Below are 221,084 nucleotides of genomic sequence, written 5' to 3' on the forward strand. Positions count from 1 at the left end.
ATCTCGAGGTGAACCGCCTCGGGTACGGCACCATGCAGCTCACCGGCCCCGGGGTCTGGGGACCCCCGAAGGACCACGACGAAGCCGTCCGCGTCCTGAAGCGCGCCGTCGAGCTCGGCGTGAACTTCTTCGACACCGCCGACAGCTACGGCCCCTACGTCGCCGAAGAGCTGCTCCACGAAGCGCTCCACCCCTACGGCGACGACATCGTGATCGCGACGAAGGCCGGCCTCACCCGCACGGGCCCGAACGAGTGGCCGCCCGTCGGCCGACCGGAGTACCTGCGGCAGGAGGCCGAGATGAGCCTGCGCCGCCTAGGGCTCGAGCGCATCGACCTGTTCCAGCTGCACCGCATCGACCCGAAGGTCCCGCTGGAGGACCAGGTCGGTGAGCTCAAGAAGCTCCAGGACGAGGGCAAGATCCGGCACATCGGCCTGTCCGAGGTCCAGGTGGACGACGTGAAGGCCGCGCAGGAGATTGCCACGATCGTCTCCGTGCAGAACCTCTACAACCTGCAGAAGCGCGACGCCGAGGAGCTCCTCGACTGGTCGACCGAGCAGGGCATCGGTTTCATCCCGTGGTTCCCGCTCGCCACCGGCGGCCTGACCGGCGACGACTCCCCGCTGACCGACCTCGCGAAGCGCAAGGACGCCACCCCGGCGCAGATCGCCCTCGCCTGGCTGCTCAAGCGATCGCCGGTCGTGCTGCCGATCCCCGGCACCTCGAGCGTCGCGCACCTCGAGGACAACCTCGCGGGCGCGACGATCGAGCTGACCGACGACGAGTTCGAGGAGCTCTCCGCGCTCGGCAACTGACGCGCGAACGGGACGCGCGGGCCGCTCAGCCCGCGATCGCCGCCATCGCCTGCGCGGTCGCCTCGCCGAGGTCCTCGGCGGGGCGGCTCAGCAGTCCCTTGACCATCCGGGTGTCGTCGTCGGCGAGGACCTCGAACGCGCCGGCGACCGCGCCGTCGTACGCCTGCGCGACGACGCTCGCCGGGCTCACCTTCGGCACGTCGAACCGTGCCCCCATCGCGGTGTCGATCATGCCGACGAGGACCCCGGTCACGGTCGTGCCCTGCGCCGCCAACTCGGTCCGCAGCCCGTTCGTCGCGGACCATGCGGCCGCCTTGGACGCGGCGTACACCGTCGGGATCGGCGTCCATGCGGCGAGGGACAGCACGTTCAGCACGGCGCCGCCGCCGTTCCGGGCGAGCACGGGGGCGAACGCGCCGGAGACCTTGATCGTCCCGAACACGTTCGTCTCGAAGACGGACCGGAGCACGTCGTCGTCCGCGCTCGCGATCGAACCGTCGGAGCTGGGGGCGATGGCGGCGTTGTTCACGAGCAGGTCGACGTCGGGAGCGGCCGCCGCTGCCGACGCGATCGACCCCGCGTCGGTCAGGTCGAGGGTCAGCGGCACGATCCGGTCGTCGTCCCACTGCCGCGGGGAGCGGGCGGTCGCGTACACCTTGGCGGCGCCGCGTTCGAGGGCCTGGCGCACGAACTCCTCGCCGAGCCCGCCGTTCGCTCCGGTCACGAGCACGATCCGGTCGTCGAGTCGCTCAGTCATGGTCACTCCTGTAGGTTGAGAGATGAAACGGGGATTGTCCCCGGATCAGTATGTGGGGAGTCCCCCCACTTCTGTCAACCGAGCCCCACTTCTGTCGACCGAGACAGAGCAGATCGGAGACGCCATGGACCGGACGACCACGAAGCCCATGCGCGCCGACGCACGACGCAACCGTGACGCGATCATCACCGCGGCTCGACAGGTGTTCGAACAGGGCGGCACCCTCGCGCCGATCGACGGCATCGCGACCGCGGCCGGCGTCGGGAACGCGACCCTGTACCGCAACTTCCCGACACGGGAAGACCTCCTCGCGGCCGTGATGGCGGAGAGCTTCCACGCAGCACTCCGCGACTCCCGAGACCTCGAGGAGCTGCCCGCCGACGACGCCCTCGCCGAGTGGATGTTCCGCGTGACCTGGCAGCTCCGGATCTGGCAGAACCTGCCGACCTGCATCGCGGGTGCCATCGGCGACGACGACTCGCCCGTCAGCAGCGTCTGCGCCGGCCTGACCGAGCGGACGGGGGAGTTCCTCGAGCGGGCCCGGTCGGATGGATCGGCGACCGACGCGGCGAGCGCCGAGGACGTCTTCGAGCTGCTGACGACGCTCTCGTGGGGAGTGGACCGGTTCGGCGACGACCAGGACCGAGCCAGGGCTCGAGTCCGGCTCGGCACCGCCGGCCTGTTCAGCGGCGCCGCGCGACCGGCGCAGCGCTGAAGGCCGCGTGCTCAGCGGCGCCGGAACAGGTCGGCGATCGCCCACGGCCCCGGAGCCAGGCGCACCGCCATCTCGTCGCGCACCCGGGCTTCGCGCTCGCGGTCCCGCGTGAGCTCCGTGATCTCGGCGTTCACCGTCCACCACATCGCGACGCGTTCGCGCAACGAGGGCCGTCCGGCCGCGGGGGTCGTCGTCTCGATCGTGCTGGTGTCGTCGTGCATGCCTCCACGGTAGGAGCGGAACGCGCGGTGAAGGAGGCTCCACCAGGACACGGCCCAGCGGGACTACCGTCGTGACCATGCAGCGACGCACCCTGGCCAGCACCGGCCGTGAGACCTCCGTGATCGGCCTCGGCACCTGGCAGTTCGGCGGCGACTGGGGTCCGGTGGAGGACGCCGATGCCTTCGCGGTCATGGACGCCTCGTTCGAGTCCGGCGTGACGCTCTTCGACACCGCCGACGTCTACGGCGACGGTCGCAGCGAGGAGCTCATCGGGCGATGGCTCCGTGCCAACGCCGACTCCGGCGTCACGGTCACGACGAAGATGGGCCGCCGTGCGGACCAGGTCCCGTCGAACTACAGCGCGGCGAACTTCCGCGAATGGGTCGACCGCTCACGCACGAACCTGCAGCAGGACACGCTGGACCTGGTCCAGCTGCACTGCCCGCCGTCCCCTGTGTTCGACGACGACGCCGTCTACGACGCGCTCGACGCGCTCGTCGCCGATCAGTCGATCGCCGCGTACGGCGTCAGCGTCGAGACTGCCGACCAGGCGCTCACCGCGATCGAGCGGCCCGGTGTCGCGAGCGTCCAGATCATCCTCAACGCGTTCCGCTTGAAGCCGCTGGACGCGGTCCTGCCGGCCGCACGGGAGGCAGGGGTCGCCGTGCTCGCGCGCGTCCCGTTGGCATCGGGGTTGCTCTCCGGCAAGTACACCACCGACACCGAGTTCGCCCCGGAGGACCACCGCACCTACAACCGCCACGGCGAGGCGTTCGACCAGGGCGAGACCTTCAGCGGCGTGCCGTTCGAGGACGGTGTCCGGGCGGCGCAGGAGTTCGCCGCCGCACTGCCCGACGGCGTCTCCGTCCCGCAGGCGGCGCTGGCCTGGATCGTCGCGCAGGACGGCGTCACGGCCGCGATCCCCGGCGCACGGAACGCCGAGCAGGCCCGCTCCAACGCCGCCGCCGGCTCGCTCGACCCTGTCCCGGGACTCGACGCGACCGTGCACGAGCTGTACGACCGGTGGTTCCGCGCGACGGTGCACGAGCGCTGGTGACCACGGCGGACGATCCGAGCACCGCGGGAGCAGGTACCGACAGGACCCGTCGCCCCGTCGAGCACCGGCCTACCGTTGCCCGCATGGACAACATCACCCTCAACAACGGCGTCCAGCTCCCCCCGATCGGCTTCGGCGTCTTCCAGAGCTCCCCTGAGGACACGGTCGACGCGGTGCGGACCGCGCTCGAGGTCGGCTACCGCCACATCGACACCGCCGCCGCGTACGGCAATGAACGACAGGTCGGCGAGGGCATCCGCGCCTCGGGCGTCGACCGCGACGACATCGTGGTCGAGACCAAGATCTGGGTCTCCGACTACGGGTACGACGAGACCCTGCACGCGTTCGACAAGGCGACGCGCAAGCTCGGCTTCGACACGGTCGACGTGCTGATCCTGCACCAGCCCGCACCGGACCGCTTCGCCAAGACCGTCGCCGCGTACCAGGCGCTCGAGCAGCTGTACGCCGACGGCCGGGTCCGGGCAATCGGGGTGAGCAACTTCATGCCGCACCACCTCCGCTCGCTCCTCGACCAGACGGACGTCATCCCGGCGCTCAACCAGATCGAGCTGCACCCGTACTTCACGCAACCGGACGTGCAGCGGGCCGACGCCGAGCACGGGATCCTCGACCAGGCGTGGTCCCCGATCGGCGGCATCACCTTCTACCCGGGCTTCGGTGACGAGCGGGTCAGCGTGCTCGACGACCCGACGATCCGCGCGATCGGCGAGGCGCACGGCAAGACCGCTGCGCAGGTCATGCTCCGCTGGCACCTGCAGCAGGGGCGGAACGCGATCCCGAAGTCGACGAACCCCGGACGGATCGCGGAGAACTTCGACGTCTTCGACTTCGCGCTGTCCGACGAGGAGCTCGCGTCCCTCGACGCCCTCGACACCGGGAAGCGCAACGGCCCAGACCCCGACGGGACGGACACGTCGCGCTTCGAGCGTGTCATCCCTGAGGACTGACGATCAGCGGACTGACGATCAGCGCGCGGTGATCACCTTGGACGAGCCCGCGATCACCGCGGCGTCTTCGCCGAGGGCGACGAGCGGGTCCCGGAGGCCCGTCGTGGTCCCGATCGCCTTGCGCAGGAAGTAGCCGGCGAAGCTGCCGATGAGCGCACCGACCGCGCCGAGGACCGCTCCCTCGACGCGGCGGTCACGCTTGCCGGTCGTGGCGATCGCCGCGCCGACGAGGGCACCAGATCCGGCGCGCCCGATGAGCCCGGCTACCGCGATGCGACTCGGGGTCTTCGGCAGCTTGTCCCCGACGAGCTCCCCGACGGCACCGGCGACGAGCAGCCCGCGACCGAGCTGCGTGCGGAACATCGGCCAGTCCTGCCACGCACCGGTGAGCTCCTTGCGGTCCCGGTTCAGCGCCAGCAGGGCCAGGGGCGTCGCGCTCCGACCGCCGCTCAGGATGCCGAGCAGCAGTGCTCGCGTGCCGGTGTGCTTGGTGTTCTTCGCCATCGTCTCTCGCCTTCTCGTGTCCGTCCGACGCTACGCGCGCGGGCTGACGACGCCCCCTGGGGACCGGCGACGGCGACGCTTGCGGCCGAGCGTCCACTGGCGGGACTCCGCCCCGGACAGCGCGAACAGGATCGCGATGTCGAGCGCGAACCCCGCAAGCCCGCTCTGCATCGTCAGCGATTCGGTCCCGCCGATCCAGGCGGTGGCGACCGTGACGATCCCGATCGTCGACAGTGTCATCGCCGTGAACCGGGCGAACGGTCGACCGAGCCAGACACGGAGGGTCAGCACCCACCAGAACAGCGACACGATGCCGAAGACCACGGCGAGCACGACGCGGACCCCGGGTGTCGCGAGCGAGGCTGTGTCCGCCGTCGGCCCCAGCAACCCCGCGATGTCGACCCCGGTGACGACAGCGAGCACGAGCGCGGCGGCCGCGAGGGGCCGGATCGCCATGAGCAGCACGCCCGCGACGACCTCGCCCGGACGGACACGGCCGACCCGACGCGAGGTCTCCTGGCGTGCCGGTTCGTCGGCGACGACGGACCCGAGATCCGCGACGGGCAGGTCCCCGTCGGTCTGGATCGCGTCCCCGCCACCGTTCCTCGAGTGGTAGCCGGCGGAGAACGCCTCGATGACGTCGACCCGCGCAGCAGGACCGAGCGACCCGACGACGTGGTCGCGTTCGGCGTCGATGTCCTGCGCGACACGGTGCGTGACCTGCCACGTGAACACGCTGAAACCGACCCCGCTGTCGAACGTCGCCGCCGCGAGCCACTCCACCCGGCGCCCACCGGGCAGCAGCCAGTCGTCCGGCGTCCGCCAGAACCGCACGTGGTGCCGCTTACCAGGGCTGTTGCCGACCTCCTGCTGGTAGCAGAACGCCTGCCGTCCGCCGAAGAGGTACAGGTTCGACACCGGGGCGTTCGGGTAGCTCCGCCTGGTCAGCGTCGCGACGACGATGCGCAGGTTCGCCCGGAAGCCGAGGTCGTCCGCCAGCACCCACCCGGCGTCCCGCATCACCGTGTGGATCTGCTCCTCCGACCCCATCAGCGCGATGTTCACCGGGTCGCCGAGGATGCCCTCGCGGGTCCGGGTCCTGCCGATGAAGTAGTCGGGCAGGTACACCGCGGCGAGCGCCGTGTGCAGCCGGGGGAGCACCAGGTACGCGATGACCAGGTAGACGAGCACGACGAACCAGCTCTGGCTCCACCCGCGGGCGAAGGCCTGGGTCGCGAGGACGACCGCCAGCAGAGCCGCCGCGACGATGGCGAGCCACGCGAAGGCACCGTCGATCCGCCGGACGACCGACGGGATCGGGGAGCGCATGTCCTGGAACCTAGTCCAGCAGCGCGATTCGGTCGCGACCGACAGGCGGACGGGAGGCTCGTGGCGGGCCCGCCACGAGCCTCCCGTCCGGCGGTCAGATCCCGAACTGCGCGTAGAACGCGGCCGGATCGGCCGCCAGCGACGCCTTCACCAGCGCGCTCCACTCGTCGACGACGACCTCGGCCGCGTCCCGCTGGACGCCGTCCAGGGACGCGATCGCGACCTCCATCGGGTCGATCATCTGACCCTCGTACCCGGCCATGATGTCGGTGTCGGCGGCGCCGAGGTGGAGTCCCTGCACCGTGACGCCCCGCGGCACGAGTTCGAGCCGCACGGCGTTGGTCATGTTCCACTCCGCTGCCTTGGCGGCCGCGTACCCACCGCTGCCGGGGTACGCGAACCACGACAGGGCCGACAGGACGTTGACGATCGTGCCGCCGCCGTTCCGCTCGATGACGGGTGCGAACGCCCGGACCATCGACAGGTTCCCCCAGAAGTGCGTGTCCATCTCGCGCCGCACGTTCTCGAGGTCGTCGGTCAGCAGCGAGGACTGCGTCGCGATCCCGGCGTTGTTGATCAGCAGGGTGACGTCCCCGGCGCGCTCGGCCGCGGCGGTGACGGACGCCTGGTCGGTGATGTCGAGCGGGAGCACCTCGACGCCCTCGATGTCGACGAGCTCGGGGCGGCGCGCGGTCGCGTAGACCTTGGCTGCACCACGCTCCAGGAGCTGCGTGACGAAGCGGCGACCGATGCCGCGGTTCGACCCGGTGACGAGTGCGACCGATCCGGCGATGTCCATGGTTTCCTTCCGTCGACCGGGCACCTCCCGGACCGACGGAGGTACGCTAAGACCTCACATCCATGTCAGGTGCAAGTCGCGGAGGACACATGCGCATCGGGGACCTCGCAGCGAAGGCCGGCGTCAGCGTCCGGTCGCTCCGGTACTACGAGGAGCAGGGGCTGCTGGCGGCGACCCGGACGGCGTCCGGCCAGCGGACGTACGACGCCGAGGCGGTCGACCGTGTCCGGCTCGTCCAGCAGCTCTACGCCGCGGGGCTCGCCAGCCGGACCATCGCGCAGCTCATGCCGTGCGTCGACGCCGGGGTCGCCACCGCCGAGAGCGCGGCGCTGCTCGTCCACGAGCGGGACCGGATCACGGCGCAGATCGCGGAGCTCGAGGCCGCACGCGACCGCCTCGACGAGGTCATCCACATCAGCGAGCACCCGACCCCGGAGCACTGCCCGGCGCTCCGCACCGACATCGCGCGGCAGCACGACACCGAGCGACGGCACGACACCGCACGCCACGACGACATCGCACGGAGCGCCGCCTGATGCGCGCCGCGTGGCGCGTCCTCCGGTGGCTCGGATCCACCGTCGTCGCGGTGCTGCAGGTGCTGGCCGGTGTCATGGACTCCCTCGGGTCGGGCGGCGCGACCGGTCCGCGCGTCCCACCGACCACGACGCGGGCACACGGCCGTCGGGACGAGTACCGCCCCTGACCGCGGTCGTGCTCAGCCGCGGGAGACGACCACCCGCCGGTCGCCGGCACACCAGCGCAGCACGAAGCCCGAGGCCACCGCGCCCAGGGTGTCCGCAGCGAGGTCGCCGATCGTGTCGTCGTAGCCGACGAAGATCGTCGCGTCGAGGTAGGTGTGCCCCGCCCACTCGAACATCTCCCACAGCCCGCCGATCGCGAGACCGATCGTCCCGCAGACGACGACGGCGGTCGCGAGGTGCATCGACCTGGCGGCCGGCAGCACCCCGAGGTCCGCGGCGACGATCGCCACCAGGGCGCTCAGCGCACCGATGAGCAGCAGGTGCACGATCTTGTCCCACCCGAACACCGTCGTGTACCAGTCGAGGACACTGCTCCACCCGGCGACCACCGACAGCACGCAGAGCGCGATGTCGAACCCCGGCCGGAACCCGAGGATCCGCGGGAGCACGACCCCGAGCAGGGACAGCCCCATCACGGCGAAGGAGATCGCACCCCAGCCGATCGCCGCCACGGGGACGCTGACGAGCGCGAGCACGCGGAGGCCGTCCGCGACGAACTCCCACCCACGGGGGCGGCGGAGGAAGGTGGACGCGGCGGACTGCACGAGCGGACGGCTCATCGGGGCTCCCATCGCAGGACGGCGTGCACGGGCAGGTGGTCGGACGGCCAGATCCCGGCCGGACGCCGAGCGGAGATCGCCACACGATCCACGGCGACACCGACCGACGGGGTCGCCCGGACCAGGACCCGGTCGATCCGGGGACGACCAGCACAGGGCGCGCGGTACCGGGCGTACGTGCCGACGGACACCTGCCGTCCGGCGGGGTCCGCCAGCACCCACGTGTCGTCGAACCCGGCCGCCGCGAGCACCCCGGCCGACGCCGAACGCTCGCCGGCGTTCCAGTCCGCCAGCACCACGGCCGGCAGCCCCGTCTCGCGGACGACCCGCCCGATCAGCTCCGCGGACCGGGTCTGCGCCGGCCGGGAGAACGGGTCGACGTGTGTCGCGACACCGGCGAAGCGCACACCCGTGGCCAGGTCGTCGAACTCGCAGACGACCGCGATCCGCGGGAACGGGGCACCCCACGCCCTGGCCCCGACCCGCGACGGGTCCGGTCCGAGTGCGATCGTCCGCTCCGACACCACCCGCAACCGCTCGGTGTCCACGAAGAAGCCGACGCCCTCGCCACCACCGCCCGGTCCGCGCCCGGTGACCACGGGGTGCCAGCGCGACCCGAGGGCGGCGCCGAGGTGCTGCACCTGGGTGGGCACTGCCTCCTGGACGGCCAGGAGGTGCGGCGTCTCGGAACGGACCAGCGTGGCGGCGGCCGGCGCCCGCCGGACCCACGAGTCCGGATGCCCGGACCGCAGATGCGGGACCGGACGGCGCACGTTGAACGTCATGCAGTGCAGACCGGGCGGCGCGACGTGCCCGACCACCGGAACGTCCGCGGTCACGGTCGGCGCACCACGGGGACGGCCCGCGTCCCGGCGAGCACGCGGCGCATGATCCGACCGGGAGCGAACGCGCGCATCCCCGACGTCCACATCGTCCTGCCCGCCTTCCGGGTGCGGACCACCAGCCCCACCGCGTCACGGACCGGCGTGCCCGACACCGACGCGACCAGCGACGGGTCGAAGACCGTGCGCCAGGCGGGGTCGAACTGGATCGACAGGTCCACGTCGTCGTGCACCTGCGGGTCGAACCGGTGGACGCGGTGACGGACCGCCAGCCAGGCGGTCCGCCGCATCACCATGTTCGAGCCGAACAGCGGCGGACGCGCCAGCGCCCCGGTCATGAGCAGGAAGTACGCGCGCATGTAGGCGACGTCCCAGAACACCGCAGCGACCGGCCCCAGCCCGCGGAACCGCCCCGGTCCGGTGACCGCGGTGACGAGCGGGTCGTCGAACCGACGTGCGGCGCATTCGACCCAGTCCGGCGGGAGCACCGAGTCCGAGTCGACCCGTGCGATCAGGGTCGAGGTAGCGGCGTCGTACCCGTGGCTCGCTGCCGCCCCGATGCCGCGGACCGGTTCGTGCAGCACGGTCGCGCCCGCCGCTGCAGCCACCGCCACGCTGCGGTCGCTGCTGCCGTTGTCGACGACGATCACCTCGGTCGGCAGGACCGTCTGTGCCGAGAGCGACGCCAGGCAGTGCGCCAGCTGGTCGGCGTCGTCGAGCACCGGGACGACGACGGAGACGGAACGCATCGATCCAGACAACCAAGGTGGTGCTGAGCGGACGGGAGGCTCCGGTCGCGTCCGCCGTGTACCCGGCGGCGCGATCATGGCTAGGTTCGGGGCCATGGCAGCAGAGCAGCTCACCGTCACGACCGCAGACGGCACTGCGATCGCGGTGTCGCGCCGCATCGGGGGCGACGAGTCGGTCGTGTTCCTCCACGCCGGTGTCGCCGACCGCCGGTCCTGGTCAACCGTGTTCGATGCGCTCGCGGACACCGACCTCGACCTCGTCGCGTACGACCGTCGCGGGTTCGGGCACACGCCGGCCGCCGCGGATCCGACCGGGTTCTCGCACCTCGACGACCTCGTGACGGTCCTCGACGCGTTCGAGCTCGAGCAGGTGTTCCTCGTCGGGAACTCGATGGGCGGAGCGCTCGCGCTCGACGCCGCGCTGACGGTTCCGTCCCGGATCGCCGGGGTCCTGCTCATCGGTGCCGGCGTCTCCGAGATGACCGACGAGGACACCCCGTTCGACTGGGTGCTCGATCCCGCGTCCGCACCGCTGCTCGAGGTCGCGGAGTCGTCGGACGCCTCGGTCGACGACCGCATCGCCGCGCTCGCGCACCTGTGGCTCGACGGGCCGGCGGCGCCTGCCGGACGCGTCGGTGGTGCTGCTCGGACGCTGTTCGAGGACATGAACCGGCGGATCCTCGAGATCGCCGCACCGGACTCGGCGGGGTCGACCGGGGTGGAGGCGTGGACGCGGCTCGGCGAGATCCGGCTGCCGGTGCTGTCGACGTGGGGCGACCTCGACATCCCCGCCGACCTGCCGTTCTACGAGGAGACCGCGCGGCGCATCGGGCAGGAGCCGGGCCGGGTGCTGCCGGGGGTGGCGCACCTGCCGGGACTCGAGCGGCCCGCGCTCGTCGCCGACCTGGTGCGCGAGGTGGTCGCGGCGTGAGCGCTACCAGTACCCCGCTCCCTCCCGTCGATCCGCGTGCCCTCGCACTTGCGGAGCAGCTGGCGGAGGAGGCCGTCGCCGAGCCGTTCCGGCCGCTGCCACGGTGGGTGCAGAACTGCTCCGTCGCCGTGTCCGTCGTCGCGACGCTGCTCGCGCTGGTGTTCCGTGTCGTCGGGGGCGACCCTGCATGGATCTTCCAGCTCGTCTGCTTCGTGGGGTGCATCGTCGCGTTCGTCGCCGGCTGGATCGTCGGCCTCCGTCGGGGCTGGTTCCGGGCGTGGTCGTCACCGGTCGCGAAGCCGCTCGGCCGCCAGACGACTCGCCGTGTGGGCCGGGCGGCAGTGGGGCGCGCGGCCGTGCCCGACGGCCTGGACCTCGTCGTGCTCGGCATGGCGAGGCAGACGGTTCGCCTCGCGCAGTGGCAGACGTTCGCGCTCCCGGCGTTCGTCCTCCTGGAGGCGGGGAACGCGGTGGTCTCGGACGGCGTCTTCGGTCCGTGGACCTGGGGCTTCGTCGTGCTCGCGGCGCTCGTGACCGCCTTGCTCGTGTGGACGGTGCGCCGCGAACGAGCGGCCGACGAGGTGTTCCTCGCCGGCCGCGTCGATCAGCGGTTCCAGTCGGTCCAGCCGGCTCAGCCCTCGTAGTCGTACGTGCTGACCCAGTCGACGAAGAGGTGCCCTGATGCACCCCAGTTGCCGACCTGGAACATGTAGCGGTGCGGCTTCGTCGGCACGTCATCCGTGATCTTCTGGAGCACCTTGCCGTCGAGCAGGTACGTGACCGACTTGCCCGGGATCCACTCCACGGAGTACGTGTGCCATTTCCGCCAGTCGACGCCCGTGCCGATGGTGGCCCGGTTCGCTTCCTGGCCGGGCGTCATCGAGTGGTGGTACCCGGTCGGCGACGCGTCGAAGTTGCCCTCGGGGTAGTCGATTTCCCCGTCCGCCCAGGTGTTCGACGTCGGCCACAGCATGAAGGCCGCACCGTTCCCGTCGCCACCGCTGGCCTTCGCCTTCACGGTGAACTTGCCACCGACGTGCGACCATGCCCCGTCCGGGGTGCCGAACGTGCCGGCGGCACCGTTCGACCCGTCGAGCTTCACGTCCATCAGCCCGTCGTGCGCGCTGATCTGCGAGCCGGACGAGTAGATCCCCGCGTCCGGGTACGGCTGCCACGAGCCGTCGTACGTCTTCGCGAACCCCCCGTTCGCGGAGGCGTCGGTGCTGAAGTCCTCGACGAACGACTGCTTGAAGTCACCGATGTCACCACGGGGGGCGGTGACCCCGGCGACGGCGACCGACCCTGATCCGAGCGGCACCGAGATGAGTGCTGCGCTGAGGACCGTTGCGGCGAGTGCCGCTCTCTTCGTGCGTTGCTGCATGAGCTGTCACTCCCTGTTCATGACTCGCGACGCCGTCACCCCTGTCGGCGCCGGGACCGCCGGATCTCGGCGGGCCGCAGCGAGGGTAACCGCTCCTGGCGCCGATCCCGAGGACTTGACATCGACGGATCACCCCCGTATGGGGGTCAGTTGATGATCTCGCCGCGGGGCTCCGACCGGAGCGCGGCGAGCCGCTCGCGCCACCCTCGGAGGGCCTCCGGCGTCAGGCGGGTCCAGTCGTGCACCTCACGCACGATCCGGACCGGCGACGTGCTCCGGTACGACCGGGTCGGGTTGCCGGGGAACTTCTTGTCCGTGACGTTGGGGTCGTTCTCGTAGTCGCCCGTCGGCTCCACCTCGTACACACGCGGCGCGGCATCACCGGCGGCGAGTTCGGCCGCCAGGCCGGCGCCGTCGGGAAGCGCGGTGAAGTAGACGTGGTTCATCACGATCTCGGGACGGTAGTTCGAGCGGAACCCCGCCGTCAGCAGGTCCCCGACCTGCAGGTCGGCCTTCGTCCCGTGGAAGAACGGCCCGTCGTCCAGCGCTCCGGTCACGACGGTCAGCGTACGACGTCCGTCGCGGTCGCGGTCGCGTCAGTCCTGTCAGGACGGCGTGATGAAGTCCCGTCCCGCCGTAGGGGATCCGTCAGGGTCCGGATCGCCCCCGCCGTCCGGGACGATCGTTGCCGACGTGACACTGACAGCGATCATGCCGACGCTCCGAGCGTCGCTTCCCGATCCATTCGACGCATCCCGGTGGCCCGCGCGCACGACGCCGACCATCGGCGACGTGGTGATCTCCGCCGTGTCGATGGTCCGGCTCGCCGAGACCGTCGGCACCCCCTGCGTGCACACCGCCGAGCAGGCTCCGCCGCGGTTCCGGCCGCCGGCGTGGACACCGCGCGAGGTCAGCGTGGCGGTCGCGTCCGTCACCCGGGTGCGACGACCGCGAACCGGCATCGTGCTCCTCGAACTCGACGCCGTCCTGCCCGCGTGCGCCGTGCTCGACGAGGTCCGCCTGATCGGGCGGGTCACGACGGCGCCGACGGCGGAGACGTACGTCGTGACCCCGTGCGACGGTGCCGCCGACGGCCCCTTCCACCGGCTCCCGGCACCGCTCCCGACCGACGTGCACGAGGGCGACCTGCTCTGCTTCCCGTGCCTGGCGGCGTTGCGGCACCGGGACGTGGTCGAGCCCGTCCGGGCTGCGCTCGGCGCCGAGATCCGATGAGTGCGATCACCCGGGACCGCACGACGGCGGGGATCCACCTCTGGGGTCGGTACTCCGTCCACCCGGTCAGCCGGTCCATGTGGAGCTCGCGGACGCTCGTCGTGTTCCCGCCGGGGACGAGCACGCGCGAGCGGGCACTCCTCCGCGCCTGGCACGGCTGGACGATCCTCGGCGCGCTCCTCGCGGTCGGCATCATGGCCGCGACGAACCCGACCCCGGCTGTCGGGATGGTCGCCGCGCTCGCCACCTACGCGTGCGGGTTCCTCGTCCTCGGCCGGGCCACGCGCACGCTCCGGCCCCGCGTCCGGTCGATCACGGTGACCACCTTCTACGGCAACGGCCGCCCCGAGGTGCACGGTGACGCCCGGCTGCTCGACGGCTCACTCGATGCCCTGGCCGTGCTGGAACGCGCGCTCCGCGCACAGCAGGTCCGGCCGGTCGACTTCGAGATGGTCTGGGCCGACGTCTGGAACACCCTCCCGCCGAGGACGCACCGACCGTGACGGGAGGGCGAGCCGTCAGCGCTCGACGTTCTCCAGGTCCTCGAGCAGGCTCTCGTGCGTCGGCTCCCATCCGAGCGTCCGCCGGGTGTACTCGCTCGAGGACGGCTGGTCCATCGCGAAGATCGGCGCGAACGACCCGAACGCATCGTCCGCGACCCGCTCCACCGGCAGCCCGAGCCGTCGCCCGATGACCTCGGCGATGTCGCGGACCCGATCGGCCTCGTCCGCGACGGCGTGCCACGCGGTGCCAGCCGGGGCCCGCTCCAGCGCGATCCGGAACAGCACCGCTGCGTCACGCGCATGCACAGCCGGCCACCGCTGCTCGCCGTCGCCCGGGTACCCGGCGACCCCGCTCTGGCGTGCGATCTCGGTGAGGATGCCGGCAAACCCACCCGTGCCGTCCGCGTGCACGGTCCTGGGGAGACGGATCGCGGAGACCCGCACGCCGCGCGAGGCCAGGTCGAGCGCGGCGAGCACCGATCGGGCACGGCCGGCGACCGGACCCTCGAGGGGGAGCGGATCCGACTCGACGGAGGCACGACCGGGAACCCAGGGCGTGCCAGACACGACGACGAACGGCCGGTCGGAGCCGACGAGCTCCTCGCCGAGGGCGGACATCGCTGCGGACTCCTCGGCGATGCCCGCGGCGAGCGCCTCGGGAGAGCTGAAGTCGTTCGAGAACGCCAGGCTCACGACACCGTCCGCGTCACGGGCACCGGCTCGGAGGACGTCGAGGTCGGACAGCCCGCCGCGGACGGGCTCGGCGCCGGCAGCGGTGAGCGCTGCAGCAGAGCGATCGGAACGGGCGAGCGCGGCGACCGTGTGCCCTGCCGCGATGAGTTCGGCGACGACGGCCGTGCCGATCGTGCCGGTTCCGCCGGTGATGAAGACGTGCATGGGATGCTCCTGACAGTGATGGGACCGTTGTCTCATCACCGTACACCCGGGATGGGACGATTGTCCCGTCACGTATGATCGTTCCATGGCGCGATGGGAACCCGGTGCTCGGGAACGACTGGTCCTGGCCGCGGTCGACCTGTTCTCCGAGCTGGGCTACGACGAGACGACGGTCACGCAGATCGCCGAGCGCGCGGGTGTGACGAAGAGCACGTTCTTCCGGCACTTCCCCGACAAGCGCGAACTCCTGGTCGCCGGGCAGGAGACGCTGAGCCGGCTGCTCGCGTCGGGCATCGCCGAGGCCCCCGTCGACGCGACGCCGCTCGACGCCGTTGCCGCAGGGCTCCAGCGGGCATCGGACGAGATGGGCCCGATGAACCGCGAACTCGGACCACGGCTCAAGGCCGCCGTCGCCGCGAGCGCCGAACTCCAGGAACGCGATGCCCTGAAGAGCGTCGGGATGGCGGCCGCGATGACCGAGGCGCTCGTCGCGCGCGGCGTCGGCACAGCGCCCGCTCGCCTCGCCAGCGAGATGGGGGTGCTCGCGTTCAAGCAGGGGTTCGATCGCTGGTCGGGCGGGGACCGCTCCGACGACGACCGCCTCGACCACCACACCCTGACCGCCCTGTCGGAGCTCCGGGAGGCGGCCGCCACGCTCGGCTAGCCTGCACGCCATCGCGTTCGAGAACGTCGGGCATCGAGTGCGCGGATCAGGCCCTGTCGTGCAGCGTGATCTGGTAGCCGTCGGGGTCGGCGAACGTGAACGTGCGGCCGAAGGGGCCGTCGATCGGTGCCGAGACGATGGTGTGCCCGTCAGCGACGAGAGCGGCGTGGATCTCCTGGACACCGGTGGCGTGCAGCCAGATCGCTGCACCGACGCCGGGCTGCGGGGTGCCGGCGATGTCCGTACCCGGGATGACGTCGCGGAGCGCGAACGCGATCGGGGTCGTCTCGAAGACGACGGCGTGCGGCGGCCCGGCCTGCGAGCGGACGAGGCCGAGGTACTGCTCGTAGAACGCCTGGGATGCGGCGAGGTCGGTCGCCTGGAGGTTGATGAAGTCGGGGCCGGTGACGGGCATGTGGTACTCCTTCGGGCTGTGTCAGTCTTCTGACACACCTGAACCTATGTCAGACTACTGACATGAGTCAAGACCGGGCCGGCATCGACCTCGAGACCTCGCTCGGGTACCTGCTGAAGGAGGCCGCGAGTGCCCTGCGCGCCGCGATGGAGTCGGTGCTGCGCCCGCTCGGGCTGACGGTCACGCAGTACTCGTGCCTGGAACTGCTCGCGCAGCGACCCGGCCTGTCGAACTCCGACCTCGCACGGGGCGCGTTCGTCACCCGGCAGTCGATGAACGTGCTGCTGCAGGCGTTCGAGCGCGACGGCCTGGTGACCCGCCCAGCGGCACCCCCGGTGGGGAAGGCGCTCCCGACACAGCTCACCCCGTCCGGTCGGGAACTGCTCGAGCACGCGAGCGCCGCCGTGCGGTCGGTCGAGGACCGGATGCTCACCGGGATGTCGACGGACGACCGGGCGGTCGCGTTCCGGAGCCTGCGGAGCATGATCCGTTCACTGCGGGTCGACGAGCAGCCTGGCGGGTGACGCTGGCGGGGACGGAGGTTCGGATTCGCCGATGACGGATCCGGTTCCCTGAACCCGGGTTCGCGGAACCGGATTCGTCAGGAGCGCCGTCGGATCACCTTCGGTCGGGCCGCAGCACTGATCGGTCGGACCGGAGGTGTCGCCGGAGGGCGATGAGGCCGGCCGATGCCCCGATCGCGGGGATCGCGAAGGCCAGGAACGCACTCAGCGCGATCACGATCGACCGGTGCGTCCGTCCGGGGTCCTCGCCAGGCAGCTGCGCGATCACCACGAGCACCCAGGTCGGGAATGCGACGGCGATGGACCACAGGACGATCACAGCGCAGGTGAGCACCACGACCCACGGCGAGCGCCTGCGCTGTGATGGTTCATCGAGCATCCGTCGAGTCAACCAGCTCCGGTCAGTCGCGGGAGTTGATCAGCCCGAGGTAGCGGCCGAAGCGGGGCTTCGGCTCGTCGCGCAGCGCACGCTGGGCGGGCCAGCAGTCGCGGTCGTCGAGGGTGGTGTTCGTCCGGTCGAGTTCGTGGCTCATCGGTTGCTCCTTCGCATGGGGTGACGAGTACGACACCGGCGAGCGACGGGGCATTCCCGACTCAGGGCGCGCCGTGCGTGACGGTGATCCGGGCTTCGCGCGGGTTCACCAGGGTCTTCGAGACGTAGAGCGGACGCCCCGCGAACCGCAGGCTCCGTGTCAGCACGAGCACGGGCTCCTCGGCCGGGACACCCAGACGGTGCCCACGGGTCTCACCCGGGGTACCGATCGACACCTCGGTGGTACCGGGCCCGGGGACGATGCCGGCGTCGAACATCGCAGCGAGCATCGTCTGGTCGGGTCGGCTCATCCGGATCAGCTCGCGGACGGGGGCGAACTCCCCGACCAGGGCGTCGTCGGGCGGCAGGTGCTCCTGCACGAGTCCGACGACGGTGTCCCCGCGGCGGACGACGCTCTCGACGAACCAGGACGGCGACGACTCCGCGATGCCGAGCGACTCCGCGGCGAACAACCCCGTGCGGTCCTGTACGACCATCTCCGTCCGCTCGACGTCGCCGCCCTCGGGCACGAGCAGGCGTTCAGGGGCCTCGACGCGCTCGAGCCCGGCGACCGGCAGGCGCTCCGCGACGAAGCGGCCGATGCCCCGTCGGGAGCGGATGAACCCGTCCTCCTCGAGGAAGATCAGCGCCTCGCGCACGACCGTCCTGGACACCCCGAGCAACTCGACCAGCTCCGCCTCGGACGGCAGCAGGATGCCGGGCTGGATGGCGCCGCCACGGATCGCGTCGCTGATGCGCATGTACGCAGCGACGCGGAGCGGGACTCCGGCGTGCGCAGGGAGCGGGCCCCGGAGGACGTCGGCGGTCGTCATGTGCTCAGCCTCTCAGACCGCGGTCCGTGCGGCGGTCGCAGCCCGGGACCGGTACGACGCGAACGGCTCGAGGTCTGGCTGCGATGCCTCGTGCGCCACGGCCGCGGCGCCGACGTGCGCTGCGGTCGCGAGCGCGTCCTCGGCGGAGAGCCCGGCTGCGAACCCGATGGTCACGGCCGCGGTGAAGGCGTCACCGGCACCGACCGTGTTCCGGACCTCGGCGCGGACCGACGGCACGTGCACGACGAGACGTCCGTGCTCGAACACCGAGGCACCCGACGACCCCGCCGTGACCACCACGCGGCGACACCGAGCGAGCTCGGGGAGTGCGGCCCACTCGAGCTCGTTGACGACGAGCAGGTCGGCGCGGTCCAGCGTGGCCTGCGCCAGACGTCGAGCGGGAGCGGCGTTGATCGCGACGAAGGCCCGGGACCGGACGACGACCTCGTCCACCACGGCCGGGTCGACCTCGAGCTGGGAGAGGAGCACGTCGGATTCGGGGAGCGCACCGGGCACCCCGACCAGGTCGTTCGCCCCCGGGAACACGGCGATCGCGTTCTCACCGGCGGCGTCGACCGTGATCGCCGCTGCACCCGTCGGCGCGGCCGAGGTCCTGGTGACCAGCTCCGTCCGGACGCCGACGAGCCGGAGCTGCTCGACCGCGAACGCCCCGTCCGGGTCAGCCCCGACGGCGCCGATCATCGTGACCGCAGCGCCGAGCCGTGCGGCGGCGACGGCCTGGTTCGCGCCTTTGCCGCCGAGGAACGTCCGCCGCTGGGTCGCGAGGACGGTCTCACCCGGGGCGGGGAGTTCAGGAACCCGCAGCACCGAGTCGACGTTGATGCTGCCGACGACGGCCAGCGACGGCAAAGCGGGCGAGGACGGCAGAGCGGGCACGGCCGTCACGCGGGCACCGTGTCGAGCTCGAGGATCCGGGTCCGGATCACGTCGGCGGCAGACGCTTCCGCCGTCACCACGACCCGCACCACCGGACCGTCCGCAACCGGCACGGTGCGGCCGCGCTCGTCGCCGTCCGTCACCACGTCGAGCGGGGTCTCGCGGACGGTCGGTGCGACCTCACCCGCGGCGATCGCCGCAGCGAGCGGGTCGTGCAGCGGTGCTCGGCGGACGTGGTCGACGGTCTCGTAGAAGTCGATGTAGCGGTGGAGCATCGTCCCGAGCGCCACCCGGAGCGGGTCGCCCGCGGCGATGAACCGGTCACCGTCGCTGTCGTCGAACCGGTGCTGGCGGGTGACGTCGAGCGGCACGAGCACCAGGTCGAACCCGGCGGTCAGGACCCGGCGCGCGGCTTCGGCGTCGTTGTGGATGTTCGCCTCTGCGGTGGGCGACACGTTGCCGGGCTCCCACACCGCCCCGCCCATGATCGTCAGCGTGCCGACCAGCTCCGGCAGGCGCGGCTCCAGCTCGAGCGCGACGGCGAGGTTCGTGAGCGGGCCGATCGCCAGCACGTCGAGCTTGCGGTCGCCGAGCGCATGGGACCGTGCCAGGCGCACCAGCAGCTCGGCGGCCGGATCGGCGGCGGTGGCCACCCCGGCGGGCAGGTCGACACCGCCGACACCGTTCACGCCGTGCACGTGCGGGGCGCCCCCGCCGTAGACGCCGCCGAGCGGGTCGTGCGCGCCGACGGCGACCGGCACCGATCGCCCGACCATGCCGAGCAGCGCCGAGGTGTTCACCGCCGCGGTCGCGGAGTCGATGTTCCCGGAGACCGTCCCGATGCCGACCAGGTCCACGTGCGGGACGTCGAGCAGGTACGCGAGGGCGAGGGCGTCGTCGACGCCGGTGTCGCAGTCGAGGAAGAGCGGGATCGTGGGGGTGGTCATGCGGTTGCGGCTCCTTCGGGGCGGGCTCCGGCGGGCAGAGCGTTCGGGGTGGGACGGAGGACGAGCGCTGCGGCGAACGCGGCGGCGGTGAGGGCGACGGAGATCCAGAGCGCCAGGTGGTACCCCTCTGGCGTGCCGGCGCTGACCGCAGGGCCGACCAGGGCCACACCGGTGCCGGCTCCCAGTCCGAAGCATGCACCGTGGATCCCGGGCAGGGAACCCGGAGCGTCGGCGGGGGCGTTCAGCACCGACAGGCCGTTCGCCGTCGCCTGGTACAGCCCGAGGTAGAAGACGCCCATCACGATGAGCAACCCGAACGCGACCCACTTGTCGAGGGCGAAGAGCGCGAGCGCGATCGAGATCAGCAGGATCGCACCGGTGGCCATGCGGAGCGACCGCACCCAGCCGATGCGCTGGGCGATCCACCCGGCGGCCGGCGCCGTCAGCAGCCCGGCGACGGCGGTCGGGGTGAGGAAGAGCAGCCCGGACATCGCCGCGTTCAGGCCGAAGCCGTTCGCGCCGTCCTGGCTCAGCACGACGACGGTGAAGTTCGTCGACGCGAACACCCCGGACAGCGTCAGGAACGTGCACATCAGCACCGGCCACGCCGTTCGAGCCCGGAGCGCCGGGACCGCGATGAGCGGCTGGGCCACCCGCCGCTCGACGAGCACGAACGCGACGGCTGCCACGACCGCGACCGTCAGCCACACCAGCGTCAGCGGGTCGGCGATCCCGCGGGACGGCACCTCGCTGACGAACTGCGAGAACCCGACCAGGAACGCACCGAGGATCGTCGCGCCCAGCCAGTCCATCCGGCGAGCCGCGCTCCGGCGGACCCGCGGCACGAACGCCAGCACCGACAGCGTCCCGAGCACCGCGACGACCAGGATCACGACGAACACCGCCCGCCAGCCGAACGCATCGGTGATCGCACCGCCGATGTACCCGTCGAGCCCGCCGAGGCCGCCGTTCACCGCAGTCACGACCCCGACCGAGATGCCGAACTGCTTCGCCGTGAGCTCCTCCGACAGCACCAGGAACGCGATCGTCAGCGCTGCCGACGACGTCCCCTGCAGCACGCGGCCGGTCAGCAGGAGGGGGAGCGACGGTGCCGTGACCGTCAACAGCGTCCCCACGAGCAGCGCGGCCATCGTCACCAGGAGCGCGCGGCGCCGCCCGATGGTGTCCGACCAGCGCGACACCACCATCCCGAGCACCGACCCGGACAGGAAGAACAGCGACTGCACCTGGGACACCACACCGGCCGAAGCGTGCAGGTCCGCGGCCATCGACGGGATGGCCGGGGTGAGCAGACTCGCGTTCAGCTGGAACGCGAGCACCGCGACGATGAGCGATCCGACCAGCAGGGGGATGCGAGCGCCGGACAGGCGCTCGCGTTCCGCTTCGGGGCGAGCGGGGGCGACAGTCATGCGAACTCCTTCGTCCGGTTGTCGTACGTACCTGTAATACAGGTCCGTACTCTATGGTCCGCACGGCACGCTGGCAAGCGGGCCGACCCCGATGGCCGGTTCCGGCCGCGGAGCCGCCACGATCGGACGGGAGGCACGGGTCGGGCCCGCACCGAGCCTCCCGTCCGGCGGGTGGTGACTACCGGCTCGGCGCGACCATGCGGAGGACGTCGCGGACCAGGCGCCGCGGGCGCTCCTCGTCGACCGGCAGGGCGAAGGCGACACGGTAGTACAGCGGCGCGATGACGTGGTCGAGGACCTGCTCGGCGGTCGGCACGGCCTCGCCCCGGCCCTCGGCGCGGCGAATGAGCGCCGATGCCTGCTCGAGACGGGTGTCGGTCACCTCGCAGTGCGCGACGACGTCCTGGCGGGCGGCCACCATCGCCCGGAGGTACCGAGCGCGCTCCGGCCGGGTGATGTCGCGCGTGACGATCAGCGCCCACTCGGTCAGGTCGCCTGCGAGGGTGCCCGTGTCGGGGAGCTCGTCGCCGTCGCGGGTGAGGGCCGCGACCGCGACCTCCTCGAGGAGCTCGTCGACGTCACCCCATCGTCGGTAGAGCGTCGTCGGGTTGACGCCAGCGCGCTCGGCGATGACGGGGAACGTGATGCGCTCGGCCCCCTCGCCCACGAGCGCGCCGACGGCCGAGTAGACGGCGGAGAGCACGCGGCTGCTCCGCCCACCTGGCCTGGTCGTCGACGTCGCGGACATGGTCCAACTATCGCAAAGTTCTTTGCTTTTCGGAAGCGGGCGGTCTACTGTCCCAAAAGCAAAGTTCATTGCTTTTGATGGAGGACTCCATGGTGTTCCCTCGCCCGGTCGCGTTCCTGGTCGCCGGAGCCACCGGTGCTGCGACCCTGACGGCCGCTTCAGCGCCGTCGCCGCTCTACCCCGTGTACCAGCGGCTCTTCGGGTTCTCGGCGTTCACGCTGACGTTGGTCTTCGCCGTCTACGTCGGAGCGCTCCTCGTGGCCCTGCTCACGGTGGGGTCGCTCTCCGATCGGATCGGACGTCGACCCGTGGCGTCCGGGGCGATGGTGCTGCTCGCGCTCGGCATGCTGCTCTTCGTGGTCGCCGGCGGGACCGGCGGGCTCATCGTCGCCCGGGTCGTGCAGGGGTTCGCGGTGGGCGCGGCGACCGGCACGGTCACGGCGATGATCCTCGACGCCGCCAAGGACCCGCGGCGAGGGTCGATCGTCAGCAGCGCTGTCCCGTCGCTCGGCATCACGATCGGCGCGGTCCTGGCGGGAGCACTCGTCGAGTTCGCGCCGTTCCCGCGCCAGCTCGTGTTCTGGGTCCTCGCGGCCGCGTACCTGCTCCTCGCCGTGCTCGTCTGGTGGATCCCGGAGCGCACCCGACCGGCATCGACCGATCAGGGACCGCTCTGGCGCGCACTCCTGCCGAGCGCGGCGCTGCCGTCCGTCGTCCGCCCGGCGTTCCTCGCGCTCGTCCCGTCGATCGTCGCGACGTGGGCGCTGTCCGGCCTGTCGTTGTCACTCGGGTCGTCGGTCATCGGCACGCTGCTCGGGGTGCACAGTCACTTCGTCGTGGGACTGGTGCTCGGGGCGTTCTTCGTCGCGGGGACGATCGGCGGCGCGGTCTCGACGATCCTGCCGCCGTCGACCCGGCAGTGGTTCGGGTACGGGACGCTCGCCGGCGGCGTGGTGGTCATGCTCGTGGCGGTCATGGCGACAGCCCTGCCGATCTACGTCGTGGGGTCCGCGATCGCCGGGCTGGGCTTCGGCAGCACGTTCCAGTACGCCGTCACGACGCTCGGCGCGGCTGCTCCCCAGGACCAGCGCGGCCAGGTGTTCGCGACGATGTACATCGTCAGCTACGCGGCGTTCAGCGTGCCGGCGCTCGCGGCCGGCCTCGCCACCGCGGCGGTCGGGCTCGAGCCCACCGTGCTCGCGTACGGGGCGTTCGTGGTCGTCCTGGTCCTGGTCGCGGTCATCGCCGGGCCGCGAACGCGTCGATCGCCCGCTGCGCGATGAGCACGCTGATCGAGTCGGACCATCCCGAGGTGCACACTCGGGTCCACCATGCCGCCCGACATCCGCGCGCTCGACAGCTCCGACGTCGACGCCCTCCAGGCGTTGCTCGAGGCGACCCCGGACTACTCCGAGCAGGTCACCGGCTACCCGCCGGGACCGTCGGACGCGCTGAGCGCCCTCATCGCGGTCCCTCCCGGGTACGACCCGGCGGGCAAACGGGGCGTCGGGCTCTGGGCCGACGGGGAGCTGACCGCGTTCGGAGACGTCCTGATCGGCTACCCGGATCCCCGCACCGCGTACCTCGGCCTGCTCATCGTCCGGGGCGATCGCCGACGGCGTGGACACGGCCGTACCCTCCACGACGCCCTGCTCGCCGACGTCCGCACGGCCGGTGCCTCCGTCGTGCGGGCCGGGATCGTGGACAGCGTCGAGCGCGAGGCCGCTCCGTTCCTCCGTTCTCTGGGCTACGAACCGACCGGTGAGCAGAAGCCGTACCGATACGACCACCTCGTCAGCGTCACCCGCTTCTGGGAGCTCGAGGTGGGGTGAATGCGAGCGCGTGGATCCAGGGGTGCCCCGGATGCGCCCGTTCCAGAGCGCTGCGCAGCCATGCTGCAGCGCGCTCGTCCAGGAGCGGCAGGCAGGCGTCGAAGTCCTGCTGGTCCTGCGGCCGGAGGCCCGGTGCCTTGTGGAGGAGCTGGACCTCTGGCCTGAGGTAGCTGATCCCGTCGCGCTCCCAGAGGAGCTCCGACACCGGCAGCGTGATGCTCCGGTCGCGCTTGTAGCCCCACTTCCCGGAGTCGATGTCCATCAGGAGGACGTCGTACTCCCACGGGTCCGACCCACTCTGACGGAGCCAGAGGTTGCCGCAGGTCTCGGGCAGGGCGTCCGTCTCGTCGACCAACGGCCGCAGGGCTCCCTGACCAGCTGCCCAGACGTCCATCCAGCCCGCGAGGTGTGCGCGAAGCAGTGGCACATCGGAGCGGGCAATGCTCGGGTCGATGTCGCCGTGGGGTCGACTCCGGCCCGTGAACGTGTTGATCGCCCATCCGCCGGCGACCCACCAGGTGCTGGGGAAACCCGCGAAGAGCGCTGCGACATCCGCAGGGGTGCGCGGACGCCAGGGACCGTAGAGACGCACGAGTTCGTCGTGCTCGAGTCCGTCACGCACGTCCGACCTCCTCCCGGATGCGCCCGAGCCCGGCGCGACACTGCGAGAGGTACTCGTCGTACAGGTCCGGACGCCGGTAGCGGGCCCACCGGGTGACGTCGACGAGGTGCAGTGCCGTCATCGCGGCCAGCGTTCGTCGAGCAGCATCCGACCCGAGTCCGGCGCTGGCGACGAACTCGTCGTACTCCTGACCGGTGATGGACCCGTCGACGAAGGCCCACCGGAACACTCGTCGCGCGTCCGTCCAGGGCGTCGGGCCGGTCTCGGCGGCACCCCAGTCGATGAGCACGGGCGGCTCGTCGGGACCGCGCGAGATGAGGTTCCGCGGGGCGAGGTCTCCGTGCGCGAGCCCGAACTCGACCTCCTCGCGGGTCAGCGGTTCGAGCAGTGCTCGGACGTCCGCGGCCGATGCGTACGCGCCGTCTCGTCGGAGGGGGTCGTCCTCGACGAGTGCGGCGAGGTTGTAGTCCAGGTGCGCTGCCCAGGCCTGGCGTAGGTCGGGCCCGAACCGTGAGTACAGCGACACCGGCGCCCTGTCGAGCGGGATAGTGCCGACCGCCACCGCGTACCGACCGAGCCAAGCCCACGGCTGCTCGATCGGACGCGGATCGGGCTCGATGTACTCCGAGATCGCGAACGGGATGCCGGCCTCGACGCCGTGCAGGACGGGTGCCGCAACCGGGATGCCGACCTGCGCCGCTTCCGCCATAGCCCACGCCTCGACGGGGAACTCGTCCTCGCGGAGCGGATCGACGGGGAACCGCAGGACGATCGGAGACGCATCGACTCGTTCCACCCGGAGGGTGTGGTTGACCGAACCGCCCGCGAGCGGGGCCACGTGCTGCGTCGTGGCACCGACCACCCCCAGGACCGCACGGAACCACGGTTCGCCGACCGCTTCGTTGGACACGGACCCATCATGGCCCGGTAGACGGGGGGTGACGTCTGCTCGTGTCCGACGTAGGGTCGAGCGCAACGACAGGGGGAACACATGGGGAAGTGGACTGTGAGTGAGATCGTCATCGCGGCTTGCGCGGGGATCTGCGTCGTCCTCGGGCTGGTCGTCGCACCCATCGCATCCGGGTCCGTGTGGATCCCGCTCCTGATCGGTGCCGCGCTGATCGCGATGCTCGTCCGCATGCGTCGACAGCGAGCACGGCCCACCCGCTGAACGACGGTCCGCTCACGCCGGGAGGCGGCCGGTTCGATTCCGTCGGTGACCGATCCGGTACCCCAACCGCGGGTTTCGGGAACCAGATCGGTCATGGCCCGGTTCGAAACCCCGGTCGCCGCGCGTCGCGTGCTCCGTTCCGCCATGCTGTGTCGATGACGCACGACGACGTGACACTCAGCTGGCGGACCCCCGTCGAGGACCGGGAGCTCGTGGAACTCACCGCCGCGCACGGTGGGACCCCCGAGGCCGGGTGGTGGGACCGCGTCCGACCGCACTCGCTCGGCTGGGTCGCTGCTCGAACGCCTGACGGAGCGCTCGTGGGCTTCGTCAACGTCGCGTGGGACGGCGGCGACCACGCGTTCCTCATCGACACGAAGACGCACCCGTCGCACCAGCACCAGGGACTCGGCACCGCGGTCGCCCGGCACGCCGTCGCCGAGACGCGCGCTGCCGGGTGCGAGTGGCTCTTCGTCGACTACAGCGCCGACATGGCCCCGTTCTACGAGGACGCGTGTGGGTTCGCTCCGACCCGGGCGGGCCTCGTCCACCTCCGCTGACGGGGCGGGAGCGATCGCAGCGGTCGCGCGGTCAGACCGGGGCGAGCGGCTGTCGTTCACCCGTCGGGAGCTCGACCCGGATGCGGTCTCCCGGTCGGACGGTCCCGCCGGTCACGACGACGCTCATGACGCCGCCCTTGCGTTCGACCGAACCGTCCTCCGCTCGGCCGAGCACCTCGCGGAGGAGACCCGACTCGAAGTCGTTGATCTGCTGGCACGGGTTCCGCAGCCCCGTGACCCGGACGCACGCCTCGTCGCCGAGGTGGAGCAGCGTGCCGGTCGGCAGCCCGAGCAGATCGACCCCGCGGGTCGTGACGTTCTCGCCCATCTGGCCCGGCTCGACCGTGTATCCGGCATCCGCGACCTCGTCGAACAGCTCGGCATGGATCAGGTGCACCTGACGCAGGTTCGGTTGCGACGGGTCCCGTGCCACCCGGGAGCGGTGCTGCACGGTCGTGCCGGCGTGCGCGTCGCCCTCGATGCCCCACCCCGCGACGAGCGTGACTTCGTCCACCACCGACTTGCTGAACCGGTGCTCGCCGTCGCGACTCACCGCGACCACCCCTGCTTCGTCCTCGAGTTCCCCGCTCATGGCTCGATCCTCGCGGACTCCGCGGGATCGCGCGACCCCCGGTTGTCCCCCTCACCGTCGGCGTCCTGCGGCGGAGCCGCCGTCGCGCTCGCAACGGTCGGGCTGACGATGTTCCGGGCGGACGATCCCGGCGTGACCCAGTTGAACGCATCGGCGCTCTCGCTCGCGTTGATCGGAGCGGTCGCGGCGGTCGTTGCCGCTCAACTGCGACGTCACGGCGCGAGGACCAGTCCCTGACCCCGTCATGGTGCACCGGTCGGGGAGCGCAGCCGCGCCGCCCCGTAGGGCACCAGCCGCAGGTCGTCGTCCAGCCCGTGGTCGAGCACCGGGCTGGCAATCGCCGTCCACGACAACGATCCGGACATGCGCGAGGTGTCCCGAGGTCGGGTCGTGCGGCTGCTCGACGGGCACGATCACCTCGACGCACTCCGCTGGTAAGGGCATGGTGGATGCATGACCACCACTGCAGCGCTGCAGGAACGCATCCACTCCGAGCTCACCCGGCTCCGCGAGCAGCACGGCGTCCCGGGCGCCTCCGTGGCGATCGCGGTGGGGTCCGACGTCGTCGAAGCGGCCTCCGGCGTGCTGAACACCCGCACGGGGACCCCGGTCACCCCGTCGTCGCTGTTCCAGATCCAGTCCATCACGAAGGTGTTCACCGCGACCCTCGTGCTGCAGCTCGTCGGCGACGGGCTCGTCCAGCTCGACGAACCGGTCCGGACGTACCTGCCGGAGTTCCGCACGGCCGACGATGCGGTCAGCGCCGGGATCACCGTCCGGCACCTCCTGACCCACACCGGCGGCTTCGAGGGCGACCTCTGGCAGCCCACGACCGACGGCCCGGACGCGCTCGACCGCTTCGTCCGCGACCTGGTCCGCCACGCTCCGCAGCACAGTGCGCCGGGGCAGCGGTGGGCCTACTGCAACGCCGGTTACGGCACGCTCGGGCGGCTGGTCGAGGTCACGCGGGGCACGACGTACGAGCAGGCACTCCGGCGGTTCCTGCTCGAGCCGCTCGGCATCGAGGACGTCGCCTTCTCCGCGAGCCAGGCCCTGGCGTACGGGACGGCGATCCCCCACGTCCACGGATCGGACACGGGCGAGCTCGGTCCGTCCCGCGAGTGGGCACTCATGCCGCCGTCGAACCCGGCCGCCGGCAACCAGCTCGCCATGTCCGCGCCGGGACTCCTCGCCCTCGGACGGCTCTTCCTGGCCGGCGGGGTGGGCCCGACCGGGCAGCAGGTGCTCTCGGGGACGTCGACCGCGATGATGCTACGACCCGAGGTACCGATCCGCGGCATCGGCCCCGTGCCGTCGTTCCAGTCGCTGGGCTGGGCCCTGCTCCGGCCGGGCATCGCCGAGCACGGCGGCGGCGCCCCCGGCGTGGCCACCCAGCTGGCCATCGCAGAGGACGGGTCGGTGGCCGCTGCCGTCGTCACGAACGCCGATGCTGGAGGGCAACTCGCGCGCGAGTTGCTGGACCCGGTGTTCGCCGAGTTCGCCGGCATCCGTCCGACCCCGCCTCCGCCCGTCCCGGGGCGGACACACCTGGTCCCCGACGCGACGCCGTACCTCGGTCGCTACGCCACCCGGCAGACCGAGTCCGAGGTCACCCGCGATGCGGATGGGCGGCTCTGGCTCTCCGAGGAACCCGTGCGCGAGGGCGCTGCCATGTACCGCACCGCGGGGTCGTCGCCCACCGTCGCGAGGTACGAGCTCCGCCCGATCGACACCGAGATGCTCGGGCTGGTCGCCGACGAGCAGCTCGTCGGCAGCATCGCGTTCCTCGAGCCCGACGAGCACGGCGGGTTCCGGCTGCTCGCGAAGGCGCGGATCGCCGAGCGACGGTCCTGAGCGCGGTCCGCCTGCCGGCCAGGCTCCGACTGGCAGGCTGGGACCGTGCACACCACGCTCGACTCCGCGACCGACGTCGTCACCGGCATCCGCTTCCCCGAAGGGAACCGCTGGCACGACGGCCGGCTCTGGTACTCGGACATGCACACGGGCGAGGTCTTCTCGATCGACCCCTCCACGGAAACCGGACCACGGCTCGAGGCCACGGTCGACGGCCAGTCGTCGGGCCTCGGGTGGCTCGCCGACGGGCGGCTGATCGTCAGCGCGATGGAATCCCGCACGGTCGTGGCCGTCGAGCCCGACGGGACCACGTCCGTGTTCGCCGACCTGTCGGCGGTCGAGTCGTCGCTCGTCAACGACCTGGTCGTCGACGACGCCACCGGCCGGATCTACATCGGCGCGTTCGGCTACGACCTCTACGGCGGCGAGGAACTGCGCCCGGGGCCCCTGTACGTCGTCGAGCAGGACGGCTCCGTCCGCCTGGCAGCAGACGGCCTCGTCTTCCCGAACAGCGCGAACGTCCTCCCCGGCACGCGGACGTTGGTCGTCAGCGAGACCTGGGCCCACCGCCTGACCGCCTTCGACATCGCACACGACGGGTCGCTGAGCGGCCGGCGCGAATGGGCAGCGCTGCCCGACGGCGTGACCCCCGACGGCAGCACGGTCGACGCCGAGGGGGCGATCTGGGTCTGCTCGGTCGACACCGGTGAGTTCCTCCGCGTCCTCGAGGGCGGCGAGGTCACCGACCGCATCGATGCCCCGGGTCGGTGCGCGATCGACTGCGCCCTCGGCGGTCAGGACGGGCGGACGCTCTACCTCGCGACCGCGGACAGCTACGACCCGGCCACGACGGCGCGGACGCGGGCCGGGCGCATCAGCGCCGTCCGCGTCGCGGTGCCGGGCCAGGCGGCCGGCCGCTGACGGTCCGGCCGGCGCTCCGGTGCTGGCCACGGACGGACGGGAGGCTCGTGGCGGGCCCGCACCGTGCCTCCCGTCCGGTGGGTGGTCGGGCCGGTCAACCGTCCAGGTGCGCGACGCGGCGGAGGAGCTCGAGGGCGAACCAGTCGCCGGTGTGGAGCCGCTGGTACAGGTAGGAGCTGGTCGCCCGTGCCTGCACGCAGGCGAGCGCGAGTCCGGCGTCGACGTCGGCGGCTGCCGCGAAGCGCCGGATCCGATCGCGGAACGCACGCTCCGGGTCGGTCGCGTCCAGCAGCGCCTCCCGCTTGCCCGCGCCGACGGTGAACGCGTCGTACGCAGCCGTGCCGCGCCAGCCCTTCGGGTCGATCGCCAACCACGGCTGCCGCTCCGCGCCCAGCACGTTGCCGAAGTGCAGGTCGCCGTGCAACATCGTGGACGTCGACTCGTTCGACAGCGCCCGGATGGTGCTCCTCGCACGGTCGAGCACGGCCGTCGGCAGGGCGTCGGGGAGTACGGCGACCTGCTGGTCGAGCTCGGCCTCCCAACCCTCGGTCGTGTCGGCGAGCGCCGGCGTGCCCGCCGGTGCCGGGACCGCGAGCCGGCGAGCGAGATCGCCCGCGATGTCGATTGCCTCCTCGGCCGTCGCGACACTGTCGAGCGACTGCGGCCCGGCCCGTTCCAGGAGCAGCGCGAAGGCGTCCTCGTCGGCGTCGAGGAGCCGGACCGCGCCGTCGCCAGCGAAGCTGCGGAGCGCGTGCGGCTCGCTGCGGTTGCCCGGGTGCGGGAACGAGACCTTCAGCGCTGCTGGCACATCGCCCCGACGAACCGGCAGGACGACGGCGACCTCGCCGTGGGTCGGGGCACCGTCGAGCTCGCAGCCCCACTCGGCGAGCAGCCGCGAGACGATGGCCGGCAGCTCGGCGAGCCAGGCCGTCCCGGCTGCTCCTTCGCGGCTTGTCATCGCACGGGTCAGGCCCTCCGGGACGTCGATCATCCGGGGCCCGCGATACCCAGCTGTGCGAGAGCGGCATCCGCGCCGTGGACCGTGGCCCGCCAGTCCGGACGTCGGAACCGCCGCCGATCGAGCCGGACACGCACCTCGTCGACCGGCTCACCGGGGCGAGGTGCCACGCGCGTCACACCGTTCGATTCGTAGCCGAGCGAGCGGGAGACCGCCAGTGACCGCTCGTTCCAGGACGCCGCGCTCGATTCCGCCCACTCCGCACCGAGCACGTCGAACGCGAAGAGCAGCAGGCCGGCACGCATCTCCGTTCCGAATCCCCGGCCCTGCGCGGACGTCGTCAGCCACGAGCCGGAGCCGACGGTCCGGCGATCGGCGAAACCGCGAGCGCTGAGGTCCTGCACGCCGACGAGTGCTCCGTCGACGTGGACCCCGAACGCGATCGACCAGTTCTCGGGCGACACCTGACGGAGGCTCCACTGGTACATCGCGAGGTTCCGGGGGATCTCCTCGGGGGCAGCATCCGTCCACGGCACACCGAACGGCATGCGGTCCGCGTCGTGGATGCCCTGCAGTGCGGCGACCGCCAGAGCGGGGAGGTCCTCGTCGCGGATCGGGCGAAGGGTGAGCCGCGGCGTCCTGATCTCGAGTGCGAACAGCGGCCAGACGTCGTCGATCCCCATACCGACGAAGGCTAACGTGGCCGCACGTCGGATCTCGGATCACGGGTCAGGTTCGGTCGAACTCCACGATCGCCGTCACGTGAGCGGTCGCGGTCACCATGCGCTGGTGCCACTCGCGGGGATCACCGTCACGCCGATCGACGTCCTGCCCGAAGTCGTCTCGCGCCCGGAACCGGATGGCGTCACCGTGGAACGCACCCACGGTCCCGCCTCGCGCGGCCACGAGCATCGGCCACGTGACGTCACTCGCGATCGAGGTCTCGCGGCTGTGCGTGACGATCGTCTGCGCGGTGGCACGGTTCATCAGGCGCATCGCGATCATCAGGTCCCACCGGCCCTCGAGTCCGTTCGCCAGTCCGTAGACGTGGTTGACGAGTTCCTCGGTTCGTCGGAGTCGCTCCGGCGCCTCCGCCATCGCGGCTGCGGAACGCCCGACGACGAGGAGGTCGTGGTCGCGTTCGGCCAGGCAGCGCTCCACCTCGTCCCGCGCGGTGCTCAGCCAGCGCAGGACGTGGTCGAGGTCGGAGTAGAACACCCGGGCGAGGCCACTCCCGACGCCGAGCGCGAGGGCGTCCTGCCGCGCCGTGCCGATCCCCACCGTGCCGGCGCCGTGCTCGCCGAAGGACGTCGGCAGGTTGAGTGCCCGCAGCGCGTCGATGGTCGCCGGGTGGGTCTCTGCCGTCGCGTTCACTGCCAGGGCGCCGAACACCTCGGAGAGGCTGCGGCCCGCGTCCTCGATACCCGGGGCGAACCGGCCCAGCGGGTCGTGGCAGGTCACGGCGAGCGCGACGTCGCTGGTGGTGCTCACCTCGACCGCCCGCCGTCCGAAAACGGGACGTGCTCGCAGAATCCGACGGCCCTGCCATCGACGCCCGTGAGCGCTTGGATGACGAAGGCGTGCGTGACCACCAGCACCGCAACGCCGTCCCGGGGGAGTCGCGCGAGCGCTGCTGTTGCGCGCTCACGGATCTGCTCGGCCCCCTCCCAGCGTGCACCAGCCTGCGGGACTCCGTGATGGTCGCGGAACTGCTGGGTCGCCCGCTGCCACCCGGCATGGGTCTCCGTTGCGGAGATGCCCGATTCCCACTCGCGGAGGTCGATGTCGACCGTCAGCGGGAGCCGTAACCGCAGCGCGATGATCGCCGCGGTCTGGAGCGTGCGGGTCATCGGTGAGCTCACGATCTCCGACAGACCGAGGCGCTCGAGCGCTGCGGCGGTTTCGTGCGCCTGCTGTCGGCCCGCTCGCGACAACGGCGCGGTGTCCCGAGACCGGAAGTCGAGACCGCGTGCCTCGATCGCCTCGTAGTCCGGCTGCGCGTGCCGGAGCAGATGGATTCGGGACACCGCTCCACACTAGGACGGCTCCCTCGACAAGCGTGTCGAAACGCGGCACGCTCGGCTGCAGGACGAACGGGGGACGCAGTGAACCGAGTGGTGGCGTGGACTGCGGTTGCGGTCATCAGCACGCTGATCGTGGTCTTCTTCGCGATGTACCAGGTGAGTAGCTGTGCGGATGCCGCGCCGGGGCACGGCGAGAGCGTGTGCACCTCCGGACCCGCGATCGGCGTTCCCGGTCTCTGGGTGGTCTCGATCATCGGCGCGGTCGTGGTCGCCGTTGCCGTGTGGCAGATCGTCCGAGCGTGGCGGGCCCTGCCACGATGACGTGGTGAACAGCGTCGTGCGCCTCATCCGCTCCGAAGCACTCAGCGACACGGCGGAGTACGCGTACGCGGCCACGGCACCCAGCGGCACGCGCTTCGTGTTCCTCGCGGGTGCCTGCCCGCTCGAGCCGGACGGTTCGACGGCGGCGGTCGGCGACTACGCCGGGCAGGCCGCGAAGTGCGTCGAGACGATGCAGGAGGCGCTCCGAGCCGCCGGCGCGACCATCGGGGACGTCATCAGCACGCGGGTGCTCGTCGCGTCCGCCCGACAGGCCGACCTCGTCGCCGCATGGGAGGTCGTACGGGACGCGTTCGGAACCCACGACGTCCCGAGCACACTGCTCGGCGTCACCGTCCTCGGCTACGACGACCAGCTCGTCGAGATCGAGGCAGTGGCAGCGGTTCGCGACGGCGAGCCCGCCGTCGGGTGACCCGCTCGAGCTGGCTCGCATGACGGGGAAGGCGTCGACGACGCGGACCGCGGCCGGTTCGGCAGGGTGGACGTCACCGACACGGCCGCGGCGCTCGCGGCCCACTTCCCGCCGGCGTGACCGGCCCGATCAGCGGGTCGCGAGGAAGTCCGTCAAGGACGCCCGCGTCGCGACGAGTTCGTCGATCCGCTGCGTCATCTCGTCGCGCATCCGCTCCACGGTGTCCATCACGGCTTCCCGGTCGACGGTGTCGTGCCGGCCGGTCACACACGGTGAGATCTGTCGGACGTCGTCCCGCGAGAAGCCGATCTCGAACATGGTGCGGATCGTCCTGGCGAGCTCGACCGCCGGTTCGGAGTAGTTCCGGTAGCCGTTCGCCGAGCGCTCCGCGGTGAGCAGCCCCAGTTCCTCGTAGTAGCGGAGGGACCGGGGGCTGACGCCGGAGCGGGCGCTGAGTTCGCCGATGTTCATCCCGAGGCCTCCTACCCGCTTGACCTTCACATGATGTCAGACATTACCGTGACGGTCGACGAGGGACACCCGACCACGGCATCCCAACACGGAACGAGGAGCAGGACCATGCGGAAGACGATCGACGTCGGTGGACGTGCACGCACGATGACCATCGTCGGGGCCACGGCTGCCGACCGACCACGCGACCTGCTGCTGGTGCTGCACGGGTCGAGGCAGCAGGGCGAGTCCCACCGCGCCTTCACCGGGCGGATGTACGACGGATTCGCAGCCGACGGGGGTGCGGTCGTGGCGTACCTCGACGGACACCGTGGCAACTGGAACGACGCCAGGCGACAGAGCTCGTTCCCGGCCCGACTCGACGACATCGACGACGTGGGTTTCGTCCGGGCAGCGATCGCGTCGCTCGTGGACTCGCACGGCATCGACCCGACGCGCGTCTTCGCCGTCGGCTACTCGAACGGCGGCCAGATGGTCATGCGCCTCGTCCACGAGGTGCCGGAGCTCCTCGCAGGCGCGACCGTCATCGCCGCGACGATGCCGGCGGCGGAGGACTTCCTCGCCGCCGATGCCCTCGCTGTCCCGATGCCGATGCTGCTCGTCCACGGCACGTCTGACCCGATCGTCCCGTTCGGCGGCGGCCCGATGAAGCGCTGGGCCGAACGCGCATTCAAGGTCGGCGGCACGGCGCTCTCGGCGCCGGACACAGCGGCGTACTTCGCCCGGCGCAACGGCATCGCGGCAGCTCCGACGACCGCGCGTCGTGGGACCGGGAAGGTCTGGACGGAACAGGTCGACCACGCCGAGCCCGGACATGCGCCCGTGCGGTTCCTCGCCGTGCACGGTGCCGGGCACACCGTGCCCGGGCCGAAGCGCGGTCCGTTCGTCATCGGCCGGACGGAGCGCAGTTGGTCGATGGCCGACGAGATCGCGACCTTCTTCGGGGTCAGGACGCGCGCTGCGAGCGGGTCCCGCTGACCGACGTGGGGCTCACGACAGCTCCACCCGGTCGTGCGGCACGGCGGCGAACCGCTGACCGGGGTACCGCAGGCCCGCGAAGTACATGTTCGTGTGCGCGACGATCTGCTCGCCGGTGATGACGACTCCGTCGTGCTCGGCGTCCGTCGTCGTGTGCGCATCGGACACCAGCGTGACGTCGAACCCGCGTGCCGCCGCTGCCTGCGTGGTCGTCCGGACGCAGTAGTCGCTCTGCGCCCCGGCGACGACGAGGTGCTGCACACCCAGCCCGTCGAGCACCTCGGCCAGGTCCGTACCGGCGAAGGAGTCCCGGAACTCCTTCCGCACGAGCGGCTCGTCGGCATCGCGCACGAGCGGTTCCGCCAGCGCCCAGCCGTCTGACCCCTCGGAGAAGTCGTCGTGGTCCTGCACCCAGACGACCGGCACCCCCTCGGCACGGGCACGATCGACGAGCCGAGCGACGCGGTCGAGCACGGCGTCGGCGTCGAAGCAGTCCACGACGACACCGCGCTGCAGGTCGATGACGAGCAGAGCGCTGGAGACGGTCACAGCGCAAGTGTCCCATCGCACGCCGGACTCTGGCATCGTCGAGCCGTGCGCCCGTCGACGATCCTCCTCGCCGCCATCACCGTCGTCTTCGGAGTCGCGACGGTCGTCCTCGCGGTCCTGATCGGTCCCGACGAGGGACAGGCCCTGTCCACCGAGCTCCGTCTCGGCATCCTCGTCACCGTCGCGTTCGGCGTCGCCTGCGTCACCACCGAGGTCAACCACCGCCGGCGGGCACGCCTCCGGCACAAGACCGACGCCCATCCCGGCACCGCGTTCGTCACCGCGCACGCGACGGATTCGACGGCCGCCGACCTCGCCGCCTGGAACCCCAGCCTGCGCATCTGGTTCCCGTGTGACCTCGGCTTCGACCGGACGGGGATCACGAGCTGGTCGACGCGCGACGACGGGCCGGGGATGCCGATCGCCCTCCGCTCGGAGGTACTCGGGTTCGACGTGTTCCGCGAGCCCACGCCGCGCGGTGTCGCGTACCGATGGGGGATCGTGGTCCGCCTCGCACCGAGGAGGTCGTGCCCCGGAGCGGTCCACCTGTGGGTGGCCGACGACCAGCCGGCGCAGGACGAGTACGCGATGCGCCGGACGATCAGTCGGATCGAGTCCGCACTCGGCACCGTTCGCTGACCAGCACCGTCCGGTGGCGGTGACCGGTCACCGGACGGGAGGCTCGTGGCGGCCTGGCACCGAGCCTCCAGTCCGGTGCGGGACGCGTGAGCGGTGCCGGTTCAGCTCCCCGACGCACCGGACCGGTTCAGCTGGTCTGCGGCACGGCCGAGCAGCCAGTTCACCGCCCAGCCGACGAAACCGATCACCGGCAGGAACAGGACGGCCACGGTCCAGGCGACCTTGACGACGTCCGACCGGCGCGGATCACGCCACACCTGCACCAGCGCGACCGCGTCCAGCGCCAGGATCAGCGCCATCACCAGCAGGTGCAGTCCACTCAGGTTCTCGAGCACGTCGTCCTCCATCCGTCGCCCAACAGGTCGAGGGCAACGTTACGAAGGCGTCGACGGCATCGCGTCCCTCGCGCGAACGACATCGCCCGTCCTCCCCGGGTGATCGCGGCTGCCCTGCAGACGGCAGCCGCGACCCATCGGATTCACTCCCCACCACGAGTCTGCGTCGGCCGGTCGGCCAGGGACATCCACCGAGAGGACGAATTCCGAGCCGAGGTCAGAGACCGACGCTGCCCTGAGAGATGCCGCCGTCGATCGTCACCGTCGTGCTCGTCATGTACGCGGCCTTCCCGGACGCCAGGAAGACGACGACCTCGGCGATCTCGTGCGGTTTCGCCGGTCGTCCGAGCGGGATGGCCGCGTCGAGCTGCTCGAGCTTGTCGGGATCGGACGTCGTCGCCGTGTTGATCGGGGTGTCCACCGCACCGGGCGCGATGTTCACGATCCGGACACCGTGCGGGCCGAGCTCGACGCCACCGCTCCGCGCGAGCATGCGCATCCCGCCCTTCGACACGCAGTACGCGAGGTTGCCCGGCATCGGCCAGTCCTCGTGCACGCTGGAGATGTTCAGGACCAGACCGCCGGAGCCCTGCGCGATGAACTGCTTGGCGGCCGCCTGCGTCCCGAAGAACGCGCTCTTCATGTTGACGGCCATCACCTTGTCGTACCCCTCCTCGGTCTCCTCGAGCAGGGATTTCCGGTCCTCGATGCCCGCGTTGTTGACCAGGACGTCGAGGGCCCCGAACGAGTCGACGGCCTTCTGCACCATGTGGTGCAGATCGGCCGAGGTCGTGATGTCCGCGTCGACCCCGACCGCGTGACCGCCGGCCTGCTCGATCCGGTCGATCAGCGAGTCCGTCTCGTCCGGATGTGCGACGTAGTCGATGACGATGTTCGCGCCTTCGGCAGCGGCGGCGAGGCAGATCTGCTCGCCGATCCCGCTGTTCCCGCCGGTGACGACGATGGTCTTGCCCTCGAGCAGCATGCGGACTCCTTGTGTGGGGGATGGTGCGTCCCACGGTGCTCCGCCGCGGCTGGGGTCGCCCGCACGATCCGCTGAAGCATCCCGCAGGCAGGCGCTGCGGCGACCAGGTGACGGACGGGAGGCCCGGTGCGAGCTGGCACCGAGCCTCCCGTCCGTCAGGTGGGCGCGCCCACCGCGACGGCCCGGTTCAGAGTTCGCGCCGCCGGTACACGCGCACGGCGACCGCAGCAGACCCGACGAACAGCGCGCCCACCGCCACGAGCACGAGCGCCGCGAGCCACGGTGCCGGTGTGAGGACGTCCGCGGGGCCGATCCCGTCGAACCACCCGGTCTGCCCGACGATGAACCCGACGACCGCGATGATGCCGACCGGGATGTAGATCATCGGCCGCCCGCGGGTGAACCCCAGTGCGAAGAACCACGGCAGTTGGACGGCGAACGAGATCCCGACGCAGGCGGCAGCTCCGAGGAGCATCGTCGCGACGAGCGGCCACCCGATGTCCTGGTGGCGGACCGCCCCCATCACGAGCGTCGTCGCCGTCCCGATGCCCACCGCGACGACCGCGAACACCAGCATCGACAGGTAGCGACCGAGCACGACGGCGGTGCGGCCGATCGGTGCGATGCCGTAGAGGGTGTCGAGCCGGCCGCGCTCGTCGCCCTGGAAGGGGATCGACGCCGAGACCGCCGTGACGACGGCCCCCACGGCGATGCCCATGCCCGGGACCGGCAGGGTGACGCAGAACACGACGGTGAAGAGCAACGGCAGCAGCACGCGCAGGGGCTGCGTGCGGGCCATCGCGACGAGGTCGAACCGAGCGAAGCGGATGACGGCGGCACTCATGCGGTGATCTCCTTCCTGGTGGAACGGGTGCCTTCGGCGAGGTGCACGACCACGTCGTCGGTGGTGGCCTGGTCGATGACGACGTCCGGCCCGAACCAGGCCGTGTCGTCGGAGCGGATGAGTCCCTCCCACCGACCGCTGGCGTCGTGCCGCACGCCGATCGTCGACGGCCGTGCCACCTCGGGGAACGGACCGGCACCGCGCACGACGGCGAAGCGTTCGTGCAATTCGTCGACGGCACCCTCGTACGCGACCGTCCCACCGGCGAGCACCACGAGGTGGTCGGCGAGGTCGTCGAGCTCCTCGGTGATGTGCGTCGAGAACAGCACCGTGTGGCCGGGGTCGAGGACGAACTCCCGGATGGTGTCGGCGAGTTCGCGCCGTGCCACGGGGTCGAGGCCGCTCGACGGCTCGTCGAGCACGAGCAGCTCGGGGTCGTGCGCGAGCGCCATCGCGAGCGAGAGCTTCACCGTCTGCCCGCGCGACAGTCCGCCGACCCGGTTCCCGGCGGGGACGTCGTACCGGTCGAGCAGGTCGCGGAAGCGGCGGTCGTCCCACCGCTCGTAGAGCAGCCCGGCGTAGCGGCCGACAGCGCCCACCTTCCATTCCGGGGCCGCACTCACCTGGTCGAGCACGACGCCGATCCGCTCGCGGACCGCGGCGTCCTGCGGGCTGCCTGTACCGAAGAGCCCGACGGAGCCGGAGTCCGTGCCGACCAGGCCGAGGATGCTCTTGACGAGGGTCGTCTTCCCGGCGCCGTTCGGCCCGACCAGCCCGGTCACGAGCCCGGCCGGGACCGTGACGTCGACGTCGTGCAGGGCGAACGTCCCCTGTCGTCTGTGGAGGGAACGGACCGCGATCGCGGTGTCGGTCAGTGTCGGTTCCATGCGTCTTCGACCTTCCGTCGGATGTCGTCGATGGTCATGCGTGCTGCGCGGGCCGCCTGGACGAGTTCGTCGGTCGCGCCGTCGACCCGTGCGGCCAGAGCGGACCCCGCGGCCCCGGCGTCCACGGCTCGGACCACGAAGCCGCGGCCGTGCTCGTTCCGGACGAGCCCCTCGGCCACGAGGTCGTTGTAGGCGCGCGTCACGGTGATGACGCTGACCCGCAGTTCGAGGGCGAGCTGGCGGAGCGACGGCAGGAGCGCACCCTCGGCGAGCTCCCCGGCGTGCACCGCGTTGCGGACCTGGGTCTTGATCTGTTCGTACATCGGCACCGAACTGGTGCTCGAGAGGATGATCCGCAAGCCGTACTCCAACTGTTTATGTACAGCAGAACAGTACGCAACCAGCAACGGCCAGTCAAGAGGAGCACGATGATGTCGTGACCGATGCGACGACGACGGTGTTCGGGCGAGACGTACGGACTTGGTCGACCCGACCGGGCGAACGGCTCGCCCGCGCGCACCGGAAGGTCGCACAACGGGTCGGCGGGCGCGCGGCGTCCACGCTCGGGCTCGTCGCCGGAGGCGTCGTCGTCGCGATGAGCACCGCCGCCGCGATCGCCGTCTACGACGACGTGACCGGTCGGTCAGGGGTGCAGCGACTCGACGGTCCGGCGCTCCGACTCGCGAAGCGCCTCCGCTCACCGTCGGTCAACACCGCCGCCGGCTCGATCGCGTACGGGTTCGGACCGGTCGGCATGCCACTGCTCACGCTCGGGACCGGCGCCGTGTTGGCGCTGCGGTCCCGTACAGCCACACCGCTCGCGTTCGTCGCGGCTGCCGGCGGTGGCTCCCTGACGATGACGCTGCTCGGGAAGCGGATCGTCCACCGCAACCGGCCGCCCCGTCGTGAAGCGGCGCCGCCGTACGAACACTCGCCGTCGTTCCCGTCCGGACACACCATCAACGCGGCCTCGGTGGGCGCGGTCGTCGCGTACCTGCTCATGCTGCAGCAGCGGCGGCGAGGGAACGAGGTCGCCCTCGCCACCGCCGCCGGAACGACCATCGCCGCAGTGGGAGCGTCCCGGGTCCTGCTCGGCGCGCACTGGTTCACCGACGTCGTGATGGGGTGGACCACCGGGCTCGGCTGGGCGACCGCGGTCATCACCGCGCACCGACTCCACCTGTCGCTCTCCGAGGACCAGGCGGGCGACGCGGGCCAGGCCGACTGAACGGACGACGGGAGGCGCGGTGCCAGCTGGCACCGCGCCTCCCGTCCTGTGTCGTGACCGGATCAGACCGCCGCGGTCGCCTCGTCACGGTGCGGCAGCTTCCAGCCCGGCCGCACGAAGTGGCAGGTGTAGCCGGCCGGGTACTTCTCGAGGTAGTCCTGGTGCTCCTCCTCGGCCTCCCAGAATGCTCCGGCGGGCTCCACCTCGGTGACGACCCGGCCTGGCCAGATCCCCGAGGCGTCGACGTCCGCGATCGTGTCGCGTGCGACCCGCTCCTGCTCGGGCGACGTGAAGAAGATCGCCGAACGGTAGCTGCGCCCGACGTCGTTGCCCTGGCGGTCCTTCGTCGACGGGTCGTGGATCTGGAAGAAGAACTCGAGCAGGTCGCGGTACGAGATCACGGACGGGTCGAACACGATCTCGACCGACTCAGCATGGTCGCCGTGGTTCCGGTAGGTCGCGTTCGGGGTGTCGCCACCCGAGTAGCCGACGCGGGTGCTGACGACGCCGGGTCGACGACGGAGGAGCTGCTGCGCTCCCCAGAAGCAGCCGCCGGCGAGGATGGCGGTTTCGGTGGTGGTCATGCTGGCCTCCTTCAGTCGTGCCACTGGTTCGGGCACTGCTCGATGCAACACGGGACGGGCGTTCCCTGTTCCCGTCGTCCGGGGCAGAGTCGGATCATGTCATCCTCCCGCCGGCTGCTGCACGCCCCTCGTGGGGTGTCGCTGACCGTCGCGCCGGGAACGACTGCGACCGGATCGTCACTGGTGCTCCTGCACGGATCGGACGGCCACGAGACCGACCTCCTGCCGCTCGCCGATCGCGTCGCGCCCGGCAGCGCGACGATCGCACTCCGTGGCGCCGCGACGACCCCGCTCGGCCACGCGTTCTTCGACCGGCGAGGAGACCGGACGATCGACGAAGCGCTGGTCCACGACCGCATCGATCCGGTCGTCGACGCGATCGAGTTCGCGGGGTCCCTGGTCGGAGGTGATCGACGAAGGTTAGTCATCGGCTTCTCGAACGGAGCGGTGATGGCAGCAGCCCTGGTCGAGACCCGGCCGGACCTGTTCGCCGCAGCGGTCCTCATCCGCCCGGCAGCGCCGTTCCGCTCGGGACCGGTCCCGGTGCGCCTCTCGATGCCGATCCTGGTGCTCGATGCCCGCCACGATGCGCGTCGGGTGCCGGAGGACGGGATCGAAGTGGCGAGCAGGCTCCTGGACGCGGGCGCCACCGTCCAGCACACGACACTCGACGTCGGCCACGGCATCACGCCTGCCGACGAGGACGTGGTGCGTACCTGGCTCACCCGGCTGAAGCGGGTGGCCGGAGCGCAGCCGTGACCGCTCGTCACGCGTTCCGACCGCCGGACGGGAGGCACGGGTCGGGCCCGCACCGAGCCTCCAGTCCGGCAGATGGCGGTGCCTTCACCGCCGGTCCCGTCGACGGATCAGGCGCGGCTGGCGCGTCGGCGGTGACGGGCGACCACGGTGAGTGCGGTGCCGGCGGCGAGCAGCGCTCCCGCGATCCCGAGGGGGACGGTGGGGTCGCTGCCGGTGTAGGCGAGCTCACGGCCCCCTCCGTTGCCGGCGCGGACGGCAGCCGCGGTCGGCGTGGACTGTGCGGGCGTCGGCGCGGCCGCCGACGGCGTGGGGGTCGCGGCGGCGCTCGGTTGCACGGTGATGGTGACCGTCTGCGTGTCGTTCGGCGCTGTCCCGTTGGACGCGGTGATCGTCACCGTCGAGGTTCCCGGCGTCGTCGGTGTCCCGCTGATGACGCCGGTCGTGCTGTCGATCGTGAGCCCCGCTGGCAGCCCGGCCGCTGTGTACGTCGGGGTCGGGGTGCCCGTCGCGGTCACGGTGTACGAGTAGGGCGTCCCGGCGGTGGCCGGAGTGGGTGCTCCGGAGGAGATCACCGGCGCGGTCGTCTCCGAGGGAGTTCCCGGGGTGGGGCAGCCGCTCGAGGCGGTGATCGTGTTCGTGTCGAGCGTCACCGCACCGGTGCGGGCGAGCAGGCGTCCGGCGACGGTGGCGCCGGTGGTCGCGGTCACGGACTGCTGGGCGAGGACGGTGCCCTGGAACTGTGCGCCGCTGCCGAGGGTCGCGGAGCTGCCCACCTGCCAGAACACGTTGCACGCGTTCGCGCCGCCCGTGATGGTGATGCGGCTCCCGGATCCGATCGTCAGCGTCGACGCGGCTTGGAAGACCCACACCGAGTCCGCACTGCCGGCCAGGGTGAGTGCGCCGGTGTCCGCGAGCTGCAGCGCTCCACCGGAGTACACGCCGGGGGAGAGCGACAACCCGGCGAGCTCGGTGATGCCGGTCCGGGTCGGGGTGAGCGACGCAGCCACGTCGTACGCCGTCGTCGTGTCCCGCTGTGCCTGCGCAGCTGCTGCGTCGGTCTGGTGCACCGTGCCGTTCACGACGCCGTTCGGTGCGGTGCCGAACCCGGTGATCGACGTCCCGGGGGAGACCCCGAGGTCACCGTTGACGACGGAGGGGCCGGTGTTGGTGACGGCGCTGGCGCCGAGGACGCCGTACGTCGACGCGGTGCCGAGGCCCACTGGACCGTCGATCACCGTGGCTGCCGATGCGGACGACGGAGCGGTCACCGCCAGGCACGCGGCGAGACCGAGGCCCGTGAGGACGAGGAGAACCGGTTGGAAGGAACGGGACGTTGCCATGGGAGGCCTCTGTCTGAGCGGGAGAGGCACAAGGTGAACGTCGACGACGCGAACATGATCTCCGGTCTCCGCAGTATGCGCGTCATCCGCGCCGAACGGTGGGGATACCTCCATCGCAGGCGAACGGTCAGGAACGTTCGGTCCGGAACGTCGGGCCCGGCCGTGCCAGACGGGAGGTTCGGTACCCGATTCCGTACCTCCCGTCTGTCACTCGCCCGCTCGGCCATCGGCCGCGTGCGCTCCACCAGACCCGAATCCGGTGGAGGTCTCAGTGCCGGTACAGCGTGTCTCGCGTCACGATGGCGAAGTCCCGCAGGAGGTCGGTCTCCACGGTGTCCTCCCGGCGTGGCGCCGAGTCGAACACGCAGACCGCGCCGATGCGCGTTCCGTCGAGGTCCTCGAGCGGGTGGCCCCCGTAGAAGCGGATGGGTCCCCGTCGCACGACCGGCGGGCGATCGGGATCCCACGCGTCACCGACGACCATCGGTCCGGAACGCAGCACCGTCGAGCGGCAGAACGAGTCCTGCAGCGCCGCGGTGCCTCGTGGCAGCCACAGGCTCGCCGCGGACCACTGCCGTCCCGCGGGCAGCAACGTGATGGCGGCTCCTTCCGTCTCGAAGAGCACCGCCATCTGCTGCACGATCCGGTCGAGCGCAGCGTCCGCTGGTGCGTCCACGATGCCGAGGCGACGGATCGCGTCGTAGCGGTGCTCGAACGGCTGCGGCTTCGAACGGAGCCACTGCGGACTGCCGGCACGGGCACGTTGTTGCTCGAGCAGGAGGTGCGTCACCTCCAGGAACAGCGCAGGGGCCGTCGCGTCCGGTGCGGTGTCGAGCACGACCAGGTCGTGCCGTGCCTGTTGCAGCGCGGTCACGAGGCCGGTCTGGTCCCCCTTGTGCGCGAGCGCGACCACGATCTCCGCGGTCGGTGCCAGATGCGGGCGCAGTTGGTCGACCAGGACGAGGGCTTGTCGGGCAGCACCGACCACCGCGGTGTTCGTCGTGCGGCTGTGGACGACGCTGCCAGACAGGCAGACCACCACGACGTCGTAGTTGTCGAGGTGCATCCCGACGCCCGCCGAGAGCAGCGTCTCCCCGGTCCAGCTCGACCAGGGCACCGCGGTGACGTCGGCACCCCGTCCTGTCCGTGCGCCGAGCGCGTTCGCCGTCCTCAGGGCGGCGTCGTGCAGCGAGTCCTCGGCGGCGAGGACCGCATCGCCGAAGACGAGGATCCGGTCGCGGTCCAGGCCGCTCGCGGACGCGGTCACGACACGCGGCGGCTGGGCGCGACTGCGGCGCTGCGGGGTGCCCGTCATCGTCATGGTCGACCTTCCTCTCCGAGGGAGCTGCGCTTCGATGGAAGTCGACGGTAGGCAGCCCGATGACCTCGGACCATCCGTTGCGCGCAGGATCACTGTCAGCGAGCGCGGGATCGTGGCCGATCGGCACGAGCGCCGCCGGTAGAGTCGCCGAATGGCCAGGCCCGCGTCGGAGATGTTCGCCACGCATCGCGTCGCCGACAGCACGACCGCCGACGAGGCCGCGGCCGTGCTCAGCGACGTGTTCCTCCCGGTGCGGGTCGCCCCGTCCGTGTCGTCCCCTGACCTTCGGATGCAGCTGAACGCGGTCGTCGCTGGGCGGATCACCTTCGGGTACATGCGCTTCCGTGAGGCCGTCCACATCCGCACCGCGGAACCCACCGACTACCACCTCGACATCCCGATCCAGTCCGAGATGACCATGCGCGCTGCCCGGGGGACGCACGTCCGAGGAACGGATCAGATCGCGGGGCTCTTCATGCCTGGCCGTTCCGTGGAGCTCGACTGCGGCGACTGGTTCGCGCAGGTCGCCGTCATGATCCCGGAGCGCGACCTCGAGACCGAGCTGCAGCTCCTCCTGGACACGCCCGTCTCAGCGCCGCTCGAGTTCGACGGCGTGTTCGACCTCACGACCGACGGTGGTAGGGCGGTGTCGCAGGCCGTCCGGCTCGTCGACCACGGCTCACGGCAGACGGCCGGTCTCCTTGCGCACCCACTCGCCGTGCGGGGCCTCGAGCAGGTGTTCATGCACAGTCTCCTGCTCGGGCAACCGCACAACCACTCGGTCGCACTCGCCACCCCGAGAGGCAGCTCCGGGGCTCGATCGGTGTCCCGCGCTGTCGAGATGCTCCGTCACGATCCGGCGCGTGCGTGGACCGTGGGGGAACTCGCCTCCGCCGTCTCGACGAGTGTTCGCAGTCTCCAGGAGGGCTTCCGTCGGACGCTCGACACGACGCCCATGGCCTACCTGCGTCGGCTCCGGTTGGAGCTGGCGCGTGAGGACCTCATCGCCGCCGGTCCGGGCGTCTCCGTGTCCGACGTCGCCGCCCGCTGGGGTTTCCTGCACGTCAGTCGTTTCGCCGCGGAGTACTCCGCACGCTTCGCCGAACTGCCGTCTGCGACCCTGCGGGGAGCACCGAGAACGGGTCGCTAGTGGACCGTTCGGCGCGCCTGCTGGACTCGGTACGCGCGCGACGCAGACCGCCGACGGAGTCGAGCCGTCGGTCATCGAGGACGATGCTCACGGGCGGGCGTCCACTGCCGTCATCTGCTCGGAGATGGACCAGAGGCGTGCCGCGGTCTCCGGGTCCTGCGCCTGCTTCGACCGGCCGATGACCTCGGCGCCGCCGCGCATGTGCATCATGCGCTGCGGTCCGACGAAGGTCCCGCCGGGCAGGTCGGCGGTCGCGGCCAGGAGGGACGGCAGCGCACCGTCCTCCGGCTCCTGCCCGAGGATCGGGACGAGACGGTCCCACAGGTTGGGGCGCTGTCCGGCCGGTCGCTGGTAGATGGCCGTCTTCACCAGGCCGGGGTGGGCCGCGAACGCGCGCACGTGCGAACCCGAGGTCAGGAGGCGCCGGTCGAGTTCGGAGGTGAACAGCAGGTTGGCGAGCTTGGAATCGGCGTACGCGCGGCCGGCGTTGTAGGTGCGCCGGTACCAGTCGAGGTCGGTGAGGTCGAGCCGGGCCATGCGCTCCGCTTGGGAGGCGACGGTGACGACCCGGTCGGTGATCCGCGGCAGGAGCAGCGTCGTCAGCAGGAAGTGCCCGAGGTGGTTCGTCCCGAACTGGAGTTCGTGCCCGTCCGCCGTTCGCTGCAGGTCCTTGGACTCGACCCCGGCGTTGTTGACGAGGATCGCGACGGGCTCGTCGACGCCGCCCGCGAAGGCCTCGACCGTCTCGAGCCGGGCGAGGTCGAGGTGACGAACCCGGTGGGTTCCGCGTGTGCCGGGGAGGTCGGATGCGACCGCGCGCCCCTTCTCCTCGTTGCGGACCGCGAGGATGACGCGCGCTCCTGACTCGGCCAACGCGACGGCCGTCGCTCGGCCGATGCCGCTCGTGCCGCCGGTGATGATCACGGTCTCGTCGGTCGGTGCGCGACCGGTCCTGATGTCGTCCATGTCGCCAATGTAGACAGTGACCACTTTGTTGTCAACGCCTACACTGGGGTCATGAGTGGGCAAGCACGTCCGTACCATCACGGGTCACTCCGACAGGAGCTCGTGCGGGAAGGCCGTGCGCTCCTCATCGAAGAAGGGGAACAAGCCGTGACGGTCCGGGAGCTCGCGCGCCGCGTCGGCGTCAGTCACGGGGCACCGTTACGGCACTTCCGCGACCGCAGCGCCGTCCTCGACGCGATCGCCGCAGACGGCTTCGACGAGCTGCGCGGTCACCTGGAAGTCGCTCGCGGCACCGGGGACCTCGAAGCTCGTCTCACCGAGTACGTCCGGGCACACGTCCGGTTCGCCCAGCAGAACGGCCCCCTCGTCCAGCTGATGTTCACGTCGACCGACGACGGCTCACGCACCGAACGCGACCCGGAGTCGCAGTCCGCGGCGGAGCGGTTCTTCGCATTGGGCGCCGAACTGCTCGGTGAGCGCGACCCGGGGTCGATGGGCCCGGTTCCCTTCCTGCTCGCGGCGACGACCGAGGGCATCAGCGCACTGGCAGCAGCCGGCCGGATCCCGCCGGAGCGTGTGGACGAGGTCGTCGTCACGGCCGTGCGGATGCTCCTCCCGCAGATCGAGGAGCAACTCGGCGGCGCCACCACGGCGTGACGAGCGCCCGGTTCGCCGGGATCCCGTCGCGCCGCCAGCAGCGACTCAGACGCGGCCGAGCACCGCCGCGTTGAGGATGGTGCCGCCGAGCATCCAGCCGCCGTCGGCGACGTCGTCGAGGATCACGAGCGTCGTCGGGCGCGCTCGCTCGCCGTACACGTCGACGATGGCTTCCGTGACCGCGTCCTGCAGCTTCTTCTTCGACTCGGCGGTCAGGGTGTCAGCGGGGACCTTGATGTTGGCGAAGGGCATGGTGTTCCTCTCGGTTGGGGTGTCCCGGACGGTCCGGGGGTCAGATTGCGGTGTTCGAGGACAGGAGGTCCTCGATGCCGACGCGGCGGGAGAACTCGGCTCGGATGCGGTCCGCGACCGCATAGCCGGACATCAGACCATCCCGCCGTTCGCACGGATCGTCTGGCCGTTGATCCAGTGACCGTCGGGCCCGGCGAGGAACGCGACGACACCGGCGATGTCCTCCGGCGTGCCGAGGCGCTCGAGGGGCGGGACCTTCGCGAGCGTGTCGATCTGTTCCTGCGTCTTGCCGTCGAGGAAGAGCTCGGTCGCCGTCGGCCCCGGCGCGACCACGTTCGCGGTGACGTCCCGGCCGCGGAGTTCCTTCGCCAGGATCATCGTCATGCCCTCGACGGCGCTCTTGCTCGCGGCGTACGCCCCGTAGGCCGGGAACTGCGTCCCGACGACCGAGGTCGACATGGACACGAACGCACCACCGGACCGCAGACGACGGGCGGCCTGCTGCGCGACGACGAAGGTGCCGCGGATGTTCGTGCGGTGCAGTGCGTCGAGGACATCGAGGTCCTGGTCGGCGATCGTCGACAGTGCGAGCCGTCCAGCGGAGTGGACGACGACGTCGATGCCGCCGTGGTCGGCCTCGATCCGGTCGAACATCGCGGCGACGGCGTGCTCGTCGGCCACATCGGCCTGCACGGCGACGGCGCGACCGCCAGCGGCTTCGATCTCCTCGACGGTGGCGGCGGCCGCCGCTGATCCGCTGGCGTGGTTCACGACGACGGTGAAGCCGTCCGCCGCCAACCGGGTCGCGACCGCGCGGCCGATGCCGCGGGAGCCTCCCGTGACCACGGCGACGCGTTGTGGAGTGCTGCGCATTCCGCTTCCTTTCAATGATATGCGCTCTCAATTTCAGCGCTAGCGGCAGAGTAGCACGGTTACGATCACTGATAGCAGATGCGCTACGATCGCCCCATGGCCCGGTCCGACGAAGCACTCCGGAGCGCCCTGCTCCACGCGGCGGAGGAGCAGCTCAACGCAGCTCCCGACGGTGACATCGCCACCCGTGCCGTCTGCGAAGCGGTCGGCGTGACCCAACCCGTCCTCTACCGCCTCTTCGGTGACAAGCGTGGGCTGCTCGACGCCCTCGCCGACGCGGGACTGCAGCGGTACGCGGCTCGGAAGGCCGAGCTCGAGGTGTCCGACGACCCGTCAGCGGACCTGCGCCGCGGCTGGGACGACCACCTCGCATTCGCACGCGAGCACGCTGCGCTCTACCGACTGATGTTCGCTCCCCGGCCGTGGGCGAGCAGCTCGGCACGCGACGGCGTGACGGCGCTGCTCGAACGGACGCTGACCCGCTGCGCGGCCGCCGGCATGCTCCGTGTCGACGTCGGAGTCGCGGCGACGATGCTGCTCGCCGCGAACGTCGGACTCGCGCTCGACCGGATGGACACGAAGGGCCGTGACGACTCCGACGACGTCGCCGACGCACTCCGGAACGCGGTCCTCGATGCGGTGCTCGTGGGCTCGTCCAGCGGGGACCACCACGACGTCGACGCGGCCTCCCGACGTCAGCTCCGCGCGCGGCTCGAAGCAGGCGGATCGACCGCCCTGCTCCCGGAGGAATCCGCGCTCATGCGGCTGTGGCTCGACCGACTCGATTCCGAGGCAGTCCCCCGATGATCTCCACCTTCCTCGTCGAACACGCACCGCTCGTCCGCCCGGCGTTCTGGGTGGCGATCGCCGTCGCGGCCGCGCTCGCATGGTTCCTCCACCGCCTGCGGCTCCACGGCGTGCTGCTGGGACTGTCCGGGGCGTCGCTCGTCGCGGTGCTCGTGCTGACCCTGCTGCCCGACGGTGCCCGGTCGGGAGGCATCACCTGCACCGTGCAGTTCTCCGCGCCGTTCCAGGGCATCGACACGCTCGCCAACGTCGCGATGCTGCTGCCGCTCGTGCTCTTCCTCGGAACGGCGACGAACCGCCCCCTCGTCGTCCTCGCCGGTGCGCTCGCGCTCTCCGCCTCGATCGAGGTCGTGCAGGCGCTCGCGCCGGTGCTCGGTCGTCGCTGCGACACGAACGACTGGTTCATGAACGCCGTCGGAGCACTCCTCGCCGCCCTCGTCGCCCTCGTCATCTGCGGGACCGATCGACGTCGCAGGACCGCGAGGTCCGCGCTCGGCAGCTGACCAGGGCGCCGCGACGGCCGAGTGGCTACGGCAGGAGCGCGCGGAGCCGCTCGGCGTCGACGGACCCCGCGTCCGCGTGGTGGACCACGAGCGCCAGACCGTCCGTGCCGCTGACCTCCAGACGGTCGCGGTTCAGGGTGAGCGGCCCGACGAGCGGGTGCACGATCCGCACCGTTCCGCTGCTCTGCCCCTGCACCTCGTGCCGCGCCCACAGTTCCCGGAACCGCGGGTTCCCGGCGAGCGCCGTGATCAGCTCCTCGAAGCGCCGATCCCCGTCGTTGCCGATGACCTGCCGCAGGCTCCCGACGAGGCACTCGGTCACGCTCGTCCAGTCCGGGTACATCGCCTGCTCGGATGGGTCCTCGAACAGGGCGAGCAACTGGTTGCCGCCGACGTCGAACCCGGTCGAGAGCGCCCGCGCCCACTCGTTCGACGCGATGACGTCGAAGTGCCGGTCCTCGATGAACGCCGGCTGGTCGATCGAGTCGAGGAGCTTCCGGACGCTGTCCGGCACCTCGGTCGCTCCCTGCCGCGGACGACGGTGCGTCGGGTCGTCGCCGCCGAGGCCGAGCAGGTGCGCACGGTGGTCGTCGTCGAGCCGGAGGACGCGGGCCAGGGAGTCGAGCACCTGCACGGACGGGTTCCGGTCGCGTCCCTTCTCGAGCCGCAGGTAGTAGTCGGCACTGATGCCGGCGAGCATCGCCACTTCCTCGCGACGGAGGCCGGGTACCCGCCGGACACCGATCACGGAGATGCCGGCGACCTCCGGCGTGACGAGCTCTCGACGGGCCCGGAGGTACTCCCCGAGGGGGTTGCTCCGCCCTGCAGGAGGGCGCTGGTCGAGCGGGGGCCCCGCGGGACCCCCGGGACGAGAGGGCTCTGGGAGCAGGACGTCAGCGCGCATACCGTCGACAACGGCCGACCCCGGCACAGCATTTCGAGAGGACCCACGCATGACCGTCACCCTGATCACCGGCGCCAACAAGGGCATCGGCTTCGCGACCGCCCGCCAGCTCACCGACCTGGGGCAGACCGTCTACATCGGCGCACGCGATGCCGAACGCGGTGCCAGGGCGGCCGAGTCGATCGGAGCGCGGTCGGTGCAGCTCGACGTGACCGACGACGACTCGGTCCGCGCCGCCCTCGCCACGATCGACGCCGCCGAAGGTCGCCTCGACGTGCTCGTCCACAACGCGGGCGTGCTCGACACCACGATCGACGGCCCGACCGCCCTCCGCACCTTCGACACGAACGCCGTCGGGATCGTCCGGGTCACCGAGGCCGCGCTCCCGCTCCTGCAGCGCTCCGACGACCCGAACGTCGTCACGGTGTCGAGCAGCCTCGGCTCGTTCTGGGCGGTGACCAACCCGGAGCGCGTCGAGTCGACCCTGCCGTTGCCGCTGTACTCCGCGTCGAAGGCTGCGGCCACGATGCTGACCGTCCAGTACGCGAAGGCACACCCCGCGATCCGGTTCAACGCCGTCGAGCCGGGCCCGACCGCGACGGACATGACCGCGGGGTTCGGCATCGGCCGACCGGTCGAGGAGAGCGCACGGGTCGTCGTCCGCCTCGCGACGCTCGGCGCGGACGGCCCGACGGGCACCCTCCAGGACGAAGGCGGCCCACTCGCCTGGTGACGGACCGACGGGACCATCATCGGACTGGAGGCACGGTGCGGGCCCGCACCGAGCCTCCAGTCCGGTGGGCACTCGCGACCGTCAGCTCGCGGCGACCACCGAGTAGGCGGTGTCCCGCCCCGCCTCGTGCTCGGTGAGGCGCGCCTGGAGCGCCCCTCGGACGTCCTCGTAGGTGTCCGAGCCGAGCGGCAACCGGAGCACCCTCGAGCCGGAGTCCACGTGCGCGACGATCGCGGCGGCGATCTTGTCCGGGTCGTTCGGCAGCGGGAACCCGCCGTCCGCCAGCGCGCGCCGGACGTCACCGGCAGGGGTCGCGTCGTACGCCTCCATGACGGGCGCACGGTCCAGCCCGCTCCCGAAGCCGGTCGGCGTCGCGCCGGGCTCGACGATGGTCACGGTGATGCCGAACGGGGCCACCTCGGCGGCGAGCGTCTGCGCGAAGCCCTCGATGCCCCACTTCGACGCGTGGTAGTAGCTGAAGTTCGGGTACGTGGTCTGCCCACCGGCGGTCGAGACCTGCACGACGTGCCCAGAGCCCTGCGCCCGGAGATGGGAGAGCGCCGCGCGGACGACCCGGATCGAACCGAGCAGGTTCGTGTCGACGACGCGCTCGATCTGCTCGTCCGACGCCTCCTCCACCGAAGCGAAGACGCCGTAGCCGGCGTTGTTCACGACGACGTCGATCGTGCCGAGCTCGGCGAACGCGCGGTCGACGACCTCGCGGACCTCGTCGGGATCCGTGACGTCCAACCGCGCGACCCAGAGGCGGTCGCCGAAACGCTCGCGGAGGTCGTCGAGCGCTCCGGGCCGGCGGAGCGTCGCCGCGACGCGGTCGCCGCGGGCGAGGAGCTGTTCGGTGAGGAGCCGACCGAAGCCGGTCGACGTGCCGGTGATGAACCAGGTGGTCATGGTGTCCTTCCACGCCGGGAGTCTCTCGGCGACATGAGCACGGTAGGAGTTCGAGTCGACTCGAGGTCAAGTGCTTATGCTCGGGACATGACGACGACCCAGGAGCGCACCTTCACCATCGGCGAGGTCGGCGAGCGGACGGGGCTCACCACCCACACCCTCCGCTTCTACGAGAAGGAGGGGCTCTTCCCCATGCCGGTGCGCCGCGACTCGGCCGGCCGCCGTGTGTTCTCGGTCGAGGACGTCGAATGGCTGCGGGTCTGCACGAAACTGCGGTCGTCCGGCATGCCCCTGCCGTCGATCCGGGCCTACGTGGAGCTCGTCGTCGCGGGACCCGGGAACGAGCACGAACGGCTCGCGGTCCTCCAGGAGCACGAGGAGAACGTCCGGCGGCAGGTGGCCGACCTGCAGGACGCGCTCGCGGTCATCCACCACAAGGTGGACCTGTACGAGCGGCGGCTCTCCGAGGGCACGGCGGACGGACTGTGGCGGAACGGGCCGGAGTGCGACTGAGGCGCAGGCCGATCGGTCGGTCTCCCCGATGGTGCCCGCGGCGGGTCAGGACTCCGGCATCCCCGGGGAGCCGTCGGGAGCCACCCACACGAGAGTGGACGTCACGACCCGACCGCTCGCGAGGGCGTTGCGCAAGGACCGTGTGTTGCCTGCGTTGATGTGTCCCCACAGCACGTCGGAACCGCCATCCGGCAGCCGGTCCGCCAGGCAGTGCAGCACCACGGGACCGTAACCGCGGCCCCGGTGGGCGTCGTCCAGGACGATCTCCTCGACGCTGTACCCGGTGAAGCCGCGGGCGTCCTCGCGGGAAGCGGCGACGACCCCGGCGACCCGGCCCTCGATCACCACGTCGAACAGCAGGCCTTCCTCCTCAGCGTCTTGGAGCGTGGCGACGTCGGATGGTGTCGCCCATTGATCGAGTCGTGGCTCGTGCACCCGGACATCGTCGTACATCGACCGGACCCGGGCCGCGGCGGACTCGGCGGAGGTCGCGCGGAGTTCGACGGACCCGGAGACCGGCTGGCGCGCCCGGATCGCGGCCAGCGGAGCGGCGACGACGAGTTGGTCGGGACGGGCGGCGAACGCGGACGACACCGGCGCCTGGTCTCCGCGTGCATCGCCCGGCAGCGCCACGCGGAAGCAGAGGGGTGCGAACTCGGCGTGGGCATCGAGGGTCGCTCCGAGCTCGGCGAGACCCGACGCATCGGGAGCGACGCTGGTGGCGATGACGTCGACGAACGGCTTCGCGAGGTCGCGTCCGCGGAACCGGATCCCCGTGACCGCCCAGCCGCCGGAGGGGAGCTCGACGACGCGGTTCGCCCAGCGCAACGGGTCCTGGACCGGTAGGCCCACGGCGTCCCGCACCGCGGCTCCCCAGCTCGCGTCACCGACGAGTGCCAGCTCCGGCTCCGCCCAGCGGAAGAGCAACTCGCGCCAGTCCGCGTCCCACCCTCGGACGGTGCTCGACGACCACGACTCGACGGCAGCGCGGAACTCCGGTTCGTCCATCCGGCCAGGCTACGGCGGTGGACGGAACTGCGGCAAGGTACCGGGCGACCGCCGGACTGGAGGCTCGTGGCGGCCTGGCACCGAGCCTCCAGTCCGGCGGATCGTCCAACGCTCGTCGGTGTCCTCTCGGGTCGCACCGACGACGCCGTTTGCCCAGCGGAACAGCAATCCGCGCCAGTTCGCGTCCCAGCCTCGGACGGCGCTCGGTCACACGGAACTGCGACCGTCGAGTCAAACCGGAGATCGCGGGCGTGCACCTCGTCCTCTACCGGCCCCGATCGGCCGCTGCGCCCCGGCGCCGCCTGACCGCATCGGACGCGGCGACCGCGGCGGCGAGCACGGCCCCGTCGTGCGTGAGTTCGAGAACGGGGCCGTCGAGGATCAGGGCCGCTGGTCCGTTGCTGCGTGGCAGACTCCAGCGGCTGCTGCCGACGTCGAGGGCGAACTCGTCCTGGTGAACTTGCAGCGTCCAGACGACACCGGTCTCGGTGTGGCCTTCGAGTACCTCACCGGTGCGCGGTGACCAACGGATGACGCAGGCACCTTCGATTCGGTCGTCGATGTCGACGGAACGGAGGTGACGTGTGGCGTCGCCGTGCAGCGTCAGCCGCAGCGTTCCGTCGACGACCGACAGCACCCACGGAAGGCTGTGCGCACCCGCCCAGGTCCGATCAGGGTCGACGACGTCGCGGAGCCAGAAGGTGATGCACGGACGTCCGCTGGCATCGTGGTACACCGTGGGGGCGTACGGGCTCGCGCCGTAGGCCAGATCGCCCCACCGTTCGACGTCGAACCGGCCCGCGCTCCACCGTCCGAGCGCGTACACGGTGCCGTACCCGGTGTCGGCAGCCCACACACTGAAGACGAGCACGTCGTGTCCGTCAACAGAGATCAGTTGCGGGCACTCCCACAGCTCACCGGTCCAGATGGGCAGCTGTGCCAGTGAGGACCGCGATGCGGCCACGCCATCGAAGTGCCACGCCCTCAGATCGCTGGACGAGTACGAGAGCAGCCCGGCGACGCCATCGGCCATCGCTCCACCGACGAGCATCCGCCACACGCCGTCATCGTCGAACACGAACGGGTCCCGGAACGCGGTCAATCCGAGCCCTTCGGGGGCGTCGACGACGACCGGACCCTTCTGCCAGGACCGGAGCTCCTGGTCGGCCGCGGTCGCCACCCGGATCCGACCCACCTGTGTCTCCGGGCTCACGACGGCGGTGTAGAACGCGCGTGCTCGATCGTCTGCGGTGACGATGCTCCCGGTCCAGATGCCGTCGTCGCCGTCACCCGGTTCGAGTGCGCTCCCGAGCAGCGTCAGGGACAGCACATCCGGCCCGACCGCGTGCCCCCAATGGATGCCGGTCTCCCACTCGGTGCTGCCGGGGACGTACTGGAAGAACACGTGGTACTCGCCGTCGATGACGACGAAGCCGTGCGGGTCGTTGATCCACCCGTCGGCCGTGAAGTGCGCGTCTGGTCGCATCTCGAGGTCCCTTCCGATGCGTGTCAGCGGGGTCGGCGCGCTGCAGCGTCGGGGAGTGTCGGGTACGGCGCATGCGGTTCCACCTGGTACCAGTACGCGGTGGTGCTGATGTCGTCGCTGCGTTCGAACAGCCCGTGTTCTGCCGCGCCGATCTGCTGCAGGGTGACGCGCAGCTCCTGCCGGAACGCGATCGGGTCGGGCAGGTGCCACCGGTACATCGCGTGCGCCGGGGGCATCGCCTGCCAGAACGGCGACCCCTTCGACTCGTCCGCCTGTGACACGTGCGGGTAGCCGAAGTACGGCGCACTGAACGGCAGCGGCGTCGGGTTCGGGTTCTCGCGCAGTTCGTCCTGGAAGGCCCATGCGCCGCCGGCGTAGTCCTCCAGCCCGGTGCTGCAGAGCGTCGGGAACTCGGCGTCGCCGTCGAGGTAGAACTTCACCTCGCCCTCCCCCCACCAGTACCGCTCGAGCTGTGACAATGCCACGTACGTGCCGACGTAGTGGCCACGTCCCGCGATGCCGTCGACGACCACGTGGTCCTCGCCCAGGGCCGTCGTGCCGTTGCTCCGGCGCCACTGCGCGTGGAACCGAGCGACGTCGTCCGGGTGTTCGTCACCGATCGTGTAGTCGACCTGGTAGAACACAGCACCGATCTCATCGGAGTGCTCGCTGCTCAGTGTGATGCGCGCCGAGGTCCTGAACGGCATCGGGAAGTAGCTGTTCATCCCGCCGGTCGGCGCGACCACGATCGGTATCGACGTCACCACTGCACGGGCGCCGAAGCCGTTGCAGAAGAAGTCGCCGAGCGGCACCTCCACCGACGGTTCCGCTTCACCGTCCCAGTAGGCCCGCAGGACCAGGTTGCGGAGGACGAATGCGCCACCGTCGGTGCGGTCCGGGACGGTGATCCAGATGTGGCGGATGGTGCCAGGCCCGGTGATCTCCGCCAAGGTGATGGTCGCACCTGCGGCGAGCGGGACGAACGCGGTGCCCTTGCGGCCGGGACCGAGGTCGGACGCGGTCGTGGCGCCGGCGCCCCGTGCTCCGGTGGGGTTCTCGGCGTTGATCGAGCGGCTCTCGACGCGGGTGGGTGCTGACAGGACGGTGTCCCAGGAGAACGACATGCGGGTGGTTCCTTACTTGACGGCGCCGGCGGTGATTCCGCGGGTCAGGGAGCGTTGGAAGATGACGAAGAAGATCAGGGTCGGCAGCAGTGACAGCAGGGAGCCGGCGTTCTGTTCCGTGATGTCGGTGGACAGCTGGCCCTGGAGCGTGGACAGGGCGATCGGCACCGTCTGGTTGGTGGGATCGGTGAGCATCACGACAGGGATGTAGAACTCGTTCCACGTCCAGATGAAGAAGAAGATCACCAGCACGGCAAGGGTCGGCCGCATGACGGGGAACACCACTCGCCAGAGGATCTGCCACCGGTTCGCGCCGTCCAGTGCTGCTGCCTCGAGCAGGGAGGGTTCGAAGGTGCCGAGGATCGATCCGAGCAGGTACGTGCCGAACGCTGCCTGCAGCACGGAGAAGATGATGATCACGGACCAGATCGACCCTTGCAGGCCGAGCGCCTGCGCGCCGTAGAACAGCGGGTAGATGATCGACTCCTGCGGCAACATCGTCGCGAACAGCAGGATCGCGGTGATGACGGCGCCGCCGCGGATCCGACCGATCCCGATGGCGTACGCGGCCAGGAGTGCGATGACCACGGCGACGAGGGCGACGATGCCGGAGATCAGGATGGAGTTGAGCAGCGCGACCGGGAAGTCGACATCGGCGAGGTACTTCGAGAACGCGACGGTGGTGAACTGTTCCGGCCATGCGAATGGTCCGTTCGCCGAGTAGTCCGCTCGGGTCTTGAACGCGTTCAGGATGAGGATCAGGAACGGTGCGGCGAGGATCACGCCGACGAGAACCGCGACGGCGAGGAGCAGCCACCGGATCGGGCTCTTCCGAGTGCGACGCAGTGGCGCAGAGGGGGCGGCTTCCGGCGCGGCCGTGGGGGCGCTGAGGGTGGTGGTCATCAGCGTTCCGCCTTTCGGATGCTGGCGCGCTGCCACCAGAGGATCAGCGACGCGATGATGAGGATCAGGACGGTCAGGACGGTCGCGATCGCGGAGCCGTAGCCGACGCGGGAGAGCTGGAAGAAGTTGAGGTACGAGTAGTAGGAGGGCACGTAGGTGGAACTCTCCGGTCCGCCGTTGGTGAGGATCAGCACCGGGGCGAACACCTTGAGCGCACCGACGGTGGCGGTGAGGATCACGATGAAGACCTCCGGACGGATCTGCGGGATGGTGATTGCCCGGAAGCGGCGCCACCAGCCGGCGCCGTCGACCTCGGCTGCTTCGAGCAGTTCCGGATCCACACGCTGCAGACCGGACATGAAGATCACGACCGGGTATCCGATCTGGCCCCAGATGAGCACGATCATGATCGAGTACAGCGCCAGGTGGGGGTCGCCCAACCAGTCCGGCCCCTCGATGCCGACTGTCCCGAGGAGGGTGTTGATGGCGCCGCTCTGCGCGCCGAGGACCCAGCTCCAGATGACCCCGGCGACGGCCACCGGCACGATCTGCGGAAGGTAGTAGGTGGCACGGAGGAAGCTCGCGACTCGGGGCCCGAACTGACGGCCGAGGTAGTCGAACAAGAGCGCTGCCAGGACGAGGCCGATCGCGGTCGGGATGACGACGATCGCGACGATCATGTAGATGGAGTTCTTGAACGAGGACCAGAACAACTCATCGTGCAGCAACGACGTGTAGTTGCCGAAGCCGATGAACTCCATCGGGGCGAGACCGCCCTTCCACCGGAACATGCTGAAGAACAGATTGCAGGCGAAGGGGACGAGGACGATCGCGGCGAACCCGAGCCCGATCGGCAGCAGGTACCAGTAGTACGACATCGGTCGCGTTCTGCGGTGTGGAGCGTGCCTGGTCGCGGGGCGCGCCAAGTCGGAGCTGAGGATGGCCACGAGAGCCCTTTCCGTGCGGTGAGGAGAGAAGGCCGTGGGCCGCCGCGGGGAGCAGCGGCCCACGGGAGGGGCTACTGCAGTTGCGACTTGCCCTTGGTGTAGTACTGCTGGAAGGACTTGCTGAACGCGTCGGCGGTGGTCGACTTGTTCGTCAGGGCCTGCATGCCGCTCTGCTGGAAGTCGAGCAGTCCGGGCAGCGGGTAGTCCGGGAAGTAGGACAGCTTGTCGCCGTCGACGAGGGTCTGGAACTGCTCCGACAGGGCCTTCACCTGCGGGTCGCTGATGACGCTCGGGTCGCCGGCGAGCGGCAGCCCCGCGTTCTTGCCCATCACGTTCTGCACCTCGGGGCTGAGCGTGGTGTTGATCCAGTCGTAGGCGAGCTCCTTGTTGCTGGACTTCGTCGGGACAGCCCAGAGGTGACCTGAGGACCCGACGTTGAGGTTGGCGTCGGGGAGGGCGAACGTGCCCCAGTCGAACTTCGCGGACGCCTTGATGTTCGTGAACGCGTTCGAGTCCTCGAGCAGCATGGGGTTCTTCTGGCTGAGCCAGGCCTGGTCCATCTGGTCGCCCGTCACCGACGCGAGTCGAGTACCGAGGTAGCCCTTGTCGATCCAGTCCTGGAACTCCTCGGCGCCGGTGGACCAGGGAGCCTTGTCGACGTCCGGGGACCCCTTGAGGAACATGTAGTCGTCGATCTGGTCCCGGGTGGCGCCGGCGGAGACGAGGGAGTACCAGGTCCACAGCGCTCCGAACCCGTTGGCGCTGCTCGCCACTGGTGTCGTGCCCTGCTCGGTGAACTTCTGCATGTCCGCTTCGAGTTCGGCGCGGGTGGTCGGCGGCTGGGTGGTACCGGCCTTCGCGAACATGTCCTTGTTGTAGAACCAGACGATGAACTCGCCGATGTTCGGGATGCCGTACCAGTTGCCGCTCCCGGCGTTGCCGTCGGCGTCGTACTTCGCCAGGCTGGCGACGGAGCCCTTGATGTCCTTGTCCCAGCCGTACTTCTTCACCTCGTCGTTCAGGTTCTCCAGGAGGCCCTGCGAGGCGAGCTGACCGGCATCGGCGCCGCCCTTGTTGACCTCGAGGACGTCGGGCGCCTTGTTGCCGGAGAGCAGCAGCTTGCCGTTCTTCTGGATGTTGGCGAAGCTGGTCGTGACGAACTTGACGTTCACGTCGGGGTGCTTCTTCTTGAAGATCGTGACGGCTTCCTGCCAGCCCTTGTACTGCGCGCTGCTGGTCGCTTCGTACTGCCAGATGGTGAAGGTCTTCGAGTCGCCGTTGCCGGCGCTGGAGCAGCCGGACAGCGCGGTGGCAGCCAGGCCGATGCTGACGAGTCCGACGACTGCTCGCCAGAACTTCCGGGGATTGCGTTGCATGGGGGTACACCTCTTCGTGATGGGGCAGGGGACTGTTCCGGGCGCGCTGAAGACCGTCGGGTCACGACGGTTCGGCAGCGCTCCGGGCTAGCGCGAGTCAGGCTGCGGGATGTGCAGCGCTTCGGGTCAGGACACGAGTTCGGGGTCGGGCGTCCGCGGGTTGGGTGGTGCTGGCACGCGGGACAGCGGCGGGGCGACGGAGCCACGACGCACGACCGGGCACGGGACGATGTGTTCGGTGGGGTGACGTTCCGTGTGGGGGTCTTCTCCCGCACGCTGGATCGCGAGGTGCGCGGCGAGCTCTCCCATGGCTCGGTGGGGGAGTTGCACGGTGGTCAGTCCGGGGACGAGCCCCTCGGAGATGTCGATCTGGTTGTCGAACCCGACGACGGACAGGTCCTCCGGGATGCGAAGGCCCCGCTCGTGCGCGACGTGGTAGACCGCGTTCGCCATCCGATCGCCAAAGCAGAACACCGCGGTCGGCCGATCCGGTCGGTCGAGCAGCGCTCGAGCAGGTTCCAACGTGTGCACCGTTCCCGCCTCCGCTGCCTCGACGACGAGAGTCGGGTCGAACGGGATACCGGCTGCTGCCAATGCATCTGCGTACCCCTGCAGGCGGAGCTCCCGCGCCGGGAGGTCCCGAGAGATCGTGCAGAAGCCGATGCGGCGATGGCCGGCATCGGTGAGCACGGACACCGCACCGGCAGCGCCGCCGCGTTCGTCCGGGATGATCCAGTCGATCGGGGCGGATGGGTCCTTCGGTCGGCCGTCGAGGATGACCAACGGGACACGGTCGGGGACCACCGGTGGGACGACGACCTGGTGGTACTCGCACGCGTAGATCAGGGCGTCGACGTTGCGCTGCAGGAGCATCGTCAGTGCCTCACGGACGACGCGCTGATCGCCGTCCGTGTCGACCATCAGGATCAGGTACTCCTCGTCGATCGCGACGTGCTGTGCCCCGCCGATCATCTGTCCTGCGAACGGGATGCTCGCAACGCGGTCCGAGATGAGTCCGATGGTGTGCGTCTGGCGGGTCCGTAACCCTCGCGCCATGAGGTCGGGGACGTAGCCGAGCGTGTCGGCGACGTCCCGGACGTGGTCGACCACGCTGTCGCGTACCCGTCCCTTGTGGCGGCCGCTCAACACCAGCGAGACGGTCGAGATCGACACGCCGGCGCGGGTGGCGACATCCTTCATCGTCAACATGATCAACCTCCTCGTCAATCGGTTGATCTGACGGTAGGAGGTCAACAGATTTGACGCAAAGGCCGTGCGCAGATTTTCTTCGACCGTGTGGATCAGGGCGGGGACGTCGCGTCACACCGTGTTCGGAACGCTCTGGTGCCGGCTTCGACGAACAGCTGATCGAGGACCTCGTACACACCCTGACCTGACGCTCGACTCTTCAGAGAGGCGTCTCGATGGCCGGTCCGCAAGTGGGCACAGGGGTGCTTGCGGGGGCTTCGGACTTCTAAGGCCCTGCTCCGGAGCGATCCCGGTCTCACATAGGTGGTCCGCGAGCTATCTCAGTGCACGCACGCCATACGGACGCCCCAGGACGTACGAAGGCTGAGCTGTGCCCTTGTCGAGTCAGCGGCTCCGTGCTTCCAAACAACGGGTCCACACCCGTACCTCGGACACGTTGGATGGCAGTCGGACAAGTGAGCCGGCGGACGACAGACAGCTGTGCACGGCGCCCCAAAGTGTCGTCGGCACCCTTGGTTTTCCGGGCTTGGTCAAATAACTTGTCGTCGCTGCCGACGCCGCAAAGTGTCGTGCAGCGGTTTCCCCTGATCAGACGGTGCGTCTGTGTCCATGTGCGATCCGGTCGATCGGAGCGAGTGTGGACCGCAGCACAAGGTCTAGTCGCCGCCCGCGCAGCCGGTCGAAGGACTTAAGCCGTCGCTGGTGCCTGCCGGGCGGGTAGCTACCCTTCGTCGGATACATCCCAACTCAACGTGGGGTGCAGTGTGGCGTAGAGCCTGCCGCGGGAAGATCACGCCAAGAAGCCGCCGTCTACAGCAATGTGTGCGCCGGTGACTTACGACGCCTCGTCGGAGAGGAGAAATGCTACGGTCTCAGCGATCTCGCTCCCGGTGCCGACACGGCCCAACGGAATCCCGGTGTCGGCGACGTGCTGGGCTCCTTCCGGGTTCACTTGCGTCATTTCGGTGTCGATGGCTCCGGGTTGCAGCTCGTTCACGCGCACGCCCTGGGGCCCGAACTGGATGGCCGCGGTGCGGGTAAGGCTTCGGATGCCGTGTTTCGCGCTGGAGTAGTCGGCCGTCGGACCGCCCTGATCCGCGAAGACGCTTGACGTTCACGATCGCACCGCCCCCTTGGACAGCGCGTGCACGCTGTCGTGGATGTGGGAACTAGCTTTCTATCCCGAGGTCAGCTCGATGATTGGGCAGCGTCAGTCTTCACACCCGACGAGCGTCCTCGAAGCTGGACTATCGTGCACGCGCCCATCCGAGACGACACCGGCAAGGTCCGCCGTCGCCTCTGGCGCTGACACTTCGCGCCGCGTCCCGTTGGTCGAGCGGTGCAGAGGGCTGTTGGCTCGCCCCTTTCACCGGCAGTGTGGGTCCGAGCCGTGATGCCAATGCGGGACTGCGATGCCCTTCGCGAGCGAGCGCTGGGTGTCGCGGTCGGCCTTCCACTCGACGCGTTTGCGACAGAGCTGGCAGGTGATCTCGGTCGGATCGTCTGAAGCAAGAGGGTGGTTCGTCACCTCATAGGCTCAACACCCGCTGACGCCCCCGACGTGCACCACTGACACGTCACCCATGTAGGCATTGCTGCCGGTCGACGATCAGGCGGACGCATCGAACGCGGGCTGAGAGCCCACCTCACATGGCCCGGCCGCACCTCCCCGAAGCGGTCAGGCGGCGGCCAGAGTGTTCCCGAGGAAGAGTTCTAGCTCGCCTGGGCGTCGAAAAGGGTCGCGACGTCAAGCTCAGCCGCGTCGTCGTCGCGGCGGACACCGATCCGCTCGAGCAAGTCGGGAGGGTTCTCACCGAGGTACGACGACGTGATGAAGCTCGGCCCCTCGGCCCACAGCGCAGGGCGAAGCGGGATGACTTCGCTGGCGGGCATTGTCGAGGTCATATTGTCCAGTCTGACGGTTGAGCCGATGAGCGCACCATACTACTCGTCTTCACCCTGATGTAGAGCGACGCCCCGCACGCGGCGACGTTCACCAGCAGGACCGCGCAGACCAGGAACCACATCGGAGCGGCGATCGAGACGTCACGCACGAGCAGGAAGACGAAGGCCGCGAACACACACGCGAGGATGGTCGTGAACTTCGACGTGTAAGCGGCAAGCGTCTGGCGCACGTTCTCACCGAATCCGGCCCAGAGCGCGATGCCCGCCGGGAAGGCGAGCAGGATCGCGATGAGATCCGCGTTCGATTCGTTCGGTGCCGCTGGCAGCAACGCGCGTGACGCGGTGAGCAGACAAACGATGAGCGCGGCACCCGCGGAGAGCAGGGCGGCCATGACGGCGCCCGGGGGGCGCTCGTAGAACGTCGCTGCGACTGCGAGGGTGCGGAACGGAGCGGTGCTGTTGCGGATGTACGCGTGAGAGTGGCGTTGTCCTCGTCGCGGTCCGAGCACCGCGGCCGACCGGCTCAGCTCAGCCGGCGCCTCGTCGGAGAGCGGCTGGATGGTCTGTTTCGCTAGGTAGGTTCCGGGCGGGCCAGCGATCTGGAGATGGTAGCTGTCGCTCAGCTCGGCGTACGCCAGAGAGTGCTTGTAGATGGTGGTCTCGACTCCGACAATCCGCCTAAGCCTCGGTAGGCGTGACAGGATCCATCGTTCGCTCAAAGAGTCACGCTGAGAGGCGCCTACCGGAGCAACGGGCTGCTTCGGATCGACACGTTCGACAGTCAGGCGCACTGAGCGCGGGACGGCCGTTGGGCCCGCAGGTGCCAACTCGAACGCCACGCACACGACGTCCGAGCCCAGATGCGCAGCCAAGATCTCCATGATCGTCAGCAACCGGAAGCCAGACACCCCAGGGAGCTTGCCGAAGAGCGCGGACAGCTCCTTGGTCCGCTCCTCGATCGTCGGGGAACTCGACGATGAGTACACGCGACCGTCCAAGAGCACTTTGATCAGCTCCTCCTCGATCCAGGACTCGTACGCCTCGAGTGCGGTCTTCGAAACGGCGGCGACGAGGCTACGGACGACGCCACAGGCGTATGCGACCCCCTCAGCGTGTGTCAGTGACGAGAGTCGCTCCTCGTTTGGTCCGAAGAAGCGGAGCCCGTCTTGGATCCGACCTCGCTGTGCTCTGAACAGGGGGACGACGACACGGCCTTCGAAATCGTTCGGCACTTCGATCGTGTAGCTCGTGCGGACCACCTGGCTCGCGGTCCGCGGCTCAATCTGCTCGCTGATGCGCGAGATGACAGCTTTCGGATCGGTGAACATCTGGACGTACAGAGAGAGCGAACGCCGGTGCGACGGAAGCGTCCGAGGTGTGCCACCCGACGCGCTGGAGATCGTTTCGGCAGTTCGTTTCGCCGACGCGAGCACCCGCCGCTGGCGAGCCTCTGTCACCCCGAGCTGCTCCACAGTGCCCGACTCGAACGGTGACGACCACGTGTTCTGCTTGAGGGTCAGTTGCACGTATGTCAATGTCGCCGCGACAGCGGCGATAGCTAGAAGGATCAGCACGACTGCCGCGGCGACCGGTATGTCGAGCCGCGGCCACGTGCGAAACGTTGGCTCGCCAACCACGACTGCAGCAAGCGCGAAGATGATCGCAGCGAAGCCCGAGATCAGGCGGGCACGAAGCCGATGCGCGGATTTTGGGTCAGCGAATACTCCGTGTTGCGGTGCCATGGCGATCCTCTCGTGGCTCACAGTCGAGCCATCAACGATGATGCCTCACATCCGCCATCGGTGAGCGGCAGTCCGCTCGGGTCGTCGGTCTGCATATCGGCCCGTGTCCCATCGACCCCTGCCACTGCCCCGGCCGGCGCCGGTGCCACAGCACGAGACACTGTGGTGCAAGAACCATGTCATCGACTGGTGCGGCTCACGAGACAGAACAGCAGCACCCCGGCTAGAAGGAAGCGTGGCTGGCGACCCGGCCAGCGTCGACGAGTGGAGAGCGACGCAATCGGACCGGTGGATACGGCAGCCCAGGCTTCGTCATTGGCGGCGCAGCCGCCGCAAGACGATGGGAAATCGGCTACTTCGCGCTCAGCGACGTGATCTGGGGAGCGGATCCCACAGACCTCGGTCTCGCAAGCGACCCCGTGCGCTTCGAAACCGCGACTCTTGACGATGAAGACGTGGTTTGGGACGACGATGGCTACCCCTACACCAGCGTCGAGCGGACAATCGCCGACGGGTTCTTCCTCGAGGGCGACCTCGAGCACGCCGCGGCGGCGCTGGAAGACGCTCTTTGGGCGCTACACGCTCTCGACCTTGCACGGCTGCGGCAGCTCGTTGAGCACCACCCACTCAGCTCAACCCCTGAGTCATCCGGAACCTTCGCGTCATTGGTGGAGGCAGCCGGCGGATACCCACTTCAGCCGGATCGGCCCTACGGCTTTCACAGGTGGCGACGCTATAACCCGTCTCGACCATGAACCCCGTTCTGTGGGTGGTGGCATGTGGTTGGCATCGGGTCACCCATCAATCGTCCGAGCCGGGGAAGTAAGCGACGTCGCTGACGGGTCGAGACCGCGCTGCTCAGACAAGCGCCGGCCTATCAGCGAGCTGCCGCTGCCGCCGCTTCCGGTCGGACAACGTGAAGCATTGATCACACGTCTGCACGGATCCCCCAGCCAGCAGCATGTCCCCGTTACCGTTCCGAGTCCGATTGCGCTGACGCGTCCATCGGGTCGTGGCCGCCGCCCCTGACTGACGCACGCATGTCACCCGCTTGCTGAGCCTCCGTGCGGTCGAGTTCCTCGCTCTGTCGGGCAGCATCGGCCCGCCGCATCGCCTCCATCGCGCGAGGATTGAAGGCGCCCAACTGGAAAGTGCTGACTTCCGCTGCGCCAAGACGAAGGGCGGCAACTTCGGCGGCGCGAAAGTCAACGGCGCGCAACTCGAAGGAGCGCATCGGGATGGCGCTATCGGCCTGGATCCAGGTACCGCTCTACGGCGTTCGACTGAACGATGGAGTCGGAGTGGAAGTCGAAGTCGAAGTCGACTCATGCACCTTCGGCGATTGTTGTGCCGAAAGGACTACGACACCCACCGCCGTGAGGAGAAGGATGGCAATTCCACAGAGATAAAATGTATTGAGCTTGCGAGTCGAGTTGCTTTTGAAGACCAGCCACTTCGCATGGCTTGCCTCCGTGATCGAAGTTGAAAGACCAGCATCGATGCCACTCTGCTTGAGCGTGGCCTCAACGGGACCGGCCGCTTTCCCTGCTCCGGTCAGAAGACGGTGGTACCAAACACCATCAGCGAACCAAAATAGCAACCAAATCATGACACCCAGGAGCGGAACGAGCGCGGCGGGGTTCGTGGTCAGATTCCCGAGGGGTGAAGAACGCCCCTCGCGCCTTCCGCAGCTCAGCAGTGTCGATGCCGAACGTGGAAGCCTCACTCATGAGCACCATCCTGCCCTACGACGCCGACAGCGTGACCACACACTGCCGTGACGGTCGATGTCGGTGCGGTAGGAGATAATGGGGTACTGAGGCAAAGGAGCCGACATGCAGATGCACCCGATCACATCGACCAACGTCAGCGCTGTCGGTTACGACCCCTCGTCCCGTCGTATGCGTGTGCAGTTCTCGAGCGGGGGCATCTATGAGTATTCCGACGTCGACGAGTCGCTATACGAGGCGATGCTGCAGCCGTTCCCCTGGCGGCGCGTCGGCCGCGTAGTGCGAGCGCACGCGAACCGCCGAATCGGATGATTCGCACCTCCTAGGTGCAGGCACTTCGATCGTAGAATCAGGGCATGGACCTGGGGTGGCTCGCCGCGATCGCCGCTGCGCTCAGCGGCGCGGTCGTCACAATCTGGGTACATCACATCACGACCCGGTCGGTGGAACGGCAAGCACGGACTGCAGCCGCACGCGACGACGCTCGACGATCCGAAGACCGCGCCCGGGAGCGTCGATCACTCGAGCGCAACGCCGTGCTGGCGCTGGTCAACGAGTTCCAGGCCGCGCACCGCTACCAGCGACGTTTTGTCTTCGAGGCCTGGCCGATGCGGATGGACGTTCCCGGCCACGGGACCATCACTGAGGTCGTCGAAACCGACAAGCTTGAGGAAGCGTTCCCACTGTGGTGGGAATCGCGCCACGAGGGGCTATCGGTCGACGCCGAGCTCATCACCGACACTCAGGTACGAGAGATCGTCCGCATCTGCCTCAACATCCTCGACGACGCACCTCACATTGTGAAAGCGAGCGGTCAGGTCGACATTCGAAAACTCGTGGCGCGTGCATCACACACCGGCTTCATGGTTCTCGGCGCATGGTTACGCGAGGAGACCGTCAGCGACGAGCTGCAAGAAGAAGCAGCAAACCTTGGAACAGCCGGATCCACCCTCTGGTCACGAGCACCTCGATCCTTCCAAGCGGGAGCCGAGGAGGCGAGTACTTGAACTGAGGCCTGACTGCGGCAGGACGCACGCCACGAGGTCGATCTCCGGCGCTACTGCCAGATTGCTTGTCCAGGAACGAGCAGGGTCTCGATGGACGATCCCTCAGCAAGCTAGGACGCCCGATCCTGCTTCTGTTCGTCTGGGCCAATTACAAAAAAGTAGCAGTCAGGGTGCTGAGGTGACGAGTGCGCGAGCGGCGTCCATCACCTTGATCAGCTCACCACTGGGGGCAACAAGGCACTCCTGCGCAGCTAGGGCGTACGTCGCTGCGTTTTTGCCCGCTGCGCCACGACCGCTGTCAACGATCGACTGTCGAGTGCTGTCCCAGTCGCCCCACTCGTTCTCGATCACATCCTCAAGCCGGTCTGCCCACACGTGAACAGTGGCGCTTACCTGTCCCTCGGGGTTGTCGACAACAGTCTCACCCAAGTACGCGAGTAGCCGACGGTTTGTGGCAATCTCGTTCGCCTCAGTGGCAGCGGCCTTCTCGGGTCTCCCGTTGGCCCGTAGCCGCGACCCGCCGCCCTTGTCATTGTCGAACACGACAAGCGTCGGGATGGACAGCTCCGCGAGGATTGCGTGAGGAATGAACAGGTGCTGTTTTCCTCCGGAGTAAGCGACGGTCACACCCTGCACCTCCAGAGCGGTCTGTCCTTCACGTGCCGCGATGCCATCGAGGATGCCCTTATCAGTGTCACCCTCAACCAAGACGACGGCGTCCGCGAAGAACGCCTCGGCGAGGTTCTTCGTACAAACCTGATCCCACCTTGACCGCAGGGCGGCGTCGGTCACTTCGAAGCCGTCGAGTCGATTGGTGACGGCATCAAGAGACGCGACGTGGACGCTGACCGATGGATGCTCGTCCGGCGCATGCTGACGGCGAGTGACACGGCGAACTTGATCGAAGAACCGCGGGTCGATGAAGTATGGCGAATGCGTCGCGTACATGACCTGGAGCCCGCCCGCGGGGTCGTCGGCGAGATCACGCAGCACGTTTGAGAAGACTCGTGCCTGGGTGGGGTGTTGAAACAGTTCGGGCTCCTCGATGGCGAGGCAGATAACGCTGCCGTCGTTGCCTTGGGCACCTCGGGCTGCGAGCAGTTTGAGCGATGAGATCAGCAGCGCGCGCTGGAAGCCGTGTCCCTGCCGGTCCACGCTGGTCTCGTTCAGAGCGTCGCTGATGGCGACGCTGATGGAGGCCGGGCTGGGGCGTAAGTCCGGGGTACGTGGGTGAAGTCGAACACCGCGGCCAGCGGTGAAGGCGCGAACCTCGGCGGTCAGCGCTTCAGCCAGGTCGTCGAGCTGCTTGCCGAGGTGTTTCTCGTTGATCGCCGTCTGCTTCTCGCTGACCTCTTTCGCAAGAGCCTCGAACGCTGTGTTGGCACCTTCCCGGTCGATCGCGCGTTCCAGGATTCGTCCGATGATCGTCTTCTTGCCCTCCACACTCTCCTCGCTTGCGCGAAGATCCGCCGTTACGAGCACGAAGTCGAACAGTCCCGACAGCTTGTTCTGCCCGTTGAAGCCGAACAGGTGCGTGACGCCCGTCTCCGTCTCTTCAAGACGATCAGGGTTGTCGCTCTCCCATAGCGTCATCGCTTGGTCTGCAGCACCGAGATTCGTCCACGCCGGGAGCCCGGGCGCTTCACCGCGTGCGATCAGGTCATTCCAGAGACCCTTCTTTTCCCTTGCTGATCCCACGTTTCGGATCTCCTCGAACGCTGGGAACGACCGTGCTCGAGCAGTCATCTTGTCGCTGCCGTCGTCCCAAATTCTCCAAGCGGTGAAGGTCGTGGAACCGGGGGGAGCGTACGTCGTTCCAAGGGCTTCGCGATCCGAAACGGTGAGGTCAGAAAACTTGACCTCGACGCTGATCCGCCGGTCATCGACGGCCCCCGAGTACACGTCCTCGTCGACAAGGCGTGTTTCACCATTGAAGAACCAGTCCAGCGCGCGGAGGACTGTCGATTTACCTGCCCCGTTCGGCCCGACGAACGATGTCAAAGCGTCCATGTCGACCCGCACGTCCTCGAGGCACCGAAAGTTCTTCACCCTGATCGACGCAATGTGCACATCCACCCCTTGATCGCCGCCGCGCTGTCGAAACGATTGTTACAGCGTCGTGTCTTCAACGCTGAAGCGACACGGACGACCGGCTCGACGACGGTGCGGCACGGCAGGCAGGTCGAGCGTCACTGGCCGACCATGATCCTCGCTGCTCAAATCTTCGATCGTGCCAGCTCGGTACGTGACCGATAGACGATCGGCCAGAGAGACGGTAAGGCCGGCTGCTGAGATCGACATGCCCTTCGACCGGACTGCCACCCAACCTGTCTGACTCCGTATTCCAGACACGTTGGGTGGCAGTCAGACAAGTTAGCTGGGGGAGCACAGCACTCTTCGCGAGCGGCAAGTTGATGAGTGTTTTTTGTGGGATGGGACGAGTCCCTGCAGTGCTACGACGGCCGGACCGTTTGAGTGACGAGCGGACCAGATGAGTGACGAGCGCTACGAGCGGCCTCTGAGGCGCACACAAGATGTCGCTCAGCACGCCGCCGACAACTTATGAGTTCCGCCGATACTTTGTGATGGCGTGCACAACAGCGCTACTGCGGCATGTCCACAAACCGCGAGAACATCCCGTGGAACGCCACCGTGATCGTGTCCGTCGGCCCGTTACGGTGCTTCGCCACGATGAGGTCCGCCTCGCCCTGCCGCGGGTTGTCCTTCTCGTAGGCGGACTCACGGTGGAGCAGGATCACCATGTCGGCGTCCTGCTCGATCGAGCCCGATTCACGCAGGTCGGAGATCATCGGCTTCTTGTCTGCTCGCTGCTCGGGTCCACGGTTCAGCTGCGACAGCGCGATGACGGGGACCTGGAGCTCCTTCGCCATGAGCTTCAGCGCACGCGAGAACTCGGAGACCTCTTGCTGACGCGACTCGACCTTCTTGCCGGAGGTCATCAGCTGCAGGTAGTCGATGACGACGAGCTTGAGGTTGTGCTGCTGCTTGAGCCGGCGGCACTTCGCGCGGATCTCGACGAGGGTCATGTTGGGGGAGTCGTCGATGTAGAACGGGGCGTCGTTGATGCGCCCACGGGTCTGCGCGATGGTGGTCCAGTCACGGGAGTCGACGGTGCCCTTGCGCATGTGCTGCAGCGGCACGCTGGTCTCGGCGGAGAGCAGACGCATCGCGATCTCGGCGCGACCCATCTCGAGCGAGAAGAACGCGGCGGTCTGGTCGTGCTTGACGGCAGCTGCGCGGCAGAGGTCGAGCGCGAGCGTGGACTTCCCGAGTGCGGGTCGGGCGGCGATGATGATGAGCTGCCCCGGGTGGAAGCCGTTCGTCAGGCCGTCGAGCTGGGCGAACCCGGTCGGGACGCCGGTCATCTGCCCGTCACGGCCCTTGGCGGCTTCGATCTCGTCGATGGCGGCACCGATGGCGTCGGTGAGCGGCACGTAGTCCTCGGTCTGGACGCCGCCGGCGACGTTGTAGACCTCGGCCTGGGCACTGTTGACGAGGTCGGTGACCTCACCTTCCGACGCGTAGCCCATCTGGACGATCCGGGTGCCGGCGTCGACGAGGCGACGGAGCACGGCCTTCTCGGCGACGATGCCGGCGTAGTACCCGGCGTTCGCGGCGGTGGGCACCATGCTCGTCACGCTGTGCAGGTACTCGGCGCCACCGGCACGGGACAGCAGACCGGTCTTGGTCAGCTCGTCGGTGACGGCGATGACGTCGGTCGGCTCACCGTGGGAGTACAGCGACAGGATCGCGTCGAAGATGACCTCGTGCTTGGGGATGTAGAAGTCCACGCCACGTGCGGTCTCGATGACGTCGGCCACGGCGTCCTTCGACAGGAGCATGCCACCGATGGTCGACTGCTCGGCGAGGAGGTCGTGCGGCGGCGTGCGCTCCATGCCACCACGCTCCGCGTAGTCCTGCGGTGCGGGATCAAGATGCGCGATCGACACACGGTCTCCTCTTGTTCTGCGACCTGCCCCGGACGAAACCGGTCCAGGCAGTACTACCCCGAGCGACCGACATCCCCGAGTCGCTGGGCCAAGCTACGGGTACGAAGTTATCCCCACAAAACATGCCTGTGGATAACTCTGTGGACGAATCGCGGAACACGCCGGAAGGTCGTGTGAACAACTGTGGACAATGCTGTGCAGAACCGACCCACCGAACACACTTTCGACAGCTTGACCTGGGGTTTTCGATTCCACACTGTGTGTGGAGAAGTGGGGTTCAACGTGCAGTTGAAGGTTCCCGATTTGACGTTTCCACTGTGTAAAACGACTTGACAAACGCGAGCCTGAGGACAACTTTCCCGGCTGGCTCCCAGGCACTCCCGGCGCCGCGCCGGACGTAACCGGTCAGGCCAGCGCACCCGAGCCTCCAGGCCGCCGCGCAGCGGATCGGTAACCGCCCAGCGCGACCGGGTCGACAGCCGAGATCAGCGAGACGCCGCGCCGGAGCCGAGACGCCGCCACTTCCGACGTCGTCTCGGCGGAACGACGGCGTCTCGACGGACCGGCAGCGCCGAGCCGCAAGCCGAACCGCAAGCCGCAAGCCGCAAGCCGAACGCCGAACGCCGAACGCCGCAAGCCGAGCTCCAACCCCCACCCCGCCTCAGCGCTCGGCCAACTCCCCGGCCTCGCTGCCCGTCCGCGTCGACGCGGTGACCAACGGCACCTGCAACGTCGACGCCAGCCCGGTCCCCAGGTGCACGAACGCCGTCCCGGGCTCGATCCGCGTGGAGATCGACGATCGGGAGATCCGGACGCCGATCAGGTCCCCGGCGAGCGTGTCCTGCGGCGAGAGCAGCGCACCACGACGGTTCTTCTTGGCGTCGACCTGCCAGCCACCGAACCCGGCCGCGAGCCCGGTCGTGTTCCCCCCGAGCAGCAACCCCTGCCGGTTGTCCGCGGCGGCACGGCCCCAGTCGCGCAACCACTTCGCCGCCGAGCAGTCGATGAGGAGCTCCCCGTCGTCGACGACCAGCACGGTCGGCGTCCCGGAGGGCGTCAACACGGGGGACAGCTCCTCTACAGTGACGTCGTCCCCGGTGAACACCGCGCGGACGCCGGGCAGCCCGGCCAGGTCCCGGACGGCACCCTGTCGCGGCGCGAGCACGACGAGCTGCGTCCCACTCGCGAGCAGCGACCGCGCCATCGACGCGAGCATCGTCGAACGCCCGGACCGGGACGGCCCGGCGACGATGAACGTCCCGCCTCCGGTGGACAGGTCGACGGTCTGCAGCTCCATGTCGTCGCCGCCGATCCCGGTCACGGCGACCATGGGTGTCAGCGCAGGCGCCGATGACAGCGCGAGCGCCCCGTCGAGGTCCAGGTCCTTCGGCAGCGCGTCGACGCGGAACGGACGCGGACCCGGCGCGGACGGACCCTCGAACGAAGAAGCCAGAGAGACAGCCAACGCCCGGATCGCAGCCGCCTGCCCCTGCCCGGACACGTCCGGCCCGAGCGAGGCGAACTGCAGCTCGATGCCCGACTCGGCGCGGAACCCACGGCCGGCCGGGATCGACGCGGGGAGCTTCCGGTGGTTGATGCCGCCGAGCGAGTAGTCGAGCCGGTCGGTCAGGCGCAGGACGATCTTGTCGTCGGTGAGTGTCGACATCCGCGAGGACAGCAGCGTGCGGTCACCCGAGATCACGATGTGGATGCCGGCTGCCGCTCCGTCGCGGAGGAGGGACTGCACCGAGTCGGTCAGGGCACCGCCGTCGACCTCGCCCAGCGACGTCGTGAAGTTCTCCCACCGGTCGATGAGGACGAGCACGTGCGGCAGCTGCTCTCCTGGCGCGGCGAGCAGCCGCTGCTCGGTGATGTCCGAGGCACTCGCGGCGGCGATGACGTCGTGCCGACGGGCGGTCTCGCGACTGAGCCGGTCGATGAGCCGCGTCGCACGCTCGACCTGCGTGCGCTGCACGACCGCGCCGCAGTGCGGCAGCGCCTGCAGGGACGCGAGCGCGCCGTTGCCGCAGTCGATCGCGTACAGGTGCAGATCGGTGGAGGGGATGGAGGACGCGGCGGACGCGGCGATCGTCCGGAGCGCCAGGGACCGCCCGGAACCGGGGGCTCCGACGATGAACAGGTGGTTGAAGCGGTCGAGGTCGATCTCCGCCGCGCGCTGCTCCTGGGTGTCCGGCAGGTCCTCGGTGCCGAACGCGAAGCGGAGCGCGTCCTCGTCGGCGGTCAGGGCCCGCCCGGCTCCGACGGCCGCCGTGCCGACGGCGTCGAGCGGCAGCAGCTCGGGCAGCGGCGGCAACCACGGACTGTGGAGGGGGCCGATCCCGAGTCGCTCACGCGCCTCGCCCATCGCACCGACGAGGACCGACAGGTCGGTCGCGGCCGACGCTCGGTCGCTCCGCACGGGTCGGGCGGGCGGTGCGGTCGCGAAGTCGCGCCAGTCGAGCACACGGACGAACGGGAGGCTCGTGGCCGGGTCCTCGTCACCGGCCCACTTCCCGCCGACGCGAGCCGATTGGAACGGCACGACCGACGAGTGGCCGAGGCGCGCGAACGCGCGCCCCGGCACGCTCTTCGGGATGCGTGCCGCATCCGCGACGTCGATGACGTCGGTGCTCTCGCCCGAGTCCGTCATCCGGAGTGCGACACGGAGGTTCGTGTTCGCGCGGATGTCCGGGCCGACGACGCCGCCCGGGCGCTGCGTGGCGAGGATGAGGTGCACGCCGAGGGACCGGCCGCGCTGGGCGATCCCGATCAGGCCGGACACGAAGTCGGGCAGCTCGGTGACCATCGCGGCGAACTCGTCGATGACGAGCACGAGCCGCGGCATCGCCTCGCCCGTGCCACCGCGTTCCAGGTGCGCCTCGTGGTCCTCGATGTCCTTGGCACCGGACGCCGCGAGGATGTGCTCGCGACGGGTGAGCTCGGCACGGAGCGACCGGAGCGCACGCTCGACGAGGTGCTGGTCGAGGTCGGTGACGAGGCCGACGGTGTGGGGCAGGTCGGACGCCACGCTGAAGGCAGCGCCACCCTTGTAGTCCACGAGCACGAAGGTCATCTGGTCAGGACGGTTGGCGAGTGCGAGCGACGCGACGAGGGTCTGCAGGAACTCGGACTTGCCGGAACCGGTCGTGCCCGCGACGAGACCGTGCGGGCCGTCCTTCACGAGGTCGAGCGCGAATGCGCCGTCGATCCCGACGCCCACGACCGCCGAGGTCGTCGCTGCGCCGCGCTGCCACCGCTCCGCGACGATCGACCCGGACGGCTGCGGCAGGTCGACCACGTCGAGCAGTCGCGCCGCGTCGGGCACCAGGCCGTCGCCGTCGGAACCGCTCGTGTCCCGCAGCGGGGACACGGCACGGGCGACGTCGTCGTACCAGTCGTCCTCGACGCGGTCGGCGAGCACGAGCTCCACGGGCGCGGAGAGCTGCCGCCGCAGGACCAGCTCGGTCTCGGTGCGGTGGGTCACCGTGGCGACGCATTCCTCGGGGAGCTGCCACTCCTCCTCGTCGATGCACACCAGCCGGATGCCGCACGCCGGTCCGTCGCGGAGGAGTCCCACGACACCGGGCATCGCGCGCAGCCGACGGGCGCCGTCGAGCACGACGACGATCTCCGGGGAGAACCGCGCGCGCATCGAGCCGTTCTTCGTCCGCTCGGCTCGGCGCTCGGCGAGCACCTGGGTCAGCTCGGCCAGCCGGCGACCGATCGTCTCGCCGTCGGCACCGATCAGGGCGAGTGCGTCCTGGCCACCGGTCGGTCGCAGATGGGGGAGCCACATCGTCCATGCCCAGTCCGGCATGTGCTGCTGGGCGGTGAGGACGACGAACTGCACCTCGCGCGGGCTCTGCGTCACGGCGAGCTGTCCGAGCACCCACCGGCCGAGCTCGCGCGGCGACGACCCGGCCCCGGCGATGCCGAGCACGCCGACCTCGGCGAGCGGCACGGTGACCGGGACGCCCCTGGTGATCCGGTCCTCGTGCGTGAGGCCGTCGAGGTCGCGGTCGTCCTGCACGGTGACCGTCGAGGGCAGGTCGCCGATGCCGATCCGGACGTGCAGGTGGTCGGCGTCCGAGGGTCGCCGCTCCCAGAGTCGGCGCCCGGGTGTCGTCGCGACGACCCGCAGCGATCCGGCGTCGGACGACGACGACCTGCGCTCGTCCCGTTCGGCGAGTACGGCCGAATCGATCGCCCGCTCGAGTGCCGCGACCCGCTCCCGGTGCTCGGCGGTCTGCTTGCGGTGGCTCTTCTTGCCGGTCCGTCTGGCGGTGACGGTCTGCCCGACGACCATGATCGGCGTCATCGCAGCGAACAGCAGGTAGAACGGCGAGTGGAACACCGTCGCCATGACGATGCCGAACATCGCCGGGACGAACACCATGATCCACGGGATCGCGGACCGCTGCGGCGGCACGGGCGGCTTCGGGATCCGGAACTGCGTCGTCAGGAACGGGGGCAGTAACCGGGGAGGCCGGTTGAAGTCCAGCTGTCCCGAATCCGGCGGACGGAGCAGCATGCGGTCCACGACCGCGACCGGGCGCACCGTCAGCACGGTCGATCCGAGGCGCACGAGCGCATCGGGGACCCAGTCCACCCACTCGTCGCCGATCTCGTCCTGCTCGATCGTGACCGAACCTGCTGAACCGGTTACCGGCTCGTCCACCGGTGCCTGCCGGACCGTCACGGTCCCGTCGAAGGCGATCCGAGCCTCCAGTCCGGGGTGGTCCGCAGCGTCCGCGCCGACCGTCGGCGACCCGTCGTCAGCGACGGCGATCCGGAACGTGCCCGGTGAGAGCCGGCGCGTCCGGCCGGCGTCGACACCACCGACGACCAGCAGGTGGACGATGCCTCGTTCGACTTCGGGGCGGTCCGCGCCGCCGACGTGCAGGACCGCGCCGTCGACCAAACCGCTCCTGGCGAAGGGGACGTCGCCGTCGGGTGCGTCCTGCGGCATCGCCGCGCCACCGGTGCGGCGAGCGAGCGCGTCGACCACACTGCGCATCGGGGTCTGGCCGGGCGCGTCGACGAGGACGTCGGAGGACTCGCCGGTGACGTCGTCGACGACGGTGACGACGACGCGCATCAGGCGTCCGCCTCCACGGCGTCCGGAAGCGCTGCCGGATCGGTCTGCGTGGTTGCCGACTGCGTTGTTGCCGCAAGGGGCATGGACAGACCGACGTCCATCCACCGGACCGTCCCGAGGACATCCGAGACGTGGGTTCCGTCGCGGCGAGCCTCGATCGTCCACCGGGCGAGCGGGTGCGGCGCGGCCGCCACACAGGCCCACCGGCCGCCGGGCCGCTCGAGGAGCCGGCCGAGTTCGCGACCGTCCTCCCCGGACGGGACCTTCGCCACGACCAGGAGGCCCGGGGTCGCGTCCGCCGCGACAGCCGCGATCGCGTCGCGCACCGACACGGCCACACCGAGCGTCGACCCGGTGCCCACGCTGAGCACCGCGGTCCCCGTCGCCCACGGATCGGTGCGGACCTGGTCGACCACGCGGCGGAGCACCGCGTCGCGTGCGGCCTGCTCACCCCGGAGCGCGACGATCCCACGCACGCGACGCAGGTCGACGAGGACGTTCTCCTCACCATCGGTGCCGAGGGAGACCACCGTGGCGAACTCGTTCGGCGCCGGTGCGGTCAGCGGCACGGCCTGTAGCGCCCACATCGGGGCCGACCACGAACGACCATCCGGGGTCGCGGTCCACGGCTGCGGTGGTGCGATGGTCGGGGAGGCGAGATCGAGCCGCACGGTCGTGCCGACCAGGATGCGGACCGCGCCGGGGAAGACGACCCCGGCGGCCGCGCACGAGGCGTCCACCGCGCGGAGGACCCGGTCGATGCCCCACGGCGCCGCCGGGTCGCGGCGGACCTGGTCGGCCCACGCGAGCGCATCGGTCGCGGTGCGCCGACGGACGGCGACGATCGTCGGGATCACGAAAGCCAGGGTCCCGAGGAACAGCACGACCGACATCGTCAGGAGCAGGTGCGACTCGGGGTGGGCGAAGGACCAGGTCACGCGGCTCCTCCGAGCTCGGCCAGACGGCGTTCGAGGGTGGTCGGTTCGGCTCCGGGGACGTCGGTCCAGCGGAACGTGGTCATGATCGCGTCGAAGAGCGAGACGAGCGCGTCGGTGAGCTGACCGTCGGCGTCGGGCAGGCTGATCGCGGAGAAGGACATCACGACCCACCGGCCGGGCCGGTGCGGGACCGGGATCGTGTACACGACCTGGCGGTCGTCGACGACGGGGAGGTCCTGGCCGAGCTCTGGGAGTTCGTTACCGGGGTCCGCGCGCCGGATGGTGGTGTCGGTCCGGGCGGCGATGCCGCCGTCCACCTCGCGGATGCCGGGGTCGTCCTGGTCCCGACGGTCGGGCAGGGCATCGGCGAGGATCTGCGCGATCACCTGCTCCGGGGCCTCGTCGGACTCGTCGTCCACCTCGGTCTCGATGACGGACACCGGGGGCGTGAAGCCGTCGACGGGCTGCACGGGCAGGTACACCGCCGTCGCGCCGTTGTCGCCGGCCTCGACCACGGTCGCGGTCAGGCGCTTCCGCATCTCCTGTCGCAGCGGTTCTGCACGGTCGCGGGGCAGGTCGTCCGGGAGCGCGTTGGCGATCACCTGCCGGACGATCGTCCCGAGCTCCTCGCGGTGAGCCTCGTCCGCGGGGAGTCGCGCCCACCCCGGCGGGACGACCATGAAGAAGGAGGCGGTCGGTTCGGTCATGCGGCCACCTCGTTGCGGATCGCGGCGAGCAGGTCGACGACCTCTGGTCCGAACACCGGCACGACGTCGAGGTCCCTGGTGCGCCAGAGGACGCGGGTGTCGACGGCGGGGCCGTCTCCGCCGCCTTCCCGCCGGACCGCACACACCGTCGCCCAGATCGCGCCGTCGTCGTCGAGGTCGTACCGGGTGACGACCGGCCCCTCGCCCCCGACGTGCTCGGGGAGCTCGTCGACCGCGGGCTGCTCCACGGGGAGACCACCGTCGGCACCGGCGAGCTCGAGGAGCGCGCGGGTGCCGTGTGCGCCGTGTGCGTCGTCTCCGTCGGCGATCCCGACCGAGACCACGACGGGGAGCGGCCACCGGTTCGGGACACCGAGGCCCGCGACGAGCCGGTCCCCGCCGTCGAGCGAGGCGCGGAACTCGAGCAGGGTGTCGAGCGCGGTCTGCGGGTCGACCTCCCGGCCGTCGTCGAAGATCCGCTGCTCGCCCTCGGCCTCGCGGTCCACGTGCACGATCGCCGCGAACAGCCGGAGCACCTCGGCGCGCCACTCGGGGGTCACGTCGGCGAGGTCCGGTATGACGAGCCACTGCGGGGACTCGACGTCGATGCTCGACGTGACGGCCGGTGCTGCTGTGGTCATGGCGCTGCTCTCAGACGGCGATCGGGTGCTTGATCGCGTTCCAGTCGTCGGTCCACGGGCGCTTCTTGTCCGCGCCGTCGCCGATCGGGTTGATGACGAGCCCGGCGATGGAGTAGTTCTTGCCCCACACGGCCATCCCGCCGTTGACGTAGGTGTGCCACTTCGGGGCGTTCCCGACCAGCGTGCCGAGCCCGTTGGCGCCGCCGAACTTGCCGAGGTCGTTCCGCAGCAGCTGGAAGTCGACGCCGCCGATCCGTTCTGCCCAGCTCGTGAACCCCTGCCGGGTGAACCGATCGGCACCGAACTGTTTCGAGATGGTGGCCCAGTCGTTCTTGATCGTCGTGCCGACCTTCGGGATGTTCCACCAGTTCGGGTTGTCCTTGAACTTGCCGGCGAAGTCGTCCAGCCTGTTCAACCCGTTCGTCCGGACCTCGTTGCCCAGCTGGTTGGCGTACCGCACCTTGGTCGCCGACCCGGCGCTCGTCCAGTCCTTGATGGCGGCGTCCCGGATCTTCGAGATCTTCCCGAGGTCGACCTTCGTGGCGTTCTGGATCGCGGTCTTGCCGGCGGTGACGCCCTTGCCGACCGCGATGGAGGTGGCCTTCGTGATGCCGGCACCGACCCCGAGCGTGACCACGCCGACGACCGCCATGACGAGGTCGAAGACGTTCCCCTCGCCGAGCGCGGTCAACCCGATCTGCGCGACGAGGCTGACCCCGGCCGCGACCGCGCCCATGATGGCCAGCACACCGACGCCGGGGATGAGGATCGCCAGAGCGGCCAGGGCGATGCCGATGTACGTGAAGATCTTGACGATCAGCTTCAGCAGCTTCGAGAAGAACGCCTTGATCTTGTCGCCGAGGGTGTCGTGCAGGCCGTCGTCCCATGCCGCGCGGATCGTCGACGCCGCCGCCTTGCCCGCACCGTCAAGTGCCGACAATGCGTTCCGCAGCTTGGTCTTCGCCGCGTCCATCGCGTCGTTCGCCCTGGTCGTCGCCGCGTGCTTCGCGTCGATCTGCCCCTGCTCGTCGTCGGTGAGCGGGGGAGCATCGTCGGCGCGGTTCTCGGAGGGGTCCGGCATCGCCGACGCACTCGCACCCGACTGCTGCGCGGTCTCCGCTTCCTGCAGTGCGGCTGCCGACTCGCTGAGCCCCTGCTCGAGCGACGGCAGGTACCCCGTCAGGGCATCCCGGATCGCGTCGTACCGGCCGGACATCTTCTGCAGGGACTCGGCGACCTCCTTGCTCTTCTTCCGGACGGCGTCGGCGGTCTCGCCCTTGAACTTGCTGTCGTCGCCGTCGCCGATGCTCTTGAGGACCGCCGCCTCGGAGGTGATCTCCGACGCCATGTCCTTGTAGTACGTGATGAGCTCCTGCATCACACCGGTGTCCGCGATCACCGGGTCGGTGGACTCGCCGAGCAGGCCCCAGTTGCCCTCGCGCACCGGCATCAGGCGTTCCCCGCGTCCGTCGTCTCGGTGGTGAGCTTCTCGCTGAGGTCGTGCTCGAGGTCGGTCCAGTTCTGGGTGACCTTCTGCATCTTGTCCCGCAGGTCGGCGATCGCGCCCTTCATCTTGTTGCGGTGGATCTTCCAGTCGCCGGAGAAGTCGTTCATGGCCTTGTACACGTCGTGCTGGCCGTAGACCTGGTCGAGCGCGCGGTCGTCGGACTTCTGGTGCTTCAGCTCGTCCGAGATGTGCTGCAGCTTGGTGGTCGAGTCCTCGAGGACTTCCTTCGTGATGATGAGGTCTGCCATGACTGCTCCTGGTCGGTGAACGGGATCGGAACCGGATCGGCCCCGGTGCTCGTCGTCGTGACGAGCACCGGGACCGATTCGCGGTCGCTACTTGATGGCGTTCGCGAGTTCCTGGTCGGTCTGCTGCAGCGCCTCGGCCGCCTTGTTCAGGTACATCGACATGCCCTCGAGGCCCTCGATCGTCTTCGTCGCACCGTCGTTGAACTCCTGGTACGAGCTCCCGAAGGCAACCGACGACTGGTCCGTGACGTAGCCACCCGAGATCAACGAGTCCACCAACGACTTCAGCTCACGCAGCTTCGAGGTGATGTCCTGCTCACCGTTCACGAGTCGGGTCGCGGCGTCCTGCATCTCGCCGTAGGTCACGTTCAAGTTGGGCATTGCCTGCTCCTGTCGTTCGTCTGCACCCCCGATCGAGGGACAGATGAGAGGTTATTTCACGATGAAACCGGTTGTCGGGGTACGTTTCCCGTCGTGTTGCGGAATGCACTTCTTCACACGATTGTGCAGATTCCAGTACATCGGCGGCGGCGCACGGTCGATGCCGAGCGGTATTCGTATGTCACCCGTTATGAAATTCCGGGCTGTTCGGCGTGTCGGGACGCGCCGAGCGGACGTCCAGTCCTCCGAAAGGGGGACTCAGAAGCTGTGTACCAACGCGCCGGACGCCTCCTTGTAGCCGGGGACCCGCTCCTGGTCCGAGCCCCACCCGGTCGGTTTGATGCCCTGGCCGTAGATGAACGTGTTCGTCCAGCTGGCGACGACACGGCCGCCGGCGACGTACTTGTGCCACGCGGGGAGCGCGGCGATGTCCACGCCGTAGTCGCGCTTCAGAGCGACCTTCATCGCGTCCATCTCGATCTGCCGGTCGACGCTGAAGAGCCGGTCCGCGCGCCAGTTGCCCTTCGACAGGACGTCGGAGATCTTGCCCTTGTCCTCGGCCCACAGGGTCTTGTTCGGGTGCCACCAGTTCGGCTTCTCCTTGAAGCCGCCGAGGACGTTCTTCATCGTCGTGTCGACGCGCAGGTCGGTCAGGCGGTTGATCTGTCGGTCGATGGTGCCCACGGTGCGCGCGGCGTTGGGGTCGTTCAGCGCGTTCTTGATGTTGTACGACCGGACGTCCTGGAGCTTCTTGATCTTGTCGAGGTTCATCTTCTCGAACCCCTTCATGCCCTTCGCGAGCCCGGCGGTCTTCGCCACCGAGGCCGCCTTCGTGACGATGCCACCGACCCCGACGAGCACGAGTCCCACGGCCGAGGTGATCACGTCGAGCCATGAGCCCTCGCCCATGCCGGCGAGGGCGATGTTCGCCACCAGGGTCACCGACGCCGCGACGGCGGCCATGAAGGTGAGCATGCCGACGCCCGGGATGAGGATCGCGAGCGCGGCGAGGGCGATGCCGATGTACGTGAAGATCTTGACGATGATCTTCAGCAGCGCCGAGAAGAACGCCTTGATCTTGTCGCCGAGGGTGTCGTGCAGGCCGTCGTCCCACGCAGCCCGGATCGTCGACGCCGCCGCCTTGCCCGCGGCGTTGATCCCGTCCACCGCCCGACGGAGCCGGGCGACAGCGGCATCAGCGCCCTCCTGTGCACGGCTCGATGCGGCGTGCTTCGCGTCGATCGCCCCCTGCTCGTCGGCCGTCAGCGGGGGAGCGTCGTCCGCCCGCCCCTGCGAGGGGTCCGGCATCGCGCCAGCACGGGTCCCGGCCGCGGAGGCGTCCTCGGCATCGCGGAGCGCGGCGGCCGATTCCGTGAGCGCGTCCTCCAGCGACGGCACGTATCCGGTCAGGGCGTCGCGGATCGCCTCGTAGCGCCCGGCCATCTTGTGCAGGGACGCGGCGACCTCCTTGCTCTTCGAGCGCACCGCGTCAGCGGACTCGCCCTTGAACTGGCTCGTGTCGCCGTCGCCGATGCGCTCCAGCACCGCGGCCTCCGAGGTGATCTCCTGGGCCATCGTCGTGTAGTAGGCGACGAGCTCGTGGACCACGGGCACATCGGCCACGACCGGGTCCGACGACTCGTGCAGCAGTTCCCAGTTGCCGGCGCGGGCGGGCATCAGACGTCGCTCGCGTCGGTCGACTCGGTGGCGCGCTCGTCGTGCAGGTCCTGCTCGAGGACGGCGCGGGTGATGATGAGGTCAGGCATGGGTGCTCCCGATCGGTGAGGTGGACGCGAACGGCGCTCGGGGCCCGACCGGTTCGGCAGGCCCCGAGCGATCCGACTACTTGATCGCGTTCGCGAGTTCCTGGTCGGTCTGCTGCAGCGCCTCGGCCGCCTTGTTCAGGTACATCGACATGCCCTCGAGGCCCTCGATCGTCTTCGTCGCACCGTCGTTGAACTCCTGGTACGAGCTCCCGAAGGCAACCGACGACTGGTCCGTGACATAGCCACCCGAGATGAGGGAGTCCACCAACGACTTCAGCTCACGCAGCTTCGAGGTGATGTCCTGCTCACCGTTCACGAGTCGGGTCGCGGCGTCCTGCATCTCGCCGTACGTGACGTTCAAGTTGGGCATTGCGTGCTCCTTGTTCGCGGTTTCCGGTCGCCCCCGGATCGGAGGCCGCAATGACGCTAACCGGCCGCGCACCCCCGAACGGGGGTGTTGGTGAGTTGTTCACCGCAATTTCGACAGGGTGACCAGCACCCCCGTCCCGGCGACACGCCCCGGCTTCCGCGAAACGCCGCCGATTTCCGCGGCGTCTCGCGCCCACCGCGGCGTCTCGCGCCCACCGCGGCGTCTCGCGCCCACCGCCGCGTCTCGCGCCCACGGCCGCGCCGAGCGCACACGGCCCCGCCCAGCGCACCCCGCACCGGCGGGAACGACGAAAGGCGGGCCTCCCGGAGGAGACCCGCCTTTCGACGGAACAGACGCTGCCTTACTTGGCGGCGACGACCTTCAGCGAGATCGTCGCGACGATGTCCTCGCGCAGACGCACGGTGGCCTCGTGGTCACCGGTGGTCTTGATGGTCGCGGGGACCTCGACCTTGCGCTTGTCGAGCGAGCCGACGCCCTGGGCCTCGACGGCCGCGGCGACGTCAGCCGGACGCACGGAGCCGAAGAGACGGCCGTCCTGGCCGGCCTTGACGGTCAGCTGGATGGTGGCGTTCTCGAGCTTCATCTTGAGGTCCTGGGCCTCTTCGATGGTGGCGAGTTCGCGAGCGGCACGGCCGGCGCGGATCGACTCGACCTGCTTCTCGCCGCCCTTGGACCACGCGACGGCGAAGCCCTGGGGGATGAGGTAGTTGCGGGCGTAGCCGTTCTTGACGTCGACGACGTCACCGGCGGAACCGAGGCCGGAGACCTCGTGGGTGAGGATGAGCTTCGACATGTGTCGACCTCCGATCAGCGGCCGGAGCCGGCGTAGGGGAGGAGCGCCATCTCACGGGCGTTCTTCACGGCACGGGCAATGAGGCGCTGCTCCTGGACGGAGACGCCGGTGATGCGACGGGCGCGGATCTTCCCACGCTCCGAGATGAACTTGCGCAGGGTCGCAACGTCCTTGTAGTCGATGACACCGACCTTGATGGACTTCGCGGGAGCGGCGTTCTTGCCGCCCTTGCCGCGAGGCTTGCGGCGGTCGCCGCTGCTCTTTCCAGCCATTGTGTTCTTTCCTTAGGGAGAAGTTTGTCTACCGTGTGATCGCGAGGATCAGAACGGGGTCTCGTCGTCGTAGGTGCCACCGGGGGTCGACCAGACGTCGTTCCCCTGCTGACCACCCTGCTGGCCGCCCTGCGGGGACCACGGTGCGTCGGACTGGCCACCACCGGCAGCGTTGCCGCCACCGTTGTTGTTCCAGTTCCCACCGTTGCCACCGGCCGGGGCACCGCCGCCGACCTGTCCACGGCCGCCGCCGCCACCCGTTGCACGGGTGACCTGCGCGGTCGCGTAGCGGAGCGACGGGCCGATCTCGTCGACCTCGAGTTCGATGCTCGTACGCTGCTGGCCCTCTCGGTCCTGGTACGAGCGCTGACGGAGACGACCCTGCGCGATGACGCGCGAGCCCTTCGTCAGCGACCCCGCGACGTGCTCGGCGAATTCGCGCCACACGCTCGCACGGAGGAACAGCGCTTCGCCGTCCTTCCACTCGTTCGCCTGACGGTCGAACGTGCGAGGGGTGGATGCGATGGTGAAGTTCGCCACAGCGAGCCCGTTCTGCGTGTAGCGCAGCTCGGGGTCAGCAGTGAGGTTCCCCACCACCGTGATGACGGTTTCGCCGGCCATCGGTTACTCGGCGCTCGCGGTCGCGGCGGCCGGGGCGGCGGCAGCGTTCGCTGCCTTGCGGGCGGCACGGGCCTCGTCGCGCTGCTTCTGCGCGGCGACCTGTGCGATGCCCTCTTCGGCGCGGAGGACCTTGGTGCGGAGCACGGCCTCGGAAAGACCGAGCTGACGGTCCAGCTCCTTGGCGGCCTCGGGCGAGGACGTGAAGTTGACGACGGCGTAGATGCCCTCGGTCTTCTTGGCGATCTCGTAGGCCAGGCGACGACGGCCCCAGACGTCCACGTTGTCGACGGTTCCACCGTCGTTGCGGATCACGGCGAGGAACTTGTCCAGGCTGGGAGCGACGGTGCGCTCATCGATCTCGGGGTCGAGGATCGCCATCAGTTCGTACTGGTGCATGCGGAACCCACCTCCTTTGGTCTCGAACGGCTCCGGGCGGTTCCCGGAACAGGAGGGTTGATGCATGTGCGCCGGATCCGCAGGTGCGGTCGGCACAACCCCGCAAGCTTAGCGGACGGCCTGGAGGCTCGCCACCGTTCCGCCGGATCGGTGCGAGCCGATCAGGCGGTGGCGTCCCGGGCGGCCCACCAGTCGCGCAGTCGCGCTTCGGCCGCCTCGACGCCGAGGGGACCCTCGTCCATCCGCGCCTCGAGCAGGAAGCGGTACGCCTCACCGACGGCACGCCCCGGCGGGATGTCGAGGATGCGCATGATGTCGTCGCCGGTCAGGTCGGGACGGATCGAGTCGAGTTCCTCCTGCTTGGAGAGGACCTCGATGCGGTCCTCGAGGTCGTCGTACGCGAACGCCAGGCGATCGGCCTTCCGCCGGTTCCTCGTGGTGACGTCGGAGCGGGTGAGTTCGTGCAGCCGCTCGAGCTGGGGTCCGGCGTCGCGGACGTACCGGCGCACCGCGGAGTCCGTCCACGCGCCGTCGGTGTACCCGAAGAACCGCAGGTGCAGCTCGATCAGGCGGGCGACGGCGGCGATGGTGTCGTTGTCGAACCGCAGTGCACGGAGTCGTTTCTTCGCGAGCTTCGACCCGACCAGGTCGTGGTGGTGGAAGCTCACGGCGCCGCCCGGCTCGAGCTTCCGCGTCGCGGGCTTGCCGATGTCGTGCAGGAGCGCCGCCAGCCGCAGGACCGTGTCCGGTGCTTCCCCCGCGTGCCGCTCGGCCTCGTACCCGATCGCCTGGGTCAGGACGGTGAGCGAGTGCTCGTAGACGTCCTTGTGGTGGTGGTGCTCGTCGATCTCCAAGCGCATCGCCGGCAGCTCCGGCAGGAACCGCTCGGCGAGCCCGGTGTCGACGAGGAGCCGGATGCCCGGGACGGGGTCACTCGTGTTCAGCAGCTTGACGAGCTCGTCCCGGACGCGTTCGGCGGAGACGATCTCGATCGAGTCGGCGAGGGACTCCATCGCGTCCCGGACGTCGTCCGACACCGTGAACCCGAGCTGCGAGGTGAACCGTGCGGCGCGCATCATCCGCAGGGGGTCGTCCCGGAACGAGGTCTCGGCCATCTGGGGCGTGCGGAGCCGCTCGGCGAGCAGGTCCTCGACACCGCCGTGCACGTCGACGAGCTCCCGCGCCGGCAGCCGGAGCGCCATCGCGTTCACCGTGAAGTCGCGACGGAGCAGGTCGTCCTCGATGGTGTCGCCGAACGCCACCTCCGGCTTCCGGGTCTCACCGTCGTAGACGTCGCTGCGGTAGGTCGTGATCTCGACCTGCTCGCCCTCGACCCTGGCCGCGATCGTGCCGAACTGGCGCCCGACGTCCCACGTCGCACTCGCGATGGGTTCGACGATCGCCAGGACCCGGTCGGGGAGGGCGTCCGTCGTGAAGTCCAGGTCGGTCACCGGGCGACCGAGGAAGGCGTCGCGGACCGGTCCGCCGACGAGCGCGAGTTCGTGCCCGGCGTCCGCGAACGCGCGGGCGAGGACGGCGACGGGCGCGGTGGCGGCGAGTGCGTCGAGTCGTTCGACGGCCTGGGCTACGGACTGCATGACGTCCTCGATCATCCCAGATCGTCGCTGCCGGTTGTCCACCACCCTGGCGCGCACGCGAGGCTCTCATGGTCGCGCCTCATACACTCGTCCGAGGTCCGAACCGAAAACGGACCACCTCGCATGCACATTCTCCGCACCTCGCTCGCCGCCGCCGCGTCCGCCCTGGTCGCCCTCGGCCTCGTCGTCACGCCCGCCGCGGTGACCGCCGCACAGGCGACGACCGCCCCCACGGCGAAGACCCACCTGGCGCACCCGGCCGCCACCGACGCGGGCAAGGCGACGATCGACATCGTCCCCGCCGACCGGGGCGTGCTGCAGCCCGACCAGGACCTCAGGCTCTCGCTGACGGTGACCAACGACACCGACTCCGACCTGCCGGCCGGCAGTGCAGAGCTCGACATCTTCCGGCAGTACGCGGGCACGCGAGACGTGCTCAGCGACTGGCTCGCTGACACCAGCACGACCGGTTACCTCGGCGCCCCGATGGACTCCGTCGACGTGCCGGAGGTCCCCGCGCACCGCTCGGTCACCCTGGACGACGTCACGATCGTCTCCGGCAACGTCGCGCTCGGCGGGTACTCCTCCTTCGGTGCCAGGCGCATCGCAGCCGACTACACGGCGGGTTCCACGAGCGCCGTCGCCCGCTCCGCGATCACCTGGTACCCGGACTACGAACAGACCCCCGTCGGAGTCTCGGTCGCGATGCCGATCACGATGCCCGCGAACCCCGACGGCCTGATCTCCGGCAAGGACCTCGCGAGTGCCACCAGCGTCGACGGCACGCTCACCCAGCAGCTGAACGCCGCGCAGGACCACAACGTCGCGCTCGGCATCGACCCGAGGATCATCGCGTCGATCCGGATCCTCGGCGAGAACGCCCCGTCGTCCGCGACAGCGTGGCTGCAGCGACTCGAGCGGATGCGCAACGAGACCTTCGCGCTCTCCTACGCGGACGCCGACGTCACGGGCCTCCGTCAGGCGGGCTCCTCCGGCATCCTCGCCCCGATCTCGCTCGACCAGTCGATCGACCCAGACGACTTCCCCGGCGCCAGCACCCCGACCCCGACGCCGACCGCGACGCCGGGCAGCACCGGGACCCCGACCCCGAGCGCCACCCCCGACTCGAACCCCACGAACGACCCCGCCGCGGGCGAAGCGGACGCCGGGACGACCCTGCCGACCACCGCGTCCCTCCTCGACTTCCCGTACTCGATGTCGGCGATCTCGTGGCCGGCGGAGGGCACCGTCGCCACCGACGACATCGACGCGCTCGCGGACGCCGGTACCAAGTCGACGATCCTCTCGAGCGGGAACACCTCCGCCGGCGCGAACACGTCCCTGAGCGCCTCCGAGAAGATCGGCGACGACCAGGTCCTCGTGTCCGACGGCGGCATGTCGAAGCTGCTCCGCGACGCCGCCACCGCGACCACGCAGCGCGAGTGGTCGAGTGCCATGAGCAAGCTCACCGCGACACTCGCCACCGTGTCACGCCAGGGCGGCACGAACGGACCGGTCCTGCTCACGCTCGGCCGCGACTGGCCGACGGACTCCAGCCGCCTGAGCCAGGCGCTCGACGCCCTCGAGCGCACCGCGTGGGTCTCGCCGGCCGACCTGTCCACGGCCGCCGCGACGACCCCCGGGTCCCTGACGCTCACGAGTTCCCCGAACAGCGACGCCCGTCTCGATCAGCTCCGCCGGCTCGTGCAGTCCGAACGGAACCTGACGGACTTCGCGTCCGCGATCGAGAACCCCGCAGACCTGACCGCTCCGGCGCGACTCGAGACCCTCGCAGCGGCGTCCAACGCGTTCCGCGCGGACGACGAGGCGTTCACCAAGGCCGTCGACACCCGCGTGACGCAGTCCGCCAAGACGGTCTCCAGCGTCGGGATCCTCGACGGCAGCAGCATCACCCTGCTCGGCGACCGGTCGTCCCTGCCGATCTCCATCCGGAACCGTTCCGAGTTCCCGGTCACGGTGTTCCTCACCGTCCAGCCCTCGAACTCGTTCCTGCGCATCGAGAAGAACGCGGTCAAGGTCACCGTGCAGCCGGACTCGTCCAGTCGCGTGACGTTCCCCGTCCAGTCCGTCGCCAACGGCAAGGTCGAGCTCACGATGTCGCTCACCAGCGCCACCGGCGTCCGCATCGCCGATCCCGCCACCGTCGAGATCAACGTGCAGGCGCAGTGGGAGACGTTCATCACGGCGGCAGCCGCGATCGCCGTCATCGCGATCTTCGGCCTCGGGATCTACCGCAACGTCCGTCGCCGGCTGCGCCGACGCCGGAACGGGGAGCCGGAAGAGGTCGAGGAGGACCCGAACCGTCCGCTCGAGGTGCAGCCGCCGGCACCGGGGGAGACCCAGCCAGGAGGCCCGTCCGACGCGGCCACGTCCGCTGCGGCCGTGCCCATGGCTGGTTCCATGGCCGGTTCCACCGCCACGCTCACCGACCGCGACCGCGACCCCGACCCCGAGGAGCCGACCATCAGCGCCACCCAGCCCCAGCCCGCCGTCGACGCCGAGCCGGTCGCGGAGCGGAGCCTCGGGCGGGCGAGCGCCATGCTCGCGGCAGGGACGATGGTGTCGCGCATCCTGGGGTTCGCGAAGACGTTCGTGCTCGCCTACGCGATCGGGCAGAACAAGAGCGTCTCCGCCAATGCGTTCGCGGTCGCGAACCAGCTCCCGAACAACATCTACGCGCTCATCGCCGGCGGCCTGCTGTCGGCCGTGCTCATCCCGCAGATCGTCCGGTCGATGAAGAACAACGCCGACGGCGGCCAGGGGTACGTCAACAAGATCGTGACCCTCGGTGGCTCGGTGTTCGTCCTGATCACGATCGTCGCGACCGTGCTGGCACCGCTCCTGGTGCGCTTCTACACGAGCGACACGGTCAACTCGGACCCCGCCGCCGTCGACCTCGCCGTCGCGTTCGCGTTCTGGTGCCTGCCGCAGATCCTCTTCTACGCGATGTACTCCCTGCTCGGCGAGGTGCTCAACGCGAAACAGTTCTTCGGGCCGTTCACCTGGGCGCCGCTGCTGAACAACGTCATCGCGATCGCCGGCCTGGTCGTCTTCATCGCCCTGTTCGGGCACGGCAACACGAACCCCGGCGAGTGGACACCGGTGAAGATCGCCGTCCTCGCCGGCAGTGCTTCACTCGGCGTCTTCGCGCAGGCCGCGTTCCTCCCCTTGTTCTGGCGCCGCGCCGGGATGACCTTCCGCCCGGACTTCCGCTGGCGCGGCGTCGGCCTCAAGGCGACCGGCACCGCGGCCGGCTGGCTCTTCGCGATGATCCTGGTCACGCAGGCGGCCGGTCTCGTGCAGTCGCAGGTGGCGTGGGCGGGTCAGGACGCCGGGCCGGGCAACGCGGTCCTCGGCAACGCGTGGCTCATCTTCATGCTCCCGCACTCGATCATCACCGTCTCCGTCGCCACGGCCTACTTCACCAGGATGACCCACGACGCCGAGCGGGGGGACCTCGCAGCAGTCCGTCGGAACCTGTCGCTCTCGTTGCGGATCATCGGGCTCTTCACCGTGTTCGCGACCGTGGCGCTCATCGTCGTCGCCGTGCCGTTCGGCCGACTCTACGAGGGCACGTTCGACAGTGCACTCCAGGTGGGTGCCGTCCTCATCGCGTACATGCCGGGGCTCGTGCTGTTCAGCATGCTGTTCGTGATCCAGCGCGTGTTCTGGGCGATGCACGACCACCGGACCCCGTTCCTCATGCAGCTCGTGCAGTCGGTGCTCTTCGTCATCGGAGCCCTCGCGGCGTCCACCCTGTCGACGTCGGTCATCGGCATCGGTGTCGCGGCCGCGACCACCATCGCGGGATCTGCACAGACGATCGTCGCACTCGTGGTCGTCCGTCGCCGGCTCGGGAACATCGAGGGTCGGGTGATCACCCGCTCGCACGTCCAGTTCATCATCGCCGCACTGATCGCCGGTGCTGCCGGTCTGGTGACGGCGAACTTCTTTGGAGCGTTCTCCGCCGATGGCTTCGCGATGTCGGACCGCACGGGCGCGCTGATCACGATCGCGTTGACGGGCGCCGTGATGACAGCGGTGTACTTCGTCGCACTCGTCGTCGCGAAGAACGGCGAGATCCGCGGCGCCGTGGACATCCTGAAGGCCCGCCTGGGTCGCTGACCGTTCCCGGGTGCTGCGGAATGCCGCGCCGGTACCATGTGTTGACCCGGTCAGACGCAACGGAAGGGCATTCAGGCATGCGCCAGCTCATCATCATCGGTTCCGGCCCGGCCGGGTTCACCGCCGGCATCTACGCCGCACGCGCCCAGCTCGAGCCACTCATCGTCGCATCGAGCGTCGAGACGGGTGGCGAGCTCACGAAGACGACCGAGGTCGAGAACTTCCCGGGCTTCCCCGAGGGCATCCAGGGTCCCGACCTCATGATCAAGATGCAGGAACAGGCCGAGAAGTTCGGCGCAGAGGTCCTGTACGACGACGCCGTCTCCGTCGAGCTCACGGGCGACGTCAAGAAGGTCACCGTCGGCTCCGGCGAGACGTACGAGGCCCTCGCGGTCATCTACGCGACCGGCTCGGCGTACCGTCAGCTCGGCCTCGCCGACGAGGAGCGCCTGTCCGGCCACGGTGTCTCGTGGTGCGCGACCTGCGACGGCTTCTTCTTCCGACAGAAGAACATCGCCGTCGTCGGCGGTGGCGACTCCGCGATGGAAGAAGCGACGTTCCTGACGCGCTTCGCCGACAAGGTCACGGTCATCCACCGCAAGGACACCCTGCGCGCGTCGAAGATCATGCAGGACCGCGCGATGAACGACCCGAAGATCGAGTTCGCGTGGAACAAGGAGGTCGTCGGGATCACCGGTGCCTCTTCGGTCGAGGGCGTCACGCTGAAGGACACCGTCGACGGCACCGAGAGCGAGCTCGCGCTCGACGGCCTGTTCATCGCGATCGGCAACGACCCGCGGGTGCACCTCGTCCACAAGCAGCTCGAACTGGCGCCGGAGGGCACCATCGCCGTCGAGGGTCGCACCTCGAAGGCCGTGGGCGTCCCCGGGGTGTTCGTGGCGGGCGACGTGCTCGACCACACCTACCGGCAGGCCATCACCGCCGCCGGCTCGGGTGCCGTCGCAGCGCTCGACGCCGAGAAGTACCTCGCCGACCTCGAGGACTCGCTGACGGACCAGGCCGAGGGTGAGACCCCGGTCGAGCCCGTGACCGTCTCCGCCTAGGGAATTGAACGGCGGTCTCCGCCGTTCACCTCACTGACCGACCACTCCGAAGGAGTACACATGTCCAACGCCAAGGCAGTCACCGACGCCACCTTCTCGGACGAGGTCCTCAAGTCCGACAAGACGATCCTCGTCGACTTCTGGGCCGAGTGGTGTGGCCCGTGCCGCGCCGTCTCGCCGATCCTCGACCAGATCGCCGAGGAGCACGCCGGCAAGATCGAGATCGTCAAGCTCAACGTCGACGACAACCCCCAGTCGGCCATGAACTACCAGATCACGTCGATCCCGGCGATGAAGGTGTTCAAGGGCGGCGAGGTCGTGAAGACCGTCATCGGCGCCAAGCCGAAGCCGGCGCTCGAGGCCGACCTCGCGGAGTTCCTCGCGTAGGCACCCGCACACAGACCCGAACGCCCCATCCTCCATTCCATCGGAGGGCGGGGCGTTCGTTCGTTGTTGGTCTTGACTGACATTCCGCCGTTCAGTAGGTTGGCTCCACGCATCATCGGGGTGCCGAAGGAGTCAATAATGAGTCGTTTCGGAAAGTGCATCACAGGGTTCATCACCGCGGGCCTGCTGGTCGGCGGCAGTCTCGCCACACCGCTGGCAGCCAGCGCCGATACAGAGGGAGAGCGTTCGCTCCGCGTCCCGGCAGGCCCCTGCAACATCGCACCACAGATGGTCTTCAAGAAGGGGAAGAGCGGCAACCTTTACTGGTACACACTTCAGAATTGCTACAGCAACTCGGTTCGTGTTCAGGTCCATGCCATGGTGTTCGGCAGCGGCTGGAGTCCGTGTCAATCCGTTGCCGCAGGTCGCACGGCCTCGTACTCGGGAAGCGTCAATCCTTTTGACTCTTGGCGTTACTGCTGATTGAGCAGTTCCGTACCTGATTGAGCAGTTCCGTAACGCCCCGTCCTCCATTCCATCGGAGGGCGGGGCGTTCGCTGTGCCCGCGAGGGGCCACGGAACTCCGATCGGCCTGCGCCCGGGACCCCGGGTTTCCGGGTTGCATGTCGTACTGTGGCTGGAATGCCGAGTGAACGGAGAACTCGATGACCAACGGCAACAGTCTCGACCCCTGGTACGACTCCTACGCCCAGCGCACCGCCGGGCTGAGCGCATCCGAGGTACGAGCGCTGTTCGCCGTCGCGTCGAGGCCCGAGGTGGTCTCGCTCGCCGGCGGCATGCCGTTCGTCTCCGCGCTCCCGCGTGAGCTCGTCACGGGCTCCCTGGACCGCGTGATGGCCGAGGACGCCGCCATGGCCCTGCAGTACGGCGGCGGACAGGGCCTGCGCTCCCTGCGCGAGCACATCGTGGACATCATGTCGCTCGAGGGCATCCGTGCGAGCGCCGAGGACGTCGTGGTGACGACCGGCTCGCAGCACGCGCTCGACCTCGTCACTCGGCTGTTCATCGATCCGGGCGACGTCGTCCTCGCCGAGTCCCCGTCGTACGTCGGTGCGATCGGCGTGTTCCGCTCGTACCAGGCCGAGACGGTCCACGTGGCGACGGACGAGCACGGTCTCGTGCCGGAGGCGCTCCGCGAGACGATCGCGAACCTCCGTGCAGCAGGCAAGCGGATGAAGTTCCTGTACACGATCCCGAACTTCCACAACCCCGCCGGCGTCACCATGAGCCGCGAGCGCCGCATCGAGGTGCTCGACATCTGCCGCTCGAACAACATCCTGGTGCTCGAGGACAACCCGTACGGACTCCTCTGGTTCGACGAGCCCGCGCCGCAGGCGATCCGGTCGATCGACGACGAGGGCGTGGTGTACCTCGGGTCGTTCTCGAAGACGCTCGCACCCGGCTTCCGCGTCGGCTGGGCCCTCGCGCCGCACGCGATCCGCGAGAAGCTCGTCCTCGCCAACGAATCAGCGGTCCTCGCGCCGAACTCCTTCGGCCAGTACGTCGTGAACGCCTACCTCGACGCAGCCGACTGGAAGGGCCAGGTCGACACCTTCCGCGGCATCTACACGGAGCGTCGCGACGCGATGTTCTCCGCGCTGGGGGAGTTCCTCCCGGACCTGACCTGGACGAAGCCGAACGGTGGGTTCTTCGTCTGGCTGACCCTGCCGGAATCGCTCGACTCCAAGGCGATGCTGCCGCGTGCGGTCAAGGAGCTCGTGGCCTACACGCCCGGTACCGCGTTCTACGCGGACGGTCGCGGTCAGCAGCACATCCGTCTGTCGTTCTGCTACCCGACGGCCGAGCAGATCCGCGTCGGCGTGAAGCGGCTCGCGAACGTCGTCAACGACGAGCTCGAACTCATCGAGACGTTCGGGCCCGCGACGCGTCCGAACACCGTGGTGCGTCAGGGCTCCTCGGTGAGCGCTCCGCCGCCGAACATCTCCTGATCAGCACTTTTCACGCGCTTCACGCAGTACCCGGAGGTCTCCTCGCATGGCCGAGCTCACCCGTCGTCACGTCGTCGTCGTCGCTGGGGGCATCTCGCACGAGCGTGATGTCTCCCTGCGCTCGGGCCGGCGCGTGGCTGACTCGCTGACGGGGTACGGCTGGCAGGTCGACCTCCGGGACGCTGACGCGTCCCTGCTGCCGGCCCTCACCGAGTCCCGCCCGGACGTCGTGTGGCCGGCCCTGCACGGAGCGTCCGGCGAGGACGGCGCGCTCCGCGGCATCCTGGAGGCCCTGGACATCCCCTTCGTCGGCTCACGTTCCACGTCGGCCCGGCTGGCATGGGACAAGCCCACGGCGTCCGCGTTGGTCGCCAGGACCGGCGTGCACACCCCGCGCTCGGTGACGTTGTCCCACGACGTCTTCCGCGAGCTCGGTGCTGTCGGGGTCCTCGAGAGCATCGCGGCAGAGCACCCGGTCCCGCTCGCGGTGAAGCCAGCACGGGGCGGGAGCGCGCAGGGCGTCACGCTCGTCGAGGACACGAACGACCTCCCGCGAGCGATGGTGACCGCGTACACGTACTGCGACGACGTCGTCGTCGAGCAGCTCATCCGTGGCACCGAGGTGGCCGTGGGGATCATCGACACGGGCGACGGTCCCGTGGCCCTGGCTCCGGTCGAGATCGTGCCCAGGAACGGCTTCTACGGCTTCGAGGCACGGTACAACGCGGGGGAGACGACGTTCTACACGCCGGCCCGTCTCTCGGACGAGCACGCGGCGGCAGCAGCGTCGGCGGCCGTCGCTGCCCACAGTGCGCTCGGTCTCCGGCACATCTCCCGCGTCGACCTGATCATCGACGGCGCGGGGACCCCCTGGTTCCTGGAGGCGAACGTGCTCCCGGGTCTCACCGAGACCTCCCTGGTGCCGCAAGCACTGTCCGCGTCGGGGTTCGACCTCGGGTGGACGTACGCCGAACTCGCCGAGCAGGCGATGCGCGACCACAACGCGTAGTCGCGAATGCCCCGTGCGAGGGTTACCCGAGTGCGTGTTCCACGTGGAACGTCCATCGCAGCCGCGGTGATCGGCGCCGCTCTCGGAGGAGTCTTCTGGTCCGAGTGGGTGCACGCCCGTGCGTCCACTCGTCGTCTCGGCACCGCTCGGATCGGGAGAACGAGCCACGGCGTCGTCGTGGTGCTCGGGTTCGCAGACCCGGGGCCCACCGCGAACAGCATCAACCGATGGCGCGCACGGATGGCCGTCCGGTCTGCCGTGCCGGGATCCTCGACGATCATCACCAGTGGGGGATCGGTCCGTGGAGCCGTCGCTGAGGCGACCCTCCTCGCCCGGCACATCCGCTCCGATCTCGGCTGGAACGGCCCGCTGATCGAGGAGACGGCGAGTACCAGCACCTGGGAGAACGTCCGCAACGTGATCCCCGATCTCGAGTCCGCGGACTGGATCGTCTTCGCGTCGAACGCGCTGCACGCCGAGAAGGCGCGCGAGTACCTGCGGCGACAGCGCCCCGACCTCGCTGCGCGCCTCGTGCGCGGCCGGGAACACCGCTTCGGGGAGATGTCCTACGTGAAGCCGTTGTTCGCCGTGGTGGGGCTCCTGAAGCTGCGCGCGCTGCGCTGACGGACCGCCGAGTGTTCCACGTGGAACACTCGCGCTGCTGTCGGCAGCGCTGCTCTCAGCAGCATGCCGTGCGCGCGGTCCCGCACGGGGAGACGCTGAGCACATGGCTGATTCACCCTCCATCCCGATGTTCGACATGCATGCGCGTCGAGAGCTGCTCGAGCGGCGGGTCCTCGTCCTCGACGGGGCACTCGACGACGACAACGGCACGCTCCTCATGACGCAGCTGCTCACGCTGAGCGCTGACGACCCCGCCACAGACATCCAGCTCTGGATCCATTCGCCCGGTGGCTCCGTCCCCGCGATGCTCGCGATCCGCGACCTCATGCGGGCAATCCCGAACGACGTGAGCACGCTCGTCCTCGGCATGGCCTGCAGTGCCGGACAGTTCCTGCTCTCCGCCGGGGCGCCGGGGAAGCGCCGCGCATTCCAACACTCCCGCGTCCTGATGCACCAAGGGTCAGCGGGCATCGGTGGTTCGGCCGTGGACATCGAGTTGCAAGCAGACGCCCTGCGCTCCACCCGCGACACCGTGCTCGGACTCATCGCGAGCGACACCGGGCAGCCACTCGACCGCGTCTTCGAGGACTCGCTCCACGACCACTGGTACTCCGCCCAGGAAGCACTGGACTACGGGTTCGTCGACGTCGTCCTCACGAGCGCCGAGGACATCGTTCCCACGCCGCGGGCCGGACGATCGCGGACGGGCTTCGTCGGTACCGGCGTCGACGGTGTGGGACTGGAGGTGGCGCGATGAGCAGCTACACGATCCCCAACGTCGTCGCCCGTGATGCGCGCGGCGAACGCATCATGGATGTCTACTCCCACCTGCTCACCGAGCGCATCGTCTACCTCGGTACCGCGATCGACGCCGGGGTCGCGAACACCCTCATCGCGCAGCTGCTGTACCTGGAGTCCGACAACCCGGACTCGGAGGTCCAGCTCTACGTCAACTGCGACGGGGGAGACCCCAGCGCGATGCTCGGCATCTACGACACGATGCGCTTCCTCAAGCCCGACGTCGCGACGACCTGCGTCGGACAGGCCGTGGGAGTCGGAGCTGCTCTCCTCGCTGCCGGCGCTGCAGGCAAGCGTGCGGCCCTGCCACATGCGCGAGTAGTCCTCCATCAACCGGCGTCACAGGGGCAGGGGACGATCCCGGACCTCATCCTGCAGGCGGACGAGCTCGTGCGCATCCGGAGCGACATGGAAGCGATCGTGGCGGAGCACTCCGGGCAGACGGCCGCACGCCTCCGCGCCGACACGGACCACGACCGCGTGTTCTCGGCCATCCAGGCCCGTGAGTACGGACTGATCGACCACGTCCTCGCGGCACGCTGAGGTCAGGCCGCCAGCGCGAACTCCGTCCGGACCTGCGAGCCGGCGCTGGAGTCGTTGTTCGCGCGCGCTCTGAGTCCTTCGGCGACAGCACTGGTGAGGTCGAGGAGCGAGGTGTCCAGCGCACCAGCCACCGCGGCGATCATCTCGCTCGACGGCTCCTTGCGTCCGCGTTCCATCTCCGACAGGTATTGCGGTGACACTCCCGCACGCCGGGCGACGTCGTTGATGGTGGCGGCTCGATCACGCCGGAGGTCGCGGAGTCGTGCGCCCACAACGTATCGCCACAGGGGCTCGGTGGAATCACTGTCGGACATCGGCGTCTCCTCAAGTCGGCTGCAGGTCCAGCTTGGCCGTTCGACGCCGTTCGCGATGTTCCACATGGAACGCCTACAGCGAACAGGTACGGCGGCGCGGCTCAAGGCGCGCTGCACCCACTGAAGGCGCCTCCCCGGCCGTCACACGCAAATCCACCCGTTCGGCCCGCAAGCGGCCGCACAAGGCCGTTCAGCGCAGCCCCCCGGACCCTGATGGGCGCTCCGTTCCACGTGGAACATGCGCCCTTCGAGTGCGTCTGTCAGCCGTTGACATCCTCGGCGCCGAGTTCGCCGAGGATGCGGTTCAAGTCCGCGGCGTTGGCGAAGTCGATCGTCACGCGACCCTTGCGGGCGCCGACCGCGATCCGGACGCGGGTGTTCAAGCGATCACCCAGGCGCTCGGCGACGTCCGCGAAGTGCGCGTCCCGCTTGCTCGGCTGCGTCGGCGTCTTCTTCGGGCTGCCCTGCGCCAGTTGCTGCGCCGCCGCCTCGGCCTGGCGGACGGAGAGGTCCTCGTTCACGATCTTCTCGGCGAGGTACTCCATCGCCTCGGCATCCGGCGCCGCCAAGATCGCTCGAGCGTGTCCGGCGGACAGCACGCCAGCCGCGACACGGCGCTGCACGGGAGAGGGGAGCCGAAGCAGACGGATCGTGTTCGTGATCTGCGGGCGCGATCGACCGATGCGCTGCGCGAGTTGCTCCTGCGTGATCCCGAAGTCCGCGAGGAGCTGCTGGTAGGCAGACGCCTCTTCGAGCGGGTTGAGGTTCGCGCGGTGGAGGTTCTCAAGCAGCGCGTCCCGGAGCATCGCGTCGTCCGGGGTGTCCTTGACGATCGCCGGGATCGTCGCGAGACCGAGCTCCTTCGTCGCACGCAGCCGGCGCTCGCCCATGATCAGCTCGTACTGCGGCTGCGTGCCGGTGGCGCCCGCGAGTGGTCGGACCACGATCGGCTGCAACACGCCGATCTCGCGGATGGAGTGCACGAGCTCCTGGAGCTCCTCTTCGCGGAACTCCAGACGAGGCTGCTGCGCGTTCGGAACGATGTCGAGCGGGTTGAGGTTCGCGAGACGAGCACCGGGGACCGCGACGAGATCCTCCGCAGTGCCACCGTCGACGGCCGGCGCCGACGAGGGCGATCCGCCGGTCGGGAAGAACACGTCGACCGGGCGTTCCTGCTGGTCAGCAGCCGTGGGGATGAGTGCGCCGATTCCCCGGCCGAGTCCGGTCCGCTTGGGTGCCATCAGTGCTTCGCTCCTCGTGCTGCGATCTCGGCGGCCGCCTCCAGGTAGGAAAGCGAACCAGTGGAGTTGACGTCGTACGCCACGACGCTCTGACCGTAGCTCGGCGCCTCGCTCACCCGGACTGACCGGGGAATCATCGCCTTGAGCACCTGGTCCCCGAAGTGCTCGCGAACGTCCGCGGCCACCTGGTTCGCGAGGTTCGTGCGGCTGTCGTACATCGTGAGCAGGATCGTCGACACCCGCAGGTTCGGGTTCAGGTGACGCTCGATGAGCTCGATGTTCCGGAGCAACTGGCTCAGCCCTTCGAGCGCGTAGTACTCGCACTGGATGGGGATCAAGACCTCTTGCGCAGCGACGAACGCGTTGATCGTCAGCAGCCCGAGGGACGGCGGGCAGTCGATGAAGACGTAGTGGTACGGCTCGTCGAGCGACGAGAGGTACTGATCGAGGGCTGTCCGGAGCCGCTGCTCGCGCGCCACGAGCGACACGAGCTCGATCTCCGCACCGGCCAGGTGGATCGTCGCGGGGACACACCAGAGCGTCTCGGACTCGGGGGAGCGCTGCACCGTGTCCGCGATGGGAGCCTCGTCGACGATCACGTCGTAAATGCTCGCGACCTCCGCCTGGTGGTTCACACCGAGCGCCGTCGACGCGTTGCCCTGCGGATCGAGGTCGATCACGAGCACTCGCGCACCGCCGTGCGCAAGAGCAGCCGCCAGGTTCACGGTCGTCGTGGTCTTGCCGACGCCGCCCTTCTGGTTCGAGACCGTCATGATGCGGGTCTTGTCCGGCAGCGGGAACTGCTCTGTGGCGATGGCCCGCCGGCGCCGGTTCAGATCAGCGATCTCACGCGCGAGCGGCGTCGACGCGTCGTAGTCGGTCGATGAACTCAACGAGTGCCTCTTCCCCGGTTCGATGTTTCACGTGGAACGCGGGGCGCTGCGCCCGATCCACGAACGATCTCAGCGCCGCACGGCGTCAGTCAACTGTAGCCCGGAACACCCGCGTGGTCTCCTCGACCACACCGACTCCGAGTTCGAGCACCTCGACATCCGAGAGACGCTTCCGCAGGATGACCTTGCGTGCCGCGGTCACCTCGTCATCGACCCGCGCGCCCTTCATCAGGATGAGCTGCCCGCCGGACCGGACGAGCGGCACCGTGATGGGGATCAGCTTCGAGAGCGCACTGACGGCCCGCGCTGTGACCTGGTCGAGCACCAGGTCGTCCGACACGTCTTCGGCCCGCGCGCGCAGCACCGTCACGTTGTCGAGGCCGAGCCGGTCTGCCTCGGACTGCAACCAGTCCACCCGACGCTCCATCGGCTCGATGAGCGTCATGGACACGTCAGGACGGGCGATCGCGAGCACGAGACCCGGCAACCCGGCACCGGAGCCGACGTCGCCGACGCGACCATCAGCCTCCAGGAGCGGCGCCAACAAGGCGGAGTTGAGGATGTGTCGCGTCCACAACCGTGGCAGCTCCAGCGGGCCGATGAGGCCCAGCTCCTCGCCCCGCCGGGCAAGCTCGTTCGTGAACGACCGGGCCGCCTCGAGCCGGTCACCGAACAGCGTCGCGGCGACCGCCGGTTCTGCTTCGAGGACCGGGGCGTCCGTCATCGGGTGATGACCGTGTGACGGTCGCGACCCTCGCCCTCGGACTCCGAACGGAAGCCCTTGTCGGCGACGAGGTCGTGGACGAGCTTGCGCTCGTAGGACGACATCGGGGGGAGTGCAGCGGATGCCGAGCCGGCTTCGATGCGCTCGATCGCGGTGTCGACGAGCCGCTGGAGCTCCGACGCGCGGGCGTCACGCGAACCGCCGACGTCGAGGATGAGACGGCTGAACTCGCCGGTCTCCGCCTGCACGGCGATGCGCGTGAGCTCCTGGAGCGCCGACACCGTGTCCGGCTTCGCGAGGACGCGCAGCGCGTTGCCCTCGTCGGTCACCGAGAGGTAGACGCGACCAGCGCGCTCCTCGATCTCGATGTCACCGTCGAGGTCGCAGATGTCGAGGAGTTCCTCGATGTAGTCGGCGGCGATGTCCGCCTCGTCGCGGGTGTCGTCGTCGACCTCGGTGGGCTCGACGGTGGCGGCGATGTCCTGCTCGGTCACTTACTTCTTCCCGTTCTTCTTCGAGCGCTGCTTGCCGACCGGCTGCTGACGCTGGGTCGTGACGCGCACGGCTTCGATCTCCGCCGCACCCGCGCCGGCACCGGCCTCGGCCAGGACGCCTGCGGGAGTCCCACGACGCTGGGCCTTCTTGGCCAGGCGGGCTTCACGGGCGAGGGCCGCCTCGGAGCCGGGCGTCGGCATGCTGCGGATGACGAAGTACTGCTGCGCCATCGTCCAGATGTTGGAGGCGAGCCAGTAGAACATGACGCCGAGGGGGAACGAGAGACCCGAGATCACGAAGATCAGGGGGAGCACGTACAGCATCATCTTCTGCTGGCGGTACATCGGAGACTCCTTGGTCTCCGGGGACATGTTCTTCGCGACGAGCTGCAGCTGCGTGACGAACTGCGATGCCGTCATCACGACGATCATGAAGCCCGCGATGACCCGGACTTCCCAGCCGGACGCGTTCGTGAAGGTCTCGTGCAGCGGAGCACCGAAGAGCGAGGCGTTGCCGAACGACGCGGCGAGGTCGTTCGTCAGCAGGCCGATGCCCGTCTTGTTGATCTGCGCTTCGTGCAGCACGGAGTACAGCGAGAAGAAGATCGGCATCTGCAGCAGCAGGGGCAGGCAGGAGCTCAGCGGGTTCGTACCGGTCTCCTTGTAGAGCGCCATGGTCTCGCGGCTCATGGCCTCACGCGAGAACTGGTCCTTCTTGCCCTTGTACTTGTCCTGGATCTTCTTGAGCTGCGGCGCGACCTCGAGCATGCGGCGCTGCGACTTGATCTGCCGCACGAAGATCGGGATGAGCGCGGCGCGGACCACGAAGGTCAGGAAGATGATCGACAGCACCCAGGTGATGCCGGCGCCCGGGTCCATGCCGAGGGACTCGAAGATCCAGTGGAAGCCGACCAGGATCGCCGAGACCACCCACTTCAGTGGCCAGAGGATCGTGTTGAGGATCGCCATGAGGACGGTCACGCCTTTCGAGTGCGCTGGGGGAGCAGCACCGGGCGGACCATGCCGACCGAGGACTGCGATTGCTGCTGGACCGGCGCGAGCACGAAGCCGAACCGGTTCACGATGAAGGGCTTGCGCCGCTCGGGGACGTCGTCGATGCCGCCGGCGGCCCAGGGGTTGCACCGGCCGATCCGCCACGCGCCCATCGCGGTGCCACGGACGACGCCGTACTGCTGGATCGCCTCCAGCGCGTAACGGGAGCACGACGGGTGGTACCGGCACACGTTGCCGTACAGCGGGGAGATCACGGCACGGTAGGCGCGGAGCACGACGACGCAGGCGTTGCGAGGGAGCAACGCTGCCACCCACAGGGCCCGCATCAGGAGCGTCCGGTTCATGCTGCCTTCTCCACACCGCGCGCGAACGATCGCGAGACGTCTTCGAGCAGGGTAGGCCATCCGGCCTGCGCAGCGGCTGGCAGTGCGCGCACCACCACGTCGTGCCCGACGGGCACCGACCCGAGCAGCTCGTGCGCGATCGCCTTGAGCCGACGGCGGACGAGGTTGCGGGTCACCGCGTTCCCGACCGTCTTCGCGACGATGAAGCCGAACCGTGTGGGCGCCGACGTGTCCGACGTGCGACGGACCACCGAGACGACGACGTTCGCCGTGGCGCTCCTGCGACCACGACGCACGGTGTTCCGGTAGTCGTCCCCACGGACGATGCGGTTCCCACGGGCCAGCACGACGTCACCGACCGATCGCTGAGCACACCGAAGCGCCGCCCGGTCGGACACGGGGTCCGACCGACGCGGCGCGGGGTGCAGCTGCGACCAGGTTCGTCTTACGCGCTGAGCTCGGTGCGGCCCTTGGCACGGCGTGCGGCCAGGATGGCGCGGCCGGCGCGGGTGCGCATACGGAGACGGAAGCCGTGCTTCTTGGCGCGGCGACGGTTGTTCGGCTGGAAGGTGCGCTTGCTCATGATCTTCTCCACACGGCTGCTCGAGGCGAGCCGTCACGAATACGTTGGTTGACGCAGGTGGGCGCGACCAAGGGGGCCGCAGTCAACTGGTTAACGGTACGTGACAGCGGCGAGGAGGTCAAACGCCGATCACCTCGTTCATGACGACTGCCAGGACGGAGCACGTTGTCCACATTGGGGACAACTTCCGTTCGGTGTGACCCGCCTCGGTCCTTTACAGTGGTCGGAACGATCCGCCCGCAGGCCCGGTACGACGGGGGAGCACTCCGACCTCGCGGCCCAGGGCGATCGTGGACAACACTGTGGACAACCCTGTGGGAAGCCCGCGGCACGACGGCGTCGACGAAGCCACCCGAAGCCACGGACGACTCGCCGGGAACCGACCGCCACCGCGCCCGCCCGTGCGCCCTGGCACGTCCGCAGCACCGACCACACGAGACCCCTGGAGACGAGCGCGACATGACGATGCCGGCCGACCCCGTCGAGGACCTCTGGTCGTCGGTCCTCGGACTCCTCGCGGAGGACGACCGGATCACCCCGCAGCTGCACGGCTTCCTCAACCTCGTCGAGCCGAAGGGCGTCCTCGCCGGCACCCTCTACCTCGAGGTCCCGAACGACCTCACCCGCGGCATGCTCGAGCAGCGCATCCGGGTCCCCATCACCGAGGCGGTCTCGCGCATCGGCGACGACACCGTGGCGAACTTCGCGATCACCGTGAACCCGGACATGGCCTCGGAGCCCCGCGTCGAGCCGACCGTGCCGACCTACGCCGAACCGGTCGCCGCCGACCAGGTCGTCGAGCAGAGCGCAGCGCCCCGCCAGTACATCGAGGCACCGTTCGTCCCGAGCCAGATCGACGCACCGGGGACGAGCGGTCGCCCGGAGTCGCGCCTGAACCCGAAGTACAACTTCGACAACTTCGTCATCGGCGCCTCGAACCGGTTCGCCCACGCCGCCGCGGTCGCCGTGGCGGAAGCGCCGGCGAAGGCCTACAACCCGCTCTTCATCTACGGCGACTCCGGCCTCGGCAAGACACACCTGCTGCACGCGATCGGCCACTACGCCGAGAGCCTCTACCCGGGGATCCGGGTGCGGTACGTGTCGAGCGAGGAGTTCACCAACGACTTCATCAACTCGATCGCGAACAACCGCTCGAACCAGTTCCAGCAGCGGTACCGCGACATCGACATCCTCCTGATCGACGACATCCAGTTCCTCCAGGGCAAGGACTCGACGCAGGAAGCCTTCTTCCACACGTTCAACACGCTGCACGACCACAACAAGCAGGTCGTCATCACGTCCGACGTCGCGCCGAAGCACCTCACCGGCTTCGAGGACCGGATGCGCAGCCGGTTCGAGTGGGGCCTGATCACCGACGTGCAGGCGCCGGACCTCGAGACCCGCATCGCGATCCTCCGCAAGAAGGCGCAGTCCGACCACCTGCAGGTGCCGGACGACATCCTCGAGTTCATGGCGTCGAAGGTGTCGAGCAACATCCGTGAGCTCGAGGGGACGCTCATCCGCGTCACCGCGTTCGCGAGCCTGAACCGGACGGCCGTCGACATGGCGCTCGTGCAGACGGTCCTGAAGGACCTGATCACGCTCGACGAGGACAACGTCATCGCGCCGACGGACATCATCAACCACACCGCGGAGTACTTCAAGCTCTCGGTCGACGACCTCTACGGGTCGTCCCGCTCGCAGGCGATCGCCACCGCACGACAGATCGCGATGTACCTCTGCCGGGAGCTGACGAGCCTGTCGCTGCCGAAGATCGGGCAGCTGTTCGGCAACCGGGACCACACGACGGTGATGTACGCGAACAAGAAGATCGCGGAGCTCATGAAGGAGCGCCGGTCCATCTACAACCAGGTGACCGAGCTGACCAGCCGCATCAAGCAGGACCGCCGGTACCGCTGAGCGCATCGCTCGCGACCGCCGGAACATCTGTTCACACTGACGGGAGGCCCGCCTCGGGTTCCCGAGATCGGCGCGCGTCGGCGCGCGTCCACCATCTGAGACGGTTCCATGCGGCGGAGTTCTCACAGTGTGGAAAGCCTGTGGATAACTGTGGATGACACGCCGGATGGTTGTTCACAGTGGATGGGGCATCTGTGGAGACTGGGGATGGAAGTGGATAGATGAGATTCATTCATCCCGTTAACGCTCACACCCCGCCCACAAGTCACACGGTTGTAGTTCCCTGTCGCTGACAGGCATGCACAGAGTTATCCACAGTGTGCACAGGCGTTAACACTCTTATTCCTGCTTAACGATCGGGATCCCTGGGCCAACCCTGTGGACGGCGGGATGACAAGAAATCCGGGTCCCGCTGGGCTGTGCCACAATGGGGCGGCCGGACAGTCCAACGATCGACAGGGGTCCCAGCTGTGAAGTTCGAGGTCAACCGGGACGTCTTCTCCGAAGCCGTCTCATTCGCGGTGAAGCTCCTCCCACAGCGCACGACCCTCCCGATCCTGTCGGGTGTCCTCATCCACGCCGAGGGCGACCGACTGACGCTCTCGTCGTTCGACTACGAGGTCTCGGCGCAGACGTCCATCTCGGCGCAGATCGACGACGCGGGCACGGTCCTCGTCTCGGGTCGCCTGCTCAACGACATCGCGAGCCGCCTGCCGAACGCACCCGTCACGTTCTCCACGGACGAGTCACGGATCACGGTCACCTGCGGATCCGCGCACTTCACGCTGCTCAGCATGCCGGTCGAGGAGTACCCGACCCTCCCCGAGGTCGGTGCCCAGACCGGTGTCATCCCGGGCGACGCGTTCTCGGAAGCCGTCTCCCAGGTCGCCGTCGCCGCCAGCCGCGACGACGTCACCCCCGTCATCACCGGCGTCCAGCTCGAGGTCGGCGACAACGACCTCTCCCTCATCGCCACGGACCGCTACCGCGTCGCCGTCCGCACCATCGCGTGGGACTCCGGCCGCGTCGGTTCCGAGCCGATGCATGCGCTCGTCCCTGCGCGCACCCTGCAGGAAGTCGGTCGTACGTTCGGCTCCGCGTCGACGGTGTCGGTCTCGATCAGCGGCACCTCGGACCGCGAGCTCATCGCGTTCCACGCCGACGACAAGACGGTGACGTCCCTGCTCATCAAGGGCAACTACCCGCCGGTCCGCCGGCTCTTCCCCGAGACCGTCCAGGACCACGCCGTGATCAACACGGCCGAGCTGGTCGAAGCGGTCCGACGGGTCTCCCTCGTCCTGGAGCGCGAAGCAGCGCTCCGGTTCTCCTTCACGGTCGACGGGCTCACGCTCGAGGCGATCGGTTCCGAACAAGCGCAGGCGTCAGAGTCGATCGATGCGTTGCTGACCGGTGAGGAAACGGTGGTCTCGTTGAAGCCCGCCTTCCTCCTGGACGGGTTGAACGCGGTGCACTCCGAGTTCGTCCGCATCTCCTTCACCAAGACGGAGAACCCCAACAAGCCGGGCCCGGTGCTCATCACCGGCCAGTCCTCCCGCGACGAACCGGCGACGGACGGATACCGGTACCTGCTGCAGCCCAATCTCCTGCTGCGGTAAGCGCAACAGCCGAACACTGCGCTGACGCGCCACCCCTGCATCAGCGCGACGACGAACAGAAGAGGAAATCATGCACATCGGTCTTGTCGGCCTCGGTCGCATGGGCAACAACATGCGTGCCCGTCTCCGCAACGCAGGCATCGAGGTCACCGGGTACGACGCGAACCCCGCCGTCTCCGATGTCGCCAGCCTCGCCGAACTCGCAACCGCGCTCCCCGAGGGCAAGAAGCTCGTCTGGGTCATGGTCCCGCACGGCAAGATCACCGATGACGTGATCACCGAGCTCGCCGGGGTCCTCGGCGAGGGCGACCTCGTCATCGACGGCGGCAACTCGAAGTGGCTCGACGACACCAGGCACGCCGAGCAGCTCGCGGCGAACGGCATCCGCTACATGGACGCCGGCGTCTCCGGTGGCGTCTGGGGCAAGGACAACGGCTACGGCCTGATGGTCGGCGGCGACGCCGCCGACGTCGAGTTCGCGATGCCGGTCTTCGACGCGCTCCGCCCCGAGGGCCCGCGCGAAGAGGGCTTCTCGCACGCCGGTGCCGTCGGCGCCGGGCACTACGCCAAGATGGTCCACAACGGCATCGAGTACGCGATCATGCAGGCCTACGGCGAGGGCTACGAGCTCCTCGAGGCGAAGGACATCATCACCGACGTCCCTGCCGTCTTCGCCGGATGGCAGCGCGGCACCGTCGTGCGCTCCTGGCTGCTCGACCTGCTCGTCCTCGCGATCAACGAGGACCCGAAGCTCGCCGAGCTCGAGGGCTACGTCGACGACTCGGGTGAGGGTCGTTGGACCCTCGAAGAGGCGATCGAGCTCGCGGTCCCGATGCCCGCGCTCTCCGCGGCCATGTTCGCGCGCTTCGTCTCGCGTCAGGGCAGCGAGTCCCCGACGATGAAGGCCGTCGCGGCGCTCCGCAACCAGTTCGGCGGCCACGCCGTCAAGAAGTCCTAGGACTTCCCGGGGAAACCCGGCATCGGCCCGCGTGCACGTCGACCATCTCCAACTGACCGACTTCCGGAACTACCGGGAGGCGGACGTCGACCTCGCACGCGGGCCGAACCTCTTCGTCGGGAGGAACGGCCAGGGCAAGACGAACCTCGTCGAGTCCATCGCCTACCTCTCCACCCTCGGCTCGCACCGCGTCCCCACCGACGCGGCACTCGTCCGGCAGGGCTGTGACGCGGCGATCGTCCGCGCACGGCTCGCCCACGAGGAACGCAGCATCCTCGCCGAGGTGCAGATCAACCGCTCCGGGTCGAACCGGGCGCAGATCAACCGGGCTCCGATCAAGCCCCGCGAACTCCCGCGGTACTGCGCGAGCGTCCTCTTCGCACCGGAGGACCTGGCACTCGTCCGCGGCGAGCCGTCCGGTCGACGCCGCATGCTCGACGAGCTCCTCGTGCAGATCGCCCCGCGGATGCAGGGCGTCCTCGCCGACTACGACCGGACGCTCCGGCAGCGCAACACCCTGCTGAAGTCCGCCAGGGCGACCGGTGCGAAGTCGGGATCGCTCGCGACGCTCGACGTCTGGGACGAGCGGCTCGTGGCGTTCGGCTCCGAGATCATCGCCGCGCGGGACCATCTCACCCGTCGGCTCGCACCGTTCGTGGCGGAGGCCTACGCGACCGTCGCCGGTGAGCGGCACGAGGCATCGATCACCGGTGTCCTGTCGGTCCGCGGCGGCGATCCGGAAGACGCGGCGGCGACCGATCCGGTGCTCGGGACACCGGACGAGCCGGTTACCGTGCCGGCAGCCGCCGAGGCGTTCCGGGGTGCGCTCGAACGCCGTCGCCGCGACGAGCTCGACCGGGGTCTGACGCTCGCCGGCCCGCATCGCGACGACGTGCTCTTCCAGCTCAACGGGTTACCGGCCCGAGGATACGCGAGCCATGGCGAATCGTGGTCGTTCGCCCTCGCCATCCAGCTCGCGAGTGCATCGATCCTCCGCGCCGAGTCGACCCTCGGCGACCCGATCATCATCCTCGACGACGTGTTCGCGGAGCTCGACGAGTCGCGACGCGAACGCCTCGGCAACGCGGTGGCGGACTACGAACAGGTCCTCATCACCGCTGCGGTGTTCGGTGACGTGCCCCAGCAGCTGGCGGCGCACACGGTCCGGATCGAGCACGGCACCATCGTGACGGACGATGCGGACCCGGCCCCTGCCTCCAGTCCGGCCGAGCCGGACGTGTCGGAAGCCGGCAACTGATGCCGCGCCCCTGGAAGCCGACCGAACCCAGCCGGGTCTACATGCACTTCAAGCAGGTCTTCGGCGATCCGTCCAAGCGTGGCATCGACGCACGCCGCCGGCGGGCGAAGGAGTTCGAGTCCGACACGGTGCCCTACGGCCGCGGCCGGGAACCGAAGGGCCTCGGCGACATCGTCGGATCCCTCGCCGCCGAACTCGGCTGGACCGAGCCCCTCGCCCGCTCGGAGCTCTTCACGGACTGGCCGAGCGTCGTCGGCGACGAGCTCGCCAAGCACTCCCGACCCGTCACGATCGAGGACGGTGCCCTCGTCATCCGATGCGACTCGACGGCATGGGCGACGCAGCTCCGACTGATGCGCGCGAGCGTCACGACGACCATCGCGGAACGGCACCCGCAGGCGGGGGTGGAATCGATCCGGGTTTCCGGGCCGGACGCCCCCACCTGGAAACGCGGCCCCAGGACGGTCCAGGGGCGCGGTCCTCGCGACACCTACGGTTGAGCAGACGAAATCATCCTCTGGTCGCGAAATCGGCCGTCAAACGGCCGATTTCGCCCTCGAAAGAGGGGCTCCTGGGATAGACTGGGCGGTGCAGTGCGTGGGTGTTCCGCGCGCAGGCAAGGAGCACTCTCGACATGACATCAGAATCTGAAGACGACCGCCAGACCTCTCCCGAACCGTCGTACGGCGCAGACCAGATTCAGGTGCTCGAGGGGCTCGAGGCCGTCCGCAAGCGCCCCGGCATGTACATCGGCTCGACGGGCCCCCGTGGTCTCCACCACCTGGTGCAGGAGATCGTCGACAACTCGGTCGACGAAGCCCTCGCAGGCTACTGCGACACCATCGACGTGACCATCCGCGAAGACGGCGGCGTCCGCGTGGTCGACAACGGCCGAGGCATCCCGGTCGACGTCCACGCGGCAGAGGGCGTCTCGACGCTCCAGGTCGTGCTCACCGTCCTGCACGCCGGCGGCAAGTTCGGTGGCGGCGGGTACGCGGTCTCCGGTGGTCTGCACGGTGTCGGTTCCTCCGTCGTGAACGCGCTCAGCTCCGAGCTCGACGTCGAGGTCCGCCGTCAGGGACACGTCTACCGGCAGAGCTACACCGACGGCGTCCCGGTGGCCCCCGTGTCCGAGGACGAAGCCACCGACGAGACCGGCACCACGATCACGTTCTGGCCGAACGCCGAGATCTTCGAGACCGTCGTCTTCGACTACGAGACGCTCCGCGCGCGCTTCCAGCAGATGGCGTTCCTCAACAAGGGGCTCCGGATCAACCTCAAGGACGAGCGCACCCCGGACGAGGGCGAGGAGTCCCGTCACGACACCTTCCGCTACGAGCGCGGTCTGGCCGACTACGTCGAGTACCTGGGCAAGCAGAAGAAGGCCGACCTGGTCCACCCCGACGTCATCGGCTTCGAGGCGGAGGACCCGGAGCGCAAGATCGCGCTCGAGGTCGCGATGCAGTGGAACACCTCGTACCAGGAGAGCGTCCACACCTTCGCGAACACGATCAACACGCACGAGGGCGGAACCCACGAAGAGGGCTTCCGCGCTGCGCTGACCACGCTCGTGAACCGCTACGCGCGTGAAGCCAAGATCATCAAGGAGAAGGACGACAACCTCACGGGTGACGACATCCGTGAAGGCCTGACCGCCGTCATCTCCGTGAAGCTCGGCGAGCCGCAGTTCGAGGGCCAGACGAAGACCAAGCTCGGCAACACCGAGGCGAAGTCCTTCGTGCAGCGCGTCGTCGGTACCGAGCTCACGCACTGGTTCGAGAGCAACCCGACCCAGGCCCGAGACGTCGTCCGCAAGGCGATCCAGGCATCGCAGGCACGTCTCGCCGCCCGCAAGGCCCGCGAGACCACGCGACGCAAGGGCCTGCTCGAGTCCGGCGGCATGCCGGGCAAGCTCAAGGACTGCCAGTCGAAGGACCCGACACTGTCGGAGATCTTCATGGTCGAGGGTGACTCAGCGGGCGGTTCCGCCGTCCAGGGACGCAACCCGATGACCCAGGCGATCCTGCCCCTCCGCGGCAAGATCCTGAACGTCGAGAAGGCCCGGCTCGACCGCGCCCTGGCGAACCAGGAGATCCAGTCGATGATCACGGCGTTCGGCGCCGGCATCGGTGAGGACTTCGACCCGGACAAGGCCAGGTACCACAAGATCGTGCTGATGGCCGATGCCGACGTCGACGGCCAGCACATCACGACGCTGCTGCTCACGCTGCTGTTCCGCTACATGCGGCCGCTCATCGAGCGCGGCTACGTGTACCTCGCACAGCCGCCGCTGTACCGCCTGAAGTGGTCGAACTCGGCGCACGAGTACGTGTTCAGCGACCGCGAACGTGACGCGCTGCTCCAGTCCGGCATCGCCGCAGGCAAGCGCATCCCGAAGGACAACGGGATCCAGCGCTACAAGGGTCTCGGTGAGATGGACTACAAGGAGCTCTGGGACACCACGATGAACCCGGACACCCGCACGCTCCTGCAGGTCACGCTCGAGGACGCCGCAGCCGTGGACAGTGTGTTCGCGACCCTGATGGGTGAGGACGTCGACGCACGCCGCTCCTTCATCCAGCAGAACGCCAAGGACGTCCGGTTCCTGGACATCTGATCCCCGACCAGGAGGCGCGGTGCCAGCCGCGCGCCCTGGTCCAGACCACCTGTGGTCGCGCGCGGCGCGACGAACGGAACCACGGCCTCCAGGTCGGGTCGGCCGGATGGCCGAGAAAGGTACTGAAGCCACATGGCTGACGACAACGAGACGAACGACGAGCAGCCCGAGATCGTGCACGGCGACAGCGGGGACATCGTCGTCTCCGGTGACCGCATCTCGCAGGTCGACCTGCAGCTCGAGATGCAGCGCTCGTACCTCGACTACGCGATGTCCGTCATCGTCGGTCGTGCGCTTCCCGAGGTCCGGGACGGCTTGAAGCCGGTGCACCGTCGCGTGATCTACGCGATGTACGACGGCGGGTACCGACCGGACCGTGCGTTCTCGAAGTGCTCCCGCGTCGTCGGCGACGTCATGGGACAGTTCCACCCGCACGGTGACAGCGCGATCTACGACGCACTCGTCCGTCTCGTGCAGCCGTGGTCGCTCCGGTACCCGCTCGCGCTCGGTCAGGGCAACTTCGGTTCGCCCGGCAACGACGGCGCAGCTGCTCCGCGGTACACCGAGACCAAGATGGCGCCGCTCGCCATGGAGATGGTCAGGGACATCGACGAGGAGACCGTCGACTTCCAGGACAACTACGACGGTCGCACGCAGGAGCCCGCCATCCTGCCGGCTCGGTTCCCGAACCTGCTCGTGAACGGCTCGGTCGGCATCGCGGTCGGCATGGCGACGAACATCCCGCCGCACAACCTGCGCGAGGTCGCTGCCGGCGCGAAGTGGGCGCTCGAGCATCCCGACGCCACGCGTGAAGAACTCCTCGGTGCGCTCATGCAGCGCATCAAGGGACCGGACTTCCCGACCGGGGCGCAGATCCTCGGCGTCAAGGGCATCCAGGACGCCTACCGCACCGGCCGTGGCTCGATCACGATGCGGGCCGTCGTCAGCGTCGAGGAGATCCAGGGCCGCACCTGCCTCGTCGTCACCGAGCTGCCGTACCAGGTCAACCCCGACAACCTCGCGATCAAGATCGCCGAGCTCGTCAAGGACGGCCGTCTCGCGGGCGTCGCGGACATCCGCGACGAGACCTCCGGTCGGACCGGCCAGCGCCTCGTCATCGTGCTGAAGCGCGACGCGGTCGCCAAGGTCGTGCTGAACAACCTGTACAAGCACACGCAGCTGCAGGAGAACTTCGGCGCGAACATGCTCGCGATCGTCGACGGCGTCCCGCGCACGCTCGCGCTCGACGGCTTCATCTCGGCGTGGGTGGACCACCAGATCGACGTCATCGTCCGCCGGACCCAGTACCGGCTGCGCGAGGCCGAGAAGCGCGCGCACATCCTCCGCGGCTACCTGGCGGCACTCGACGCGCTCGACGAGGTCATCGCGCTCATCCGTCGTTCGCCCGACGTGGAAGAGGCCCGCACCGGCCTGATGGACCTGCTGTCCGTCGACGAGATCCAGGCGCGTGCGATCCTCGAGCTGCAGCTCCGTCGTCTGGCCGCCCTCGAGCGCCAGAAGATCCACGAAGAGGCCGAGGCACTCGAGCTCAAGATCGCGGACTTCAACGACATCCTCGCGTCGGAGACCCGGCAGCGCTCGATCATCGGCGAGGAGCTCGACGAGATCGTCGAGCGCTTCGGTGACGACCGTCGCAGCGAGATCATGCTCGGCTACGACGGCGACATGTCCATCGAGGACCTCATCCCCGAGGAAGAGGTCGTCGTCACCATCACCCGCGGCGGCTACGTCAAGCGCACCCGCAGTGACCAGTACCGCTCGCAGCACCGCGGCGGCCGTGGCGTCCGCGGCGCCCAGCTCCGCGCGGACGACGTGGTGGAGCACTTCTTCGTCACGACGACGCACCACTGGCTGCTGTTCCTCACCGACCAGGGCCGCGTCTACCGTGCGAAGGCGTACGAGCTGCAAGAAGCCGGGCGTGACGCCAAGGGCCAGCACTCGGCGAACCTCCTCGCGATGCAGCCGGACGAGCAGATCCAGCAGGTGCTCGACATCCGCGACTACGAGGCGGCGCAGTACCTCGTGCTCGCCACCGAGCAGGGTCTCGTGAAGAAGACCGCGCTCACCGAGTACGACACGAACCGCACCGGCGGCATCATCGCGATCAACCTGCGCGACGGCGACAAGCTCCGCTCGGCGCTGCTCGTCGACGAGTCCGACGACCTGCTCCTCGTGTCCCGGCACGGCATGTCGCTCCGATTCACCGCGACGAACGACACCCTCCGCCCGATGGGTCGCTCGACCTCCGGCGTGAAGGGCATGTCCTTCCGCGACAGCGACTCGCTGCTCGCGGCACGGGTCGTCTCCGATGACGGGTTCGTCTGGGTCATGACCGAGGGCGGCTACGCCAAGCGCACCTCCGTCGACCAGTACCGCACCCAGGGCCGCGGTGGGCTCGGCATCAAGGTGGCCAAGCTGGCGGCCGATCGAGGCGACCTTGTGGGTGCTCTCATCGTCGGCGAGGACGACGAGGTGCTCGTCGTGCTCCAATCGGGCAAGGTGGTAAGGTCTGCCGTGGCCGAGGTCCCTGCCAAGGGTCGAGACACGATGGGCGTCGTCTTCGCGAGGTTCGCGGAGAACGACCGGATCATCGCGGTGGCCCGGAACAGTGAGCGGAACCTGGACGACCAGGACGACGCCGAGATCGAGCCCGCGGGCCCGGTGGAGTCGGTCAGCCCGGACGAAGCGGCCGCCGACCCCGTCGAGCCCGAGGCCGGAGAGGACCAGTCAAGCAATGAGTAGTGTCGCCGAGAAGCTCCAGAAGAAGGCGAAGCGGCCCGTCGGCACCCGTCAGGTGCGGCTGCGGCTCGTGTACGTCGACTTCTGGTCGATGGTGAAGCTCAGCTTCCTGATCGCCCTGGCCGGCAGCATCGTGATCGTCGTCGCGACGGCGCTGGTGTGGGTCATCCTCAACCAGACCGGGGTGTTCACCCAGGTCGACGCCCTGCTCAAGGACGTCACCGGGCAGAACAACTACTCGATCATGGACCAGTTCTCGCTGGGCCAGGTGCTCGGGTTCTCCATCGTGGTGGGCATCCTCAACGTAGTCGTCGGCACCGTGCTCGGCGCGATCGTGAGCGTGCTGTACAACCTCAGCGTGCGCATCACGGGCGGTCTGCTCGTGGGCTTCACGAACAACTGACACACCCGGTCCGGATGGGCCGCCCGCTCGATTTCGTTCCGACGGATTCGTACGGTAGGCTTTCATCCGGTCTGAGGGGCTATAGCTCAGGCGGTTAGAGCGCTTCGCTGATAACGAAGAGGTCCAAGGTTCAAGTCCTTGTAGCCCCACCATCCCCTTCCGGGGGCCTTAGCTCAGTTGGTAGAGCGCCTGCTTTGCAAGCAGGATGTCGGGAGTTCGATTCTCCCAGGCTCCACAATCTCATCCCCGCCGCCGCCCCTGCGGCGCGACGTCGCTGACTGTTCGGTCGTCGTGCTTGTCTACGCCTCCGGCGCGCCGCTCCGCGATGGCCGGGTCGGCGCGTGCCGCGTCCGTCCGGTGCGTGGTCCTTTGTGCGCGGCCGTCCGGTGAGTGGTTCGTTGTCGCGGGCTGGAGGCTCCGTGTCCGGCCGCCACGAGCCTCCCGTCCGTCGCCCCCGCTCCCCGCACCGCGGCGAGTGGTCGCGACTCCCCGCCGGGACACCCTCGACTGGTCAGGAACCGTCGGTTCGGACCTGTGTCGGCGACCGGATGCGACCAGTCGGTGGGCGTGAGCGGGGTGTCGTGACCGCTGGGGACGGCGTCGCTCGGGCGAAGGACCCCGGGACGCCCTCACGCCCGGACCCTTGGGACGCCCGGGCACCCGGGCGCCCGGGAAGCCCTCACGCCCGGGACGCCCTCACGCCCGGGACGCCCGGACGCCCGGGACGCCCGGATACCGGGCTGGCGCGGACGACGAAGGGCCCCGGCGTGTGCCGGGGCCCTTCGTACGAACCGGGAGGTCAGGCGGCGGACTTGTCCGCCGAGTCGGCGTCGTCGGCGACCCAGAGGTCGTCGTCGGCGCGCAGCGTCTGGTACGCGGCGTAGGCGGCACCGGCGACGGCGACCACACCCACCACGATCAGTGCGACTCCGCCGAAGCCGATGCCCTTCTTCTGCTGCGACGGCACGTACTTGGCGGCAGCCTTCTTCGCCTTCTTGCCCTTCTTCTGGGCGTCCTTCACGATCTTCTTGACCCGGGGGTCCTTCGCGAGGTCGACCACGCTGAGCACGGATCCCGCAGTGGACACGAGGCCGGGGACGACCTCGGACTGGAAGCGGTGCGAGGCGTTCTGCGCGGCAGACGTCGCTGCGTGCACGCCCGTCGCGACAGCCGGGCGGATCCCGCTGTCGATCGCGTGCTGGACGCGGGGGGCGATGTCCTTGCGAGCAGCATCGGCTGCGTTCGAGCGGGCCTCGGCGAGGATCGCGTTCGCGTGCTCGAGCACCTTGCGCTGCTCACCGAGGAGCGAGGCGGTCTGGCCCTTGAGCTTCTTGATCTGCTTCCGGCGCTTGCGCGGCAGTTCGATCGTCGTCATCTGGTACCTCCATCGGAACGGCGTGACACCCATCCTGCCACCGGAGCACCTGACAGGTCACGGAGCCTCACCTGTGGGTACCGTCTGTACGCAGCGGACGCATGCGAGAATCGGAACATGTCTCTGCACACCGCTGTCGCAACGATCCACACGAACAAGGGCGACATCCGCGTCAACCTGTTCGGCAACCATGCTCCGAAGACCGTCAAGAACTTCGTCGACCTCGCGACGGGCCAGCAGGAGTGGACCCACCCGGGGACCGGCAAGGTCTCGACGGACAAGCTCTACGACGGTGTGGTCTTCCACCGCATCATCAAGGACTTCATGATCCAGGGCGGCGACCCGCTCGGCCAGGGAATCGGCGGCCCCGGCTACCGCTTCGACGACGAGATCTCGCCCGAGCTCACCTTCCAGAACCCCTACATCTTCGCGATGGCGAACGCCGGCATCCAGGGCGGCCGCGGCACCAACGGGTCGCAGTTCTTCATCACGACCGTGGCCACGCCGTGGCTCCAGGGCAAGCACACCATCTTCGGTGAGGTCGCCGACGACGAGTCCCGCGCGGTCGTCGACGCGATCGAGGGCGTCCCCACCGACGGCCGCGACAAGCCGCTCGAGGACGTCGTCATCAACAGCATCGACGTCGAGTCCGTCTGACCTTGACCGACCAGGCGTACAACCCGGCCAACTACTGCTACCGGCACCCGGACCGGCAGAGCTTCGTCCTGTGCCAACGGTGCGGGCGGACGATCTGCCCCGAGTGCCAGACGCCGGCGGCGGTCGGGGTGCACTGCCCTGAGTGCGTGCGTGAACAGCGCGCGCAGTTCACGGCGAACCGCCGCGCGTCCGGAGCCCCGAGCAGGGTCACGGTCGCGCGGCGGCGCTTCGCCATGCTCGACCAGAAGGCGACCGTCGTCATCGTCGCCGTCTCCGTGGTCATCTGGCTGCTGGACCAGGTGTCCAACCGGGCGCTGACCCAGCTGCTCGGCTACAACGCCTACTACCTGCCGACGCAGCCGTGGCGGATGGTCACGTCGTTGTTCGTCCACTCGGGCTTCTTCCACATCGCGTTCAACATGTGGGCGGTGTGGATCTTCGGCAGGATGCTCGAGAACATGCTCGGGACCTGGCGGTTCCTGGCGTTGTACTTCATCTCGGGCCTGGCTGGATCCATGGCGGTCACGCTGCTCGCTCCCCAGACGTCGGTCGTCGGCGCCTCCGGAGCGATCTTCGGCCTGTTCGCCGCCTTCTTCATGATCCAGCGCAGCCTCGGTGGCAACGCCGTCTCGTTGCTCGTGATCATCGGCCTGAACCTGCTGATCGGGTTCCTGCCCGGGACGAACATCTCGTGGCAGGCGCACATCGGCGGGATCGCTGCGGGCTTCCTGACCGGGTACATCTTCGCGAAGACCCGGAACGTCCGGAAGCGCGGCTTGCAGATCACCCTGCTCGGCGCCGAGGCGGTGCTGATAGTCGTCCTGGCGTACGTCGGGTACGCGATCGCGTTCAACTGAAGCGCATCGACCGCACGAGCATCCAACGCCCCGTCACTCTTCGGAGTGGCGGGGCGTTTTCGTACCTGTGGACAACTCGGTGAGTTACACGGGTGTGATTATCCCCACTGTGGATTCACCTGTGGATAACTCCGGGACGGGGGTGTGGAACAGCGTGTGGAGAACTCGTCGAACTGTGGAGAACGGGGGAAAACCGCGCTGCTCCCACAGCGGCCTGTGGAAAACGAGAACGCCCGCCGCACCGATCGGTGCAGCGGGCGTTCGACGACGCGGAAGCCGGGATGTCAGCGCCAGCGAGTGGTCATGAGGAAGCCGATGAACATGATGCCGAAGCCGATGAGGATGTTCCACGAGTTCAGCGAGGGAACCGGGAGGGTGCCCTGCGAGACGTAGAACACGATCACCCAGGCGAGTCCGACGAGCATGAAGCCGAACATGACCGGCTTGAACCACACGGGGTTGGGCTGGTCGCCCGCCGTGTCGACCGAGTCGGCTCGGGTCCTCCGGGCGGGCTTGGTGCGGTCCTTGTCCTTGGCCATGGCCGGTATCCTACCGTGAACATGTGTGTGCACAGGCTCCACGGAGGCTGCACACGACCCCCACGAGTACGGTGAACCGACCATGACCAGGATCCTCGTCGTCGACAACTACGACAGCTTCGTCTACACGCTGAACGGCTACGTCCAGCAGCTCGGCGCGGAAACCGACGTCGTGCGCAACGACGCGTTCCCCGAGTCCGAGATCGCGGACCGGATCGCCGAGTACGACGGCGTCCTGCTCTCTCCCGGCCCGGGCACACCCGCAGCCGCCGGCATCTCGATCGCGACCGTCCACGCGTCCATCGCGGGCGACAAGCCGCTGCTCGGTGTCTGCCTCGGCCACCAGGCGATCGCCGAAGCCCTCGGCGCCACGGTGACCCACGCCGAAGAGCTCATGCACGGGAAGACCTCGCAGGTCGACCACGACGGCAGCACCCTCTTCGCCGGCGTCCCGCACCCGTTCACGGCGACCAGGTACCACTCGCTCGCGATCGTCGACGGCACCGTGCCCGACGAGCTCACCGTGACCGCGCGGACCGGCGGCGGCGTCATCATGGGTGTCCAGCACCAGGACGCCCCGGTCTACGGCGTGCAGTTCCACCCGGAGTCGGTCCTCACCGAGGGCGGCTACCGGATGGTCGGCAACTGGCTCGAGACGACCGGACTCTCCGGCGCTGCCGAGCGCGCAGCGGGCCTCGGCCCGCTCATCGCGGCGCACCGCGCCTGAGCGGTCCCGCGATCGGTCACCTGACCTGATCGGCCCACCCGGGCCGTGGACGCGGCCGGTGGGGGGCCTGGAGGCTCGTGGCGGGCTGGCACCGTGCCTCCCGTCCGGCGGTCGGCCGGGACCAACGGTCGGTCGGGACCGGCGGTCAGTTGCCGTCGCCGCCGTCGCCCCCGTTGTCCTTGCCGTCCCCACCGTCGCCGCCGCTCGGGGTCGCCGGGGCACTCGGCTGGTTCGACGCGGCGCAGTACGTGAGCACGACCGTGCTGCCCTGCGCGACGTCGCCGGCCGGCTGGTCCTGCTGCGTCACCGTGCCACCGGTGCACGAGTAGGACGCCTGCTGCTTCACGGTGAGACCGAGGTTGGCGAGCGTCGAGTTCGCGGTCGAGAACGGCTGCTGCGTGACGTCCGGGAGCTGCACCAGGCCGTTCGACACCGTGAGGTTCACGACCGTGCCCTTGGTGTGCGAGGAGCTCGCCGCGGGGTCGGTGGACATGACGGTGCCCTCCGGCACGGTCGGCGAGTAGGTCGAGTTGACCGCCCCCACTGCGAAGCCAGCGGCCTCGAGCGCCTGCTGTGCGGCGTCCTGGGACTGGTTGGCGACGTCGGGGACCGCGATCTGCTCCGGCCCCAGTGAGACGACCACACGCACGTTCTGCTGTCTGGCGACGTTCGTGCCGGATCCCGGCTCGGTGCGGATGACCGACCCCTTGTCGACCTTGTCAGAGTTCTGCTCCACCTTGACCGGCACGAGGTCCCGCTTGTCGAGGGCCTTGGCGGCGGAGTCGTAGGTGGCGCCGACGACGTTCGGCACGCTCACCGACGACGACACCGGGGCCTGACCCGGCTGCAGGTTCGCCACCCAGAAGATCACACCGGCGATCACGGCGATCGTCAGGACGATGCCGACCCAGATCCACGCCACCGGCGGACGGTTCTGCGTGCGCTGCGGACGGTGCTCCTGCGTGTCGTCGAGCTCGCGGAACGCCACCTCCGGGTTGGAGGTCGTCCGCGGGTTCACGCCGAACAGCACGGTCGAGGCGTCGTTCGCGCTCTGCTGCAGCTTCTTCGTCGACGCGGGGACCTGTCCGGCGGCGGCCTGCTCGAGGTCGCGGCGGAACTCGGCGGCGTTCTGGAACCGGCGCGTGCGGTCCTTCACCAGGGCGTGCAGCGTGACCGCGTCGAGCGCCGGCGACACCGCGGGGGTGATCGTCGACGGGGCGACGGGCTGCTCGCTGACGTGCTGGTAGGCGACGGCGACGGGCGAGTCGCCGAGGAACGGCGGACGGCCGGTCAGGAGCTCGAAGAGGACGATGCCGGTCGAGTAGAGGTCGGTGCGCGCGTCGACGGTCTCGCCGCGGGCCTGCTCCGGGGAGAAGTACGACGCGGTGCCGAGGATCGAAGTGGTCTGCGCGACCGTGGCCGACGTGTCGGTGATGGCGCGGGCGATGCCGAAGTCCATCACCTTGACCTGCCCGGTGGCCGTCACCATGACGTTGGCGGGCTTGATGTCGCGGTGCACGACGCCGGCGCGGTGGGAGTACTCGAGCGCGGTGAGGATGCCGCTCGTGAGGCGGACGGCCTCGTCCGGCTCGACGGGTCCGTCGCCGATGACCTCGCTCAGCGGGCGGCCCTCGACGTACTCCATGACGATGAACGGCACCTGCACCTCGGCGCCGGACTGCTCGGTCACGGTCTCTTCGCCGGCGTCGTAGACGCGGACGATGGTCGGGTGCGCCATGCGTGCGGCGGCCTGTGCTTCCTGCCGGAAGCGCGTGCGGAACGCCGGGTCGTTGGCGAGGCTCGGCTTCAGGAGCTTGACGGCGACACGGCGGCCGAGCCGCGTGTCCTGGCCCACGTGCACGGTGGCCATGCCGCCACGACCGATGACATCACCGATCTCGTAGCGATTTGCGAGGAGCGTGATCCCCGCGGTCACACCTTCTGGCACGTACTCCTCCGAATGTCCGTCGGGGCAAGTGTACGACAGCCCATCCTGGTGAGACGCTGGCTGCGGGGCCGCCGCGCGAACCGTTACCGGAACGGTGTCGGCGGCCCCATCAGGCCCGCTACTTGTCGGGTTCGGCGGTCGCGGACGGGCTGCTCGTCGGTGTCGGCGTGTACGTGGCCGACGCGGTGTCCGACGACGCCGACTGCAGGTCGCCGCAGTTCACGACGTAGCTCAGGCTGACGTCGCCCGGCTGCGCGGCGGTGACCTGGACGGCCGTGCCGCGGGTCGCCCCTGAGCTGTTGCCGGACGAGTCCGTGCCGTTCGTGATCGTGTAGGTGTACCCGGTGAGCTCGTAGCCGGCGGGGCAGCTCCCGTACGCACTCCACGAGAACGTCACCTTGCCGTCGGTCGACACCGTGCCGGCGGTCGGTGCTGCCGGGCCCTCGAGCGTGGGCTGCGCGGTGTACGCACGCAGCACGATCGCGGTGCCGGCGGTCAGGCTGCCGGTCGGGCTGATCGACTGGACGGTGCCCTGCTTGTCGGAGCTCGGTGCGGCGTCGCCGTCCTCGATGCTCGTCTGGAAGCCGAGGGCGTCGAGCTCGGCCTTCGCCTGGTCGGCGTTCTTGCCGATGTAGTCGCTCTGGTTCACCGTGATCCGCGTCTGGGTCGGCGACGCACTCGGCGTGCGTGACGGTGTCGGGCGCGGCTTGGCGCTCGACGACGACGGGGACGGAGTGGGTTCGGCCGCACCGTTCGCGAACGCGAACGCTGCGATGACGCCGCCGGCGATCAGCACGACCGCTGCCGCCACGACCCACCAGATCCAGGCGCGCTTCTTCTTCGGTTCCTCGTCCTCGGTAGTCGTGGGCGAGCCCGGTGTCCGGGGGCCGCCACCGACGGCACCCGCCGACTGCGTCCCGATCAGCGCGGTGGCCGCGTCGTTCCCCTGCGGCGGGTTGAACGCGACGGTACCGGCGCCACCGAGGGCGGGCACGGCGACCGTGGCCGCTGCGACGTCACCGCGACGGAGGGCCTGTGCCGCACGGGCCAGGTTCGCAGCGGTGGCGGGACGGTCGGCCGGCTTCTTCGCGATGCAGGACATCACGAGGGCGGCGACCGGCTCCGGGATGTCCCCGGGGAGCGCCGGTGGCTGCTCGTTGATGTGCGCCATCGCGATCGCGACCTGCGACTCGCCCGTGAAGGGACGGCGTCCGGCCAGGCACTCGTACGCGACGATGCCGAGCGAGTAGATGTCGGTCGACGGGGACGCCGGGTGACCGCTCGCCTGCTCGGGTGACAGGTACTGGACGGTTCCCATCACCTGTCCGGTGGCGGTGAGGGGCACCTGGTCGGCGATGCGCGCGATCCCGAAGTCGGTGATCTTGACGCGGCCATCCGGGGTGATGAGCAGGTTGCCCGGCTTGATGTCGCGGTGCACGAGGCCCACGGCGTGCGCTGCCTGGAGCGCGTTGGCCGTCTGCGCGACGATGTCGAGGACCTTGTCGACGGGCAGGGTGTGCTCGCGCTCGATCATCGTCGAGAGCGCCTCGCCGGGGACGAGCTCCATGACGAGGTAGGCGCTGCCGTCCTCCTCGCCGTAGTCGAACACGTTGGCGATGCCCTCGTGGTTGACGAGCGCCGCGTGCCGGGCCTCCGCGCGGAAGCGCTCGAGGAACCCGGGGTCGCCGAGGTACTCGTCCTTGAGGATCTTCAGGGCGACGGTCCGGCCGATGACGAGGTCGGTCGCCTGCCACACCTCTCCCATGCCGCCGATGGCGACCCGGGACGAGAGCTGGTACCGCCCACCGAAGGTGAGTCCGCTGGTGGGTCTCATTTGTTCAGCACCGCCTCCATGACTTTCTTCGCGACCGGGGCCGCGACCGTGTTGCCGACGCCGGACTGTCCGAGTCCGCCACCGTTCCCGACGACGACGGCCACCGCGACCTCGGGGTCCTTCGCGGGCGCGAACCCGGTGAACCACAGGGTGTACGGGTCGCCCGTTCCGCCTTCGGCCGTCCCGGTCTTCCCGGCGACGTCGACCCCGTCGATCTTCGCATTCGTGCCGGTCCCCGCGTTGACGACGCTCTGCATCGCCTCGGTGAGGTCCGATGCCTCTGACGAGGACAGCGGGTCGCTGTACTGCTTCGCCGAGAAGGACTCGACCTGCTTGAGGTCGCTCGTCGTGATCGAGTCGACGAGCGACGGCTGCATGACCTTACCGCCGTTCGCGATGCCGGCGGAGACCATCGCCATCTGGAGCGGCGACACGCGGACGCTCGCCTGCCCGAACGAGCTCAGCATGAGCTGCGCCGTCGAGTCGACGTCGGGGTACTGGCTCGCCGTCGCCTTCATCGGGACCTCGATCGCGTCGCCGAAGCCGTACTTGTCGGCCATCGCCTTGATCGTGTCGTACCCGAGCTTCTGCCCGAGCTCCGCGAACGGGATGTTGCACGAGTACTGGATCGCGGTGCGGAGCTTGACGGTGTCGCCGCCGCCGCACGAGCCGCCCTCGGCGTTGTTGATGTACGTGCTCGTCCCCGGCAGCTGCAGTCGCGAGGGGTTCGGGAACTCGGAGTCGAGGTCGTACTTGCCGCCCTCGAGCGCGGCGGACGCGACGACGAGCTTGAAGACCGATCCCGGCGTGTACAGGTCGCCGCCGATCGCGCGGTTCTGCAGCGGCGTCGGGGACTGGTTCAGCAGCGCGTCGTACTGCGCCTTGACGTTCGCGGTGTCGTGCGAGGTCAGCGAGTTCGGGTCGTAGTCCGGCTTCGACACCATCGCGAGGATCTTGCCGGTCTTCGGCTGGATCGCGACGACGGCGCCGGTGTTGGACCCGAGCGCGTCGTACGCGGCCTGCTGGACGTCGGGGTCGATCGTCAGGTTGACGTTGTCGCCCTGGACGTCCTGGCCGGTGAGGATCGAGTTGAGGTTCTGGAAGAACGAGTCGTCCGAGTTGCCGGACAGCACGGTGTTCTCCGCACTCTCGATGCCGGTGTTGCCCTGGCCGATCGTGAAGTACCCGGTCACCGCCGAGTAGAGCGCGCCGTTGGAGTACTTCCGCTGGTACTGGTACTGGTCGTCGACCGCGGTGGACTCGGCGATCGGCGTGCCGTTGACCAGGATCGCGCCGCGCTTCGTCGAGTAGCTGTCGAGGATGGTGCGGGAGTTCCGGGGATCGGCGCGGAGGGAGTCCGCCGAGAAGAACTGGATCGACGTCGTCGACACGAAGAGTGCGACGAACATGAGCACGACGACCGTGGAGACGCCGCGGAGCTGCCGTTTCATCGACGCCCCTTCCTGGTCCGGCCGAGGGCGTCGCCACGCTCGGACAGGACCCGTTGTTCCGCCGGGATGGAGTCGGTCAGCCGCAGCAGCATCGCCGCGATGATCCAGTTCGCCACCAGGGAGGAACCACCTGCGGCCATGAAGGGTGTCGTCAGACCGGTCACGGGGATGATCCGGGTGATGCCGCCGACGACGACGAACACCTGCAAGGCGATCGTGAAGCCGAACCCGATGCCGAGGAGCTTGCCGAAGTCGTCCTGCGCCATGAAGCCGACGCGGATGCCGCGGGATGCGAGGACGATGAAGAGCGCGAGGATCGCGAAGACCCCGATCAGCCCGAGTTCCTCGCCGAGCGACGCGATGATGTAGTCCGCGTTGGCGACCGGGGTGATGTACGGGCGGCCCTGGCCCAGGCCGGTGCCGGTGATCCCGCCGTTCGCGAACCCGAACAGGCCCTGCACGAGCTGGTAGCTCGCCTGGGTGCTCGCGTTGTAGATCGTCGGGTCGAACGGGTTCAGCCACTGCTCGAAGCGGCCGTGCACGTACACGAGCGCACTCGCCGCGATCAGCGCACCACCGACGAACAGCACCAGACCGATGATCACCCAGCTGAGCCGCGCCGTGGCGACGTAGATCATCACGAGGAACAGGCCGAAGTACAGCAGCGCGGTGCCGAGGTCGCGCTGGAACACGAGGACGCTCATCGCCGCGCCCCAGACGATGAGGATCGGGCCGAGGTCACGGGCACGCGGGAACGTCATGCCGAGGAACTTCTTGCCGACGATCGACAGGCTGTCGCGCGCGGTCACGAGGTACCCGGCGAAGAACAGCGCCATCGTGATCTTGGCGAGCTCACCTGGCTGGAACGAGAACGGTCCGAACCGGATCCAGACCCGGGCGCCGCCCGGGGCGTACCCGATGCCGGGCAGCATCGGCAGGAGCAGCAGCACGATCGTCAGGAACATGAAGATGTACCGGTACCGCTGCAGGAACCGGTGGTTGCGCACGACGATGATCGTGACGAGGGCGAGCACCATCGCGAGCAGCGTCCAGACGATCTGCTTGACGCCGATCGCGTTCCACCCGGACAGGCCGTTGTGGATGTCGATGCGGTAGATCTCTGCGATCCCGATGCCGTTCAGGACCAGGGCTACCGGCAGGATGAACGGGTCGGCGTTCTTCGCGACGATCCGCAGCACGATGTGCATGATCAGCGCGAGGCCGAGGATCGTCGAACCGACCCAGAGCACCGACGTGTCGAACAGCTTCCCCTTGGTGCCGAGCTGCACGAGGACCATCGCACCGGCGCAGATGCCGCACGCGATGACGAGCAGGACGAGCTCGAGGTTCCTGGCGCGCGCGGGCTCCCGGAGCTTGATCGTGATCGCCTGGGTGAAGGACTGCGGGGTGGTCGCGGTCATCGGGCATCACCCGATGGGGACGGCGACGGCGTCCCGGTGCGACCGGGTGTCGGGGTCGGCGAGGACGACGCGCCGCCGGAGCCACCGGTTCCGCTCTGGTCCTGGCCCGTCCTGGCCGCGGTCCGCAAGCGGTCGACGATGTCGCGCGCGTCGGACAGGGACTGCGCGTTGATCGTGGACCGGACGTTCTCCCTGGTGTACTCCGGCAGGTCCGACACGCTGATGTCGGAGTCCTCGTACACGTCGGAGAGCTTGATCGGACCGATCTGCTGCTGCACGCCCTTGTAGATCGCGACCGTGCCGCGATCGGTGCCGACGTAGTAGTGGTCCTGCACGATGCGCCAACCGAGGAACACCGCACCGACGAGCGCTGCGACGGCGAGAACGAGCGCGATCGTCCACGAGATCCGGCGGCGCACCCGGCGTCGACGGTCCTCGGCGATGAGCTCGGCGAAGTACTGGTCGCTCTCCGGCTCGAAGTGCGAGTCCTCCGGTGCCGACGTGACCTTGAGCGGGTGCAGCAGGATCGTGGGGAGGCGGATCGGCTTGCGGCCGGTCGACGCCTCGAACGTGAGGGGCGCTGCGGCTGATCCGACCGTCGTGGCCGCGTCGTCGTCGTCCTCGGTCGGGACGGCGTCGGTGACGTCCATCACGACGACCGTCACGTTGTCGGGGGCGCCGTGGTCGAGCGTCTCCTTGACGAGGCGCTGCGTGACCTGGTTCGCGTCCATGTTCGACGCGAGCGCGTGCCGGATGCGCTCCTCGGCCAGGTAGGACGACAGGCCGTCCGAGCAGAGCAGCCAGCGGTCGCCCGGTCGGATGTCCATGATCGCCGTGTCGACCTCCGGAGCGGCGTCGACGTCGCCGAGCACGCGCATCAGGACGGAGCGGCGGGGGTGGACCGCGGCTTCTTCCGGCGTGATGCGACCGCTGTCGACGAGACGCTGCACGAACGTGTGGTCGGACGTGATCTGCTGCAGCTCGCCGTCGCGGTGCCGGTAGATCCGGGAGTCGCCGATGTGCGCGATCGCGATCTGGTCGCCCACGCGGATCATCGCACTCACCGTGGTGCCCATGCCGGTGAGCTCCTGGTGCTCGAACACCGTCTCGGTGATGAGCTGGTTCGCGGCGATCAGCGCCGACTGCAGCGCGAACTCGGCGTCGTGCGCCGAGGGGAACTCGCGGTCGACCTCGCGGATGCGACGGATCGCGATGGCCGAGGCGACGTCGCCGCCCGCGTGCCCGCCCATGCCGTCCGCGACGGCGAACAGGTGCGCCCCGGCGTAGCCGGAGTCCTGGTTGTTCGCGCGGATGCGTCCGACATGGGACACAGCGGCGCTCAGCGTGCGAGCCGTCATCTGGGGGTTACCGCCGCAGCTCGAACGTCGTCGTCCCGATCGTGATCGGCGTGCGCTCCGCCACGGTCACGGGAGCGCTCACCTTCTGACCGTTGACGAAGGTGCCGTTCGTGGACTCGAGGTCGATGACGACCCATCCCGACGGCTGCAGTTCGAGCCGGGCGTGGTTGGTGGACGTGTAGTCGTCGCGGATCACGACGTTGCTCTCGCTGGAGCGTCCGATGGTGATGGGGCCGCGACCGAGGGGCATCTCCATGCCCTCTCGTGCGCCCTCGGTGATGACGAGCCGGGTGGCGACGTCTGTCGCCGGCTGCGCCGAGCCGCCGGACTGCGCCTGGTTGATGATGTCCGTGAAGGCCCCGCCACCCGCTGGCGCTGCTGCGTTCGCAGCGGGGATCGTCGGTGTCGTCGGGCCGGACGGTGCACCCTTCGGATCGGTCGGGATCGTGCGGACGCGCTGGCCGAAGAGATCGCTCCGCAGCGCGAACACGATGACGAAGACGAACAGCCACAGCACCGCGAGGAACGCGAAACGCAGGACGAGCAGTGTCAGTCCTGTGGTCATCGCGCACCTCCGTTCTCCGGGATCACCCGGAACACCATACGGGTACGACCGATCTCGATGGTGGAGTCCGGCTCCACGATCGCCTGCTGGAAGCGCTCACCGTTCAGCTTCGAGCCGTTCGTCGAGCCCAGGTCGTTGGCCTGTGCGTGCTTGCCGTCCCACACGATCTCGACGTGCTTCCGGCTCGTGCCGGTGTCCGCGACGGTGATGTCGGCGTCCGTCCCGCGGCCGATCACGGTGCGTCCGCGCTGCAGCTTGTGGCGCTGCGAGCCGATGTCGAGCACCGCGACCCACGCGACGTCCCGCTGCACGGTCGTGGAGTCGATCTGCAGGATCCCGGTCGACAGGGTGCCGTCCTGCTGCAGGCGGATCGTCACGGGACCGGAGAACGAGTAGTTCTGCGCGACGGCGTGCTGCTGCACCATCTGCGTGAGTTCGTCGATGAGGGGACGACCGACGTCGTTCATGCGCGTGCAGTCCGGCGGTGCCAGACGCACGGTGAACTCGTTCGGCACGAGGATGCGGTCGCGTGAGACCACCGCGGCCTTGGTGTCGAGTTCTCGTCGGAGCGCGCTCGAGATCTCGACGGGCTGCACACCGGAGCGGAAGGTCTTCGCGAACGCGCCGTTGACGGCGCGCTCCAGCCCTCGCTCGAAGTTGTCCAGCAGTCCCATGGGTCTCCACGTTCTCGGTCGTCGACCCCTGCATGGTAGTAGGTGGCACCTGGGGGGCTCTGTGCATGGTAGTGTTTTCGGGCTGGCGCGAGTGGCGGAATTGGTAGACGCGCACGGTTCAGGTCCGTGTGCTGGAAACGGCGTGGGGGTTCAAGTCCCCCCTCGCGCACCAGGCACTGTGTTCACGACACAGGGAGAAGGCCCCCGATCGGAAGATCGGGGGCCTTCGTCGTAGAGGCGCGCTCCGCGGACTGGAGGCTCGGTGTGCGTCCGCCTCGCCGGCCCGGTCCGGCCGTGGTCGTGTGGTCGTCTCGCTGATCGTCGCGGGCTCGGACCTCGACTCCTTCTGGTACTACCGGTCATACTCAGCCCATGAAGACGGCGATCTCGGTTCCCGACGCTGACTTCCTGCGGTTCGAGCGGGTCGCCAGACAGCACGGCATGAACCGGTCGCAGTTCTACCGGACGGCCGCCTCGCGGCTCGCCGACGAACTCGAGGGGACGTCCGAGCTCACCGCCCTCGCGAACGCTGCTCTTGCCGTGTCCGGGCGCGACGACGACCTCTTCGTCCGTGAGAGCGAGCGCAACCGTGTCGAAGGCGACGAGTGGTGATCGAACGCGGCGACGTGGTCTGGGCCGATTTCGGTTCCCCGGGGGGCTCCGAGCCGGCGAAGGTGCGACCGTGCGTCGTGCTGCAGGCCGACTGGCTCATGGCATCGAAGATCCAGACCGTGCTGACCGTTCCGCTCACTTCGAACACGGCGATGGAGCGCTTTCCCGGCAACGTCCTCGTGCCATCGGGAGCATCTGGCCTCGACAAGGACTCGGTCGCGAACGTCACCCAGGTCGGTCCGGTCAGCCGCGAGTTCGTGGACCCGCATCCGGTCGGCATGCTGCCCGCCTACCTGCTCGGCCAGGTCGAAGCCGGAGTGAGACTGGCACTCAGTCTCTGACGCGATCGGGTTGCCGGCGCCGGTCCGCAGCCGCACCGGCCTACCGTGACCGGCATGAGCAGCAACCAACGCGTCGTGGTCATCGGCGGTAGCGGACACATCGGCACGTTCCTGGTCCCACGGCTCGTCCGTGCCGGACACCGGGTCGTGAACATCAGCCGCGGGCAGCGCCGCGCGTACGCCGACGCGCCCGAGTGGCAACTCGTCCAGCAGGTCACGGCCGACCGCGAGCAGGAGGACCGCGACGGCACCTTCCCCGACTGCGTCGCCGAGCTGCAGCCCGACGTGGTGATCGACCTGGTCTGCTTCACGCTGGAGTCCGCGACCGCCCTGGTCGAGCGGCTCCGCGGCACCGGCGTGCACCTGATCCACTGCGGCTCGGTGTGGCGCGCGGGTCCGAGCGAGGTGCTGCCCATCACCGAGGACGCGATGACCCCGCCGTTCGGGACCTACGGCATCCAGAAGGACCGCATCGCCCGGATGCTCAAGCAGGAGACCGCCGACGGCGGTCTCGTCACGACGAGCCTGCACCCCGGGCACATCAGCGGCCCCGGCTGGGCGCCGATCGGTCCGCTCGGGAACCTGGATGCGTCGGTGTGGCGCACGTTGGCTGCTGGGGAGGTCCTCGAGGTGCCCGGGATCGGCGCCGAGACGATGCACCACGTGCACGCGGACGACGTCGCGCAGGCGTTCGAGCTCGCGGTCGAGCACCGGGACGCCGCCGCCGGCGAGGACTTCTCCGTCGTCGCTCCGGACGCCCTGAACGTCCGTGGCTACGCGGCGGTCGCCGCGTCGTGGTTCGGACAGGAGGCACGGCTCGAGTCCGTCACGTGGGACCGGTTCCGCGAGACCACCGACCAGGACGCGGCCGGCGCGAGTTGGGACCACCTGTCCCGGAGCCAGGTGTTCAGCATCGAGAAGGCGCGCCGGCTGCTCGGGTACGACCCGCGGCACACGGCCGGCGCGACGGTCGAGGAGGCCGTCCGGTGGCTCGTCGACCACGGCGAGCTCGAGGTCGCTGCGCCCTTCTCGGCCGCCTGAGGAGATCAGTACCGCGGGTGCTCGCGCCGCCCGCTTCGTTCGGCGAACGCGTCGAGAGCGTCGACAACGTCATCGTTGATCCAGACCCGGTTGCGCTGCTTCGAGTTCGCCAACCGCAGGACTCCGAGATCGACCAGCTGCGCGAGTCCGTTCAGCACGGCCGGACGCGTCGCGCCGATCCGCTCGACCGCGAGCCGGGAGTTGAGCACCGGGTATTCGATCGAGAACCGGGCGATCCGCCGTGCGGCTGCGTCGGAACGGAGCTCGCGCATGGCGAAGTCCCAGCGGGACTCGAGCTGCCGCAGGTCGTCCGCGAGCACGGACGCGTTCCGGACGCCGGCGAGCGAGGCGTCGGCGAAGACCTCGACGATGGGCGTCGCATCGCCGCCGCGGTAGGCCCCGAGTGCACCGAAGTAGGCATCCAGATCCGTGAGGAGTCCACTGCTCACGGGGATCGTCAGGTGCTGCAGCACCCCGCGACGGCGCAGGATCGACTGGACGAGTGCGCGTCCGGTGCGGCCGTTGCCGTCCGGGAACGGGTGGATGGTCTCGAACTGGGCGTGCGCGACCGCCGCCTGGACGAGCACGGGGACGTCGTCCCGGCGGACGAACGCCACGAGGTCGTCCATGGCTGCTTGGACACCGCTCTGGTGGGGCGGAACGAACTCCGCGGTGTGCGGGAGTCGCCCGCCGATCCACACCTGCTCGTCCCGGTAGTGCCCGACCATCGACGGTGCCGACTCGGCGAGCAGGGCGCGGTGCATCGCGATGATCGTCGCTTCGCCGATGTCGTCCGCGAGGGCGATCGCTGCTTCCATCGCGCGGACGTTCCGCACGATCTGCGGTGCGTTCCCGGTGACGCGCTCGTCGATCTCTGCCTCGGAGATCGCCCGGGCACCCGCGGTCAGCTGTTCGATCTCGGAGCTCGATGCCGACTCGCTCCGGAGCAGGACACCGGAGAAGGGCGCCGGGAAGTGTGCGAACTCCGCGTCGAACCGGGTGATCGCGCCAGACGCGTCGTCTGCATCGGCCCGAGCGTGCGCGGCGACCTGCACGTCGAGGTCCGCGATGCGCGGCACGACGGCTGCTCGGTACGGGCTGTCCCACAGCTCGCGCTGACGCCGTGGGAGCAGGTCCGGGGTCTCGAACCGGGGGAGGGCGCGCTGCTCCCACCTGACCGCCGTGGTGCCCATCGAACCTTTCCCTTCCACCGTCCTTGGTGAAGGATACTGCACAACCTTTACCAAGGACGGAATGGAGGGTCGGATCCGGGCCGGCACCGAGCCTCCAGTCCTGATCGTGGGTGCCTTCAGGACGTGAGCTGCTCCGGTGACAGGCCCACGGCTCCGGCGATGGTGGCGACCACCAGGTCCTCGCGCTCCGAGCGGGACCGGTAGTCGACGAGCGCGTAGCCGTTCGTGGCGTCGACGAGTGCGAAGAGGAGGAGCGCGACGCGCTCCGCGTCGTCGGTGTGCATCGATCCGTCCGCGACGCCGTCGGCGACGACCGACCGGGCGAGGGCCTGCCAGTCGTCCATCACGGAGCGGGTGGCCTCGGCGAGGGAGGGGTTGGTCCGGCCGATGCTCCATGCGTCCGCCCACAGTGCCGCGACGTCGTCGCGCACGGGGTCGTTGATCGACGCGAGCAGGACCGCGAGCCGTGCGACCGGGTCCGGCCGCTCTTCGACGATCGCGCCGACCTCGGTGACCTCGGCCGATGCGATCGCACGGAACGTGTCGGCGAGGAGGGACTCCATCGACGGGCGGTAGTGCGCGACGAGCGAGGGCGCGACACCGATCGACGCGGCGACCGACCGCAGCGTGACCCCGGCGAGGCCGTCCGCGCGTGCGACGGTGACGGCTGCGTGGTCGATCTGGGACAGACGGTCCGCGGCGCTCAGTCGACGGCGGGGCTGGGCGGTCACACCGTCAGCCTAGGCAGTGGACCGTGCTTCACGCGGCTGGCAGGGCGACGAACGCGGCCCAGACGTCGGCGCGGGTCGCGAACAGCCCGAGGTCCCGATCGAGGAGCCGCGCGGCGTGCTCGATCCGGGCGCGGGCGGTGTGCCGGTGGACACCGAGGACCTGCGCGGCGCGGTCGTACTCGCAGTTCTGCTCGAGCCAGGTGCGGAGCGTCCGGGTGAGGTCGGTGCCGGCCGCGGCGTCGTGCTCCGTCACCGGGGCGAGGAACGCCCTCGCGATGTCCGCGGCGTCCGTGTGCGCGAGGTGGGCGAGGACGCCGTCGCGGGCCAGGTCGCCGAACTCGACGATGCCTGGGCGGCCCTCGCGGCTGCGGTCGAGTGCCTGGACGGCCTCGGCGCGGGCGCGCCCGAAGTACCCGTACCCGGCACCGTCGGACAGCCCGGCGTGCAGGCCGTACTGCGTGGTGAGGCGTTCGACCGGGCGAGGGTCCTCGGCGCTCACGCAGAGGAACAGCGCGTCGTCGACGGCGAAGAACAGCTGTCCGGGGGACTCCTGCACCCAGAGCTCGAGGAGGTCCACCACGGAGTCCGTCTGGTGGTCGGGCACGTCGATCGCGGCGACGCGGATCGGCTCGGTCGGCAGTGGCCCCCAGAGCTCGCGTGACGTGGTCTCGACGACCTCGGGGTCGCCGAACGACAGCATCGTCAGGAGTCCGGTACGGAGCAGCCCGCGGGCACGAGCCAGCTCGCGGTTCTGCTGGAGCGCGAGTCCGGCGAGGGCGATGACCGCGGTGACGACCTCGCGGCCGGCCTGGTCGAGCGACCCGGTCGCGATGGCCAGCACGCCGTCGAGATGCCCTCCCGACCCGAGCGTCTGCAGGGTGAAACCCCCTGTGGCGGTACTCATCGGCAGGCTCGCACGCTGTCCGCCGCGGAGGAGTCGAGCCCCCTCGGCCTCGAGCTGTTCGCGCTCGTCGGACGGGATGCCGTCCGCCGGGAATTCGCGGTCGATCCGCCCGGACACGTCGAGCAGCCCCACCCAGCAGTCGAGTTGCCGGGAGAGTTCGGCGAGGGTGGCGCCGAGTCCGTCCGGGCGCAGGGCGGCGAGGGAGATGGCGCGCTGTGCCGCGAGGGCCCATGCGCTCCTGGCGTTCGCGTCGCGGGCGATCGTCTCCGCGTTGGCCTGCACCACGGCGATGAACGAGGTCTCGTAGGGGACCTCGAAGAGCGGCAGCCCGTGGGCGCGGCACGCCTCGACGAGGGCGTCCGGCGTGCCGGCCCTGACGACCTCCGTCCCGAAACCGAGCGCGACGACCCCGCGGTCGGTCAGTCGTCGGACGTACGCGTCCGCCGCCTCGGTCGACACCTCGGCGTCGGAGTCGAACTGGGTGCCCGTGGTCAGCAGTGCCTGCCCGGTCCCGAGGAACGGCGTCGGGTCGGGGAGGTCGGAGCTGTGCAGCCACGTGATCGGGACGTCGGGGTCTGCGTCGGTCAGCATGCGGAGCCGCAGGTCGCGACGGTCGAGCAGGGATCGCAGGGTGGCCGGCATGTCACCAGTATCCACCGTGGCGATCTCTCCCCGCGCGCCTGTACGTGGTGGACAGTGAGTCGGCCGCGATGGGCTCCTACGATCGCCGCATGACCTCCACCGCTGTCCCCGCGACCACCACCGGCGGACCCGGGCTCCCGCAGGAGCGCCGCCTGGTCACCGCGATCCCCGGCCCGCGCTCCCAGGAGCTCCTCGCACGCAAGGCGGCCGCCGTGCCGTCCGGAGTCGGTGTCGCGGTGCCGATCGCGGTCGTCGCGGCCGGTGGCGGCGTGGTGGTCGACGCCGACGGCAACTCCCTGGTCGACCTCGGGTCCGGGATCGCCGTGACGAGTGTCGGGAACGCGCACCCCGGCGTCGCCGCAGCGGTCGCGGCGCAGGCGGTCGCCTTCACCCACACGTGCTTCACCATCGCGGCCTACGACGGGTACGTGGAGGTTGCCGAGGCGCTCAACCGCCTGACCCCCGGTGACCACGAGAAGCGGACGGCCCTGTTCAACTCCGGCGCCGAGGCCGTCGAGAACGCCGTGAAGATCGCGCGCAAGCACACCGGCAAGCAGGCGATCGTGGTGTTCGACCACGCGTACCACGGGCGCACGAACCTCACGATGGCGCTCACCGCGAAGAACCAGCCCTACAAGAGCGGCTTCGGTCCGTTCGCCCCCGAGGTCTACCGGGTGCCGATGTCCTACCCGTTCCACGACGGGCTCTCGGGCGCCGAGGCCGCAGCACGCGCGATCAGCCAGATCGAGAAGCAGGTCGGCGTCGAGAACACCGCGGCCGTGCTCATCGAGCCGATCCAGGGCGAGGGCGGGTTCGTCGTCCCCGCGTCGGGCTTCCTGCCGGCGATCGCCGAGTGGGCGCGCACGAACGACGTCGTGTTCATCGCCGACGAGGTGCAGACCGGCTTCGCCCGCACCGGCGCGATGTTCGCCAGCGAGCACGAGGGCGTCGTCCCCGACATCGTGACCACGGCGAAGGGCATCGCCGGCGGCCTCCCGTTGTCCGCCGTGACCGGCCGGGCGGAGATCATGGACTCGCCGCACGCCGGCGGCATCGGCGGCACCTACGGCGGCAACCCGATCGCCTGTGCGGCAGCGCTCGCCGCCATCGACGCCTTCGAGCACGACGGACTGATCGAACGCGCCCAGCAGATCGAGACGGTGCTCCTCGGCGCACTCCGCGCGGCGCAGGAGCGGGACCCCCGAATCGGCGACGTCCGCGGGCGGGGCGCGATGATCGCCATGGAGCTCGTCGATCCGGACACGGGTGCTCCGGACCCCGGGTTGACCGGGCGTATCGTCCGGTATGCGTACGAACACGGCGTGATCGCGCTGACGGCCGGCACGTACGGGAACGTCGTGCGCTTCCTCCCGCCGCTCGCCATCGACGACGCACTGCTCGTCGAAGGCATCGGCATCGTCCTCGAAGGGCTGGCAACGGCATGACCCACGACCTCCTCTCCCGCATCCCCACCGGACTGTTCATCGACGGCACGTGGCAGGACGCATCAGACGGCAGCACCTTCGCGGTGCACGACCCGGCAACGGGGGACGTCCTGGTCGAGGTGTCGAGTGCCACCGCGGCCGACGGTCTCCGCGCGCTCGACGCCGCCGACCGGGCCCGTGCCGACTGGGCAGCGACGCCGCCCCGGCAGCGTGCAGAACTCCTCCGAGCCGCGTTCGACCTGCTCCAGGAGCGCCGCGACGACTTCGCGCTGCTGATGACCCTGGAGATGGGCAAGCCCCTCGCCGAGGCGAACGGCGAGGTCACCTACGGCGGCGAGTTCCTCCGGTGGTTCGCCGAGGAAGCGGTCCGCATCGGCGGCTCGTACGGCACGAACCCCGAGGGCTCCGGCCGGACGATCGTCTCCCACAAGCCCGTCGGTCCCGCGTACCTGATCACCCCGTGGAACTTCCCCCTCGCGATGGCGACCAGGAAGATCGCCCCGGCGCTCGCCGCCGGGTGCACCGTCGTCGTGAAGCCGGCGGAGCTCACGCCGCTGACGACGCTGCTGTTCGTGGACCTGCTCCGCGAGGTGGGCGTGCCGGACGGCGTCGTGAACGTCGTCCCGACCAGCGACGCGAAGGCGGTGTCCGCCCCGATCCTCGAGGACTCCCGGCTCCGGAAGCTGTCCTTCACGGGATCGACCCCCGTCGGCCGGTCCCTGCTCGCGCAGGCGTCCGAGAACGTCCTCCGCACCTCGATGGAGCTCGGCGGCAACGCCCCGTTCCTGGTGTTCGCGGACGCCGACCTCGACGAAGCAGTGGCCGGCGCCCTCGCCGCGAAGTTCCGGAACACCGGGCAGGCGTGCACCGCGGCGAACCGGTTCCTGGTGCACGAGGACGTCGCAGCGGAGTTCGCCGACCGGCTCACCGCCCGCGTCGAGGCGATGCGGGTCGGCCCCGGCACCGAGGACGGCGTCGCGATCGGGCCGCTCATCGACGACCGTGCCGTCGCGAAGGCCGACCGGCTCGTCTCCGACGCGGTCGAGCGCGGTGCGGTCGTCCGCACCGGCGGTCACCCGATCGACGGCCCCGGGACGTTCTACGCGCCCACCGTCCTCACCGACGTGCAGCCGGGCAGCGCCATCCTGACCGACGAGATCTTCGGTCCGGTCCTGGCGATCGCGACGTTCGCCACCGACGACGAGGCGATCACCCGTGCGAACGACACCGAGTACGGTCTCGTGGCGTACGCCTTCACCGAGGACCCGGCACGCGGACAGCGTCTGATGGAGCGGCTCGAGACCGGGATGCTCGGCCTCAACACCGGCGTCGTGTCGAACGCCTCGGCGCCGTTCGGGGGCGTGAAGCAGTCCGGCATGGGCCGCGAGGGCGGTGCGGAGGGCATCTCCGAGTACCTCGAGACGATGTACACGCTGACGCCCGATCCGTTCCGGAAGCGCAGCACGACCACGACAGGAGACGCACGATGATCGAGCGAGACGTCGTCATCATCGGCGCCGGCGTGACCGGCCTGACCGCGGCGACCCGGCTCCGCGCCGAGGGCAGGACCGTCGCCGTCCTCGAGGCACGTGACCGGGTCGGTGGTCGCACGTGGACCAACGACATCGAGGGCGTCACCCTCGAGATCGGCGGACAGTGGGTGTCGCCGGACCAGACCGCCCTGCTCGAGACCCTCGACGAACTCGGCCTCGAGACGTACGACCGGTACCGGGAGGGGCAGAGCGTCTACATCGACGCGGACGGCACCCGCACCGAGTACACCGGCGACATCTTCCCGCTGCCGGCGGCCACGGCGAACGAGATCGAACGCCTGGTGTCCGTCGTCGACGAGTACGTCGCGCACGTCGATCCGGCCCGACCGTGGGAGTCGCCCGACGCGAAGCGCCTCGACGAGACGTCCTTCCGTGACTGGCTGCACGGCGTCAGCGACGACCGCGTCGCGACCGACAACGTCGAGCTGTTCATCGCCGGTGCGATGCTCACCAAGCCCGCACATGCCTTCTCCGCGCTGCAGGCGTTCCTGATGGCCGCGTCCGCCGGGAGCTTCACGAACCTGGTCGACGCCGACTTCATCCTCGACAAGCGCGTCGTCGGCGGGATGCAGCAGGTCTCCCTCCGGCTCGCCGAGCAGCTCGGCGACGACGTGCACCTGGACGCCCCGGTCCGCACGCTGCGGTGGACCGACGACGGCGTCGTCGCGATCGCCGACGGTGGCATCGAGGTGCACGCGCGCCAGGCACTCGTCGCCGTCCCGCCGCCCCTCTACACGCGGATCTCGTACGACCCGCCGCTGCCCCGACGGCAGCACCAGCTCCACCAGCACCTGTCGATGGGCTTCGTCATCAAGGTGCACGCCGTCTACGACCGGCCGTTCTGGCGGGAGGCCGGGCTCTCCGGCACGGCGTTCAGCCCGTACGAGCTCGTGCACGAGGCGTACGACAACACCTCGTACGGCAAGGAGCAGGGGACGCTCGTGGGCTTCGTGTCCGACGAGCACGCCGACGCGGTGTTCGCGCTCGAGCCTGCGGAGCGCAAGGCACGGGTCCTGGAGTCCCTGGTCCACTACTACGGACCGCAGGCAGCCGACCCGGTCGTCTACTACGAGAGCGACTGGGGCACCGAGGAGTGGACGCGCGGTGCGTACGCGGCGAGCTTCGACCTCGGTGGTCTCGCACGCTACGGCGCCGACCAGCGCGCAGCGGTCGGGCCGATCCGCTTCGCCTCGAGCGACCTGGCCGGTGCCGGTTACCAGCACGTCGACGGTGCGGTCCGGATCGGCCGCGAGGTCGCTGCGGAGATCGCAGCGGCCCTGCCCCAGCCGGCCACGGTCCGGTAGTCACCACGGTGCGGACGGGAGGCTCGGTGCCGGCTGGCACCGAGCCTCCCGTCCGTCAGCGGGTCAGGACCGCCGCATCTCCACCGTCGGACCGAGCGCGCCGGTGAACTCGGTGCCGACTTCCCGGAAGCCGGCCTTCTCGTACCCGCGCCGCGCGCGGGCGTTGCCGGTGTGCACGGACAGCCGCAGCGGTCCGTCCGCCCAGCTGGCGATCGCGTCGAAGAGGGCGGCGAGCACCTTCCCGCCCCGCGCTTCGGGTGCCACGAAGACGCCGACGACCGAGCAGCCGTCTCTCGGGATCGGGCGGCCCTCGTAGTCCGGGTCGCCGACACGCTCGAGGAGCCCGGTCGCAGACCCGATCCACGTTCCGGACTCGTCCTCGGCGATGAACTGCCGCGCCGTGGCTGCGTCGCCGGCGTCGTCCGACCCACCGGCTGCGCGATCCTGCCAGAACGTGTCGGGCAGCGATGCCGTGTGCTCGGCGGAGTCGACGAACGCCATCGCGGCGACGGGGTCGTGCACGGCGCGGAGACGAAGCTCACGGACGTGTTCCCACTCGTCGGCGTGGATCGGACGGACGGTGAACCGCTGCATCACCGCAGTCTTGCAGAGCGGCTCAGATCACGCTGGCGGCGGCGGTCGGATCGCGGTCTGAACGCACTCCTGTGCGGCTGCGGTCCGGGCCGCGCGTACGGTCCGGTCCATGAGTGACACGACCCACCACGGATCCGGCCAGCCCTCCGACGAAGCCCGGCAGTACACCGAGGACCTCCCCGACGGCTCGCGCACCGGCGACGCCACGGAGGACCCGGAGCAGGACAGCGACGTCGACTCGGGCGGCGAGCCGGCGGACCCGCAGTAGGACGGACGGGAGGCACGGTGCCAGACGGCACCGTGCCTCCCGTCCGTCAGTCCTGTCGAAGGATGCGTTCGCCGGTCTCCGGATCCCAGCCGATGGTCTCCGGCTGCTGCGTCGCGGCGCGCGGCGTACGTTCCGCGCGCGGGAACCACGGGCGCGCCGCCGGGAGGAACAGGAGCACCGTTGCGACGATGGTCAGCGCGATCATCGCGAGGGGGAGCGGCGCGAGCGCGAACCCGAGCACGGCTCGGGCCGCCGCCACGACGACGAGCACGACGCGGGCGCGACGCGACCCCGCCGCGGTCCGGAACACCGCCCAGGCGATCGCGGCGTACAGGAGCACCGCCACGACCTCGGCCGGGAGCAGTGCGCTCCCGTGGGCCGAACCCGGCCCGACCGCCGCGGTGACCGCCCGCACGACGATGAGCGCGACGGCCACGGCGACGATGAGCAGCCAGAGCGCGACGGCGACGGTGACGATCGTCGGACGGCGGTGTGGACGTGCGTCGGTCATCGATGTCTCCCCTGCCGCCGGTGTGGCGGACCAGGGCGATCCTAGGGCCAACTCCGCCTCGGGCGGCCCCCACAACGGGTGGAGCAGCCGTCTCCGACAAAAAACGATTCGGTACGACTTCTTGCATTGAAGTGTAGAACTGCAATAAGGCCAACTCAATGATCGGCCCTCGTCGGCCACGAAACGGGACTTCATGAGGATGATCGACGTCATGGTCATCGCGGTCGCCGCGATGCTGCTGGGAGCGGGCTTGGCACTCATGGTGTGGTCCACGTCGGTCGCGGAGGGAACCGCGCTCTGGAACCGAACCATGTCCGCGGGCAGCGCTCTGTCCATCGCCTCGGCGATGGTCGGCGCTGTCGGAACGATCTTCATCAGGAGGAACCGCACCCGGCGGTGAACGCCGAGGACGACGGACGGGAGGCACGGTGCCAGCTGGCACCGTGCCTCCCGTCCGGTGTGGAGTCGGGTCCGCGGATGACGTCAGCCGATGCGGATCAGCTTCTTGTTCACGAACTCGTCGGCCCCCAGGGGGCCGAGTTCGCGGCCGAAGCCGCTGGCCTTGACGCCGCCGAACGGCAGCTCCGGGCTGTCCGCGCCGACGATGTTCACGTAGACCATCCCCGCCTCGATGCGGTCCGCGACCCGGAGGGCCTGGTCGGCATCGGTCGTGAACAGGTACGAGCCGAGACCGTACGGGGTGTCGTTCGCGAGCCGGATCGCGTCGTCCTCGTCGGTGACCCGGTAGACGGCCGCGACGGGGCCGAAGAACTCCTCGCGGTACGCGTCGTTGTCCGGCGTGATCCCGGTGAGCACGGTCGGGGTGAACGCGTTGCCCGAGCGCTCGCCGCCGGTGACGACGGTCGCGCCCTGCTCCTTCGCCGCGTCGAGCTGTTGCTCGAGCCGGTCGGCGGCCGCCGGGGAGGACAGGGGCCCGAGTTCCGCGCCGGGGGTCGTCGGGTCGGTCGGTGCCACGGCCGACATCGCGTCCGTGAACTTCGCCAGGAAGTCGTCGTACAGGTGGTCGGCGACCAGGAATCGCTTCGCGGCGTTGCAGACCTGCCCGTTGCCCTCGAGCCGGGTGGCGACGGCGGACTCCACGACGGCGTCGAGGTCGTCGGTGGACAGCAGGATGAAGGGGTCGGAGCCGCCCAGCTCGAGGACGACCTTCGTCAGGTTCCGACCGGCGATCTCGGCGACTGCGGCTCCGGCACGGGCCGAGCCGGTGAGGGAGACGCCCTGCACGCGGGGGTCGGCGATGACGTCCGCTGCCTGGTCGTTCGTCGCGAAGACGTTCGTGTAGGCCCCCTCGGGGAACCCGGCGTCGTGGAAGATCCGCTCCACCGCGAGGGCCGACTCGGGGCACTGCGGGGCGTGCTTCAGCAGGACGGTGTTGCCGATGAGGAGGTTCGGGCCGGCGAAGCGGGCGATCTGGTACGCCGGGAAGTTCCACGGCATGATGCCGAGGAGCACCCCGACCGAGTCCTTGCGGATGAAGGCACTGCCCTCGGAACCCGGTGCGAGGGTGATCGGCTCGTCCGCCAGGAAGCCCTCCGCGTGGTCGGCGTAGTAGTCGTAGATGTCGGCGCAGAAGTCGACCTCGCCGATCGCCTGGTCGATGGGCTTCGCCATCTCGCGGACGATCGTGGCGGCCAGCTCGTCGCGGCGCTCGCGGTAGAGGTCGGCGACCCGGTGCATGACCGCGGCGCGCTCGGCGACGGTGCTGATGCGCTCGCGGTGGGCGCGGTCAGCGGTGTCGATCGCGGCGCGGAGCTCCTCGTCGGTGATGGTCGGAAAGGTGCTGAGCACCTCGCCGGTCGTCGGGTCGGTGACGGCGTAGTCGGTCATCGTTTCCTCTCAGGCCTGTTCGTCGGTCAGCTGCTTGTTGACGCCCGTCACCGGCTGGTTCTCGTCGAAGCCCTTCGGCTGGACGCGGAACCCCTTCGTGATGACCAGGAGGTACACGAAGCCGATGGCGGCCCACACGCAGCCGGCGATGAGCGCGTCGGCGTGCAGCTGTGACCAGAGAACACCGGTGAGGAGCATCGCGACCCCGGGGAGCACGATGTACGCGAACCGGTCGCGCGCGGTGTGGCGGCGGCCCTGGCGGACGGCGAAGTGCACGATGACGGTCGCGTTGACGAACGTGAACGCGATGAGGGCGCCGAAGTTGATGTACGACGAGATCGTGTCGAGCGAGAACGTCATCGCCAGCAGGGTCACCGCGCCCACGATGACCACGTTCGGGATGGGCGTCCGCGTGCGGGGGCTGACGTAGCCGAACACGCGCTTCGGGAGGACGTTGTTCCGACCCATCACGAGCAGCATGCGGGCGACGCTGGCGTGCGACGCCAGTCCGGACGCGAGCGCCGCGACGAATCCCGCCGCGACGAGGATCGCCTGGAACACGGGGCCGCCGACGATCAGCCCGATCTGGGGGAGCGGGTCGTCCGTGAACTCGCCGAACGGGGCGTTCGTCGGGAAGCGCAGCTGCGCGAAGTACGCCGACACCAGGAAGATCAGGCCGCCGATGAGCACCGTCATCAGGATGGCCTTCGGCATGATCCTGATCGACTTCGCCTCTTCGGTGTACATCGTGACCGCGTCGAACCCGATGAACGAGAAGCAGACGACGGTGGCGCCGGTGAGGAGCGCCGACATCGTCACGCCGTCGTGCACGAACGGCTCGGTGCTCGCGATGGTGCCGGCCCCTGCACCGTGCACGAGCTCGATCACCGTGAAGACCACGAACGCGATCATCGCCAGGATCGCGCCGATGAGCAGGACCATGTTGAGGTTCGACGTGCCGCGCATCGACAGGCAGATGACCGTGGTGACGAACACCGTGTAGACGACGACCGTCACCCATGCGGGCAGCGCCGGGAAGACCTGCTCGAGGTACAGCCGGATGATCAGCGCGTTCACCATCGGGAGCAGCAGGTAGTCGAGCAGGGACGCCCAGCCGACCATGAAGCCGGCGTTGGGGTGGATCGACTCGCGCACGTACGTGTAAGCGGATCCGGCTGCCGGGTAGACGCGGACCATCTTCCCGTAGCTCACGGCGGTCAGGAGCATGATCACGAGGGCGATCAGGTAGGCGCTGGGAACGGCACCCTCGGTCTCTCCGGAGACGATCCCGAAGGTGTCGAAGACGACGGTCGGGGTCATGTAGCCGAGGCCGAGGCCGACGATCGCCCAGAGCCCGAGGCTCCGCTTCAGGGAACCGCCGCGCGCCGGTGTTGCCGGGGCGGTGACCGCGATGGGTGATGCCATGGGCGTTCCTCCTGAGCGTTCGGTTCGGTGCACAGTACCGACGCCATGGGGTTCGCCGGACCCGCCGTGACGTACACCGGCACCCCGCTGGCTGTACTCCGGGGCGATTGCAGACCAGCACCCGCGTGGATGCCGGGAACCAGCCGCCGGGGAGCGTCGAGAACCCTCAGGAGTGGCGATCTCCCGGTCGGCGGACTTCCCGGCGGTGCTCCCTACGATCGGCCTTCCCATGCAACGGACATCTCGCTCTCAGACCGTCACCGTGGTGGTCGTCGTCCTGGCGGTGTTGACCGCGGTGAACCTCGGCGTGTCTGCGACGTGGTGGACCAGGGCTGCCGCGGGTTCCCCGACGACATCCAGTGCCGCTGCTCCGCCGACCTCGGCCACGACCGCGATGCCGAGTGCGATCCCGAGTGCGATCTCGACCGCGGTCGCGACCGCCGAGCCCCCCTCCGACGGGATCCCGGCCGCCGAGGCGCCGGGGAAGACGGCCGCCCCGGCCACCGAGGACCTCGCGACGACCTGGACGCCCCCGGCCGGCATGCCGACGACCGGGCGGCTCGTCCGCGTCGCGATCCCGGCCACCCGGTCGCACTTCACGGCGCGCGACGCGCTGCTCTGGCTGCCGCCGGCCGCGCTCACGGCCGATCCGCCGCACCTGCCCGTCGTGGTCCTGATGTCCGGCCAGTCGAGGGGCGCTGGACCCGAGGACCTGCAGACCGGCGGGCACATCGAGGCGACGATGGACGCGCTCGCCACCCTGCACCGAGGCCTCGCGCCCATCGTGGTGGTGCCGGACCAGCTCGGCCCGGACTCGGCCAACCCGATGTGCGTGGACGGTCCCCTCGGCAACAGTGCCACCTACCTCGAGGACGACGTGCCCGCGTGGATCACCTCGCACCTCACGGTCCAGTCGGGGGCCGCTGCGTGGACCGTCGGCGGGTTCTCGCAGGGTGGCACGTGCGCCATCCAGATCGGTGCGGGAGATCCGGAACGGTTCGGGAACATCATCGACGTGTCGGGCGAGGACGGACCGAGTCTCGGATCCGTCCAGAAGACCATCGCGGAGGGGTTCTCCGGCAACGCGGCGGCCTACCGACGAGCGCAGCCCGCGGCGATCCTCACGACGCACGGGCCGTACCGGGACACGGACGCGTTCTTCGCCGCCGGCGGTGACGACCACGCCTACGGGCAGGTGACGCCCGTCCAGGCGCAGCGGGCGCGGGCCGCCGGGATGCACGTCACCACGTGGATCCTCCCCGGCGGCAGGCACAGCTGGAGCACCGCAGGGCCGGCGATCGCCGCCGGGCTCGCGTGGCTGGCGCCACGACTCGGCATCGCACCGAGCTGAGCCCGGCGACTCAAACGGGCTGTTGCTGCGTGATGCAGTGCAGGCCGCCGCCGCGGGCGAAGACCTCGCGTGCGTCGACCGTGCGGATCTCACGGCCCGGGTAGACGTCGGCGAGGATGCCCCGTGCGCGGGCGTCTGCTGCTTCCTCGCCGAACCCGCACACGATCACGGCGCCGTTCACCACGACGTGGTTGACGTAGTTCCAGTCCACCGGGCCGCCGTCGTCGGTCAGGGTCGCCGGCGCCGGGATCTCGACGATCGTGGCGTCGGTTGCCTGTTCGATCGCGCGACGGATCTGCGGCATCACGAGGTGGTCGGGGTGGTCGGGGTCGGGTTGGGCGTGGAGCAGGACGACGTCGGTCGCTGCTCCCGCGAACGTGGCGACCATGTCGACGTGTCCACGGGTTCCGAGCCCGTCGTAGTCGCGCGTCAGGCCCCGCGGCAGCCAGATCACGTCCGTCGCACCGATCGTCCGGGCGAGTTCCTCCTCGACGCGGGCGTGGTCCGCGTAGGGGTTCCGCCGCGGGTCGAGCTGCACCGTCTCGGTCACGAGCACCCGGCCGCGGCCGTCGACGTGGATCGCGCCGCCCTCGTTGACCAGCAGTGACGGGATCCGTCGGACACCGGCGGACCGTGCGACGGACGCGGCGATCTCGGCGTCGCGGGTCCACGTCGACCACGAGTTCGCACCCCAGCCGTTGAACACCCAGTCGACGGCGCCCCGTTCGCCGGTCTCGTCGTCGACGACGAAGGTCGGGCCGATGTCGCGCATCCAGAAGTCGTCGAGCGGCGCCTCGAGCACGTCCACCGAGCGGGACAGCAGGCGGTCGGCGTCGGGTCGTGCGACCGGGTCGACCACCACGGTGACGGGCTGGTACTCGCTGATGGTGTTCGCGGTCGTCGCCCACGCGGTGCGCGCGGCCTCGGCGCTCGCCGGATCGTCACCGAGGGTGTTGCCCGGTCGCGGGAACGCCATCCACGTCCGCTCCTGCGGAGCCGTCTCCGCCGGCATCCGCCAGGTCACGAGCGTGCTCCCGTCGGTCGTGCGGCCGTCTTCCGCGGTGACGGTCGGTCCGGGATGGAGGCTCGGATCGCCTCCGTCGCGCCGTGGTCGTCCCGATCGGGGTCGACCGGGGCCACCAGGGAGTCGTACAGGTCGGGTCGCCTGGTCAGCGCGAAGGGGAACAGGCGGAGCCACTCGGTGCGGGCATCGAGGTCGAGGTCCGCCACGAGCACGACGCTCGCGTCACGAGGTGCCTCGATGAGCACGCGACCGAACGGGTCGGAGATGAACGACGATCCGTAGAAGGTGATGTCGCCCTCATCGCCCCACCGGTTCGGGACGACCATGAACTGCCCTGCGGTGATGCCGTTCGCCACGATGACGTGCCGCCAGATCGGCGCCGTGTCGAACGCGGGGAACGTCGGCTCCGAGCCGATGGCGGTCGGGTAGACGAGGACCTCGGAGCCCGCGAGGTCGTAGGAGCGGGCGACCTCGGGGAACCACTCGTCCCAGCACGTCGGGAGTCCGACGCGGGCCCCGAGTCCGGGCGGCTCGTAGACGGGGAAGGCGTCGTCGTCGCGACCCGGGCGGAAGTAGGTGTCCTCGTAGTACCCGGCGCTGATCGGGATGTGCGTCTTCCTGGTGCGTCCGACGAGCGAACCGTCCGGTGCCACGAGGACCGCCGTGTTGTAGCCGCGCGGGTCGGCCGGGTCGTCGTCCTCGGCCGGCCGTTCGTACAGCGACGCGTGTACGAGGATCCCGTGCTCGCGGGCCTGTTCCCGCGCGAAGGTGATCGTCGGGCCGTCGTCGATCGATTCGGCGAGGTCCTTCGGGACACCGCTCGCCGGAGTGTCGCCGGGGTACCGCAGCAGCGTCAGCTCGGGTAGGAACACGGCCTGCGCACCGTTCGCGGCCGCGGCGGCGATGCCCTCGGCGAGCTGGGCTCGGTGCGCTGCCGGGTCCTCGAGCCACCGCATCTGCACGAGGGCGACACGGGTGGTCCGACGGGAGTCTGTGCTCGCGTCGCGGAGCGGTGATGCGAGGTCCTGTGCGGTGACGACGTCCATGGCGCCATTGTTGACCACATGATCAACGATCGCAATGGTCACGGAACGGTCACGACGAGAATCCGGTCCAAACCGTTTCCGGTGGGGTGCCGAATCCCATGCACAGACCGGGAAACACCCGGAGCGCTCACCAGCCGCAGATAGCTGGTTCTCCACTCCTTGTCGGAGTGTGTTCGGCGCGCTTTCAGTACGCCGCGCCGAGCGCGACACAGCAAAGGAATGACCATCATGCGCAAGTCCCTCAAGACCACCATCACCCTCGCCACGACGGGTGCCCTCGTCCTCGGCGGTGCCGCGTTCGGTGTCTCCGCCGCGAACGCCTCCACCCCCGCGATCCACACCGTCGCATCGTCGTCGTCGAAGATCCCCGCACCGGTCGCGTCGGTTCCCGAGGTCCTCGGTGGCGACACCTCCGTCGCGCTGGACTCCGGCTTCACCGACGCCCTCACCTCGCTGAAGCTGACCCCGGGTGTGTCCGGCAACGCCAAGCTCGCCGACGGCGCCGTGTCGTTCCCGATCACCTCCGGCTCGGTCACCTACTGGTCCCCGGACGGCAAGTACCGTCCGTACGTGCAGGGCCTGCTCAACCACGACGACTCGGGTCTGACCCTGAAGGCCGGCGACACGACGGTGACGTTGGAGAACTTCGTGGTGAACCCGGGTTCGTCCAAGCTCTACGGTGACGTCCTGGTCAACGGGCAGGTCGCCGCAGCGAACGCGTACCTGTTCTCCCTGCACGGTGGGACGCTCAAGCCCCTGCAGCTCGAGGGTGACAACGCGATCCTCACCGGCACCACCGTCCACGTCTCCGCGGACGCCGCGAAGCTGCTCAACAGCACCTTCAAGACCGACGCCGTCAAGAGCGGCCTCCTGGTGGGTACCGCGACCATCACGGCCAAGATCAAGTAAGCACGTCGCCTTACTCGAGACACCGTTCTCGACGCGAAACGCCTCCGGAAACGGAGGCGTTTCGTCGTCGAAGCGGTGGTTCGGCGTTCCGGCGGCGCCGGGCCGGTCGGCTCCGTCGACCATCCGGCTCCGCGGTTCAGCGAGCGGCGGTGGTCGTGCCGATGACCGAGAGCAGCCGGAGTCGCTCCGCGGTCACGCTGCCCGGCTCGGCGGTGTGCACGAGGAGCACGTGCGACTGCTCGGGGTCGTGCAGCACCTGGCAGTGCAACGTCAGCTTCCCGACCTCGGGGTGGACGTACCGCTTGACCTCGCGCGGACGGACCCCGACCTCGTGCAGCGCCCAGACCTCGCGGAACTCGGCGCTCCTCGCGAGCAGGGTCTCCGCGAGGTGTGCCGCCCGCGAGCCGGGACCGCGCCGAGCGACGACCTCTCGGAGCCCGGACGCGTACATCCGGGACATGAAGGCGTGGTCCTCGACCGGGTAGAGCTCCCGGACCTCGGTCTGGGTGAACCACCGGAACCCGGAGCTCCGTGCGTCACCGGCGTACCGCGAGTGGTCGCCGACGAGAGCCACGCCGAGTGGTGTCTGCCGCAGGGTCTCGCCGACCTCGTTCGACACCTCGGCCGCGGTGTCCACCAGGCTGTCGAGGATGCGCATCATCCCCGGCGACACGTGAGCCCCACCTGCGCTCCGTGTCGGCGGTTCGTGTCCGGCCAGGCGGAAGAGGTGGTCGCGCTCGTCGATCGTCAGCCGGAGGCCCTGCGCGATCGCGGCGAGCATCTGCTCCGACGGCTGTGGGCCGCGCTCGCGTTCGAGTCGTGCGTAGTAGTCCGTCGACATGTTCGCGAGCAGGGCCGCCTCTTCGCGACGGAGCCCGGCGGTCCGCCGACGCTGCCCACGCGGCAGCCCGACGTCCTCCGGCTGCAGGGCATGCCGGCGACCACGGAGGAAGTCCGCGAGTGCGCTTCGATCGATCACGCCGTCATCCTCTCGCGACGCGTCCGGCCGAGCCACGGATCGTCAGGCCGTGGATGTCGTGCGCGCGGTCGGCGCATGCTCGACCGAGGCGCCACGAGGTGCCGCGAACGAGGAGACGACACGATGCCACGTACCCACGACGACGTCACGATCCCTGACCTCACCGGCCGGCGGGCCCTGGTGACCGGCGCCAGCGACGGCATCGGACTCGGCATCGCCACCCGGCTGGCCGCAGCCGGCGCCGAGGTCGTGATGCCGGTCCGCAACCGACGGAAGGGCGAGGCCGCCGCCGACCGCATCCGGCAGCAGTACCCGGACGCGATCCTGCGGCTCGAGGAGATGGACCTGTCGTCCTTGCGCTCCGTGGCGTCGCTCGCCGATCGCCTCCGTTCGCAGGGCGACCCCCTGCACCTGCTGATCGGCAACGCGGGTGTGATGACACCACCGGAGCGGCAGGAGACGGAGGACGGCTTCGAACTGCAGTTCGGCACGAACCACCTCGGACACTTCGCGCTCGTCGGTCAGCTCCTCCCGCTCCTGCGAGCCGGCAGCGCACGCGTGGTGATGCAGACGAGCATCGCGGCCCGACGTGCCCGGATCGACTGGGAGGACCTGCAGTCCGAGCGGCCGTACGACGGCAACCGCGCCTACGCGGCGTCGAAGCTCGCCTGTGCACTCGTCGGGTTCGAGCTCGGCAGACGGAGTCGAGCGGGCGGTTGGGGGATCACGAGTGCGGTGAGCCACCCGGGTGTCGCACCGACGAGTCTCCTGGCCGCCCGTCCGGAAGTCGGGCGAACGCAGGACACGACCGCGGTCCGGGTCATCCGGTGGCTCTCGTCGCGCGGGCTCCTCGTCGGGACCGTCGACTCCGCCGGGGAGCCCGCACTGCTCGCGGCGACCGGCTCCGACCTGGACGGGGCCTTCACCGGTCCGGGGTGGCCTGGTGGGCTTGGCGGACCCGCTGCCAGGCACCAGTCGTGGAAACCGATGCGGGACGAAGCCGCAGCGGCACGGCTGTGGACCGTCTCCGAGGAGCTCAGCGGCGTCCGGTTCCCGGAGACGACCGGACGCGACCAGGAGCCCCGGCCGATGATGGCGGGATGAACGATCCCATCGTGGTGCCGCTCGGCTTCTCGCACTTGCGGCTCACCGTCACCGACATCCACCGGAGCAAGGCCTTCTACGAGCGGCTGTTCGGCATGCCGCCCGGGAGCGACTTCAGCGACCAGATCGATGACCCGACGATCCACGACGACCCGTGGCGGACCTACGGCGGGTGCTCGTTCACGTTCGGCGGCCAGACCCTCGGACTGCGTCCGGTGGCGGAGCCCGGTGACCGGTTCGATCCGGACCGCGTCGGCCTCGATCACGTGTCCTTCCGGGTCGGATCGGTCAGCGACCTGCACGATGCGGTGGCGCGGCTCGACGAGGCGGGCATCGAGCACGGTGCGGTGACGGACCTCCCACCGTTCGGTCTCGTGATCCTGTCCGTCCAGGACCCCGACGACGTGAACCTGGAGTTCGCCGCGCCCCGTCCGGAAGGCGCATCCGCCACCCGGACCTCCAGCTGACTCCGAAGGTCCCGGCGTTGCGTGGCCGGCGTCAGACAACAGGAGGACACATGAGCACGACCTGGTTGATCACCGGCGCATCGAAGGGCTTCGGCCGCGAGTGGGCCGAAGCCGCCCTCGAGCGCGGGGACTCCGTCGCCGGCACCGCACGGAACCCCGACGACGTGCAGGCGCTCGTCGAGCAGTACCCGGAGACGTTCCTCGGCATCCAGCTCGACGTCACCGACCGCTCGGCCGACTTCGCCGCGGTGCAGCGCGCAGCAGACCACTTCGGATCCCTCGACGTCGTTGTGAACAACGCCGGCTACGGCCACTTCGGCATGGTCGAGGAGCTCACCGAGGACGAGGTCCGTGCCCAGCTCGAGACGAACCTGTTCGGCGCGCTCTGGGTCACCCAGGCGGCGCTGCCGATCATGCGCGAGCAGGGTTCGGGGCACATCATCCAGGTGTCGAGCATCGGTGGGATCAGCGCGTTCCCGACCGTCGGCGCGTACCACGCGTCGAAGTGGGCGCTGGAGGGACTCTCGCAGTCCCTCGCGCAGGAGGTCGCCGGCTTCGGCATCCACGTCACCCTGATCGAACCCGGCGGGTTCTCGACCGACTGGTCCGGACCGTCGTCGAAGCAGAGCGAGCCGATCGACGCGTACGCCGACGTGCGCGAGGCGGCCTCGAAGCGCCCTTCCGCCGCGGACCCGGGCAAGCCCGAGGCGACCCGCTCGGCGATCCTCAAGGTGGTCGACGCCGACGAGCCGCCGCTGCGGGTCTTCTTCGGCAAGGCGCCGCTCGGCATCGCGGAGAAGGACTACGAGTCGCGTCTCGCGACGTGGCGGGAGTGGCAGCCCGTGTCCGAGGAGGCACACGGCGCCTGACGCGGGACGAGCGGGCAGCCCACCGCTCAGGCGATGATGTTGACCGCGCGCGAGATGACCAGGGCCATCAGGATGAACCCGCCGACGGACTGGTAGGCCATGATCATCTTCGCGCGGACCGTCATCGGCATCGTGTCGGTCGGGCTGAACGCGACCATGTTCGTGAGCGCCACGTAGAGGTAGTCGAGGTACACCGGACGCCAGGCGGCGGTGCGCGAGTCGGTCTCCTGCGGGAACTGGAAGTCCGCCTCGTCGGACTCCCAGAGGCCGGGACGCCGTCGTGCGACCGGCCCGCCGCGGTCGAGTTCCCAGTACACGAGCCCGAACGCGATGATGCTGCTCACCCACACCTGCAGCGCGGTGAGCAGCACGGCTCCGCCGTCGGCATGACCGAGGAGGAGCTCCATCACCGTGCGGACGACGGTGAGCTGGTTCGCGACCGTGAGCATGATCGCGAGCCCGAACGACAGCCACCGCGACCACGTCGTCTCGCGGGACAGCCGCCGCGGGTTGAACACGATCAAGGGCACGAGCAGCAGGACACCGAGGAGCGGCACGACCCACGACGGGAAGAACAGCACCCGGCTCGGCAGGAGCAGCGCGAGCGCGAGGTTGACGAGGATCGCGACGGCGACCGGGAAGCGGTGCTCGTGCTGGTGTCTGACCTTCGACGGGCTCACGCGCCGAGTGTAGAGGCCAGCTCGTCCGCCGGGACGTCCCGTCCGAGGATGCGCGACGCCGCCCGCAACCCGGACAGCAGCGCCCCGTGCACGGTCGCGGGGTCGTCGCCCCACGTCGCCTCGCCCGCGAGCTGCACGCGACCGACGGGTGTCCCGAGCAGGTCGTGGTCATCAGGGGACGAGCCGACGTGCAGGTACGAGTACGACCCCTTCGCGAACGGGTCGGCCGCCCACCGGGTGATGCGCACGGCCTCGGGTTCGGGCACCGCCGGGCCGAACAGCAACCGCAGGGCCGCCAGCCCCTCGGCGACGATCTCGGCGTCGGACAGGGTCTCGAGTCGACGTGCTCCGGAGCCGCCGACGAGGGCAGCCAGCACCGGTGCGCCGGTCACCCGGGACATGTCGTACCAGGAGTGCCAGTCGACGCCGGCGTCCCCCTGCTGCCGGACCACCCAGGAGTCCCAGAACGCCGAGGGGAACCGGAAGAACACCTTGTCGTAGACACCCATCCCGAGCCGCCCGAGCGCACCGGTGAGGGGTTCGGACAACGCCGGCGAGAACGTGATGTCCCCGGCCTTGAGCACCCCGAGCGGCACGGTCACGACCACCTGGGACGCGGACACGGACGACCCGTCGGCGAGGTCGACCCGGACGGACGACGGCGTGGTGGTCACCGCACGGACCACGGACGACAACCGGACGTCGAGCCCGGCGGCCAGCCGAGCGGCGTACTGCCCGTACCCGCCGGGGAACACGACCTCGTCCCCGGCGACGTGCTCCTCGTCGAGCCCGTGGGCGTCGAGGTCGGTGACGGGCGCGCCGCAGAGGTCCTCGGAGCGGTGCGCCATGTACTCGGTCACGCGATCGGCCCGCGAGCCGGTCCACCCGAGGGAGTCCAGTACCGAGGAGACGGCTGTTGCGTACGTGGTCCCGGGAGGTGCGGCGTCGACGACGGACGGCAGGAGTTCGTCGACCGAATGCAGGTCAGTGACCAGCGACGAACCGGACACCCGGACGCCGGACGGGTCGTGCCACGCGATCGGCCGCCCGTCGAACTGGAAGCTCCCGACCGTGAACTCCACGGTCTCGATCCCGAACGCCGACGCCAACGACCAGAGCGGGTTGCCCTCGATGCCGTGGATCCACGACGCCCCGAGGTCGACCGGCACCCCGAGCGCGGCGTCCGTCCATGTGCGCCCACCGACGCGGTCGCGGGCCTCGAGCACGACGACCCGCTGCCCGCCGAGCGCGAGCGCCCGGGCGGCAGCGAGCCCCGACACCCCCGCACCGACCACCACGACGTCGTACGCCGACGGAGGAACGACGGCCATCAGTGCCCCGTCACCTTCTCGCGCACCCGGGCGGCCATGCTCGGTCGTCCGGTCAGTCGTTCCTCGCGGTCGGCGATGTCCGTCGCCACGAGTCCGGCGTTCGCCCCGAGGAACCGGAGCGGCTCCGGCTCCCAGTCCGGCGAGTGGTGCCCGACCCATGGCAACCCCGTCAGCGACGACGACACACCGCGGACGAGGTCGGCCAGCGTCCGCCCCGCCAGGTTCGTCGTCGAGAGCCCGTCGCCGACGTACCCGCCGGCCGACCCCACGGAGCCGTCCCAGGTCACCGAGGCGCACCAGTCACGGGGTACCCCGATCGGGCCGCCCCACGTGTGCGTGACCCCGACGTCACCGACGTCGGGGAAGAGCTCGGCGAGCGTCGTGCGCAGGTGGCGGAACACCCGCGGCACGCGGTCGTACGAGTTCCGGATCGTGGAGCCCCAGTGGTAGCGGGCTCCGCGGCCGCCGAACGCGAACCGGTCGTCCGCGGTGCGCTGTCCGTAGATCAACAGGTGCCGGTAGTCCGAGAACGTCTGCCCGTGCTCCAACCCGATGCGCCCCCACGCCGCCTCGGACAGCGGCTCGGTCGCGATCATCAACGAGTACAGCGGCATGATCCGGCGTCTGGTCTGCGGCATCGTCGCCCCGTAGCCCTCGAGCGCGACGACGACCGCGCCGGCCGAGACGGTCCCGGAGGTGGTGACCACACGCCCTGGAGCCCACGACACGGCGGGCGTGCGCTCCGCGATCACGACGCCACGGGCCTCCAGTGCGGCCGCCAGGCCACGGACCAACGCGGCCGGCTGCAGGCGGGCGCAGTCCGGCGTGAACGCGACCCCGACGCTGCCTGCGGCGTCGCCGGGGAGCGCGGACCGGTAAACCATGTCGTCGCCGAAGGCGGCGGACGCGTCGACCTCTGCTCGAGCTGCGCGGTCCTGCACCGCCGACCGGGCGTAGAGCACGGTGCCGCCCTTGACGAAGTCGCAGTCGATCCCGGCCTCGTCCGCTGCGCGGCCGACCTCGTCGACCGTCTCGCGCATCGCCCGCCGCATGGCGAGTGCCGCGTCGCGGCCGGTGTGCTCGGCGATCTCTGCCGCTTCGCGCGGGAAAAGCGCCGAGCACCACCCGCCGTTCCGTCCGGAGGCGCCGAATCCGGCGATCTCCTTCTCGACGACGACGATCTGGAGGCTCGGGTCGGCCTGGTGCAGGTACCACGCGGTCCAGAGACCGGTCAGTCCACCGCCGATGACGCAGACGTCCGCCGAGCGGTCGCCGTCGAGCGGCGGCCGTGGTGTCAGGTCGTCGCGGCCGGAGGCCACGAGCTGGTCCATCCAGAACGAGACCCGCCGGTAGCCGGACACGGTCAGATCTTCGACGAGGCCTCGGACAGGACGCTCCGCAGGATCGAGGTGATCTCGCGGAACTCCGGCTGCCCGATGGTCAGCGGCGGAGCGAGCTGCACGACGGGGTCGCCGCGGTCGTCGGCGCGGCAGTACAGCCCCGCGTCGAACAGCGCCTTCGACAGGAACCCGCGGAGCAGCCGCTCGGACTCGTCGTCGTCGAACGTGGTCTTCGTGGCCTTGTCCTTGACGAGCTCGATGCCGTAGAAGTACCCGTCACCGCGGACGTCGCCGACGATCGGCAGGTCGAGCAGGGTGTCGAGTTCGGCGCGGAAGAGCGGGGCGTTCTGCTGGACGTTCTGCAGCAGCCCCTCTTCCTCGAAGATGTCGAGGTTCTCCATGGCGACGGCGGCGGAGACCGGGTGCCCGCCGAACGTGTACCCGTGGTAGAAGGTCGTGTCGCCCTCGGCGAACGGCTCGAAGATCTTGTCGCTGATGATCGTCGCGCCGATGGGGGAGTACCCGGAGGTCATCGCCTTCGCGCACGTGATCATGTCCGGGACGAAGCCGTACGTGTCGCAGGCGAACATCGTGCCGATGCGGCCGAACGCGCAGATGACCTCGTCCGAGACGAGCAGCACGTCGTACTCGTCGCAGATCTCACGGACCCGCTGGAAGTACCCGGGCGGCGGGGTGAAGCAGCCGCCGGAGTTCTGCACCGGTTCGAGGAAGACGGCCGCGACGGTGTCCGGTCCCTCGAACTCGATCATCTCGCGGATGCGCTCGGCCGCCCAGTAGCCGAACTCCTCCTCGCTCTGCCCGGCGAAACCCATCTCGTCGGCGCGGTAGTAGTTCGTGTTCGGGACACGGAGCCCGCCGGGGGTCAACGGCTCGAACATCTGCTTCATCGCGGGGATGCCGGTGATCGCGAGGGCGCCCTGCGGGGTGCCGTGGTAGGCGACCGCGCGGGAGATCACCTTGTGCTTCATCGGCTTGCCGCGGAGCTTCCAGTAGTACTTCGCGAGCTTGAACGCCGTCTCGACCGCTTCGCCGCCGCCGGTGGAGAAGAACACCTTGTTGAGGTCGCCGGGGGCGTGGTCGGCCAGGCGGTCGGCGAGCTCGATGGCCGCGGGGTGCGCGTACGACCAGATCGGGAAGAAGGACAGCGTCTCGGCCTGCTTGGCGGCCATCTCGGCCAGGCGCTTCCGCCCGTGGCCGGCGGCGACGACGAACAGGCCGGAGAGCCCGTCGATGTAGCCCTTGCCGTGGCTGTCGTAGACGTGGTGACCCTCGCCGCGGACCATGATCGGGACCTCGGCACCCGCCTGGTTCGCGCCGTGCCTGGCGAAGTGCATCCAGAGGTGGTCGCGGGACTTGCGCTGCAGGTCCTCGTTGTCGACCGGTGCGAACGGGTCGTAGGAGCCGAGTCGCGTGGACTGTTCGGTCTTCTGGTCGGAGATGGTCATCGCGTTCCCCAGTCGTAGAGCTGTTTGCGGAGTTGCAGGTAGACGAAGGTCTCGGTGCCGGTCACGCCGGGGATGGCCCGGATCGTGCCGTTGAGCAGTTCGATGAGGTCGTCGTCGTCCTCGCAGACGACCTCCACCATGAGGTCGAAGCTGCCGGCGGTCATCACGAGGTAGTCGACCGCCGCCAGCTGCTCGAGTGCGTCGGCGACCTTGCGGGTGTCGCCGTTCACACGGATGCCGATCATCGCCTGCCGGTGGAAGCCGAGCTGCATCGGGTCGGTGACCGCGACGATCTGCATGACGCCGGTCTCGGTGAGCTTCTGCACGCGCTGCCGGACCGCCGCCTCGCTGAGACCGACCGCCTTGCCGATCTCGCCGTACGGACGGCGCCCGTCTGCCTGGAGTTGCTCGATGATCCGCTTGGAGATGTCGTCGATCGGTCCCGGACGTCGTGGTGCTGCCGCCATGCCGCACAGCATGGCAGTGCATTCCGGCGGAAAGCAAGGGATTCCGTTGTGAACACCGTGTTTCGCGACGATTTCCGTTGTTACAAGTCTTCCGAACGAGCGGTTTCCGTGCCAGTATCGCCGCCATGCTGGACAGCACGAAGACGGCGTCGGACACGGCGACCCGTGACCTCCGGAACTTCGTCGGGGGCGAGTGGACCCCGTCCAGGACGAACACGTCGTTCGGCCTGGTGGACCCGACGACCGAGGCCGAGTACGGCATCTCGCCGATCTCCACCGCCACTGACGTCGACCAGGCCTTCCGCACCGCCGCCGAGGCGTTCGAGACCTGGCGGCGCACGACCCCGGGGGAGCGCCAGCTCGCGCTCTTCCGGATCGCCGACGCGGTGGAGGCCCGCGCGGAGGAGTTCGCGGACCTCGAGTCGCGGGACACCGGAAAGCCCCGCGCCACCCTGGTCGAGGACGAGATCATGCTCTCCGTCGACCAGATCCGCTTCTTCGCCGGCGCCGCCAGGAACCTCGAGGGCCGGAGCGCCGGCGAGTACCTGGCCGACCACACGTCCTTCGTCCGGCGCGAGCCCATCGGCGTCGTGGCCCAGGTCACCCCGTGGAACTACCCGCTCAACATGGCGGTGTGGAAGATCGCCGCGGCGCTCGCCGCCGGCAACACCACCGTCCTGAAGCCGAGCGACACGACACCGCTCTCCACGCTGCTGCTCGCCGAGGTCGCCGCGGAGTTCCTGCCGCCGGGGGTCCTCAACGTCGTGCTGGGCGACCACTCCACCGGCGCCGCGATGATCGACCACCCGACCCCGCAGCTCGTCTCCATCACCGGGTCCGTCCGCGCGGGCATGGCGGTCGCCCGAGCTGCGGCCGGTGACCTCAAGCGCACGCACCTCGAACTCGGCGGCAAGGCACCCGTGATCGTGTTCGACGACGCCGACATCCCCTCCGCGGTCGCCGGCATCGTCGCCGCCGGGTTCTTCAACGCCGGACAGGACTGCACCGCTGCCACCCGGCTCCTGGTGCAGGAGGGCATCCACGACGAGTTCGTGGCGGCGCTCGCCGCGGAAGCCCGGACGAACGCGAGGACCGGCACGGACGGGTACTTCGGGCCGGTCAACAACGTGAACCAGCTCACGCACGTGCAGGACTTCCTCGACACGCTCCCCGACCACGCGACGATCGAGCTCGGCGGCCACCGCGTCGGCGACGTCGGGTACTTCCACGAGGCGACGATCGTTTCCGGGCTGCGGCAGGACGACCGCATCGTGCAGCAGGAGGTGTTCGGCCCCGTGCAGACCGTCCAGCGCTTCCGCACCGAGGCGGACGCACTGCGTGCCGCGAACGACGTCGAGTACGGCCTGGCGAGCTCGGTGTGGACGACCGACCACGCCAGGGCGATGCGCTTCGCCCGCGACCTCGACTTCGGGTGCGTGTGGATCAACACGCACATCCCGATCGTCGCCGAGATGCCGCACGGCGGCTTCAAGCACTCCGGCTACGGCAAGGACCTGTCCCAGTACGGGTTCGACGACTACACCCGCATCAAGCACGTCATGTCCTACATCGGCTGAACCCGACTCCCGGGCCCGCGAACACCAGGAGGCACCATGGCAACGACCGGCACCTTCGCCGAATCCGGAGCAGATCTCCGGCTCGAGCAGATCACGAAGTCCTTCCCGGGACACACCGCGGTGGACGCCCTCGACCTCACCGTGCCGGCCGGGTCGTTCTTCGCGCTGCTCGGGCCGTCCGGCTGCGGGAAGACGACCACGCTGCGGCTCGTCGCCGGCCTCGAGGAACCGACGAGCGGCAGCATCCTGCTCGGCGGGAAGGACGTCACCGACACGAAGCCGTACCAGCGGCCGGTCAACACCGTCTTCCAGAACTACGCGCTGTTCCCGCACATGAGCGTGCTCGACAACGTCGCGTTCGGCCTGAAGCGCCGGCGCATCCCCGACCCGATGACGAAGGCGCGGGAGGCACTGCACCTCGTGGAGCTCGACTCGTCCGCATCGAAGCGACCAGCACAGCTCTCCGGCGGCATGCAGCAGCGCGTCGCCCTGGCGCGCGCGATCGTGAACCGGCCCGCGCTCCTGCTCCTCGACGAACCGCTCGGCGCCCTCGACCTGAAGCTCCGGCACCAGATGCAGCTCGAGCTCAAGACGATCCAGGCCGAGGTCGGGCTCACCTTCCTGCACGTCACGCACGACCAGGAAGAGGCGATGACGATGGCCGACACCGTCGCCGTCATGAACGGTGGCCGGATCGAGCAGATGGGCAGCCCCCAGGACCTCTACGAACTGCCCCGCACCGCCTTCGTCGCGAACTTCCTCGGCCAGTCGAACCTGCTCGAGGGCGAGGTCCGCGGCACCGAGGGCGAGCTGCTCGTGGTCGCCACGGCGGCGGGCACCATCGCGGTCCCGACGGCGCGTGCGGTCGCGACCAGCGGTCGCGTGGTCGTCGGCGTCCGTCCCGAGAAGCTCAAGATCCGCACCGCAGAGCCGTCGCACGAGGCGGGACGCAACATCCTCGGACCCGGCCGTGTCGTCGACGTCTCGTTCTCCGGCGTCAGCACGCAGTACCTCGTCGACGTCCCCGGCGCCGGCCGCGTCTCCGTCTTCGCGCAGAACACGAAGGGCGGCCCCCGCATCGCCACGGGGACCGAGGTCTGGCTCACCTGGGGCGTCGACCACGGCTTCGGACTGGAGGCTCCCATCGCGTCCGACGCGAGCGTCACCACCCAGCCCGCACCGGGCCTCCAGGCCGAGACCGCCACCGCAGGTGCGGTCGCGTGAACGCCGGACCGGACCTGGTGCGCGGACTGACGTCCGCGCGGGTCAGCCGGCGCGGCTTCCTGGCAGGCGGCGGTGCCGCGGCGGTGGCCGCCCTGCTCGCGGGCTGCAGCATCAAGGGCTCGGCGGCGTCGACGGGACCAGCGGTGGACTGGACGGCCTTCTGGAAGGACGCGAAGGCGACCAAGGAGCTCAACTTCGCGAACTGGCCGCTCTACATCGACTCCGACCACGGCAAGTCCGAGTCCCTCGCGCTCTTCAAGGAGGAGACGGGGATCGCGGTCGACTACCAGGCGGTGATCCAGGACAACGCGACGTTCTACGCGACGGTCTCGCCGATCCTCCGGGCGCAAGGGGCCACCGGCTACGACATCGTCGTCATGACGAACGGGTACGAGCTCACCGAGATGATCAAGAACGGCTTCGTGTGCGAGCTCGACCACACGCGGTTGCCGAACTTCGCCGCCAACGCCTCTGCGTCCGTCAAGAACCCGAACTACGACCCGGGCAACAAGCACTCCGTCGTCTGGCAGACCGGGTTCACGGGGCTCGCGTACAACCCGAAGTACACCGGGCGGAAGATCACGTCGTTCCAGGACCTGAAGGACCCCGCCTTCAAGGGGCGCATCGGGCTGATGAGCGACAACACCGAGCTCGGCTCCCTGGCACTGCTCGCGCTCGGCATCGCCCCCGAGACGTCGACCCCGGCCGACTGGCGCAAGGCCCAGGCATGGCTCCGCGAGCTCCGGCCGAGCGTGACCGGGTTCTACGACCAGAGCTACATCAACCGGCTCGAGAACGGTGACACCTGGATCACCCAGGCGTGGTCGGGCGACGTGTTCCAGGCGCAGCAGTCCGGGTTCCCCGACCTGGAGTTCGTCACGCCGGAGGAGGGGCAGATGACCTGGCACGACAACATGCTCATCCCGAAGCAGGCGGCGAACCCGGTGTCGGCGCTCGCGTGGATGGACTTCTACTACACGCCGAAGATCGCGGGGATCGTCGAGGACTACGTCAACTACGTGTGCCCGGTGCCCGCGGCCGAGGACTACGTCAGGAACGTGCTCGACGACGCGACGGTGGCGGACAGCCCGCTGGTGTTCCCGTCCGCTGCCGTGTTGGACGCGTCGCACGAGTTCCGGGTGTTCGAGAACTACGACGAGTACTCGGAGTGGAACGGCATCTTCAACGCGGTGGTGCAGTCGTGACGGCGCTCGGGGTCGCGCCCGGGATCGGTCTCGACCCGGCGCCGGTCCGTCGCGGTCGTCGTCGCAGCACGCCGTTCCTGCTCGCGCTGGTCGGGACCGCGTACCTCTGCGTGTTCTTCGTCATCCCGCTCGTGTCCGGGCTCATCGTCTCGCTCATGTCGGGCAACCCGGACGACGGGTACACGTTCACCTGGAACTTCGGGATCTACTCGTCCCTGTTCGTCGACCCGCAGGTGCCGTACCTGACGTTCCTGCTCCGATCGCTCTGGTACGGCTTCGCCGCGACCCTCGTGACCATCGTCGTCGGGTACCCCGTGGCGTACTTCATCGCGTTCCGGGTGTCACCGCGGTGGAAGAACCCGCTCCTGATGCTCGTCTTCGTGAGCTTCCTGGTGTCGTTCATCATCCGCACCGACATGTGGGCGTTCGTGCTCGCGTCCCAGGGGCCCGTCGTCACGTTCCTGCAGGGGATCGGGGTCGCCGGCAAGGACTTCCACATCCTCGGCACCGGCGGGGCGGTGATCTTCGGCGACGCGTACAACGACCTCGCCTTCATGGTGCTGCCGATCTACGCGGCGCTCGAGCGCATCGACCCGAGACTCGGTGAAGCCGCGCACGACCTGTACGCGGGGAGGTTCCGGGCCTTCTGGCACACCACGCTGCCCCTGTCCCGTGCCGGCATCTTCGCCGGGGTCCTGCTCGTGTTCATCGACTGCGTGGGGGACCCGGTGAACTCGGCGCTCCTCGGCGGCACGAACACGTACACGATCGGGCAGGCCATCCAGGACGCCTACTCCGGCAACCAGCAGTACAACGTCGCCGCTGCGCTGTCGACCGTGCTCATGGTCGTGCTCGGCATCATCCTGTTCATCTACGCCCGGGTCTCCGGCACCGACGACCTCGAGGACCTCGTATGACCGCCGTCGCACCGCGCCGTCACGGCGTGAACCGTCGTGGGCCCTGGCTCGCCATCGTCTACTGGGTGGTCATCGCGATCACCCTCGTGCCGATCGTCTACATGATCGCGTACTCGTTCAACGACGCCCCCACCAACCGGCTGACCTTCGCGTGGAACGGCTTCACCACGTACTGGTACGCCAACCTCGTGAACGTCTCCGGGCTCGGGTCCGCGTTCGTCACGTCGGTCGTCGTCGCGTTCCTCGCGGCGATCGTCTCGGTCGCGATCGGGCTCCCGCTCGCCCTGGCGCTCGAGCGCTACCGGTTCCCCGGGCGGGGGGCCGTCAACGCCGTCGTGTTCGCGGACATCGCGGCGCCGTCGATCGTCGTCGGGTCCGCGTCGCTGTCGTTCTTCCTGTCGATCGGGCTCGGTACCGGGTTCCTCACGGTGCTGCTCACCCACGTGGCGTTCGACGTCGCGTACGTCGTCGTCGTCCTCCGGGGGCGGATCGCCGGGACGTCGCGTGCGCTCGAGGAGGCCGCCGGCGACCTCGGCGCGACGCCGTTCCAGGCGTTCCGGCTCGTCACGCTGCCGTTGCTCGCGCCGGGGATGCTCGCCGCCGGGCTGCTGGCGCTGGCGATGTCGATCGACGACTACGTCATCACGTCGTTCGTCGCCGGACCCGCTGTCACCTTCCCGCTGTTCGTGTACGGCGCCGCGAAGGCCGGGATGCCGCCGCAGGTGCTCTGCTTCGGGACGCTGGTGTTCGCGGTGGGGCTGCTCGTCGCGTTGCTCAACGGGGCGCTCAACCGTCGCTTGTCCCGCACGCGCGGCTGACCCCACGCCGGAACGTGCCGCACCGATCGAGACCGGTGCGGCACGTCCTTGTCTCAGTCCTTCCGGACCAGGTCGACCAGGAGCCTGGCGAGGTTCACGAGCAAGCCCGCGACCCCCAACCAGAACACCCGACGCCCGGGCTTGGGATCGGTGTCGTTCGACATCGAGACCACCTCCGGTGTCAGCGCCGGCGGACACGAGGAGCGGGGACCGGGACGGGCGTGCAATCGGGCCGGGGCTCGATTACACTGGACCCGAGCGTTCAGACTCGGGAACGGATTGTGCCCGTCCTCGGCTTTCCACTCGGAGAGCAACCCGAAGCCCATCACCGTCCTACCGGTGGTGGGCTTCACGCTTGCCCCAGGACCACGACCCGGCGGTGTCGGAGTCCACACGACCAGCCTACGTGGAATGTCACCGGACACCACGGGCTCCGGACGATCTCGTAGGCTCGATCGATGGACGCCATCGAGGTCGACGAGCGCGACAGCACCTGGGAGAACCACCACCCGCACTTCCGGGTGTACGTGCAGGAGCGCTCGGGCGAGGTCTTCACCACCGAGACCACCGATCTCGCGGGTGGCGACGTGCTCCAGGCGATCGATTGGGCGCAGTGCCAGGCTGCCGCCCGCGCTGACGCCGTCTGGGCGCTCGCGCTGGTCGGCCGGGACAGCCGTGCACTCCGCGGGCTGACGTGGCTCGTCGGCATGGACGCGAACGACCCGCCGTCGGACGAGCACGAGATCGACCTGCGCCTGCGGATGGCCACCAGGGCGACCAGGCCCGTCGGCGTCCCGTCTCGCGACCAGTGGGAACCGGACCGGTCGGCCGCTGCGGTCGTGCACGCGAATCCGTGGTTCACCGTCACGGAGACGATCGACGACACGGACCGGAGCTGGTTCCGGCTCCGGTCGTCGGACAGCGTCATCGTCGCAGCCTCGGTCGGCGAGCGACTCGTCTTCGTGCACGGTGTCCGAGACACGACCGGACCAGAGCCGCGTTACGAGCTGCCGTCGGGCGCGATCGAGCCGGACGACGACTCGGCAGCGGGTGCCGCCGCTCGGGAACTCCTCGAGGAGACCGGTGCCGTCTGCGACGAACTCGTCCAGGTCGGGACGTTCGTGGCCGAACCGGGGGTGTCCGACGTCAGGACGCACGTGTTCGTCGGCACCGTCGCCGAGCACCGCGGTGCCGCACTCGAGCCCGGTGAGGACTGGACCACCGTCGAGCTCGGCCCCGACGAGGTCGACGCCGCGATCGCCGCCGGGACGATCACGGACGGTGCGACGCTCGCGGCGCTGCTGCTCGTCAGGCGGCGGTGACCAGGGCCTCCGCCCGGTCGGCCGACGCGTCGTCGCGCAACATCCGGTCGGCGGTGCGGAGGGACAGCGCCATGATCGTCAGCGCCGGGTTCGCGATGAGGGAGCTCGGGAAGACCGAGTTGTCGACGATCCACATGTTCGGCACGTCCCACGACCGGCCGGCAGCGTCCACGACGGAGCGCTCCGGGTCGGTGCCCATCCGAGCGGTCCCGACGGTGTGCGCGGTGCGGTCCAGCACCCGGACGTCGCGGCCGCCAGCAGCCTCGACGATCGACGTCATCGTCCGGACGGCGTGCCGGGTGATCGCCGCCTCGTTCGCACCGGGGGAGAACGTCACGCGGGCCTTCGGCACCCCGTTCGCGTCGACCTCGTCGGACAGCACGAGGCGGTTGTCGTCGTACGGCAGGCACTCGGCGTTGATGCCGACGCCGGCCATCTTCGGGTAGTCCCGCAGCGCCTGGACGAGCGCAGCGCCCCGCAGCCCACCGCCACGGACCAGCGAGGTGGCGAGGGTGAGCGGCTGCGCGCCGAGGCTCTGGATGAGGTAGCCACCGGCGAAGTCGGCGTCACCCGGTCGGATGAAGTCCTCGGTGATGATCGACGACGGGTACCCGCGGTAGGAGCGCATCGACTCGTCGAACGTCGCCCAGACCTGGGTGGCCCCGTGCGCGGTGAAGTTCCGGCCGACCTGGCCGCTGCTGTTCGCCAGCCCGGTGTGCAGCAGCAGTCGCGGGGTCTCGATGCCGCCGGCGGCGAGCACGAGCGATCGGGTCCGCTGCCGGTGGTCGCGGCCACCCTGTCGGTACACGACGGCCTCGACCTCGCCGCGGGCGTCGAGCTCGATGCCGTGCACGAACGAATCGGCGCGGATCTCGGCACCGAAGGCGACCGCGGCGGGCAGGTACGTGGTGTCCATCGACACCTTCGCGCCGTTCCGGCAGCCCTGGTGACAGGAACCGCAGGCGACGCACGCGTGCCGGAGGCCGTGGTGCTCCTGCATCCGGTCCTCGGTCGTCAGGCCGACGGGCGCGTCCGTCGCGGTGATCCCGACGGCAGCGGCACCGCGCATCATCATGTCCGAGGACGCGTTGCGCGCCGGCGGTCCCATCCGGTAGCGACGGGCTGGGTCCCACGGGTAGTGCGCCGGGCCCGCGACGCCGACGTCGTGCTCGGCCTGCTCGATCCAGCGAACGAGTTCGGCGTGCTCGATCGGCCAGTCCTCGCCCTCGCCGGAGTCGGTGCGGAGCCGGATGTCGTGCTCGTTCGGGCGCGGGGTGAACGCTCCCCAGTGCAGCGTCGATCCGCCGACGCCCGTCCCGCTGTTGTTCGGGCCGAACGCGGTCGGGGCGTCCCCGCCGCTGATGCGCTCGTCCATCCAGTTGATGTCACCGGGGGCCTCGACCTCGTCCGGTGTGAACCGTTCCGGGTCGGTGTTCGGGCCCGCTTCGAGCGCGACGACGCGGAGGCCCTTCCGTGCGAGGGTGGCGAGGAGCGGTGCGCCGCCCGCCCCGGTGCCGACGACGACCGCGTCGACGACCTCGTCCTCGTCGTAACGGCGCTGGTGGTCGAGTCTCATCGTGCTGCTCCCGTCGGTTCCCACGCTTCGCGCTGCCCGGCGGCGAGCAGCTGGAAGCCCTGTTTGCGGACGCCGTCGCCACCGTTGGCGAAGCCGTCGTAGTCGATATCGGCCATCGTCGCCGGGTGTGCGGCCCACTGCCTGACGAGGTCCACCGCGGCGTCCTCGGCCCATGCCCTGAGCTGCTCCGCGTCGAAGGGTCCGACCGCGGGGGTGTGTTCTCCGGCGGTCACCGCGTCGAGCACCGCGGCGAGGTGCTCGTCTCCTCGTGCGGCCTCCGGAGCGAGCGCGTCGAGTCCGGCCCGGTAGGCATCGACGTCGGCCGGCAAGCCGTCGGGCCGCCACCCGTCGCCGAGCCCCGCGGAGAGTTGCGCGTCGACCCGCAGCGCGAGGTCGATCGTCGTTGCGCCGGGCTGCGGGACGACGATCCTGGCCACCGCGCGGAGCGTGTCGAGCTGGTCGACGCTGAGCGACGCGGGGGTCGCTGCGGAGTCGTCGGGCAGGGCGCGCACGGCCAGGATGCCCCTGGTCCGCGCGCTGACCCGCGGCGAGGCGATCACCCGGACGGTCGCCGGCGGGACGACCGGTCCGCCGGCGATCCGGCGCTCCCAGAAGTCCCTGATGCGCTCGGCCACCGCGTCGGGCTGCTCCCACGGCATCAGGTGTGCGGCGTCCGGGACGACGTCGAGTTCGCCGGTGGTCCAGTGCGGCAGGTTCAGCGTGCGCTGCGCGTCCTCGCCGAGGTCACCGTCGGCAGCACCGGCCAGGATCAGCGCGGGCACCGGGTTCGGTGGGAAGGTGGTCGACCAGTCCTCGCGGCTGCCGCGGACCAGCCAGTCCGTCCAGGCGCGTGGATCGGCCCGCTGCACGTCGTGGACGGCCATCGCGTGCGGTTCCGGGGGGAGGGGGGCGTCGACGTTCGCCGACACGAAGGTCTCGGCGTCGCTCGGACCGATCGGGCCGTCGGAAGCCCAGCCGAGCATCGTCGCGCGACGCTCCTCGTCCATGGGCTCCTGGGACAACGGCGAGGCGGCGAGCAGCACGACCGCGCGGAGCCCGAAGAGCCCGTTGGACCCGTCGATCGTGCGGGAGGCGACGACCGAGGCGACCTTGCCCCCCATCGAGTGCCCGATGAGGACCCAATCGGTGGCGCCGCTCTGCCCGATGACCCGCTCGACCTGTTCGACCATCTCCTCGACGGTCGTGCCCGTCGCCGCGGAGGAGCGGCCGAAGCCGGGGAGGTCGATGCCGACGAGGTCGAGGGTGCCCGCCAGGCGGGTGCGGAGCGTGGCGAACTCCTCGGAACTCGACCCGAGGGCGTGCAGGCAGAACGCGGTTGCCGTCATCCTTCGTTTCTACGGCCCACGGTGACCGTGTTCCCAGACGGGTGTACCCCCGGGCGCTCGACAGGCGTCACGGGTAGGTTCGGTGAATGAGTGCAGAGCTGACGCTCGGCGCCGAGGAAGAGCTGCACCTCATCGACCTCGAGTCCGGCCGACTTTCCGCGAAGGCCCCGCGCCTTCTGCCCAAACTCCCAGCAGACCGCTTCGGCGCAGAACTCCAGCGCACGACGATCGAGACGAACACCCCGGTGGTGACGACGCTCGACGACCTCCGGCGGGTGATCGTCGACCTCCGGCAGGAGCTGGCGGGAGCGATCGCGCCGGCGGGTGTCACCATCGCCGCCGCCGGCACGGCTCCCAGGTCGGAGTACGCCGACTTCGAACTGACCTCCGGTGGCCGCTACGGCCGCATGCAGGAGCAGTACCGGATGCTCGTCGACGAACAGCTCATCTGCGGCCTGCAGGTGCACGTCGGCGTGAGCGACCGCGACCTGGCGGTCCAGATCGCCCAGCGCGTCGCACCGACGCTCCCGGTCCTGCTGGCGCTGAGTGCGTCGAGTCCGTTCTGGAACGGCCAGGACACCGGGTACGCGTCGTTCCGGAGCATCATCTGGCAGCGCTGGCCGTCCGCCGGCAGCTTCGGCCGGGTCGAGAGCGCTGCCGAGTACGACAAGGTGCTCGAGGACCTCATCGCGTCTGGCGTGATCGCCGACAAGAAGATGGCGTACTTCGACGTCCGTCCGTCCTCGCACGCACCGACGCTCGAACTGCGGGTCTGCGACGCGACACCCGTGGTCGACGACGCGGTGCTCATCGCCGGGCTGTTCCGCGCAGCGGTCCGCAAGGCCGAGATCGCGGTCGAGTCCGGCGCCGAGTGGCATCCCAGGAGCGAACCGCTGCACCGCGCGGCGATGTGGCAGGCCGCACGCAGTGGACTGAGCGGCGACCTGCTGGGGCTCGGGCAACACCCGGAGCGGCTGCCGGCCGAGATCGCGGTGCGCCAGCTCGTCTCGCGGCTCCGCCCCGAGCTCGAGGAACTCGGCGACTGGGGGACCGTGAGCGCCCTGCTCGAGGACACCCTTGCGCGCGGCAACTCCACGGACCGGCAGCGGACCGCGTACGCCGAGCGGGGTTCGCTCGACGACGTCGTGGCGCTCGTGGTGGAGGACACCGCTGGCACCCCGTCCGGTCGGGACGACCACCCCGTCGTCGCGATCCCGTCGTACCGCGTCCGTGCCGGCGACGAGGCGGTCGGACCGGGCGCACGCCCCCGTCCCGCGTTCCGCGACCTGGCCGCGTTCTTCCGTGGCTGGGACGCCGAGACGACCATCGACCGCTGCACCGCCCGCGACGCCTGGACCCGGGAGCACGAGGTCGGCTTCGTGGTCGCCGGCGCCGTGCAGGACTTCGGCTGCGACCTCGTCCCGCGTACCGTCAGCGCCTACGAGTGGGACCAGCTCGCGAAGGGCCTCGGGCAGCGTGCCCGCGCGATCGAGCTCTTCCTCCGTGACGCGTACGGCGACCGGCGGATCGTCGCGGACGGCGCGATGGACGAGCGCGACTTCGTCGGCCGCAACGGGTGGGATCCCGACGCCATGCGCCTGCCGAGGGACGCCGTCCGTGCCCCGGTGCTGGGCTTCGACCTCGTGCGGAACGAGTTCGGCGGGTGGCGTGTGCTCGAGGACAACGTCCGCTCGCCCTCCGGCGTGGCGTACGGCATCGCGTTGCGCGAACTCATGGACGAGGTCGTCCCCGACGCGCCCCGGCCGGAACACCTGCGCGATCCGCACGGCGTCATGGACCGGATCGCCCACACGCTCCGCACCAACGCGACGGCCGTCACCGGTGAACGCGAGGCGGTGCTGGCGCTGATCAGCGACGGCCCCGCCGCCGGCGCCTGGTACGAACACCGCAGGCTGTCCGACGGAGCCGGGATGCGCCTCCTGACCGAGTCGGACCTGGACGTCCGCGACGGCCACGTCGTCGAGGCCGCGACCGGTGACGTCCTGCACGCGCTCTACCTGCGGGTGGACCGCGACGCCAGCGCCCTCCGGACCGACCTGACCCCCGATCTCGGCGCGCGGATCCTCGACGCGGCCGAGGCCGGGCGCGTCTACCTGGCGAACGCGCCGGGCAACGCGCTCGTCGACGACAAGGCGATGTACGTCAACGTGCCCGACCTGATCTGGTACTACCTCGACGAGAAGCCGCTGCTCGAGTCGGTGCCGACCTACCGGACCAGCATCGAGGGCGAACGGATGTCCGTGCTCGACCGCGTCGGCGAGCTCGTGACGAAGCCCGTCGACGGCGAAGGCGGCCGCGACGTCCTCATCGGGCCGGCCGCGAGCGCGCCGGAGGTCGCGGAACGCCGACGCGCGATCGCAGCGGATCCCGCGGGGTGGGTCGGGCAAGAGGTCGTCCAGCTCTCGTCGCACCCCACCATCGGACCAGCCGGGCTCGACCCACGGCACGTGGACCTCCGCGCGTTCGTGTACGTGACCGGCACGGGTCCGGACGACACCCACCTGGCGGACGTGGCGCTCACCAGGGTCGCGCCGGAGGGCAGCCTCGTCGTGAACTCGTCGCGGGGTGGCGGCGCCAAGGACACGTGGATCGTCGGCACGGACCGGGAGGACAGCTGATGTGTGGACTCGCTGGAGAGATCCGGTTCGACGGGACGTCCCCCGACGTCGGGACGGTCGCCCGGATGACCGGGTGCCTGGTGCACCGGGGGCCGGACGGCGACGGACTCTGGGCGCGCGGCCCGGTGGCGCTCGGGCACCGTCGTCTGTCGATCGTGGACCTGTCGACCGCCGGCGCGCAGCCGATGGTCGTCACGCGCCTCGGCCTGACGATCGCCTACAACGGGATGGTCTACAACTACCGGGACCTCCGCGAGGAACTGCACGGCAAGGGCCACACGTTCGACTCGACGTCGGACACCGAGGTCATCGTCGCCGCCTACGCCGAGTGGGGCGAGTCGTTCGTCGACCACCTGATCGGGATGTTCGCCATCGCGATCTGGGAGCACGCCAGCGGCCGACTCGTGCTCGCGCGCGACCGGCTCGGGATCAAGCCGCTGTACGTGGCGGAGGTCCCCGGTGGCGTCCGGTTCGCGAGCTCCCTGCCGGCGATCCTGGCCGGCGGTCAGGTGGACACGTCCATCGACCCCGTCGCCTTCGCGTCGTACATGAGCTTCCACTCGATCGTCCCCGCACCCCGCACGATCCTGTCCGGCGTCGGCAAGCTCCCGCCGGCGACCGTGCGGGTCTACGAACCGTCGGGAGCGTTCCGCGACACGACGTACTGGCAGCCCCGGTTCGAGCGTGACCCCGCCCGTGCCGGTTGGTCGGACGAGGACTGGCAGCAGGCGTTCACCGCGTCGCTCCGCACCGCGGTCGAGCGCCGCATGGTCGCCGATGTCCCGGTCGGGGTGCTGCTCTCCGGCGGCATCGACTCCTCGCTGGTGGTCGCCCTGCTCGCCGAGGCCGGTCAGCAGGACCTCGCCACGTTCAGCATCGGCTTCGAGTCGGCCGGTGGGGAGTCCGGCGACGAGTTCGAGTACTCCGACGAGGTCGCCCGGCACTTCGGCACCGACCACCACCGCATCCGCATCCCCTCGTCACGCCTGCTCGACGGCATCGACGGGGCGATCCAGGCGATGAGTGAGCCGATGGTCAGTCACGACTGCGTCGCGTTCTACCTGCTCTCGCAAGAGGTCTCGCAGCACGTCAAGGTCGTGCAGTCCGGGCAGGGTGCCGACGAAGTCCTCGGCGGCTACAGCTGGTACCCGCCGCTCGCGGACGTCCCCCGGGACCAGGCCGCCGAGGCGTACCGGTCGGTGTTCATGGACCGGCGCTGGCCTGCCCTGCAGGGGTTGCTCGGGGAGCGCTGGCGGAGCGACGACGACACCCCGTCGGCGTTCGTGGACGCGGAGTTCGCGCGGCCGGGAGCCTCGACCAGTGTCGATGCCGCACTCCGCAGCGACACGACGATCATGCTGGTGGACGACCCGGTCAAGCGGGTCGACAACATGACGATGGCGTGGGGGCTCGAGGCGCGCGTGCCGTTCCTCGACCACGAGTTCGTCGAGTTCGCGGGCACGATCCCGCCGGAGCTGAAGCTCGCCGACGGCGGGAAGGGCGTGATGAAGCGTGCGGCGCGCGGCATCGTCCCCGATGCCGTCATCGACCGGACGAAGGGGTACTTCCCGGTGCCGGCGATCCGGCAGCTGGAGGGTCCGTACCTGGAGCGCGTCCGCGAGGCGCTGCACGCCCCTGAGGCCCGGGAACGCGGGCTCTTCGACGCAGGGGAGGTCGAGCGGATGCTCCAGGACCCGAACAGCACGAGGACCGAGATCGGCGCGAACGCGCTCTGGCAGCTCGGCCTGATCGAGATGTGGCTGCAGCACCAGGGGGTGCGGTGAGCCGGCCGGGAGGCTCGGTGCAGGTGGGCGCATCGGCGTCCGTCGCGCAGTCGGCCGAGACCAGGGCCGCGGTCGACCTGGGCGAGCGGCTCACCGCCGCCTGGGGCTCGTGGGGCCCGACGATGACGCGGAACGCGCGCCGGGTGGCCTTCGTCAGTGATCGGCACGGCACCCCCGAGGTCTTCGTGCAGGACGTCGTCGTCGACGGCCCACTGCCCGATCCCGTCCGCATCCGCCTGTCCGGCGACCCGGTCATCCGGGTGACGTGGTCGTCCGACGGGGAGTGGCTCGCCGTGGCCATCGCGACCGACGGCGGCGTGAAGCAGCAGGTCTGGGTGGTCCGACCGGACGGCAGCGACGCCGCGCAGATCGCCGGGTCGCGGTACCAGCACGCCGAGCTCGGGCCGTGGAGCCGCAGTGGGCACCGCGTCGTGATCACCCTGCCGTCGACCGAACCCGAGCAGCCGGCGCGCTCGTACCTCGTCGACCCCGTGTCCGGGGACCGCGACGACCTGGCGGTCGGCGAACTCATCCACATCCTCGACCTGTCGGTGGAGGAACGCCTCGTGGTGCTGCGCGACGGTGCCCGCGGCCACGAGTTCGTCGTGGTCGTCGACCGGCTCACCGACGAGAGCCAGTCGCTCCTCACCGACCCGCCGGACGGCTCCGCCGAGATCGCGTTCCTGCGGCCGTCCCCGGCGAGCGAGACCAGTCCGCTCGTCGCCTACGTCGCGACCGAGGCCGGGCTGCCCCGCCGCGGGCTCGTCGCGCAGCCGGTCGGGCCGCACGGGTGGCGCGGGAAGCCCCGCGGGATCATCGACCGCGACGACGCCGAGCTCGAGTTCCTCGACGCCGACGACGCCGGGCGCACGCTGCTGCTCGGCTGGAACGTTGACGGTCGCAGCGAGCTGGACCTCATCAACACGCACGACGCCTCGCGCACCCCCGTGCCCGACCTTCCCGGGTACGTCGTCACCGACCCGGTGCTCAGCCGGGACGGGCGGAGCGTGATCCTCGCCGTCGAGGGGCCGTCGCGCCCCCGGGAGCTGTGGCGTCTCGACACGAACGCGTTGACCTGGAGCCGGGTCACCGACGTCCCGGCGCTGCCCGACGTGTCGCTGGTGGAGCCGACGCTCGAGCGTTTCACCGCCCGTGACGGACTGGAGCTGACCGGGTGGCTGTACCGGGCGGTGGAGCCGGCCACGTCGACTGCCTTCGCTCCTTCCGGGGCTGCGCACGAGCCTCCCGTCGGTCGTGCAGCGATGCTGCACCTGCACGGCGGGCCGGAGTCGCAGGAGCGGCCGACGTTCTCGCCGCAGCACCAGGCGCTCGCCGCAGCGGGGATCACGGTGTTCGCGCCGAACATCCGCGGATCCAGCGGGTACGGGCGGGAGTTCGTGCACGCCGACGACCTCGGGCTGCGGTGGAACGCGCTCGCGGACGTCGTGGACTGCGCGCGGTTCCTCGTGACGAACGGGTACGCCGAGCGTGGGCGGGTCGCCGTCGAGGGCCGGTCGTACGGCGGGTACGCCACGATCGCCTCGCTCGCGTTCACGCCGGACGTGTTCGCCGCCGGGGTGATGGTGTGCGGGATGAGCGACTTCGCGACGTTCTACCGGGACACCGAGCCGTGGATCGCCTCGGCCGCCGCGACGAAGTACGGGCACCCCGTGGACGACGCTGCGCTGCTCGAGTCGCTGTCGCCGATGCGGGCGATCGACGACGTGACGGCGCCGCTGCTCGTCGTGCACGGCGAGCTCGACACGAACGTCCCGATCGGCGAGGCGCACCAGGTCGTCGATGCCCTGCGTGCGCGGTCGCACGACGTGTCGTACCTGGAGCTCGAGGGCGAGGGGCACGAGTACCGGCGGGCGTCCTCCCGAGCGCTGCTGGTGCGGACGATGGTGGAGTTCCTGGCGTCGCGCTTGGTGTGACGCCGGGCTGGGGTCGGGGGCCGATTCGCGCGTGGGAGGTCGATTCGCGCGTAGGTGTCCTGTCTTCCCGACCCCCTACGCGCGATTCCGCCTCCCATCCCGGGCGTCATGGGTCGGAACGCCGCGGAGCTCGTTCGTGGATTCTCTAGGATCGAGGTATGGCGAGCACGATCCCCGGATTCGGCGCGGAGCGCATCACGCAACGGGGTCTTCGCGATCGTGTCTACGACCGGGTGCTCGACGTGCTCATGGGACCGGACGTCGAGCCGGGCATGCGGTTGTCGATCGACGGGCTCGCCCGGACGCTCGGGGTCTCGCCGACGCCGGTGCGCGAGGCGCTCGTGCAGCTCGAACGGACAGGGCTCGTCACCCGCGAGGCGAACAAGGGGTACCGCGTCGCCCCGCCCCTCGCCGGGGACCAGCTCGAGGCGTTGTTCGACGCCAGGTTGATCGTCGAGAGCGGTGCCGTGGAGCTCGCCGCGCGGGGTGACGTCGAGGGGCTCCGGGAGCGCCTGGTCCTCGCCCTGTCGGACCAGGCGGCCGTCGCCCGCGAGGTCGCCGTCGTCGGCTCGGCGCAGGCCTCAGAGGAACTCATGGCCAGGTACTTCCGGAGCGACTGGCAGTTCCACCAGCTGATCTTCGACGCGGCCCGGAACCCGTTCCTGCTCGAGATGTCGGACATCATCACGACGCGCGTGCACCGGATGCGGCAGATCGTCGAGGGTGGCGGGGACGACACCGACCGTGCCGTCCACGAGCACCAGGCGATCGTCGATGCGCTCGCGTCCGATCCGACGTCCGCCGTCGCGGCGATGCGCCTGCACATCGACGCCGTGCGGTTGCGGTCCCGCGCGGACGCGTCCCACGCGGGCTGACGCGGCTGGCGCATGGGGGTGCTCGCGCGGGCGCGGGCGCGGGTCCTCGTGCTCCGACTCGGAACGACAATCCCGATGTCGTACGACAGTGGTGTTGTCGCTCGTTGTGGACGCAACCGTCTCGGCGCGCATGTCGGGCAGCCGCGCGCGTCCGAGCTCGGTGGCGCAGACTACGAGTCGACGCTGTCGACGTGTCGAGGACACGACGTTCGGAAGGGGCCGGGATGCACGAGGAGCACGACTGCTGCGCACCGGTCGGGCGCGCGGCGCTGATCGGCGGTGCGGTCGGTCACGTCGGTGCCGCGGCGACCGCGGGCACCGCACACAGTGGGCACCGGATCCCGCAGGCGACGGTGCCCGCGCAGACGTTCCTGATGGGGGACGCGCTCGGCGACGCGAAGTGGGGCGATGGCGAGACGCCCGTGCACCCGGTGTCGCTCGACGCCTTCGAGATCGACACGACGAGCGTCACGAACGACGACTTCGCCCGGTTCGTCGAGGCGACCGGGTACCGCACCGAGGCCGAGTCGTTCGGATACTCGGCCGTGTTCCACCTGGCGTTCGCCGGTGCTGACGACGACGTGCTCGGGCAGCCGCCCCAGACGCCCTGGTGGCTCGGCGTCCGTGGCGCCGACTGGCGGCATCCGGGCGGCCCGGCATCTTCGGTCGACGAGCTCGGCGACCACCCGGTGGTGCACGTCTCCTGGAACGACGCCGTCGCCTACTGCGACTGGGCCGGACGAGCACTGCCGACCGAGGCGCAATGGGAAGCGGCATCCCGTGGTGGACTCGAGGGTGCCAGGTACCCGTGGGGCGACGACCTGCGCGACCCCTCGGCCACCGACGATTTGTGGCGCGTGAACATCTGGCAGGGCGTCTTCCCGACGGAGAACACGCTCGACGACGGGTTCCTGACGACGGCGCCGGTGCGCTCCTTCGGGCCGAACGCCTACGGGCTCTGGCAGACCGTCGGCAACGTGTGGGAGTGGTGCGCCGATGCCTGGTCCGCCACGACGTACGCGTCCGACGCGGAAGCGGGTACCGTGCATGCGCCGACGGGGCCGAGCGCCGACACGCCCGATGCGCCACGGTTGATGCGTGGCGGCTCGTACCTGTGCCACGACTCGTACTGCAACCGCTACCGGAACGCCGCACGATCGTCGAACACGCCGGACTCGTCGATGGGCAACGCCGGCTTCCGGACGGTCTCCCGGGTCTGAGCCGGCGGACGCCCGTGCCGAGGTTCGGGTCAGCGGCACGGGCGCCCTGATCCTCCGGGCCCGGACTCCTTCGGAGCCCCCGTACGGGGGGTTTGGTCCGATTCGGTTGCGCTCCGCCGACGAGCATGTATCTTTCCTATAGGAAAGAGGTTCAGCGATGAACCATCGACGTGCAAAGGAGCATTCCGTGACCACAGCACAGGACTGGGTCCAGCAGGACTGGGATCCGACCACCTGGACGGCGGACACCTGGCCCATCGCGGCATGTCTGCACGGCTTCCCGGCCGTCGGCAGCGACGGCGTCGCCGTGCACGACGCCCCGGCCGAGGTGTGGGACGACATCTTCGGGCAGGTCAGCGCCGCCGGGTTCTCCCTCGCCGAGCTCGCCGACAGCCACATCCGACCCGCCGACCTCGAGCCGTCCCGGCGTGACGAGCTCTTCGCGATCGCGCGCTCGCACGGCATCGGTATCCCGTCGGTGCACCTGCAGCGCAAGAGCGTCATCCAGCCGGGCCACGAGGAGGACAACCTCGCCTACGCCCACCGAACCATCGATGCGGCGGCCGAGTGGGGCATGCAGGTGTTCTCGACCGGGCTGCACCAGCCGTTCAACGAGGCCCAGCAGCGCGCGCTGTGGTTCTGGACCGCGCAGGGCCCGACCGACCCGGACGACCCCGAGGTCTGGAACGCCGCGGTGTCCCGCCTCCGGGAACTCGGCGAGCACGCGGCGTCCGTCGGACTCCCGATGGCGCTGGAGCTCTACGAGGACACGTACCTCGGCACCGCCGACAGCGCGGTCCGCCTCGTCGAGGAGATCGGGCTCGACAACGTCGGCCTGAACGCCGACGTCGCGAACCTCATCCGTCTGCACCGCCCGGTGGAGGACTGGAGGGAGTTGTTCGCGAAGACCCTGCCGTACACGAACTACCTGCACGTGAAGAACTACACGCGGGACGAGTCGGCCGACGGGAGCTGGTCGACGAGCGTGCCGAGCACCATGGAGACCGGCCTCATCAACTACCGCCAGGTCCTCCGCGATGCCGTCGCGAACGGCTTCCGCGGCATCCTCATGACCGAGCAGTACGGCGGGGACAGCCTCGGCGTCTGCGCCACCAACCAGCAGTACATCCGTTCCGTCCTCGCGACCTCGGTCGTCGGGGCGACGCAGCAAGGAGCAACTCGATGAGCACCCTCGACATCGCCGTCGTCGGATCCGGCTACATGGGCGGTGGGATCGCGCAGGTCCTCGCCCTCGCCGGCCACACCGTCCGGATCGCGGACGTGTCCGCCGAGATCGCGGAAGCCAACCGAGCGCGGCTCATCACCGAGACGGAGCAGTTCGTCGCGGACGGCCTCTTCCCCGCGGATGCCGTGTCCCGCGTCGACGCGCACCTCAGCGCCGCCGCCTCGATCGAGGAAGCGGTCGCCACGGCCGACTTCATCGAGGAGGCGGTCCCCGAGAAGCTCGAGATCAAGCACGACACCCTCCGTCGGATCAGCGCCGCCGCGAAGCCCGACGCGATCATCGGCTCGAACACCTCCACCATCCTGATCCAGTCGCTCGCCGAGGCCGTCACCGGTCCGGAGCGGTTCCTCGGGGTGCACTTCTCGAACCCCGCGCCGTTCATCCCCGGCGTCGAGCTCATCCCGCACCCGACCACCGGTGAGCACGCCGTCGAGGTCGCCGAGGCCGTCGTCGCCGCGACGGGCAAGCAGTCCGCGCGGGTGAAGGACGCCACCGGCTTCGTGCTGAACCGGCTGCAGTACGCACTGTTCGAGGAGGCGACCAAGATCGTCGACGAGGGCATCGCGACGCCCGACGACATCGACACGATCGTCCGCACGACGTTCGGGTTCCGCCTGCCGTTCTTCGGCCCGTTCGCGATCGCGGACATGGCCGGACTCGACGTCTACGCGTTCTGCTTCGAGTCGCTGCAGACCCGCTGGCCCGAGCGCTTCGCGACCCCGTCGTCGCTGCAGCAGCACGTCGACGCCGGCGAGCTCGGCACGAAGTCCGGCGCGGGGTACCTCGAGGTACCGGCCGACCGGACGCCGGAACTCGTCGCCTACCGCAACCGCGCCTACGTCGCCATGCAGAAGCTCCTCGACGAGCTCGGGCCGGCACCGATCCACTGACCGAACGGGAGCGAGACATGAGCAACCAGAGCAAGACCGTCGTCCTCACCGGAGCAGCCTCCCCGCGCGGCATCGGCCGCGCCACCGCCCACCACCTCGCAGCGGCCGGGTGGGACATCGGGATCATCGACCTCGACGACGACGCCTCGAAGGCCGTCGCGGCCGAGATCCAGGAGCAGCACGGGGTCCGCGCGGTCGGTGTCGGCGCGAACGTCGCCGACGAGTCCGCCGTCCGGGCGGCGTTCGACGCCATCGAGGCCGACATCGCCCCGATCACCGCCCTCGTGAACCTGGCCGGGGTGTCCTCGGCGCACGAGTACCTCGACCTGCCGGAGGGCGAGTGGCACCGCGTGCTGTCGATCAACCTGGACGGCGTGCACTTCGCCAGCCTCCGTGCCGCGGAGTCGATGGTGCAGACCGGCTACGGCCGCATCGTCAACCTGTCGTCGGTCTCCGCGCAGCGCGGCGGCGGCACGTTCAGCAAGACGCCGTACACGGTCGCCAAGGCCGGCGTCATCGGGCTCACCCGTGGGCTGGCGCGTGAGCTCGGGCCGAAGGGCGTCACGGTGAACGCGATCGCCCCCGGTCCGATCGACACCGACATCATGGGCGGCACCCTGACCGAGGAGCGCAAGACCGCGATGGCCGCGGACGGCGTGCTGCCGCGCATCGGCACCCCGCGGGACATCGCAGCGGCGATCGCGTACCTGATCAGCGAGGACGCCGGGTTCGTCACCGGTCAGACGCTGAACGTCGACGGCGGCCTCTACATGCACTGACGGCGAGGCCGTTCCCCTGTTCCGTACCGTGCTCGCGAAGGAGCGAACCCGTGTCACTTCCCAACGTCCCCGCGCTCGGATCGACCCACGATCCCGGGCTGAAGTCGGCCATCGGCAAGGCCACCAAGCACCTGATGCCGATGCTCGTGATCCTGTACTTCGTCGCGTTCCTCGACCGCACCAACGTCGGGTTCGCGGAGGAGGCCCTGAGCGTCGACCGCGGCATCTCCGACGCGGCCTTCGCACTCGGTGCCGGCATCTTCTTCATCGGCTACGCGATCTTCGAGATCCCGTCGAACCTGCTGCTGAAGCGCTTCGGCGCTCGGTTCTGGCTCGCCCGCATCGCGATCACGTGGGGCATCGTCGCCGCGCTGTTCGCCTTCACGACGAACGACACCATGTTCATCGTGCTGCGGTTCATCCTCGGCGTGACCGAGGCGGGACTCTTCCCCGGCGTGATCATGTACCTGTCCGAGTGGTTCCCGAACAAGGTCCGCGTGCGGATGTTCGCGATCTTCTACCTGGCGCAGCCGTTCTCGCAGATGATCGGCGCGCCGCTGTCCGGCGGTCTGCTGAGCTTCGGCGACCAGGCCACTCCGTTCCACGGCTGGCAGGTCATGTTCGCGGGCGAGGGCATCCTCGCGGTGCTCGCCGGCATCGCCGCGCTCGTGTTCCTGACGAACAGCCCGCAGCAGGCCAAGTGGCTCGAGCCGGGGGAGAAGGACTCGCTGACGGCGGCGATGGCCCGCGAGGACACCGCCCGCAGCGCCGACGGGCCGCAGGGGATCTGGAAGGCGATGGCGAGCGGCCGGGTCTGGTACTTCACGATCATCTACTTCTGCCTGCAGGTCGCCGTCTACGGCACCACGTTCTACCTCCCGCAGCAGGTGTCGTCGCTCCTCGGGCAGGACGTCGGCTGGCAGGTCGGGCTGGTGTCCGCGATCCCGTGGCTCGTCGGCCTCATCGCCTGCTACCTCGTCGGATCGAAGGCGGACTCCGTGGGCCGCCGCCGACGCTGGGGGACGATGTTCTACGTCTTCACCGGCCTCTCGATCCTCGGCTCCGCGTGGGCCGGCGCGAACGGGCAGCCGATCCTCGGCATCGTGTTCATCACGCTGGCCGTGGCGAGCTTCTTGTCGGTCGGCCCCATCACGTGGGCGTACCCGACGGCGTTCCTCACGGGCGCCGCCGCAGCAGCCGGCATCGGGCTGATCAACTCGCTCGGCAACCTCGGCGGGTTCGTGGCACCGATCATGCGCACGGCGATCAACGAGGTCGTCCCGACCGACAGTGGAGCGTTCGGCATCGTGTCGCTCGGTGTCCTGGCGTTCGTCGCGGCCGTGATGATCTTCTGCACGAAGTTCTTCCGGCAGTCGCGGGCGGACGACCTGCTCGACACCTCGCACGTGGCGACGACCGAACAGCGGGTGAAGCGATGACCCGGTTGTTCAACGATCCGGCGGACTTCGCGGACGAGATGGTGGACGGGTTCGTCGCGGCGAACCGGGCGTGGGTGCGGAAGGTGCACGGTGGGGTCGCCCGGTCCACTGCGAGCCCGGACGGCACGGTCGCCCTGGTGATCGGTGGTGGCAGTGGCCACTACCCGGCGTTCGGTGGGCTCGTGGGCCACGGGTTGGCCGCCGGTGCGGCGATGGGGAACCTGTTCGCCAGTCCGAGTGCGCAGCAGGTCACCGCGGTCGCCCGCGCAAGCCAGCACGGTGGCGGCGTGCTGCTGTCCTACGGCAACTACGCCGGCGACGTGCTCAACTTCGACGCCGCCGCCCGGTCACTCACGGAGCTGGGCATCGACGTCCGCACGGTGCGCGTCACGGACGACGTCGCGTCGGCGCCGGGGGGCGAGGCGCACAAGCGGCGGGGGATCGCGGGGGACCTGTGCGTGTTCAAGGTCGCCGGCGCCGCTGCAGAGCGCGGGGACACGCTCGACGAGGTCACCGAGGTCGCGACCCGTGCGAACGACCGCACCCGGTCCTTCGGTGTCGCCTTCTCCGGCTGCTCCCTGCCGGGCGCGGACGAACCGCTCTTCACGGTGCCGGAGGGTCGTATGGCGATCGGGATGGGGATCCACGGTGAGCGGGGCATCGACGAAGCCGACGTCCCCACCGCCGACGGCCTCGCCGAGCTGCTCACCGACCGGCTCCTCCAGGAGCGTCCGGAGGGCGCCGGAGACCGGGTCGTCCCGATCCTCAACGGCCTCGGCAGCGTGAAGTACGAGGAACTGTTCGTGGTCTTCAACGCCGTGCAACAGCGCCTCACCGATGCGGGCATCACGATCGTGGAGCCCGAGGTCGGGGAACTCGTCACGAGCTTCGACATGGCCGGGGTGTCGCTGACGCTGTTCTGGCCGGACGCGGAACTCGAGCAGCTCTGGGCGGCGCCGGCGAACGCGCCCGCGTTCCGGAAGGGTGCCGCGGTCGCGCAGGAGCGTCTCCCCGAGGACGTCCTCACCGCCGACGTCGTCGCACCTGTCGGTCCCGCGAGCGACGAATCGCGCACGCTCGCCCGCCAGGTCGCCGACGGGTTCCACACGGTGCGCGACCTGCTCGACGCCCACGCGGACGAGCTGGGGCGGATCGACGCGATCGCCGGTGACGGCGACCACGGCATCGGCATGCAGCGCGGCTCCACCGCCGCCGACGCGGCAGCACGAGAAGCCGCCGAGCGCGGCGCGGGCGCCGGCACGGTCCTCACGATCGCGGGGGACGCGTGGTCGGACAAGGCCGGGGGCACCTCCGGTGCGATCTGGGGTGCCGCCCTGGAGGCTCTGGGTCGCGTCATCGGGGACCGTGAACGTCCCACAGCGGCGACCGTCCAACGCGCGGTGCACGCCGCCACCGACGCGGTCCTCGCCTTCGGCGCGGCCGTCGGCGACAAGACCATGGTCGACGCCCTCGTCCCCTTCGACGACGTCCTCACCACCCGCATCGCCGCCGGCGACGACCTGACCACCGCCTGGCGCGCGGCAGCTGACGCGGCGCAGCAGGCAGCAGACGGAACGGTCGACCTCCTGCCGAGGATGGGCCGGGCGCGCACCCACGCCGAGGACGCCGTCGGCACACCCGACCCCGGCGCGGTGTCGTTCGCGCTCATCGTCGACGCGGTCGCGCCGTGATCACGATCGGCGTCTCGCTGAAGATGTACTTCGGGCACGCGCAGACGCTGCGCTGGGCCGAGGCCGTCGCGGACATCGCCAAGTCGCACCCGGCGGTCACGAGCGGCGCGGTGGAGCTGTTCGTGATCCCGACGTTCCCGTCGCTGGTCCCCGTGCACGCGGTACTCGAGGGCACGGCCGTGCTGCTCGGCGCCCAGGACCTGGCGACGGAGGACACGGGCGCGTTCACCGGCGAGGTCTCCGGCGCCGAACTCGCGGAGATCGGCGTGGACCTCGTCGAGATCGGGCACGCGGAACGCCGTTCCCTGTTCCACGAGGACGACGCGACCATCGCGCGGAAGGTCGACGCCGCGTTCCGCAACCACCTGCGTCCGCTCGTCTGCGTCGGCGAGGCGATCCGGTCCTCCCGTCTCGATGCGATCGCGGACGTGACCGGACAGCTCGACCGAGCCGTCTCACGGGACGCCGCCGCACCGGTGATCGTCGCCTACGAGCCGGTCTGGGCGATCGGCGCGCCGCAGCCGGCGCCCGACGACCACATCGTCGAGGTCCTGACGGGCATCGAAGCGCATCTCGAACAGCGGCCGGAGCTGGCGGGGTCGGTCGTGGTCTACGGCGGCTCCGCCGGGCCGGGACTGCTCACGCGGGGGCAGGGCCGCATCGGCGGGCTGTTCCTCGGCCGGTTCGCGCACGACCCGGCCGCGATCGCGGCGATCCTCGACGAGGCACAGGCGCTGAGAGGCGACTGACCCCCGGTTGGGAGGGCGCGGCGCCCGCGTACCCATGGGTATCTTCAGCTTGCCTGCGACCGCTCCGGTCGTCCACCCGAAGGATCCCTGTGCTCTCGTCCCTGACCAGGACGCGCCGTCGCGCGCGCCTGTCCGCCGTGGCCGTCGCCGCCACGCTCGCCACCGCCCTGGGGCTGCTCGTGGCCCCGCCCGCGAACGCCGTCGAACCCGTCGGGACCCTCGACGTCTCCATCCCGGCCGGCGGCAGCCCGCCCTACCCGTCGGCGACGTGGGGCCAGACGTTCACCGCCGGCCGCACCGGCAAGCTGACCGCGGTGTCCCTCGACTGGACGCTCCCGGGATCCGGCGGATCCGGAGCGGTCACCCTGCAGGCCGCCGCCAACGGGGTGCCGACCGGACCGGTACTGGCATCGGCGACGATCTCCACGGACACGGGGTGGCAGACCGCGGTCTTCTCCGCTCCCGCGAGGCTCAACGCCGGGACCGTCTACGCGCTGAGCATCCCGATCGTGAACACGGCGATGTACTCGACGAGCGTGTACGCCGGCGGTGCCGTGTTCCACGGCGGTCTGGCGTACCCGAACTACGACCTCCCGCTGCGCACCTACATGCAGGCGGTGCCGGCACCGACCGGGTTCACCGCGTCCGCGGGCGACGGCACGACCGACCTCGCGTGGGATCCCGTCGCGTCGACGTCCGAGTGGAACGTCACCGGGTACGAGACCTCGTACGCGGTCAGCGGCTCTGGACAGTGGTCAGCACCCGCCGCATCGACCGGCACGACCGCGCGGGTCTCGGGCCTCACCGACGGCACGGCGTACGACTTCCGCGTCCGTGCCACGAGCGACATCGGCTCCGGTGAGTGGTCGACGACCGCCTCCGCGACCCCGATGGGCGACTTCACCGGCGGGGCGCTGCACGTCGCGACCGATGCGCTCGCGGTCGGTGTCGCACGCACCGCGACCTCTGACGGGTGGAGCCCGACGCCGAACCTCGCGTGGTCCTGGACCGCTGGTGGCACTCAGGTCGGCACCGCGCCGACGTACACCCCGACCCCCGACGACCTCGGCAAGGACGTGCAGGTCACGGTGACCGCGACGGCTGTCGGCCGCCACCCGCAGACCCGCACCGTGGACCTCGGCATCGTCGGGCCCGGCACGATCACCACCGGGGGCGTCGAGCTCCGCGGCACCGACGGTGGCGTGGTCGGCTCGACCGTCGACGCCGGCACCACCGTCACGGCCTCGGTACCCGGGCTCGCGCCGAGCACGGCGACCCTCACCTACCAGTGGTTCCGCGGGGCGGACACGCCGATCGAGGGTGCGACCGGTTCCTCGTACACGGTCACCGGTGACGACGCGTTCGGCCGGGGCCGCATCTCGGTCGCCGTCACCGCGACCGAGCGGGGCTACTCGGACGTCACCGTCTCGTCGGGCACCCCGTACGCGACGTACGGCGTGCAGCAGGGATCCGTCACGACCGACGCGGCGAAGGTCGGGCAGCCCACGACGGCCACCGACCCGGCCTGGACCCCCTCCACCGCCACGCTGTCCTACCAGTGGTACGTCGGTGAGCGGGCGATCCGCGGCGCGACCGGGAACACCTACACGCCGACCGCCGACCAGGCCGGCGCGGACCTGACCGTGACGGTCAGCGGCACCGCCCGCGGCTACCACGCCCAGCAGGTCACGAGTGCGCCCGTCGTCATCGCGCCGGGCACGCAGGTCGGCACCGTGGCGATCCAGGGCGACGCCACCGTCGGCTCGGAGCTCACCGCGGTGGACTCCGACTGGCAGGACGGCACGGCGTTCAGCCGCCAGTGGACCCGCGACGGCCAGCCGATCGACGGCGCGACCGGACGGACCTACCGGCTCGTCGGCGCCGACGCCGGCACGACGATCGGCCTGACCGTGACCGGCACGCTCGCCGGGTACGAGGACCGCACCGTCGATGCACCCGCGACCGGCGCGGTCGCACTCGGCACCCAGCACGCGAGCGTGACCATCGCCGGAGCCGATGCCGCCCGGGTCGGCACCGCGCTCACCACGACGGACAGCGGCTGGGCGACCGGCACGACCGTCACCCACCAGTGGCTCCGCGACGGCGAGCCGATCGAGGACGCGACCGGCGCGGGCTACACGCCGACCGACGCCGACCTGGGCCACGTGCTCACCGTCGCGGCGACCGGTGAGCTCACCGGCTGGGAGCCCCTGACGGTCACGTCGGCCGGCACTCGCGCCGTCGTCGGCACCCCCGCGGTCGTCACCCCGGGTGGCACCCTGCCGACCACGGTCACCGCCGGAGAGCCGTTCCGCTACCAGCTCGACGTCTCGGGTTCACCGCGGCCGACGCTGACGCTCGACGGACACCTGCCGACCGGGCTCGAGTTCGACGCCGAGACCGGGGTCGTCTCCGGGATCCCGACCGAGGCCGGCCACCACGTCCTCCGCTTCACCGCGGACAACGGCGTGGGGATCCCGTCGGTCACGACCCTGACGATCGACGTCGTCGCCGGTCCGCTCGCCGAGCTCACGCTCGCCACGACCGGCACCGGTGAGGTCGACGGGGCGGTCACCGCGAAGCAGGGTTCCACGATCCACGTCCTGGCCGCCGGCCTCGACGAGTGGGGCAACGAACTGGAGTCGCTCGACGGACTCGTCCTCACCTCGAGCGTCGACAGTGACGTGATCGACGGGGACGCGGTGACGTTCCGCCACGCCTCGCCGCACGTGCTCACCGCGACCGTCGGCGACGTCACGGCGTCGGTCCTCGTCGAGGTCAGCCCGACGGCAGTCGTGTCGCCGACGGATCCGACCACGCCGGCAGCGCCCGTCGCGGCCCGGCCGGGCGTCCCCGCGCCGGCACCGACCGCGGCGCACCCGGCCGCCGAGCTCGCCTACACGGGGTCGGCGTCCACCGGCCCGCTCGCCGTGGCAGCGCTCCTCGCGCTGCTCCTCGGTGCCGCGCTGCGCGCCGGTGCGCGCCGCCGCCGCGAACGGATCTGATCGCTCCACCAACCGGACAGGAGGCTCGGCGCACGACGTGCGCCGAGCCTCCTGTCGTGGGGTCCGTGCGTCAGATCGCGACGGAACCGAGGACGCGGTGCGCGATCGAGATCGACTCGCCGGACACCACGGACAGCGGCGACGACAGGAACGCGATCAGGTCGGCGATCTGCTGGGGGCTGGACTCGCCACCGGACCCGCGCTGCACCTCGGCAGCCGGCTCGTCCGTCACCGTGCCCGGGTTGACGACGTTGACCGTCACACCGGAGCCGGCTGCCTCGTCGGCGAGGTTCTTCGCGATGACGCTGACTGCGGTGTTCCGGAGCGACGCGGTGATGTTGCCGGAGAAGTAGGCGTTCTGCCCGCTCACGACGACGACGCGTCCGAAACCCGCCTCGCGCTGTCCGGGCAGCACGGCGTTCGCGACCCGCAGGAACCCGAGCGCCTTGCCGTCGACGGCCCGGGCGATCTGATCAGGGTCGGACTTCTTCGCCGGGTCGAGGGTCCCGGCACTCGGCGCCGCGGTGACGACGAGCACGTCGATGCGCCCGTGCTGCGCGATGACCGAGGCGACACCGGCGTCGACCGAGGCCTGGTCCGCGGTGTCGATCGCGACGCCGTCGTCGTCCGTCGCACTCCGCGAGGCGACGACGACCGTCGCTCCCTCGGCCCGGAGTCGATCGGCGACGGCGCTGCCGATGTACCCCTTGCCCCCGACGACGAGTGCGACACGGTCCGTGAGTTGGAGATCCACGTCGCCACGCTATCCCTCGGTCGGACAACCGGTCGTTCAGTGCGCCGTGCAGTTCGGTGCGCGAAACGTACAGGACCTGGATTGTCAGTTGCTCTAACCGTTCACGTTGTGAAACACTTTCGTCGTCCAACTCGGACGGGAAGACGACCAGGAAGGTGGAACCAGGCATGCGCAGCACGTACCACGGGGCTCAGTGGGGCACCGGTCTCCTCGGCACCCACCCTCGCGCGGGCCTCACCGACCCAGCGGTCATCGCCGCCTACGTCACCGCTCGGATCGAGGACCCGTCGCTCCTCTCCAAGCGGGCCGAGCCGTCCTACGCGGACTTCTTCGCCCTGCCGCAGGCCTGAGAACCCGGAGTTCATGACCACATGCCGTTGACTGTCGTCCGCCGAGAGCACGTCCACCTCTACTCGCGAGCACCCCGATCGAAGGCCGCCCGCTTGGCCGTCGACGCCATCCTCCGGCTGCAGCACGCCGAGGATCAGCAGATCGAGCACGCGCGCATCGAGAGTGGCCTGTCGAAGAACGAGTTCCTCGCGGTCCGGTACCTGCTGCAGGCGCACCGGGACAGCCGTGCGATGGGACCGAAGGACCTCGCGGTGATGCTCGGGGTGTCCAACGCCTCGGTGACGAAGATCGTCGACGGCCTCGTGGAGAAGGGCGACATCGTCCGGACCGCGCACCCCACCGACCGTCGGGCGCAGTTCCTCGAACCGACCGACCAGGTGGCGACCAAGATCGACGACTCGTACGCACAGTTCCACGAGATCGTCGTGCGCGTGCTCGACGGGCTGCCGGCCGCCGACAACGAGGTGGTCGCCGAGGCCCTCGGGCGGATCGTGGACGCCCTCGCCGAGGCGGTTCCGGAGCCAGCCGACGAGTACACCGTGGACGACACCAGCGCCTGAAACCTTCCAGCGGTAAGTTGTCTGCATGACCTCTGCCGACGACGCCGGGACCGTGCCTCGGCGCGGGTACCGCAAGGGCGCGGAGCGGCGGGTCCAGATCCTCGACGAGATGATCAGGATGGTGGCCGAGCAGGGGGTCGACGCATCGTCGCTCCGGTCGGTGGCTGACGCGCTCGGCATCACGCACGCGGCGCTCCGGCACTACTTCCCGTCGCGCGATGAACTCCTGCTGGCGGTCTACCGGGAGCACGAGGTCCGCGAACAGGGCGCCCCGGACCGCCTGCAGTCCGCGATCGGCGACATGCGCGAGAGTGCCGGCCGGAACCGCGAGATCCCTGGGCTCGTGCAGCTCTACACGACGCTCGCGGCGGACGCCGTCGGTGAGGGGCACCCGTCGACGCGGGACTTCATGCGCGAGCGGTTCGCGCGTCTGCGGGGCGAACTCGCTGAACTCATCCGCCGTGACCAGGACCTCGGGCGCATCCGGGCCGACCTCGATCCGGTCGACCTCGCGTCACTGAGCATCGCGGCGTCGGACGGCCTGCAGGTCCAGTGGTTGCTCGACCCCGAGGCGGTCGACGGCGAACGTGTGCTGCACCTGCTCGAGCAGATCGTCCCGCCCGCCGGGTGACGTGCTGCGCGCGCACGCGCGCTCGCGCGCCCGCGCTCGCGCCCGTGACGCCGAGGGAACAGAAAACGTCGGGTGCCGCACGGGCACCCGACGTCTTCTGTTCCCTCGCGGAGGGCTACGCGTTCACGCCCTCGGCGAGGACCGCGGCAGCGGGGTCGAAGTCCTCGGGGAGCGGCTGGATCGGGTCGATCGACGAGGTGATCTCGACGGCCTGGCCCGACTCGGCAGCGTCGCGGATGCCGAGCATGACGTCCAGCGCGTGCGACGCCACGGCGCCGGAGGCGCGCTCCGGCTGGCCCTCGGCGATCGCGCGGGCCAGCTCGACGACGCCCGTGCCACGGCCCCAGGTGGAGCCCTTGTGCGCCAGGGTGGTCGGTTCGTCCTTGCCGAGCGTCCACAGGGTGCTGTCGCCGTCGAAGACGTTCGGGTCCGGCAGCACGATGGTGCCCTCGGAGCCGTTGATCTCGACGAAGCCGTTGCGGGGCAGTGCGTGCTGGAACGACAGGGTCGTCTGCGCCGACTGTCCGCCCGCGAACGAGATGAGCGCGGCGTGGTGCGTGGGCACCTCGACGGCGAACTCGGTGCCGGCGCGGGGGCCGGAGCCGATCACGCGGGTCTCGCGGGACTTCGACGACACGGCCTGCACGCGCGAGGCGGAACCGAACGCGTGCAGGAGCGTCGTGACGTAGTACGGGCCGATGTCGAACAGCGGACCGGCGCCCTGTGCGTACAGGAACTCGGGGTCCGGGTGCCACTGGTCCGGGCCCGGCACGTGGAACATCGTCGTCGCGGTGAGCGGCGTGCCGATGTCGCCGCGTGCGATGGCCCGGATGGCGGTCTGGATCCCGGCACCGAGCACGGTGTCCGGTGCGGTCGCGTAGCGGACGCCTGCTGCCGAGGCGGCGGCGAGCAGGGCCTGCGCGTCCTCCGCGTTGGTGGCGACGGGCTTCTCGCTCCAGGTGTGCTTGCCGGCGGCGATGATCTGCTGGCCGACCTTGGCGTGCTCGGCCGGGATCGTGATGTTCACCACGATCTGGATGTCGTCGCGGGCGAGGAGCTCCTCGACCGTGCCGGACGCCGGGACGCCGTACTTCTCGGCCTGGGACGCCGCGCGCTCGAGGATGAGGTCGGCGACCATCAGGACCTCGACGTCGGCGAACTGGGTGAGGTTCGTCAGGTACTGGTCCGAGATGTTCCCGGCACCGATGATGCCGACTCCGACGCGGCTCACGCGGCACTCCCCGCGGTGTCGTTCGCCTTGAGCCAGGCGAGGGACTCGGTGATGCCCTCGAAGACGTCGCCGGCGTAGGCGTCGAACTCGACGACGCGGATGGCCTGCGGCGCCGCGGCGAGGATGCCCGCCACGTCGACGTCGCCCTGTCCGGCCGGCTTCTGGTTCTCGAACGCCCGCTGCAGTGCCTCGGGGACGATGAGGGCGCTCTCGGCGGAGGGCAGCGCGGTGAGGATGTCACCGTCGACCTTGCCGTCCTTCACGTGGATCGCGACGACGCGGTCGCCGAGGGACTGCAGCACGGCCGGGGCGTCGGCGCCACCGACGGTCGCCCAGAACGTGTCGACCTCGAGCACGGTCTCGGGCGAGATCTGCGACACGAAGTGCTCGTAGACGGTCTTGCCGTCGACCTTGTTCGTGAACTCCCACTGGTGGTTGTGGTAGCCGAACTGCAGGCCACGCGAGGCCGCCTCGGCGGTCAGGACGTTGACGCGCTCGGCGATCTTCGCGACGTCGTCGGCGGTCTGCCAGCGATCGGTCGGGATGAACGGGTCGATGACGGTCGTGATGCCGAGGCGCTCCGCCGCGTCCCAGATCGGGGCGGTGTCCTCGGCGTCGATGACGGCGACGTGACCGGACGGGGCCTTCAGGCCGGTGGCGGCGAAGGCGCGCTCGAGGTCGGCGGCGCGCTCGACGAATGCGTACGGCTCGACGTTCTCGTAGCCGATCTCGGCGACGCGAGCGATCGCCTTGTCGAGGTCTTCGGCGATGGCGTCGCGCAGCGAGTACAGCTGCACAGAGGTGGTGGGCATTGCAGAGGCTCCTTCGGTCCTGGCTCGGGCGTTCTCGACCCGCCGGGACGCGATGCTCCGCGGCGAGATCGGGTACGACGCTACCCGAAAAACCATCCGGTGTGCAGTTTTTGCGACGGTCTGTTGCGGCCCCGTCCTCATGTCCTGACGTCCCGATGTATGCTCGCGTCTGGAAAAACCTTGCGAAGCACGGTTTTCATCGACTCAAGGAGGCGTCATGAGCACACCCGAACCCGCGGAGACACCCGTCCTGCTGCACCCGGAAGAGGGCATCACCCAGCCGGTCAGCACGATGCGGGTCGGGATCGGCTACCAGATCGCGCTGTTCCTCGGGCAGTTCGGCCTCTTCGTCGCGCTCATGGCACCCGTGTACGTGAGCATGCAGCTCAAGGCCGAGGCGCTGGTCGGGTCCGACGCGGCGAACGTCATCGGCTCGGTGCTGCCGATCGGCGCGTTCGGTGCACTCATCATGAACCCGCTCGCCGGCGCGCTGTCCGACCGGACTCGCACCCGCTGGGGACGTCGTCGCCCGTGGATGCTCACCGGCGTCGTCGTGTTCGCGATCGCCCTCGCGTGGATCGCGTTCGCCCCGGACACCACGCAGCTCACTCTCGGATGGCTCCTCGCGCAGCTCTCGGCGAACACCGTGCTGGCGACCCTGACCGCGAGCTTCGCCGACAACGTGCCGCAGTTCCAGCGCGGGAAGTCGTCGAGCATCATCGCGCTCGCGCAGAACATCGCCGTCCTCGCCGGGACCTACCTGTCGGTGTTCTTCGTCGCGAACCTGCCGGTGCTGTTCATCGCGCCCGGCATCCTCGCGATCGTCCTCGTCGTGGTCTACGCGGTCGTCGCCCGCGACGACCTGCCCACGTACAAGCTCAAGAAGTTCACCTTCGTCAACCTGATCTCCTCGTTCTGGACGAACCCGATCAAGAACCCGGACTTCGCCTTCGCCTGGTGGTCGCGCTTCCTGATCATCTTCGCGACGTTCATGTTCACGACGTACCGCCTGCTCTACATGAAGGAGCACATCGGGATCACGAGCGACAAGGAGGCGACCGCGGCCGTCGCGTTCGGTGTGCTGCTGTACACGATCGCCCTGCTCGTCAGTGCCGCGCTCTCCGGCTGGCTGTCCGACCGGCTCGGCCGCCGCAAGGTCTTCGTCGGCGGGTCCACCGCGCTGTTCGCCGTCGGGCTGGTCGTCCTCGCGCACGCCGACACCGTGCACGGGTTCTACGTCGCCGAGATCATCATGGGCTTCGCCTACGGCATCTACTCGGCGATCGACACCGCCCTCGTCGTCGACGTCCTGCCGAACGCCGACCGGCCAGGGAAGGACCTCGGCGTCATCAACATCGCGAACGCGCTCCCGCAGTCGCTCGCCCCTGCTGCGTCGCTGTTCTTCCTGAAGTTCGGCACCGGTGGCACGCCGGACAACTACGAGCTCATGTGCTGGGCGGCCGGGATCGTGGCCATCATCGGCGCGCTCGTCGTGATCCCGATCAAGCGCGTGCGCTGATAGCTTCTGGCGTCATGACGAACCCGACGGTCGACGTGGACCGCAGGCACCTCGCCCGGTGGCGGAACGCGATCATCGTCGCGTTCGGCCTCGGCGGCATCAGCCTCGCCGCATGGGGGCCCCGGCTCCCCGAGATCCGTGCGGAGCTCGGCGTCGACACCGGCACCATCGGGCTCATGCTCGGCGGCGTCACGATCGGGTCGATCGGTGGCCTGCTCTCCGCCGCGCCGCTGCTGCGGCGACTCGGCGGCCGGCGGGCCCTGACGGCCGTCGTCGTGCTCGTCCCCGTCGCGATCGCCGTGCTCGGGATCGCGGCGGCGCTGCACTCCGCACCGCTCGCCGCCGTCGCGTTCGTCGTCGCCGGTGCCGGGATCGGCTCCCTCGACGTGATGGCGAACGTCGAGGGCACGGCCATCGAGGCCCTCGCGGGCCGCACGCTGCTCCCGTTGATGCACGCCGCATGGTCGGGAGGCGCGGCGCTCGGTGCCGGGATCGCCGCACTCTGTTCGGCACTCGGCATCACGGTCTCCACCCAGTTGGTCGTGGAGGCCGCGGTCCTGCTCGTGGTCGGCGTGGTCGCCATGCGCGCGGTGCCGGACGGCACCCGCGCGGAGGAGCACGACGACACGCTGACACCCGGGCAGCGCATCCGCGCCTGGGCCAGGGGCTGGGCGGACGTCCGCCTGCTGATGATCGGTGTCGTCATGCTCGGCGTCGAGCTGGGCGAGGGATCGGCCAACAACTGGCTCGCGCTCGCCACCACCGACGGGCACGGGCAGTCCGCGACCGTCGGCGCGCTGTTCTTCACCGTGTTCGCGGTGTCCGAGGCGGCGACCCGAGTGTTCGCCGGTCCCGTGGTCGATCGGCTCGGTCGGGTCCGGACCGTGCGCTGGACGACTGCGCTCGGCATCCTCGGGGCGATCCTGTTCATCGTCGGCGGCACGTGGTGGCTCACCCTGATCGGTGTGGTCCTGTGGGCGGTCGGCGTCTCGATGGGGTTCCCGCTGGGGATGTCGGCCGCGGCGCAGAGCGGCCCGAACCCGGCCGCCCGCGTGAGTGTCGTGGCGTCCATCGGGTACTTCGCGAACTTCGCCGGACCGCCCGTCATCGGTGCCATCGCCGTTCACCTCGGGGCGCTGTCGGCGCTGTGGCTCGTCGCGGTGCTGTTCGTCGCGGCCTTCGCGGCGTCCGGGTCGCTCCGCCCGGCGCGGAGCGCCGGGACCGACGCACCGGGGCCGCACCGAGCCTCCAGGGCTAGCGTGGACTGATGCTCGACGCCGCCACCGTGACCTACGACAGCCCAGCAGGACGCATCCGCGGATCACGGGACGGCGACGTCATCCGGGTGCTCGGCGTGCCGTACGCGCAGGCCGCGCGGTTCCGGCCGCCGGAGCCGATGCCCGTCTTCGCGGACGTGTTCCACGCGGACTTCCCGGCACCGGTGGCCCCGCAGCCCTCCGCGACGGTCGTCGACCAGCTGCTCCACGAGGTCGATGCCGAGGTCGACGAACGCTGCCAGGCGCTCTCGATCACGATCCCGGCTGACCTCGGCCCCGACGAGCGACTGCCGGTCATGGTGTGGATCCACGGTGGCTCGTACGTCATCGGTGGCGGCGACGTCCCGATCAACGACCCGTACGACCTGGTCCGAGAGCAACGCGTCGTCGTCGTGACGGTGACGTACCGGCTCGGGGTGCTCGGGTTCCTCGGCGACGGGGAACGGATCCCGGCGAACCTCGGGCTGCTCGACCTCGTCGCGTCGCTCCGGTGGGTGCACGACAACATCGCCGCGTTCGGCGGCGACCCCGACCTCGTCACGCTCTTCGGGCAGTCCGCCGGAGGGGACGCGATCGCGCACCTGATGATCAGCGAGGGGACCGCAGGGCTCTTCCGCAGGGCGATCGTGCAGAGCGCACCGCTCGGGCTCTCGCGCGGACGTGCGCGGATGAGCCGTGCGATGGTCGAGGCGGTGGGGCCGATGTCGGCGGACACCTCGCTCGACGAGCTGTACGAGCGACAGGCCCGCGGCAGCAGGGTCGGCGGCCGGTACGGGCTCCGCGGCGGGATGCCGTACGGCACCCAGTACGGGTTCGCGCCGCTGCCGGCCGAACGTGACCTCGCCGAGGCCTGGCGGCGGGTCGCACCAGACGTCGACGTGCTCATCGGGTCGGGCTCGGACGAGGCCGGGATGTACGTGCCCGTGCTCCCTGGACTCAAGCGCATCGTTCGGAACCGGGTCGCGCGGTCGCTCGTGCGGTGGTGGCTCGTCCGGCCGCTGACCGAGGTGATCTACGGGCGTGATGCCCGGGCGTTCGCGGAGCGGCACCGGTCGGGCGGCGGGCGCGCGACCGTCTACCGGCTGCTCCGCGGCGCGACCGCGCAGCCGACCGGGGCGGTGCACATGAGCGACCTGCCGCTGCTGCTGGGACGCAAGGAGGCGTGGGCCGGCAGCCGGTTCGTGCCCGAGCGGGACTGGCCGGAGGTCGAGCGTCGCGGCCCGGGTGTGCGGGCGATCTGGGCGGAGTTCGCGCGGACCGGTCGCGTCACTGCCCGCGACGACGAGACGCTGGTGTTCGACCGCGGCTGAACCGTCACGGCCCCCCGCCGGTGTCGACGGTGCCGTCGGGTGGGGGCAGGATGTCGGCTGCGACCCAGGGGAACACCCAGGTGAAGAGGACGAACACGAGTGCGGTGAGCAGCACGATCAGTTCGAGGACCTTGAGGGCGGTCGGGCCGGGCAGGAGTCGCCACACGAGCGGGAAGATCACTTGGGCGTCTCCGAGAGTTCCTTCGGCGTCCCCTCGGACGCGGGCATCCAGTAGTCGAGCTTGGCGTGGGTGATGTAGCGCTCCTTGGCGGACCACATCGGGTGGCAGGCGGTGAGCGTCAGCCAGCGGTCGTCGGCGGTGGGCTGGACGCCGGGCTTGTTCGGGACGGGTGCGATCGTCTCGATGTGGTCGGGTGTGACGATCTGGCTGTCGGTGACCTTGTAGACGTACCAGACGTCGAAGTTCGTGGCCTTGTCGGTGACGCGGACGACGATCGCATCGTCGGTCGTGAGTTCGGCGATCTGGTTGAGCGGCTTGCCGTAGGTGACGCGGTGGCCGGCGACGGCGAAGTTGCCTTCGGCGCCGGGCATCGCGGTGTCCTGGTAGTGGCCGAGTCCGATGGTGTTGAGGACCTTCTCGCGGTTCGTGCCCTCGCCGATGGGACGGTTGTAGTCGGCTCCGAAGCGCGGGATCTGCATGGTGCCGAAGACGTCCGTGACGTTCGGCGGCTCCGCGAGGACGGGTGCCGTGCCGCGGTGCTCGGTCCCGACGGTCGGCTTCGCCTTGGTCTGCCCGAGGTCCTTCACCAGGGAGGTCTGGTGCTGGTTCGCCACGACGTCGGTCCACCAGCCGGTCCACACCACGTACAGCCCGGTGACGGCGCCCGCGATGATGAGCAACTCCGCGATGAGCGAGACGATCCCAGCGCCGACTTTCTGCCGCGGCCGGGCGCTCGGGCGGTGTCGCGGAGCGCGCGACCCCCGCCAGGGACCCGGCGCCGGCCGGACCCACCCGTTCGCCGGCGTCGCATCGAGCACGCCGTCTCGTCCGCCGGTCACGCGACGACGAAGAACTGGTCGCCGATGTCGACCCGTGAACCGCGGGGAGCCGGGACGGTCGTGCCGGGGTGGCACTGCTGCCTGGTGCCCTCTCGTACCACGGTGGTGCCGTTCGCCGAAGCGAGGTCCTCGACGTTCAGTCCGGCTCCGTCCACGGTGAAGCGCAGGTGGGCGTTCGAGACGCTCCGCGTGGGGTCGTCGAACCGCACCGGGTTCTCCACCCCGAGCGGTCGGCGGCCGAGGACGCCCGACCCGGACACGTCGAGGATGGTCCCGGTGCTCGTGAAGAGTTTGGCCCGACTGACCGGTTCGGTGCGGCGTCGCGTGCTCACGATCGTGCGTTCGAGCGACTCGATCTCGTCGAGTTCCGTCTCGGACGGCGATCCGGCGTTGACCGGCGCCGTGTCGGTCGACTCGACGCTGGTCGCCTCAGCCGGGTGCTCCGCCGCTGCCGGGGGTTCAGGTGTTGCCGGGTGCTCCGCCGCTGCCGGGGGTTCCGGTAGTGCTGGGTACTCCGGTCCTGCCGACGGTTCCGGTGTTGCCTGTGGTTCTGGTGCAGCTGCGGGAGCCGAGGGGATCGATGGGGACGGTGGGATGGGAGGCAGGAGCGGTTCGATGGGATCGGGGAGGTCGACCGGCTCGGGCAGGGGGTCTGGCTCGGGGGCGACGGGCATCGCGATGGTCTCGACGACCGGGGCGGACGGTGGGGTACTCACGGTCGCGGTCCGCTCGGTCAGGTCGATCGTGTCCGTCGTGCCCACCGATGCGGTGGTGTCGATCGTGGTCGGAGCGGCGACCGCGGGCATCTCGTCGATCTCGACCGACCCGTCCGATGCGACGACGAGATGCCAGTTCCCTTCGGCGCCGGTGGTGTGCAGGCGAACGGGGTGCCCGGACTGCCTGGCGAGCTCCGTCACGATGTCGAGCGCTGCTTCCCGTGCGGCTTCGGGCGAGGCGTGCGACGACGTCTCGGTGTGGTCGTACCCGCCCATCGTCAGCAGCCCGGACTGGGAGATGTGGACGGTGATGGCAGGCGGTTCGCCTGTGTGCGTGGAGAGCATCGCAGATCCTTCGAGTGTGGTCATGGTCAGTCGGTCGGGACGGAGGCGGTCGCTGCGCGGACCTGCCAGCCGGACCCGTTCCTCGAGATGACGAGTCGGTACTCCTGGTCGAGAACGGCGCCGCCCGGCGTCGCCCACCGGACCTCGGCGAACCCGACTCGCTGGTCGTCGCCGCCACGCTCGACCCGCCAGTCGAGCAGCTCGGTGTACTGGAGCGTGCCGTCGAGGCCGGTGGAGGCGTTCCCGGTCTCGGAGAGCGCGACGTCGCCACGACTGAGCGCTGCGAAGTACTTCGCGACAGCTGGGCGCGAGCGCGCGCTCGTCTGCGCATCGAGGCGGAAGGACGACGCTGTGCCGGTCGGCGCCGCGGCTGGGACACCCACCGACGCTGGGAGCCCGGAAACCCACACGCGGGCGCCGACGACCGTGACGGGGACCTGGAGCGACATCGTCGAGGTCGCGTCGGTTCCGTCGGCATCCGGCGTCGTCACCGGCACGACGACCGTCACGATCGCGTGCGAGGCGTCCACGTAGGTGAAGCCAGCGGCACGGGCCGCGCCAGCGGTGGAGGTTCCCTTCCCGTCCCACCCGGCCTGACCGGGCGTGCCGCCGACCATCAGCTGCGAGAGGGCCTCTGTCCGCGCCTGTCGGTCCGACTCGTCCCACGTGAAGTACACCTCGGCGAAACGCTCGGCAGTCGAAGCCGCCACGGCCTGCGGGAAGGTGGCCGACGCGGGGGTGCTGCTCGCACTCACCGGCGCGAAGATCGATCGGAGGCCGACGGCGAGGGTGAGCACGGTCGCCGAAGCGACGAGGATCTGGATGGTCCGCACCCAGGAGCGACGGCCACCGCGGGAGCCGAGCCCGACCACGTCGCGCACGACCTCGGTCACCGAGCTGCGCAACGTCCCGGTCCCACCGTCGGTGTCGCGCTGTGGGTCGGCTGCTCGCGGGCGCGTACCGGCGCGCCGAGGCGGCGGATCGGACACGGCGGACTCGACGGCCGCCGTCGGGGACGTCGGTGGCGCCGTGCGAGCTGCCGGAGCCGACACGGGGTCCGGGTGCGGGAGCGGAGTCGGGGACGAAGGTGGCGCGGTCGGCGGCTCGGTCGTCGTGCCGGCCGTCGGCGATGCCGTCCGGGCCACGGCCGGCGCCTCCTGCACTCCGGGGAGAGGCGCATGGTCGGATCGGATCTCGCGGTCGAGCGGCGGCGGCAGCACCGGCAGTGTCGACGGGCGCAGCGACGGCGCGGCCGACGGGGTCGTCGGGACGGGGGCGGGTGCGGCCGACGGGGTCGTCGGGACGGGGACCGAGACCGATGTGGCTGGCGGCGTCGTGGAGGCGGGGACCGGCGTCGGCGATGTCACGACGATCGGCGCCGGCTGCGCCGTGGACACCGGCACGGGAGGGATGGACAGCTGCGTCGACGGTGACGGGAGCGCTGCCGAGGCGGGCACGTCCGCGGTGGATGCGGGGGCGGCCCTCGTCCAGCCGGTCGCTCCCACAGGCCTCGGCTCGACGTCTCCGGCCGGTGCCGCCGTCGCCGAGCGAGCCCACGCGTCGACCGTGCGGGTGGGCTGCGCAGACTCGGCGCGGGCGCGGCGCTCGCGCAGCTCTCTGCGCGAGAGAAGTGCCTCTGACATGCAAGCTCCTCGGTCGGGTAGCCCAAGGATACTACAAATATCACATATACAAATAGGATTTTGTGACACAGGACGCGCGTCCCCAGAACTGGCGGTCGCGCGGCACATCGCCGAGCCGGACAATCGACCTCATGCCCGCGACCGACGACCTCGACCTCCGCGCACACATCGTCGCGGCGGGGATCTTCGCCTACCGTGCGGCCGACTTCCACGAGGTCGGGCCGGCCGAGGTCGCCGTCCACGCCGACATCACGGTCGAGGAGTTCCGTCGGGTGTACCCGGTGTGGGAGCTGTTCGTCGTCGCCGTGATCGACCGCTGGAACAACGCCCAGCGTGCAGCGCTCCGGTCCATCGCGGAGCAGGACGGTGCCGTCGCGTACGTCCGAGCCCGACTCGAGACGGGGCTCGGCGACCCTGCACTCGTCCGTCTGCGCCTCGCCCTGCTGAGTGCGGCGTCGAACCCCTCGCACGCAGCGGCGGGGTGGTTCCGGAAGCAGTACACGACGTCCTTCGAGGACCTCACGTTCGCCCTCGCCCGCGACGTCATCGCCGGTCGCGAGTCGAGTGGTTCCTCTGCACGGCACGGCGCCGAACAGCTCCTCGCGCTGTACGAAGGGCTGCAGCTGCAGTCGCTCCTCCGGGACGACGTCGACCTGCTGCCCGGCTTCGACCGCGCGGTCGCACGGATGCGCGTCGGCTGGGGAGCGGTCCAGCAGGTCTAGCGGTCGTCGACGGGTGCCGACCAGAGCCGCAGGAGCCGGAGGGCGTCCTCGGCCGCAGGGAACACCAGGCCGAACGGGTCGCTCGACACCCAGAAGGCCGTCAGCGGTGTCCATCGACGCCTGCCGCCGTGCCGCCAGGAGACACCGGGGGCGAACAGCGTCCCCGCCGGATCGCGGGGCACCTCGGTGACGGCGCTGCAGGGGATGCGCCGTGACCACAACCATCCCCGGACGACCAGGACATCCGGCTCGCACCGTACTCCGAGACGCCAGGCCCGGACCACGAGGTACCCCACCGCGGCGGCGACGGGGCTGCAGGCCACCGCGAACTCGGCGTCACCCCACCACGTGGGCACGGTCGAGGCGAGGACCGCGACGGCGCAGAGACCCAGGGCGAGTCCGGCCATCGAGTTCCCGATGCGCACCACGACCGGCGCGCGGAGCAGGAGGGGGATCACGTGGTGAACGGTCGGACGAGCTCCGCGGGCGTGGCCGAACGGACCGCCGCGATCAGCCGTCGTCCCTGCCACCACTCGTCGCGTCGGATCTGGAACACGAACCCGTCGGCATCCACGATCGTGAGGCCGTCATCACCTCGGGTCCCGACGACGGACACGCCGGACAGATCGATGACCCGGGCGTCGCCGCGGCGGGGGAGCAGGACCAGGTCGGTTCCGTCCAACCGGACCCGCACGCTCGCCCACCCCGGCAGGAAGGCGTCCCGGTAGGTGCTGCTCGACGACGACCTCGTGAGGTGGCGGGCATCCTAGACCGGACGCCCCGGAGCTCGCTCGTCGACCACGAGACCGTGCCGGGCGGCGACCGCGCGGAGGCCGGCATCCGGGGCGCCGGGCTCGTCGTCCAGGAGCTCCGCGTCCTCGTCGACGCACACGATGAGCCCCGGCAGGGCCGCTCGGAGCGCCGTCCGGAGCCCGGCGATCTCGTCGGCGGACACCGGGTGGTCGATCGGCGTCGCACGGCGGAGTCCACGGAGGCGGGACAGCGCGGCATCGGTCAGTTGCCGATCTGCACGGGTCCCGCTGTCGAGGTGGTTGAGGGCGCGCGCAGCATCGATCGTGGCGATGGACTCCTCGCTCGGTCCGACCTCGGCGACCCGGTGGACGGTCGCGACGAGCAGGTCGACCGCTGCGGCGAGGTCCTCGACGGCAGGGTCGATGGTGACGACGACGGTGCTCGAGGCGGTGTCGACCTCGACGAACGAGCCGTCGACCGAGTAGGTGAGCCCTGCGTCGAGTCGGAGGGCCCGGAAGACCTCGTGCTCCAACACCGCGTCGAGCAGCTGCGCGTGCTCCGCCGGGACGAGCACCGAGAGCGCGGCGCCGCTGAGCCCGGACTCCACCACGACGCCACCCCGGACCGGACCGGACCACGAGGGCACGGGACCTGCTGCCCGACCGGACGGCAGCTGGACCGTCAGGGCATCAGCCGGCACCGGGCCTCCGGCGACGGTGACGACCGCGTTCTCCGCCACGAACCAGCGCTGCACCCACGCCCGGACGTCCTCGGCGCTGATGCCGTGGGTCGCTGCCCACCCGGCACCGGCACGACCAGGACCCGTCGGGCCGAAGCGGACCGTGTGGATCGACGGGACCTGCTCGCTGTACCGAAGGCGGTCCTCGCCCGCGAGGATCTTCCGCTCGTGCTCGACCTCGGCCGGTGTGACGTCGACCAGCGACCCGACAGCGTCCGCCATGCGCACGATGCCGGCGAGGGCCTCCTCGGCCGTGCTCGCGGTCACGGAGAAGATCGTCGCCCAGTCGTCGGTGGTCGCGTTGTGGGGAGCCGCGATCGGCAGTGCGCGGCGGACGGCGAGGTGTTCGACCAGGTGGGTGATGCCGGCCAGTCGGACCGGCTCGTCCGAGGACCCGACGCCGAAGAACAGCATCGCCTCGACGGGACCGTCGGCGGGGGCATGGAGCACGGGGACCGTGGCGTTCGTGTGGAGCACACCGGAGTATCGCCCGGATCATCGACCTCGGCATCGCCCCAGAACGAGGGCGCGGGAGGGTCAGTCCAGCTCGAGCCGCATCACGTACCGCCGCACGGTGGGGTGCGTGACCTCACGGAAGCCGGCATCGACGAAGGCCGACCGCGCGCCCACGAAGAGCTCGCCCCAGATGTCGTCCTTCCCTTCGGCGAACTGCATCGGGTACCCCTCGACCGCTCTCGCCCCGCTCCGTCTGGCGTGCTCCGCGGCGCCGACGACCAGCGCGCGGCTCACGCCCTGCCGTCGGAACCCCTTGCGGACCACGAAGCAGGCGATCGCCCACACACCGTCGTCGTCGCGGTCCTCGTCACGACCGGACCACGGCACCCGGGTCTTCCGGAGCCGCACGAACGCGGGTCGGGGCTCGACGGCTGCCCAGCCGACGGGCTCGCCGTCACGGTAGGCAACGATGCCCGTCGTGTCGCGCGCGCTCGGGTCGTCGCAGCCGACCTCGGCCCGGAAGCGCCTGGTGCGCTCGTCGTTCGGCATGTCCGTGAACGCGCGGTCGAGCAGCTTCAGCCACTGGCAGTGGCACGTCCCCGGATTGCCTCGCTCGCCGAAGACCAGGTCGAGGTCGCTCCAGGGCACCTCGTTCCCCGGTCGGAACGTGATCTGCCCACGGGTCGTGTCCGTCGTCGTCATCGCACGCCGTCCCTCCGGTCCGGATGGCGATCACGATAGCCGTCACCCCGGACGTCGCGTCGGCTGCGTGGTCGCCGGGACGGCCGGGAGGCTCGGCGCGGCATGCGTGCGCCGGCTCGGCATGCTGGGATGGTCGGGTCATGGAGTACACGGACTACGACACCCGGCTCGCTGCGTACGGCGTGGTCACGCACGAGGGTCGGGTCCTGCTCGCCATGCAGCGGTTCCCGGAGGCGGGGACGTGGGCGCTGCCCGGTGGCGGGGTCGAGTACGACGAGAGCGTCGAGCAGGCGGTCGTCCGTGAGTTCATGGAGGAGACCGGGTACGAGGTCTCGGTCGGCGGCCTGCTCGGGGTGCGGCACCACCTGGTTCCCGCAGAACGCCGGATGCACGAGAACGGCCGGCCGATGAAGGCCGTGCAGGTCGTGTTCCGGGTGACGATCACCGGCGGCGAGCTCCGGGACGAGGCCGACGGGTCGACGGAGCGGGCGGACTGGATCTCGATCGCCGAGCTCCCGCACCACCGGCACGGCCTGGTGGTCCCCATCGCGCTCGGCTGGGCCGGAGCCCTCACCGCCTGAGGGCTGCGCTACTCGGCGATGACGCTGAAGACGTTGCCGGACGGGTCGGTGAACCACGCGATGAGCGGGCCGCCCTTGCGGTTGATGCCCTTGTCGTCGGTCATGCCCTCGTAGTGGAGGAACTCGACGCCCTTCGCGGCCAGCTCGTCGACCGCGGCGTCGACGTCCGGCACGGGGAAGTTCAGCACCGTGAACGCGGCGGGTTCGTGGGCAGGGCCCTTCGGGTACGCCAGCACCCAGCGACCGCCGCCGAGCTGGATCGAGAGCATGCCGTGGTCCTCGGTGACGTCGAGGCCGAGGACGTCCGTGTAGAACGCCTTCGCCTCTCCAGGGTCCCGCACCGAGAACCCGCTGAACGCCTTCGTCGCATCGATGACCATGCCGACAGTGAACCACTCTGCGAGGATGAGGGCGTGCCTGTGGAGGGATCGGTCGACGAGGCCGTCGAGCGTGCGGTCGAACTGGCGTCCTCCGGGCGTCGGGCGGTGCTCGGCATCGCCGGAGCGCCGGGCGCGGGCAAGTCCACGCTGGCCAGACGGGTCGTCGCCGCCGTGGACGACCGGTTCGGGCCCGGGACGGCCGTGCAGGTCCCGATGGACGGCTTCCACCTGGCGAACGTCGCGCTCGACTCGCTCGGCCGGCACGACCGCAAGGGTGCGGTCGACACCTTCGACGCCGACGGGTACGTCGCGCTCGTGCGGCGGCTCGTGGCTGCTGACGAACCGGTCGTCTGGGCGCCGGACTTCGACCGCCGCGTCGACGAGCCCGTTGCGGGCAGCATCGCCGTGCCGCGGGCGGCCACGCTCGTGGTCTCCGAGGGCAACTACCTGCTCGACGACACCGAGCCGTGGGCGGCGCTCCGCGACCTCTTCACCGAGACGTGGTCCTGCGTCGTGGACGACGGGGTCCGCGTCGATCGTCTGGTCGGCCGGCACATGCGGCACGGCCGCGACCACGAGGCGGCCGTTCGGTGGGCGATCGACGTCGACGGCGTGAACGCCGCACGCGTCGCTCCCACGGTGAGCCGAGCCTCCCGGATCGTCCGGACCTGACCACCTGAACGAAGGAACCGACATGACCATCGCCATCACCGGCGCGACCGGCAACATCGGCGGTGCCGTCGCCCGCGCGCTCGCCGCGGACGGCGTGCCGTTCCGGATGATCGTCCGTGACGCCGCACGGGCTCCTGCGCTGCCCGGGACGGACGTCGCCGTGGCGACGTTCGACGACGTCGACGCCGCGCGCACCGCGCTCGAGGGCATCGACGTCCTGCTCATGGTCTCCGCCGCAGAGGCCGAGGACCGCTTGGCGCAGCACCGCGCCTTCGTCGGGGCGGCGGCGACGGCCGGTGTCCGGCACGTCGTCTACACCTCGTTCTCGGGAGCGGCCGCGGATGCGACCTTCACGCTCGGTCGCGACCACTGGGCGACGGAGCAGGCGATCCGGGCCACTGGCATGGCGCACACGTTCCTGCGGGACAACTTCTACCTGGACTTCGTCGAGGACCTGGTGGGCGAGGACGGGGTGATCCGTGGGCCGGCCGGCGACGGTGCGATGGCTGCCGTCGCTCGCGCGGACGTCGCACGGGTCGCGACGGCGGTGCTCGAGCACCCGACGGCGCACCTCGACCGGACCTACGAACTCACCGGTCCCGTGGCGATCACCCTGGAGCAGGCGGCCGCGACGGTGAGCGCCGAGCGGGGCCGCACGGTGACGTACCACCCGGAGACGCTCGACGAGGCCTACGCGTCGCGCGCGCGGTGGAACCCGGAGCGGTGGCAGGCCGATGCGTGGGTGAGCACCTACACGGCGATCGCCGAGGGAGCGCTGGCGCACGTCTCAGGGGACGTCGAACGGGTCACCGGGCGGGCGCCGATGACGCTGCAGGACGTCCTGCGCGTCGGCTGACGGCTTCTTGCGCGCCCGCCGGCGCGGAGTTGCGCCCCGCTCTGGACATCGCGCCCGATCCTGACGGGGCGCGATGTTCGTGCGGGGGCGCGAACCGACGGCGGGTCAGGGCACCCGGCGGGCGGACAGGGTCCCCACGATGCCGAGGGTCAGGACGGCCACGAGCACGACGAGCAGCGGCGCGGTCCAGGCGTTCGTCGCGTCGTGCAGCGCCCCGGCGACGAGCGGCCCAGCCGACCCGATCAGGTAGCCGCCGCCCTGCACGAACGCGGACATCCTCCTGGCGTCGTCGTCGGTCGACACCAGTCGCACGATGATGATGAAGATGACGGTGATCCCGCCGCCCTGGGCCGCCCCGCCGAGGATCGACCACAGCAACCAGAGCTGCGGCGCGAACAGCAGCCCGAGTGGCATCGCGAGCCAGAGGAACGCCACCAGGGACAGGATCGCCCTGGGGCGCCAGCGGGAGGCGAGCACGGGCACGCCGAGCGCCCCGACGACCGCGAGGATCTGGAACACCGACGAGCTCGCACCCGACGACGCCTTCGAGAAGCCGATCTCGTCGTGCAGCAGCGTCGGGATCCACGCCGTGAGCGCGTAGTACGAGAACGCCTGACCGCCGAACGCCAGCGTGAGCCCGATCGTCACCCACCTGGCCGGGCGGGCAGCGGCAGCGGAGGGCACGCGGATCGCACCGGTCCCGACGACCTGGTCGATCGGCCCGGTCACGACCGCGGGTTCGGTCGGCGTCCCGGTCGCCGGGCGCATCCACGCGGCCCGTGCCCCGACCGCGGATGTCCAGGCCAGCCCGGCGACCACGGCGAGGAGTCCCCACACCGCGATCGCGACCGGCCAGCCCCACACGGATGCGAGCGGTGCGGTGGCGAGCGACGTCAGCATCGACCCGACGTTGAGCGCTGACGTGTACACGCCGGTGACGATCCCGACGCGCTCCGGCGAGGTGTCCCGGCGGATGACGACGGGGATCACCACGTTGCCGATGGTGATGCCGATACCGATCACCGCGGTGCCGATCAGCAGTGCCGCGGCACTCGGGACCGACCGGAGCACGGTTCCGGCGAGCACGATCACGAGCGACAGGGACAGTGCCCGTTCCGGGGTCGCCTTCGCGATCACCCAGCTCGCGAGCGGCGTCGCGAGGGCGAAGCACAGCACCGGGATGGTCGTGAGGAGCCCGGCGACGGTGGTCGTCAGACCGAGGTCGAGCCGGATGTCGCCGATCACCGGCGCCGGGGCGACGATGGGGCCGCGCAGGTTCAGCGCGACGAGCACGATGGCCGCCGGCAGCACCCAGCCGGCGCGGCGCAGTGCGGCTGCGCGGGTCACGAACGGGCGCTGGCGTCGGCGGTGGGCGCGTCCGGCGCAGCGGCGTCCGGGAGCAGGATCGGCAGCAGGTCGAGCGGGGTGGCTGCCTGGGCGATGGTGCCGTCGGCCTCGGCGGGGGAGCCGTACCCCCACTCGGCGAAGACCACGGGGACGCCGTGCACCCGGGCTCCCTCGACGTCGTGCAGCCGGTCGCCGACGAGCACCGGACGCGAGATGTCGAACCCGCGGGCGTCGAGGCGCTTCAGTGCTTCCTCGACCACGTCGGCCTTCGAGGAGCGGACCTCGTCGTCACTGGCGCCGGTGATGATGTCGATGTCCCCGGTCAGCCCGTAGTGGTCGAGGATGTACGTCGCCGGGGTCTCTGGCTTGCTCGTCGCCGTCGAGATCGGCAGTCCGGCCTCGTGCAGGGTGCGCAGGACCACGTCGATGCCGGGGAACATCGCGGAGTCGAGGGCGCCGTGCGAGAAGTAGTGCTCCCGGTAGACGGCGAGGGTGCGGTCCGCGAGTTCCTGGTCCATGCCCATCGCGTCGCGGAAGGTGTCGAGGATCGGCGGCCCGACGAACGACATCAGCGTCTCGTGGTCCGGGACGGGCACGCCGACCTTGCGGAACGTGTACGTCAGGCTCTCCAGGATGCCCGGCGCCGAGTCGCTGATGGTTCCGTCGAGGTCGAAGAGGATGGCGCTGAACGGGCTTGTCATGACCTGCCCAGCCTAACCGGGGCGGTGGACCGGGCCCACCTGCGGGTCGTGACGCGTCGGACGGGGGCGAGCCGAGCCTCCAGGCCGGTCCGCGCTCAGAACAGGCGGGTGTGCCCGCCCTCGATGCCCCGCATCGCGTCGTAGTCGAGGACCAGCACGCGGATGCCGCGGTCCTCGGCCAGCGTGCGGGCCTGCGGTGCCACGGTCTGCGCCGCGAGCACGCCCTGCACCGGACGGAGCAGCGGATCGCGGTTCATGAGTTCGAGGTAGCGGGTGAGCTGCTCGACCGCGTCGATGCCCGCATTGCGCTTCATCTCGACGGCCACGCTCGCGCCGGCGTCGTCACGAGCCAGGATGTCGACCGGCCCGATCGCGGTCATGTACTCGCGTCGGACGAGCGTGTGCCCGTCCCCGAGGAGCTCGATCTGCTCGGCGAGGAGCTGCTGCAGGTGCGCCTCGACCCCGTCCTTGACGAGGCCAGGGTCGACGCCGAGGTCGTGGTTCTCGTCGGCGATCACCTCGTACAGGCTGACGACGAGCTTGTCCTGCGTCTTCTTCTGGGTGACGGTCCAGACCTGCTCGATGCCGGCCTCCGCCTGCTCCTCGGAGGGCTCGCCGATCTCGATCGAGCACGGCGGGCTCATCCAGTTGAGCGGCTTGTAGCTGCCGCCGTCCGAGTGGACGAGCAGCGAGCCGTCGGCCTTCAGCATGAGGAGCCGGGTCGCGAGGGGGAGGTGTGCCGACAGGCGACCGGCGTAGTCGACGGAGCAGCGGGCGATGACGAGACGCACCCAGGAAGCCTAACGGGCGTCGGGCCGCCGGTTCGCGTCGGCCGGTTCGGCGTCCGGCGTCCGCTCGCGTGCCGCACCCGATGCCAGACCGGCGGCGACGATGAAGACGAAGACGATGAGCAGGCCGTTCAGCAGGCCGAAGTGCTCACCCGCGAACCCGATGATGGGCGGCCCGGCGAGGAACGCGACGTACCCGATGGTGGCCACGGCGCTCACCTTGGCGGCTGCGGTGCGGGGGTCGTCGGCGGCCGCGGACATGCCCATCGGGAAGCCGAGGCTCGCGCCGAGTCCCCAGAGCACCACGCCGACGATCGCGAGCGGGACGTTCGGGATGAAGATCAGCATCCCGAGTCCGACCACGGCGACCGCTGCGCTGATGCGGAGCACCGGGACGCGTCCGAAGCGGTCGATGAGCGGGCTGCCGGCGACGCGGCCGACGGTCATCGCGGCGAGGAACACGGTGAGCACCGCGGAGCCCGAGGCGTTGTCGAGCCCGTGTCCGTCGATCATCGCGAGCGGCAGCCAGTCGTTGGCGGATCCCTCGGCGAGGGCCATGCCGAGCACGATGACACCGATGAAGAGGGTGGTCGGCTGCTTCCAGACGGCCCAGCGGGAGACCGGGAGCGGCACGGGGGTGGTGTCGGTGGGCTCCGGTTCGGTGACCCGCTCGTCGCCGAACCAGCGGACCGCGACGACCATCGCGATCGCCATCAGGACACCGACGACGATGAAGTGCAGCGCCACCGGGATCTCGAGGCGTTCGGCCAGTGCGCCGAGCCCGGCACCGGCGAGCGTGCCGAGGCTGAACGCGGCGTGGAACATCGGCATGATCGTGCGGCCACCGAGTCGTTCGGCGGTGGCGCCTCCGACGTTCATCGACACGTCGCACAGCCCGTTGCCGAAGCCGAACGCGATGAGGCAGATCCAGATGGCGGCGAAGCCCCAACCCGTGGTCACCGCGACGCCGGCCATCACCATGCCGACGACCAGGCAGACGGCGGCGATCTGCACGCCGTGCTTCGCACCGAGCTTCGCGACGATGTGTCCGGCGAAGGTCAGTCCGGCGATCGACCCGACGCTCATCCCGACGACGAGCAGCCCCATCTCGAAGGTGCTGGCGCCGAGCTCGTCGCGCACGCTCGGGATCCGGCCGAGCCAGGTCGCGATGCCGAGCCCCGAGAGGGTGAAGACCACGAACACCGCGGTGATCCACGCGCGGGTGCTGGGGGCCTGGCTCGTCCTGGTGACTGACGCCGTCGTCATGGTGCTGTTCCGATCGAATCGATTCGAGTGTGGTTCTCGGATACGCTAACCGGCGATGGACGACTCGGCAACACCTCGTGGCGCGTCGGGGCACACCGCGCCCGCCCGACCGACGCTGGCCGCGGTCGCGCGTGCGGCCGGGGTCGCTGCGTCGACGGCGTCGCTCGCGTTCAGCGGCAGCGGCCCGGTGTCCGAGGAGACCCGCGCCCGCGTGCTCGCCGTCGCCGCGTCGATGGGGTACGACGGTCCCGACCCCCGTGCGCGCTCCCTCCGCCGTGGCCGATCCGGCGTGATCGGCGTCGTGATGGACGAACGCCTGAGCGACGCGTTCCGCGACCCGGTGAACGTCCTGACGCTCGACGGCATCGCCGAGGTCGCCGGGGAGGCCGGGGCGTCACTGCTCCTCGTCCGCAGCCCCCTCGACGACGAGCGCGGCATGGGCCCGCTGGTCGACGCGCCGATGGACGCGGTCGTCCTGGTCGGCTGCAACGTGCGGGTCGATCCCGCCGTCGCCGTGCTCCGACGCCGCGGGATCCCGGTCGTCGCGATCGAGGCGGACGACATCGAGGGCGCTGTCCCGATCCAGCTCGACAACCGCGAGGGCTCGCGCCGTGCCGCCACGTTCCTCCGAGACCTCGGCCACACCGACGTCACCGTGGTCACGCTGCCCCTCGACGCCACGCACCAGCTCGGACCGATCTCCGATGCGCGCTTCGCGGCCGGTGCGGCGTTCACGACGATGGAGCGGCTCCGTGGGGTCCGGGGCGTGTTCCCGTCGTGCGTCGCGATCGAGGCAGGTGGCAGCTCGGTGGAGGCCGGGCGCGTCGCCGGGGAGTCGCTGTTCGGCCCCGGCGGCACCCGCCCCACCGCGGTCATCGCGCAGAGCGACCTGCTCGCCGTCGGGGTGATCTCGTCGGCGCTCGAGCACGGGCTCCGGGTGCCGGAGGACGTCAGCGTGGTGGGCTTCGACGGCATCCACGTGGACGACAGCCTGCTGCACCGTTCGCCGATCCGGCAGCTGACCACGCTCGTGCAGCCGTTCGTGCAGAAGGGCCAGGCGGCCGCGCGGGCAGCGCTGGCGATGCTCGAGGGCGATGCGCCGAGTGGTGCGTCGTTCCGCTCCGAGCTCCGCGTCGGCGACACGACGGCACCCCCGCGCGCGTAGCCTGCGGCGTCCACGGCGTCCACGGCGTCCACGGCGTCCACGGCGTCCGCGGCGTCCGCGGTGCCCCGGGTCTCGCGCCCGCGTCCCGCCCGCTCTCTCTCCGCCCCCTCCCCGGCCCGGGGCCCCGGGCCCCGGGGGCCGGGTGCTCGAGTGCGCAGAAGTGGTGACCGTGCAGGCCCGCAGGTGAACGTTTCTGCGCACTCGACCGTGCAGCCAGGCTGGGTCACGTGCACGGCGCGAGTGCGGAGGGAGCTGGCCGTCGAGTGCGCAGTAGTGGGGACGGCGCAGGCTCTCGGGTGTCTGTTTCTGCGCACTCGATGGTGGTGCCAGTTCGCGCCACGCGTGGGGCGTGAGCGCGGAGGAGCCGACATTCGATTGCGCAGTAGTGGTGCCGCGCAGGCCCGCAGGTGACCGTTTCTGCGCACTCGACCGTGCACCGAGGCCGGGCACGAGCACGGCACGAGCCGGGCACGCGTGCGGCACGAGCCGGGCACGAGCGCGCGAGCACCCGTCGAGCGCGGGACGAGTGCGGAAGGAGCAGACGCCCCCGCTCAGCGCGCCATCGCGACGGCGATCCACCCCGGGCGGTGTGCCCGCACGCCGAGCGTCACCGCGCGCACGCCGATGTACCCGAACGAGAACACCGCCCACAGCGCCGCGAGCCCGTTCCCGAAGACCCAGAGCAGCGGCAGGTACACGACGAGGTTCACGCCGCCGGCGATCGCGAGGTACCTGGCGTCCCCCGCGCCGATCAGCACCCCGTCGAGCACGAACACGTACCCGGCGACCGGCATCCCCGCCGCGATGAGCACGAGCACGACGGGCAACGACGACCGCACCGCCTCGGAGTCCGAGAACACCGGGCCCAGCACCCCGCTCACCGCCAGGGTCAGCAGCCCGAGCAGCACGCCACCACCGATGCCGAGCACCACGAGCCGCGTCGTCACGAGCCGCACCCGGTCGCCGTCACCGGCACCGAGCGCGTGCCCGACGAGCGCCTGTCCTGCGATCGCCAGTGCGTCGAGCGCGAATGCGAGCGTGCTGAACACCGTCAGGCCGACCTGGGTCGTCGCGAGCCCGACCGTCCCCAGCCCGGCGGCCACCCCGACGGTCGCGAGCATCGCCACGCGCAGCGATGCGGTCCGCAGGAACAGCCACGCTCCCGATCGCAGTGCCCGCGCCACGCCAGAGGCACCCGGCCGCAGCGGAGCGCCCACACGCCGTGCCGCACGCACGGCGATCACCACGTACACGGCGGCCATCGCCCACTGCACGAGCACGGTGCCGGCGGCCGATCCCTCCACACCCCACCCGAACCCGTAGATGAGCACCGCGTTGAGGAGACCGTTCGCCAGGAAGCCGATCGACGCCACGACGAGCGGGGTCCTGGTGTCCTGCAGCCCCCGCAGCAGCCCGGTCGACGCGGTGACGACGAGGATCCCCGGGAGGCCGATCAGCGACACGAGCAGGTAGGCGGTCGCAGCGCTGGAGACCGGGGCCGATGCGCCGAACAGCCCGACGAGCGGTTCCGCGAGCGGCCACCCGACGAGTGCCAGGACGACGCCGAGCCCGAGCGCGAGCCACATCCCGTCGATGCCGGCGTGCACCGCTCCGCGCCGGTCACCGCCGCCGAGCGCGCGCGCGACGGCAGGCGTCGTCGAGTAGGCCAGGAAGACGAGCAGCCCCGTCACGGTCTGCAGCACGGCACTCGCGAGTCCGACCGCCGCGAGCGGTGTCGCCCCGAGGTGCCCGACGAGCGCCGTGTCCGTCATCAGGAAGAGCGGCTCGACCACGAGTGCGCCGAGAGCAGGGAGCGCCAGCCGGACGATGTCGCGGTCGACAGCGCGGCGCGAGGTGGGCATCAGGACATCATGCCGCGGAATAGGCTCCGCCCGTGGACGTCTTCGCGCTCGTGCCCGGCGCACTCGGCATCGCGCTGAGCCCCGTCTCCGTCGCCTCGATCGTGTTCCTGCTCGGGCACCGGCGCGGGTACGGCGCCGCGGTCGCGTGTGCGGCGGGGTGGATCGTCGCGATCGGGGTCGGACTCATCGTCGCGGTCCTGGTGGGCGAACGTCTGCCCGCCGAGTCGTCCGACGGCCCTCCGGTCCGGGCGCTCGTCGCGCTCGGCGCCGGCGTCGTCCTGCTCGGACTGGCCGTCTGGCAGTGGACGGTCCGCCGGTTGCCCGACGGATCACCCGCGAGCTCGCGCTGGTCGGACGCGATGGAAGCGCTCGATCCGTCGAAGGCGTTCGGGCTCGGCGTCCTCGGCTTCGTCACGAACGTCAAGGCGCTGGTGCTCGTCCTCGCCGCCGGGTTGTCGTTCGGTGACGTCGACCCCGGGCCGGGTGAGGCCGTCCTGGCCGGCGCGGTCTTCGTCGTGGTCGCCGGCTCCACCGCGGTGATCCCGATCGTGCTCGCGGTCGTGCTCGGTGACCGCGCCGAGCGGGCGATCGCCGGGATGCGCGCGTGGATCGCCCGGTGGGGCTCCACGCTGCTGGTGGGCGTGCTCGTCGTGGTCGGCCTGGTGCAGTTGGTCACCGGGATCGTGGGGCTGCTCGCCTGACGCAACGGCGCGCGCCGGACCGGACGGGAGGCCCTGGTCGCGTCGCGCGCGCACCGTGCGGTGCGTGGCGGAGTCGATCAGGGCCTCCCGTCCGACCTCGGGTCCGCCTCAGTCCGCGCGTGGTTCCGTCGGGATGCCGCCGGTGGCGGCGTGCGCCGACTCCGACGCTTCCGGTGTCGGCGGCTCCGTGCCGCGCGCCCGGCCGATCAGGTCCATCACGTGGTAGACGACGATCGCGGCCACGGTGCCGAGGATGATGCCGCCGAAGGACGCCTGACCGAACGAGAACGTGAAGTCCGCGATGCCGATGATGAGTGCGATGCCGGCGGTGAGCTGGTTCTTCGGCTTGGCGAAGTCGACGCGGTTCTCGACCCAGATGCGGATGCCGATGACCCCGATCAGGCCGTAGAGCGCGGTGGTCGCCCCGCCGAGCACCCCGGGCGGGACCGAGGAGATGACCGCGCCGATCTTGGGGGAGAGGCCGAGCAGGATCGCGACGATCGCCGCGACCCAGTACGCGGCCGTGGAGAAGACCCTGGTGGCGGCCATCACACCGATGTTCTCGCCGTACGTCGTGGTGGCGGAGCCGCCGCCGACGCCCGCGAGGACCGTCGAGATGCCGTCGGCGAAGAGGGCGCGCCCGGTCAGTGGCGTGAGGTCGCGGCCGGTGAGCTGTCCGACGCCCTTCACGTGGCCGACGTTCTCGGCGATGAGCGCGAGGACGACCGGCACGAACGCCAGGTAGATCGCGAGTTGTCCCGGGTCGAAGGCCGGTGCGGTGAACTCGGGCAGGCCGATCCAGGCGGCGTCGCCGACGGCGGAGAAGTCGACCTGGCCCGCGATGAGTGCTGCGACGTACCCGACGACGACGCCGATGACGATCGACAGCCGACCGATGAGCCCCTTGAACAGGACGGTCACCAGGATGATGGCGGCGAGGGTGATGACGGCGACGAGCGGCGCCTTCGTGAAGTTGTCGCGGGCCGCCGGGGCGAGGTTGAACCCGATGAGCGCGACGATCGCTCCCGAGACGACCGGGGGCATCAGGCGGTCGATCCAGCCGGCCCCGGCGAGGTGCACCACGAGCCCGATGACCGCCAGCAGCGCGCCGACGACGATGATCCCGGAGAGTGCGAGCGGGATCCCGCCGATCTTCGTCGCCGCACCGATCGGCGCGATGAAGGCGAAGGAGCTGCCGAGGTAGCTCGGCAGGCGGTTGCCGGTGATGAGGAGGAACAGGATCGTCCCGATGCCGCTGAAGAGCAGGGTCGTCGACGGCGGGAAGCCGGTCAGCAGCGGGACGAGGAACGTCGCGCCGAACATCGCCACGACGTGCTGCACGCCGAGACCGATGGTGCGCGGCCAGGTGAGCCGTTCGTCCGGTGCCACGATCGTCGTCGCCGAGACGGTCGCGCCGTCTCCGTGCAGCTTCCACGGGAGTCCCATGTCCATGACCGTAGTGGCAGCCGCCCACCTGCGCCGTCGGCCGCAGGACGGTTGCGTCGGGATCACCGGGTGGACGGCAGGGGATCGGTGGCTATCGTGGAGCGCATGACCGACGTCGCAGGCACCACCGGAATCCAGACCGACGAACTCGACGCGAAGGTGCAGCCGAAGGACGACCTGTACCGCCACGTCAACGGGCAGTGGATCGACGCGACGCCGATCCCCGACGACAAGGCGCGGTACGGCTCGTTCACGGTGCTCGCGGAAGAGGCAGAGAAGGCCGTCCGGGCGATCGTCGAGCGCTCCCAGCAGGCTCCTACGGGGTCCGAGGAGCGCAAGGTCGGGGACCTGTACACCTCCTTCACCGACGAGTCGAAGCTCGAGGCGCTGGGGACGGCACCGATCGAGCCCCTGCTCGCCGAGATCTCCGCGCTCGGGACGAAGGACGACGTGCTCCGGATGGTCGGCCGGTTCGAGCGACTCGGGCTGCCGAGCTTCATCCAGCTGTTCGTCGACAACGACCCGGGTGACCCGGAGTCGTACGTCGTGTTCCTCGAGCAGTCCGGTCTGGGTCTGCCCGACGAGTCCTACTACCGCGAAGAGCGGTTCGGCGACATCCGTGAGAAGTACCGCGAGTTCGTCGCCGCGATGTTCCCGCTCGCCGGGTTCGACGACGGTGCCGAGCGCACCGAGCACGTCATCGCGCTCGAGACCGCCCTGGCCGGGAAGCACTGGGACAACGTCGCCACGCGCGACAGCCAGAAGACCTACAACAAGCTGCCGTGGTCCGAGGTGGACGCACTCGCACCCGGGGCGGACCTGCAGCTCTGGTGGGAGTCGATCGACGCTCCTGCCGGAGCGTTCTCGACCGTCGTCGTCCGCGAGCCCTCGTTCCTGACGGGTCTGGCGGAACTGCTCGGAGCCGAGTCGCTCGAGGCGTGGAAGGACTGGCTCCGCTGGCAGGTCATCCGGGCGTCGGCCCCGTACCTGACGAGTGCGTTCTCCGCCACGAGCTTCTCGTTCTACGGCACGGCACTCACCGGCGCCCCGAAGCAGCGTGAGCGCTGGAAGCGCGGCGTCTCCCTGGTCGAGGGCGCGATGGGCGAGGCCGTCGGCCGGATCTACGTCGACGAGCACTTCGACGAGACGTCGAAGGTCACCATGGACGACCTCGTCGCGCACCTGGTCGAGGCGTACCGGCAGAGCATCACGGCCCTCGACTGGATGACCGACGAGACCCGGACGCGCGCGCTCGAGAAGCTCGACAAGTTCACGCCGAAGATCGGGTACCCGGTGAAGTGGCGCGACTACTCGAAGCTGCCGATCTCCGCCGACGACCTGATCGGCAACGTCCGGGCCGTCGCCGCCTTCCAGGTCGACCGCGAACTCGGCAAGATCGGGAAGCCGATCGACCGCGACGAGTGGTTCATGACGCCGCAGACGATCAACGCGTACTACAACCCGGGCTTCAACGAGATCGTGTTCCCCGCCGCGATCCTGCAGTTCCCGTTCTTCGACGCCGCCCGTGACGCCGCGGCGAACTACGGCGCGATCGGTGCTGTGATCGGCCACGAGATCGGGCACGGCTTCGACGACCAGGGCTCCCAGTACGACGGCGACGGCCGACTCGAGAACTGGTGGACCGAGGCCGACCGGCAGGCGTTCGAGGAGCGCACGAAGGCACTCATCGCGCAGTACGACGCGCTGGTCCCGACCGAGGTCCCGGACGGGCACGTCAACGGTGCCCTCACGATCGGCGAGAACATCGGCGACCTGGGTGGCCTGTCGATCGCGTGGAAGGCGTACCTGCTGTCGCTCGACGGACAGGAACCGCCGGTCATCGACGGACTCACCGGCGCCGAGCGGTTCTTCCTGAGCTGGGCGCAGGCGTGGCGGATGGCGATCCGCCCGGAAGAGGCCGCACGCCTGCTCCAGATCGACCCGCACTCGCCGACCGAGTTCCGCTGCAACCAGGTCGTGAAGAACATCGACGTCTTCTACGACACGTTCGGCGTGACCGAACGCGACGCGATGTACCTCGACCCCGCCGAGCGCGTCTCGATCTGGTGATGGTCGAGCCCGACGCGGCACCGTCCTCGCGGCGGCGACGCCACGACGGCGCCGCCGGTGCGGGGAACCGTGCCGGTGCGGGCGGCCGTGCTCGCGGGCGCCACCGCGGGGGTGGCGAGGAGCGGTTCTCGGCGACGGTCGAGGCCCTCGGAGCGCTCGCCTACGACGGTGCCGGGGTCAGCGCGTCCGTGATCGACACGTCGACCGGCCGCGCCCTGCTCGCGATCGACGACCGGCTCGTGCAACCCGTCGGGGGCCTCGGCCGTGTGCTGCTGCTCATCGAGGTCGCGGCACGGCTCGAGGACGGCCGGCTGCACGGCGACCGGCTGCAACGGATGGCTCGGGACACCGCGACCGGACCGGGGCTCTGGCAGTTCCTGCAGGAGCCGACCATGCAGGTCTCGGACCTCGCCACCCTCGTCGCGGCGACCGCCGACGCGTGGGCGACGAACGCACTGCTCTCCACCGTCGGAATCGACGCCGTGCGCGAGCGTGCCGAGTCGCTCGGGGTCGAGCGATCGGCGTTCATCGACCGCGTCCGGGACCGCCGTGGCCCTGACGACGCGCCGGACATCGCGGTCGCTGCGTCGGGGGAGCTCAGCTGGGTGATGCGTGGTCTGGCCCTCGGCGAGGTCGTCGACGAGGGCGTCTCGAACCGGGTGCTCGGGTGGCTCTCCCTCGCAGCCGACCTCTCGCTCGTCGCGGGGTCCTTCGGCCTCGACCCGCTGGCGCACCGCGCACTCGACCACGGCCTGCAGTCGGTCGCCGTGACGGGTTCCGGCCCGGGTATCCGTGCTGAGGCCGGAGTGCTCCGCGGCCCCGGTTCGAGCGTGAGCTACGCGGTCACGGTGACGTTCGAGGACGACACGCTCGACCGGCGCCTTTCGGTCGTCGAGGCACTGCGCACCATGGGCACCGAGGTGCTCGACGCGGTGCACGTCACCGCGACGCGCTGACGCGCGCCTGCCGCGCCACCGACGTGCCCGGCTGCCGCGCGCCCGCGACCCGGCCCCCTACGGAAGCGAGCGCGCGGGGCGGACGGCGGGCGAGCCTCCAGTCGGGGTCCAGGCGACACGATCGGTGTCGTAAGACAGCGACGCTGTCGCAATCACGCGCCTGCAACAGTTGCAAGCGCGGGGGTGCGACACGATCGTTGTCGTACGACAGCGGGTCTGTCGTTCCGAGTCGGCACCGACGTGCCCGCCCCCGCCCGGTCAGCGGCGCTTCTTGGCGGCCTTCTCCAACTTCTTGCGGAGCTTCTTCCGCGACTTGCGGGCGTGCGGGTCGTTCCACATCTTGCGGGCCGTCTCGCCCTTGGACTGCTTGATCACGGTGCGGTTGGCTCGCACCCCGAACCAGAAGCCGATGAGCACGATGGCTGCGATGACGATGATGCGGTTGCGCATGGTCTGTCCTTTCGGTGGTCCGGCCGGTCAGCCGGTGAACTGTCGTACGAGGTCCGTGATCACGGGCCCGATGTCTCCGGCCCGGTCCGCTGAGCCGATCGCGACCGCGAACAGCGGGTAGACGGTCACCACGACGGCGACGATCACCGCGAGGACGACCGGTACCCATGCCGCCACGCTACGACGCCGGGTCACGGCGAGGATCAGCAACGCCAGGACGACGATGCCGCCGAGGACGGTGACGAGTGTGACGCGGACGACCGGGAACGGCACGAGGCCGGCGGTGGTCCCGGTGACGCCGACGAGGAACCCGACGAGCGGCAGGAACGCACCCACGAAGAGCAGGAGGACGACGAGCACGCCCACGACGGTCGCGATCCAGACACCACGGGCGCGAGGCGGACGTTCCCGACCGAAGCGACGCCCGCGGCGGCCGGACCAGACGGTCATGCTCGGGTGTCCGGCTCGGTCGCTGCGGCTTCGGTGGCCTCCGCGGCGTGCGCGGCCGCGTCGGCCATGTCGTCCGCGGCGCGCTTGGTCGCGTCCACCGCGTCATCGACGGCGTCGGAGCCGGCCACACTGGCACGGCCGATGGTGTCAGCGGTCGACTCGCGCACCTCGGCTGCGGCGTCGCGGGCGCGGTCAGCGGTCTCGGACGCGGTGTCCCGCACCTGGTCGAGCGCAGCGGCGGCGGCCGCTCGGGTCTGGTCGGCGGCGACGCGAGTCCGGTCGGCGACGTCGGCCCCGACCTCGCGCGCCTTCGCTGCCGCGTCGGCTCCGACCCCCTGCGCCTTCGCAGCCGCATCGGTCGCTGCGTCCTTGACCCGCTCGGTCGCCTCCGCCGCCTTCTCGCGGACGGCGTCGACCGCTTCGGAGACCTTCGACGGCTCGTCGTCGAACGGACCGTGCACGTCGGTGACCCGGACGTCGACCGTCGCGGGCTGTCCCGCGACCTGGGCGACGGCGTGGGCGACCTGCGCGCGGACCTCCTCGGCGACCGTGGTCACGCGTTCGGGGTAGGTGACGACGAGCGACACCTGCACGTCGAGTGTTCCATCGGCGTCGTCCACCTGCACGCCGAGGGCGCTGGCGGTCCGGCCGAGGCGGGAGCGGACCTGGTCGGCCGCGCGTTCGAGCACGCCACCCAGGTGGTGCACGCCGTCGACGCCGATCGCGGTGACTGCTGCGGTGCGTGCTGCGACGGTGAGGACGCTGGCGTCCTCCGGCAGCGGCTCGGTCAGCGATGCGGGCAGGGCCACATCGGTGACGTGGGTGCGGGCGTGTGTCTCGTTCTCCATGATGTCCTCCTCGGTCCGGACAGGAGACGACGGGGCACCCGCTGGCGGATGCCCCGTCGTCGTCACTGCAGCTGCCTAGTTCTTGAAGACGTCCTTGACGTCCTCGCCCGTCTGCTTGACGTTGGCGGCGGCCTGGTCCTTCTTGCCCTCGGCGACCTTGGAGTCGTCGTTGGTCGCGTTGCCGAGGGCTTCCTTCGCCTTGCCGGCGATGTCCTGGGCGGCGTTCTTGATCTTGTCGTCGAGACCCATCAGGGTTCCTTCCTTCGGTGGGCGGGAGCGCCCGTTGCGGTGGTGAGCGTGGGCCGGGAGGCCCGTGGTGCGTCCGGCGGTCGGCCTCAGCTGACCCTGGTGGTCGCCTTCGCGAGCGCCGAACGGGTGCCGCCGGTCAGGTGCACGAGCACCGGGACGGAGCGGCCGAGTGTGCGGTCGAGGACCTCGAGAGCACGGTCGACGGCGTCGAGCACGGCGACGGCGTCGCCGCCGCGTCGCACGGCGACCCGGATCCGTGCCGCGCGCTGCCGGCGCACCTGGAAGACGTCGACCTTCGAGCCGACGACGTCACGGACGCCCTTGAGCTCGTGGTCCACGACGTCGCGGACGAGTGCCACGTTGATGGTGACGGCGTCGTCGCCGGAGCGCTCGCGGACGGCGACGGAGGTCCCGCCGCCTCCACGGGTGAACACCCACACGAGGGCGAGGACGATGACCACGGCACAGGCCACGGCGACGATCCACAGCGACGCCGCGGGGACGTCGAGGCTGCGGGGGATCGAGACGTACGGGTCGACGGCATCGCGGACGGCCGGCAGGACACCGGCGCCGATGGTGATGCCGACGACGATGGCGACCAGTCCGAGGACGAACAGGATGATGCGGTTCAGGGTGCGGTTGCTCTTCGTCATGACAGCGTCCCTCGTTCTGCGAGTGTGACCTTCACGCGTCGGCCGAAGCGTTCGTCGAGTTGGCTGAGCCGTTCGGTGACCGCTGCGCGGACGGCGGCTTCGTCGACCGGGACGCCCGAGACCGGGACGACCCTGACGTCGGTGCGGTTGCCGCGGGAGCTCGCCGAGGTGTTGCCCTCGGGGACCCCTGCTGCCGATCCGGCGGCGTTCGCCGCGGTGGCGGCGATGATGCGGGTGTCGATGACGACGGCTCCACGGTCGTGGGGCACCGGCGAACGGTGCTGCCGACCGGGCTTGAGTGCCAGGACGACGAGCACGACACCGAGCACGACGAGGACGACCGCGATCACCTCGGCGATCGTGACGAACGCCGCATCGGGGCGGAGTGCCGTGTCGACGACCGTCTGCGGGTCGGCGAGGAGGGGTGCCGCGCCGACCGCGCGGAGGACCGACTCGGTGCCGATCCACGCCGCGACGAGGACGAGCACCACGAGCGCGACCGACACGGCGGTCGACCGTGAGCGGTGCACGCTCCGGCGACGGATGCGTCGTTCGACGGCGTTGCCGCCGACGGAACTGCTGCTCATGACGATCTCCTAGGCGACACGGGTCTCGCGCTCGCGCACGATCCCGGTCAGTTCGATGTGGGCACTGCCGACTCGGCGCCCGGTGAGGGCGCTGACCCGGTCACGGACCTCGGCCGCGGCGGCCGTCGCGCGGCCGACGAGGTCGTCGGCCGCCGCGATCGGTCCCGTGATGTCGAGGGCGAGCGACCCTTGGTGGTCTCCGAGTCCGACGTGGACCCGTTTCGCCGGGGCACCGAGGTGCTCGGCTGCGACGGCGCGCGCGCACGAGGTCAGGGCCCGCGCCGTGATCTCGACGCGGCCCGCGACCTCCGGGCCGCCGGTCACCGGGAGCTCCGGCGCCCGGTCAGCACGTCGGTCAGGGCGCCGCGGTCGATGCGTCCGGACACGAGGGCGGCCACGAGGGCACCGACGAGGGCGAACACGACGACGAGGATGAAGCCCCAGAAGCCGAACTGCAGTGCGACGACTGCCAGGATGGCGCCGATCAGGGCGCCGGTGATGGTGGTGCTCATGCGACTCGCGCTTCCTTCTTCTCGTCATCGTCGTCGTCGTCACCCGGGATGAAGACGTCCTGCACCGTCACGTTGACCTCGGTGACCTCCATGCCGACGATCTGCTCGAGCGCGCGGCTGACCGAGGAGCGGACGCCCTCGGCGACCTGCTGCAGCGGCACCGGGTACTCGGCGACGATCACGATGTCGGCGGCGATCTGCTTCTCGCCGACCTCGACCTTGACGCCCTGTCCGAGGTCGCGCTGGCCGATCGCGTCGCGGATGGCGCCGATGGCACGGGCTGCGCCGCTGCCGAGGGAGTGGACGCCGTTGACCTCACGGGCGGCGATGCCGGCGACCTTCGAGACGACGGTGTCGTCGATGACGGTCTTGCCCGTCGTGGTGCCCGACGTGGCCGGAGCCGTCCGTGCGGCCGTGGTCGCTGCTGCGGTGCCCGGGGTGGTGGTCGTGTCTGCCATGGTTGCTTCCTTCCGTGAGTCCCGCCAGGTGATCCCAGCGGTTGCTGTTCACGGATGAGACGGGCTGACCCAGACAGAAGTCACACGGGATCACTGCTTCTCAGAGAAGTGCCAGACAACGGTCGATCGGGGGACAGGCTTGTCCCCCGCAACACGGAGGGCTCAGGGATCGACGCGGATTTCGTCCGCTTGCGTGCGCTTCCGGACGCTCTGGTCGGACACGGCTCGGACCGCACGGACGCGGGCCATCGGCGTCGTCCCGAGCTCGCGTTCGAACAGCTGTTGCAGCCGTCGCGGCTGGAGCCCCACCGCGCGGGCGATGCCCGCGACCGTGAGCGGTTCGGCGGCATGGGCGTCGATGAAGGCGAGCGCACGCCGCAGTCGCGGGGACGGTGTCTCCGAGCCGGGATCGGCGGCGTGGACCGCTCGGACGGTGGCGCCGGGGGACTCCTCGAACCGGTCCCGGTAGGCGGCAGCGAACCGCCCGCCGTTCGTGAAGCCCCATGCCTGCGCGACCTCGGTGACGCAACCGGGGTCGGCGGTCCGCAGGAGTTCGCTCCGCACCCCGTCGAGGCGCTGGTCTCGGAGGAAGCGACTCGGTGTCTTCCCCAGCGTCCGCAGGAAGACGTCCTGGAGCCCGCGTTCGCGGAGGCCCGCGGCGTCGGCGATCGTCCCGACGGCCGGCCGTTCGCGGGCGTGCTCCTCGATGAACCGGATCGCGTCACGCAGTCGGCTCGCCAGGGGCACGTCGTCGCCGCGGTCGCGGAGCGGGAACGTGTCGAGGACGACGACGGCGAGCCGCCGGTTGAGCGCGGTGCGCATCGGTCCCCGGACCCGGTCGTCGAGGAGCGCCGGCCCGAGCTCGCGGATCAGGCGACGGAGGGGTTCCCGGCGTGCGACGACGTCGTCCTGTTGGTCGAAGAGCAGCGGGCCGGCCGGCAGCAGGAACCCGAGCTCACGGCCGACCGAGCGGAGGAACCGGTCGGCGATGTGGACGCCGTTGTAGAGCGTGTCCTCCGACTCGAAGCGGTACGCCTCCGACGCCGAGGCGATGTAGGGCGCACCTGGGAGCACGACACGGGTGCGATCCGCGAAGTGCATCTCGAGGTGCCCACGCGTCAGCCAGAACACGACGTGGTCGTCCCGCGGACCGATCACCCCGCTGCGACGCCCGCCGGACGCGTCCATGGTGCGCAGGGAGAGGTCGTCGTCGCCGATGACCGAGTACTCGTACCGTGTCCCCGGCGCCACCGTGGTGTCCGATGCGAACCCGGACCCGCCGTACTCGGAGGTGAAGATCGCCGTGTAGCCGCTGCCGTCGACGTTCGAGAACCGCTCGCGGCGGAACCCCCTGGACGACGTCGTGCTCACGAGGACATCATCACATCAGCGGTTAGGAAGACGCCTGTCCCTCGGGCACGAGTGCCTGGACGGACAGGAGCTGCGCCTGTGCGTCGTCGCAGGCGGTGTAGTCGGTGTCCGCGACGAAGAGCGACGCCTTCGACCCCGGCGGGTAGACGCGGAACCCATCCGGCGTCCGTGGCGAGCACGCCGCGTTCGAGTAGTTGCCCGCCTGCCCGATCTTCAGCGGTGCGACGGCGGTCTGTCCGGGCGCGAGGGTGACCGTGGGGTGCGGGGATCCCGTGTCCTGCTCGGCGGCGGCACCGATCTGGGTGCCGTTGCCCCCGCCGACGAAGGAGACGCCCGGCCACCCCTGGAGTGTGCAGCTCGCGGCCCCGGTGTTCTGCAGGGCGAGGTGCACGACGACGCTCCCCGCTGCACCCCCGCTCCCGGGCTGGATCGACGCGGCGAGGTCGTCGGCTGCGCACTGCCCGGACCCGCCAGCCGACGACCCACCGCTCGACGACTCGCTGCCCCCACCGGCCGACGCAGCGGCCGACGGCGCAGGCGAGGTCGACGGGGTCGGCGTCGCGGTGACGGTCTTCGTCGCGGTGGCGGTGGCGGAGTCGCTCCCGCCGGACGCGCACCCGGCGAGGGCCCCGATCGCCAGGATGCCCACCGCCCCGAGCATGATCACGGTTCCCTTGCTGGACTGCATGACGGCAGGTAACCACCGCAGGAGACGATGCGTCCCGGTATCCACTCAGGGACCGCGAGCACACTCGCGCCGTACGGCACCGTTGCCGTGCACAGGACCCGGAGGACGGACCATGGCAGGCAAGCACGAACAGACCCGAGGCGACGGAGACCGCGCGGACGGCGTCGAGCCGGTCGCGGGGGCGTTCGTCGACAGCGACATCCCCGGCGAGGACCAGCCCAGGTCGAACGAGCCGGTCGGCGAGTTCGTCGCGAGCGACATCCCCGGCGAGGACGTCCCCACGACCACGGGCACCGACGGCGAGTACGTCGAGTCGGACATCCCCGGCGAGGACGAGCCCCGTCCGTCCGGCGAGGTCGGGCACTACGTCGACACCGGCAGCGGCACCGACGACACGGAGAACGGCTGAGCCGCGTACGGCTGAGCCGCGTACGGCTGAGCCGCATACGGCTGAGCCGCGTACGGCTGAGCAGCGAACGGCTGCGGGCTAGTCGATGAGACCCGCCTGCGTCAGCAGGCGGATCGTCTCGATGCCAGCCGGCGGGCACCGGTCCCGGTCCGCCGAGGTGACCCACTCGACCTCGTCCACTTCTGCGGAGGCGACCGGCGTGGCGGAGTCCAGCGGGCCTCCTGGCCGGACCAGGAAGAGGGTCATCGCGACCATCGTCCCCGGAGCTTGCCCGTGCGCCGGCTCGGTGACGACGGCGAACTCGTCGACGTCGGCGGCGGTGAGCTGGAGACCGGTCTCCTCGAACGCCTCCCGCACCACGGCCTCGACGTCGGTCTCGTGTGCCTCGGCCTTGCCGCCAGGCAGGTAGAGCACGTCGCGCTGTCGCGCTCGCACCATGAGCACGCGCCGGTCACGGACCAGCAGCAGCGCGCTGACACGCAGCGTGGGAGCGTCGGCCGGGAGGCTCAGCTCGCGTCCGCCTCGTCGTTGCGCACCGGGGCGGTCCGGTCCGCCAGCGGCACGACGGGGGTGGGGACGTCCAGTTCCGCCTCGGGTTCCGGGCGCACACCGTAGAGGGCCTCGAGCGCGCCGACGAACTCCTCGCCGCGCCCTGCGCGACCCAGCTCGCGTGCGCGGACCGACGGACGGTGCAGCAGGACGCCGACGAGGTGCCGGAGCGCCCGCTCGGTGTGCTCCGCCGACTCCGGCGTGCTGTCCCCGCGTCGGTTGGCGCGGTCGATCTCGTCGTCGAGGATGTCGAAGACGTGCTTCCGGAACGCCACGAGCGCCGGGGTCGTCGACTGCTCGAGCGCCTGCGCACGGAAGCGGGACACGGCGTCGTCGACCATCGCCCTGGCTTCCGACTCGGCATTCAGCTCGGAGATGGGCGCGTGGATGCTGATGGTCTCGAGGTCGAGCAGCTCGACGCCGTCGACGTGCGTGGCGTCTGGGTCGACGTTGCGGGGGAGCCCGAGGTCGATGACGATGCGCCGCACCCCGTCGTCGAGGTCGGCCGGCT

General features: G+C 70.1%; 232 protein-coding genes and 3 tRNA genes (2 of these 235 only partly in view). 102 read left to right on the plus strand and 133 right to left on the minus strand.

Translation table 11 applies throughout. The features are described from left to right. On the plus strand, positions 1–815 hold the 3' portion of the coding sequence (locus QK288_RS02230) for an aldo/keto reductase (protein ID WP_281266191.1). 67 nt of this gene lie to the left of the window's left edge; the window shows 815 of its 882 coding nt (coding positions 68–882); its start codon lies off the left edge, out of view; its stop codon occupies positions 813–815. Between the two features lie 25 nt (positions 816–840). On the opposite strand, the gene QK288_RS02235 is transcribed toward QK288_RS02230, so the two are convergent. After that, positions 841–1,572 (minus strand): SDR family oxidoreductase, encoded by a 732-nt coding sequence (locus QK288_RS02235; protein ID WP_281266192.1) that lies wholly within the window; start codon positions 1,570–1,572, stop codon positions 841–843. Positions 1,573–1,696: 124 nt separating this feature from the next. Here QK288_RS02235 and QK288_RS02240 point away from each other — a divergent pair, with 124 nt between their 5' ends. Continuing rightward, entirely contained in the window at positions 1,697–2,287 is a 591-nt protein-coding gene (locus QK288_RS02240; RefSeq protein WP_281266193.1) for a TetR/AcrR family transcriptional regulator, read from the plus strand. Between the two features lie 11 nt (positions 2,288–2,298). On the opposite strand, the gene QK288_RS02245 is transcribed toward QK288_RS02240, so the two are convergent. After that, positions 2,299–2,508: a hypothetical protein gene (locus tag QK288_RS02245; RefSeq protein WP_281266194.1), complete on the minus strand. Its 210-nt coding sequence runs from the start codon at positions 2,506–2,508 to the stop codon at positions 2,299–2,301. Between the two features lie 77 nt (positions 2,509–2,585). Here QK288_RS02245 and QK288_RS02250 point away from each other — a divergent pair, with 77 nt between their 5' ends. Further along, a complete protein-coding gene (locus QK288_RS02250; protein WP_281266195.1) occupies positions 2,586–3,566 on the plus strand; it encodes an aldo/keto reductase in 981 nt (326 codons plus the stop codon). Between the two features lie 83 nt (positions 3,567–3,649). Continuing rightward, on the plus strand, positions 3,650–4,534 hold the full coding sequence (locus tag QK288_RS02255) for an aldo/keto reductase (protein ID WP_281266196.1): 885 nt from the start codon (positions 3,650–3,652) through the stop codon (positions 4,532–4,534). Between the two features lie 18 nt (positions 4,535–4,552). Here the strand turns inward: QK288_RS02255 and QK288_RS02260 are convergent, their stop codons facing one another. The 3 genes from QK288_RS02260 to QK288_RS02270 all read right to left on the minus strand — a co-directional run bounded on the left by QK288_RS02260 (position 4,553) and on the right by QK288_RS02270 (position 7,166). Further along, entirely contained in the window at positions 4,553–5,038 is a 486-nt protein-coding gene (locus QK288_RS02260; protein WP_281266197.1) for a DUF4126 family protein, read from the minus strand. A 30-nt stretch (positions 5,039–5,068) separates the two neighbouring features. Further along, positions 5,069–6,367, minus strand: a complete 1,299-nt coding sequence (locus QK288_RS02265) for an LssY C-terminal domain-containing protein (RefSeq protein ID WP_281266198.1) — start codon at positions 6,365–6,367, stop codon at positions 5,069–5,071. A 94-nt stretch (positions 6,368–6,461) separates the two neighbouring features. Continuing rightward, positions 6,462–7,166 (minus strand): SDR family oxidoreductase, encoded by a 705-nt coding sequence (locus tag QK288_RS02270; RefSeq protein ID WP_281266199.1) that lies wholly within the window; start codon positions 7,164–7,166, stop codon positions 6,462–6,464. Between the two features lie 89 nt (positions 7,167–7,255). Between QK288_RS02270 and QK288_RS02275 the strand changes: the two genes are divergently transcribed. Both QK288_RS02275 and QK288_RS02280 read left to right on the plus strand, forming a co-directional pair. After that, positions 7,256–7,702: a MerR family transcriptional regulator gene (locus QK288_RS02275; protein ID WP_281266200.1), complete on the plus strand. Its 447-nt coding sequence runs from the start codon at positions 7,256–7,258 to the stop codon at positions 7,700–7,702. Further along, positions 7,702–7,869 (plus strand): hypothetical protein, encoded by a 168-nt coding sequence (locus tag QK288_RS02280; protein ID WP_281266201.1) that lies wholly within the window; start codon positions 7,702–7,704, stop codon positions 7,867–7,869. The genes QK288_RS02275 and QK288_RS02280 overlap by 1 nt, the downstream gene beginning before the upstream one ends. 12 nt (positions 7,870–7,881) lie before the next feature. Here the strand turns inward: QK288_RS02280 and QK288_RS02285 are convergent, their stop codons facing one another. Genes QK288_RS02285 through QK288_RS02295 form a run of 3 tightly spaced genes read right to left on the minus strand, consistent with a single transcriptional unit; the run spans position 7,882 to position 10,078 of the window. After that, a complete protein-coding gene (locus QK288_RS02285) occupies positions 7,882–8,487 on the minus strand; it encodes a hypothetical protein (protein ID WP_281266202.1) in 606 nt (201 codons plus the stop codon). Beyond that, positions 8,484–9,326 carry an endonuclease/exonuclease/phosphatase family protein gene (locus QK288_RS02290; protein ID WP_281266203.1) on the minus strand — a complete coding sequence of 281 codons (843 nt, stop codon included), beginning with the start codon at positions 9,324–9,326 and terminating at the stop codon, positions 8,484–8,486. The genes QK288_RS02285 and QK288_RS02290 overlap by 4 nt, the downstream gene beginning before the upstream one ends. Next, on the minus strand, positions 9,323–10,078 hold the full coding sequence (locus tag QK288_RS02295; protein ID WP_281266204.1) for a glycosyltransferase family 2 protein: 756 nt from the start codon (positions 10,076–10,078) through the stop codon (positions 9,323–9,325). Before QK288_RS02295 ends, QK288_RS02290 begins: the two co-directional genes overlap by 4 nt. Positions 10,079–10,172: 94 nt before the next feature. On the opposite strand from QK288_RS02295, the gene QK288_RS02300 reads away from it, so the two are divergent. Both QK288_RS02300 and QK288_RS02305 read left to right on the plus strand, forming a co-directional pair. Beyond that, positions 10,173–11,009, plus strand: coding sequence for an alpha/beta hydrolase (locus QK288_RS02300; protein WP_281266205.1), 837 nt, complete (start codon positions 10,173–10,175; stop codon positions 11,007–11,009). Further along, complete coding sequence (locus QK288_RS02305; protein ID WP_281266206.1) at positions 11,006–11,653, plus strand: hypothetical protein; 648 nt, start codon at positions 11,006–11,008, stop codon at positions 11,651–11,653. The genes QK288_RS02300 and QK288_RS02305 overlap by 4 nt, the downstream gene beginning before the upstream one ends. Here the strand turns inward: QK288_RS02305 and QK288_RS02310 are convergent. Further along, a complete protein-coding gene (locus QK288_RS02310) occupies positions 11,641–12,390 on the minus strand; it encodes a glycoside hydrolase family 16 protein (protein ID WP_281266207.1) in 750 nt (249 codons plus the stop codon). The two genes, QK288_RS02305 and QK288_RS02310, sit on opposite strands and share 13 nt — an antisense overlap. 146 nt (positions 12,391–12,536) lie before the next feature. Beyond that, positions 12,537–12,947: an NAD(+)--rifampin ADP-ribosyltransferase gene (arr, locus tag QK288_RS02315; RefSeq protein WP_281266208.1), complete on the minus strand. Its 411-nt coding sequence runs from the start codon at positions 12,945–12,947 to the stop codon at positions 12,537–12,539. Positions 12,948–13,083: 136 nt separating this feature from the next. Here arr and QK288_RS02320 point away from each other — a divergent pair, with 136 nt between their 5' ends. Continuing rightward, the gene (locus tag QK288_RS02320; protein WP_281266209.1) at positions 13,084–13,623 is read left to right on the plus strand and encodes a hypothetical protein; all 540 of its coding nucleotides are present in this window, start codon (positions 13,084–13,086) and stop codon (positions 13,621–13,623) included. Next, positions 13,620–14,126 (plus strand): DUF6611 family protein, encoded by a 507-nt coding sequence (locus QK288_RS02325; RefSeq protein ID WP_281266210.1) that lies wholly within the window; start codon positions 13,620–13,622, stop codon positions 14,124–14,126. Before QK288_RS02320 ends, QK288_RS02325 begins: the two co-directional genes overlap by 4 nt. Before the next feature lie 15 nt (positions 14,127–14,141). On the opposite strand, the gene QK288_RS02330 is transcribed toward QK288_RS02325, so the two are convergent. Beyond that, a complete protein-coding gene (locus QK288_RS02330) occupies positions 14,142–15,023 on the minus strand; it encodes an NAD-dependent epimerase/dehydratase family protein (RefSeq protein WP_281266211.1) in 882 nt (293 codons plus the stop codon). Between the two features lie 85 nt (positions 15,024–15,108). Here QK288_RS02330 and QK288_RS02335 point away from each other — a divergent pair, with 85 nt between their 5' ends. Beyond that, positions 15,109–15,687 carry a TetR/AcrR family transcriptional regulator gene (locus QK288_RS02335; RefSeq protein ID WP_281266212.1) on the plus strand — a complete coding sequence of 193 codons (579 nt, stop codon included), beginning with the start codon at positions 15,109–15,111 and terminating at the stop codon, positions 15,685–15,687. Between the two features lie 46 nt (positions 15,688–15,733). Here QK288_RS02335 and QK288_RS02340 read toward each other — a convergent pair whose 3' ends face one another. Further along, positions 15,734–16,102 (minus strand): VOC family protein, encoded by a 369-nt coding sequence (locus tag QK288_RS02340; RefSeq protein ID WP_281266213.1) that lies wholly within the window; start codon positions 16,100–16,102, stop codon positions 15,734–15,736. Positions 16,103–16,164: 62 nt separating this feature from the next. Between QK288_RS02340 and QK288_RS02345 the strand changes: the two genes are divergently transcribed. Then, positions 16,165–16,626 carry a MarR family transcriptional regulator gene (locus QK288_RS02345; protein WP_281266214.1) on the plus strand — a complete coding sequence of 154 codons (462 nt, stop codon included), beginning with the start codon at positions 16,165–16,167 and terminating at the stop codon, positions 16,624–16,626. 94 nt (positions 16,627–16,720) lie between these two features. On the opposite strand, the gene QK288_RS02350 is transcribed toward QK288_RS02345, so the two are convergent. The 7 genes from QK288_RS02350 to QK288_RS02380 all read right to left on the minus strand — a co-directional run bounded on the left by QK288_RS02350 (position 16,721) and on the right by QK288_RS02380 (position 22,013). After that, positions 16,721–17,005 carry a hypothetical protein gene (locus QK288_RS02350; protein ID WP_281266215.1) on the minus strand — a complete coding sequence of 95 codons (285 nt, stop codon included), beginning with the start codon at positions 17,003–17,005 and terminating at the stop codon, positions 16,721–16,723. Between the two features lie 22 nt (positions 17,006–17,027). Next, entirely contained in the window at positions 17,028–17,159 is a 132-nt protein-coding gene (locus QK288_RS02355; RefSeq protein ID WP_281266216.1) for a hypothetical protein, read from the minus strand. Between the two features lie 61 nt (positions 17,160–17,220). After that, a complete protein-coding gene (locus tag QK288_RS02360; protein ID WP_281266217.1) occupies positions 17,221–17,991 on the minus strand; it encodes a GntR family transcriptional regulator in 771 nt (256 codons plus the stop codon). 12 nt (positions 17,992–18,003) lie between these two features. Then, on the minus strand, positions 18,004–18,897 hold the full coding sequence (locus tag QK288_RS02365; RefSeq protein WP_281266218.1) for a PfkB family carbohydrate kinase: 894 nt from the start codon (positions 18,895–18,897) through the stop codon (positions 18,004–18,006). Further along, the gene (locus tag QK288_RS02370) at positions 18,894–19,835 is read right to left on the minus strand and encodes a nucleoside hydrolase (protein WP_281266219.1); all 942 of its coding nucleotides are present in this window, start codon (positions 19,833–19,835) and stop codon (positions 18,894–18,896) included. The genes QK288_RS02365 and QK288_RS02370 overlap by 4 nt, the downstream gene beginning before the upstream one ends. Continuing rightward, a complete protein-coding gene (locus tag QK288_RS02375) occupies positions 19,832–21,265 on the minus strand; it encodes an MFS transporter (protein WP_281266220.1) in 1,434 nt (477 codons plus the stop codon). The genes QK288_RS02370 and QK288_RS02375 overlap by 4 nt, the downstream gene beginning before the upstream one ends. 178 nt (positions 21,266–21,443) lie before the next feature. Continuing rightward, complete coding sequence (locus QK288_RS02380) at positions 21,444–22,013, minus strand: TetR/AcrR family transcriptional regulator (protein ID WP_281266221.1); 570 nt, start codon at positions 22,011–22,013, stop codon at positions 21,444–21,446. Positions 22,014–22,102: 89 nt separating this feature from the next. Here QK288_RS02380 and QK288_RS02385 point away from each other — a divergent pair, with 89 nt between their 5' ends. Together QK288_RS02385 and QK288_RS02390 are read left to right on the plus strand one after the other, a co-directional pair. Continuing rightward, positions 22,103–23,296, plus strand: a complete 1,194-nt coding sequence (locus QK288_RS02385; protein ID WP_281266222.1) for an MFS transporter — start codon at positions 22,103–22,105, stop codon at positions 23,294–23,296. 48 nt (positions 23,297–23,344) lie between these two features. Continuing rightward, positions 23,345–23,845: a GNAT family N-acetyltransferase gene (locus QK288_RS02390; protein WP_281266223.1), complete on the plus strand. Its 501-nt coding sequence runs from the start codon at positions 23,345–23,347 to the stop codon at positions 23,843–23,845. Here the strand turns inward: QK288_RS02390 and QK288_RS02395 are convergent. Then, positions 23,814–24,467 (minus strand): hypothetical protein, encoded by a 654-nt coding sequence (locus tag QK288_RS02395; RefSeq protein ID WP_281266224.1) that lies wholly within the window; start codon positions 24,465–24,467, stop codon positions 23,814–23,816. The genes QK288_RS02390 and QK288_RS02395 overlap by 32 nt on opposite strands. Further along, complete coding sequence (locus QK288_RS02400; RefSeq protein WP_281266225.1) at positions 24,460–25,377, minus strand: phosphotransferase; 918 nt, start codon at positions 25,375–25,377, stop codon at positions 24,460–24,462. The genes QK288_RS02395 and QK288_RS02400 overlap by 8 nt, the downstream gene beginning before the upstream one ends. 81 nt (positions 25,378–25,458) lie before the next feature. Here QK288_RS02400 and QK288_RS02405 point away from each other — a divergent pair, with 81 nt between their 5' ends. Then, positions 25,459–25,638, plus strand: a complete 180-nt coding sequence (locus tag QK288_RS02405) for a hypothetical protein (protein ID WP_281266226.1) — start codon at positions 25,459–25,461, stop codon at positions 25,636–25,638. A 155-nt stretch (positions 25,639–25,793) separates the two neighbouring features. Further along, a complete protein-coding gene (locus QK288_RS02410; protein WP_281266227.1) occupies positions 25,794–26,198 on the plus strand; it encodes a GNAT family N-acetyltransferase in 405 nt (134 codons plus the stop codon). Between the two features lie 31 nt (positions 26,199–26,229). On the opposite strand, the gene QK288_RS02415 is transcribed toward QK288_RS02410, so the two are convergent. Together QK288_RS02415 and QK288_RS02420 are read right to left on the minus strand one after the other, a co-directional pair. Continuing rightward, positions 26,230–26,790, minus strand: a complete 561-nt coding sequence (locus QK288_RS02415) for an MOSC domain-containing protein (protein ID WP_281266228.1) — start codon at positions 26,788–26,790, stop codon at positions 26,230–26,232. A 242-nt stretch (positions 26,791–27,032) separates the two neighbouring features. Next, positions 27,033–27,155 (minus strand): hypothetical protein, encoded by a 123-nt coding sequence (locus tag QK288_RS02420; RefSeq protein WP_281266229.1) that lies wholly within the window; start codon positions 27,153–27,155, stop codon positions 27,033–27,035. Positions 27,156–27,243: 88 nt separating this feature from the next. On the opposite strand from QK288_RS02420, the gene QK288_RS02425 reads away from it, so the two are divergent. Together QK288_RS02425 and QK288_RS02430 are read left to right on the plus strand one after the other, a co-directional pair. Then, positions 27,244–28,644, plus strand: a complete 1,401-nt coding sequence (locus tag QK288_RS02425; RefSeq protein WP_281266230.1) for a serine hydrolase domain-containing protein — start codon at positions 27,244–27,246, stop codon at positions 28,642–28,644. Between the two features lie 45 nt (positions 28,645–28,689). After that, positions 28,690–29,565, plus strand: coding sequence for an SMP-30/gluconolactonase/LRE family protein (locus QK288_RS02430; RefSeq protein ID WP_281266231.1), 876 nt, complete (start codon positions 28,690–28,692; stop codon positions 29,563–29,565). Between the two features lie 94 nt (positions 29,566–29,659). Here the strand turns inward: QK288_RS02430 and QK288_RS02435 are convergent, their stop codons facing one another. The 4 genes from QK288_RS02435 to QK288_RS02450 are packed head-to-tail and all read right to left on the minus strand — an operon-like array spanning position 29,660 to position 32,550. Continuing rightward, on the minus strand, positions 29,660–30,556 hold the full coding sequence (locus tag QK288_RS02435; RefSeq protein ID WP_281266232.1) for an aminoglycoside phosphotransferase family protein: 897 nt from the start codon (positions 30,554–30,556) through the stop codon (positions 29,660–29,662). Further along, positions 30,553–31,206 carry a GNAT family protein gene (locus tag QK288_RS02440; protein ID WP_281266233.1) on the minus strand — a complete coding sequence of 218 codons (654 nt, stop codon included), beginning with the start codon at positions 31,204–31,206 and terminating at the stop codon, positions 30,553–30,555. Before QK288_RS02440 ends, QK288_RS02435 begins: the two co-directional genes overlap by 4 nt. A gap of 46 nt (positions 31,207–31,252) precedes the next feature. Continuing rightward, positions 31,253–32,014 (minus strand): hypothetical protein, encoded by a 762-nt coding sequence (locus tag QK288_RS02445; RefSeq protein WP_281266234.1) that lies wholly within the window; start codon positions 32,012–32,014, stop codon positions 31,253–31,255. Further along, the gene (locus QK288_RS02450) at positions 32,011–32,550 is read right to left on the minus strand and encodes a histidine phosphatase family protein (protein WP_281266235.1); all 540 of its coding nucleotides are present in this window, start codon (positions 32,548–32,550) and stop codon (positions 32,011–32,013) included. Before QK288_RS02450 ends, QK288_RS02445 begins: the two co-directional genes overlap by 4 nt. A 78-nt stretch (positions 32,551–32,628) precedes the next feature. On the opposite strand from QK288_RS02450, the gene QK288_RS02455 reads away from it, so the two are divergent. Both QK288_RS02455 and QK288_RS02460 read left to right on the plus strand, forming a co-directional pair. After that, the gene (locus QK288_RS02455) at positions 32,629–32,868 is read left to right on the plus strand and encodes a hypothetical protein (RefSeq protein ID WP_281266236.1); all 240 of its coding nucleotides are present in this window, start codon (positions 32,629–32,631) and stop codon (positions 32,866–32,868) included. A gap of 4 nt (positions 32,869–32,872) precedes the next feature. Continuing rightward, on the plus strand, positions 32,873–33,298 hold the full coding sequence (locus QK288_RS02460) for a Rid family hydrolase (RefSeq protein ID WP_281266237.1): 426 nt from the start codon (positions 32,873–32,875) through the stop codon (positions 33,296–33,298). A gap of 129 nt (positions 33,299–33,427) precedes the next feature. On the opposite strand, the gene QK288_RS02465 is transcribed toward QK288_RS02460, so the two are convergent. Next, positions 33,428–33,769: a MerR family transcriptional regulator gene (locus QK288_RS02465; protein WP_281266238.1), complete on the minus strand. Its 342-nt coding sequence runs from the start codon at positions 33,767–33,769 to the stop codon at positions 33,428–33,430. Positions 33,770–33,877: 108 nt separating this feature from the next. On the opposite strand from QK288_RS02465, the gene QK288_RS02470 reads away from it, so the two are divergent. Further along, on the plus strand, positions 33,878–34,747 hold the full coding sequence (locus tag QK288_RS02470; RefSeq protein WP_281266239.1) for a PHB depolymerase family esterase: 870 nt from the start codon (positions 33,878–33,880) through the stop codon (positions 34,745–34,747). A gap of 12 nt (positions 34,748–34,759) precedes the next feature. Here QK288_RS02470 and QK288_RS02475 read toward each other — a convergent pair whose 3' ends face one another. Next, positions 34,760–35,296, minus strand: a complete 537-nt coding sequence (locus QK288_RS02475; protein ID WP_281266240.1) for a cysteine hydrolase family protein — start codon at positions 35,294–35,296, stop codon at positions 34,760–34,762. 45 nt (positions 35,297–35,341) lie between these two features. Here QK288_RS02475 and QK288_RS02480 point away from each other — a divergent pair, with 45 nt between their 5' ends. After that, positions 35,342–35,935, plus strand: a complete 594-nt coding sequence (locus QK288_RS02480; protein WP_281266241.1) for a hypothetical protein — start codon at positions 35,342–35,344, stop codon at positions 35,933–35,935. Between the two features lie 101 nt (positions 35,936–36,036). Here the strand turns inward: QK288_RS02480 and QK288_RS02485 are convergent, their stop codons facing one another. The 5 genes from QK288_RS02485 to QK288_RS02505 form a co-directional block, all read right to left on the minus strand. Then, complete coding sequence (locus tag QK288_RS02485) at positions 36,037–36,270, minus strand: PLDc N-terminal domain-containing protein (RefSeq protein WP_281266242.1); 234 nt, start codon at positions 36,268–36,270, stop codon at positions 36,037–36,039. A 217-nt stretch (positions 36,271–36,487) separates the two neighbouring features. Beyond that, positions 36,488–37,255 carry a glucose 1-dehydrogenase gene (locus tag QK288_RS02490; protein ID WP_281266243.1) on the minus strand — a complete coding sequence of 256 codons (768 nt, stop codon included), beginning with the start codon at positions 37,253–37,255 and terminating at the stop codon, positions 36,488–36,490. Positions 37,256–37,442: 187 nt separating this feature from the next. Next, complete coding sequence (locus QK288_RS02495; protein ID WP_281266244.1) at positions 37,443–38,099, minus strand: ABC-2 transporter permease; 657 nt, start codon at positions 38,097–38,099, stop codon at positions 37,443–37,445. After that, on the minus strand, positions 38,096–38,986 hold the full coding sequence (locus QK288_RS02500) for an ABC transporter ATP-binding protein (RefSeq protein ID WP_281266245.1): 891 nt from the start codon (positions 38,984–38,986) through the stop codon (positions 38,096–38,098). Before QK288_RS02500 ends, QK288_RS02495 begins: the two co-directional genes overlap by 4 nt. Next, a complete protein-coding gene (locus tag QK288_RS02505; protein WP_281266246.1) occupies positions 38,971–39,345 on the minus strand; it encodes a GntR family transcriptional regulator in 375 nt (124 codons plus the stop codon). Before QK288_RS02505 ends, QK288_RS02500 begins: the two co-directional genes overlap by 16 nt. Before the next feature lie 77 nt (positions 39,346–39,422). On the opposite strand from QK288_RS02505, the gene QK288_RS02510 reads away from it, so the two are divergent. Next, entirely contained in the window at positions 39,423–40,214 is a 792-nt protein-coding gene (locus QK288_RS02510; protein ID WP_281266247.1) for a phosphatase PAP2 family protein, read from the plus strand. 62 nt (positions 40,215–40,276) lie between these two features. Here the strand turns inward: QK288_RS02510 and msrA are convergent, their stop codons facing one another. Next, positions 40,277–40,798 (minus strand): peptide-methionine (S)-S-oxide reductase MsrA, encoded by a 522-nt coding sequence (msrA, locus tag QK288_RS02515; RefSeq protein ID WP_281266248.1) that lies wholly within the window; start codon positions 40,796–40,798, stop codon positions 40,277–40,279. A 96-nt stretch (positions 40,799–40,894) separates the two neighbouring features. Between msrA and QK288_RS02520 the strand changes: the two genes are divergently transcribed. Then, a complete protein-coding gene (locus QK288_RS02520) occupies positions 40,895–41,557 on the plus strand; it encodes a hypothetical protein (RefSeq protein WP_281266249.1) in 663 nt (220 codons plus the stop codon). A gap of 107 nt (positions 41,558–41,664) precedes the next feature. On the opposite strand, the gene QK288_RS02525 is transcribed toward QK288_RS02520, so the two are convergent. Both QK288_RS02525 and QK288_RS02530 read right to left on the minus strand, forming a co-directional pair. Next, on the minus strand, positions 41,665–42,897 hold the full coding sequence (locus tag QK288_RS02525; protein WP_281266250.1) for an ice-binding family protein: 1,233 nt from the start codon (positions 42,895–42,897) through the stop codon (positions 41,665–41,667). 268 nt (positions 42,898–43,165) lie between these two features. Next, on the minus strand, positions 43,166–44,218 hold the full coding sequence (locus tag QK288_RS02530; RefSeq protein WP_281266251.1) for a GAF domain-containing protein: 1,053 nt from the start codon (positions 44,216–44,218) through the stop codon (positions 43,166–43,168). A gap of 151 nt (positions 44,219–44,369) precedes the next feature. Between QK288_RS02530 and QK288_RS02535 the strand changes: the two genes are divergently transcribed. Continuing rightward, positions 44,370–45,368 carry a helix-turn-helix domain-containing protein gene (locus QK288_RS02535; RefSeq protein ID WP_281266252.1) on the plus strand — a complete coding sequence of 333 codons (999 nt, stop codon included), beginning with the start codon at positions 44,370–44,372 and terminating at the stop codon, positions 45,366–45,368. An 87-nt stretch (positions 45,369–45,455) separates the two neighbouring features. Here the strand turns inward: QK288_RS02535 and QK288_RS02540 are convergent, their stop codons facing one another. Next, the gene (locus tag QK288_RS02540) at positions 45,456–46,334 is read right to left on the minus strand and encodes an SDR family NAD(P)-dependent oxidoreductase (protein WP_281266253.1); all 879 of its coding nucleotides are present in this window, start codon (positions 46,332–46,334) and stop codon (positions 45,456–45,458) included. 51 nt (positions 46,335–46,385) lie between these two features. Here QK288_RS02540 and QK288_RS02545 point away from each other — a divergent pair, with 51 nt between their 5' ends. Beyond that, positions 46,386–46,991 (plus strand): TetR/AcrR family transcriptional regulator, encoded by a 606-nt coding sequence (locus QK288_RS02545; RefSeq protein WP_281266254.1) that lies wholly within the window; start codon positions 46,386–46,388, stop codon positions 46,989–46,991. A gap of 45 nt (positions 46,992–47,036) precedes the next feature. On the opposite strand, the gene QK288_RS02550 is transcribed toward QK288_RS02545, so the two are convergent. Continuing rightward, the gene (locus QK288_RS02550) at positions 47,037–47,243 is read right to left on the minus strand and encodes a tautomerase family protein (RefSeq protein ID WP_281266255.1); all 207 of its coding nucleotides are present in this window, start codon (positions 47,241–47,243) and stop codon (positions 47,037–47,039) included. Between the two features lie 132 nt (positions 47,244–47,375). Beyond that, positions 47,376–48,116, minus strand: a complete 741-nt coding sequence (locus tag QK288_RS02555; protein WP_281266256.1) for an SDR family oxidoreductase — start codon at positions 48,114–48,116, stop codon at positions 47,376–47,378. A gap of 96 nt (positions 48,117–48,212) precedes the next feature. Here QK288_RS02555 and QK288_RS02560 point away from each other — a divergent pair, with 96 nt between their 5' ends. Together QK288_RS02560 and QK288_RS02565 are read left to right on the plus strand one after the other, a co-directional pair. After that, positions 48,213–48,923, plus strand: coding sequence for a TetR/AcrR family transcriptional regulator (locus QK288_RS02560; RefSeq protein WP_281266257.1), 711 nt, complete (start codon positions 48,213–48,215; stop codon positions 48,921–48,923). Then, on the plus strand, positions 48,920–49,426 hold the full coding sequence (locus QK288_RS02565) for a VanZ family protein (RefSeq protein WP_281266258.1): 507 nt from the start codon (positions 48,920–48,922) through the stop codon (positions 49,424–49,426). The genes QK288_RS02560 and QK288_RS02565 overlap by 4 nt, the downstream gene beginning before the upstream one ends. A 25-nt stretch (positions 49,427–49,451) precedes the next feature. Here the strand turns inward: QK288_RS02565 and QK288_RS02570 are convergent, their stop codons facing one another. After that, complete coding sequence (locus tag QK288_RS02570; protein WP_281266259.1) at positions 49,452–50,330, minus strand: helix-turn-helix transcriptional regulator; 879 nt, start codon at positions 50,328–50,330, stop codon at positions 49,452–49,454. Positions 50,331–50,379: 49 nt separating this feature from the next. On the opposite strand from QK288_RS02570, the gene QK288_RS02575 reads away from it, so the two are divergent. Further along, positions 50,380–51,063 carry an SDR family NAD(P)-dependent oxidoreductase gene (locus QK288_RS02575; RefSeq protein ID WP_281266260.1) on the plus strand — a complete coding sequence of 228 codons (684 nt, stop codon included), beginning with the start codon at positions 50,380–50,382 and terminating at the stop codon, positions 51,061–51,063. 81 nt (positions 51,064–51,144) lie between these two features. Here the strand turns inward: QK288_RS02575 and QK288_RS02580 are convergent, their stop codons facing one another. After that, positions 51,145–51,972, minus strand: coding sequence for an SDR family oxidoreductase (locus QK288_RS02580; protein ID WP_281266261.1), 828 nt, complete (start codon positions 51,970–51,972; stop codon positions 51,145–51,147). 87 nt (positions 51,973–52,059) lie between these two features. Between QK288_RS02580 and QK288_RS02585 the strand changes: the two genes are divergently transcribed. Beyond that, on the plus strand, positions 52,060–52,485 hold the full coding sequence (locus QK288_RS02585; protein WP_281266262.1) for a MerR family transcriptional regulator: 426 nt from the start codon (positions 52,060–52,062) through the stop codon (positions 52,483–52,485). A gap of 45 nt (positions 52,486–52,530) precedes the next feature. On the opposite strand, the gene QK288_RS02590 is transcribed toward QK288_RS02585, so the two are convergent. From QK288_RS02590 to QK288_RS02630, 9 genes are all read right to left on the minus strand, one after another. Beyond that, positions 52,531–53,493 carry a GNAT family N-acetyltransferase gene (locus tag QK288_RS02590; protein ID WP_281266263.1) on the minus strand — a complete coding sequence of 321 codons (963 nt, stop codon included), beginning with the start codon at positions 53,491–53,493 and terminating at the stop codon, positions 52,531–52,533. 265 nt (positions 53,494–53,758) lie between these two features. Further along, entirely contained in the window at positions 53,759–54,979 is a 1,221-nt protein-coding gene (locus QK288_RS02595; RefSeq protein ID WP_281266264.1) for a glycoside hydrolase family 32 protein, read from the minus strand. Between the two features lie 23 nt (positions 54,980–55,002). Next, positions 55,003–56,103 (minus strand): glycoside hydrolase family 172 protein, encoded by a 1,101-nt coding sequence (locus QK288_RS02600; protein ID WP_281266265.1) that lies wholly within the window; start codon positions 56,101–56,103, stop codon positions 55,003–55,005. A 12-nt stretch (positions 56,104–56,115) separates the two neighbouring features. Continuing rightward, on the minus strand, positions 56,116–57,006 hold the full coding sequence (locus QK288_RS02605) for a carbohydrate ABC transporter permease (protein WP_281266266.1): 891 nt from the start codon (positions 57,004–57,006) through the stop codon (positions 56,116–56,118). Then, positions 57,006–57,884 (minus strand): sugar ABC transporter permease, encoded by an 879-nt coding sequence (locus QK288_RS02610; protein WP_281266267.1) that lies wholly within the window; start codon positions 57,882–57,884, stop codon positions 57,006–57,008. The genes QK288_RS02605 and QK288_RS02610 overlap by 1 nt, the downstream gene beginning before the upstream one ends. Before the next feature lie 140 nt (positions 57,885–58,024). Then, entirely contained in the window at positions 58,025–59,329 is a 1,305-nt protein-coding gene (locus tag QK288_RS02615) for an extracellular solute-binding protein (RefSeq protein WP_281266268.1), read from the minus strand. 126 nt (positions 59,330–59,455) lie between these two features. Beyond that, the gene (locus tag QK288_RS02620; RefSeq protein WP_281266269.1) at positions 59,456–60,529 is read right to left on the minus strand and encodes a LacI family DNA-binding transcriptional regulator; all 1,074 of its coding nucleotides are present in this window, start codon (positions 60,527–60,529) and stop codon (positions 59,456–59,458) included. Positions 60,530–62,251: 1,722 nt separating this feature from the next. Further along, positions 62,252–62,431 (minus strand): hypothetical protein, encoded by a 180-nt coding sequence (locus QK288_RS02625; protein WP_281266270.1) that lies wholly within the window; start codon positions 62,429–62,431, stop codon positions 62,252–62,254. 8 nt (positions 62,432–62,439) lie between these two features. Beyond that, a complete protein-coding gene (locus tag QK288_RS02630; protein ID WP_281266271.1) occupies positions 62,440–64,185 on the minus strand; it encodes a hypothetical protein in 1,746 nt (581 codons plus the stop codon). A gap of 371 nt (positions 64,186–64,556) precedes the next feature. On the opposite strand from QK288_RS02630, the gene QK288_RS02635 reads away from it, so the two are divergent. From QK288_RS02635 to QK288_RS02645, 3 genes are all read left to right on the plus strand, one after another. Beyond that, positions 64,557–64,940 (plus strand): hypothetical protein, encoded by a 384-nt coding sequence (locus QK288_RS02635; protein WP_281266272.1) that lies wholly within the window; start codon positions 64,557–64,559, stop codon positions 64,938–64,940. A 1,080-nt stretch (positions 64,941–66,020) separates the two neighbouring features. Beyond that, the gene (locus QK288_RS02640; protein WP_281266273.1) at positions 66,021–66,227 is read left to right on the plus strand and encodes a KTSC domain-containing protein; all 207 of its coding nucleotides are present in this window, start codon (positions 66,021–66,023) and stop codon (positions 66,225–66,227) included. A 44-nt stretch (positions 66,228–66,271) separates the two neighbouring features. After that, a complete protein-coding gene (locus QK288_RS02645; RefSeq protein WP_281266274.1) occupies positions 66,272–66,922 on the plus strand; it encodes a hypothetical protein in 651 nt (216 codons plus the stop codon). Between the two features lie 165 nt (positions 66,923–67,087). Here QK288_RS02645 and QK288_RS02650 read toward each other — a convergent pair whose 3' ends face one another. The 16 genes from QK288_RS02650 to QK288_RS02725 all read right to left on the minus strand — a co-directional run bounded on the left by QK288_RS02650 (position 67,088) and on the right by QK288_RS02725 (position 86,250). Continuing rightward, on the minus strand, positions 67,088–68,992 hold the full coding sequence (locus tag QK288_RS02650) for an ATP-dependent endonuclease (protein WP_281266275.1): 1,905 nt from the start codon (positions 68,990–68,992) through the stop codon (positions 67,088–67,090). 533 nt (positions 68,993–69,525) lie between these two features. Then, positions 69,526–70,893 carry a replicative DNA helicase gene (dnaB, locus tag QK288_RS02655; RefSeq protein WP_281266276.1) on the minus strand — a complete coding sequence of 456 codons (1,368 nt, stop codon included), beginning with the start codon at positions 70,891–70,893 and terminating at the stop codon, positions 69,526–69,528. Between the two features lie 661 nt (positions 70,894–71,554). Further along, positions 71,555–75,991, minus strand: a complete 4,437-nt coding sequence (locus tag QK288_RS02660) for an FtsK/SpoIIIE domain-containing protein (RefSeq protein ID WP_281266277.1) — start codon at positions 75,989–75,991, stop codon at positions 71,555–71,557. After that, positions 75,991–76,929, minus strand: a complete 939-nt coding sequence (locus QK288_RS02665; protein ID WP_281266278.1) for a hypothetical protein — start codon at positions 76,927–76,929, stop codon at positions 75,991–75,993. The genes QK288_RS02660 and QK288_RS02665 overlap by 1 nt, the downstream gene beginning before the upstream one ends. After that, entirely contained in the window at positions 76,926–77,636 is a 711-nt protein-coding gene (locus tag QK288_RS02670; protein ID WP_281266279.1) for a hypothetical protein, read from the minus strand. The genes QK288_RS02665 and QK288_RS02670 overlap by 4 nt, the downstream gene beginning before the upstream one ends. Continuing rightward, a complete protein-coding gene (locus QK288_RS02675) occupies positions 77,633–78,277 on the minus strand; it encodes a hypothetical protein (protein WP_281266280.1) in 645 nt (214 codons plus the stop codon). The genes QK288_RS02670 and QK288_RS02675 overlap by 4 nt, the downstream gene beginning before the upstream one ends. A 10-nt stretch (positions 78,278–78,287) precedes the next feature. Beyond that, a complete protein-coding gene (locus QK288_RS02680; RefSeq protein WP_281266281.1) occupies positions 78,288–79,727 on the minus strand; it encodes a hypothetical protein in 1,440 nt (479 codons plus the stop codon). Beyond that, positions 79,727–80,032: a hypothetical protein gene (locus QK288_RS02685; protein WP_281266282.1), complete on the minus strand. Its 306-nt coding sequence runs from the start codon at positions 80,030–80,032 to the stop codon at positions 79,727–79,729. The genes QK288_RS02680 and QK288_RS02685 overlap by 1 nt, the downstream gene beginning before the upstream one ends. 87 nt (positions 80,033–80,119) lie before the next feature. After that, a complete protein-coding gene (locus QK288_RS02690; protein ID WP_126889958.1) occupies positions 80,120–80,413 on the minus strand; it encodes a WXG100 family type VII secretion target in 294 nt (97 codons plus the stop codon). A gap of 258 nt (positions 80,414–80,671) precedes the next feature. Then, positions 80,672–82,090, minus strand: coding sequence for a hypothetical protein (locus QK288_RS02695; protein WP_281266283.1), 1,419 nt, complete (start codon positions 82,088–82,090; stop codon positions 80,672–80,674). Between the two features lie 165 nt (positions 82,091–82,255). Beyond that, complete coding sequence (locus QK288_RS02700; RefSeq protein WP_126889958.1) at positions 82,256–82,549, minus strand: WXG100 family type VII secretion target; 294 nt, start codon at positions 82,547–82,549, stop codon at positions 82,256–82,258. Positions 82,550–82,910: 361 nt separating this feature from the next. Further along, a complete protein-coding gene (gene rplI / locus QK288_RS02705; protein WP_281266284.1) occupies positions 82,911–83,363 on the minus strand; it encodes a 50S ribosomal protein L9 in 453 nt (150 codons plus the stop codon). Between the two features lie 14 nt (positions 83,364–83,377). Then, the gene (gene rpsR / locus QK288_RS02710; RefSeq protein ID WP_071278496.1) at positions 83,378–83,635 is read right to left on the minus strand and encodes a 30S ribosomal protein S18; all 258 of its coding nucleotides are present in this window, start codon (positions 83,633–83,635) and stop codon (positions 83,378–83,380) included. Positions 83,636–83,683: 48 nt separating this feature from the next. After that, positions 83,684–84,256 carry a single-stranded DNA-binding protein gene (locus QK288_RS02715; protein ID WP_281266285.1) on the minus strand — a complete coding sequence of 191 codons (573 nt, stop codon included), beginning with the start codon at positions 84,254–84,256 and terminating at the stop codon, positions 83,684–83,686. Between the two features lie 3 nt (positions 84,257–84,259). After that, positions 84,260–84,652, minus strand: coding sequence for a 30S ribosomal protein S6 (rpsF, locus tag QK288_RS02720; RefSeq protein WP_281266286.1), 393 nt, complete (start codon positions 84,650–84,652; stop codon positions 84,260–84,262). A gap of 161 nt (positions 84,653–84,813) precedes the next feature. Beyond that, positions 84,814–86,250 carry a CCA tRNA nucleotidyltransferase gene (locus tag QK288_RS02725; RefSeq protein ID WP_281266287.1) on the minus strand — a complete coding sequence of 479 codons (1,437 nt, stop codon included), beginning with the start codon at positions 86,248–86,250 and terminating at the stop codon, positions 84,814–84,816. 123 nt (positions 86,251–86,373) lie between these two features. Between QK288_RS02725 and QK288_RS02730 the strand changes: the two genes are divergently transcribed. The 9 genes from QK288_RS02730 (at position 86,374) to QK288_RS02770 (ending at position 96,791) form a co-directional block, all read left to right on the plus strand. Then, a complete protein-coding gene (locus QK288_RS02730) occupies positions 86,374–90,396 on the plus strand; it encodes a DUF6049 family protein (protein WP_281266288.1) in 4,023 nt (1,340 codons plus the stop codon). Positions 90,397–90,473: 77 nt separating this feature from the next. Beyond that, positions 90,474–91,460: a thioredoxin-disulfide reductase gene (gene trxB, locus QK288_RS02735; RefSeq protein ID WP_281266289.1), complete on the plus strand. Its 987-nt coding sequence runs from the start codon at positions 90,474–90,476 to the stop codon at positions 91,458–91,460. A 60-nt stretch (positions 91,461–91,520) separates the two neighbouring features. Then, positions 91,521–91,847 carry a thioredoxin gene (gene trxA / locus QK288_RS02740; RefSeq protein WP_017887828.1) on the plus strand — a complete coding sequence of 109 codons (327 nt, stop codon included), beginning with the start codon at positions 91,521–91,523 and terminating at the stop codon, positions 91,845–91,847. Between the two features lie 138 nt (positions 91,848–91,985). Further along, positions 91,986–92,330, plus strand: a complete 345-nt coding sequence (locus QK288_RS02745) for a hypothetical protein (protein ID WP_281266290.1) — start codon at positions 91,986–91,988, stop codon at positions 92,328–92,330. A gap of 182 nt (positions 92,331–92,512) precedes the next feature. Next, complete coding sequence (locus QK288_RS02750) at positions 92,513–93,817, plus strand: PLP-dependent aminotransferase family protein (protein WP_281266291.1); 1,305 nt, start codon at positions 92,513–92,515, stop codon at positions 93,815–93,817. A gap of 46 nt (positions 93,818–93,863) precedes the next feature. Beyond that, positions 93,864–94,826 carry a D-alanine--D-alanine ligase gene (locus QK288_RS02755; protein WP_281266292.1) on the plus strand — a complete coding sequence of 321 codons (963 nt, stop codon included), beginning with the start codon at positions 93,864–93,866 and terminating at the stop codon, positions 94,824–94,826. Positions 94,827–94,892: 66 nt separating this feature from the next. Then, positions 94,893–95,450, plus strand: coding sequence for a YdcF family protein (locus QK288_RS02760; RefSeq protein ID WP_281266293.1), 558 nt, complete (start codon positions 94,893–94,895; stop codon positions 95,448–95,450). A gap of 103 nt (positions 95,451–95,553) precedes the next feature. Continuing rightward, positions 95,554–96,207 carry an ATP-dependent Clp protease proteolytic subunit gene (locus QK288_RS02765; protein ID WP_281266294.1) on the plus strand — a complete coding sequence of 218 codons (654 nt, stop codon included), beginning with the start codon at positions 95,554–95,556 and terminating at the stop codon, positions 96,205–96,207. Further along, positions 96,204–96,791 (plus strand): ATP-dependent Clp protease proteolytic subunit, encoded by a 588-nt coding sequence (locus QK288_RS02770; RefSeq protein ID WP_281266295.1) that lies wholly within the window; start codon positions 96,204–96,206, stop codon positions 96,789–96,791. The genes QK288_RS02765 and QK288_RS02770 overlap by 4 nt, the downstream gene beginning before the upstream one ends. A gap of 2 nt (positions 96,792–96,793) precedes the next feature. Here QK288_RS02770 and QK288_RS02775 read toward each other — a convergent pair whose 3' ends face one another. The 9 genes from QK288_RS02775 to rpmH all read right to left on the minus strand — a co-directional run bounded on the left by QK288_RS02775 (position 96,794) and on the right by rpmH (position 102,398). Next, positions 96,794–97,105, minus strand: a complete 312-nt coding sequence (locus tag QK288_RS02775; protein ID WP_281267644.1) for a helix-turn-helix transcriptional regulator — start codon at positions 97,103–97,105, stop codon at positions 96,794–96,796. 260 nt (positions 97,106–97,365) lie between these two features. Further along, positions 97,366–98,346 (minus strand): ParB/RepB/Spo0J family partition protein, encoded by a 981-nt coding sequence (locus QK288_RS02780; protein WP_281266296.1) that lies wholly within the window; start codon positions 98,344–98,346, stop codon positions 97,366–97,368. Next, complete coding sequence (locus tag QK288_RS02785; protein ID WP_281266297.1) at positions 98,346–99,239, minus strand: ParA family protein; 894 nt, start codon at positions 99,237–99,239, stop codon at positions 98,346–98,348. The genes QK288_RS02780 and QK288_RS02785 overlap by 1 nt, the downstream gene beginning before the upstream one ends. 85 nt (positions 99,240–99,324) lie before the next feature. Further along, positions 99,325–99,963: a 16S rRNA (guanine(527)-N(7))-methyltransferase RsmG gene (gene rsmG / locus QK288_RS02790; protein ID WP_281266298.1), complete on the minus strand. Its 639-nt coding sequence runs from the start codon at positions 99,961–99,963 to the stop codon at positions 99,325–99,327. Beyond that, a complete protein-coding gene (locus QK288_RS02795) occupies positions 99,960–100,457 on the minus strand; it encodes a R3H domain-containing nucleic acid-binding protein (protein ID WP_281266299.1) in 498 nt (165 codons plus the stop codon). The genes rsmG and QK288_RS02795 overlap by 4 nt, the downstream gene beginning before the upstream one ends. Beyond that, a complete protein-coding gene (yidC, locus tag QK288_RS02800) occupies positions 100,458–101,426 on the minus strand; it encodes a membrane protein insertase YidC (protein ID WP_281267645.1) in 969 nt (322 codons plus the stop codon). It lies immediately after the preceding gene. Positions 101,427–101,434: 8 nt separating this feature from the next. Further along, positions 101,435–101,815, minus strand: a complete 381-nt coding sequence (gene yidD, locus QK288_RS02805) for a membrane protein insertion efficiency factor YidD (protein ID WP_348639034.1) — start codon at positions 101,813–101,815, stop codon at positions 101,435–101,437. After that, positions 101,812–102,162: a ribonuclease P protein component gene (gene rnpA, locus QK288_RS02810; RefSeq protein ID WP_281266300.1), complete on the minus strand. Its 351-nt coding sequence runs from the start codon at positions 102,160–102,162 to the stop codon at positions 101,812–101,814. Before rnpA ends, yidD begins: the two co-directional genes overlap by 4 nt. 98 nt (positions 102,163–102,260) lie before the next feature. Next, complete coding sequence (gene rpmH, locus QK288_RS02815; protein ID WP_071299798.1) at positions 102,261–102,398, minus strand: 50S ribosomal protein L34; 138 nt, start codon at positions 102,396–102,398, stop codon at positions 102,261–102,263. Between the two features lie 465 nt (positions 102,399–102,863). Between rpmH and dnaA the strand changes: the two genes are divergently transcribed. The 10 genes from dnaA to QK288_RS02865 all read left to right on the plus strand — a co-directional run bounded on the left by dnaA (position 102,864) and on the right by QK288_RS02865 (position 114,165). After that, complete coding sequence (gene dnaA / locus QK288_RS02820; protein WP_281267647.1) at positions 102,864–104,318, plus strand: chromosomal replication initiator protein DnaA; 1,455 nt, start codon at positions 102,864–102,866, stop codon at positions 104,316–104,318. Positions 104,319–104,788: 470 nt separating this feature from the next. After that, a complete protein-coding gene (gene dnaN / locus QK288_RS02825) occupies positions 104,789–105,934 on the plus strand; it encodes a DNA polymerase III subunit beta (protein ID WP_281266301.1) in 1,146 nt (381 codons plus the stop codon). Between the two features lie 70 nt (positions 105,935–106,004). Further along, the gene (gene gnd / locus QK288_RS02830) at positions 106,005–106,892 is read left to right on the plus strand and encodes a phosphogluconate dehydrogenase (NAD(+)-dependent, decarboxylating) (RefSeq protein ID WP_281266302.1); all 888 of its coding nucleotides are present in this window, start codon (positions 106,005–106,007) and stop codon (positions 106,890–106,892) included. Between the two features lie 31 nt (positions 106,893–106,923). After that, positions 106,924–108,150 carry a DNA replication/repair protein RecF gene (recF, locus tag QK288_RS02835; RefSeq protein ID WP_281266303.1) on the plus strand — a complete coding sequence of 409 codons (1,227 nt, stop codon included), beginning with the start codon at positions 106,924–106,926 and terminating at the stop codon, positions 108,148–108,150. Next, positions 108,150–108,650, plus strand: a complete 501-nt coding sequence (locus QK288_RS02840; protein ID WP_281266304.1) for a DciA family protein — start codon at positions 108,150–108,152, stop codon at positions 108,648–108,650. Before recF ends, QK288_RS02840 begins: the two co-directional genes overlap by 1 nt. Positions 108,651–108,784: 134 nt before the next feature. Further along, entirely contained in the window at positions 108,785–110,767 is a 1,983-nt protein-coding gene (gene gyrB, locus QK288_RS02845) for a DNA topoisomerase (ATP-hydrolyzing) subunit B (RefSeq protein ID WP_281266305.1), read from the plus strand. 132 nt (positions 110,768–110,899) lie between these two features. Next, positions 110,900–113,530: a DNA gyrase subunit A gene (gyrA, locus tag QK288_RS02850; RefSeq protein ID WP_281266306.1), complete on the plus strand. Its 2,631-nt coding sequence runs from the start codon at positions 110,900–110,902 to the stop codon at positions 113,528–113,530. Beyond that, on the plus strand, positions 113,523–113,930 hold the full coding sequence (locus tag QK288_RS02855; RefSeq protein ID WP_022904049.1) for a DUF3566 domain-containing protein: 408 nt from the start codon (positions 113,523–113,525) through the stop codon (positions 113,928–113,930). Before gyrA ends, QK288_RS02855 begins: the two co-directional genes overlap by 8 nt. Before the next feature lie 75 nt (positions 113,931–114,005). Continuing rightward, positions 114,006–114,082 (plus strand) — tRNA-Ile (locus QK288_RS02860). Positions 114,083–114,092: 10 nt separating this feature from the next. Further along, positions 114,093–114,165 (plus strand) — tRNA-Ala (locus QK288_RS02865). Between the two features lie 564 nt (positions 114,166–114,729). Here QK288_RS02865 and QK288_RS02870 read toward each other — a convergent pair. Then, a complete protein-coding gene (locus tag QK288_RS02870) occupies positions 114,730–115,305 on the minus strand; it encodes a hypothetical protein (protein WP_281266307.1) in 576 nt (191 codons plus the stop codon). 117 nt (positions 115,306–115,422) lie between these two features. Between QK288_RS02870 and QK288_RS02875 the strand changes: the two genes are divergently transcribed. Beyond that, positions 115,423–115,962, plus strand: a complete 540-nt coding sequence (locus tag QK288_RS02875; protein ID WP_281266308.1) for a peptidylprolyl isomerase — start codon at positions 115,423–115,425, stop codon at positions 115,960–115,962. 146 nt (positions 115,963–116,108) lie between these two features. Next, complete coding sequence (locus QK288_RS02880; RefSeq protein ID WP_348639035.1) at positions 116,109–116,819, plus strand: rhomboid family intramembrane serine protease; 711 nt, start codon at positions 116,109–116,111, stop codon at positions 116,817–116,819. A gap of 284 nt (positions 116,820–117,103) precedes the next feature. Here the strand turns inward: QK288_RS02880 and QK288_RS02885 are convergent, their stop codons facing one another. Next, complete coding sequence (locus tag QK288_RS02885) at positions 117,104–117,358, minus strand: cell division protein CrgA (RefSeq protein ID WP_281266310.1); 255 nt, start codon at positions 117,356–117,358, stop codon at positions 117,104–117,106. A gap of 82 nt (positions 117,359–117,440) precedes the next feature. Between QK288_RS02885 and QK288_RS02890 the strand changes: the two genes are divergently transcribed. Continuing rightward, positions 117,441–118,085, plus strand: coding sequence for a gamma-glutamyl-gamma-aminobutyrate hydrolase family protein (locus QK288_RS02890; RefSeq protein ID WP_281266311.1), 645 nt, complete (start codon positions 117,441–117,443; stop codon positions 118,083–118,085). A gap of 145 nt (positions 118,086–118,230) precedes the next feature. On the opposite strand, the gene pknB is transcribed toward QK288_RS02890, so the two are convergent. The 7 genes from pknB to QK288_RS02925 form a co-directional block, all read right to left on the minus strand. After that, positions 118,231–120,033: a Stk1 family PASTA domain-containing Ser/Thr kinase gene (gene pknB / locus QK288_RS02895; RefSeq protein WP_281266312.1), complete on the minus strand. Its 1,803-nt coding sequence runs from the start codon at positions 120,031–120,033 to the stop codon at positions 118,231–118,233. A 118-nt stretch (positions 120,034–120,151) separates the two neighbouring features. Then, entirely contained in the window at positions 120,152–121,867 is a 1,716-nt protein-coding gene (locus QK288_RS02900; protein WP_281266313.1) for a serine/threonine-protein kinase, read from the minus strand. Then, positions 121,864–123,318, minus strand: a complete 1,455-nt coding sequence (locus QK288_RS02905; protein ID WP_281266314.1) for a penicillin-binding protein 2 — start codon at positions 123,316–123,318, stop codon at positions 121,864–121,866. Before QK288_RS02905 ends, QK288_RS02900 begins: the two co-directional genes overlap by 4 nt. After that, on the minus strand, positions 123,315–124,739 hold the full coding sequence (locus QK288_RS02910) for an FtsW/RodA/SpoVE family cell cycle protein (protein WP_281266315.1): 1,425 nt from the start codon (positions 124,737–124,739) through the stop codon (positions 123,315–123,317). Before QK288_RS02910 ends, QK288_RS02905 begins: the two co-directional genes overlap by 4 nt. Beyond that, complete coding sequence (locus tag QK288_RS02915) at positions 124,736–126,097, minus strand: Stp1/IreP family PP2C-type Ser/Thr phosphatase (protein ID WP_281266316.1); 1,362 nt, start codon at positions 126,095–126,097, stop codon at positions 124,736–124,738. Before QK288_RS02915 ends, QK288_RS02910 begins: the two co-directional genes overlap by 4 nt. 7 nt (positions 126,098–126,104) lie before the next feature. Beyond that, positions 126,105–126,662, minus strand: a complete 558-nt coding sequence (locus tag QK288_RS02920) for an FHA domain-containing protein (protein ID WP_281266317.1) — start codon at positions 126,660–126,662, stop codon at positions 126,105–126,107. After that, entirely contained in the window at positions 126,659–127,336 is a 678-nt protein-coding gene (locus QK288_RS02925) for a DUF3662 and FHA domain-containing protein (RefSeq protein ID WP_281266318.1), read from the minus strand. Before QK288_RS02925 ends, QK288_RS02920 begins: the two co-directional genes overlap by 4 nt. 85 nt (positions 127,337–127,421) lie before the next feature. Here QK288_RS02925 and QK288_RS02930 point away from each other — a divergent pair. The 4 genes from QK288_RS02930 (at position 127,422) to QK288_RS02945 (ending at position 129,330) form a co-directional block, all read left to right on the plus strand. After that, positions 127,422–127,508, plus strand: a tRNA-Leu gene (locus QK288_RS02930). A 200-nt stretch (positions 127,509–127,708) separates the two neighbouring features. Continuing rightward, positions 127,709–127,948, plus strand: a complete 240-nt coding sequence (locus QK288_RS02935; RefSeq protein WP_281266319.1) for a CopG family transcriptional regulator — start codon at positions 127,709–127,711, stop codon at positions 127,946–127,948. Next, the gene (locus QK288_RS02940) at positions 127,942–128,289 is read left to right on the plus strand and encodes a type II toxin-antitoxin system PemK/MazF family toxin (protein WP_281266320.1); all 348 of its coding nucleotides are present in this window, start codon (positions 127,942–127,944) and stop codon (positions 128,287–128,289) included. Before QK288_RS02935 ends, QK288_RS02940 begins: the two co-directional genes overlap by 7 nt. A 54-nt stretch (positions 128,290–128,343) precedes the next feature. Beyond that, positions 128,344–129,330 carry an NAD(P)-dependent oxidoreductase gene (locus QK288_RS02945; protein WP_281266321.1) on the plus strand — a complete coding sequence of 329 codons (987 nt, stop codon included), beginning with the start codon at positions 128,344–128,346 and terminating at the stop codon, positions 129,328–129,330. A 5-nt stretch (positions 129,331–129,335) separates the two neighbouring features. Here QK288_RS02945 and QK288_RS02950 read toward each other — a convergent pair whose 3' ends face one another. The 3 genes from QK288_RS02950 to QK288_RS02960 form a co-directional block, all read right to left on the minus strand. Then, on the minus strand, positions 129,336–130,523 hold the full coding sequence (locus QK288_RS02950; RefSeq protein WP_281266322.1) for a Fic family protein: 1,188 nt from the start codon (positions 130,521–130,523) through the stop codon (positions 129,336–129,338). A 116-nt stretch (positions 130,524–130,639) separates the two neighbouring features. Further along, positions 130,640–131,254: a TetR family transcriptional regulator C-terminal domain-containing protein gene (locus QK288_RS02955; RefSeq protein WP_281266323.1), complete on the minus strand. Its 615-nt coding sequence runs from the start codon at positions 131,252–131,254 to the stop codon at positions 130,640–130,642. Positions 131,255–131,282: 28 nt separating this feature from the next. Continuing rightward, positions 131,283–132,800: a PucR family transcriptional regulator gene (locus QK288_RS02960; RefSeq protein ID WP_281266324.1), complete on the minus strand. Its 1,518-nt coding sequence runs from the start codon at positions 132,798–132,800 to the stop codon at positions 131,283–131,285. Between the two features lie 89 nt (positions 132,801–132,889). Between QK288_RS02960 and gabT the strand changes: the two genes are divergently transcribed. From gabT to QK288_RS02975, 3 genes are read left to right on the plus strand one after another with little or no spacing between them, the layout of a single operon-like run. Further along, a complete protein-coding gene (gabT, locus tag QK288_RS02965; protein ID WP_281266325.1) occupies positions 132,890–134,245 on the plus strand; it encodes a 4-aminobutyrate--2-oxoglutarate transaminase in 1,356 nt (451 codons plus the stop codon). Beyond that, positions 134,242–135,735, plus strand: coding sequence for an NAD-dependent succinate-semialdehyde dehydrogenase (locus QK288_RS02970; RefSeq protein WP_281266326.1), 1,494 nt, complete (start codon positions 134,242–134,244; stop codon positions 135,733–135,735). The genes gabT and QK288_RS02970 overlap by 4 nt, the downstream gene beginning before the upstream one ends. Further along, on the plus strand, positions 135,732–137,102 hold the full coding sequence (locus tag QK288_RS02975; protein WP_281266327.1) for an NAD(P)/FAD-dependent oxidoreductase: 1,371 nt from the start codon (positions 135,732–135,734) through the stop codon (positions 137,100–137,102). The genes QK288_RS02970 and QK288_RS02975 overlap by 4 nt, the downstream gene beginning before the upstream one ends. Before the next feature lie 63 nt (positions 137,103–137,165). Here the strand turns inward: QK288_RS02975 and QK288_RS02980 are convergent, their stop codons facing one another. Further along, positions 137,166–137,696 carry a GNAT family protein gene (locus tag QK288_RS02980; RefSeq protein WP_281266328.1) on the minus strand — a complete coding sequence of 177 codons (531 nt, stop codon included), beginning with the start codon at positions 137,694–137,696 and terminating at the stop codon, positions 137,166–137,168. 109 nt (positions 137,697–137,805) lie between these two features. Here QK288_RS02980 and QK288_RS02985 point away from each other — a divergent pair, with 109 nt between their 5' ends. Next, the gene (locus QK288_RS02985; RefSeq protein WP_281266329.1) at positions 137,806–137,964 is read left to right on the plus strand and encodes a hypothetical protein; all 159 of its coding nucleotides are present in this window, start codon (positions 137,806–137,808) and stop codon (positions 137,962–137,964) included. A 46-nt stretch (positions 137,965–138,010) separates the two neighbouring features. Here QK288_RS02985 and QK288_RS02990 read toward each other — a convergent pair whose 3' ends face one another. After that, positions 138,011–138,475, minus strand: a complete 465-nt coding sequence (locus QK288_RS02990; protein ID WP_281266330.1) for a hypothetical protein — start codon at positions 138,473–138,475, stop codon at positions 138,011–138,013. Between the two features lie 193 nt (positions 138,476–138,668). Here QK288_RS02990 and QK288_RS02995 point away from each other — a divergent pair, with 193 nt between their 5' ends. Continuing rightward, positions 138,669–138,875: a hypothetical protein gene (locus tag QK288_RS02995; RefSeq protein ID WP_281266331.1), complete on the plus strand. Its 207-nt coding sequence runs from the start codon at positions 138,669–138,671 to the stop codon at positions 138,873–138,875. Between the two features lie 83 nt (positions 138,876–138,958). On the opposite strand, the gene QK288_RS03000 is transcribed toward QK288_RS02995, so the two are convergent. Together QK288_RS03000 and QK288_RS03005 are read right to left on the minus strand one after the other, a co-directional pair. Next, a complete protein-coding gene (locus QK288_RS03000; protein ID WP_281266332.1) occupies positions 138,959–140,323 on the minus strand; it encodes an NAD-dependent succinate-semialdehyde dehydrogenase in 1,365 nt (454 codons plus the stop codon). 9 nt (positions 140,324–140,332) lie between these two features. Continuing rightward, on the minus strand, positions 140,333–141,748 hold the full coding sequence (locus tag QK288_RS03005; protein WP_281266333.1) for an APC family permease: 1,416 nt from the start codon (positions 141,746–141,748) through the stop codon (positions 140,333–140,335). A 229-nt stretch (positions 141,749–141,977) separates the two neighbouring features. On the opposite strand from QK288_RS03005, the gene QK288_RS03010 reads away from it, so the two are divergent. Then, positions 141,978–143,099: an alpha/beta hydrolase-fold protein gene (locus QK288_RS03010; protein ID WP_281266334.1), complete on the plus strand. Its 1,122-nt coding sequence runs from the start codon at positions 141,978–141,980 to the stop codon at positions 143,097–143,099. A 10-nt stretch (positions 143,100–143,109) separates the two neighbouring features. Here the strand turns inward: QK288_RS03010 and QK288_RS03015 are convergent, their stop codons facing one another. Continuing rightward, complete coding sequence (locus QK288_RS03015) at positions 143,110–144,123, minus strand: agmatine deiminase family protein (protein WP_281266335.1); 1,014 nt, start codon at positions 144,121–144,123, stop codon at positions 143,110–143,112. Further along, positions 144,120–145,169 (minus strand): nitrilase-related carbon-nitrogen hydrolase, encoded by a 1,050-nt coding sequence (locus tag QK288_RS03020; protein ID WP_281266336.1) that lies wholly within the window; start codon positions 145,167–145,169, stop codon positions 144,120–144,122. The genes QK288_RS03015 and QK288_RS03020 overlap by 4 nt, the downstream gene beginning before the upstream one ends. Before the next feature lie 228 nt (positions 145,170–145,397). Between QK288_RS03020 and QK288_RS03025 the strand changes: the two genes are divergently transcribed. Continuing rightward, complete coding sequence (locus tag QK288_RS03025) at positions 145,398–146,078, plus strand: hypothetical protein (protein ID WP_281266337.1); 681 nt, start codon at positions 145,398–145,400, stop codon at positions 146,076–146,078. 136 nt (positions 146,079–146,214) lie between these two features. On the opposite strand, the gene QK288_RS03030 is transcribed toward QK288_RS03025, so the two are convergent. Continuing rightward, positions 146,215–147,057, minus strand: coding sequence for a helix-turn-helix transcriptional regulator (locus QK288_RS03030; protein ID WP_281266338.1), 843 nt, complete (start codon positions 147,055–147,057; stop codon positions 146,215–146,217). Between the two features lie 123 nt (positions 147,058–147,180). Here QK288_RS03030 and QK288_RS03035 point away from each other — a divergent pair, with 123 nt between their 5' ends. The 3 genes from QK288_RS03035 to QK288_RS03045 are packed head-to-tail and all read left to right on the plus strand — an operon-like array spanning position 147,181 to position 149,497. Continuing rightward, entirely contained in the window at positions 147,181–148,161 is a 981-nt protein-coding gene (locus QK288_RS03035) for an SDR family oxidoreductase (protein ID WP_281266339.1), read from the plus strand. After that, a complete protein-coding gene (locus QK288_RS03040; RefSeq protein WP_281266340.1) occupies positions 148,158–148,628 on the plus strand; it encodes a VOC family protein in 471 nt (156 codons plus the stop codon). The genes QK288_RS03035 and QK288_RS03040 overlap by 4 nt, the downstream gene beginning before the upstream one ends. A gap of 50 nt (positions 148,629–148,678) precedes the next feature. Beyond that, positions 148,679–149,497: an SDR family oxidoreductase gene (locus QK288_RS03045; RefSeq protein WP_281266341.1), complete on the plus strand. Its 819-nt coding sequence runs from the start codon at positions 148,679–148,681 to the stop codon at positions 149,495–149,497. A gap of 26 nt (positions 149,498–149,523) precedes the next feature. Here QK288_RS03045 and QK288_RS03050 read toward each other — a convergent pair whose 3' ends face one another. The 5 genes from QK288_RS03050 to QK288_RS03070 form a co-directional block, all read right to left on the minus strand. Continuing rightward, complete coding sequence (locus QK288_RS03050) at positions 149,524–150,177, minus strand: DUF1345 domain-containing protein (RefSeq protein ID WP_281266342.1); 654 nt, start codon at positions 150,175–150,177, stop codon at positions 149,524–149,526. Continuing rightward, positions 150,174–151,508, minus strand: a complete 1,335-nt coding sequence (locus QK288_RS03055; RefSeq protein WP_281266343.1) for an NAD(P)/FAD-dependent oxidoreductase — start codon at positions 151,506–151,508, stop codon at positions 150,174–150,176. The genes QK288_RS03050 and QK288_RS03055 overlap by 4 nt, the downstream gene beginning before the upstream one ends. After that, a complete protein-coding gene (locus QK288_RS03060) occupies positions 151,508–152,869 on the minus strand; it encodes an FAD-binding oxidoreductase (protein WP_281266344.1) in 1,362 nt (453 codons plus the stop codon). The genes QK288_RS03055 and QK288_RS03060 overlap by 1 nt, the downstream gene beginning before the upstream one ends. Positions 152,870–152,871: 2 nt before the next feature. Further along, positions 152,872–154,203 carry an aspartate aminotransferase family protein gene (locus QK288_RS03065; RefSeq protein ID WP_281267648.1) on the minus strand — a complete coding sequence of 444 codons (1,332 nt, stop codon included), beginning with the start codon at positions 154,201–154,203 and terminating at the stop codon, positions 152,872–152,874. Positions 154,204–154,310: 107 nt separating this feature from the next. Then, on the minus strand, positions 154,311–154,781 hold the full coding sequence (locus QK288_RS03070; protein ID WP_111106184.1) for an Lrp/AsnC family transcriptional regulator: 471 nt from the start codon (positions 154,779–154,781) through the stop codon (positions 154,311–154,313). 125 nt (positions 154,782–154,906) lie between these two features. Here QK288_RS03070 and QK288_RS03075 point away from each other — a divergent pair, with 125 nt between their 5' ends. From QK288_RS03075 to QK288_RS03100, 6 genes are all read left to right on the plus strand, one after another. Next, positions 154,907–156,358 (plus strand): gamma-aminobutyraldehyde dehydrogenase, encoded by a 1,452-nt coding sequence (locus tag QK288_RS03075; protein ID WP_281266345.1) that lies wholly within the window; start codon positions 154,907–154,909, stop codon positions 156,356–156,358. Between the two features lie 36 nt (positions 156,359–156,394). Continuing rightward, a complete protein-coding gene (locus QK288_RS03080) occupies positions 156,395–157,582 on the plus strand; it encodes an ABC transporter ATP-binding protein (protein ID WP_281266346.1) in 1,188 nt (395 codons plus the stop codon). Continuing rightward, positions 157,579–158,787, plus strand: coding sequence for a spermidine/putrescine ABC transporter substrate-binding protein (locus QK288_RS03085; RefSeq protein WP_281266347.1), 1,209 nt, complete (start codon positions 157,579–157,581; stop codon positions 158,785–158,787). Before QK288_RS03080 ends, QK288_RS03085 begins: the two co-directional genes overlap by 4 nt. Next, on the plus strand, positions 158,784–159,704 hold the full coding sequence (locus QK288_RS03090; protein ID WP_281266348.1) for an ABC transporter permease: 921 nt from the start codon (positions 158,784–158,786) through the stop codon (positions 159,702–159,704). The genes QK288_RS03085 and QK288_RS03090 overlap by 4 nt, the downstream gene beginning before the upstream one ends. Further along, a complete protein-coding gene (locus QK288_RS03095; protein WP_281266349.1) occupies positions 159,701–160,522 on the plus strand; it encodes an ABC transporter permease in 822 nt (273 codons plus the stop codon). Before QK288_RS03090 ends, QK288_RS03095 begins: the two co-directional genes overlap by 4 nt. 458 nt (positions 160,523–160,980) lie before the next feature. Continuing rightward, positions 160,981–161,844: an NUDIX hydrolase gene (locus QK288_RS03100; RefSeq protein ID WP_281266350.1), complete on the plus strand. Its 864-nt coding sequence runs from the start codon at positions 160,981–160,983 to the stop codon at positions 161,842–161,844. Here the strand turns inward: QK288_RS03100 and QK288_RS03105 are convergent. Then, complete coding sequence (locus QK288_RS03105; RefSeq protein WP_281266351.1) at positions 161,831–163,420, minus strand: GMC family oxidoreductase; 1,590 nt, start codon at positions 163,418–163,420, stop codon at positions 161,831–161,833. The two genes, QK288_RS03100 and QK288_RS03105, sit on opposite strands and share 14 nt — an antisense overlap. Beyond that, positions 163,417–164,766, minus strand: a complete 1,350-nt coding sequence (locus QK288_RS03110) for an alpha/beta hydrolase (protein WP_281266352.1) — start codon at positions 164,764–164,766, stop codon at positions 163,417–163,419. The genes QK288_RS03105 and QK288_RS03110 overlap by 4 nt, the downstream gene beginning before the upstream one ends. Before the next feature lie 86 nt (positions 164,767–164,852). Here QK288_RS03110 and QK288_RS03115 point away from each other — a divergent pair, with 86 nt between their 5' ends. The 12 genes from QK288_RS03115 (at position 164,853) to QK288_RS03170 (ending at position 183,017) form a co-directional block, all read left to right on the plus strand. Further along, positions 164,853–167,405, plus strand: a complete 2,553-nt coding sequence (locus tag QK288_RS03115; protein WP_281266353.1) for a carboxylate--amine ligase/circularly permuted type 2 ATP-grasp protein — start codon at positions 164,853–164,855, stop codon at positions 167,403–167,405. Continuing rightward, positions 167,405–169,189, plus strand: coding sequence for an N-acetylglutaminylglutamine amidotransferase (locus tag QK288_RS03120; protein WP_281266354.1), 1,785 nt, complete (start codon positions 167,405–167,407; stop codon positions 169,187–169,189). Before QK288_RS03115 ends, QK288_RS03120 begins: the two co-directional genes overlap by 1 nt. Next, complete coding sequence (locus QK288_RS03125; protein WP_281266355.1) at positions 169,186–171,123, plus strand: prolyl oligopeptidase family serine peptidase; 1,938 nt, start codon at positions 169,186–169,188, stop codon at positions 171,121–171,123. The genes QK288_RS03120 and QK288_RS03125 overlap by 4 nt, the downstream gene beginning before the upstream one ends. A gap of 158 nt (positions 171,124–171,281) precedes the next feature. Continuing rightward, positions 171,282–171,998 carry a GntR family transcriptional regulator gene (locus QK288_RS03130; RefSeq protein ID WP_281266356.1) on the plus strand — a complete coding sequence of 239 codons (717 nt, stop codon included), beginning with the start codon at positions 171,282–171,284 and terminating at the stop codon, positions 171,996–171,998. A gap of 224 nt (positions 171,999–172,222) precedes the next feature. Next, positions 172,223–173,218: a formylglycine-generating enzyme family protein gene (locus QK288_RS03135; protein ID WP_281266357.1), complete on the plus strand. Its 996-nt coding sequence runs from the start codon at positions 172,223–172,225 to the stop codon at positions 173,216–173,218. 187 nt (positions 173,219–173,405) lie between these two features. Beyond that, positions 173,406–174,404, plus strand: a complete 999-nt coding sequence (locus QK288_RS03140) for a sugar phosphate isomerase/epimerase family protein (protein ID WP_281266358.1) — start codon at positions 173,406–173,408, stop codon at positions 174,402–174,404. After that, complete coding sequence (locus tag QK288_RS03145; RefSeq protein ID WP_281266359.1) at positions 174,401–175,354, plus strand: 3-hydroxyacyl-CoA dehydrogenase family protein; 954 nt, start codon at positions 174,401–174,403, stop codon at positions 175,352–175,354. Before QK288_RS03140 ends, QK288_RS03145 begins: the two co-directional genes overlap by 4 nt. 17 nt (positions 175,355–175,371) lie before the next feature. Continuing rightward, positions 175,372–176,133, plus strand: a complete 762-nt coding sequence (locus QK288_RS03150; RefSeq protein ID WP_281266360.1) for an SDR family oxidoreductase — start codon at positions 175,372–175,374, stop codon at positions 176,131–176,133. A gap of 50 nt (positions 176,134–176,183) precedes the next feature. Further along, positions 176,184–177,572, plus strand: a complete 1,389-nt coding sequence (locus QK288_RS03155) for an MFS transporter (RefSeq protein WP_281266361.1) — start codon at positions 176,184–176,186, stop codon at positions 177,570–177,572. After that, positions 177,569–179,263, plus strand: a complete 1,695-nt coding sequence (locus QK288_RS03160) for a dihydroxyacetone kinase family protein (protein WP_281266362.1) — start codon at positions 177,569–177,571, stop codon at positions 179,261–179,263. The genes QK288_RS03155 and QK288_RS03160 overlap by 4 nt, the downstream gene beginning before the upstream one ends. Then, positions 179,260–180,012, plus strand: a complete 753-nt coding sequence (locus tag QK288_RS03165) for a triose-phosphate isomerase family protein (protein WP_281266363.1) — start codon at positions 179,260–179,262, stop codon at positions 180,010–180,012. Before QK288_RS03160 ends, QK288_RS03165 begins: the two co-directional genes overlap by 4 nt. Positions 180,013–180,101: 89 nt before the next feature. Continuing rightward, positions 180,102–183,017, plus strand: a complete 2,916-nt coding sequence (locus tag QK288_RS03170; protein ID WP_281266364.1) for a fibronectin type III domain-containing protein — start codon at positions 180,102–180,104, stop codon at positions 183,015–183,017. A 70-nt stretch (positions 183,018–183,087) separates the two neighbouring features. On the opposite strand, the gene QK288_RS03175 is transcribed toward QK288_RS03170, so the two are convergent. Next, entirely contained in the window at positions 183,088–183,771 is a 684-nt protein-coding gene (locus QK288_RS03175) for an SDR family NAD(P)-dependent oxidoreductase (protein ID WP_281266365.1), read from the minus strand. A gap of 167 nt (positions 183,772–183,938) precedes the next feature. Here QK288_RS03175 and QK288_RS03180 point away from each other — a divergent pair, with 167 nt between their 5' ends. From QK288_RS03180 to QK288_RS03190, 3 genes are read left to right on the plus strand one after another with little or no spacing between them, the layout of a single operon-like run. Next, on the plus strand, positions 183,939–184,121 hold the full coding sequence (locus tag QK288_RS03180; protein WP_281266366.1) for a hypothetical protein: 183 nt from the start codon (positions 183,939–183,941) through the stop codon (positions 184,119–184,121). A 21-nt stretch (positions 184,122–184,142) separates the two neighbouring features. After that, the gene (locus QK288_RS03185) at positions 184,143–184,682 is read left to right on the plus strand and encodes a MarR family transcriptional regulator (RefSeq protein ID WP_281266367.1); all 540 of its coding nucleotides are present in this window, start codon (positions 184,143–184,145) and stop codon (positions 184,680–184,682) included. Between the two features lie 25 nt (positions 184,683–184,707). Next, positions 184,708–185,313 (plus strand): TetR/AcrR family transcriptional regulator, encoded by a 606-nt coding sequence (locus QK288_RS03190; RefSeq protein WP_281266368.1) that lies wholly within the window; start codon positions 184,708–184,710, stop codon positions 185,311–185,313. Between the two features lie 115 nt (positions 185,314–185,428). Here QK288_RS03190 and QK288_RS03195 read toward each other — a convergent pair whose 3' ends face one another. Together QK288_RS03195 and QK288_RS03200 are read right to left on the minus strand one after the other, a co-directional pair. Next, positions 185,429–186,544: a Gfo/Idh/MocA family oxidoreductase gene (locus QK288_RS03195; RefSeq protein WP_281266369.1), complete on the minus strand. Its 1,116-nt coding sequence runs from the start codon at positions 186,542–186,544 to the stop codon at positions 185,429–185,431. Continuing rightward, on the minus strand, positions 186,541–187,356 hold the full coding sequence (locus QK288_RS03200) for a sugar phosphate isomerase/epimerase (protein WP_281266370.1): 816 nt from the start codon (positions 187,354–187,356) through the stop codon (positions 186,541–186,543). The genes QK288_RS03195 and QK288_RS03200 overlap by 4 nt, the downstream gene beginning before the upstream one ends. A gap of 217 nt (positions 187,357–187,573) precedes the next feature. Here QK288_RS03200 and QK288_RS03205 point away from each other — a divergent pair, with 217 nt between their 5' ends. Genes QK288_RS03205 through QK288_RS03215 form a run of 3 tightly spaced genes read left to right on the plus strand, consistent with a single transcriptional unit; the run spans position 187,574 to position 191,462 of the window. Further along, complete coding sequence (locus QK288_RS03205) at positions 187,574–188,875, plus strand: MFS transporter (protein WP_281266371.1); 1,302 nt, start codon at positions 187,574–187,576, stop codon at positions 188,873–188,875. A gap of 14 nt (positions 188,876–188,889) precedes the next feature. After that, complete coding sequence (locus tag QK288_RS03210) at positions 188,890–190,143, plus strand: MFS transporter (protein WP_281266372.1); 1,254 nt, start codon at positions 188,890–188,892, stop codon at positions 190,141–190,143. Further along, positions 190,143–191,462 carry a carboxylesterase family protein gene (locus QK288_RS03215; protein ID WP_281266373.1) on the plus strand — a complete coding sequence of 440 codons (1,320 nt, stop codon included), beginning with the start codon at positions 190,143–190,145 and terminating at the stop codon, positions 191,460–191,462. Before QK288_RS03210 ends, QK288_RS03215 begins: the two co-directional genes overlap by 1 nt. A 4-nt stretch (positions 191,463–191,466) precedes the next feature. On the opposite strand, the gene QK288_RS03220 is transcribed toward QK288_RS03215, so the two are convergent. Genes QK288_RS03220 through QK288_RS03235 form a run of 4 tightly spaced genes read right to left on the minus strand, consistent with a single transcriptional unit; the run spans position 191,467 to position 194,436 of the window. Next, entirely contained in the window at positions 191,467–191,643 is a 177-nt protein-coding gene (locus QK288_RS03220) for a hypothetical protein (RefSeq protein WP_281266374.1), read from the minus strand. Further along, positions 191,640–192,482, minus strand: a complete 843-nt coding sequence (locus tag QK288_RS03225; RefSeq protein WP_281266375.1) for a class E sortase — start codon at positions 192,480–192,482, stop codon at positions 191,640–191,642. The genes QK288_RS03220 and QK288_RS03225 overlap by 4 nt, the downstream gene beginning before the upstream one ends. Further along, positions 192,479–193,567 carry an FHA domain-containing protein gene (locus QK288_RS03230; protein WP_281266376.1) on the minus strand — a complete coding sequence of 363 codons (1,089 nt, stop codon included), beginning with the start codon at positions 193,565–193,567 and terminating at the stop codon, positions 192,479–192,481. The genes QK288_RS03225 and QK288_RS03230 overlap by 4 nt, the downstream gene beginning before the upstream one ends. Positions 193,568–193,569: 2 nt before the next feature. Then, a complete protein-coding gene (locus QK288_RS03235) occupies positions 193,570–194,436 on the minus strand; it encodes a conjugal transfer protein (RefSeq protein WP_281266377.1) in 867 nt (288 codons plus the stop codon). Between the two features lie 881 nt (positions 194,437–195,317). On the opposite strand from QK288_RS03235, the gene QK288_RS03240 reads away from it, so the two are divergent. Next, positions 195,318–195,908, plus strand: a complete 591-nt coding sequence (locus QK288_RS03240; RefSeq protein WP_281266378.1) for a TetR family transcriptional regulator C-terminal domain-containing protein — start codon at positions 195,318–195,320, stop codon at positions 195,906–195,908. Here the strand turns inward: QK288_RS03240 and QK288_RS03245 are convergent. From QK288_RS03245 to QK288_RS03260, 4 genes are all read right to left on the minus strand, one after another. Continuing rightward, a complete protein-coding gene (locus tag QK288_RS03245) occupies positions 195,905–196,366 on the minus strand; it encodes a hypothetical protein (RefSeq protein ID WP_281266379.1) in 462 nt (153 codons plus the stop codon). The genes QK288_RS03240 and QK288_RS03245 overlap by 4 nt on opposite strands. After that, positions 196,363–196,602 (minus strand): hypothetical protein, encoded by a 240-nt coding sequence (locus QK288_RS03250; protein WP_281266380.1) that lies wholly within the window; start codon positions 196,600–196,602, stop codon positions 196,363–196,365. Before QK288_RS03250 ends, QK288_RS03245 begins: the two co-directional genes overlap by 4 nt. A gap of 72 nt (positions 196,603–196,674) precedes the next feature. Continuing rightward, positions 196,675–197,877, minus strand: coding sequence for a hypothetical protein (locus QK288_RS03255; RefSeq protein ID WP_281266381.1), 1,203 nt, complete (start codon positions 197,875–197,877; stop codon positions 196,675–196,677). 60 nt (positions 197,878–197,937) lie between these two features. After that, positions 197,938–198,558, minus strand: coding sequence for a GNAT family N-acetyltransferase (locus QK288_RS03260; protein ID WP_281266382.1), 621 nt, complete (start codon positions 198,556–198,558; stop codon positions 197,938–197,940). Between the two features lie 140 nt (positions 198,559–198,698). Here QK288_RS03260 and QK288_RS03265 point away from each other — a divergent pair, with 140 nt between their 5' ends. After that, a complete protein-coding gene (locus QK288_RS03265) occupies positions 198,699–199,139 on the plus strand; it encodes an NUDIX domain-containing protein (RefSeq protein ID WP_281266383.1) in 441 nt (146 codons plus the stop codon). A gap of 8 nt (positions 199,140–199,147) precedes the next feature. Here QK288_RS03265 and QK288_RS03270 read toward each other — a convergent pair whose 3' ends face one another. Then, positions 199,148–199,519 carry a VOC family protein gene (locus QK288_RS03270; RefSeq protein ID WP_281266384.1) on the minus strand — a complete coding sequence of 124 codons (372 nt, stop codon included), beginning with the start codon at positions 199,517–199,519 and terminating at the stop codon, positions 199,148–199,150. A gap of 33 nt (positions 199,520–199,552) precedes the next feature. Here QK288_RS03270 and QK288_RS03275 point away from each other — a divergent pair, with 33 nt between their 5' ends. Next, positions 199,553–200,191 (plus strand): nucleoside/nucleotide kinase family protein, encoded by a 639-nt coding sequence (locus tag QK288_RS03275; protein ID WP_281266385.1) that lies wholly within the window; start codon positions 199,553–199,555, stop codon positions 200,189–200,191. A gap of 22 nt (positions 200,192–200,213) precedes the next feature. Continuing rightward, positions 200,214–201,047, plus strand: coding sequence for an SDR family oxidoreductase (locus QK288_RS03280; protein ID WP_281266386.1), 834 nt, complete (start codon positions 200,214–200,216; stop codon positions 201,045–201,047). A gap of 105 nt (positions 201,048–201,152) precedes the next feature. Here the strand turns inward: QK288_RS03280 and QK288_RS03285 are convergent, their stop codons facing one another. The 4 genes from QK288_RS03285 to QK288_RS03300 form a co-directional block, all read right to left on the minus strand. Then, complete coding sequence (locus QK288_RS03285) at positions 201,153–202,394, minus strand: MFS transporter (RefSeq protein WP_281266387.1); 1,242 nt, start codon at positions 202,392–202,394, stop codon at positions 201,153–201,155. Next, positions 202,391–203,095, minus strand: coding sequence for an HAD hydrolase-like protein (locus QK288_RS03290; RefSeq protein ID WP_281266388.1), 705 nt, complete (start codon positions 203,093–203,095; stop codon positions 202,391–202,393). Before QK288_RS03290 ends, QK288_RS03285 begins: the two co-directional genes overlap by 4 nt. A 95-nt stretch (positions 203,096–203,190) precedes the next feature. Further along, on the minus strand, positions 203,191–203,886 hold the full coding sequence (gene nucS, locus QK288_RS03295) for an endonuclease NucS (protein WP_281266389.1): 696 nt from the start codon (positions 203,884–203,886) through the stop codon (positions 203,191–203,193). Between the two features lie 9 nt (positions 203,887–203,895). Then, positions 203,896–205,149, minus strand: coding sequence for an MFS transporter (locus tag QK288_RS03300; protein ID WP_281266390.1), 1,254 nt, complete (start codon positions 205,147–205,149; stop codon positions 203,896–203,898). 55 nt (positions 205,150–205,204) lie between these two features. On the opposite strand from QK288_RS03300, the gene QK288_RS03305 reads away from it, so the two are divergent. Continuing rightward, positions 205,205–206,314: a substrate-binding domain-containing protein gene (locus QK288_RS03305; RefSeq protein ID WP_281266391.1), complete on the plus strand. Its 1,110-nt coding sequence runs from the start codon at positions 205,205–205,207 to the stop codon at positions 206,312–206,314. Positions 206,315–206,865: 551 nt separating this feature from the next. Here the strand turns inward: QK288_RS03305 and QK288_RS03310 are convergent. Beyond that, positions 206,866–208,176 (minus strand): MATE family efflux transporter, encoded by a 1,311-nt coding sequence (locus QK288_RS03310; RefSeq protein WP_281266392.1) that lies wholly within the window; start codon positions 208,174–208,176, stop codon positions 206,866–206,868. A gap of 32 nt (positions 208,177–208,208) precedes the next feature. Here QK288_RS03310 and QK288_RS03315 point away from each other — a divergent pair, with 32 nt between their 5' ends. Beyond that, a complete protein-coding gene (locus QK288_RS03315; RefSeq protein ID WP_281266393.1) occupies positions 208,209–208,877 on the plus strand; it encodes a GAP family protein in 669 nt (222 codons plus the stop codon). Between the two features lie 108 nt (positions 208,878–208,985). Here QK288_RS03315 and QK288_RS03320 read toward each other — a convergent pair whose 3' ends face one another. Then, positions 208,986–210,323, minus strand: a complete 1,338-nt coding sequence (locus tag QK288_RS03320; RefSeq protein WP_281266394.1) for a solute carrier family 23 protein — start codon at positions 210,321–210,323, stop codon at positions 208,986–208,988. 105 nt (positions 210,324–210,428) lie between these two features. Here QK288_RS03320 and QK288_RS03325 point away from each other — a divergent pair, with 105 nt between their 5' ends. Next, the gene (locus tag QK288_RS03325) at positions 210,429–212,393 is read left to right on the plus strand and encodes a M13-type metalloendopeptidase (RefSeq protein WP_281266395.1); all 1,965 of its coding nucleotides are present in this window, start codon (positions 210,429–210,431) and stop codon (positions 212,391–212,393) included. Further along, entirely contained in the window at positions 212,393–213,349 is a 957-nt protein-coding gene (locus tag QK288_RS03330; RefSeq protein WP_281266396.1) for a serine hydrolase, read from the plus strand. Before QK288_RS03325 ends, QK288_RS03330 begins: the two co-directional genes overlap by 1 nt. Positions 213,350–213,607: 258 nt before the next feature. Here the strand turns inward: QK288_RS03330 and QK288_RS03335 are convergent, their stop codons facing one another. The 11 genes from QK288_RS03335 to QK288_RS03385 form a co-directional block, all read right to left on the minus strand. Then, positions 213,608–213,799 carry a hypothetical protein gene (locus QK288_RS03335; RefSeq protein WP_281266397.1) on the minus strand — a complete coding sequence of 64 codons (192 nt, stop codon included), beginning with the start codon at positions 213,797–213,799 and terminating at the stop codon, positions 213,608–213,610. Positions 213,800–213,826: 27 nt separating this feature from the next. Continuing rightward, entirely contained in the window at positions 213,827–214,249 is a 423-nt protein-coding gene (locus tag QK288_RS03340) for an MFS transporter permease (RefSeq protein WP_281266398.1), read from the minus strand. After that, positions 214,246–215,097: an Asp23/Gls24 family envelope stress response protein gene (locus QK288_RS03345; RefSeq protein ID WP_281266399.1), complete on the minus strand. Its 852-nt coding sequence runs from the start codon at positions 215,095–215,097 to the stop codon at positions 214,246–214,248. Before QK288_RS03345 ends, QK288_RS03340 begins: the two co-directional genes overlap by 4 nt. A gap of 75 nt (positions 215,098–215,172) precedes the next feature. Beyond that, positions 215,173–215,346 (minus strand): CsbD family protein, encoded by a 174-nt coding sequence (locus QK288_RS03350; RefSeq protein ID WP_281266400.1) that lies wholly within the window; start codon positions 215,344–215,346, stop codon positions 215,173–215,175. A gap of 86 nt (positions 215,347–215,432) precedes the next feature. Then, on the minus strand, positions 215,433–215,999 hold the full coding sequence (locus QK288_RS03355) for a hypothetical protein (RefSeq protein WP_281266401.1): 567 nt from the start codon (positions 215,997–215,999) through the stop codon (positions 215,433–215,435). Then, on the minus strand, positions 215,996–216,586 hold the full coding sequence (locus QK288_RS03360) for a DUF6286 domain-containing protein (protein ID WP_281266402.1): 591 nt from the start codon (positions 216,584–216,586) through the stop codon (positions 215,996–215,998). The genes QK288_RS03355 and QK288_RS03360 overlap by 4 nt, the downstream gene beginning before the upstream one ends. Before the next feature lie 9 nt (positions 216,587–216,595). Continuing rightward, positions 216,596–216,910, minus strand: a complete 315-nt coding sequence (locus QK288_RS03365) for a hypothetical protein (protein WP_281266403.1) — start codon at positions 216,908–216,910, stop codon at positions 216,596–216,598. Then, positions 216,907–217,098 (minus strand): DUF2273 domain-containing protein, encoded by a 192-nt coding sequence (locus QK288_RS03370; RefSeq protein ID WP_281266404.1) that lies wholly within the window; start codon positions 217,096–217,098, stop codon positions 216,907–216,909. Before QK288_RS03370 ends, QK288_RS03365 begins: the two co-directional genes overlap by 4 nt. Beyond that, positions 217,095–217,556: an Asp23/Gls24 family envelope stress response protein gene (locus QK288_RS03375; protein WP_281266405.1), complete on the minus strand. Its 462-nt coding sequence runs from the start codon at positions 217,554–217,556 to the stop codon at positions 217,095–217,097. Before QK288_RS03375 ends, QK288_RS03370 begins: the two co-directional genes overlap by 4 nt. A gap of 162 nt (positions 217,557–217,718) precedes the next feature. After that, complete coding sequence (locus tag QK288_RS03380; RefSeq protein ID WP_281266406.1) at positions 217,719–218,927, minus strand: AraC family transcriptional regulator; 1,209 nt, start codon at positions 218,925–218,927, stop codon at positions 217,719–217,721. A 22-nt stretch (positions 218,928–218,949) separates the two neighbouring features. Then, positions 218,950–219,615 (minus strand): DUF4232 domain-containing protein, encoded by a 666-nt coding sequence (locus QK288_RS03385; RefSeq protein WP_281266407.1) that lies wholly within the window; start codon positions 219,613–219,615, stop codon positions 218,950–218,952. Between the two features lie 112 nt (positions 219,616–219,727). Between QK288_RS03385 and QK288_RS03390 the strand changes: the two genes are divergently transcribed. Beyond that, positions 219,728–220,024 carry a hypothetical protein gene (locus QK288_RS03390; protein WP_281266408.1) on the plus strand — a complete coding sequence of 99 codons (297 nt, stop codon included), beginning with the start codon at positions 219,728–219,730 and terminating at the stop codon, positions 220,022–220,024. Positions 220,025–220,102: 78 nt separating this feature from the next. On the opposite strand, the gene QK288_RS03395 is transcribed toward QK288_RS03390, so the two are convergent. After that, positions 220,103–220,534, minus strand: coding sequence for an NUDIX domain-containing protein (locus QK288_RS03395; RefSeq protein WP_281267649.1), 432 nt, complete (start codon positions 220,532–220,534; stop codon positions 220,103–220,105). Next, positions 220,531–221,084, minus strand: partial view of a glutamyl-tRNA reductase gene (locus QK288_RS03400; RefSeq protein WP_281266409.1) — the end only. The gene runs 757 nt beyond the window's last position; 554 of the gene's 1,311 nt are visible here — the last part of the coding sequence; its start codon lies beyond the right edge, outside the window; its stop codon occupies positions 220,531–220,533. Before QK288_RS03400 ends, QK288_RS03395 begins: the two co-directional genes overlap by 4 nt.

The organism is Curtobacterium sp. 9128 (assembly GCF_900086645.1).
Classification (GTDB): domain Bacteria; phylum Actinomycetota; class Actinomycetes; order Actinomycetales; family Microbacteriaceae; genus Curtobacterium.

What these genes read in the sequence shown, in the direction of transcription:
- QK288_RS02235 (WP_281266192.1), bottom strand. Translation starts at nt 1,572, where the DNA reads ATGACTGAGCGACTCGACGACCGGATCGTGCTCGTGACCGGAGCGAAC.
- QK288_RS02240 (WP_281266193.1), top strand. Translation starts at nt 1,697, where the DNA reads ATGGACCGGACGACCACGAAGCCCATGCGCGCCGACGCACGACGCAAC.
- QK288_RS02245 (WP_281266194.1), bottom strand. Translation starts at nt 2,508, where the DNA reads ATGCACGACGACACCAGCACGATCGAGACGACGACCCCCGCGGCCGGA.
- QK288_RS02250 (WP_281266195.1), top strand. Translation starts at nt 2,586, where the DNA reads ATGCAGCGACGCACCCTGGCCAGCACCGGCCGTGAGACCTCCGTGATC.
- QK288_RS02255 (WP_281266196.1), top strand. Translation starts at nt 3,650, where the DNA reads ATGGACAACATCACCCTCAACAACGGCGTCCAGCTCCCCCCGATCGGC.
- QK288_RS02260 (WP_281266197.1), bottom strand. Translation starts at nt 5,038, where the DNA reads ATGGCGAAGAACACCAAGCACACCGGCACGCGAGCACTGCTGCTCGGC.
- QK288_RS02265 (WP_281266198.1), bottom strand. Translation starts at nt 6,367, where the DNA reads ATGCGCTCCCCGATCCCGTCGGTCGTCCGGCGGATCGACGGTGCCTTC.
- QK288_RS02270 (WP_281266199.1), bottom strand. Translation starts at nt 7,166, where the DNA reads ATGGACATCGCCGGATCGGTCGCACTCGTCACCGGGTCGAACCGCGGC.
- QK288_RS02275 (WP_281266200.1), top strand. Translation starts at nt 7,256, where the DNA reads ATGCGCATCGGGGACCTCGCAGCGAAGGCCGGCGTCAGCGTCCGGTCG.
- QK288_RS02280 (WP_281266201.1), top strand. Translation starts at nt 7,702, where the DNA reads ATGCGCGCCGCGTGGCGCGTCCTCCGGTGGCTCGGATCCACCGTCGTC.
- QK288_RS02285 (WP_281266202.1), bottom strand. Translation starts at nt 8,487, where the DNA reads ATGAGCCGTCCGCTCGTGCAGTCCGCCGCGTCCACCTTCCTCCGCCGC.
- QK288_RS02295 (WP_281266204.1), bottom strand. Translation starts at nt 10,078, where the DNA reads ATGCGTTCCGTCTCCGTCGTCGTCCCGGTGCTCGACGACGCCGACCAG.
- QK288_RS02300 (WP_281266205.1), top strand. Translation starts at nt 10,173, where the DNA reads ATGGCAGCAGAGCAGCTCACCGTCACGACCGCAGACGGCACTGCGATC.
- QK288_RS02310 (WP_281266207.1), bottom strand. Translation starts at nt 12,390, where the DNA reads ATGCAGCAACGCACGAAGAGAGCGGCACTCGCCGCAACGGTCCTCAGC.
- QK288_RS02325 (WP_281266210.1), top strand. Translation starts at nt 13,620, where the DNA reads ATGAGTGCGATCACCCGGGACCGCACGACGGCGGGGATCCACCTCTGG.
- QK288_RS02330 (WP_281266211.1), bottom strand. Translation starts at nt 15,023, where the DNA reads ATGCACGTCTTCATCACCGGCGGAACCGGCACGATCGGCACGGCCGTC.
- QK288_RS02335 (WP_281266212.1), top strand. Translation starts at nt 15,109, where the DNA reads ATGGCGCGATGGGAACCCGGTGCTCGGGAACGACTGGTCCTGGCCGCG.
- QK288_RS02340 (WP_281266213.1), bottom strand. Translation starts at nt 16,102, where the DNA reads ATGCCCGTCACCGGCCCCGACTTCATCAACCTCCAGGCGACCGACCTC.
- QK288_RS02345 (WP_281266214.1), top strand. Translation starts at nt 16,165, where the DNA reads ATGAGTCAAGACCGGGCCGGCATCGACCTCGAGACCTCGCTCGGGTAC.
- QK288_RS02350 (WP_281266215.1), bottom strand. Translation starts at nt 17,005, where the DNA reads ATGCTCGATGAACCATCACAGCGCAGGCGCTCGCCGTGGGTCGTGGTG.
- QK288_RS02355 (WP_281266216.1), bottom strand. Translation starts at nt 17,159, where the DNA reads ATGAGCCACGAACTCGACCGGACGAACACCACCCTCGACGACCGCGAC.
- QK288_RS02360 (WP_281266217.1), bottom strand. Translation starts at nt 17,991, where the DNA reads ATGACGACCGCCGACGTCCTCCGGGGCCCGCTCCCTGCGCACGCCGGA.
- QK288_RS02370 (WP_281266219.1), bottom strand. Translation starts at nt 19,835, where the DNA reads ATGACCACCCCCACGATCCCGCTCTTCCTCGACTGCGACACCGGCGTC.
- QK288_RS02375 (WP_281266220.1), bottom strand. Translation starts at nt 21,265, where the DNA reads ATGACTGTCGCCCCCGCTCGCCCCGAAGCGGAACGCGAGCGCCTGTCC.
- QK288_RS02380 (WP_281266221.1), bottom strand. Translation starts at nt 22,013, where the DNA reads ATGTCCGCGACGTCGACGACCAGGCCAGGTGGGCGGAGCAGCCGCGTG.
- QK288_RS02385 (WP_281266222.1), top strand. Translation starts at nt 22,103, where the DNA reads ATGGTGTTCCCTCGCCCGGTCGCGTTCCTGGTCGCCGGAGCCACCGGT.
- QK288_RS02390 (WP_281266223.1), top strand. Translation starts at nt 23,345, where the DNA reads ATGCCGCCCGACATCCGCGCGCTCGACAGCTCCGACGTCGACGCCCTC.
- QK288_RS02405 (WP_281266226.1), top strand. Translation starts at nt 25,459, where the DNA reads ATGGGGAAGTGGACTGTGAGTGAGATCGTCATCGCGGCTTGCGCGGGG.
- QK288_RS02410 (WP_281266227.1), top strand. Translation starts at nt 25,794, where the DNA reads ATGACGCACGACGACGTGACACTCAGCTGGCGGACCCCCGTCGAGGAC.
- QK288_RS02415 (WP_281266228.1), bottom strand. Translation starts at nt 26,790, where the DNA reads ATGAGCGGGGAACTCGAGGACGAAGCAGGGGTGGTCGCGGTGAGTCGC.
- QK288_RS02420 (WP_281266229.1), bottom strand. Translation starts at nt 27,155, where the DNA reads ATGTCCGGATCGTTGTCGTGGACGGCGATTGCCAGCCCGGTGCTCGAC.
- QK288_RS02425 (WP_281266230.1), top strand. Translation starts at nt 27,244, where the DNA reads ATGACCACCACTGCAGCGCTGCAGGAACGCATCCACTCCGAGCTCACC.
- QK288_RS02435 (WP_281266232.1), bottom strand. Translation starts at nt 30,556, where the DNA reads ATGATCGACGTCCCGGAGGGCCTGACCCGTGCGATGACAAGCCGCGAA.
- QK288_RS02440 (WP_281266233.1), bottom strand. Translation starts at nt 31,206, where the DNA reads ATGGGGATCGACGACGTCTGGCCGCTGTTCGCACTCGAGATCAGGACG.
- QK288_RS02465 (WP_281266238.1), bottom strand. Translation starts at nt 33,769, where the DNA reads ATGAACATCGGCGAACTCAGCGCCCGCTCCGGCGTCAGCCCCCGGTCC.
- QK288_RS02470 (WP_281266239.1), top strand. Translation starts at nt 33,878, where the DNA reads ATGCGGAAGACGATCGACGTCGGTGGACGTGCACGCACGATGACCATC.
- QK288_RS02490 (WP_281266243.1), bottom strand. Translation starts at nt 37,255, where the DNA reads ATGCTGCTCGAGGGCAAGACCATCGTCGTCACCGGCGGGAACAGCGGG.
- QK288_RS02495 (WP_281266244.1), bottom strand. Translation starts at nt 38,099, where the DNA reads ATGAGTGCCGCCGTCATCCGCTTCGCTCGGTTCGACCTCGTCGCGATG.
- QK288_RS02500 (WP_281266245.1), bottom strand. Translation starts at nt 38,986, where the DNA reads ATGGAACCGACACTGACCGACACCGCGATCGCGGTCCGTTCCCTCCAC.
- msrA (WP_281266248.1), bottom strand. Translation starts at nt 40,798, where the DNA reads ATGACCACCACCGAAACCGCCATCCTCGCCGGCGGCTGCTTCTGGGGA.
- QK288_RS02520 (WP_281266249.1), top strand. Translation starts at nt 40,895, where the DNA reads ATGTCATCCTCCCGCCGGCTGCTGCACGCCCCTCGTGGGGTGTCGCTG.
- QK288_RS02525 (WP_281266250.1), bottom strand. Translation starts at nt 42,897, where the DNA reads ATGGCAACGTCCCGTTCCTTCCAACCGGTTCTCCTCGTCCTCACGGGC.
- QK288_RS02530 (WP_281266251.1), bottom strand. Translation starts at nt 44,218, where the DNA reads ATGACGATGACGGGCACCCCGCAGCGCCGCAGTCGCGCCCAGCCGCCG.
- QK288_RS02535 (WP_281266252.1), top strand. Translation starts at nt 44,370, where the DNA reads ATGGCCAGGCCCGCGTCGGAGATGTTCGCCACGCATCGCGTCGCCGAC.
- QK288_RS02540 (WP_281266253.1), bottom strand. Translation starts at nt 46,334, where the DNA reads ATGGACGACATCAGGACCGGTCGCGCACCGACCGACGAGACCGTGATC.
- QK288_RS02545 (WP_281266254.1), top strand. Translation starts at nt 46,386, where the DNA reads ATGAGTGGGCAAGCACGTCCGTACCATCACGGGTCACTCCGACAGGAG.
- QK288_RS02550 (WP_281266255.1), bottom strand. Translation starts at nt 47,243, where the DNA reads ATGCCCTTCGCCAACATCAAGGTCCCCGCTGACACCCTGACCGCCGAG.
- QK288_RS02555 (WP_281266256.1), bottom strand. Translation starts at nt 48,116, where the DNA reads ATGCGCAGCACTCCACAACGCGTCGCCGTGGTCACGGGAGGCTCCCGC.
- QK288_RS02560 (WP_281266257.1), top strand. Translation starts at nt 48,213, where the DNA reads ATGGCCCGGTCCGACGAAGCACTCCGGAGCGCCCTGCTCCACGCGGCG.
- QK288_RS02565 (WP_281266258.1), top strand. Translation starts at nt 48,920, where the DNA reads ATGATCTCCACCTTCCTCGTCGAACACGCACCGCTCGTCCGCCCGGCG.
- QK288_RS02570 (WP_281266259.1), bottom strand. Translation starts at nt 50,330, where the DNA reads ATGCGCGCTGACGTCCTGCTCCCAGAGCCCTCTCGTCCCGGGGGTCCC.
- QK288_RS02575 (WP_281266260.1), top strand. Translation starts at nt 50,380, where the DNA reads ATGACCGTCACCCTGATCACCGGCGCCAACAAGGGCATCGGCTTCGCG.
- QK288_RS02580 (WP_281266261.1), bottom strand. Translation starts at nt 51,972, where the DNA reads ATGACCACCTGGTTCATCACCGGCACGTCGACCGGCTTCGGTCGGCTC.
- QK288_RS02585 (WP_281266262.1), top strand. Translation starts at nt 52,060, where the DNA reads ATGACGACGACCCAGGAGCGCACCTTCACCATCGGCGAGGTCGGCGAG.
- QK288_RS02590 (WP_281266263.1), bottom strand. Translation starts at nt 53,493, where the DNA reads ATGGACGAACCGGAGTTCCGCGCTGCCGTCGAGTCGTGGTCGTCGAGC.
- QK288_RS02595 (WP_281266264.1), bottom strand. Translation starts at nt 54,979, where the DNA reads ATGCGACCAGACGCGCACTTCACGGCCGACGGGTGGATCAACGACCCG.
- QK288_RS02600 (WP_281266265.1), bottom strand. Translation starts at nt 56,103, where the DNA reads ATGTCGTTCTCCTGGGACACCGTCCTGTCAGCACCCACCCGCGTCGAG.
- QK288_RS02605 (WP_281266266.1), bottom strand. Translation starts at nt 57,006, where the DNA reads ATGACCACCACCCTCAGCGCCCCCACGGCCGCGCCGGAAGCCGCCCCC.
- QK288_RS02610 (WP_281266267.1), bottom strand. Translation starts at nt 57,884, where the DNA reads ATGTCGTACTACTGGTACCTGCTGCCGATCGGGCTCGGGTTCGCCGCG.
- QK288_RS02615 (WP_281266268.1), bottom strand. Translation starts at nt 59,329, where the DNA reads ATGCAACGCAATCCCCGGAAGTTCTGGCGAGCAGTCGTCGGACTCGTC.
- QK288_RS02620 (WP_281266269.1), bottom strand. Translation starts at nt 60,529, where the DNA reads ATGAAGGATGTCGCCACCCGCGCCGGCGTGTCGATCTCGACCGTCTCG.
- QK288_RS02625 (WP_281266270.1), bottom strand. Translation starts at nt 62,431, where the DNA reads ATGCCCGCCAGCGAAGTCATCCCGCTTCGCCCTGCGCTGTGGGCCGAG.
- QK288_RS02630 (WP_281266271.1), bottom strand. Translation starts at nt 64,185, where the DNA reads ATGGCACCGCAACACGGAGTATTCGCTGACCCAAAATCCGCGCATCGG.
- QK288_RS02640 (WP_281266273.1), top strand. Translation starts at nt 66,021, where the DNA reads ATGCAGATGCACCCGATCACATCGACCAACGTCAGCGCTGTCGGTTAC.
- QK288_RS02645 (WP_281266274.1), top strand. Translation starts at nt 66,272, where the DNA reads ATGGACCTGGGGTGGCTCGCCGCGATCGCCGCTGCGCTCAGCGGCGCG.
- QK288_RS02660 (WP_281266277.1), bottom strand. Translation starts at nt 75,991, where the DNA reads ATGCGCGTCGTCGTCACCGTCGTCGACGACGTCACCGGCGAGTCCTCC.
- QK288_RS02670 (WP_281266279.1), bottom strand. Translation starts at nt 77,636, where the DNA reads ATGACCGAACCGACCGCCTCCTTCTTCATGGTCGTCCCGCCGGGGTGG.
- QK288_RS02675 (WP_281266280.1), bottom strand. Translation starts at nt 78,277, where the DNA reads ATGACCACAGCAGCACCGGCCGTCACGTCGAGCATCGACGTCGAGTCC.
- QK288_RS02680 (WP_281266281.1), bottom strand. Translation starts at nt 79,727, where the DNA reads ATGCCGGTGCGCGAGGGCAACTGGGGCCTGCTCGGCGAGTCCACCGAC.
- QK288_RS02685 (WP_281266282.1), bottom strand. Translation starts at nt 80,032, where the DNA reads ATGGCAGACCTCATCATCACGAAGGAAGTCCTCGAGGACTCGACCACC.
- QK288_RS02690 (WP_126889958.1), bottom strand. Translation starts at nt 80,413, where the DNA reads ATGCCCAACTTGAACGTGACCTACGGCGAGATGCAGGACGCCGCGACC.
- QK288_RS02695 (WP_281266283.1), bottom strand. Translation starts at nt 82,090, where the DNA reads ATGCCCGCCCGCGCCGGCAACTGGGAACTGCTGCACGAGTCGTCGGAC.
- QK288_RS02700 (WP_126889958.1), bottom strand. Translation starts at nt 82,549, where the DNA reads ATGCCCAACTTGAACGTCACGTACGGCGAGATGCAGGACGCCGCGACC.
- rplI (WP_281266284.1), bottom strand. Translation starts at nt 83,363, where the DNA reads ATGTCGAAGCTCATCCTCACCCACGAGGTCTCCGGCCTCGGTTCCGCC.
- rpsR (WP_071278496.1), bottom strand. Translation starts at nt 83,635, where the DNA reads ATGGCTGGAAAGAGCAGCGGCGACCGCCGCAAGCCTCGCGGCAAGGGC.
- QK288_RS02715 (WP_281266285.1), bottom strand. Translation starts at nt 84,256, where the DNA reads ATGGCCGGCGAAACCGTCATCACGGTGGTGGGGAACCTCACTGCTGAC.
- rpsF (WP_281266286.1), bottom strand. Translation starts at nt 84,652, where the DNA reads ATGCACCAGTACGAACTGATGGCGATCCTCGACCCCGAGATCGATGAG.
- QK288_RS02725 (WP_281266287.1), bottom strand. Translation starts at nt 86,250, where the DNA reads ATGCAGTCCGTAGCCCAGGCCGTCGAACGACTCGACGCACTCGCCGCC.
- QK288_RS02730 (WP_281266288.1), top strand. Translation starts at nt 86,374, where the DNA reads ATGCACATTCTCCGCACCTCGCTCGCCGCCGCCGCGTCCGCCCTGGTC.
- trxB (WP_281266289.1), top strand. Translation starts at nt 90,474, where the DNA reads ATGCGCCAGCTCATCATCATCGGTTCCGGCCCGGCCGGGTTCACCGCC.
- trxA (WP_017887828.1), top strand. Translation starts at nt 91,521, where the DNA reads ATGTCCAACGCCAAGGCAGTCACCGACGCCACCTTCTCGGACGAGGTC.
- QK288_RS02745 (WP_281266290.1), top strand. Translation starts at nt 91,986, where the DNA reads ATGAGTCGTTTCGGAAAGTGCATCACAGGGTTCATCACCGCGGGCCTG.
- QK288_RS02750 (WP_281266291.1), top strand. Translation starts at nt 92,513, where the DNA reads ATGACCAACGGCAACAGTCTCGACCCCTGGTACGACTCCTACGCCCAG.
- QK288_RS02755 (WP_281266292.1), top strand. Translation starts at nt 93,864, where the DNA reads ATGGCCGAGCTCACCCGTCGTCACGTCGTCGTCGTCGCTGGGGGCATC.
- QK288_RS02765 (WP_281266294.1), top strand. Translation starts at nt 95,554, where the DNA reads ATGGCTGATTCACCCTCCATCCCGATGTTCGACATGCATGCGCGTCGA.
- QK288_RS02770 (WP_281266295.1), top strand. Translation starts at nt 96,204, where the DNA reads ATGAGCAGCTACACGATCCCCAACGTCGTCGCCCGTGATGCGCGCGGC.
- QK288_RS02775 (WP_281267644.1), bottom strand. Translation starts at nt 97,105, where the DNA reads ATGTCCGACAGTGATTCCACCGAGCCCCTGTGGCGATACGTTGTGGGC.
- QK288_RS02780 (WP_281266296.1), bottom strand. Translation starts at nt 98,346, where the DNA reads ATGGCACCCAAGCGGACCGGACTCGGCCGGGGAATCGGCGCACTCATC.
- rsmG (WP_281266298.1), bottom strand. Translation starts at nt 99,963, where the DNA reads ATGACGGACGCCCCGGTCCTCGAAGCAGAACCGGCGGTCGCCGCGACG.
- yidC (WP_281267645.1), bottom strand. Translation starts at nt 101,426, where the DNA reads ATGGCGATCCTCAACACGATCCTCTGGCCACTGAAGTGGGTGGTCTCG.
- yidD (WP_348639034.1), bottom strand. Translation starts at nt 101,815, where the DNA reads ATGAACCGGACGCTCCTGATGCGGGCCCTGTGGGTGGCAGCGTTGCTC.
- rpmH (WP_071299798.1), bottom strand. Translation starts at nt 102,398, where the DNA reads ATGAGCAAGCGCACCTTCCAGCCGAACAACCGTCGCCGCGCCAAGAAG.
- dnaA (WP_281267647.1), top strand. Translation starts at nt 102,864, where the DNA reads ATGCCGGCCGACCCCGTCGAGGACCTCTGGTCGTCGGTCCTCGGACTC.
- gnd (WP_281266302.1), top strand. Translation starts at nt 106,005, where the DNA reads ATGCACATCGGTCTTGTCGGCCTCGGTCGCATGGGCAACAACATGCGT.
- QK288_RS02840 (WP_281266304.1), top strand. Translation starts at nt 108,150, where the DNA reads ATGCCGCGCCCCTGGAAGCCGACCGAACCCAGCCGGGTCTACATGCAC.
- gyrB (WP_281266305.1), top strand. Translation starts at nt 108,785, where the DNA reads ATGACATCAGAATCTGAAGACGACCGCCAGACCTCTCCCGAACCGTCG.
- gyrA (WP_281266306.1), top strand. Translation starts at nt 110,900, where the DNA reads ATGGCTGACGACAACGAGACGAACGACGAGCAGCCCGAGATCGTGCAC.
- QK288_RS02855 (WP_022904049.1), top strand. Translation starts at nt 113,523, where the DNA reads ATGAGTAGTGTCGCCGAGAAGCTCCAGAAGAAGGCGAAGCGGCCCGTC.
- QK288_RS02870 (WP_281266307.1), bottom strand. Translation starts at nt 115,305, where the DNA reads ATGACGACGATCGAACTGCCGCGCAAGCGCCGGAAGCAGATCAAGAAG.
- QK288_RS02875 (WP_281266308.1), top strand. Translation starts at nt 115,423, where the DNA reads ATGTCTCTGCACACCGCTGTCGCAACGATCCACACGAACAAGGGCGAC.
- QK288_RS02885 (WP_281266310.1), bottom strand. Translation starts at nt 117,358, where the DNA reads ATGGCCAAGGACAAGGACCGCACCAAGCCCGCCCGGAGGACCCGAGCC.
- QK288_RS02890 (WP_281266311.1), top strand. Translation starts at nt 117,441, where the DNA reads ATGACCAGGATCCTCGTCGTCGACAACTACGACAGCTTCGTCTACACG.
- QK288_RS02900 (WP_281266313.1), bottom strand. Translation starts at nt 121,867, where the DNA reads ATGAGACCCACCAGCGGACTCACCTTCGGTGGGCGGTACCAGCTCTCG.
- QK288_RS02905 (WP_281266314.1), bottom strand. Translation starts at nt 123,318, where the DNA reads ATGAAACGGCAGCTCCGCGGCGTCTCCACGGTCGTCGTGCTCATGTTC.
- QK288_RS02910 (WP_281266315.1), bottom strand. Translation starts at nt 124,739, where the DNA reads ATGACCGCGACCACCCCGCAGTCCTTCACCCAGGCGATCACGATCAAG.
- QK288_RS02915 (WP_281266316.1), bottom strand. Translation starts at nt 126,097, where the DNA reads ATGACGGCTCGCACGCTGAGCGCCGCTGTGTCCCATGTCGGACGCATC.
- QK288_RS02920 (WP_281266317.1), bottom strand. Translation starts at nt 126,662, where the DNA reads ATGACCACAGGACTGACACTGCTCGTCCTGCGTTTCGCGTTCCTCGCG.
- QK288_RS02925 (WP_281266318.1), bottom strand. Translation starts at nt 127,336, where the DNA reads ATGGGACTGCTGGACAACTTCGAGCGAGGGCTGGAGCGCGCCGTCAAC.
- QK288_RS02935 (WP_281266319.1), top strand. Translation starts at nt 127,709, where the DNA reads ATGAAGACGGCGATCTCGGTTCCCGACGCTGACTTCCTGCGGTTCGAG.
- QK288_RS02945 (WP_281266321.1), top strand. Translation starts at nt 128,344, where the DNA reads ATGAGCAGCAACCAACGCGTCGTGGTCATCGGCGGTAGCGGACACATC.
- QK288_RS02950 (WP_281266322.1), bottom strand. Translation starts at nt 130,523, where the DNA reads ATGGGCACCACGGCGGTCAGGTGGGAGCAGCGCGCCCTCCCCCGGTTC.
- QK288_RS02960 (WP_281266324.1), bottom strand. Translation starts at nt 132,800, where the DNA reads ATGCCGGCCACCCTGCGATCCCTGCTCGACCGTCGCGACCTGCGGCTC.
- gabT (WP_281266325.1), top strand. Translation starts at nt 132,890, where the DNA reads ATGACCTCCACCGCTGTCCCCGCGACCACCACCGGCGGACCCGGGCTC.
- QK288_RS02970 (WP_281266326.1), top strand. Translation starts at nt 134,242, where the DNA reads ATGACCCACGACCTCCTCTCCCGCATCCCCACCGGACTGTTCATCGAC.
- QK288_RS02975 (WP_281266327.1), top strand. Translation starts at nt 135,732, where the DNA reads ATGATCGAGCGAGACGTCGTCATCATCGGCGCCGGCGTGACCGGCCTG.
- QK288_RS02980 (WP_281266328.1), bottom strand. Translation starts at nt 137,696, where the DNA reads ATGCAGCGGTTCACCGTCCGTCCGATCCACGCCGACGAGTGGGAACAC.
- QK288_RS02985 (WP_281266329.1), top strand. Translation starts at nt 137,806, where the DNA reads ATGAGTGACACGACCCACCACGGATCCGGCCAGCCCTCCGACGAAGCC.
- QK288_RS02990 (WP_281266330.1), bottom strand. Translation starts at nt 138,475, where the DNA reads ATGACCGACGCACGTCCACACCGCCGTCCGACGATCGTCACCGTCGCC.
- QK288_RS02995 (WP_281266331.1), top strand. Translation starts at nt 138,669, where the DNA reads ATGAGGATGATCGACGTCATGGTCATCGCGGTCGCCGCGATGCTGCTG.
- QK288_RS03000 (WP_281266332.1), bottom strand. Translation starts at nt 140,323, where the DNA reads ATGACCGACTACGCCGTCACCGACCCGACGACCGGCGAGGTGCTCAGC.
- QK288_RS03005 (WP_281266333.1), bottom strand. Translation starts at nt 141,748, where the DNA reads ATGGCATCACCCATCGCGGTCACCGCCCCGGCAACACCGGCGCGCGGC.
- QK288_RS03010 (WP_281266334.1), top strand. Translation starts at nt 141,978, where the DNA reads ATGCAACGGACATCTCGCTCTCAGACCGTCACCGTGGTGGTCGTCGTC.
- QK288_RS03020 (WP_281266336.1), bottom strand. Translation starts at nt 145,169, where the DNA reads ATGGACGTCGTCACCGCACAGGACCTCGCATCACCGCTCCGCGACGCG.
- QK288_RS03025 (WP_281266337.1), top strand. Translation starts at nt 145,398, where the DNA reads ATGCGCAAGTCCCTCAAGACCACCATCACCCTCGCCACGACGGGTGCC.
- QK288_RS03035 (WP_281266339.1), top strand. Translation starts at nt 147,181, where the DNA reads ATGCCACGTACCCACGACGACGTCACGATCCCTGACCTCACCGGCCGG.
- QK288_RS03040 (WP_281266340.1), top strand. Translation starts at nt 148,158, where the DNA reads ATGAACGATCCCATCGTGGTGCCGCTCGGCTTCTCGCACTTGCGGCTC.
- QK288_RS03045 (WP_281266341.1), top strand. Translation starts at nt 148,679, where the DNA reads ATGAGCACGACCTGGTTGATCACCGGCGCATCGAAGGGCTTCGGCCGC.
- QK288_RS03055 (WP_281266343.1), bottom strand. Translation starts at nt 151,508, where the DNA reads ATGGCCGTCGTTCCTCCGTCGGCGTACGACGTCGTGGTGGTCGGTGCG.
- QK288_RS03065 (WP_281267648.1), bottom strand. Translation starts at nt 154,203, where the DNA reads ATGCACTTCGCCAGGCACGGCGCGAACCAGGCGGGTGCCGAGGTCCCG.
- QK288_RS03070 (WP_111106184.1), bottom strand. Translation starts at nt 154,781, where the DNA reads ATGGCGGCAGCACCACGACGTCCGGGACCGATCGACGACATCTCCAAG.
- QK288_RS03075 (WP_281266345.1), top strand. Translation starts at nt 154,907, where the DNA reads ATGCTGGACAGCACGAAGACGGCGTCGGACACGGCGACCCGTGACCTC.
- QK288_RS03080 (WP_281266346.1), top strand. Translation starts at nt 156,395, where the DNA reads ATGGCAACGACCGGCACCTTCGCCGAATCCGGAGCAGATCTCCGGCTC.
- QK288_RS03095 (WP_281266349.1), top strand. Translation starts at nt 159,701, where the DNA reads ATGACCGCCGTCGCACCGCGCCGTCACGGCGTGAACCGTCGTGGGCCC.
- QK288_RS03100 (WP_281266350.1), top strand. Translation starts at nt 160,981, where the DNA reads ATGGACGCCATCGAGGTCGACGAGCGCGACAGCACCTGGGAGAACCAC.
- QK288_RS03105 (WP_281266351.1), bottom strand. Translation starts at nt 163,420, where the DNA reads ATGAGACTCGACCACCAGCGCCGTTACGACGAGGACGAGGTCGTCGAC.
- QK288_RS03110 (WP_281266352.1), bottom strand. Translation starts at nt 164,766, where the DNA reads ATGACGGCAACCGCGTTCTGCCTGCACGCCCTCGGGTCGAGTTCCGAG.
- QK288_RS03115 (WP_281266353.1), top strand. Translation starts at nt 164,853, where the DNA reads ATGAGTGCAGAGCTGACGCTCGGCGCCGAGGAAGAGCTGCACCTCATC.
- QK288_RS03120 (WP_281266354.1), top strand. Translation starts at nt 167,405, where the DNA reads ATGTGTGGACTCGCTGGAGAGATCCGGTTCGACGGGACGTCCCCCGAC.
- QK288_RS03130 (WP_281266356.1), top strand. Translation starts at nt 171,282, where the DNA reads ATGGCGAGCACGATCCCCGGATTCGGCGCGGAGCGCATCACGCAACGG.
- QK288_RS03135 (WP_281266357.1), top strand. Translation starts at nt 172,223, where the DNA reads ATGCACGAGGAGCACGACTGCTGCGCACCGGTCGGGCGCGCGGCGCTG.
- QK288_RS03145 (WP_281266359.1), top strand. Translation starts at nt 174,401, where the DNA reads ATGAGCACCCTCGACATCGCCGTCGTCGGATCCGGCTACATGGGCGGT.
- QK288_RS03150 (WP_281266360.1), top strand. Translation starts at nt 175,372, where the DNA reads ATGAGCAACCAGAGCAAGACCGTCGTCCTCACCGGAGCAGCCTCCCCG.
- QK288_RS03160 (WP_281266362.1), top strand. Translation starts at nt 177,569, where the DNA reads ATGACCCGGTTGTTCAACGATCCGGCGGACTTCGCGGACGAGATGGTG.
- QK288_RS03180 (WP_281266366.1), top strand. Translation starts at nt 183,939, where the DNA reads ATGCGCAGCACGTACCACGGGGCTCAGTGGGGCACCGGTCTCCTCGGC.
- QK288_RS03185 (WP_281266367.1), top strand. Translation starts at nt 184,143, where the DNA reads ATGCCGTTGACTGTCGTCCGCCGAGAGCACGTCCACCTCTACTCGCGA.
- QK288_RS03190 (WP_281266368.1), top strand. Translation starts at nt 184,708, where the DNA reads ATGACCTCTGCCGACGACGCCGGGACCGTGCCTCGGCGCGGGTACCGC.
- QK288_RS03200 (WP_281266370.1), bottom strand. Translation starts at nt 187,356, where the DNA reads ATGCCCACCACCTCTGTGCAGCTGTACTCGCTGCGCGACGCCATCGCC.
- QK288_RS03205 (WP_281266371.1), top strand. Translation starts at nt 187,574, where the DNA reads ATGAGCACACCCGAACCCGCGGAGACACCCGTCCTGCTGCACCCGGAA.
- QK288_RS03210 (WP_281266372.1), top strand. Translation starts at nt 188,890, where the DNA reads ATGACGAACCCGACGGTCGACGTGGACCGCAGGCACCTCGCCCGGTGG.
- QK288_RS03215 (WP_281266373.1), top strand. Translation starts at nt 190,143, where the DNA reads ATGCTCGACGCCGCCACCGTGACCTACGACAGCCCAGCAGGACGCATC.
- QK288_RS03230 (WP_281266376.1), bottom strand. Translation starts at nt 193,567, where the DNA reads ATGACCACACTCGAAGGATCTGCGATGCTCTCCACGCACACAGGCGAA.
- QK288_RS03240 (WP_281266378.1), top strand. Translation starts at nt 195,318, where the DNA reads ATGCCCGCGACCGACGACCTCGACCTCCGCGCACACATCGTCGCGGCG.
- QK288_RS03260 (WP_281266382.1), bottom strand. Translation starts at nt 198,558, where the DNA reads ATGACGACGACGGACACGACCCGTGGGCAGATCACGTTCCGACCGGGG.
- QK288_RS03265 (WP_281266383.1), top strand. Translation starts at nt 198,699, where the DNA reads ATGGAGTACACGGACTACGACACCCGGCTCGCTGCGTACGGCGTGGTC.
- QK288_RS03270 (WP_281266384.1), bottom strand. Translation starts at nt 199,519, where the DNA reads ATGGTCATCGATGCGACGAAGGCGTTCAGCGGGTTCTCGGTGCGGGAC.
- QK288_RS03280 (WP_281266386.1), top strand. Translation starts at nt 200,214, where the DNA reads ATGACCATCGCCATCACCGGCGCGACCGGCAACATCGGCGGTGCCGTC.
- QK288_RS03290 (WP_281266388.1), bottom strand. Translation starts at nt 203,095, where the DNA reads ATGACAAGCCCGTTCAGCGCCATCCTCTTCGACCTCGACGGAACCATC.
- QK288_RS03300 (WP_281266390.1), bottom strand. Translation starts at nt 205,149, where the DNA reads ATGACGACGGCGTCAGTCACCAGGACGAGCCAGGCCCCCAGCACCCGC.
- QK288_RS03305 (WP_281266391.1), top strand. Translation starts at nt 205,205, where the DNA reads ATGGACGACTCGGCAACACCTCGTGGCGCGTCGGGGCACACCGCGCCC.
- QK288_RS03310 (WP_281266392.1), bottom strand. Translation starts at nt 208,176, where the DNA reads ATGCCCACCTCGCGCCGCGCTGTCGACCGCGACATCGTCCGGCTGGCG.
- QK288_RS03320 (WP_281266394.1), bottom strand. Translation starts at nt 210,323, where the DNA reads ATGGGACTCCCGTGGAAGCTGCACGGAGACGGCGCGACCGTCTCGGCG.
- QK288_RS03325 (WP_281266395.1), top strand. Translation starts at nt 210,429, where the DNA reads ATGACCGACGTCGCAGGCACCACCGGAATCCAGACCGACGAACTCGAC.
- QK288_RS03330 (WP_281266396.1), top strand. Translation starts at nt 212,393, where the DNA reads ATGGTCGAGCCCGACGCGGCACCGTCCTCGCGGCGGCGACGCCACGAC.
- QK288_RS03335 (WP_281266397.1), bottom strand. Translation starts at nt 213,799, where the DNA reads ATGCGCAACCGCATCATCGTCATCGCAGCCATCGTGCTCATCGGCTTC.
- QK288_RS03340 (WP_281266398.1), bottom strand. Translation starts at nt 214,249, where the DNA reads ATGACCGTCTGGTCCGGCCGCCGCGGGCGTCGCTTCGGTCGGGAACGT.
- QK288_RS03345 (WP_281266399.1), bottom strand. Translation starts at nt 215,097, where the DNA reads ATGGAGAACGAGACACACGCCCGCACCCACGTCACCGATGTGGCCCTG.
- QK288_RS03350 (WP_281266400.1), bottom strand. Translation starts at nt 215,346, where the DNA reads ATGGGTCTCGACGACAAGATCAAGAACGCCGCCCAGGACATCGCCGGC.
- QK288_RS03355 (WP_281266401.1), bottom strand. Translation starts at nt 215,999, where the DNA reads ATGACGAAGAGCAACCGCACCCTGAACCGCATCATCCTGTTCGTCCTC.
- QK288_RS03360 (WP_281266402.1), bottom strand. Translation starts at nt 216,586, where the DNA reads ATGAGCAGCAGTTCCGTCGGCGGCAACGCCGTCGAACGACGCATCCGT.
- QK288_RS03370 (WP_281266404.1), bottom strand. Translation starts at nt 217,098, where the DNA reads ATGAGCACCACCATCACCGGCGCCCTGATCGGCGCCATCCTGGCAGTC.
- QK288_RS03375 (WP_281266405.1), bottom strand. Translation starts at nt 217,556, where the DNA reads ATGGCAGACACGACCACCACCCCGGGCACCGCAGCAGCGACCACGGCC.
- QK288_RS03385 (WP_281266407.1), bottom strand. Translation starts at nt 219,615, where the DNA reads ATGCAGTCCAGCAAGGGAACCGTGATCATGCTCGGGGCGGTGGGCATC.
- QK288_RS03390 (WP_281266408.1), top strand. Translation starts at nt 219,728, where the DNA reads ATGGCAGGCAAGCACGAACAGACCCGAGGCGACGGAGACCGCGCGGAC.